Here is a 195,989-nt window from a genome sequence, read left to right as displayed (position 1 = left end):
AGCCCGCCTGCGCCGATGGTACTGCAATGCAATGCGGGAGAGTAGGAGGCCGCCTTCTTTTCTTTATGTCTCCCCTGTCCGGTGAAACGGACGGGGGAGATTTTTTTGTGTGTTTGTGTGTTTGTGTGGATGTATGGTATGGGGGGACCCTGCCGGGGCCGTGGAATTGGAATGGGGGATGGTTCGGAGGATTTTTCCGGTTGGCATACAGAACATCAAGAATTAAAGTGTAGCTATTGGCAGAATATGGAGAACAATATTTCTCCCACGCTATGAGATTGTGTTCTGAAGGTCTTTATTTGGACGTTGAATGGGTTATAGAGGCATTTGTTAACCTTTGTCCAAAGTTGTTTATATTTGCATTATAGGAATTTTAATCTATGATTCCGTGACTGTGTACGGTTAAATAGTACAAATCATAATTATCAGGGGTACTTATTTTTTATATATGGTATTAAAATTAATCGCACTTATTGGTATGATAAAATGCCAATAGTGCGATTTGTTTTTATTTTCTTTTACCCCGAGTTATAGCCTGATTCTATCAAAAGTTTACGCCGCAGTTTATGTAGAAGCAGCCGTTGTGCGAGCTGTCGAAATCATTGTGGCATATATTGGCTATGCCGAGATCGTAGCCAATTTCAGCATATATCATTTGATATTCAGTTCCGCATCCGAACTTTAGGCCACCGTCAAAGCGTTTGAATCTTGTGTCAGAGAATGATGAATATGTTTCTCTGTCCCTGTAATTCTTTACTTTACCGCTTATTCCGTAGGCAAAGTATCCTCCGACAAACGGCTGTATGGAGAAGTTCTCGTCAATGCTATATTTATATTTCGCGATGATAGGGACTTCAAAGTAGTTTAATCCATAGGTGTGTTTGGCCCCGTCGACGTATCCTTTTCCGCCTTTTTCCGTGTAGAATAGCCCTGTCTCTAAATATACCGGGGCAGAAGGAGCCAATTGGAACCCAATCAGTGCACCGAGATTCAGACCGGCCTTGGCTCCGCCTCCGTCCAATTCCTTTTGGTCGGAGTTAACAGTGGCTATCCCCACTCCAAGGCGCAGGCCGTAATATATATTGTGTTCGTCGGAAAATTGGTTCCTTCGTCCGTAATCATCATATTGTGCCGATGCCGGCAGTGCCATGACAAAGCCCAGTAAGGCTGTAATCAATTTTTTCATAATGATAATTCTTTGTTGGTTTTTATAAAATTGTAACTTTATGTTTAAGAGTCTTGTTAATGTGGGTTTACATATGTGTTTCATTAGATATATAGCTTCGGCTCGGTTTCCTGCAAAATTATTATGCGTTCCACACATTGCAGGGTGCTGTTTCCCCTCAACATTTCTTGTGCACAAAGTATGCTGAGAACTATTGCCCTCAGCATCCTTTGTGCGTCATAATGTTGAGTACCATATCATCGGTAGCGCGCATCGCATCAGCCCCGATGGATGTAAGGTTGTGTATGCTGCGGTCCACGTCGTCGTCGATAATTCCCTCTGCGCTCGACACACACTTTCCCTCCATTGCGAGCAGTGCGGAGAGAATAGCAGTGCTCACGCCAGATGAAATTTTCAGTGAGCAGCTTGGCTTTGCCCCGTCGCAAATCATGCCCGTAAGATTGGCTATCATGTTCTTTACCGTACGGCAGATGTGCATATAGTCACCGCCCATAAGATAAGTAATGCCGCAGCTGCTACCTATAGAAGCCACTACACATCCGCACAGGGCCGACAGTTTGCCGAGACTTTGCTTGATGTATATGGCCGTGAGATGGCTCAGTGTGAGTGCTCTGATAAGTTCTTCTTCGGTGTTTTCGTTTTCCTGTGCGTAAACAGCCACTGGATTTGTGGCACAAATCCCCTGATTGCCACTGCCCGAGTTGCTCATCACCGGAATCATGGCACCGCCCATACGTGCATCACAAGCTGATGCCGTGCGGGCAATGATGTGTGAGAAGATGCTGTGGCCCAGTATGCCTTGACTAAGCGGCCGGTCGATGGTCTTGCCGAGGTTGTGCCCATAGTTGCCTTTTATGGCTTCGTAGGCAGCCTTCATATTATAGTCCTTCGTTTTTAGGATGAACCGTATTTCGTCTATAGGTGCAGTCGTGGCAAAGTCGTATACCATCTTCATGTCCAGCCTGATGTCCTCTTCAGTATCTTCCTCTTTGTCGCGGCATCCGGAATCGAACACAACTTTACCGTCTCTTTCGATGTATATGAAGTTAGTGTGACTGCCCGATATCACAGCCGTGGCCCGGCTGTTGCCCGCCTCGCATATTACCTCTATATACAGTTTCTCGTTGATATTGTCTTTCAGCTTTATGTCTATGCTCTTCTCTGCCATGTACGCCTTGCCTCTGTCCAGACCTTCCGGTGTAAGATCCTTGAGCACTTCCAGTCCGTATTCTGACTTTCCGGTCAGTGCTCCAAGAGATATTGCTATCGGCAGACCAATCATTCCCGTGCCAGGGATACCCACTCCCATTGCGTTTTTCAGGATATTGGCACTAAGCAGAGCCGTTATTTTCTCCGGTCTGCGTCCGAGTGTCTCCGTGGCTTTGGCTGTGCATAGGGCCACGGCCATTGGTTCGGTGCAACCTATGGCCGGCACCACTTCCTTGTTTATAAGTGCGATAATTCGCTCTCTTGTAGTCTTGTCAGCCATCTTATTTCCTGTAATTCTCCAATCCCTTCCTAAGGAAGTCAACATACTCAGCGATGTCCTCATCGTACGAACGCAGTCCGTTAAGCGGTTTTCCGTCGTTATCCAGCAACACATATACCGGTTGCGTATTGGCACCAACTTTAGTGCGTTCCAGATAGCTCCATTTGTCGCCTACGGTCTTTAGTGTGCGCTGCTGTCCGTTTTCGATGACGGTGACAGGTTCTTTCAGCGGTGTCTTGTCGTCAACGTATAGTGAAATCAGCACATAGTCCTTGTTGAGCATGTCGGCCACCTGTGGATCGGTCCATACGGCAGCTTCCATCTTGCGGCAATTCACACAGCCGAATCCGGTAAAGTCAACCATTACGGGTTTTCCCATTCGTGCCGCGGCGGCCATTCCTTCGTCATAGTCAGTATATTCAGCTTCCACAGCCGATTTCTGAAGATTGAAGTCCTGAGTGTTCATCGGCGGAGCAAAGGCGCTGATAGCCTTGAGCGGTGCGCCCCAAAGTCCAGGCACCATGTAGATGGCGAAAGCCAGTGAAATCAAGGCAAGGAAGAACTGCGGCACATTGGTGCGGTTGCCTTCGTCATCGTGTGGAAATTTCAGCCATCCGAGAAGATATACGCCCATTAGTCCGAATATGACAATCCACAGCGAGATGAACACCTCGCGGTCGAGAATGTGCCATCCGTAGGCCAGGTCGGCCACTGACAGGAATTTCAAGGCAAAGGCAATCTCAACGAATCCCAATACCACCTTGACTACGTTCATCCATCCGCCCGATTTGGGAGCCGACTTCAGCAGGCTCGGGAACATGGCAAACAGTGTGAAAGGTATGGCCAGGGCAATGGCAAAACCGAGCATGCCCACTGCCGGTGCGATATAACTGTTCTGCGTGGATACGGCAACGAGCAGGAATCCGATGATAGGACCGGTGCATGAGAATGATACCAGCGTCAACGTAAAGGCCATGAGGAATATGCTGAGCATGCCGCTCGTGTTCTCCGACTTCTGGTCAATCTTGTTGCTCCACGACGATGGCAGTGTTATCTCAAATGCTCCGAAGAACGATGCTGCGAACACCAGCAGCAGCAAACAGAAGAAAATGTTGAACACAGCATTGGTCGACAAGGCGTTCAGAGCACTTGCTCCGAAGAGTATTGTCACAACAAGTCCGAGCAAAACATATATCACCACGATTGATACACCGTAGGTGACAGCCTCACGTACGGCTTTCGAGCGTTCTTTGTTGCGCTTGAGGAAGAAGCTCACTGTCATCGGGATAATGGGCCATACGCAAGGTGTCAGCAGGGCGAGGAATCCTCCGGCCAGTCCGGCCAGGAATATGTAGAACAGTGAATTGTCCATTGCGTTGTCGTCGTATGCCTTCAGTTCTGTAATGACAGGTTCCCACAGTGAGCTGCCCTCGCTGCTGCCGTTACCGGCCGTTTTGATGGTATCGGTCTTTGCCGCAGCCGAGTCCGTTTGAGCCACGACAATCTGTGTCTCTCCGTCGGCATCGCCAATCACGGCTTCATCCTTTGCTATCTTGTCATCTTTAGCCGTTTCGGTCATTTCACCGGCTCTGCCGGCCTCTTTTGCTGCGGGCTGCACTGCCGGTGTCTTGCCTTTCTTTATCAGTGATACTTGCGACGGCGGCATGCACATCTCGTCGTTGCATGCTCCGTACTCCAGATAGCAGTCGATGTCGTACGTATCTTTTGTGAACTTTATTCTCTGCACGAATTTGGCGTTGCCCTCGAAGAATCTCAGTTTCATCCCGAACATCTTGTCGAATTGGGATATTTCCTTGCCTTTTGGGGTCAGTTTGCCAACTGTTTTGGCACCGTCCATCCTGTTGATGTTGAATGTGGCCGATATAGGCCCGTCGTTGCCGAGGTCTGTCGAATAAAGATGCCAACCTTTGTCTATCTTTGCCGAGAATACAATCTCGGCTTCGTCACCGCTGAGCATGTTGAGCTGTGAGGTGAAGTGTACAGGGTCCACCATCTGCGCATTGGCAGCTATGGACAGAACTAAAATAAAAACGGATAAAAAAAGTTTCTTCATTGCAATGATGATAATTATGCTGCAAAAGTACTAAATAAATGCCAAATATCGTGCAATGTGCGATTCTATTTGGCCGTGAGTGGCTTAAATAACGTGAAATGTGCCGGAGATGTCGGTTTGTTTCGTAATAAATTGGTTTTGAGGGCTTGGCGGATGGTCTTCTGTTATCTTTCTGTTTGGGATTCTTGAAGTGCCTGTGTGTGAAAGATGATAATCTCCGTCGCATTCCCATAGAGATTGTCCGGGAAGAGGAATTTGTATGTTTTATTCTGAAAAAAACGTATTCCGTCTTTCTTGAAATAGAATTGCCGTCGGGTATTCACGCGCTTCTTAAAGCATGTTTTTGCGGAGAAATCTTGCAATATTGGCCGTTTTGCATTCCCGTTTGGGCCGTTTCGCATTGCAATATAGGCCATATCGCATTGCAATATAGGCCATATCGTGATGCAATAAAGGCCGTTTTGCGGTGTGATAAGGCCCTTTTGGTAGACTGAAATTATATCTCAGACTATGTCGTAAAGTTTTGTATCGTGTAACATGTTGATAATCAATGTTTTCTGCTTGATGCAAAAAAGCCGCCATTTTCGGCTCTAAGTGCGAAAATGGCGGCTCTATAGCTCTTTAACATACGTTAAAGTAAATATCTTTCTTGACATTCTGTTCTTAGCGTTCCAACCTGTCGGCTGCCTTGTCGGCTGATCGTTCTATCGATTTGCCTGTCTTTTCGATGGCTTCTCCAGCCTTTTTCTTTTGCAGGTTCATCTCCTCGCGGGCTTTTTCGGCAGCGTTCTCTGTCTTTTCCTTTACGTTCTCGGCCTTGTCCTTGATGGCTTCACCTGCCTGTTGTGCCTTTTCTTTGACAGCGTCTTTGGCGTCTTTTGCCTTTTCCTTCATACTGTCTACTGCATTCTCGGTCTTGGTTTCTATCAGGTTGCCGACAGCTTTTGCAGCGTCTTCCACTTTTTCTTTTACCTCGGTTGTCTCACTTTTCTCTTTCTTTGCATTTCTTGCTTTGGTGCATGCCACGAGTCCTATTCCGATGACTGCGGCTGCGATGATAAATAGTTTTGTCATAATAAGTAAGTTTTTTAATTAAACATGTTGTCCTGTTGTATTCTCTCAGTGCAAAGATATAGCTTTCGTTTGTAACGAGAGACATCCTTGACATGTTTTTAACCTACCTTATTTTTCGTACATATACCTTTGGTAAGAGATGGTTAAAAGGCCGGCCGGAGTGTTAAAAAGTCAGTTCCAGCTCTACCGGACAGTGGTCGCTGCCCATTATATCGGTGTGTATGCGTGCCTCGGCAATGTTGTCGCGCAGACGGTCTGACGTGATGAAATAGTCGATGCGCCAGCCTGCGTTCTTCTCGCGTGCGCGGAATCGGTACGACCACCATGAATATGTCACTTCGTCGGGATGTTTCCAGCGGAATGTGTCGGTGAATCCGCAGCCGAGCAGTTCGGTGAATTTGGAGCGTTCCTCATCGCTGAATCCGGCATTGCGGCGGTTGGCCTTGGGATTTTTCAGGTCTATTTCCTCATGAGCCACGTTTAGGTCACCGCATACGATGACGGGTTTGTGTGCGTCGAGCCCAATCAGATAAGCTCTGAAGGCATTCTCCCATTGCATGCGGTAGTCGAGCCGGCGCAATCCGTCCTGCGCATTGGGTGTATATACGGTGACAAGATAGAAGCCGGCCATCTCCAGTGTTATCACCCGTCCCTCGCGGTCGTGCTCGTCGATGCCGATGCCGTATGTCACAGCGAGCGGCTCGTGGCGGGTGAATATAGCTGTGCCGGAGTATCCTTTTTTCTCGGCATAGTTCCAGTAAGAGCGGTATCCGTCGAACTCAAGATCGAGTTGGCCGGCTTGCATCTTGGTCTCCTGAAGGCAGAAGAAATCGGCATCGAGTCGTGCGAAAGTTTCGCTGAATCCCTTGCTTTCGCAGGCTCTGAGGCCGTTGACATTCCATGAAATCAGTTTCATAATGTGTATCAGTTTTTTTTCTTTGTGATGTTTTTTATCTGTTTTTTGCGAGACAATATACATTGTTACCGCCAATAGCAGCATCTGTCGATGGTGCAGTCATGCGTCGGAGGACTTTGATGATTTGCAAAAATACAACATTATTCCGACATTAATCTCTTTTTATAGTGAAAAAGCGTGTCGGGCATTTTGCTCAGATGAATTTTTAGAATGGTGATAGAGGCGTGATTTAAACTTGGCCGGAAATATTTCCATATCCGGGAAATATTGGGTATCTTTGCATAATATAGGCTGCACCTCAGCAATTCAAGCGAGCTTGACTGCATTCGGTTTGCAAAGTATATGTTGTTGTCAAACTATATGGAAACAATTTATTGACATGAGAAAAACAATTGTCGCACTAATATGTGCTCTTAGCATCGCAATGGCGGTGCGGGCCGAGAATTATCCTTACCGTTCGGACTATCTGTGGGTGACGCGCCCGGACCATTCCGACTGGCTGTATGCTGTTGGCGAAAAAGCGGTGATAGACGTTGAACTGTATAAATACGGCATGCCCATAGATGCAGTTGTGGAATATAGGCTGGCCGACGACATGCTCGCGCCTGATGCACACGGCAGCGTCAAGATGAAATCCGGGCGGGCACGTATAGACGTTGGTACGCGGCGCTCTCCCGGTTTCCGTGACGTGCAACTGTCGGCGACCGTGGATGGGAAGACATACAGACATCATGTGAAAGTTGGATTCTCGCCAGAAAAGATACGGCCTTATACTGCCGAGCCGAAAGATTTCACCGATTTCTGGCGCGACAACATCAAGCGTATGCGAAAGACTCCTCTGAAGTATGATACAGAACCGGCACCTGAATACTGTACGGACAAGGTTGACTGCCGGTTGCTGAAAATCCATACCGACAGCGATGGGCATGCGATGTATGGCTATCTGTTTGTTCCGAAAGGGGCAAAACCTGGTTCGTGTCCTGTGGTGCTATGTCCTCCGGGTGCAGGCATCAAGACGATAAAGGAGCCGCTGCGTCACAAATACTATGCGGAAAACGGATTCGTGCGTCTTGAAATAGAGATTCACGGGATAGATCCGCGTCTGCCGCAGACTGCTTTCGATGAGATAAGCCGTGCTTTCAACGGTCGTAATGGCGGATATCTGGCAGATGGTATTGACAGCCGTGAGCGTTATTATATGCGCCATGTATATACCGGCTTGGTGCGTTGCATCGACTTGCTCACGTCGCTGCCTGAGTGGGACGGATGTAACGTTGCCGTACAGGGTGGCAGCCAGGGCGGTGCGCTTGCCTTGGTTGCGGCCGGACTTGACGAGCGCGTCACTCAGTGTGTAGTCAACCATCCGGCATTAAGCGACATGGCGGCATATCTTGAACATGGACGTACGGGCGGTTATCCGCACTTCTGCCGCACGGCAGGACTGCTCAACGAGCACACGGCCCGGACGTTGGCTTATTATGACGTGGTGAATTTTGCACGTTATGTGAAGTCACCGGTATATATGACGTGGGGATACAATGACAACACATGTCCGCCGACCACAAGTTATGCTGTGTGGAATACGCTGACATGTCCCAAGGAAAGTCTTGTAACACCGGTTAATGAGCATTGGACTTCTGATGCTACAGAGTATGGACAGATGCTTTGGATAAAGAATAAGTTGGTGCCTGTGGCAAATCAGCAGTAAGTATAATTCGGTATTAAAAAACCGGAGGATTGTGATTTGCTTGATTCAGTGTGTTCAAGTATGGATTGCATACTATGAATATCACTGGCAGGAGTAATCATATTCAGCGGTTTCAATTCCCGATAATGCTTGTTGCTACCGAATCTGTACAGTGTTGTATGTTGTGCAGGCCGGTTGTTTCGAACCGTATCTGATGGATAGAATAAGGGCGGGCTTCTTGAAAGAAAAGCCCGCCCTTCACGTTATCAATCCTGAAGTTATTAGAACTTAGCCATTTTTATAGCGTCGATAGCACACTCGTCACCTTTGTTTCCCAAACGTCCGCCACTGCGGTCTTTGGCCTGTTGAAGGTCGTTTGTGGTGAGCAGACCATATATGATGGGTATCTCACTGGTGGTGTTCAGTCGTGCTATTCCTGCTGTCACGCCTTGGCAGATGTAGTCGAAGTGGGGTGTTTCGCCCTTGATTACGCTGCCCAATACGATGATGGCGTCGAAACTGCCGTTGAGTGTCATCTGATGCGCACCGTATATAAGTTCGAAACTTCCCGGTACCGTCTTCACATGTATGTTCTCAGGCAGTGCTCCGTGTCTTTCAAGGGTGCTCACGGCTCCGTTGAGCAGTGCGCCAGTAATCTCCGGATTCCATTCTGCCACAACTATGCCGAAGCACATGTTGCTGGCATCGGGAATGCTTTTGAAGTCGTAGTCCGAAAGATTGTGGAGTGCTGTTGCCATTGTTATTTTATTGTTGCGCGTTCGATATATTTGTCAATTGACTGATACTGCATCGAGTTGAAGTATTTCTGCTTGACTTCCTTATACAGTTTCAAAGCCTCGTCTTTCTTGCCTTGGCTCTCCAATATCTCACCTGCCTGGATGAGCCAGATGGGGGAGAGACTGTTGCTGTCGGCCATTTTGGCTGCTTTCTTGAGGCAATCTACGGCCTTGTCAAGCTGGTTGGTATGTGCGTAGGCGTTACCCAAAGCTCCTACAGCGGCCGGACTGATGGTATTGTCGTCCTTTGTGTCGAACTTCTCAAGATACTCTACTGCCTCATTCCATTTCTCAAGCTGTGCGCAGCAGAGCCCGGCATAGTTGTTGGCAAGGTTGCCGGCAGGAGTTCCGCTATATTCGCTTGCAATGCTTTTGAAACCCTGATAGCCGGTGCCGTCGCCGTTCAGAGCCTTGTCAAACTGTCCTTCGTTGAAGTAGTCCTGACCTTTTGCTATGGTAGTGGCGGCTTTTTCTTCACGGGGACCCTGATATAGCTCTTGATATGCGAAGTATCCGCCGATGATTACAATGATTGCTATTACTGCTCCGATGATGGCGTTCTTGTTCTTGACGAACAACGCTTCAGGACTGTTGGTGGACTCCTCTACGATGGGAGTGCTCTCTGGGTTTTTAGTATTTGCCATTATTATTAAATAAATTCAGTTTTAAAATTGCGCGACAAAATTACTGAATTTATTGCACATAGTGAAATTTATCATTGACTTTTTTCGTTTTTGACTGATAAAACCCGTAACTTTGCATTAAATAATCAATTCAGATGATAGATGATTCTGCAAAAGCTATCCATAATAAATTATCGGAATATTCGTGAGGCAACCCTTGAATTGTCTCCTAAAATGAACTGTCTGATAGGGCACAACGGTATGGGAAAGACCAATGTCCTGGATGCGGTGTATTATATGTCGTTTTGCAGAAGCGCGCAGAATCCTGTCGATTCGCAGGTGATTTGTCATGATTGTGACTTTTTTGTGCTTGAAGGCACTTATCTTACCGACGATGGTGAGCCTGAAACAGTGTATTGTGGCATGAAAAGAGGAACAAAGAAGCATTTCAAGCGCAACAGGAAAGAGTATAATCGTTTGTCGGACCATATCGGGCTGATACCGGTTGTGGTGGTGACACCGGCCGACACGTTGCTCATTGATGGCGGAAGCGAGGAGCGGCGCCGGCTGATGGACATGGTAATATCTCAGTATGACCGCAGTTATATTGACGCTCTCAGCCGTTATAACAAGGCTCTTCAGCAGCGTAACACCCTGTTGAAGATGGAGACAGAGCCGGATTCGGAGATTATGGATATATGGGAGGAGCAGATGGCTGCCGCCGGCGAAACTATATATGCCGCCCGCGATTCTTTCGTGCGCGAGCTTATGCCCGTATTCCAAAGATATTATCGGGATATCTCGTCCGGCCGCGAGACAGTGGGATTGACTTATGTTTCGCATTGTCAGCGCGGGCCGTTGCTTGATGTTATACGCCGCGACCGTTTCAAAGACCGTGCCGTGGGATATTCACTGCATGGCGTGCACCGTGACGATTTGGAATTCTCTCTCTCCGGACATCCAATAAAGCGTGAAGGCAGTCAGGGACAGAACAAGACATTCGTGATAGCTTTGAAGCTGTCGCAGTTTGATTTCTTGAAGCGTACCAGTTCTATGACCACACCACTACTGCTGCTTGACGATATTTTTGACAAGCTCGATGCCGAGCGTGTGGAGAAGATTGTCGATATAGTGTCGGGTGACGGTTTCGGACAGATATTCATCACCGATACCAACCGTGACCATCTTGAGCAGATATTGCACAACAGTTCTCACGATTATAAACTGTTTCATGTGGACAACGGGGAAATTGCACAACAGTTCTCACGATTATAAACTGTTTCATGTGGACAACGGGGAAATCATTTCATGTTCGGATAGCATATAGATTGTTTTGCGGTTAGCTAAAGACTTTTTCTTCCTGTTGATGTAGAAATAGAATAGAACGATGTTTAAAAGAGATGTACAGTCGATAAAAGATCTGATAATGCGCAATTTGCGTGTTCAGGGATTGGAGACTCCGTTGCTCCAGAAGCGTCTTGTGGATGCGTGGCCGCAGGTGGCGGGGCCGGTCGTCGCACGTTATACTCTGGATGTCGTGATACGCAATCAGACGCTTTGGGTGCGACTCTCTAATCCGGCCTTGCGCGCTGATATGAGTATGAGGCGGCAGGAATATATAATGCTGCTTAATGGAAGAGTAGGAAGTCAGGTGATAACCGATATAAGATTCTGCTGATAGACATAAAGACAGGTGCTTCTTTTATGTCTTTATGCAAAAGAAACACCTGTCTTTATGTCAAATATACAGTCTTTATGTCAGAAAACGATGTCGTCCATAGCAATGTCCGTCTCCTCCGTAGGTATTTTGTCTACAATCTGGAATCCGAAGCATATACCGATTTTATAAGCGTTGACTGTCAAAGGCAGAAATCTGTCGTAATATCCTTTGCCACGTCCAAGTCTGTTACCGTTAATATCGAAAGCCATTCCGGGAACAATGGCCAGTTCGACGTCCTTGTATCGGGTGAAAACGCTGCCGCATGGTTCCATTATTCCATATGCTCCAGGGCGCAGATCGTCAGGTCCGTTATATACGCAAAGTTTCATTTCGTGACTTCCCGTGACGCGTGGCAGCAGTATGGTTTTGTCCTTGGTTTCGGATATTAGCCGGTGTGTATTTACCTCGTCGGGCATAGAGTGATATAGCATTATTGTGTGTGCTGCGGCAAAACGCGGGTGCCGTTTCAGTTTTTCAGTTATGTAAAATGCCATTTCGTCCAATTCTTCTTGGGCGAAACGGCGCTTTCTTTCTCTTATTGCTTTTCTCAGTTCACTCTTAAGCATATTCATTGCGGTTAGCTGAAAAACAAGATAATTCTGTCACTGTCTTTTCATACATTGGCCATCACTGTTCCGCGTACGTGAGTACTGTGATAGTCGTATGACGGTGAGACCATGGCTGTTTGTTTCTTGCTACCTGATTTATTCTCCGGCTTTTTCGGAAAAGCCTCATTCTTCTTGAATACATCCAGAGCCTTCAGTATGGTCGGATCATCATGGTTGAGGTAGTCTATCCATTCCTGCTCATTGAGGATATTGTATATTATCCTGCTATTGATGAAACGCTCAAGCAGTTTGTGCGATTTGTTTATCATCAGATTGCGGCGGCGCAGTCCGTTCTTGTTGGCATATACGGCAAATTTCTCCACAATGTTCTGCTTGTTTAGATATTCGGATATCTCTTTCATGTCATTGAACTTGCCCAATGTGGTACGGTTGTCGTCAGTATATGAGTAGGCAAACTGCATGATGAGTCCCGACATGCTTGCTTCCTTATAATAGGATGTAATGCCGATGGTGTCCTCGGGTACAAATATGTCAGGTGTGATGCCGCCACCGCCATATACCGTGCGGCCTATATGCGTGTGATATTCGGGTCCGGTGTGCTTGATGCTGTCCTGAGTGAAGAACTCGCCGTGCTGATAGCGGCTGACGAGGTCCTCCTCGTAGCTTTTGTCTGCCCCTGAAGTGTATGGCTTCTGTATGCATCGACCAGCCGGAGTATAGTAGCGTGCTATCGTGAGACGTATCATCGACCCGTCGTTGAAAGCAATCGGCTGCTGCACAAGACCTTTGCCGAATGAACGGCGGCCTATGATTGTTCCACGGTCATTGTCCTGGATTGCTCCTGCAAGAATCTCTGATGCCGATGCAGATCCCTCGTCTATAAGCACCACTAACGGTATCTGCTGATAACTGCCACGTCCGTCACTGCGATATTCCTGCCGTGGAGATTTGCGGCCCTGGGTGTAAACTATCAATCGGCCTTTGGGCAGAAATTCATTTGCTATCTGCACTGCTGATGCAAGATAACCGCCGGTGTTTCCGCGAAGATCAATAACCAGGTTGCGAAAATTCTCCTGAGACAATTGTGCCAGTGATATAAGCATATCCGGATAGGTGTTCTCTCCGAAATTCTTTATCTTTATATATCCGGTCGTCTCGTCGAGCATATATGTGGCACTGATGCTATGTTGCGGGATGTCACCTCGTGTTACGGTTATCTGTCTCACCTTGTTTTCACCGTAGCGCAATATGCCCAGTTTTACTTTCGTGTCCTTTGGACCTTTCAGTTTGTGCATGGCCTCTTCGTTGGTCACTTTTTTGCCTACGAAAACAGTGTCGTCCACGCTTACAATCTTGTCACCGGCGATTACTCCGGCGCGCTCTGCCGGTCCGTTGTTGACGACATTCTGCACGCGTATTGTATCTTTGCGTATGGTAAACTCTATCCCGACTCCAGAGAACGAACCTTTCAGGTCGTCGTTCACTATCTGCACGTCCTTGGCACTGATATACACCGAGTGAGGGTCGAGCTCTGAGAGAATCTGCGGCATGGCGCCCTCTACAAGCTGATTCACGTTGACGGTGTCCACATATTGATCGTCAACGATGTGTAGCAGATTGTTCAGTTTGTTACTGCTTGAGTTGATTATACTCAGCCTATTGCCTGAAAAGTGGTTTGCGTAGAATGTTCCTATTAGTATTCCTGCAATTACGCATAATGCCATAATAAGTGGCATCATGCGGTTGGATTTATTCTTGCTCATGTCGTTTTTTTTGTTTGGATTCAGGTGTGTTGTAGTGCGCATCCATGTTTTCACATACCGTCGATGTCGTCCGGGTTGAGATATTTCACTTCTATGTTGGCCCGTTCCAAGAGTTTTATGCCGTCTTCCAGTCTGTAGTGTTCGCCGTATACTACACGCTTTATACCGGCCTGTATTATGAGCTTTGAGCATTCTATACATGGCGATGCCGTTACATATAGTGTTGCTCCCTCGCTGTTGTTCGAACTTCGGGCAAGTTTGGTAATGGCGTTGGCCTCGGCGTGTAGTACGTAGGGAAGTGTTATGTTGGCGGAGTCCTCGCACACGTTGTCAAAACCGCTTGGTGTGCCATTGTATCCGTCGCTTATTATCATTTTGTTCTTTACGACCAATGCCCCTACCTTACGTCTCTGGCAGTAGCTGTTCTCTGCCCAGATGCGTGCCATGCGCAGATAGCGCAGGTCGAGCAATTGCTGTTTTTCCTCCTCTTTGGTCATCTTTTGTTTTTTTTGCTTTTGTTATTGCGTTGTGTCAAGACCCATAAATAATAATTCATGATTTTCTGATACCGTTTCTCTTCAGAAGTGCATCTATGGTCGGTTCGCTGCCACGGAATTTCTTGTAAAGTTCCATGGGATGTTCTGTTCCGCCCTTTGATAGGATGCAATCGCGGAAGCGGCGTGCCGTGGCTCGGTCGAAGATTCCGTTTTTCTTGAATACGCTGAAAGCATCGGCGTCAAGCACCTCGGCCCATTTGTAGCTGTAATATCCTGCAGCATAGCCACCTGACATTATGTGTCCGAACTGCACTGTCATGCATGTGTCGGGCAATTGCGGCAGAACTATGGCCTTCTCCCAAGCTTTCTTCTCAAATGCGACGATGTCTTCGTCAAATGGTTCTTTGCGTGTGTAGTATGCCATATCAAGCAGTCCGAAACTGACCTGCCTCAGACATCCGTAGGCCGCCATGAAATTGCGGCTCTTCACGATGCGTTCTATAAGTTCGTCCGGTAGCGGCTCGCCAGTCTTGTAGTGTACTGCGAATGTACGTAGAAAGTCTTTTTCTACGGAATAGTTTTCCATGAACTGTGATGGCAATTCCACGAAGTCCCACCAAACGTTTGTTCCGCTGAGACTTTCGAAGCGCGTGTTGGCAAAAATGCCGTGCAGAGAGTGCCCGAATTCGTGTAGGAACGTCTCGACCTCGCCCAATGTGAGCAGGGCCGGTTTTTCATCGGTCGGTTTTGTCAGATTCATCACCACGCTCACGTGTGGACGCACGTTCACTCCCTTACGGTCAATCCACTGTCCCTGATACTCTGTCATCCATGCTCCGCCCTGTTTCCCCTTGCGCGGGTGGAAGTCGGCATAGAACACTGCCAGATACGAACCGTCCTCGTCGAAGACTTCGTATGCCTTTACATCGGGATGGTATACTGGAATGTCCGTGTTTTCCTTGAATGTGATGCCGTATAGGCGGTTGGCCAATCCGAAAACCCCGTCGATTACCCGTGACAGTTCGAAATACGGGCGCAACATTTCTGAGTCAAGATTGAAGCGCTTGAGTTGTAGTTTGTGAGAGTAGTAGCTGAAATCCCATGGTTGCATCACGAACGATTGGCCTTCGGTTTTGCGAGCCATTTTTTCTATATCGGCCACTTCTTTCAGTGCCGTGGGGCGATAGGCGTCTATCAACTGGTCAAGCAACCGGTAGACGTTGCGCTTGTTTGTGGCCATGCGGCGTTTCAGCACATAGTCAGCGTAGGTTTTGTATCCAAGAAGTTGGGCTATCTCACGGCGCAGATTGACAATGCGTTTGCAAATCTCGATGTTGTTTTCACTGTTGTCGTGTGTACATTCGGTGTTTTTGGCCATGTACATCTTGCGGCGCAACTCTCGGTGTGTAGAATATGTCATGAATGGTCCGAAACTTGGATGGTCGAGTGTAAAGAGCCATCCTGCCTTTTCTTGCTCGCGTGCCTCGCGTGCAGCTGCCTCGCGTGCCGTTTCCGGCAGTCCGTCAAGGTCGGTCTCTTCGGTTATGTGTAGTGTGAAAGCCTTGTTTTCTTTCAGTAGATTCTGTGAGAATTGAAGCGACAGCATGCTGGCCTCTTCTGTAAGCTGACGTAAACGTTCCTTGCCTTCGTCGTTCAATAAGGCACCACTGCGCACAAATCCGTCGTAGCAGTCGTCGAGCAGCCGCTTTTCCTCAGGTGTCAGCCTGAGGTGATGCCTGTGTACGGTTTGTATTCTTTCAAACAGCTGTCGATTCAGTCTCACGTCATTGGCATGTTGGGTTAGTATTGGCTGTATTTTCTGTGCTAATGCGTCAAGAGCGTCGTTGGTCTCGGCGCTCAGCATGTTGAAGAACACTGTCGATACACGTGAGAGAAGGTCGTAGTAGCCTTCGCGCGTATCTTTTTCATCCTTGTTTATTATGGTGTTGTCGAATGTTGGTTTTTCAGGATTGTTTATAGTCTTTTCTATTTGTTCGTTGTCACGCCGTATGCCTTCGATGAATGCCTCTTCAAAATCTTCAAGGCGTATGCGGTCGAATGGTACCGTATCATGCGGTGTGTTGTATGGTTCAAAAAAAGGATTCTTGTGTTCTTTGTTTCCAACTATATTCTCGCTCATAATGAATTGATATATTTCGCATTTTAAATTATTGCAAAGTTAATAAAAATATCATTTATACATTAATATATAGTAAAAAATTAAATTTAAATAACGTGAGTTACGATGAATTGTAAATACCGGCATAAAGATATTTTATGATATAGATATTTGGGGTATAAATGATTTTTAGACATAAAAACATATTCGGGAATAGAGATATGTAAGCAGACGAGAGGTCATTTATACCTTTATGTTCAAAAGCATTCCATGGTTCCGGTTAATCAGATTCCGGATATAAGTTTTTCGAGTGCCGGAATGGTGATTCGTCCGCGGCTCAGTTGAAGCAGTCCTTCGTTTTGCATTTTATTTAATGCGCGCGATATATCGAGCCGGCTGTCGTTGACTTCGGCTGCCAGCCGTTCCATATATATAGATACTGTTTTTTTGCCTGTGGGTTGCTGGCAGTGGACACTGAAAAACCGTACAATTCGTTCTTCCAGGCTTTTCGGAGGGGATTGCCATTGTGTGAGTATCTGTTTTTGAATATTCATGGCAAACATGTTGAGCATATTTAGGCGGAAAACGATGAAATTTTCCGTAAGGTTGACAATTTCTTTTTTGTCGATGGTGATAAGATTGGTGTCTGTAAGCGTCTGTACGGTACTACGGAAGCGCAAAGATAATCCAAATATACATTCTGGCTGTATTATATATGGAGCAGTTATCTCTTCGCTGACGGTATAGCCATGGTCTTCAGATGCAGTCTCTATCTTTAGTGCTCCGTTTATCAAAAAGTAGAACCGGTCGCAACGTTCTCCAGTTTTTAATATCCGTTTGCCCTCCGGAAACTTCACGAAATCAAGTCTTGTGTGTGTTACCATCTGTAAAAGATCGGCACGACTCATTCCTTGAAACATCGGGAATTGCAGCAGTTTGTCGTATAGTTGCAGTTTTGGCATATTATTGACGTACCTTCGTCTATTTGTTAATCTTGTCTTTCAGTGACGGCGAGAACCATACAGCGTTGCTGCCATGTTCGTCAGAATATATCAGATAGGCCATAAGTTCAGGATGGCGTGCTAAAATCTTCTGTGATTTTTCCAGTCCCATCACCATGAACGATGTGGCATAGGCGTCTGCAATAGTGCAACTGTCAGCGAGTACTGTGGCCGATAATATGTTGTGTTGGACAGGATAGCCTGTGCGTGGGTCGATGGTGTGGGCAAAGCGCTTACCGTTTTTATAATAGAAGTTTCGATAGTTTCCGCTCGTGGCCATAGCCTTGTCGGTGACGTTGAGTATGGTCTGTATTTCGTTTGTTGTGTTCAGCGAGTCCTCTGTAGGCTTGGTGACACCAATCTTCCATGCCACGCGTTTTTCGTTGATGCCGCTCGTTACTATTTCACCGCCGATTTCTATCATGAAATTTGTTATGCCATGGTTGCGCAACAGTCCGGCCACCACATCACTACCGTAGCCTTTGGCAATTGCTCCGCAGTCGAGCATCAGCCGGCTGTCTGTTTTTTTGATGGTTGGTCTGCCGTCAGGTCCGGCTATTTCTTTTACTTTTCTGTAGCTTACAAAATGTTGCAGGCTGTCTATGGTCTGTGGGGTGGGAGTGTTATTATTCTTAAATCCGAATCCCCAGGCATTGACAAGTGGGGCTACGGTGATATCGAATGCGCCATCAGTTTCATCGGATATGCGTTGGGCAATACGGAAGACTTCGATGAACATGCTGTCTGTAGCGGTACTTTTTCCACTGTTTATTCTTGATATGGTGGACTTTGGATTGAAAGTGGACAGGGATTTGTCTACTTTCTTCAATTCGGCTTCAATTTCTTTTTTCAGATTGTTTTCACTTTGGTATGTGATTGAGTATACCGTACCGAATACGAATCCATTGTCATGTTGATATGGCGTTGAGCGCTGACGGCTGATGATGAGTATTGTGCCAATGATGAGAAAGGCGAGAAACGGCAGTTGCCATATTAGTTTTTTACGTTTGTTTCGCAGTTCGTTGTTCATGTAACACTCGGGTATTTATATGTCTATGATTATGTTGAAGTTGGCACCAAGACGGGTGTCACCGTATATGCCGTAGCCTGGCACATACCATGCGTTCCCGACACTCGGATCTTTGTGAAACAGGCGGCGCTTGTAGCGGAACATCCATCCCATATGTAGTGGTCCAAATATTTTTGCATCGAGTCCGAAGACAATTTCGGCCCAATGCTGGTTGCATTTGTCGCCGTTGACGGCAAAGTTTGTGGTGGTTCCCCACACAGGATCGGTTATGTCGTCGCGCGAAATGTCAACGTTGTATGCTGTGAATGCGTATCGTAAGCCTCCGTAGAGGCGGTTGGGAGCGTGTTTGTTGCGGAGCAGATTGAGATCGCAGCCCAATTTGAAGTAGGGGGCAGCAGTCTTGTAGTATATGCCTGTCACTTCGTCGTCGTGCTCGGCGCATCCGTAGCCCATTTCGAAGATGGGGAAATACTGATCGTGAAGGTTGATGCGCAGTGCAGCCTCAAATTCGCCATAGTCGCCAAGTGCCTGCATGGCTGGTCCGACGAGGTCGAACGACACGGCAAAACCGTTGAACAGCGGTACGGAATCGTTCTGTATGGTGAACGTCTTGTTTTGTGCACCGGCGGGTAAGAGTGTCGTTGCAAGGAGAATCAGGCTAATTGCGGTTCTTGAAATATATGTGGAAATGTTCTGTTGCCGAGTCATAATTAACAGATTTCTTGTTTATGGCTATGGAGTCAATGGCATGACGGGTCCATTTCACACTGTTGATGTCGTGAAAGAACGATGCGTTGCAGTCCACTGACTCGAAGTGCGGATAGTTATCCTTATTGATGTATACAGTGTCTGTGAGTGTCTCAATTTTATTTTTAACCTCGAAGAACAGCGTGTCCTCATTGTCGTTATAGCTTATGGGCAGATTGAACTCTTTGGTGTTGAGGCTGCGGTTGAGCAATATGCTGTCGGTACCGTTGCGACGTGTGGTGTATATGGTGAGGGTGTCGCCCAAAGTCGTTTCGATGCCGTCGCTGTCATACAGTCTGTATACGGTATACACTGTGTTCTGTACCGGACAGTCTATCGAAGAGCATCCTGTAATGATGGCCACAAGTAAAAACGGAAACAGGCAGATAAAATATTGTCGGATATGTATTCCTGTCTGTTGCCGTTCGGACTTGTCGTATGCAGATTTGATTCTCATTATAATAAAAAGTGGTTTGGTGTATGAGATTTGCAGGCGGTCTTCTGTCATTAATTTCCGCTCATACTCTTTCTTCTATCTGATAGTCGTTGCGTCCCGACGATGAGCGGCTTATGAGATCTCCGAGGAATCCGGCAAGGAAGAGCTGGGTTCCGATAATCATCATCGTGAGCGATATGTAGAAATAAGGTGAACTTGTGATGAGCCGTTGCGGTATGTTGTTGGCAAGAGCATATAGCTTGTCGGCACCGATAACGCAGGCGGCAATGAAACCTATCATGAACATGATCGAACCCATGAATCCGAACATGTGCATGGGCTTGCGACCGAAACCACCGAGAAACCACAAAGTGATAAGGTCGAGATATCCGTTTATGAAGCGATTTAGTCCAAACTTCGATGTTCCGTACTTACGTGCCTGATGTTGCACAACTTTTTCGCCTATTTTGCAGAAACCGGCATTTTTTGCCAAATAGGGTATATACCGGTGCATTTCACCGTATACCTCGATGTTCTTTACAACGGTTTTGCGGTATGCTTTCAGTCCGCAGTTGAAGTCGTGCAGATTCTTTATGCCGCTTATTTTGCGTGCAGTGGCATTGAACAGCTTGGTTGGAATGGTCTTTGACAGCGGATCATAACGTTTCTGTTTGTAACCGGACACAAGGTCGTATCCGTCTTTCTTTATCATCCGGTACAGTTCGGGAATCTCGTCGGGGGAGTCTTGAAGGTCGGCATCCATCGTTATGACCACATCACCTTCGGCTTGTTCGAATCCGCAGTATAGTGCAGGACTCTTTCCGTAATTACGGCGGAATTTTATTCCTCGTACGCTGTCGGATTTGCGGCTCAATTCTGTTATTACTTCCCATGAGCGGTCTGTAGAACCGTCATTCACGAAAATCACTTCATAGGTGAAGCCATGGGCCTTCATTACCCGTTCTATCCAATCGTAAAGTTCCGGCAGTGATTCCTCTTCGTTATACAGAGGGACTATAATTGATATATCCATAGTATGTAATTCTTAATTTAATTATGAATTGATGGTTTTAAAGATGGTTTGTGAAGTGAATCATATTTATGGTTCTGCTTCTGCAAAATTCTAAAGGTCATCGCTTCTCGTCCTTTTTTGTCAGCGCAGCTATCGGCAGGCCAAGTACCATTCCGAGCATGATGTTCAGCGTGAGATAATTGACGGCATAGTCTATCGGACGGGTCTTGGTCATTATACTCAGACTCTCGTTGATGGTATCTGTCATTCCATATGCTTGTATGACTTGTCTGTTCGGCTCCTGTGACATCATTTCTGTTATTTGGCTGATGATGTATCCGCCATCGATGAACTGGAAGTAGACAAATTGGGCAATGGCGAAAAGCAACGATGCATAGAAAAACGTGAGGATTGAATAGATGTAGGCTCTGCCGAATGATATGATGCCGTATCGTGCGATGCCACGGAATTTACGGACACGTGATGCTGTAAAAACAGGAGAACTGACGGCTATTATTATGCCACCAATCATCATCATCGGTTTTGTCATTCCTATTACATAGAGCGCAAAACTGGCTATCCACATCACGGACAGCAATGCTCCGTCAATGCGGGCGAAAGCTTTCAGTTGTATGTATTCTTCAGCTGTCATCTAAGTCTTTGTATGTTTTGATTTCTATTTGGTATATACTTATGTTTGTGTACAAAACATTCTATTTGCATGCAAAAGTACAAAATAAAATTCAGAATAGCGTTATACAATGTGATATTATTGATTTGAATATGGCTCGTTTGTGGTTTATGGTTGATATTCGGAATTATGTATTGTCAGGATATGCCGTCATGTGAAAAAATAAGTTAAAAAAGATGCGTTTGTTTGGATAGTAGATTGTTTTATGAATTTATTTCCCTACCTTTGCATCCGCTTAAAAGAAAGACGGGCAAGTCTTGCACGGCCAGCTCCCTTCGAATCCTCCAGGACGGGAACGTAGCAAAGGTAGTTGGTTGTAGCGGCGCGATGTAAGTAGCTTGCCCACCCCGCCTCTTTAGCTCAGTTGGCCAGAGCACGTGATTTGTAATCTCGGGGTCGTTGGTTCGAATCCGACAAGAGGCTCACCCCAAAAGGGAGGTTTATGCCTCCCTTTTTGTTTTTTCAAGATGTTAATTGATAAAGGTGGCTCACACGATAAATCATTATTTGAAATGGGATCACTTTGGAATACCTGTTTCCTAAAATGAGAAAACCCGCTGTAATTCAGCGGGTTAATTCTTGTCTTGGCGGAGAGAGAGGGATTCGAACCCCCGGTACCTCTCGGTACGGTAGTTTTCAAGACTACTGTAATCGACCACTCTACCATCTCTCCTTAATAAGGGGAATAACGTTGTCGCGTTATCTTAAAAGCGAGTGCAAAGGTATTGTTTTTTTTCGATATATGCAAATATTTGAGAGTTTTTTTGCTATAAATAAAGCAAAATAGTAACTTTGCAACATGATTTATCCTAATAACTTTGAACAAAAGATTGGTTTCGACGAGATAAGAGCATTGCTGAAAAAGCAATGTTTGAGTACACTCGGTAAGGAAATGGTAGACGAGATATCGTTTTCGGACAATGCCGAAACGGTTAACGAATGGTTGCTTCAGGTGAAAGAATTTCGCCGTATGCAGGAAGATACAGACTCTTTTCCTATGCAATATTTCTTTGATGTACGCGAATCGGTAACCCGGCTACGGCTTGAAGGGACCCACATGGAGGAAAGCGAGCTCTTCGATCTGCGTCGCTCTATGGAGACGATATGCAGTATAGTGAGAATATTGTCAGAAAGCGAAGATTCAGCCTTTAAATACCCTGCCCTCAACAGACTGACAGAAAATGTAGTCACTTTTCCTGAACTTATACGACATATAGACCGTATACTCGACAGATTCGGTCACATGAGAGATGATGCCTCGCCAGCATTGGCAGAAACACGCCGTGAACTATCACGTACAGAGGGAAGCATTTCGCGTACATTGTATAGTATATTACGATCGGCACAGAGCGAAGGCCTTGTTGAGAAAGACGTTACACCGGCATTTCGCGACGGACGTCTCGTGATACCCGTGGCACCGGCACTGAAACGGAAAATACGCGGTATCGTACATGATGAGTCTGCCACTGGGAAAACCATATTCATCGAACCGGCTGAGGTCGTGGAGGCCAACAACCGAATAAGAGAACTCGAAGCTGAGGAACGCCGTGAAGTGATACGGATACTGAAAGAGTTTGCCAAGCAGGTTCGTCCGCACGTACACGACATTCTCAATTCCTACCACTTTCTTGCCCAGATAGACCTCATACACGCCAAAGCCGAACTTGCCGACAGAACCAAAGCCGTCGAACCCCATGTCGAGACTTTTCCGCACATAGACTGGATACATGCCATACATCCATTGCTACGCCTGTCTCTTGACAAACAGGGCAAACAGGTAGTGCCGCTTGACATAATGCTGACACGCGAGCGATTCATCCTGATAATATCCGGTCCGAACGCCGGTGGCAAGTCGGTCTGCCTGAAAACCGTCGGTCTGCTGCAATACATGATACAGTGCGGACTACCGGTACCCTTGGGCGACCGTTCACGGGTTGGCATATTTGAAAGCATAATGATAGACATCGGTGACGAGCAAAGCATCGAAAACGACCTTAGCACATACTCAAGCCATCTGACAAACATGAAGCAGATGATGCGCAACAGCAATGAGAGAACGCTGCTGTTGATAGACGAGTTTGGCGGTGGAACCGAGCCACAGATTGGCGGGGCCATAGCCGAAGCCGTGCTGAAGCAGTTCTGCCAAAGAAAAGTATTCGGAGTTATTACAACACACTATCAGAATCTGAAGCACTTTGCCGACAGCCACGACAATGTAGTAAACGGCGCAATGCTTTACGACCGCCACAACATGCAGGCCCTGTTCCAGCTCGCCATAGGTCAGCCCGGCTCGTCGTTTGCCATTGAAATCGCCAGGAAGACAGGAATCCCGGAAGAGGTGATACGAGACGCGTCGGAGATTGTAGGTTCCGAATATATACAAAGCGATAAATATTTGCAGGACATTGTGCGCGACAAACGCTATTGGGAAAACAAGCGTCAGACAATACACCAGCACGAGAAAACCCTTGAACAACGCATCTCGAAATACGAAAACGACATACGCGAACTGGAACAGAGCCGCAAGGACATAATGAGACGGGCAAAGGAACAGGCTGAGGAACTGCTTCGTGAAAGCAACCGCCGTATAGAAAACACCATACGCGAGATACGTGAGAGTCAGGCCGAACGCGAGGAGACCAAACGTATACGCGAGGAACTGAACGCCTTCAAGGCCGAGGTGAGTGAGATTGACACCAAGGCCAACGACGAGATGATCGAGCGCAAAATGCGGCAGATACAGGAACGGAAGGAAAGAAAAGAAAAGAGGAAGAAAGAAAAACAGGAAAAGAAAGGAAATCCGGCAGTAGGCACACAGCCGGCTACAATCAGCCAACAGACTGAAAATGGAAAACAACAGTCGATAAAATTCACCGCAGGCGACACTGTTCGTATAAAAGGTCTCACTTCCGTAGGACAAATAGAATCCGTTGACGGCAAAATGGCTACAGTAATCTTTGGAGACATGCGGACGAAGATGCGTGCCGACCGACTTGAGCGTGCCGACAATCCAAGACGCGAAGAGCCCAAGACATATACCTCCGTAGGACGCCAGACCCGAGAGGCTATAGACAACCGAAAGCTCAATTTCAAGCAAGATCTCGACGTACGTGGCATGCGTGGTGATGAAGCTGTGAATGCCGTCACCTACTTCATCGACGACGCTATCCTTGTCGGCATGGCCCGGGTACGTATACTACACGGTACGGGAACAGGCATTCTGCGGCAACTCATACGTCAATATCTCGGTACTATTCCCAACGTCACACACTACCGTGACGAACACGTTCAGTTTGGCGGTGCGGGCATCACGGTTGTTGATTTGGAATAATTCACAGCACATTCTCCTGCTGTATAATGCAGACAACCAAGATGTAAATAAAGAAAGAAGACCATAATGAATCGGACTCAGCCTGAACGATTTGTCTGTGGCACATTTCGATGTAAGCAAAGATTGTCCATGCAGAACCGTATATTCATAAATATCTTTACTTTAATATATGTTAAACAGTATATGAATCGCGATTTCCGGACGAGGGCTCCGGAAATCGCGATTTTTGCTTCAAACGGGAAGCGCTGACAGTCAATATGTTATGGTAACAAAGTTTTGTCAAGAAAGCAGATAGGGCGGTTTCGCATTGCAATAAGGCCGTTGTCGCATTGCGAAACAGGCCTTATTGCACTATGAAACGGCTGTTGCGGGAGTGTCGGGAGGCCGTTACGGCAGGTAAAACGGTTCAAAAACATGTGTCAATCACGCAGAGACGGGCTTAAGTCTTTTCTATTCCGATAAAAAATAAAAGTTAAATTTTCAGAATTAACAGGACAATAATCAGAACGGATAGCCGATGGCGAAATGCAGGCCGACACCATCCCAGAATTTGGGTATATTATAGTATCCGCTTTTTCCTGTGTCGTATGGTACGTGGATTGCAACGCCAAGGTCAAGGCGCAATACAATGAAGTCCATGTCGTATCTCAGGCCCACACCGGTTCCCGTAGCCAGCTGACGGAAAAATGTGGACGGCTTGAATTCAGAGTCAGGTCGGTTCGGGTCTTTTTTAAGTAGCCATATATTTCCGGCGTCAAGGAATGTTGCGCCGTAGAGATTGCCGAAAAGATTGAATCGATACTCAAGGTTCAGTTCGAGTTTGATGTCACCGGTCTGGTCAAGATATGCATAATTGGTGTTGGGAGCCACGTATTTGCCCGGACCTATGCTACGTACGGTGAACGCACGTATGCTGTTGGCACCACCTACATAAAACTGCTCGTTGTATGGCGCACGGTCAGAGTTTCCGTAAGCCCAAAGTATCCCTGCTGCCACACGGCCTACAAGCTGTGATTTCTGGCCCGTCTGCCATGTCTTTCGTAATGATGTGTTGAGTTTCACAAATTGTGCAAAGGGATTGCCGAAAAGACCTTTCCCCTTTTTGCTGAAATCCTTTCCGGCTGCCACATAGAACAGAGACAGTAAGTTACCGCCCTCTGTTACTGTTGTCTCCCAAAGGATGGGATTAAGACTTCCTGTCGGACTGGTATATGTATATGTGTACTTTATTTTCGGTACAAATTGGTTGCGCATGGATACATAGATGGCGGGGTTAGCTGTCATTATAGAGTCGAATGTGGCAGTTGTGTTGCGCAGGAAATTGTAATCGAGCAACAAAGGACTGAATTCGTGGCGCGAGTTTGGAGAAGTCTGAAATTTATAAGTAAGACCTGCCGTTACGGTAAGCATCTTGAAATAGTTTGCGCGGTTGAGTACATTGCCGGAAAGTGAAAGCAATGTTGATGGAGGCTTGTAGAAACGGTGTCGGCTGTAAAGGCCAAATGGTGCTTCTATGCGCGGGTATTCTACAGATATGTCGGCACCATACTCGTATGAGTTGATTGCCGAACTGCTGCCTCCCGATACCCGACGTCCTGTCTGCCATTCATAAGACCCTTTCAGGCTGAAGTTGAGTTTTTCGCCACCCCGGAAAGCATTTCGTTTGGTTACATTGAGCACAAGTCCCGGGCCGGTACGGTCGTTGCTCTTTATCATATAGTTGGCTTCGATTGAACCGTCATATGGCTTGTCGAACACACAGTTAAGTGTCATGTCCAACGTGTCACATGCGGCTGTTGTGTCACGTGGGGTGAATTTGAAATCTGACATGCTGAACAGTCCAAGACTGTTTATCACTCCGGCCGATTCCTGATAGTTGGTCTGACTGTAAAGTTGTTTGCGGCGCAGTTTTATGTCTCGAAGCAGGGTGCGCAGGCGTATGGGCGGTTTCTTTCCCGAATAATATACAGACAGATTGCGGTGTATGATGGAATCGGTGAGTTGCTCCATTGCAGAGCGGCGTAATTCCACACGCATGCGTCCAATATACCACTTACGACGTGCTTCCGCAGGCATTCCGGCTACAGGTTGCATATGTAACTCTACACGTCCGGGGTTGGATACGGAGTCGGCAAGGAAAACAGAATAAGCCGAACGGTAGAAATAAAATCCGTTGTCACGGAACAGGCTGTTCAGACGGTTGCGTTCCGCGTCAAGACTTGATACGGCAAAGGCTTCACCTGTACGCAAGCGGCTGTTGTCCATTGTGGTATGTATCAGACTGTCCATCTCTGCCGGATAGCGCAGATACTTTATAGTGTCGATTGTATATAATTGGTTGTTTTTCACCGTGTAGCTGATTTTCGCTTTTTTCGGATTCTTTTGCGGAATAATCTCATATCCTACATCGGCATTGAAATAACCATTGGAACGAAGCAGATTCTTTGCCACCAGGGCGCGCATCTTCGGACTTACGTAACTTACGAGAACCGGCTCATGTCCGAATGTTTTAAGCATCCACTTGCCAAATTTTGATGTGCTGTTGGCGTATCGGTTGTATATCCACAATTTAAGCTGAAACGGTGTGCGGTAATATGAGCTGCCGAGCAATGCACCGTTCGGTGCGCAGGTCAGGGCGGCTTCCACTTCTTCCTCAACCTGTACTGAATAGTCGCTACTGTCACGGTCCAGATAGTTAATCTTCTTTAGTCCGGTGTACAGTACTTCTCCTTCAGGCAGATTGCTTGTTGTTGAGCAACCTGCGCAGAACATTGTCAACAGGATTAATGCCAAGAATCTATTTACTGTTTTCATTTGCGTTTATCGAGTCTGTGGAGTTGGTTTTTTTATTTGATTTTTCTTTGCGCAGTGCGTTGCCTGAAATACCGCCAGATGCCATTCCTGATGAACCTTGTAGCCTGTTTAAGGTATTAGGACCGGTGTCGCTGCTACGGAAATTGAATAACCGCCATAGACGGTCGGCCTTTTTACGCCATACGAAACCGGCTCCGTATTCAGAGATGTTTCCTTCGAGAAGATCGTAGGCTTCCTTGTTATAGAACAGCCGCACATATCGCATGGCTGTTTGGTCGAGGCGGTACTCCAATGATACGTTGTCGATGAACGTCTGATCCTGTTCCGCCACAGCAGCATTGCCTCCGTCAGAGAGTTTTCCGCCGATGACAAAGTTTACGCGGTTGTTCCAGAACCGCTTGGCAAACTTGAACGAGTAGTCTGTATAAGTGTTACCGGTAGCGTCCGAATTCTGGTCAAATCCAAGGCTGAGGTCCATAGTTCGCATGGCGCTTCCCGTAATATTGTTTATCTGACTGTTCAGGAACGAACTTAAAGCACCGTTCATTGAGAAGTTTCCTGTGCTGTTGTCTGTAATATACATGCCTGTAGTGAGCATCATCACTGCTATTTTGCCACGTTCTTCGGCACTCATGGCAGCCAGCTCGTTGGACATAGACATGTCTTCCGGAGCATTTATTGTGAACTCAAGTCCCATGTCATTCAATGTTTTTGTCACCTTTACGCCACAGTCGAACATTACGCTACGGTTCTCGCCGCTTTCTGTAGTCACCATGGTCTTGACCTTTTCCGTAGCCGTCAGATTTAGCCGTGGGTTCATCATGTCACCGGTGAATTCTATGTAGCTGCCTTCACCGATATTGAATGTCTTCAGTGGAATGATGGGCAGAGAATATTTCATTTTTCCATCGACGATGGTATATCTTCCGAACAGTTGCAAATCGTCAGTAGAGTTGTATACCATGCGCAATTCTCCGCCACCTTCTATATCCACATAGTTTGATTGGTCGGCATTTAGGGCGCACTTGATATGTGCTCCCGATTCAATGTCCATCATTAATTGCATGTCCAGACCTCCTATGGCAGGTTTGTCGGCTTTTTCCACAAGTGTAGTGTCTCGGAAGTCAGTGAAAGTTACAATTTCTTTTAGATGGTCGTCGGTGTTGAGCGGCGAATCTTTCAATATATATGTCATGTTGGTCTTTCCGAGCACGTCAAGTTTTCCGCGCATTACAAGGTCGTCAAAACTGCCGGCAAGCGAACCATAGAAATTGACGAACGCCTTGCCGTATGCCACGGAGTTGCGTTCTTGCCTGGCATCTATTATCTGATAGTCGCGTGCCATCATCTTCAGGTTCAGACGTATGTTGTCCAAGTTTGAGAAGTCAATATTGCCGGCAATGTTAAGCGGATTGGAATTATGAGCATACATAGTGAAGTTTTCAAATAGAAGATTGCTCTTTACGACACGTACAGGATCGTTGTCGAAACGCAGGTTCATACCATAAGGCACGCTTACGATGTATGACGAGTCGAGCAGCACCTCTCCGTCCACAACCGGTTTGTCAAGTGCCCCTTTTACATCAACCTTACCTTCGGCATATCCCGTAAAGCCGAAAATTCGGTCAGGGATGAAACCGTTGACCATTGACAGCGGGAATCGTGTCATGTTGAATGTAGCGTCAAGCAGTCCGCCGTTTTCGTCTTTGTAAGTTCCACTAAGAACACCAATCTCGCGTCCGTCACAGTTGAGTGTGGCTTCAACAAAGTGTGCACTGTCTTCTTGCTGTAAATATGCAAACTCGCTGTTCAGGTCACCTATAGGACAGTTTTCATACGCCATTTTCCTGACAGTCATATCCGATACCATGGCTATTTTCTCGTTTTTGTCGAGCTGGACATGGAAATCTCCGTTAAGCAATCCGCTGATACGTGGTGCGTATGGTAATACAGACGTTATTTTTTCGAGATCAAATTGATTGAGGCTGACAGTAAGGTCCTGAAGCATGTCTGTGTCCTGGTCTTCCGAGTATATCTTCACACCCGTTTTGTCATCAGCCACAAGGTCTATGTCGGCCATGATTCTCCTGTTGCGTCCGAGCATTATATAATTGTCGTTGTTCAGGTTGAATACCTTATATCCGAGTACCGGCTTTTCCGGAAGCAACTTCACATGTATTCCGCTGTCAAGCATCTCGGCTCTTGCACCGAGGAGCACTCCTAATTTGTTTGCCGCATCATAGTACCTGACATTCATTTCCGTGCTTTTTTCATGAATCACACCGTCAAATAACGTACGGAAAACAAACTGCGGGTTTCGTTTGTTGTTCTGTACCATTCCGGTTAAGCGAACATCGTCCATATCTTGATATATGCGCAGTCTGACAGTGTCAATTCGCATACTGTCGGCAATGATGGAGTAAAGGTGCATGTCCGCGTTAACTCCGTTTTGCGGTGATGCGCTGAAATCGACGAATAGGTCCTTGAACGAGAAGCCCTTGAATCTTAAGAAATTGGCCATTGGGTTGTCCGGTCCGCTGACAAGCCTTAGTTTTATGTCGGGCAATTTTTCACGTAACCTTGGATGGTCAATCACTTTGTCATGCATTTGGGTCGATAGTTCGTCTGACAGTACGTTGCCTTGCTTTATCAATTCTTCATAGCCACAACCTGCTGTCATATAAAGATTCATGCTTCCGCTCGACATCTTGGCCCATGTAGTGTCGCGTGTTGTTGTTGCATCCACTGTGAGATCGGCCGGACGATATGTCTTTTTCTCCGTCTGTATGGTGAAATCATTGAAGTATCCTCTAATCATGTGATACTGCTTCATGTCGGATGCAATATCTACATGGGCACACATACCGGCGATAAACGGCTTTTCCATAATTCGCAGTCTGTACAGGTCGGCCTTGTTCATATCCGTACCGATGGTGGCTTGTATACGGTTAGGGTCGAGCAGGGCATCTACGTCTATCGTTCCGTCCATCAGTGCGTTGCGGCTTTCAAGATGCCCATGGGCCATGCCGTCGGCAATCCGGGCTCTTACATTCATCTTGTCAAGCACCCAACTGCCGTAAACAAATGTGTCGACAGATGCTTCGGCTTGCATCCGGAAGCGTTTCGAAAGGACATCTGTGCCGGCTCCTTTCATGTCCATATGTGCAGTAATAATGTGTAGAGAGTCGTTTGGGATGAAATGGTTGAGGTTTATACGGTCTATGCCCACGACAGCCTGATAAGCCGTGTTGGCGGCATTGAAACTGCCCTTGGCCCTTATTGTGCCTATGCCTTCACGCAGTGCAAGGTCGACGGCGTACCGTTCGTGGTCGGCTTGTATATTTCCGTCAATGCTCATTCCCGACGGTATGCGGAAACCTGCCGCTGTAGCGGGGTCAAGCAAGGCCGTAAGAAAACCGACATTCCATGTGCGGGCTTTCATTTTCATGTCTGCACGCATTTTTTTCATATCTGTAGGATTGTCAGCATATCCGTCGGCCGTAATCATAAATGCCGTGGGCAAGTCTATATGCAAGTTGCGTATGTCGGCATGGTGCAGATTGCCGCTTACTCTTCCGCTTACCTCAAGTGGACGGGTAGGGTAGCCGTTGACAAATCCTCGTGGCATGTCTCCGAAAAACTTCATTACATCCTGTTTTCCCAATGATGCAGATAGTCTCACATCCATAGTTCCCGGGTTTATACTGTCTGTAACGTTGAGATCAGCCGTGGCCGTGAGTTCCACATCGGAATATGGTGTACGTAGTACCATTGACGGCACTGTCACCCGCATGGAGTCAAGGGAAAGTTGGCCTTTCAGTTTTGTCAGTTCCATGCCGCAGCGTTCTTTCAGATGGCAATGGCTGATATTGAGATGAGCAGCCATGGGGCTGTAATATATTGAGTCTATGCCAATGTTGATGTCGTTCAGTGCAATGTGCGAAGGATCAAGACCTTCGGAACGATCTGCATTAAGATTGTCATAGGTCAACGAACCGTTGTCCCACACTATATTGCCTATATCGTATGTACCGTTTCCCAGATCGAATGTGCCGCGGCTCATGGCCATGTCTTTCATATAGGCCTGTATCTGCAATGTATCTCCCGGCATCAGCACGCTCACGGTGGTGTGCGATATTCCGATACGGTCTATGTTGATTTTCCATAGTGTCTCTGAAGTTGTGGTGTCCGGCGGTACAGTGTCGTTAAGTGCTACGTGTACGTTTGCATCGCTCAATTCGACATCTCCCAAATCTACAGTCTCAAGCCCGAGGTCAACGCTCCGTCCCGATACGGCAAGACGTCCCAAAGACCCTTCGACATGTGCCGAGGCAATCAGATTTGAGGTGTTCACTTTAGTTTTGTTGAGTTCCAATGTGTTTATCACTACCTGTTGCTTGAACAATGGTCGGAGTTGGATGTCGACAACCAGTTTGGACACGTCTGCCACAGTGTCGCGTACTTGTGGCAACGAGTCGTTACGGCTGATGACCTTGAACCCCTCGACACTTAGGTCTAATGGAAATTCGAGTCTTATTTTGTCAACGCTGATGTCCATACCGGTTTTTTCCGATGCGTAGGCAACTGTTTTTTGTACCGCCCAATTCTGAACCGGCGGAATATAAAGCAGTACCGTAAGTATGACAAACAGCAATATTGGAGTCAACAGGACTATTCCTATCCACAAAAACACCTTTTTCATAATGTCAACAATGCGATATATTGATTTATGTCTACAAAGATAAATATTTTTTTCTTAGACATGAAAAGTGTTAAACGAAAAAAACAATGGTTCATATTTATTATGAAAGAACTGCCGACACGGGTTGAAAACATATAACTGTTTCGGTTGCAATTGAGGGTGTTGCAAAACGTCGTATTTATATGGGCATTTACAGGGACGAACCGTGGCGTGTATGTTGTAGATTCATGATGATAGAATTGGGTGAGATGCGGTGTGCTTCCATACAAATATTGAAGCATGGGTGTTATTCTGAAGTTTTGCCACCGTCTCAATCTGTTTTGTGTCCCAATGTATGCCACAGCGTATCGTCGGGCAGTGTGGCTTCGGCACATATCGGTAGTTTGCTTACGGGGTGGACAAACTCTACGCGACGGGCCATCAGTGATATGCTTCCGTCGGGATTGCTGCGTCGTGCGCCATATTTCAAGTCGCCCTTTATAGGGCATCCCATGGCTGCCAACTGACAGCGTATCTGATGGTGGCGACCGGTGAGCAGGTGTATTTCGAGCAGACGGTAATTGTCGCTGCGGCCGATGATGCGATATTCAAGTACGGCTTTTTTCGATTGTGGAACTTCACGGTCATAGGCGTAGCTTTTGTTCTGGCGTTCGTTGCGTACAAGCCAATGTTCCAGACGGCCTTCATGTTGTGGCGGTTCGTTGCGTACAATTGCCCAATAAGTCTTGTGTATATTGCCTGCACGGAACATTTCGTTCAGACGTGACAATGCTTTCGACGTACGGGCAAAAACTACAATACCGCTCACAGGGCGGTCGAGACGGTGCACTACACCGATAAACACGTTTCCCGGTTTGTCGTACTTTTCCTTGATGTACTCCTTGACGGTTTCTGACAACGTTTTGTCGCCTGTCTTGTCACCCTGTACAATCTCTCCGCTGTCTTTGCCGACGATTATGATGTGATTGTCTTCGTAAATTGGATACATGATATTATAATAAGCCCCCTTCAATTCCGTCAAGGTAGAAGAAGCCCTGTATGTATATATATTATGTCATACGGTTTTCCCTTGGGGGAGTTGAAGGGGGCGCTTTTTAAATTACATGTTCATTCCACCGTCAACCTGGATCACCTGACCGCTGACATAGCTTGACATGTCGGATGCAAGGAAAGTTGCACAGTTGGCGATATCGGCTACGGTACCACCGCGGCGTAGAGGTATCTTTGCTGCCCACTCCTTTCGGATTTCGTCAGACAGGGCCTGTGTCATTGCTGTGTCGATGAATCCCGGGGCGATGGCGTTGGCACGGATTCCTTTCGGTCCCATCTCCTGAGCAACACTTTTGGCCAATGCTATCAGTCCGGCCTTGGAAGCGGCGTAATTGCTCTGTCCGGCATTGCCGTGAACGCCCACTACCGATGCCATGTTGATGATAGATCCACCACGCTGACGCATCATTACCGGCACACAAGCGTGGATGAAGTTGAAGGCACTTTTCAGGTTGACTGCAATAACGGCATCCCACTGTGCTTCGGTCATGCGGAGCATCAGACCGTCTTTTGTGATACCTGCGTTGTTAACGAGAATGTCGATTGAGCCGAACTCCTCTTTTACCTGTTTTACCACCTCTTCTGTCTGCGCGAAGTCGGCAGCGTTGCTTGCATATCCTTTGGCCTTGACTCCCTTGGCTGCTATTTCAGCTTCAGTGGCCTTTCCGTTTTCGTCGATTACGAGGTCTGTAAACGCAACGTTTGCACCCTCTTCGGCAAATTTCAGCGCGATAGCTTTTCCGATACCGCGTGCAGCACCTGTGATAAGGGCTGTCTTACCTGTCAATAATCCCATTTTTTTGTTTGTTTTATTTTTGGTTATAATAAAAAATCAACGTTGCTTATTACGTATGTGGCATACTGTGATGGCCGTGTGTTTGTGACGTTAGAGGATTGTGGTGCATTCCGTCGGACTATGTGTTAATCTGCTTTCCTAAAGCGCCATATACTACTTTTGCAACAAACGGCTTGCTCATTTCCTCTGTCATGCCGTGTCCCAGGCGCCCATATATATAAGGTACTTCGAGCCCCTTGATACAATAATGGGTAATGTCAGCCACCAAGTCCACATTGTCTATGTCAAACTCCCCTTCGGCCTTGCCTTCGGCATATACTTTGCGAAACAGTTCTATTTCGTCTTCATCGAAGTTCTTGCGTATCTTCTCCACCATCCATATGTTCCGGAAAAATTCGGCGCGCAGGTTGCCGTTGCGCACCACTGTCTCCTTTATCATGCTGAGATGGGTGTATATCAGTTCAATGATCTTCTCTTGAGGCCGTATCTTACGTGCTGCCACCTCGTCGAGTTTGTCCGACAATCGTTCCAATTCCGACTCTATTACAGCATGATATACATCCTCCTTGCTCTTGAAATAGGTGTAGAGTGTGCGTCTGCCCTTACCGGAAGATACCGCGATGTCATTCATCGTTGTATTTTCGAGACCGTTTTTGGCAAAGAGTTGCCTGGCTACATCGACAAGTTTCTGCCTCGTCTTTGATATTGACATAATACGTTCCTCCCTTTGTTTTTAGTATTGCACATCACAATAGTCGTGTGCAAAGTTATTAATTATATCCCGATTGAGCAAATAAAAATTCACAAATTGTGGATTGGGCTCCGATTTTTTGTGTAGTTTTGTTTGGTCGACATAAAAACATCGTGTCTATGTATTGAAAGTACAGACTTGTTGCGGTCAGCTTGTCGTCGCTTATATAATGATGATAAGTTAGTCAACAAAATTAAACTATATCATCCTCTTGACAGAACGTGCCTTGACAGAACGCGCCCCAACGGGTAGGGTGGCCATAATTTGTGGTTCATTTTTAGTATCAAAATAGCATCAAATTTAGCAATAACTGTATGATATTTAAATAATTGACTTTTTATATTGTATCTCAAAGATGAACGTTATATGAGCGGAGTCGTTAAAATACGAAATTACTCAATTGCAACAATGTCATATTCTGTATTTTAATAAGTTGGTCAACAGAATTAAACTACATAATCACTCGGATATAGGATGGATACGCCCCAACGGGGCAACGAGCACATAGCCCGGGGCAGAGCGAAGCGGCACCCCGGGAACAACACGATTGATCATTCGCCCTGAAAGGGCAAAAGCGTTAATTATCAAATACTTACATTTTTACATTCCATATATTTTTATGCTTTTGCCCTTTCAGGGCGCGGGAATTGGCGATGTTTGATTCCCGGGGTGCCGCTGCGCTCTGCCCCGGGCTATGTGCTTTCTGCCCCGTTGGGGCGCATCCATCCAGAGCGTATTCATCCTATATCCGGACGATAATGTAGTTTAATTTTTTTGACTAACTTAGTATAATGATACAATATTGCGGTATGTGACTGTATTTGGGTCTTGAAAGACTATTGCAGCGGATTCCATCCCTGCGCTTTCAGCTCAAACTCGTTGTCGTCGCGTGTCACAAGTACGCATCCGAGATTTTCCTTTGTGATGTGTCCTATCAGTTTTACGTCGTCAATAAGTTCAATCTTGCTGTGGTCGCCTATTGGTACGGTGAAAAGCAACTCATAGTCTTCTCCTCCGTTGAGGGCACATGTGGTCACGTTCATATTCAGTTCTTCTGCCATCACAGCCGTTTGATAGTCTATCGGAATGTTCTTTTCGAATATGCGGCAACCGACATGGCTCTGTTTGCATATGTGCATCAACTCGCTCGACAGGCCGTCACTGATGTCCATCATCGCTGTAGGACGTATGCCGGCTTCATGCAGTCGCGCAATGATGTCACCGCGGGCCTCTGCTTTCAGTTGTCTTTGCAGCAGGTATTCTTTGCCGGCAAAGTCCGGTTGGAAGTGTGACAACTCGGCCAGAGCATTCCTGTCACCTTTTTTACGGGCTTCGTCCACTTGCTGATAGTATACGGACTTTTCGCGTTCAAGCAGTTGCAGTCCCATGTATGCAGCCCCGAGGTCGCCCGACACGCATACGAGGTCGGTTTCCTTGGCACCGCTACGGTATACGATATCCTGTTTGTCGGCCTCTCCGATACATGTGATGCTGATGGCCAGTCCGGTGTATGACGACGTTGTGTCGCCGCCGACAATATCTACATTCCATTTGTCGCAGGCCGAGCGCAGCCCTTCATAGAAAGTTTCCATGTCTTCCACGGTGAAGCGTTTGCTCAGTGCAAGGCTCACCGTAATCTGTCGCGGAGTGCCGTTCATGGCAAACACATCGCTGATGTTTACCATCGCTGCCTTATATCCGAGATTGCGCAGATCGGTGTACGTAAGGTCGAAGTGAACTCCTTCCATCAGCATGTCCGTTGTCACGAGTACCTGTTTGTCGGGATAGTTCAGCACGGCACAGTCGTCGCCCGCGCCTTTCATTGTCGATGTATTCTTTATTTTGATGTCTCTTGTCAGTCGGTCTATCAGCCCGAACTCGCCTAATTCTGATATATCCATAACTAAATAGGTAAGAGGTCTAAGTGCAGAAGTATGAGTGATGAGTGAAGAGGTATGATATGCCCTATGTCGTTCTTGAGTAAATAGCTTTACCGGAACGACATAGGGCATATCATACCTCTTCACTCATCACTCTGCTCTCATCATTTAATTCCTGTAAATCATTTCTCTTATAATTTCCGTCATCAGCGGCTGTGCCTTGTTGGCTGCTTCCTGCACCTCCTCATGGCTTACCTCTACGGGCGTATCCTCCAGCCCGAGGTCGGTGATGATGCTGATACCGAAAGTCTTGATGCCGCAATGGTGGGCCACAATTACTTCCGGCACAGTGCTCATGCCTACGGCATCGCCGCCAAGGCGGTGGTACATCTTATATTCGGCCGGAGTCTCGAACGTAGGCCCTTGCACGCCTACATATACACCGTGAACCACACGTATGTTTTTTTCGGTGGCAATGGCTTCTGCTTCGGCAATGAGTTTTTGGTCGTACGTCTCGTGCATGTCAGGGAATCGCGGCCCAGTGGGGAAATTCTTTCCGCGCAACGGATGCTCGGGGAAGAAGTTGATGTGGTCGGTGATAATCATCAGGTCGCCGATTTTGAATTCCGGATTCATTCCGCCCGATGCGTTTGAGACGAAGAGCGTCTCGATGCCCAGTTCATACATCACACGGATAGGGAAGGTCACCTCTTTCATCGAATATCCCTCGTAGTAGTGAAAACGGCCCTGCATGGCCATGATATCCTTTCCGCCGAGTTTTCCGAATATAAGTTTTCCACTGTGCCCCTCTACCGTCGATACCGGAAAGTTAGGGATGTCGCTGTATGCAAACTCGTATGTGTCAGTTATTTCTGAAGCTAATTGTCCTAGGCCTGTTCCCAGAATGATGGCTGTCTTTGGACTTGTTGTCATCCTTTGCTTTAACCAGGATGCTGTTTCTTGAATTTTTTCGTACATAGCCTATAATGTTTTCGTTAAACGTTTCTTCTTGTCCGAGCATGAATTCTATTTTTACCGGCAGCGTATATATATTGTGTCTTACCTCTTTGCTCAGCCCTTTCAGTCCGAATAAGCGTGTGGCATCTTTTTCGGTTGTGATGATAAGTTTGGGTCCCGGCATGTCGGCAAACGTTTCATTTATCTTTTCAACGTCTCTGGCGGTAAAAGTGTGGTGGTCGCCGAATGTGAGTGGCTGTATGTGTGTGGAATAGGGGCTTAGATCTACTATCATCTGCCGTGGAGATGCAATGCCGGTCAGGAGCAATATATGGTCGTCGGCGGATATAGTGTCGAGCGGGCGCTCCTCGCCGCAGTATATAGGGCGTAGTGCATCGTAGTCGAGCATGGTGAAGTACAGATGTTGGTAAGGATATAGACACATAGCCTTGGTGATGACACGAAACTCCATTGGTTTCAGGTCGCGCGGGCATTTGGTCACTATTACGATGTCTGCCCTGTCTTTTCCCGACAGCGGTTCGCGCAGTCTGCCGGCCGGCAACAGCTTGTCGTAGATAATCAGTCGGTGATAATCTACAAGCAGGATGTTGATGCCGGGTTTTACATATCTGTGTTGGAAAGCATCGTCCAACAATACCACGTCGATTTTCTTGCCGGCCTCGCCTTCCGTCAGCTTGTTTATGCCGTTATGCCTGTTCTTGTCCACAGCTACGGTTACATGTGGGAATTTCTGTTTCATCTGATACGGTTCGTCACCGATGTCCTTGACAGTAGACTCTTCGTTCGCTATGACGAATCCCCTGCTTTTGCGTTTGTAGCCGCGGCTGAGCACCGCCACGCGGAATTTGTCTTGGAGCAGTCTTATAAGATATTCCACGTGAGGCGTCTTGCCTGTGCCGCCAACGGTGATGTTGCCCACCGAAATCAAAGGCACGTCAAAACTGTGGCTTTTCAGCATACCCACTTCGAAAAGTGTGTTGCGCAGCCTTATCAGGCTGCCGTATATCCAGCTCAGTGGCAGCAGCCAGTTGTTTATCTTTATGAAGTCGCCTTCCATGTTATTCTGATAAGAGTGCTTATGCAGTGTTCTTTACTTTATTACTATATGATACGGCAGGCGTGCTTGTATGGCGTCGCGATTGCCTATGCTCTTCATGTATGAGAACGGCTCGTAGTATTCGCCGAGTGTCTCCTTGAGCTGTTCGTCTATGTAGTTCTTGCTGCCTGCCTTTGCCATGAGCTGTTCCATCCAGTCGGGCTTAGCGGGATAACTGGCTGTGTGGTGCTCTTTCAGTTTTGCCAGTTCGGCGGCTTTGGCCACTGCCTTGTCAAGCCCTCCCAAATTGTCAACGAGCTTCTGTTTCAAGGCGTCGCAGCCAGTCCATACACGACCTTGGGCGATGTTCTCTACTGCTTCGACTTTCAAGCCTCTTCCGTCGGCCACGCGCTTGCGGAACAGTGTATACCCGCGGTCTACGTATGCTTCGAGTATTCTCATTTCCTCTTCATTGAACGGGCGTGCCATAGAGCCGAAAGCACTGTGCTTGTTGGTTTTCACTTCGTCAAACTTTATGCCGAGTTTGTCGGTCAGCAGGCCGCTCACATCCGGGAACATGCCGAATATTCCGATGCTTCCCGTCAGAGTGGTGGGTTCGGCATAGATATAGTTGGCCGGACAGCTGATATAATAGCCGCCCGATGCAGCCATGCCACCCATGGACACTACCACCGGCTTTTTGGCTTTGATGTTCATCACCGAGTGCCATATCTGTTCGGAGGCATAGGCACTGCCGCCACCTGAATTGATTCGCAGTACCACGGCTTTTACATTGTCGTCCTTTGCCAGTTTGTCAAGATCCCGGCAAACATCTTCCGAAGCGATGCAGGCATTCTCGGTCAGCCCTCCGGGATTGGTCACCACGATATCGCCGTATGCATAGTAAACTGCAATCTCGTCACCCTTTTTGCCATTGTCGTCGGGCAGGTTTAGCATGTCGTTCATTGACAGTCTGTTGATTTTCTTGTCGTCCTTTATTTTCAGCATGGCCTTTATCTCGTTCTTCACTTCATCGGTGTACATCAGTTTGTCAACGAGTTTCATCTTTACGTAGTCCTGTGGATCGGAGAAAGCCGCATATGTGTCGGCGTATGCGTTGAGTGTATCCTTGCTGAGTCTGCGGCTTGCGGATACGTCTGTGAGCATCACGTTCCATATGGTTTCGATGTATGCTGTCACCTGCTCGCGGTTGGGTTCGCTCATCTTTTCGGCTGTCATCATTTCCGGAGCACTCTTGTATTTGCCAACCTTGGCCAACTGGAACTTCACACCGAATTTGGCCAGCAGGTCTTTCAGGAACATCGGCTGTGCTGCCAGTCCGTGCCAGTCGACCATGCCCTGAGGGTTAAGCAGTACTTTGTCGGCAACGGAGCATATATAATATGTTGTCTGTGTATAGCTCTCGGCATAAGCCACTATCCACTTCCCGCTTTTTTTGAAGTCTGCAAGACTGTTTCTTATGGCTTGCGACGAAGCGGGGCTGTCGCTAACGAAAGCTCCCGCTTCGATATATATGCCTTTTATGTTCTTGTTTTCCTTGGCGGCACTTATGGCGTGAAGGATGTCGTCAAGTCCCATGTTGCCGCTTATGTTGCCTGTCAGTTGGGCCATGACATCTTCTTTGGATCTTTCCTCGAGAGTACCGGACAAACTGAGCACGAAGACGGAGTTATCTTTGACTTTGGTTGTAGTCTGTTCGGAGGCAATCATTCCTGCGAGCGCGATGATGCTGATGATACCCATTACAGCGGAGGCTATAAATATGCCCACAACTGTGGCAAGGGTCTGCTTTAGAAAATCTTTCATACTAAATTTGCGTTTTGGTTAATATGTTTTTTGTGTCGCCATAAAAGCAACAATTGCACGGCAACAATGTAGGGAAGTCTGTTGAGGCAATCTTGGTACAAAGATAAGGAATTTATTTATAAACGAGTATGAAAAGAGTCAAAAAAATAACGTTTTTGCTGAGCCGGATGGATAAATCGGGTCCACTCTGACTCAGTAACGCTGGGAAACGGGGTGGAATAAGGTAATTTGTCGTGATGGCAAGCTCGGAGTAAAAAAGTAATATAAGTTGTTTTACAGACCAATATAAGTTATATTACCAAGCAATATAAGTTATTTTAGTGAGTAATATAACTTGTTCTACTTTATGCGATTGTAGCGTTTGCTGTGCGGCCAGCCGATTAACATTAGTTAAAGTAAGTATGTTTCGGTTTTCTCGTTATAAATTGTTATCTTTGCAGGAAAATAAGTAACTAATCAACAAGCAAACAAAAGATTTCAGATTATGAATTTCAGACTTATCATCACACTGTCGCTTGCATTGGTGTGCACGGCGTCATTTGCGAAAAAGAAGAAGGAAGTGCAGCAGCTGTTCCCCGACGGCACTCCGATACCTGCATGGTTCAGCGACACGGCAAAGGTAGATGTGGACAAACTCGGAAAACGGTATGTCGTGACAGATTATGGGGTGAAGAACGACTCCAACCTGTTGCAGACAGAGCAGATACAGGCAGTGATAGACCGTGCCGCAACCGATGGCGGTGGAGTAGTGGTCATTCCGCAGGGAACGTTTCTCAGCGGTTCTATCTTTTTCAAGCAGGGCACACATCTTTATCTGGAGAAGGGCGGACGCCTGAAGGGCAGTGACCGCATACGCAATTTCCGGCTTCAGACCACACGCATGGAGGGACAGACGCTGAAATATTTCTCGGCTTTGGTCAATGCCGACGGGATAGACGGATTCACTATAGCCGGACATGGCACTATAGATGGAAACGGGCGCAACTATTGGGAGGAATTTTGGATTCGCCGTCAGTACAACCGTCAGTGCACCAATCTTGAGGCCATGCGGCCGCGGCTGGTGTATATATCCAATTGCCGGAATGTGACTGTGCAGGATGTACGTCTTATCAATAGTCCGTTCTGGACCAATCATATTTATAAGACTGAAAATTTGCGTTATCTCGATTGCTATATATATGCTCCGACGAGCGGAGTGACGCCTGTCGACCCCAAGCGCGGCGCACCCAGCAGCGACGCCATCGATCTGGATGTGTGCAAGAATGTGCTTATACGCGGATGCTATATGAGTGTGTGTGACGATGCTGTGGTTCTTAAAGGCGGCAAGGGTACATGGGCGGATAAGGACACGACCAACGGACCGTGTTCCAATATCATTATCGAGGACTGTACATATGGCAAGGTTCACGGATGTCTCACATTGGGCAGCGAAAGTCTGCACGACCGCAATGTTATTCTGCGCCGCTGTACAGTGACCGATGCCAACCGTGTGCTGTGGCTGAAGATGCGTCCCGACACGCCTCAGCACTATGAATATGTGGCGGTTGAGGACATCTCTGGCGACTGCAACAGTTTTCTTGTGGTTCGTCCGTGGACTCAGTTTTTCAAACCCGAGCAGCGCGACGACATGCCGCTGTCTACATGCAACAACATTTCTTTCAAGAACATACGCGTGAAGAGCAAGAACTTTTTTGATGTGGGCAAATCGGACAAGTATCGCCTTACCGACTTCAGTTTTACCGACTGCGAGATAGAGGATACGAAGAAGGCTTTCGACTCGTCATTGATAGAAAACTGTACAGTGAAGAATCTCGTGATAAACGGAGAGGCAAAGAAATAACAGCATTGCGAATAAATATACTACGTGGGTGTTGCAAAACTTGGGATCCGTTCAGCCGGTATTGGGGCTTTGATTTAATTCTGAAGTTTTGCAACACCCATGTTCCGTCTGGTTGACGGGTGCCGCATTTGCAGATATATGTGTCACTTTGTCAGTCGTTGTGGCTTTGGCATGGTTTTCGCATCACTGCATGTGGCTACGGTCATGAGTATATTTCGGAACAATAAACATAATAATTATAAGTATAAAAGTTATGAACATTAAACCATTAGCAGACAGAGTGCTGGTGCTCCCCGCACCGGCGGAAGAGAAAGTAGGAGGAATCATCATTCCCGACACCGCGAAAGAAAAACCGCTTCATGGCAAGGTCGTTGCAACAGGCAACGGAACAAAGGATGAGGAAATGGTCCTCAAAGAAGGTGACGAGGTACTTTATGGCAAATATTCCGGTACGGAGCTTGAGCATGAAGGCGTGAAATATCTCATTATGCGTCAGAGTGACGTGTTGGCTGTCATTGCATAATGAATATTGTCGAGAGTTGGTACTCATGCATTGACAGTTGTTTTAGGTAATATTTACACATTATTATATATAAAATATAAAGCCGGTAGTTTTTCTGATTCTAAAGGAATGCCGGTGAAAGTTAATTAAAGATTATGGCAAAAGAAATAAGATTCAATATGGACGCCCGCGATCTTCTTAAGAAGGGCGTGGATCAGTTGGCTGACGCAGTGAAGGTAACACTCGGACCTAAAGGCCGCAATGTGATTATTGAGAAAAAGTTTGGTGCCCCGCAGATAACCAAGGATGGTGTTACCGTTGCAAAGGAAGTGGAGCTTGAAGACCATTTCGAGAATACAGGTGCACAGCTAGTGAAGAGTGTGGCCAGCAAAACTGGCGACGATGCCGGTGACGGAACTACAACAGCCACTATCCTGGCACAGAGCATAGTGAACGTCGGATTGAAGAATGTTACGGCCGGTGCCAACCCGATGGACCTCAAGCGCGGTATCGACAAGGCCGTGGCCGCTGTTGTTGAATATATAAAGAACAACGCCGAGAAGGTTGACGACAACTATGACAAGATTGAGCAGGTGGCTACAGTATCGGCAAACAACGACCCTGAAATAGGCAAACTGATTGCCGATGCAATGCGCAAGGTAAGCAAGGATGGTGTTATCACTATCGAGGAGAGCAAGAGCCGCGATACATATATCAATGTGGTAGAGGGTATGCAGTTTGACCGTGGTTATCTGAGCAGCTATTTCATGACAGATGCCGACAAGATGGAGTGTGTGATGGACAATCCGTATATACTTATCTACGACAAGAAGATAAGCAATATCAAGGATTTCCTGCCAATCTTGCAGCCTGCTGCAGAAAGCGGACGCCCGTTGCTCGTAATAGCAGAAGATGTAGACTCAGAGGCTCTGACTACACTCGTTGTCAACCGTCTGCGTGGCGGTCTGAAGATTTGTGCAGTCAAGGCTCCCGGTTTCGGTGATCGTCGCAAGGCTATGCTTGAGGATATTGCCGTGCTGACAGGCGGTACCGTCATCAGCGAGGAGAAGGGTCTGAAGCTCGAGCAGGCTACTCTTGAGATGCTCGGAACCTGCGACAAGGTTACTGTGACAAAGGACAACACCACTATCGTAAACGGTGCCGGTGCAAAGGAGGCTATAGCTGACCGTATAGCACAGATAAAGAATGAAATCAGCAATACCACAAGTTCTTACGACAAGGAGAAGTTGCAGGAGCGTCTGGCAAAGATGGCCGGTGGTGTAGCTGTACTTTATGTAGGTGCCAATAGTGAGGTTGAGATGAAGGAGAAGAAAGACCGTGTTGACGATGCACTTTGTGCTACCCGGGCTGCCATTGAGGAAGGTGTGGTTGCCGGTGGCGGTACAACATATATCCGTGCTCTTTCGGCTTTGGCCGGACTGAAGGGCGATAATGCTGACGAGCAGACCGGTATCAACATTGTGGAGCGTGCCATTGAAGAGCCGTTGCGTCAGATTGTCACCAATGCCGGTGGCGAGGGTGCCGTGGTGGTGCAGAAAGTGCGTGAAGGTGAAGGCGACTACGGATACAATGCCCGTACAGACGTATATGAGGATATGCGCAAGGCAGGCGTTATAGATCCGGCCAAGGTTTCGCGTGTTGCTTTGGAGAATGCGGCTTCAATTGCAGGTATGTTCCTTACAACCGAATGTCTCATCGTAGACAAACCTGAAGACAAGCCCGCAATGCCTATGGGAGGTGCTCCGGGTATGGGCGGAATGATGTAATATTGTAAGCTGTAGATAGCAAATAAAAGGAGGTTGTTCTGAAAACAGCCTCCTTTTTTACTGTTTGCTGCTTTTTTGTATATTATTTAACCCAAAATATTTTGATTAGACTGATAAAGTCTTTATCTTTGCATTGTCTTAAAAAGATAATTAATTCTTTATACAAGAAAAGAATAATAAAAAGATATTTTTGATTTGTTTTAGTAGATTAGTTTTTAAGTAGTTTGTTTTTAAAGCCGGAAGTCGTGACGACTGCCGGCTTTTTGATTGTAATATTTGCGTGTGTCGGAAATAATGCCTATATTTGCAGGATATGTAAAAGATAACAAATTATACTAAGCAAATGAATCTGAAACAAATCAACATCGTGCTTATTGCCATAATGGCGGCGTCGCCTGTCGCATCACAGAAAAAGATAGGCGATTTCATAGAGTCAAAATCGTGGAACGAGGCCAGTCGCGGAGCCAAGCGTACCATGCACTATCGTCCGGAGGAGCGTGCGTTTGTATGTGAGAACGGTACGGCCCGCTACACGCGCGCACTTTATGGCGGACATACCGACTATCGCGTGGAGACAAGCGACAGGCCGGTATTCGCCGTGTTCAAGAAAGGTAAGCACCGGAATGTGCGTTTTGAAGTTAATGGCGTTCCATTAGATTCTACCGACTATTGCAAGGCATGGTATGTCGATGCTTCGCGTATCTATTTGTTGCGCGACAAGCGTTGGGGTGATGTCGAATTGCGTATGTCGGTGGTGGCTCTGCAGAATGAAGAGAGCGCTCTGTTCCGTTTTGAGAGCAGCAACCCTTCCTATCCGCTTGATATCAAGGCCATTGTGTGCAACATACACGGTAAGGGCATGAAGCGCAATGGGGATATGGGGGCCGACCCGTATGGTGTGTTGGAGCCTGCTGCCAACGCCCGGCCGGTAATATCCGGAGCCACTTACGGAGCAGGTCGGGCTATGGCATACGTGTTTGTGAAACTCAATGAAGTCAGTGACATTGCATTTGAGCGTGCCTCCATGCTGTGGGAAGAGACTGTCGAACATAATAAGATGCTGGCAGGCAGAATAGAGTTCAATACTCCGGATCCGTATATCAACACTCTTGGCGGGGCGCTTTCGGTGGCAGCCGACGGCGACTGGGACGGACAGACATGGTTGCATGGTTGTATTGGCTGGCGGATGCCGCTGGCCGGTTGGCGTGCGGGATATCTGGGTGATGTGCTTGGATGGAACGACCGTGCCCGTTCGCACTTCGATGCTTACGCCAAGAGTCAGGTGACCGATGTGGAACCTGTTATACCGCATCCTTCGCAAGACCCGAAGATGAACATGGCGCGTGCGGAGAAGAAGTGGGGTACGCAGATGTACAGTAACGGGTATATATGCCGCAATCCCGAGAAGAACAACCAGATGCACCACTATGATATGAATCTGAACTATATGGACGAATTGTTGTGGCATTTCTGTTACAATGCCGATACGGCTTATATGCGTAAGATGTGGCCTGTGATAAAGTCGCACCTTGCTTGGGAGAAGCGCAACTACGATCCTGACGGTGACGGATTGTACGATGCCTACTGTTGCATTTGGGCCAGCGACGCACTGTATTACAGTGGCGGTGCTGTAACCCACTCATCTGCTTATAATTATCGCGGTAACCGTCTTGCCGCGCGTATAGCCGAGATTATCGGCGAGGATGCCGCACCATATCGTGCCGAAGCCAAGCGGATACTAAAGGCCATGAATTCGCGTTTGTGGCTTGACGGAAAAGGACATTGGGTGGAATTTGAAGAGTCTCTCGGGCTTAAACGCAAGCACGAAAGTCCTGCCGTATGGTCTATATACACACCCATAGACTGTGGTGCAGGTACGCCCGAACAATTCTGGAGAGCTACCCGCTTTATAGACAATGAGTTACCGCATATTCCTGTTGTTGCCGACGGGCATGATTATGGCTCGACCATATCTACAACCAACTGGTTGCCATATTCATGGAGTATCAACAATGTGGCCTCAGCCGAGGTTATGCATACGGCACTCGCTTATTATGAGGCCGGACGACATGAAGCTGCCTTTGGTCTGATGAAGGCCAATATAATGGACCAGATGTATATAGGAGGAAGTCCGGGTAATTTCGGTCAGCTCAGTTTTTACGATGCCGCCCGTGGCGAGTGCTACCGAGATTTCGGAGACTGCATCGGTATATCCTCACGTGCGCTCATCCAGGGACTTTTCGGCATAGTGCCTGATGCTCTTAACGGGCAATGTGTAATCCGGCCCGGATTCCCGTTGTCTTGGGACAGTGCATCGGTAGTTACACCTTATATGACATATCGTTACAAGCGTATGGGTAATAAGGATGTCTATGATATCACTCAAAACTTTGCACGTCCATTGAAGATAGTATTGAGACAGAATGCTGATCGTGGAGCTTATCGTGAAGTGGAAGGCACGGATGAACACCATCAGGTGATAACTGTTGACAGAACAGCCCCTAATGCGGCAACCATGCCTGAATATCATGTCGAGACATTACCCACTCCGACACAACTCGGACTTGATGAACCGTCGAAAGGCAAGTTTACGTGTGTGAAGATGGACAATGTGCTGAATGCAAATGTCACCGATATATATGAGAATAGATATCTGTCTCCGCGTCCGGCCACAACCACGCTTCAGATACCTGTTACGGGGATAGGAGAGTGGTGTCATCCCGACCTCAGTGCCGACATCAACGACTCTCTTTTCCGTACCAAGGTCAAGGGGGATAAGTTTGTGGCTTCAGGAGTGCCTTTCCGTACTTTCCGCAAGGGCAACAACATTGCTTATACATCACTTTGGGACAATTATCCCGATCGCATCACTGTGCCTCTTGCCGGTAGGGCCTCATCGGCTTATTTGCTCATGGCCGGTTCTACGAACCATATGCAGAGCCGAATCGACAATGGCGTCGTTACAGTTGCATACACTGACGGCTCGACCGATACGTTACGTCTGCGCAATCCCGACAACTGGTGTCCGATAGAACAGGACTATTATGTAGACGGCATAGCGTTCTGTACAACATCTCCACGTCCTTATCGCATTTCATTAGCCACCGGTGAGGTGAGTCGTGATCTCGGTGAAACTCTTGGAATAGGCGGTGTATATGGGCGATATATCAAGGGAGGTGCGGCCCAGATGCTGAAGATGCCGCTCAATCCTGCCAAGAAACTGTCATCGCTCACACTATGTACGTTGTCTAATGACGTAGTGATAGGATTGATGGCCGTTACATTGCAGTAACCATATCTTTTGATTCAGACATTCTCCGGGAACATTTTCTTTTAAGGAAATGTTGCCGGAGTTTTTGATAGAACTGATATTTGCATTTGTATATCGCTAAAATATAGAAACAATTGACGGTATTATCTTGCTTGATAGCACATTTTGCATATAAATAGTGACGAAATCTTGATTTATGTCAAAATATAAAGATGTTTCGTAACAAAATGTTTTTTTTATTTAAAAACAAAGGTTAAAACTCTTATCTTTGTAAGTGTCAATATGAAAGTTTGTACAATAATATATTATTAATATAATACTAAATTTGTCAAATGACTGAAAAATCATTATTCAGATATCTCGTTCTGATAGTTATTACAATCATCTGCGGCACTGATGTTTTGTTTGCCGTTCCTGCCAAACCGGGGCTTATAACAATGATACAACCCGACGGTACAGAGATACAGGTACGTATAATAGGTGATGAAAATGCACATTATTACCTTTCGGAAGACGGTTATCTGCTTGTCAACGATAATAATACGTTTTATTACGGCAATGCCGACGCTTCGGGAAATATAGTGAATTCAAGGATAAAGGCGATGCCGTTGGCATCGCGTTCGGCAGAGGCTACGGGTTTTCTTCGCACTGTCAATATGGAAAAGGTGTACGCAGCTTTGCAGCGTCGTGACGCTGCACGTGCCAAGGTACGCCGCAGTGCGGTTCCGCAAAAATCACAGATAGGATTGTTTGATACGGGATTTCCATCGAAAGGCGAACAGAAAGGACTTGTAGTACTCGTGGAATATAAGGACGTGAAGTTTACTCATAATGATCCGTACAGCTATTTCAACCGTATGCTCAATGAAGACGGATTCAGTGACTATGGCGGTACAGGATGCGCGGCAGAGTATTTCCGTGAATGTTCGGACAATCAGTTCCGTCCTAAGTTCGATGTTTACGGGCCGATAACACTTTCCCAGAATATGAGTTATTATGGTGGCAACGACTATTCCGGAAACGATAAAAATCCGCAGAAGATGGCAATTGAGGCTTGTCAGCAGCTCGATGCTACCGTTGATTTTTCGGAATACGACCGTGACGGTGACGGGTTTATAGACAATGTGTTCATATTCTATGCCGGACGCGGCGAGGCAAGCGGAGGCTCATCCAATACTGTATGGCCCCATTCGTGGAATGTTACGGCGGCAGAGTATACCTCTTATATATTTGACGGTGTGCAGCTCGACCGTTATGCGTGCAGCAACGAATGGGAAGGCTCTCGTCCTGACGGTGTGGGAACTTTCATTCATGAATTTTCGCATGTCATGGGTCTGCCAGACCTTTATGCCACAAGCTATACATCGGCTTTCACACCCGGCGGATGGTCGGTTCTTGATCACGGCTCATACAATAACGGTGGATGCACTCCGCCGCTATATTCCGCATATGAGCGTTATTCGCTCGGATGGATTACACCGCAAGTACTGGACGGACCAGCCAGTGTCAGGCTCAACAGTATAGGTTCGAATCAGGCGTGCATCATACCTACGGGCGATGAGAATGAGTTTTTCCTCATAGAAAATCGTCAGAAGACGAGTTGGGATAAGTATATTCCCGGTCACGGTATGCTTGTATGGCATGTCGATTACGACGCTTACGTGTGGAGACAGAACACTGTGAACAACAATGCTGACCATCAGTATGTAGACCTTGAGGAGGCCGACGGCACGCAGACCGAATTTTCTCGTGCCGGTGATGCTTTCCCGGGAACAAATAACGTGACGTCGTTCACAGACGATACCAGGCCCTCCATGCGTACATGGAGCGGGGCAGGGTTAGGGCTTCCGCTGACTGATATATCTGAAGCAAACGGTCTGATTACATTTAATGTTGCAGGGGGAGTGGTGGTGCCCGACCCTGTCACGGCCATTGCCGCTACAGATATACACCCGGAGGGATTTACGGCACATTGGCTGCCGTCACGACAGTCCGGTAAGTATGAATTGTCAGTGTATAGAAAAATAGAAATGAATAGCGGTAGCGGCAATGTTATACTGGACAATGTGGCTGGCTATGATCATAAGAGTGTAGATAATGATACGTTTGCTGTGGTATCAGGCCTTGAGCCCGATGTCGAATATTTCTATGTGGTATATGTGAATGATAGAGGTGTCGTCAGCATGCCGTCAAACGAAATCAGCGTAACTGTAGGTTCTCCAGGATTCAAGCAGCGTATTCCTAAAGCGTTGGAGGCTACTTGTGTTTCCGGTACATCGTTTACTGCGAACTGGCTACCGTTGGAGGGCGCTGATAACTACGAAGTAAATGTATACAGCAAGGAAAAGGGTAATCCGTATCTGTCGGCAACTGATTTTACCGGCGGCATTGGCGCTATGCTTTCCGGATGGGAAACCAATACAACTCTTACATATGCCAATTCTGCATATTCCGGTGAGGCCATACCCTCGTTGCGTTTTGCTTTCAATGCCGCTTCGCTTACATCTCCGTTATTTGAAGACGATGTGCGTTCACTGAGCTTTTGGCATCGTGGCGTCAATGCCTCTGAGGGTAATCATCTGGTAGTGTCGGTCAATGTGGGTGCTGACGGATGGATGGATATTGCAGAGTTGGAAGTGGATAACGCTGCAGGCGGTACGGTCACAACAATTGACGATATTCCAGCCGGCACACGTATGGTACGCATATCTTATTCGAGGAAAGGTGTGGGTTCTGTGGCCGTTGATGATGTGAAGATAGAATGGGGTGGTGAAGTGTCGGTTGTGCCATTTGGCAGGTTCTATGCCGGTAATGTTGTCAGCATGCCTGTAACGGGGCTGTCGCCTGCTACAACATATTATTATACGGTTACGGCTACCGACGGATCGCTTTTCTCAAAAAAATCTAATGAGATTGCCGTAACCACGGATTCGAGCATAAACGATGGCATGGAAATGATGGCGGTTTCTTCGGTAATCCGTGCAGAGGGGCGGCGGCTTGTAATACCGGCAGGAGTCGACGTTATAGTGAGCGACATGTCGGGCCGTGTGATATGCCGTAAGATGCCGTCAGGCGCAGATTCGTCAGTGACACTTCCAGCCGGTGGAGTATATGTGATAAAAAGTGCCGGACACTGTTACAAGATAGTCGTGATGTAGACACAGTGCAATCAAGGGTATAATAGTGCAATTAAGATACAAGGAGGTGTAGGCCTCTCATATGCTTCATCCGGAATTAAAGGGGATTTCTTCCGGTGGAGTGAGAAAACAAAATAATCCCCACACTAGACTATAATGAAAAGATTGTTTACTATTGCGCTTATCGTGATGGTTACATCGCTGACATTCGCCCAGGCTCCTTTGGCAAAGAAGAAGGTTGCCTCCGTCAACAGATTGGAGCGGCTTGCCGATGTTAATGCTTTGGCCAAGAAAGCGAAGGAAGCGAAAGAGTTGAAGGCTGCGATGGCAGAAAAAGCCGCAGCCGCAGATGAGACGGCTTCTTCGGTGTTACGGAAAAGCTCTGTGAAAAGAGGCTTTTTCAACAGCGTTAAGGAGGGAAAGGTTATCGGTAACTTGCCGCTTGGAAGCTATCGGTCGGAGGTTTCCAACCGTCCTTACAGGTCAAGTGTCCGCAAGACCATCACTCAGGAGGGCAACGTAACTGTGACCACCGATGCCAACGGCATTATTCTTGACGTAGCAGGCGTTGAACCGAAGCTGTATCAGCGTGCCACTACCGGAACGGCCTATTTCAATAATAACGGTCAATTTGGTATTGCTTCACAGTCGGGAATGGTGACTATAGTTGAAGATGGTGCCAATGTTTATATCAAGAACCCCATTACCCGTTATACTACAGGAGCATGGGTGAAAGGAACGAAGAGTGGCAATGTCATCACTGTCTCAACCCGTCAGCCGTTGAATTATATTGCACAGTATGGTGCGACAATCAGTCTGCGTTGGGGATTTATCGGTTCAACCGATAGTAAGATACATGCGGCTGATGACCATGCAGAGGCTATTACATTCACTGTAGACGGTAATGTGCTCACTCTTGAAGGTACGACTGCGTTCGATGGAACAGCCGATGCCTATTTCATTGGCGCGTTTTGGGATGATGACAACTCGTTCTCCGGTTATGGTGATGCCGAAACCGTTCTGACATACGATCCTTCGTATGTAGCTCCTTCGACAGAACTCGTTACCCTGCCTGCCGGCGTGGAATACACAGGCTGGTATATGAATTGTGTTTCTTTATCAAATACCGGCGAGACTCCTGTCAAAAACCAGAAGGTGAACGTTGCTTTTGCGGGCAATGATGTTTATGTTCAGGGTATTTCCGCCGATTTCCCGGACGCATGGGTTAAGGGTACTATTGAAGGCACTAATATCAAGTTCGACAAGTTCCAGTATGTAGGCGATTATAGTTCATACAACTGCTGGTTAATCGGTGTCAATACGGAAGACGAATCAATTGAAGATGCCATAGCTACATATGACGCTCAGGCAAAGACAATCACCTTCACCAACTACGTGCTTGTCAATGCTGATGCATTCGAGATATATTATCTCAATTGGTTTGTCGATGTCGTTGTCAGCGCTGACGAACTTGTTTACCAGGAGCCTGTAATCACCGACCTGACCGCTGCTCTTCCATATACCAACACATTCGATACTGAAGCGGAGCAGGCGCAGGCCGCCATCTATGATGCCAATGACGACAAGAGTACATTTACTTTCGATGAGCACAGTACAACCAAAAGCAAGGTTGCACGTTATCGTTACAGTACAAAAAATACAGCCGATGACTATCTCGTGTTCCCTGGTGTAGAACTTAAGGCCGGTACAAAATATAAAGTGTCTCTTGACGCTGCTGCTTACGGCCCCAGCTACCCGGAGCGTCTTGAAGTAGTGGCAGGCAAAGAGGCGAAAGTATCACAACTTACAATTCCTGTAATAGCCGCCACAGTAGTCGCAGACAAGGAATTCAATACTCTCAGCAATGCCGAGTTTACAGTAGAAGAAGACGGAACATATTATATTGCCGTTCATGCCATCTCTGATATGAACCAATACTATCTGTATGTAGACAACTTCTCTGTATCGGAACTCGACGCTTCGGCTCCTTCAGAAGTCAGCGATCTTGATGTCGTTGCCGATGCACAGGGCGCAAACAAGGCTGTCGTTACGTTCACCGTTCCGTCACATACAGTCAGCGGCACTGCCATTACGGACAAAATCGATGTCGTAGTCAAGCGCGACGGAGAGGAAATCCTCTCAGAGGCAAAGACTGCCGGTGAGAATGTTGTCATCAATGACGAGGTTGATGCAGCAGGTTACTACACATATTCTGTGGCAACTTCTTATACCGGCCATTTCGGTAGCGCAGTAACGAAGAAAGTCTACATCGGTTATGATACACCGGACATCGTCAACAACATCACTGTCGCTGACAAGAGCGGTTCCGTTGCCATTGCATGGGAAGCTCCAGCCGGAGGTGCCGAAGGCTATATTGTCAATCCTGCGGACTACAAATATAATGTATATCCTGCTGAGATAGTGGAATTCTTTGGTATGCAATTCCCTATGGCAGACCATGAGAATCCTTATGCAACAGGTTTGAATGAGACTTCAGCCAATGTCGTGTTCGACACGAACAGCGGTGAGCATGGTTTCTCATACTTTGCTGTTACGGCCGAGAACACAACGGGAGAGTCTGACGATGCTTACGGTGCCGTTGTTACCGGTGCTCCTTATGAGATGCCTCTGTTTGAAACAGTTGCAAATGGCAAGTTGTCTTATTGGTGGGGTACTGCCGTTGACCAAACTAATAAGTTGTACGAAGGCGGTATCTACGTATCCCAAAATAGTTCTGACGGTGACGGCAGCTGTTTTGAGATGTATGCCAAGACAGCAGGATGGATGAATCTGCAGTCAGGTAAGATAGCTCTTGCCGGCACGGCAAATCCGACACTCACATTCGACTATTCGGCCGGTGGCGCAGTTCCTCTGACTGTTTCCATAATCACTCCGAATGACGTGAAAGACATTGCCACTCTCACGGCCGGTTCCAATTTCGCTCCGGCAACAATCTCTTTGGTTGAGTTTGCCAATGAAGATTGGGTACGGTTTGCAATCACAGGCACATTCTCCAAGAAAGACAGTGCATACATTGACAACATCCGTGTTTACAACATGTTGGACAACAACCTTGTTGCAAAAGGTATCACTGCTCCGTCCAAGGTGCAGGCCGGTGAGGATGTGACCGTAGCCGTTACTGTAGAGAATCAGGGCTCCAAAGCAGCCGATGCCTATACCGTAGACCTCTATTGCAACGACATCAAGGTGCAGTCGGTTCCCGGAACAGCTCTTGCAGCCAACGCCAAGACTACATTCACATTCACCGAGCAGACCAACGTGATGACAGCGTCGGAACTGGTATGGAAGGCCGTTGTGGAATTTGCCGATGACAACGACAAGAGCGACAACACCACTTCCACCGTCAAGACTGTTGTCAAGACGACCAACTATCCTGCCGTTACCGACCTTACGGGTGCTCAGAACGGTAACAATGTGAACCTCACATGGAGTGAGCCAGACATGAGCGCATTGGCAGTAGAACCTGTTACGGACAGTTTCGAGGACTACGAGGCGTTTGGAGTGAACACAGCCGGTGACTGGTCGTTTGTCGATGTTGACGGAAGTGTCACTTATGGATTTGAGAACATCCAATTCCCGAATATGTATTCCGAGATGGCTTATATCGTGCTTGACGGCAGTTATTCCTCTTTTGATGAGACATTCGCTGCTCATACCGGTAATAAGTATATGGCTTCGTTCGCTGCCGAGAAAGCTACTAATAATGACTGGATGATATCGCCTGAGCTGAGTGGCGATGCACAGAGAGTGTCGTTCTTCGCACGTACATATACAGCTCAGTATGGCGCAGAGTCGTTCGAGTTCTACTATTCTACGACTGGTAAGGACATTGCCGACTTCGTGAAAGTGGATGGTGTCGCTGAGGTACCGGAGGATTGGACTGAGTTCACGTTTGATGTTCCGGCGGGTGCCAAGTATTTTGCAATCCGTTGCACATCCGCTGACAGGTTTATCTTCCTTGTCGATGATGTCACATATACTCCGGCCGGCCTTTCAGCAGATGATCTTTCGCTCGTTGGCTACAACGTATATCGCGACGGTGTCAAGCTGACAGCCGAGCCTGTGGCTGAATCCGCTTATGTCGATGCATCCGTATCGGACGGCGAACACTCGTATGTTGTTACAGTTGTTTACGACAAGGGTGAGTCTGCTGCTTCCAATGTATTTACCATCGGTGTGGTTGACGGCATAAACTCTGTAATCAATGCTTCTGCCAAGGTTTCCGCTGTCGGCCGTATCATCACCGTTACGGGTGCCGAGGGTGAGCAGATGAGCATCATCACAGCTGACGGCAAGACTATCTTCGACGGTAAGGCTGCCGACGTGACACGTGTCAGCGTGAACGGAGGTGTATATATCGTGAAGGTTGGCAAGACCGTAACAAAGGCCGTTGTAAAGTAAACAGCTTTTTGTTGTAATCTTAACAGTTGTACAGACTGTATTCTTACTGCCGAATCCCAAATGGGGTCCGGCAGTTTTTTCTGTCTGTTTGTTTTGTTCTTTTCTTCCTTTGTACTATCTTTCCTCTAAAGAAAACCTTATTTTCTTTGTCCTGCCGGTGTATAATCTCGCGATTTTATTGTACATTTGCACATATTATGGAAAGACTTATTGACCTATATAAGAGCTGGGCCGGGGCGGAGCCTTCCGGTATCGAGCGTATTGCCGGGGCAGGCAGCAACCGTGAGTACTACAGGTTGTCGTCAGCCGACGGACTGTCGGTGATAGGAGTTATAGGAACGAGCCGTGACGAGAATCACGCTTTCATTTCGCTGTGCCGTCATTTCACCGGTCGCCAGTTGCCCGTGCCGTCAGTGCTTGCCGTGAGCAGTGACGAACTGCGTTATCTTCAGACCGATCTTGGCTCCGTATCTCTGTTTGACGCTTTGGCCGGAGGCCGTGCAGCCGGCGGTCGCTATACGCTGCATGAGCGCGAGCTGCTTGTCCGTACTATCCGCGAGCTGCCCAACATACAGATTCGCGGGGCGCGCGGCCTCGATTTTTCGCAGTGCTATCCGCAACCGGAGTTTGACATGGACAGCGTGCTTTTCGACTTGAACTATTTCAAGTATTGTTTTCTGAAAGCCACCGAGCTTGATTTTCACGAGCTGAAACTCGAAGCCGATTTCCGCCTTTTCGCCAAGGACCTTACGTCGGAGCCGGCCGACAGCTTCCTCTACCGTGACTTCCAGGCCCGCAATGTGATGCTCGATGTTTCGGGCAATCCCTATTTTATCGACTTTCAGGGAGGCCGCCGCGGTCCTTATTACTACGACCTTGCCTCGTTCCTGTGGCAAGCCTCGGCACGCTATCCGCACAAATTGCGCCGCGAACTTGTGAAAGAATACTATGAGGCGCTGAAGAACTATACGGAAGTACCGTCCGTACGTCATTTCGTGAAGCGGTTGAGTATGTTCGTCCTCTTCCGTACGTTGCAGGTGCTTGGCGCATACGGTTTCCGCGGATATTTCGAACAGAAGAGGCATTTCATAGAGTCGATACCTCCTGCCATCCAGAACCTGCGCGAATTGCTCGAACTCGACTGTTTCCCATATTCGTATATGACAGACATGTTGCGCCGTCTTACAGAGCTGCCGCAGTTTGCCCGTATAGAGCAACCGGTGCAAACGAGAAGCGACGGATATCGTACGGCAACCGTAAACGTGTACGATGCACATCCGCATGACGGTCCGGCAACGTTTTCCAAATACGACGGCAAGGGGCCGCTCGTTGTCCGTGTGTTCAGTTTTTCCTATCACAAAGGCATACCGGAAGATGAGAGCGGCAACGGCGGCGGATACGTGTTCGACTGCCGTTCCACGCACAATCCCGGACGTTATGAGCCATATAAGAAACTGACCGGACTGGACGAACCCGTAATCCGCTTTCTCGAGGACGACGGCGAGATACTTACTTTCCTCGAAAGTGTATATCGGCTTGCCGATGCCCACGTGCGTCGTTACATGCAGCGCGGCTTCACCAATCTGATGTTTTCTTTCGGATGTACCGGCGGACAGCACCGCAGCGTCTATTCGGCGCAGCATCTGGCAGAATATATCCACCGCGAATATGGCATAGAGGTGCATGTCTGCCATCGTGAGCAGGGCATAACCCAGGTGTTTGACCGCCGGCGGTGAAAGACATTATCTTTATTACGACTTTTCTTTACTTTAACGTATGTTAAGCGACATCAGAAGCGCGGTTTTCGCATAAGGCTCCGAAAACCGCGCTTTTTGCTTCAAAAGGGATGCGCTGATTATCAATACGTTACAGTAATGTGGCTTTGTAAAGAAAGCAGAGAGGGCCTTCCGGTTTTTCTGTTTCGGGAAAAATAAAATGCGTTTTTTTTCAGAATAATCTATACATACCGACAGCCTTTCGCTACATTGAAAATTCGGCAGAGACCCATCTGATTGAAAATAGGGAACGTAGAACTATTGTTGTTTTTGTCAATGGGATATAATGGTATGCGGTCAAATACAAAAGAAGTGTATCAAAAGCATAGTCTCTTCGGACCTTCCCCCCAAGGTCCGAAGAGACTATGCTTTTGATACTCTATCTTCAAAAAAAATCTCCATATGTTCGGTTTGAGCCGTTCTATTCGTTCGGGTTGATGTCCCATCCTATGGCACTGGCCCCGAGTACGGCTGCCGACGAGCCGTCAAGTCCGCTCACGAGGAACTGTGCCTTGCCTTTCATGAAGTTGAGCACATGGGCGTCGTATGCCTCGCGGATTGGTTTCATTATCAGTTCACCGGCCTTTACCAGTCCGCCGAAGAATATGAATGCCTCCGGACTGGAAAAAGCCGCGAAGTCGGCGCATGCTTCTCCGAGCATCTTGCCTGTGAACCGGAATATCTCGTTGGCCACCTCGTCGCCTTTTTCGGCTGCTATGCTGACGTCGAGTGATGTAATCTTCTCGGGATCGAGCTCGCGCAGCGACGACGGTTTGTCGCTCTTGGAGAGTATCTCGCGGGCCGTACGTGCCACTCCCGTCGCCGAGCAATACGTCTCGAGGCATCCCGTCCGTCCGCATCCGCATTGGCGTCCGCCTTCGCGGACCATTGTCACGTGGCCCAGTTCGCCGGCAAATCCGTCATGGCCGTAGAGCAGCTGTCCGTTGACGACGATGCCTGAGCCCACTCCGGTGCCGAGGGTGATGACGATGAAGTTCTTCAGACCGCGTGCCACACCGTAGGCCATTTCGCCTATTGCAGCCGCATTGGCGTCGTTGGTCATGGCCACCGGTATGCCCAGTGCCTTGCTGAACATGTCGGCCAGGGGCACTATGCCCTTGCCCCATACGATGTTGGGGGCATGCTCAATGGTTCCTTTGTAGTAGTTGGCGTTGGGTGCTCCTATTCCCATCGACTTTATATAGCCGATGCCGCCCACTTGGTCTATGATAATCTGTAGTGCTTCTACGGCTGCTGCCACATAGTCTTCAACATTGTCGAAGCCTTGGGTCTTGATGGCTGTGGTTGCTTTTATCTCTCCGCGGCTGTCCACGATTCCGAATACAGAGTTAGTTCCTCCAAGGTCCAGGCCTATGACATAAGGCTTTATTGCCGGTCGCTCGTTCATAATAGATATTGTTTTAAATTAATATTTAATGAATAATTGTGGCACAAAGTTAGAAAAAAAAGAAAACCGCCCAAAGATTTAAAGGTAAAAACTTGTATAATTCGCATAAATTTAGCAATTTTGCATCCATTATGCCGTTTCCGATACATATAAACATTCTGGATTTCATATTCAAGGGAATTCTTATCGGTATCATCGCATCGGCCCCGATGGGACCTGTGGGTGTGCTCTGCGTGCAGCGAACTCTTAACAAGGGACGCTGGTACGGGTTTGTCACAGGTGTCGGAGCGGCTGTGAGCGATATTTTCTATGCCGGTGTGACGGGGCTCGGAATGAGTCTTGTGGTGGATTTTGTAAACAATCAGCAGAACAGGTTCTATCTTCAGATTATAGGAAGTCTGCTGTTGCTGGCTTTCGGAATCTATACTTACCGAACGGATCCCACGCGCAACATCCGCCGTTCGGGAACAAGCAAGGGTACGCTCGTGCACAATTTTCTGACAGCATTTCTCGTGACGCTGTCCAATCCGCTCATCGTCTTCCTCTTTCTGGCATGCTATGCCCAGTTTGCTTTTGTGCTGCCCAACCATCCGTTCGAGATGTGCGTGGGCTTTATGAGTATCGTGGCCGGGGCGTTGTTGTGGTGGTTCGGTCTGACGTGGCTTGTCGACAAGATACGCGGCAAGTTCGATTACAACGGCATACGGCTTATCAACCAGGTGATAGGCTGGGTGGTGATGATATGTTCGGTGATAATGCTTTTCGGAACGGTGACCAACTTATATAGGTTTTTCTGATTTTAAGAATATGTATATTTCGCAGGATTTGAGAAAGAAGAACATAGCAGAGTATCTTCTGTATATGTGGCAGGTGGAGGACACCATAAGGGCCTTTGACTGTTCGTTGTCGAGGATTGTAAGGGAATATATATCCCGCTTTGACTATACTGAGGAGCAGAAGGAGGATATGGCCGACTGGTATGGCTATCTGATACGGATGATGAACGAGGAGGGATGTCGCGAAAGCGGACACCTGCAAATCAACAGGGTGACGATGATGCAGCTTGACGAACTGCACAAAAGACTGCTTGGCAGCACCCGTTTTCCGTTCTACAATGCCGAGTATTACAAGGTGCTGCCTTTCATAGTGGAATTGCGTAACCGTGGAGCCGACAAGACGGAGAGCGAGGTGGAGACGTGCTTCAACTCGCTTTACGGCACGATGATGCTACGCTTGCAGAACAAGCAGATAAGCCCCGACACGGCGCATGCCGTCAAGGAGATTACAACATTGGTCGGGATGCTGAACGACTATTATCTGAAAGACAAGGAGACTCCTCTGGAATTTGAATAGGGTGTTTTTTTTCACTGACAGCAATAATTATTCATAGCGATTGCGTCGAAAGGTCCGGCTATTGAAGATACGGACAGCCGGCGTGGTCTGTGTCCAATATCATATGAACAACGAAATAGAAAGAAGAAGGACATTTGCGATCATATCGCATCCTGACGCCGGTAAGACTACGCTTACCGAGAAATTCCTGCTCTTCGGCGGCCAGATACAAGTGGCCGGAGCGGTGAAGAGCAACAAGATAAAGAAGACAGCCACATCCGACTGGATGGATATAGAGAAACAGCGCGGTATCTCTGTGTCCACATCGGTGATGGAATTTGACTACGAAGGATATAAGGTCAACATCCTCGACACACCCGGTCACCAGGATTTTGCCGAAGATACGTTCCGTACGCTGACGGCTGTAGACTCGGCCATTATCGTGGTGGACAGTGCCAAGGGTGTGGAGACACAGACGAGAAAACTGATGACGGTGTGCCGCATGCGGAAGACACCGGTAATCATATTCATCAACAAGATGGACCGTGAAGGCCGCGACCCTTTCGACCTGCTCGACGAACTGGAGCAGGAACTGGAGATAAAGGTGCGTCCGCTGAGCTGGCCTGTCAATCAGGGAGTGAAGTTCAAGGGTGTATATAATATATATGAGAAGAAGCTCGACCTGTTCACGCCCGACAAACAGCGTGTCACGGAGAAAGTAGAAGTGGACATCGACAGTGCCGAACTGGATGCGCATGTGGGCGACCGGGATGCCGCCAAACTGCGCGAGGATCTTGAACTGGTGGATGGTGTCTATCCCGAATTCAACGTTGAAGACTACCGTTCGGCCGATGTGGCACCGGTGTTTTTCGGATCGGCGCTCAACAATTTCGGCGTGCAGGAGCTGCTCGACTGTTTTGTCGAGATAGCTCCGAGTCCGCGTCCGACAAAGGCCGAGGAGCGCATGGTCAGCCCCGAGGAGCCTAAGTTCACGGGATTCATATTCAAGATAACGGCCAACATCGACCCCAACCACCGCTCGTGCATTGCTTTCTGCAAGGTGTGCAGCGGGCGCTTTGTCCGCAATCAGCCCTATCTGCACGTGCGATTGGGCAAGACGGTGCGGTTCTCGTCGCCCACGCAGTTTATGGCCCAGCGCAAGAGTACCATTGAAGAAGCCTATCCGGGCGACATCGTGGGATTGCCGGACAATGGCATATTCAAGATTGGCGATACGCTTACCGATGGCGAACAGTTGCACTTCCGCGGCCTGCCGAGTTTCTCGCCCGAAATGTTCAAGTATATCGAGAATGCCGACCCGATGAAGGCCAAGCAGCTTCAGAAGGGTATAGACCAGTTGATGGACGAGGGTGTGGCGCAGTTGTTCGTCAATCAGTTCAACGGCCGTAAGATTATAGGCACTGTAGGACAGTTGCAGTTTGAGGTGATACAGTATCGTCTGGAGAACGAGTACAATGCCAAGTGCCGTTGGGAACCGGTACATCTGTACAAGGCTTGTTGGATAGAAAGCGATGATGCCGCCGAACTGGAGAGCTTCAAGAAGCGAAAATATCAGTATATGGCCAAGGACAAGGAAGGCCGTGATGTGTTCCTTGCCGACAGCGGGTATGTGCTGAGCATGGCCCAGGAGGATTTCAAGAACATAAAGTTCCACTTTACAAGCGAATTCTGAGCAGGCCGCAAGTGCGTGTTTGGATAAATTGCGAAACTATTGAATCAAATAAATGACAAGAGAAGAAGACATAAGACAGGCCGTAGAGACCATGCGTAAGGGCGGTGTGATACTCTATCCTACGGACACGGTATGGGGAATAGGCTGCGACGCGACCAATGCCGAGGCCGTGGCCCGTATATACAAGATAAAGCAGCGTGACGACTCAAAGGCCATGATATGCCTTGTGGACAGCGATGCACGTCTGCAACGCTATGTGCGCAATGTGCCCAACGTGGCATGGGAACTGCTCGACTGTGTGGACAAGCCGACGACGGTGATACTCGACGGAGCGGTGAATCTGGCTTCCAATCTGATTGCTGACGACGGCAGCATAGCCTTGCGCATAACCGATGAGCCGTTTTCAAAGGAATTGTGCTACCGTTTCCAAAAGGCCGTCGTGTCTACTTCAGCCAATATTTCCGGTGAGCCGGCGGCGCAGAACTATTGTGACATATCGCAGGATATTCTTGACGCCGTGGACTATGTGTGCTGGAGCCGGCGGCAGGAGCACAAGCCGCACACACCGTCGAGCATTATCAAGCTGGGTATGGACGGTGAGGTGAGGATAATAAGAAAGTAGATGACGGATATAACAATAGAAAGAGACTCGAAAACATTGTTTCAGCGGCTGCTTGAGTGGCGCGAGGAGCATATCAGTGAGAGGATGTTCATTCTGGTTCTCGCATTCCTTGTTGGCTTCTTTTCCGCTGTCGCCGCTTTCGTGCTGCATGGTTTGATAAACCAGATAGGTGCTCTGCTTACAGGTTCGTTCGACCGCTCTGCGGCCAACTGGCTTTATCTGGTATATCCTGTGGTCGGCATTTTCATCACGTCGTTGTTTGTGCGGTATGTTGTCAAGGACAACATCAGTCACGGAATAACACGCATACTGTATGCCATAAGCAGCAAGCAGAGCCGTTTGAAGGGGCACAACTGCTGGTCGTCGGTGGTGGCTTCGGCCATAACCATCGGTTTCGGTGGCTCTGTCGGCGCCGAGGCGCCTATCGTGCTGACGGGGTCGGCTATCGGCTCCAATCTCGGCAAGCTGTTCAGGATGGACAACAAGACGCTCATGCTTCTTGTAGGCTGTGGCGCGGCCGGTGCCATAGCCGGTATATTCAAGGCTCCTATAGCCGGACTTGTGTTTACTCTCGAGGTGTTGATGATAGACCTTACGATGGCTTCGCTCCTGCCTGTGCTCATATCGTGTGTCACGGCGACTTGCTTTACATATATTTTCAGCGGCTCTACAGCGTTGTTCTCGTTTCATCTCGACAGTGATTGGGTGATAGACCGTGTTCCGGCAAGCATTCTGCTCGGTATCGTCTGCGGTCTGATAAGTCTCTATTTCATACGTACGATGACCTTTTGCGAGGGTGTTTTCGCTCGTTTCAAAGACCGTCCTTATGTCAGACTTGTCATTGGCGGAGCCGTTTTGAGCCTGCTCATATTTCTTTTCCCCTCGTTGTTCGGCGAGGGCTACCGCGACATAAACCTTTTGCTTAACGGACAGTCGGAAGGCGACTGGAACGGCATTTTGCGCAACTCTATGTTTTCCGGTCAGGGCAATCTGCTGATAGTCTACCTCTCGCTTGTGCTGCTGACAAAGGTTGTGGCGACATCGGCCACAAATGGCGGCGGCGGTTGTGGAGGTACGTTTGCTCCCAGTCTTTTCATCGGATGTTTCGGCGGTTTTCTTTTTGCCCGTTTGTGGAACATTTACAATATCGGAGTATACATTCCCGAAAAGAACTTCGCATTGCTCGGCATGGCCGGCGTTATGTCGGGAGTGATGCATGCCCCTCTCACAGGTATATTCCTGATAGCCGAGATAACCGGTGGTTACAGTCTTTTTCTTCCATTGATGATTGTCAGCGTATGTTCGTATCTTACGATAAACATATTCGAGCCGCACAGCATCTACGGAATGCGTCTGGCCAAGCAGGGCAAGCTGATAACGCATCACACCGACCATGCCGTGCTTACGCTTATGAGTCTTGACAACGTGATTGACCGGCATTATATGTACGTTACGCCGGATATGGAGCTGGGAAAGATTGTAAACAAAATAAGTCTGAGCCGTTACGATATTCTGCCGGTGCTTGACCCGGCGGGCAATCTGCTCGGTGAGATAAACATAAGAAAGATACGTCATGTGATGTTCCGCACCGAGTTGTATCATCACTTCCGTGCCGAACAGCTGATGATGCCGCCTGCGGCAACACTTCGTGACGATGCTCCTATGACAGAGGTTATGCGTGCTTTTGAGCGGACACATGCCGATGGACTGCCGGTGCTCGACAGTGACAATCATCTGAAAGGGTATATTTTCCGTTTGCGCATGTACGGCATGTATAGAAAACTGGTGGCTGACATGAGCGAAGACTGATTTGTCTTATATAGAGTTTTATTGTATTCATTATTGTAATTAGTGTCGGGAACTGTTATGAAGAAAGAAGATTTGAGGATAGTGTTCATGGGTACTCCCGAGTTTGCTGTGGAGACATTGCGGGCTTTGGTGGACAATGGGTATAATGTTGTGGCGGTGGTGACACAGCCGGACAAGCCTGTAGGCCGGCACGGTAGCGTGGTGCAGCCGTCGGCCGTGAAGCAATATGCGCAGGAAAAGGGATTGCCGGTGTTGCAGCCGGAGAAGATGAAAGATCCGGATTTTGTCGAGATGTTGAGAGGATACCGGGCCAATTTGCAGGTGGTGGTGGCTTTCAGAATGTTGCCGGAGGTGGTTTGGAATATGCCTGAATACGGAACATTCAATGTGCATGCCGCATTGTTGCCGCAGTATCGCGGGGCCGCGCCTATAAACTGGGCCATAATCAATGGCGAGACACGTACAGGCGTGACAACTTTCTTCCTTGACAAGGATATAGATACCGGGCGTGTGATAATGCAGTTGCCGTTTGATATAGCTGATGATTACAACGTAGAGGATGTATACGACGGACTGATGCGCTTGGGCGCTGACATTTGTCTGCGCACGCTTGAGCGTATCGTCGGGAGTGACGGGCATCCCGCATCAATTCCGCAGGAGCAGATGGCGGGTGATACGGGGGTGCTGCATGCCGCTCCGAAGATATTCAAAGATACATGCCGTATCTGCTGGAATCGTCCTCAGAAGGCTGTTTACGACTTTATTCGCGGTCTCAGTCCCGTACCAGGTGCATGGACCATGCTTTTGCCGCCGTCGGGTAAGGCCACTGTGTTGAAGATTTATTCGGCATCGAAGACCGGCATGGCCTGTTCGGAGAATATTGGTACTGTTGTGGTTGACCAAAAGCAGATGTATGTGGCTACGGCCGACGGTATGTTGCGTATCGACGAACTGCAGCTTGCCGGGAAGAAGCGCATGCGTGCCACAGACTTTATCAACGGCCTGAACGAGGCCGGGGTATATATGGTGGAATAAATGAAACTTGAATAAAAAAGCATTCTATAGTATAATAAATCATGGTAATCCTCGTTTGATAGGTAGAAATACAGAATCATAAAAATCGTGGAGCCTATGACATATTTTACACAGGAAAGTCTTAACCCGAGTGAGAGAACAATAGATATTATCAAACAGATAGCTTATACCTATCGAGTAATTAAGATGGCCGACGGGACATCAATTCCGTTTTGCCTGAATTAGAATCAGTAACATGGCATTAGTTTCACCTTCTCTTCTCGCAGCCGATTTTCTTCATCTCGACAGCGAGATAGAAATGATAAACAGAAGTGAGGCCGACTGGCTTCATCTTGATGTGATGGATGGCGTTTTCGTACCCAACATCTCTTTCGGGTTTCCTGTGCTCGAAGCCGTGGCACAGCGGTGTATAAAGCCGTTGGATGTGCATTTTATGATAGTTCATCCAGAACAGTACATCGACCGTACGGCCAAGCTCGGGGCAATGATGATGAACGTGCATGTTGAGGCATGCCGCCACTTGCATCGTACCGTTCAGGAGATACATAATGCCGGCATGAAAGCCGGTGTTACGCTCAATCCGTCAACACCGGTGTCCATGCTTGAGGATATTATCGAAGATGTGGATATGGTCTTGATTATGAGCGTAAATCCGGGTTTCGGCGGACAGGATTTCATAGAAAATACCTTGACAAAGGTGGCACGTCTGCGTCGTATGATAGCCGGGAGCGGGTCGAAAGCCCTTATTGAGGTTGACGGTGGGGTGCATGCCGGCACGGCGCCGCGTCTGGTTCAGGCCGGTGTGGATGTACTCGTCAGTGGAAGCTATGTGTTCAGGAGCGCTACGCCTGAACATACTATACACGAATTGAGGGAATTGAAATAGGCAATTCCCTCAATTCGTATCGGCATCATGTTGTAGTTATGCCGGATTATATTGTTTTCAGCAATATATCGTGGCTTTTTGCCATGCGTCGCAGATTAAGTATTGCGTATCGCATGCGGCCGAGTGAGGTGTTTATGCTCACACCGGTGATGTCGGCTATTTCCTTGAATGACAGATTCTGGTAGAATCGCATGTATACCACTTCGCGCTGTGGAGCCGGCAGATTTTCCATCATGCATTTCACGTCATGCATTATCTGCTCGTTCACAATCTCGTGTTCGCGGCAACTGTCAAGCAACGATTCCCCTCTGAGATTGTTCAAGTCGTTGTCTTTTACAGGTTCGATGAGATGCTCGTTCTTTTGCTGGCGATACCAATCCATTATGACATTGTGGGCAATGCGTGTAATCCAATAGGAGAATTTTCCGGAGTCGATGTATTTTCCTTCCTTAAGTTTGGTTATCACTTTCACGAATGTATCTTGAAAGATGTCATTTGCGAGTTCTTGATCTCTGACAACGAACATTATATAAGTAAAGAGCTTCGATTGGTTGCGTGCTAATAATTCATCAAAGGCTCCATTGTTTCCTCCTGCGTATTGTAGGGCCAACTCTTCGTCGGTCATACTTTCGAATTTCTTCATACTTAATTATTTTTTATTAAGTAAACTCTTCGTCGATAGGCTTAGCGGTTTAAATGGATTATTATTAACACTTGGATGTTATGCTATTGCAAAATTATATAAAATAATCTGTATAGCCAAATAAATGACTGTTAAATTGGATGACTTTCTATGAATTGTCAGACACGGGAATAGTCAAATGTATGTCACTGTCAGGAAATGTTGATGGTAAAATACACGGTGGATAGGCTGTCGGGTGGTTATTGTGCATGGAATATTTATGTGAATGCGGATAAGAAATCATTTGTCTGCGATTTTGTATTAAATAATGTAATGCGATATCTTTTTTTTGTGTATATTTGTATCTAATTTCATAATATGGGGATTTAATAATTATCTAATGGCTGCTAATCAGTTAATTTTTTAAATAAGATATGATAGAACTTTTTGTGCCAGGCCGACTTTGTCTGTTTGGAGAACATACGGATTGGGCAGGGCATTATCGTACGATGAATGCCGATATCTATCCAGGTGCGGCAATTGTTACCGGAATAGAGCAGGGAATATATGCGGAAGTAGAGAGGGCGGCTGTGTTTGAAATGACAAGCGATGCACCTGAAATATCCGAAATATGGAACGACTTCTCTTGCCGGATGAATGATTCCGATTTGAAGCGTGTTGCCAAGTCCGGTTCTTTTTTCTGCTATTGTGCCGGTGTGGCCTCGTATATGCTTGAATGGTATAAGGTGGGTGGCGTGAAGATACGTATTAAGAAGATGACTCTTCCGATGAAGAGCGGATTGTCCAGCAGTGCGGCTATATGTGTGCTTGTGGCACGTGCTTTCAATTTGCTGTATAATCTGAAGTTGAACACAATGGGCGAAATGAATATTGCCTATTTGGGAGAGTTGCGAACAGCTTCACGTTGCGGCCGTCTTGACCAGGCTTGTGCGTTTGGTGTCAAGCCTAATCTTATGGCTTTTGATGGTGATGAAATAGAAGTACATTCACTAAAAGTGAAGAAATCCCTTCATTGGGTGTTTGCAGATTTGTGTGCAGAGAAAGATACGATAAAGATTCTTGCCGACCTCAACAAGTCGTATCCGTTTGCACAAAGTGCCGGTGACCGTATGCTGCATCGTGCGCTTGGTGAACAGAATCAGGATATAGTGAAACGTGCAGTCAGATATATGGCTGATGGAGAGGTAGAAGCATTGGGAGAGCTTATGACCGAAGCGGAGGAGTTGTTTGACCGTCAGATAGTCCCGATGTCAACCGCGCTTTCTTCTCCCAAGCTGCATCGTTTTCTGAGTGATCCTATGATTCGCCCGTTGGTGTATGGCGGCAAAGGAGTGGGCAGCCACGGTGACGGTTCGGTACAGTTTCTTGCACGCAATGCAGAGTGTCAGACGCAGCTTGTCGACTACCTCAACAGTCATGGGCTTATTGCTTATTCGTTTACGATACAACCTGTACGTACAGTGCGGCGTGCTATCATTCCTGTGGCAGGTTTTGGTACGCGGCTCTATCCGGCAACGCGTGTGCTCAAGAAGGACTTTTTTCCGATACCGTGTGCCGACGGGTTTGTGCGTCCTGTGATACTTATTCTATTGGAAGAACTTGTGGAAAGCGGAATTGAGGAAATTTGCATTGTTCTTGGTTCAGAGGATGAACGCCGGCAATACGCTGAATTTTTCGAAAGTCCGCTGACAGATGAGCATGTGCGCAAACTCAGTCCCCATTGCCGCGAATACACAAACCGTATACTTGACATCGGCAAGAGACTTACATATGTTTATCAGTATGAGAAACGCGGATTCGGCCATGCTGTGTATCAGGCTGTTGAATTTACCCGCAACGAGCCTGTTTTGCTGTTACTTGGCGATACGCTTTATCGAAGCTATGGCAATAAAACGTGTACGTTGCAGTTGATAGAAGAGTACGAACGGTGTAACAAGCTGATGGTAAGCATACATTCCATACCTGCGGCTGATGTGAGTCGTTACGGTATACTTAGCGGTGTATGGGAAGATAAGGAACGTTCCGTTCTTCAGGTTTCGATGATAAAGGAAAAGCCGAAACTCAGTTATGCCGAGGAATACCTTGGAGTGCCGGATGAGTGTGGAAAGAATTGCTTTTATTCTGTGTTTGGTCAGTATATCCTTACACCTGATGTATTTGAGCAACTAGCTGACGATATAAGGATGGCCGATAATACCGGTGAACACGAACGTGAGATTGAACTTACTTCCGCTCTTGAGGCTGTTCGCAAGCGTAGCGGTATGATAGGCTTGCGTATAGATGGAGAGATGTTCGATATGGGTAATCCTGAGGCTATGCGTAATGCCGTGCTTAATTTTTCTAAGTGAGGCTGTGTCAGATTTCGGTTCATTATGCTTATAGGGACATATCCTTGTATTTGTCGGTCCGATGAATGTTGAATATCAACATATTACAAGCGGACGAATACAAAAATATGTCCCTACTTTATGCAATATTTATATTTTGGCATAGCTTCATCATATCTGCCACCACTTTTTCTTTATTCTTTCTTCGTGTCTGTAGCGGTGGTGAGACGACTGGGGATTACCGCTTTCCGCCTCATCTACTATGTCTTGCCATGTTGTGTTTTGACTTATCATGCGGTATATTGTGCCCCAATCTGGAAGTCCGCCAATGTTGCGGTCGTCAATGAACATGTCAACCTTTAGCTTACGGCTGTAGCTTGGATTGTTATGAAGAGTCTCTTCCGGATAGTCGCGGTTGACGGCCCAAAATTCAAGTCCTCTTTTACGGCACCATTCCACAGCCTCGTCAAGGAGTTTCCCCTCGCGCACACTCCAAAGTATCAGTCTGTGCCGTTCGTTGACAAGCATCTTCAATGTTTCGATGGCGAAAGGTATTTCCTCTCCGATTTCCGGATATTTGTGTTCGACGATAGTCCCGTCGAAGTCTACGGCAATAGTCATAGCTTGATGGATTTATCGTCCTTATTGCCGTAGTGGCTGTTGGAATATGTCCCGTAAGTATAACTTCCATATCTGCCATATCTTCCGTACTTCCCATATTTGCCGTATCCGTAATAGTATCCGTATTTCTTCTTTGACATGTCAACGCCATTGAGAACATAGCACATGTTGGGAAGTTTTCTTTCGGCGTGCATTTTGTTGAAGAGTTCAAAACTGGCTTTAGGCGTATAGTCGGCACGGCACACAACGATGGCTACGTCGGCGATTTTGCCTATCTGCAGTGAATCGGTGACAAGTCCGGCCGGAGCGGTATCAAGTATGATATAGTCGTATTTCTCTTTGAGCGTATTGATGATGTCACCCAAATGTTCGCGTGCCAAAAGTTCTGTCGGGTTTGGCGGGACGGGACCGGCCGGCATTACGTCAAGGTTGGTGTTGACACCGGAAGGACTTACCTGTGTCATAATCTCGTCCATGGTGACATGGTCTTTGTTCAACAGATTGGTGATACCCAATTTTTTGTCTTTGAGACTGAATATCTGTGCCAGTCGAGGTTTGCGGATGTCAAGTCCCATTATGATGACTTTCTTTCCAAGGGTAGCAAAACTAACGGCCACATTTACTGCATTGAAAGTCTTACCCTCGCCCGAGGTGGACGATGTGAACATGACAACTTTTTGTCCTTCCTCAAGCATAAACTGTATGTTGGTACGCATTGAGCGGAATATCTCGTCTATCTGGTTGTTCTCGTTCTCGTGTACAACGATGCCATTGGTGTGCTCATCGTTTGTCAGTGCAACGTCGGCGATGATAGGTAATTTTGTCAGTTTGGCAACGTCCTCATGACCTTCTATCTTATAGCGCATAAGCTGTATCAGATAGATTATAGCCAACGGCAGTCCTATACCCAATACAAGTGCTACCATCAGTATCATGTTCTTTTTGGGGCTTACCATACCGGCGAAAACGGGTTCGTCGATGATTTTTCCCTTGTCGGCGGTGGCGGCAAGAGAGATGGAGTTCTCCTCGCGCTTCTGAAGCAGCATCAGGTATAGTCCGGATTTTACTTCCTGCTGACGTCCTATTTGGGTCAGTATGCGTTCCTGTTCGGGCGTGTTGGCTACTTTGTTGTTGTATATCGCATATTGTTTCTCTATGCTTTGCAATTGTATTTCAGCCGTGCGACGTGCTTGCAGCAATGCCGTGCGTATGCTGTTCTCCAGATTGTCAAGTTCGCTGGTTATGGCCTTTACTTGCGGAGCAATTTCCGATGAACCGCGCAACAGTCTGTTACGTTCTATAACGGCTTGATTGTAACTGTTGATGAGCGATGTTGACGAAGGGTCGTTCAAACCGACGTTTGACGGTATTATCTGATACTTGTTCTGCGGTCTGTCTACGTGTTCACGCAGATAATCAAGCAGCTGAATCTGCATTTTGGCCTCAGCCAACTTGTCCGAATATGCGTTTGCCTGTGTTAAAGTCTGTGCAGCATCCAGTTTCAGCTGTATCAGGTTGTTGTGCTTTTTGTAAGTCTCCAATTCTGTCTCTGTCGTTCCGAGCTCCTTGTTTATTTTTTCCAGACGGTTGTTGATAAACTCCTCTGTCTTTATGGCAATCTCGTTCTTGTCCGTATTTGCTTGACGGTTGTAGCAAATGGCATGTTGGCGTAAGAAGTTGTCGGCCCTTTTCGGATTCTCGTCTTTGATGGTGATTAGTGCAATAGACGTATTCTTTGATATCGGCTCTACTGACATTGCTCCAGCGTAGGATGTTGCTACGGTCATGGGGGGATATATCTTTACAAAGATATCCTTGTCAGTGTCTTTGCCATTATTGTTCTTGGTAAATGTGAGTACACCGGCATCTGTCTTCAGCGTGGCCGGCAATTTGTCGAACGATGTTGTGAACGGTGCCGACTTTTGGGTTCCATTGTATGTGTTTCCTTCGACTTTATATGTATTGCCGTTCTTTTTGATTCTCATGTCAACCGTCATCATTGTCTCGTCAAGTTTGTCAAGGCTTGCCGGATCAATGTCGACGTTGATGGGTTGTGTGTTGTATATCAATTTGTTTTTTACGAATCCCTTTTCCATGTATTCCACATACAGGTGCAGCTCTTTGACTGTCTCGCGGGTCAATATTCGGCTTTTTATTATTTCCATCTCGTTCTCGATGCCGTTGCTGGTTGAGATGAATCCCATGTCTGACATGTTGGACAGCATTTGGTTGCCTGAACCTCTTCGCGAATTGTCGTCTTTAATCAGCATCTTTGCCGACACCTGATATACTGGATTGGTGTAGCGCAGATAGATTAGTGCACCGCAAACGAATATAAATACTGAAAGTGCAAACCACTGCCAATTCAGAATGAACATGGTGATGATGGCCTTGAAGTCAAATGAATTCTCTTCTTGATAGAGATCGGCTGACTCCACATTACTTATTTTGTCAATCTTGTTGTTTTCTTCCATTTGCTTTGTTCTTTATTTAAATATTCATCAGATACTGGCCATATTCGTTTTTCAGCATTGGTCCGGCAAGTTTCTGCAGTTGTTCTTTGCTTATCCATCCTTGTCTGAACGAAATCTCTTCAAGGCATGCTACTTTCTGTCCTTGTCTTTTCTCTATCACTTCGATAAACGTGCTGGCTTCACTCAGACTGTCGTGCGTACCGGTGTCAAGCCATGCGAATCCGCGTTGCAGCGTCTTCACTTTGAGTGTACCCCGTTTTAGATATACTTGGTTCACTGTGGTTATTTCCAATTCACCGCGTGCACTTGGTTTGATGTTTTTGGCCGTCTCAACTACACTGTTGGGATAGAAATACAGACCCACTACCGCATAGTTGGATTTGGGAACTTCTGGTTTCTCTTCAATGCTCAGACATCTGCCTTCGCTGTCAAACTCGGCAACACCATATCGTTCCGGATCGTTCACGTAGTAGCCGAAGATTGTGGCCTCACCATGTTTTTCGACATTATCCACACATTCTTTCAGTATTCCGGAGAATCCGCTGCCATAGAATATATTATCACCCAATACGAGGCATACGGAATCATTGCCGATAAACTCCTCGCCGATGATGAACGCCTGGGCCAATCCGTCGGGTGACGGCTGTTCGGCATATTCGAATCTCACTCCTATCTCACTGCCGTCACCAAGAAGACGTCTGAATCCGGGCAGATCGTGCGGTGTGCTGATAATCAGTATATCCCTTATTCCGGCAAGCATGAGTACTGATATAGGATAATATATCATAGGCTTGTCGAAAATGGGTATCAGTTGTTTACTTATGCCTTTTGTTATCGGGTACAACCGTGTACCGCTGCCACCAGCTAAAACAATACCTTTCATTAATTCTAAATATAACGTTATATAAAATCGGTGCAAAGGTAAGAATTAATTTTATTATTATCGTGATTTATTATGGATTTTATTTATATATGCGGGAAAATCCTTAACTTTGCATGCGAAAATATCAAACTGTCAGTCTTGCGTCGTTGCGCGAGCGTATATTATTATATTGCGTTGCAGAAATGTAGGGCGGCAGTCAATTAATCATCATTATTATAACTGTCTTTATGAGTATATTATCAAAACTGTTCGGCAAGAAAGCCGGCGAACAGCAGACAACAGGAGGCATGGAAGATTTCATGACCCTTATCCGTGTATATTTCCAAGCGGCAATAGCGGCAGAACTTGGCATTACCAATCTTTCGATGCTACCGGATTTGCGGGTGTTTAAGACGACATTACGTGTTCCGACGGTCAACAACCGTCTTGGGGTGGGCGAGAAGGCACGTTGCCGGAAGATGCTTAAGGAAATATATGAAATGGACGACAATTTCTTTAAGGAGATAGATCATAGCATGCGCCGCAACTGTCGTAAGTTGCAGGATGTTCAAGTTTATCTCGTGCAGTTTCAGGGCTTTACGCAAGATCTTATGATGCTCATGGGTAATCTTATGAAATTCAAACTCCGTCTTCCGGGATTTTTCAAGAAAGCCCTTTACACAATGACGGAGAAGACCGTAAACGATATCTTCACAAAAAACAATTACACCGATCCGGGGGTATTGAAAACAGTGGTTGCCGTGAGAGAGTACGACCGTCGTTTGGGCTTTTCGCAAAAATGGATAACAGACTTTGTCTATAAGGTGGTGATGCTGGCGAAGAAGGAGCCGAAAGCCAAAGACGAGAGCATAAAGAAATAGAAAAATACAGCGCATGGCCGGTGATATCCGTACTGCGCTGTATTTTTTTTCGGTACAAGGCCATTGTACTGGCAGTACGGGGCCGTCGTACCGATAGTACAAGACCTTTGAACCGTTGGTACAACGGTCTTGCACTGACTTCACAATTCTGACACAATCGTACGGATGCAATGAGACTGTCCGGTCAGACATGATGGAAAGTCTCCGAAAAGAACAATAGTATCGCCTGTGTGGATGACCGGATATTTGTCATTTTAAGCGGATGAATATTTAAAAAACATTAAATTAGAAACATGCTAAAGGTATTCTTTGCAAAAAATTAATAACTTTGTAGAATTAAAGAGTGATGCCCATGACTTCCAACGAACAGAATTTGGCAGTGTTCCAAACAAGGGTGCGCCAGATGATACTCCGCTTTCAGCAGTTAAAGAAAGAGAACGAAGAACTGTACGAAATGGTCGACAGAAACGAGAAAGATATAAAAATCTTGCGTGACAAGTTGGACCAGCAGGCCAAGGACTACAACTCTTTGAAGATGGCAAAGATGGTCGAGATTACCGACGGGGATCTTGAGACTGCAAAGTCAAGACTGTCCAAACTCATCCGAGACGTAAACAAGTGCATTGCTATATTGGCAGAACAGAAGGCAGATTAAGCGATGGCAGAAGAAAAAAGAGATGCGTTACGTATACATTTGCATGTCTACGACGAAGAAATAGAGGTTATGGTACACGACCGTGCCGAGGAGGAATACTTCCGGGCAGCGGCAAAGTTGATAACCGATCGTTACAATGTATACGCACATACATATAAGGGACACAAGAGCGATCATACCATTTCGCTCATGACACTTGTTGACATAGCCTTGCGTTATGAAAAAGAGTGTGCCCGGAACGATACGGACCCTTATAATAATATTCTCAGAAGTCTTACTGCGGAAATCGAAGAAGCCCTCGGTGAGAAATAAGTAAAGAGAATATTAACAACAATAACAATTTAGTTTTTTATGGATATAGTATGGTTAATTGCCGTGATAGTGGCTCTTGTTTTAGGAGTGCTGTTCGGATATGGTATTTTCCGATATGTGATAAAGGGAGAATACAATAGGAAGTTGGCCGAAGCCGAAAAAGAGGCCGAGGTCATGAAAGAGAAAAAACTGCTCGAGGTGAAAGAAAAGTTCCTTAATAAGAAGAGCGAGTTGGAAAAGGAAGTTCAGACGCGCAACCAGCACATTCAGCAGAGCGAGAACAAACTGAAACAGCGCGAACTGTCCATCAACCAGCGTCAGGAGGAACTTGGACGCCGTAAAAACGAGTTGGACAACCAGCAGACACGTATAGACAACGAGAAGAAACTGCTCCAGATTAAGAACGAGGAACTGGAGAAGATGCAGTTGCAGGAGCGTGCAAAACTTGAGGAACTTTCAGGGCTCAGTGCTGACGAGGCCAAGCAGCGGCTTGTAGAGGCGATGAAGGATGAGGCCAAGACCGATGCCCAGAGCTACATCAATGAGATAATGGACGAGGCCAAGCTGAATGCCAATGCTCAGGCACGCAAGATTGTGATACAGACCATACAGCGTGTGGCCACGGAGACGGCGATAGAGAACAGTGTCAGCGTGTTCCATATAGATAATGATGAAGTGAAAGGCCGTATCATCGGGCGTGAGGGGCGCAATATACGTGCTCTTGAGGCTGCTACGGGAGTCGAAATTGTGGTTGACGATACGCCTGAAGCAATTGTTATCAGTGCTTTCGATCCCATTCGTCGTGAGGTATGCCGTCTGGCTCTGCATCAGCTTGTTGCCGACGGACGTATCCATCCCGCACGTATAGAGGAGGTTGTTCAGAAGGTTAAGAAACAGCTTGAAAACGAGGTTATAGAGACAGGCAAGCGCACATGTATCGACCTCGGAATACATGGGCTGCATCCCGAACTCACGCGTATCATCGGAAAAATGAAGTATCGCAGTTCATACGGTCAGAATCTGTTGCAGCATGCCCGTGAAACAGCCAATCTCTGTGCTGTGATGGCATCTGAACTGGGGCTGAACCCGAAGAAGGCCAAACGTGCCGGATTGTTGCATGATATCGGCAAGGTGCCTGATGAGGAGAGCGAATTGCCGCACGCACTTTATGGTGCCAAGATTGCCGAGAAATATCGTGAGAAGCCGGACATATGCAATGCCATAGCAGCCCACCACGACGAGTGCGAGATGAACACACTGCTTGCTCCAATCGTTCAAGTGTGTGATGCCATCAGTGGTGCCCGGCCCGGTGCCCGCCGCGAGATTGTCGAGGCATACATCAAGCGTCTCAATGATCTTGAGGCTATCGCCATGAGCTATCCGGGCGTCACCAAGACCTACGCCATACAGGCAGGTCGCGAGCTACGCGTCATCGTTGGTGCCGACAAGATGGACGACACGCAGACTGAGGCATTGTCCGGCGAGATAGCCAACAAGATTCAGAATGAGATGACTTATCCCGGACAGGTCAAGATTACTGTCATCCGCGAAACACGCAGTGTGGCATATGCCAAGTGATGTTGTTTTTTGAGACAGTATAATCATTTATATATTAATGTATATGGGATTGCGCCTTTTCAAGTTATGGCGCAATCCTTTTCTATTTATTATCCATTGTAGTTATGTTATTGATTCAGTCGATAAAATGTATTATTTGCTATAAGGCGTCTTTACTGCAATAAAATACATCCAAAGATTTGTGCCGTAATTATAAAAATTATATATTTGCAAAAGAAATATATAATTTTTACCGGATTATGGCTTACGAGAAACAAATAGTAGAATGCGTACCCAATTTCAGTGAGGGGCGCAATATGGAAATCATAAAACAGATAACCGATGAAATAGAGAGTGTCAAGGGTGTCAGACTGCTCGATGTAGACCCGGGTGAGGCAACAAACCGTACGGTGGTGACATTTGTCGGCAGGCCGGATGCTGTTGTAGAGGCTGCATTTCGTTCGGTGAAGTGTGCCGGCCGTCTGATAGACATGCGCCGCCATCACGGTGCCCATCCCCGCATGGGAGCCACTGATGTGCTGCCACTCATCCCCGTGTCGGGCATCACGCTCGAGGAATGTGCCGAGCTGGCACGCGGACTGGCCCGTCGCATTGCCGATGAGCTCGCCATACCGTGCTATTGTTATGAAGCTGCTGCGTTCACTCCCGAGAGAAAGAATCTGGCCGTTTGCCGCGAGGGTGAGTATGAGGCTTTGGCCGAGAAACTGACAACGGAAAGACTGCAGCCTGATTTCGGCGCGCGTCCTGTGGACGAGGCCGTGGAGCGGACAGGTTGTACGGCCGTTGGTGCACGCGATTTTCTCATTGCCGTAAACTACAACCTTAACACTACATCCACACGACGTGCCAATGCCATTGCATTTGATGTGAGAGAGAAGGGGCGGCCGGTTCGAGAGGGCAATCCGGTTGTGGGCAAGATTGTGCACGGTGACGATGGGAAACCGCTCATGAAGCCCGGAACATTGAAATGCACCAAGGCTATAGGATGGTATATAGATGAATATGGTATAGCCCAGGTGTCGATGAATATTACCGACCTTTCAGTCACACCGCTCCATGTAGCTTTCGACGAGGTATGCCGTTGTGCGCAAAATCGTGGGATACGTGTTACGGGTACCGAGATTGTCGGACTTATTCCTAAGAAAACGTTGGTTGAGGCCGGCAGGTATTTCCTGTCCAAACAACATCGTTCGTCAGGAATACCGGAGGAGGACATAATCAAGATAGCGGTGAAGAGCATGGGGCTTGACGACCTTAAGCCTTTCAATCCGCGTGAAAAAGTAATTGAATATATGCTCGAAGATGCGGAAGAGAAGGCCGGTGGCAGGCTTGCTGACCTTACGGTCAAGGCTTTTGCCGAAGAGACATCGCGTGAAAGTCCGGCTCCGGGCGGTGGAACGATAGCGGCATATATGGGGGCTCTCGGTGCGGCTCTTGGCGCCATGGTGGCAAATCTGTCGAGCCATAAAGCCGGATGGGACGACCGTTGGGACATGTTCGGCGGTTGGGCCGAACGCGGTCAGACGCTTATGACCGAACTGCTGCATCTTGTGGACGAGGATACTGCTGCTTTCAACCGTATTATGGAAGCCTTTGCCATGCCCAAGAAAACGGAGGACGACAGGAGAGCGCGTGCCGAGGCTGTCGAGGCGGCAACGTTATATGCCGCTCAGGTGCCTTTGCGGACGATGAAGGCCTCTGTCAAGGTGTTTGACATTTGTCATGAGATGGCTCTTGAAGGCAATCCCAACAGTGTGTCCGATGCCGGTGTTGGAGCGCTTGCTGCACGGGCTGCGGTTCTCGGTGCCGGTCTGAATGTCAAGATTAATGCCTCCGGACTAGCAGACCGTGCTGCGGCCGACGCACTGACAGCTGAAGCCGATGCCTTGATGGAGGAGGCGAAAAGAGCCGAGAGCGAGATAATGAAGATTACGGAGGACAGAATCAATAAGTTAAAGTAATAATCAGATATGACACATCAAGAATTTGTAGACGACATACGGGCCGGTATTCCGGACTGTCTGCCTGAGCCGCAGGCATACGACACAGAGATAAACCATGCGCCGAAGCGCAAGGACATACTGACGCCCGACGAGAAGAGGCTGGCTCTGCGCAATGCCTTGAGATATTTCCCGAAGCATCTGCATGCCCGGTTGGCACCGGAGTTTGCCGATGAATTGCGCCGCTACGGCCGTATTTATATGTATCGTTACCGTCCGCGTTATGAGATGTACGCACGTCCCATCGACGAATATCCGCACCGTTCGGAGCAGGCGGCGGCCATAATGATGATGATTCAGAACAATCTCGACAAGGCCGTGGCACAGCATCCGCACGAGCTTATCACGTATGGAGGCAACGGAGCCGTATTCCAGAATTGGGCGCAGTACCGGCTTGTGATGAAGTATCTGAGCGAGATGACCGACGAGCAGACTCTCGTGATGTATTCGGGACACCCGCTCGGACTCTTCCCGTCGCATCGCTGGGCGCCAAGGGTGGTGGTTACAAACGGTATGGTGATACCCAATTACTCTAAGCCCGACGATTGGGAGCGCTACAACGCGCTCGGAGTGAGCCAGTACGGTCAGATGACGGCCGGCTCGTATATGTACATAGGTCCGCAGGGTATTGTCCATGGCACCACTATCACCGTGCTTAATGCAGCGCGCAAGCATCTCAAGCCGGGGCGGGACGATATACACGGCATGCTCTTCGTGACGTCAGGACTGGGCGGTATGTCAGGTGCGCAGCCCAAGGCCGGCAATATTGCCGGTGTGGTGAGCGTGACTGCGGAAATAAATCCGTTGGCGGCACAGAAGAGATATGATCAAGGTTGGGTGGACGAGTTGCATTACAGTCTTGACGAACTGATACCCGCTGTACGTTGTGCCGTCGCTGACAGACGTACGGTGTCGATGGCGTATGTCGGCAATGTTGTCGATCTTTGGGAGCGGTTGGCTGCAGAGAACATCGCAGTAGATCTTGGCAGTGACCAGACATCACTGCACAATCCATATGCAGGAGGCTATTATCCTGTGGGCATGACGCTTGACGAATCAAAGAGGATGATGGCTGAAGAGCCGGATAAGTTCAGGGAGCGTGTGTTCGAGTCGCTCCGCCGTCAAGTTGCAGCCATCAACAAGTTGGCGGCCCGAGGAATGTATTTCTTTGACTATGGTAATGCGTTTTTGCTTATGGCGAGCCGTGCCGGAGCCGATGTCATGTGCGATGCCGGCCGTTTCCGGTATCCGTCGTATGTACAGGACATTATGGGACCGATGTTCTTCGACTATGGTTTCGGGCCGTTCCGATGGGTCTGCTCTTCGGGCAAGCCCGAAGATCTGGCCGAAACCGACCGATTGGCAGCCGGTGTTCTTGAAGATATGTTGCGCACCGCGCCTGACGACATTCGCGGACAATTGGCAGACAATCTGCACTGGATACGTGAGGCAGGCCGAAACAATCTTGTCGTGGGCTCTCAGGCACGCATACTATATGCCGATGCCGAAGGGCGTGCCCGCATAGCCTTGGCTTTCAACGATGCCATACGCAGCGGTGCCATCAGCCGGCCGGTGGTGCTCGGACGCGACCATCACGATGTTTCCGGTACAGACTCTCCTTTCCGGGAGACGTCCAACATATACGACGGTTCGCAGTTCTGTGCCGACATGGCCGTGCACAACGTCATCGGCGACGCTTTCCGTGGTGCCACATGGGTGAGTCTGCATAATGGCGGAGGCGTAGGCTGGGGCGAAGTGATAAACGGTGGTTTTGGAATGGTTATCGACGGCAGTGACGATGCCGCCCGCCGCATTCGCGAAATGCTTTTCTGGGATGTAAACAACGGTATAGCCCGACGTTCGTGGGCCCGTAACAGTGGTTCGATGGAGGCCATACGACGTGAGATGGAGCGTACGCCGGAATTGCAGGTGACGATGCCGAATTTGGTTGATGACGATGTCATAGAGGGGAGCATTTGTCTTTGACTCCGGAGCGGCTCTGCCGCGATAACTCCTTTAGTTTCTTTAACTACTAAAAAAGAATATGATTCACAAAATCAGTGCCGACCATCTTACGATAGAAAGAATCGGCGAAATAGTATATAACGGATATAAAATAGAACTGAGCGACGATGCCATAAACCGCATAACACGTTGCCGCGAATATCTTGACGAGAAAATACGTACCAGCAGCCAGCCCGTTTATGGCGTGACCACGGGTTTCGGGTCGCTATGCAACGTGTCGATAGGCAAAGACCAGCTCACGCAGTTGCAGATTAATCTGATGAAGTCGCATGCTTGTGGCACGGGTGAGCGTGTTCCGGACGACATCGTCAAGATAATGATGTTGCTGAAAATACAGTCGCTCAGTTATGGATATTCAGGCTGTAAGGTGGACACAGTGGAGCAGTTGATACGTTTTTTCAACAACGGTGTCTATCCCGTGGTCTACCGTCAAGGCTCGCTTGGCGCTTCCGGCGATCTTGTTCCTTTGGCTCATCTTTGTCTTCCGCTCGTGGGACTGGGGGAAGTGGAATATAATGGAAAGTTGATGTCAGGAGCCGAACTGTTGCGGAAATTACGTTGGAAGCCAATCGAACTGGCATCAAAAGAGGGACTGGCGTTGCTCAACGGCACACAGAATATGAGCGCCTTTGCCGTATGGGCGCTGTTGCAGGCGGAACGTCTGAGCGATTGGGCCGACAAGATAGCCGCCGTGTCGCTTGATGCTTATGATGGATTGATAGAGCCTTTCACTCATGCCGTTCACGCGGTGCGCCCGCATCAAGGTCAGATAGAAACGGCTGCCCATATGCGCGAACTGCTCGAAGGCAGTGAGATTATAGGTCGGTCCAAGGCTCATGTACAGGATCCGTATTCGTTCCGTTGTGTGCCTCAAGTTCATGGAGCTGTGAAAGACACGATCCGCTATGTGCGCTCGGTTATTGACACTGAGATTAATTCGGCCACTGATAATCCTACGGTATGTCCGGACGACGACTTGATAATATCCGCTGGCAATTTCCATGGTGAGCCTATAGCGCTTCCGATCGATTTCCTTTCCATCGCCATCAGCGAACTTGCCAACATATCGGAGCGCCGTATTTATCGTCTTGTGTCCGGCACGCGCGGTTTGCCGAGTTTTCTCGTCGCTACGCCGGGAGTGAACAGCGGATTCATGATAACCCAATACACTGCGGCATCGATTGTCAGCTTGAACAAGTCGCTGGCCATGCCGTCGTCCACAGACAGTATTCCGTCGTGTCAGGATCAAGAAGACCATGTCAGCATGGGGGCCAATGCCGCCATCAAACTATACAAAGTGGTGCTCAATACAGAGCGTGTTCTGGCTATAGAATTGTTCAATGCCATGCAGGCCCTTGATTTCCGCCAACCGTTGAGGTCGTCGCCGAAGATTATGGAGATATACGACGAATATCGTAAAGTGGTGCCGTTCATACTTAATGACGAGATTATGTATCCATATATAGAACGTTCCATAGAATTTATCCGTAACAGACAGTAGTGCCATGACATCATTGTTAGTCAGGAACATAGCCCGTATTGCCGGCATAGAGCGCCACGGACGTCTGATGCTTGCAGGACGGGATCTATCGGTTATGGAGAGTATTGAAGATGCTTTCCTGTATGTTGAGGACGGAGTGATAGCGGATTTCGGTCCTATGTCCGAACTTGCCGATAAGGGATATGCCGATGATGCGGGAGTGACTGTGGTCGATGCCTGTGGCGGCATGGTGCTGCCATCGTTCTGCGACAGCCACACACATATCGTCTATGCGGCGAGTCGCGAACATGAGTTTGTCGACAAGATACGCGGATTGAGTTATGCCGAGATAGCCCGAAGGGGTGGGGGGATACTCAATTCGGCCGACCGTCTGCATGAACTCACGGAGGATGAGCTTTACTGTCAGGCCATGTGTCGTGTACGTGAGATAATAAGCAAAGGTACAGGAGCGGTGGAGATAAAGAGCGGCTATGGTCTCAATACTGCCGATGAACTGAAAATGTTGCGCGTGATACGTCGCATACAAGAGACGGCACCGCTGAAAGTAGCGAGCACGTTTCTCGGTGCGCATGCCGTAGGGCGCGAATATGCCGGTCGACAGCGCGAATATGTCGACCTTGTGGTCAATGAGATGATTCCTGAGGTTGGTCGTGAGCATTTGGCTGATTATATTGATGTGTTCTGCGACGATGGCTTTTTCACGCCTGAAGATACGGCGCGCATCCTTGAAGCCGGTGCAATATGGGGTATGCGACCCAAGATTCACGGGCAGGAACTGGCCGATTCGGGCGGAGTGCGTGTGGCCGTAGAGCATAATGCGTTGTCTGTAGACCATCTGGAAAGCATGACTGATGATGATATCGCTATGTTGCAAGGCACCGGCACGATTCCTACAGCCTTGCCCGGCACATCGTTCTTCCTTAATATGCCGTTTGCTCCCGGACGTCGTATCATAGACAGCGGTTTGCCATTGGCTGTGGCAAGTGACTACAATCCCGGGTCCACGCCATCGGGTGACATGAAGTTTGTCGTGTCGTTGGCTTGTATCAAGATGCGCCTGTTGCCTGAAGAAGCCTTCAATGCAGCCACTATTAACTCGGCATGTGCAATGGGGATCAGCCGTGACTATGGTTCTGTAAGCATAGGTAAGGTGCCCAATTTCTACATTACCCGGCCTATACCGTCGCTCGATTTCATTCCTTATGCTTATACTACGCCTGTTATCAGCCGGATATTTCTGAAAGGTGTGGAGTGGCATATATAATCAAGGACGGACTTTGCATTTAAAGAAAATCATTTTCTTTATCCTGCCGGTGTATAATCTCACTATTTTATTGTACATTTGCAATAAATATATTGGCAGATAATACGGAAATTCAAGAACCGATGATAACAGGACAGATAAAGAATCAGATAGATCAGATATGGGATACGTTCTGGGAGAGCGCAGGCGTCACTAACCCGATGTCGGTGCTTGAACAGATGACATATCTGTTCTTTATGAAGATGCTCGACGACATGCAGCTTAAGCAGGAGCGAGTGTCGGAAGAGATAGGCATTGGCATGTGCAGCGATGTATCGTTCGGCTATGGCACATGGCGCAATCCCGACACTGGTGAAGCGGTGTCTGTGGATAATCTTCGCTGGCATGTGTTCAAGCAGATGGAACCTGAGCAGATGTATCGCACGGTGAGCCGCGACGTGTTCACGTACATTAAGAATCTCAACAGCGGCACCGAGTCGGCCTACTCGCGCTTCATGGGCAATGCCGTGTTTCTTATCCAAAGTCCCCGCGCCCTTGCAAAGATTATCGACGGCATTGACGCGCTGCCCGACATGAACAGCCGCGACACCATGGGTGATGTGTATGAATATATCCTCGGCAAGATGGCCGCAAGCGGCAAGAACGGCCAGTTCCGCACTCCGCGCCACATTATCCGCATGATGGTGGAAATGATGCGACCCACCTGCAAGGACGTTATCTGTGACCCGGCGATGGGCAGTGCCGGTTTCATCGTCGAGGCCGCCAAATATGTTAAGGAGCATTATAAGGCCGAACTGATGAACAGGGAGAACGCCGAGCATTTCCGACGCTCGCTGCTACATGGTTTCGATACCGACCAGACCATGCTGCGCATCGGTGCGATGAACCTCATGCTCCATGACATAGAAGACCCTGACGTGGCTTTTCGCGATTCGCTGTCGTCTGATAACACCGATGCCGACCGCTATACTCTCATCCTCGCCAATCCCCCCTTTGCAGGAAATCTCGACTACGAGGCAGTGTCGAAGTCATTGCTTGCTACTGTAAAAACCAAGAAAACCGAGCTGCTTTTCCTCTCGCTTTTCCTACGCTCGCTTGCCACAGGCGGACGTTGTGCCTCCATCGTGCCCGACGGTGTTTTGACAGGAACATCCAACGCCCACAAGGCTATCCGAAAAGCCATAATCGACGGCAACCGCCTCGAAGCGGTTGTCTCCATGCCTTCAGGAGTATTCAAACCATACTCAGGTGTATCTACCGCTATCTTGATTTTCACGAAAACAGGAGCGGGCGGCACAGATAGAGTGTGGTTCTACGATATGAAAGCAGATGGCTTTTCGCTTGATGACAAGCGTAATCCTGTTGCTGACAACGATATTCCCGACATCATCGCCCGTTTTCACTCGCTCGACGAAGGAGGTGAGGACAACCGCACACGCACCGATAAATCTTTTCTTGTGCCTGTCGAGGAAATCCGCGAGCACGACTATGACCTCGCTTTCAACACCTACAAGGAAACCGTCCGCGAAGTCGTTGAATACGAAGCTCCCGAAGTGCTTATCGGTCGAGCTGCCGCCCTCGCCGCAAAAATTACCGAAGGTATCAACCAATTGGATGATTTGATCAATGAATGACCGACATCAATTCCGGGCCGTCTGGCATGATTATAACGGAGGAATTTACTTCGTCACAATCTGTTGCGCTGACAAAAAGCATTTGTTCGGCGAAATCACATCCACCCCGGCAGTAGGGACGCAATTCATCGCGTCCGCGTTAGGCCGCATCGTGGAAACTGACATTCAGAACCTTACTACGTATCACACCGACCTTGAGATAATCAACTACGTGGTGATGCCTAATCACGTCCATATGATTTTATCAATAACACCCTCGCAGAGGGAATTGTCCGCTCCGGCTGAATTGGGATGTCTGAAGCCGCCGCGCCATGGGGAGCCCGTAGACGATTTCCATCACAACAGTCGGTTGGCAACGATTGTCGGAACATTCAAGGCCGGAGTCACACGTCAGGCGCGGACGCGAAGAATATCGTCCCTACCGGGCGACAAAATATGGCAATCACGATTCCATGAACACATCATCCGTAATCAACACGCATTTGACAATATTATGAATTATATTGACAGTAATATGCGAAATTGGTGTCATGACAAATTCAATAGTAATCGCATCGAATGGCCGGTAGGGACGCGATTCTTCGCGTCCGCCGATTCAAGCGCAACCACCGAACGCGTTGACAATAAATGCAATAATAGCGCGGACGCGAAGAATCGCGTCCCTACAACTCGCAACAACCATGAAGCATAACTGGGAGTATAAACGACTTGGCGATGTATGTAAACTATGTGTCGGTGGTGATAAGCCTGCTGATATATCTGAAATCCAAAATTCAGATAACTCGATCCCTGTGTTTTCAAATGGAATAGAGAATGAAGGATTATATGGTTATTGCAAAAAGTCAACAATTCAAGAACCGTCTGTTACGATTTCCGGTCGAGGCACATTAGGTGTTCCCTTTATTAGAAGAAATCCATTTGTTCCTATTGTAAGGTTGGTTGTTGCAACTCCAGACTATTCATTGCGCTTGGAGTATCTGTATTATTGGCTTCTTTTTAGAAAATTTTCTGGTAATGGAGCGGCAATTCCACAACTAACTGTTCCAATGATAAGAAATGAAGTTATTCCTGTTCCACCTATAGAGGTGCAGGAGCGGATTGTGGCAGAGCTTGACAAGATTAACGAGGTGGTTGAGGATTGCCGCGAGCTGCTGCGCAACCTCAACGCACTCGCTCAATCCCTCTTCTACGACACTTTCGGCGACCCTGTCTCCAACCCAAAATGCTGGACATTCAAACAGATTAAAAGTCTTTTATCCTTAAAAGCTGGTAAGTCTATAAAAGCATCTGAACTGTTAAATCACATTACAGATGGTTATTACCCTTGTTATGGGGGTAATGGTATAAGGGGGTATATTTCAAAAAAGTCTCATCATGGACTTTACAACATTATTGGCAGACAGGGTGCTTTATGTGGTAATATAACGCTTGCAAACGGTGATTTCTATGCAACTGAACATGCCGTAGTGGTTTCTCCACTTATAGAGTCCTCTCCGTATTGGCTTTATTACATGCTTTCTGCGCTTAATCTAAATAAATACGCAAAAGGTGTTGCTCAACCCGGACTTTCAGTTGGCGTCATTAATGAAATTTCAATCCCAGTCCCGCCCCTCGCTCTCCAGCAGCGGTTCGCAACGCAGGTTGAAGCTATCGAGGCGCAGAAAGCTAACGTCGAAGCGACGATCGCCGAGATGCAGACGCTGCTCGCCAGCCGCATGGATTACTGGTTTAACGATTGAAAATGTGAAACACCGTCTAACAAATAAGAAACATGGCTATGAATAAACAGAATATATCCTCCAAATTATCTGAAAATATATATTCCCAGATAAAACAGGTTCTTATCCAAGCGAGAGCCACAGTGTTGACAACAGTCAATACCGCGATGGTACAGGCTTACTGGCATGTAGGCAAGCTCATTGTCGAAGCCCAGGGCGGTGAAGAAAGAGCCGCATACGGCGATGAACTTCTGAAATCTATTTCCGTTCGTCTGACTAAGGAGTTTGGGAAAGGATTCGACGCATCCAATCTTAGGAATATGAGGATGTTTTACCTGTCATTCCCAAAATGTGACGCGCTGCGTCACGAATTGAGTTGGACTCATTATCGCGCTTTGATTAGAGTTTCAAACCCAAAAGCCAGGGAATATTACGCCAAGGAGGCCGCCGCCGGCAAATGGAGCACTCGCCAGCTCGAGCGTCAAATCGCCACACAATATTATGAGCGTCTGCTATCCACTCATCGCGATGAAACCGCTGTCGAAAGCCTTATAAAGAATAACCTTCCCGCCAAGCCAGAAAAATTCGATCCCCTGACGCTGGTACATGACCCGTTCATTCTCGAATTTATCGGAGCTAAGGAGGATGTAATCTGGCAGGAAAGCGAACTTGAAAGTGCGCTGATTTCACATCTTGAAGAATTCCTGTTGGAACTGGGCCGAGGCTTCGCATTTATGGGTCGACAGAAACGCATCACTATCGACGGTCAGCATTTCTACCCTGACCTTGTGTTTTACAATGTCCTGACGAGGAGTTACGTCATAATCGACTTGAAGATGAGACGGGTGGACTACAGCGATATAGGCCAGATGCAGCTTTATGTGAACTACTATAACAGAGAAGTCTGTCAGCCGGATGATAATCCAACCATCGGCATCATTCTCTGCTCTGAAAAGAACGATACGGTAGTGGAATATACATTAGGGGACCGCACGGATATCGGTGTGTTTTCTGCTAAGTATGATCTTATCATGCCTACTAAAGAGGAATTGAGCCGGGAAATAGAGCTTACAAGACAGAAATTCAAACTAATCAACGGTTGATGCCTTATGTATAACTTCGACTACCTTAAAGATATACCCGAACTCGCGCCGCTGCACGGGCTTTGCGACCTGTGCGAGCAGCGACAATATACGGATCCCGACTCGGCTGCCATCAATGCCCGAAAGGCTCTTGAATGGCTCGTCAAGGCTATATACAGGATGAAAGGTGTAGAGCCTGGAGAACGCACCGGACTTTTCCAACTCACCACTGCCGATGTATTCACCGACTTTATCGCAGACCCTGAACTGATGAAAGCAGTCCATTGGATTAGAAAAGTCGGGAACCTTGCCGCTCACGACGGCAAGGTGACACGCCGCGATGCCTTCTTCACAACGCTCAACCTCTACAATCTTGTGGGCGGAGTACTTCTCAAACTAAGAGTAATCGACACTCTCGTTCCGTTTGACGAATCGTTCCTGCCCACAACACGACAGCCGCGTCCGCGCATTCCGGTTGTCCGCGCGGAGCAGACACCCGAATCGTTTGCCGCCACAGTAGGGACGCGACATGTCGCGTCCGCACCCTCGATCCCCGTCACCCTTTCGTGGGGCGACATATCGGAGGCAGAGACTCGCCGCCGATTCATTGACCTGATGCTACGTGAAGCCGGATGGGAAGTACTTGAAGCGGAGGGAGAGGTAGTTGGCGGAAAAGCCTGCATCGAAATCGAAGTGGACGGTATGCCTAATGGTGCCGGAAAAGGTTATGCCGACTATGTGCTGTATGGCGACAACGGCAAACCGCTTGCCGTTATCGAAGCCAAGCGCACGAGCAAAGATCCCGTTGCCGGCAAACACCAGGCCGAACTCTACGCTGACAGCCTCGAACGGAAGCATGGCATACGCCCGGTGATTTACTACACTAACGGATTTGAAATTCACATCATCGACGGACTCGGCTATCTTGAGCGTCAGCTATTTGCGTTCCATACCAAGAAAGATCTCGAACTCATAATGTCGCGCCGTAAATCGCGGCGAGAGATCATTGATTTCACAGTAAAGGAGGAAATCTCCGACCGTTACTACCAGAAGCGGGCCGTCAAGAGCATGTGCGAATGGTTCAATGCCCGGCATCGCTGTGGACTGCTCGTCATGGCGACGGGTACCGGCAAGACCCGCACAGCCATCTCGCTCGTGGATGTTCTTCAGCGCAACAACTGGATTAAGAACACTCTATTTCTTGCCGACCGAACCTCGCTCGTCAATCAAGCCGCACGTAATTTCCAAAAGCTGCTCCCCAATTCGCCCACTACCATACTGAGCGACAAGACCACCGACGTTGACCCCAACGCCCGTATAACTTTTTCCACATATCAAACAATGATTAATTACGTCGACACCGACAATAAGCCTTACAGCGTCGGCAGATTTGACTTGATAATCATAGATGAGGCGCACCGCTCGGTGTTCGGCAAATTCGGCGACATATTCTGCTACTTCGATTCTTTGCTTGTGGGTCTGACAGCCACGCCACGCGACCAGGTCGATAAATCCACTTATGAGCTTCTCCACCTTGAAGGTGGCGAGCCGACCGACTACTACGAGTATGAAACCGCCATCGATGACAAATACCTTGTGCCTTATGAGGGTAAGATTAGAGGATCAAAGGTAGTGAATGAGGGCATCAAGTATGATGACCTGTCGGATGAAGAAAAGCAGCAACTCGAACAGGTATGGGAATATGAACAGGTCAACAAAGACCCCGGTGAAGAATACGTGCCCCGCGACATCCGCGAGCAGGAGATATACAATTATATCTACAATACCGACACAATAGACAAAATGCTTCAGGACCTGATGGAAAATGGCCTGAGGATTCACAGTGGCGAGACGATTGGCAAGACAATCATCTTCGCCATGAACTCCAGGACTGCCAAGCTCATTGTCGAACGGTTCAATATCCTCTATCCCCATTACGGCAATGGCTTTTGCGAGCAGATTGACTACTCGATTAACTACTGTCAGGATCTTATAGACAAATTCAGTCTCCGCGACTCAATGCCCCGTATTGCTGTCTCAGTAGATATGCTCGACACCGGCATCGACGTGCCCGACGTGCTTAACCTCGTTTTCTTCAAACGTGTGCGCTCGCGTATCAAGTTTATGCAGATGATAGGTCGCGGAACCCGCCTCAGTCCCGACATATTCGGCATGGGCCAAGATAAAGAGAAATTCTACATCTTCGACTGGGGCGGAAACTTCAAATACTTTGGCACCAATCCCAAGGAAGGCAAGACCATCAAGACAGTGTCGCTCACCGAACGGCTTTTCGGTGTACGCGCCGATATAGTTTGTGCACTGCAAGCAGCACAGTATCAGGCCGACGAGTTCGCCAAGGGCTTGCACGACGAACTGAAAGCCATGCTGAAAACCGACATCGCCCGCCTCAGCGACATGCACATCTCTGTGCGCTCGAAGTGGCCGACAGTCTGCAAGTTCCGCGACTCGGAGAGGTGGCAGTTTATATCGGAGGTCGATGTGCTTGACCTCAAAAACGAGATTGCGCCGCTGTTGCCTAAGTCGATGGAAAATGAGATGGCTAAGAAGTTTGACCTTCTCGCCCTATATGTGCAACTCGGCATGGTGGACGAAAATTTCGGGAGCGAGCGGCATGTCGCACAGATTACTAAAATTGTGGATGCACTGCGTGACCGCGCTTCCATCCCCGACATAAAGGCGAAGATGCCACTGCTCAATGAGGTTATGACCGTGGAGTTTTGGGACAACCGAACCCTCGCCTCCATCGAGAATATGCGCAAGGAGATACGCGACCTGCTGAAATACCTTGCTGGCGAAGCCGGAAAGACCTTTACGGTAAACATCGAGGATGATGTGACCGACGAGGGGGAGGCAGGGAGCATCAAAACCACCATGACCTACAAGCAGAAAGTGCTCGACTTCCTGACACAGAACCGTGACCTGCCTGTGCTGCAAAAGATACAGAACCTCGAAAAACTTACAGGCAGCGACATCAACGAACTGGAGCGCATCCTTTGGCAGGAACTCGGTACCAAGGAAGACTACGAGCGTTTTCTGAGCCGTGAGAATCTGACAGTCGATATTCCCGTGGCCGCATTTATACGCAAGGTGGTTGGCCTCGACCGTCAAAAAGCAATTTCGCTTTTCTCCGAATTTATCTCGGTCAATACGCTCACCGCAGCGCAGGAGGAATTTATCAATAATATACTGAACTACGTGTGCCAGAACGGAGACATGGAGAAGAAAGAGCTGCGCGACAACCGCTTATTCTTCGAGTCGCTGTTGGCGCACTTTCCCGACAAGGCCGGGCAAGTGGCTAAATTTGTCGCGCTGCTCCACGAAGTAATCACCGCCGCTTGATTATAAAATTCACCTATGGCAACAAACAAGTCATCCAACAACGCCCATTTGGCATTGAACGGCATACTGTAAGAAAATTCATCCTTGAATCCACAATCAAAGATGGTATGGTCACAGTGATTGAAATATCCGGTACAGTTTCGTTCATGTAAAATAAGCAGGAGCATTTAAAAATGATATTTTATTAAAAAATAAATATCTGTATTTGTCAGGCTTGACGATTTTATGTATTTTTGCAAAAGAATATAAATTTGTAATATATAATATATAGGGTAGCACAAATAATGATAAAAATGCAAGCTATGATATTTGCGGCCGGATTGGGCACGCGGCTCAAACCACTGACCGATACAAGGCCGAAGGCCCTCGTTAGTGTAGCCGGGCGCACGCTGTTGGAGCATACGGTAAGCAGGTTGAAAAAAGCCGGTGCCGGAAGAATCGTAGTCAATGTATATCATTTTGCTTCGCAGATAACCGGTTTTCTTGAAGAAAACAACAATTTCGGCCTTGACATCCGTGTCAGTGACGAGACGGCCGCGCTGCTTGATACAGGAGGCGGTATAAAGAAAGCCATACCGTTGTTCTTGCCTTCATTGCCAATATTGATACACAATGTGGACATACTGAGCAATGTTGACCTTGGTGCATTCTATGCAGGCAATATGGCTAACGAGGCCACTTTGCTGGTGAGCGGCCGTGTTACGACCCGCTATCTTCTTTTCGATGACGACATGCGGCTTGTGGGGTGGACTAACACTGCTACGGGCGAGGTGCGCAGCCCTTATGGTGGTGACGTCGTATGTCGTGCCCACCGTTATGCTTTCTCCGGTATACACATGTTATCTCCGCGTCTTTTCCCACTGTTCAGTGAATTTCCCGACAAGTTCGGCATAATCGATTTTTATTTGGGTGTATGTGACAAAGTTGAGATAAAAGGCTTTTTCATGGATGACTTGGAACTAATGGATGTTGGAAAAATCGAGACACTTGGAGAGGCAGAGAATTTTGCTTTGACGATAGATAAAACTGTATAAAAATGATTCAATATAATCTGGAGTAACGGAATAATCGGTTTTTAAACCTCAAATTTCTTTAACTCCCCTAACATTATAAAAAAAATATGCAACAGAAGATTATCATTCTCGACTTCGGATCACAGACCACACAGCTCATAGGCCGTCGTGTTCGCGAGTTGGACACTTTTTGCGAGATTCTTCCGTACAACAAGTTCCCAAAGGATGATCCGTCGGTGATAGGTGTAATCCTGAGCGGTTCTCCTTATTCGGTGCACGACCCGGAGGCTTTCAAAGTTGATTTGAGCCAGTTTGTGGGTCGCTTGCCGGTGCTTGGTATCTGCTACGGAGCACAGTTTATTTCCCATACGCTCGGCGGACGGGTGGAAAAAGCCGACTCTCGTGAGTATGGGCGTGCCCACTTGCAGAGTTTTGACAAGGAAAATCCACTGTTCAAGGAATTTGCTGACAATTCGCAGGTATGGATGAGTCATGGCGACACCATCACCGCTATTCCGGAAGGTTTCGAGTGCATCGCGTCGACCAACGATGTGAAATATGCAGCCTACGCCTCTAAGGAGAATCCGGTATGGGCCGTGCAGTTCCATCCAGAGGTGTTCCACTCGGTGCAGGGCACGCAGTTGCTCAAGAACTTTGTGGTGGACATCTGCGGTTCGAAGCAGGACTGGAGTGCAGCATCGTTTGTAGACACTACAGTGGCCGAGTTGAAGGCCCAGGTGGGTGATGACCGCGTAATCCTCGGACTGAGCGGTGGCGTAGACTCATCGGTGGCTGCCGTTTTGCTCAATCGTGCCATTGGCAATAATCTGACGTGCATCTTCGTTGACCATGGCATGTTGCGAAAGAATGAGTTTAGCGATGTTATGCACGATTATGAATGTCTTGGACTTAATGTAATAGGTGTTGATGCGAGTGAGAAATTCTTTGCAGATCTTGCCGGAGTGACCGATCCCGAGCAGAAGCGTAAGATAATAGGCCGTGACTTTGTAGAGGTTTTCAACGCTGAGGCACGTAAGATTACGGGGGCGAAATGGCTGGCACAGGGTACGATATACCCGGACCGTATCGAGTCGCTCAACATAACGGGCAAGGTCATAAAGAGCCATCACAACGTTGGCGGACTGCCCGAAGAAATGCATCTGCAACTATGCGAACCGCTCAAATGGCTCTTCAAGGACGAGGTGCGCCGTGTGGGTCGCCAGCTTGGCATGCCCGAGCACCTCATCACTCGCCATCCGTTCCCCGGACCGGGGCTTGCCGTGCGCATACTCGGTGACATCACCCGTGAGAAGGTGCGTGTGCTTCAGGATGCCGACGACATATACATCCGCGGACTGCGCGACTACAAGGTTCGTCTGTCGGGCGAGGAGGCACGCCGTGTGCTGGCCGCAGGTGTTCCCGCAGCGATGACTGACGGAGAGGTGGAAGTGTCGCTTTATGATCAGATTTGGCAGGCCGGTGCCGTTCTGTTGTCCACGGTGCGCTCTGTCGGAGTGATGGGCGACGAGCGTACATACGAGAATCCGGTTGCTTTGCGTGCCGTGACCAGTACCGATGCCATGACTGCCGACTGGGCACATTTGCCTTATGATTTTCTTGCAAAGGTGTCTAATGAGATTATCAACAAGGTGCGTGGAGTAAACCGCGTGTGCTACGACATATCGTCAAAACCGCCATCGACAATCGAGTGGGAGTAGGACAGGATTTACCCCAGTATTAATTCCGTTCCCTCCTTAATGAGGTGACGATATACATATACAGACCGTATCCGGATATTGCAATGATATCGGGATGCGGTCTTTCTTTATGAAGCAATCCAAGTGTACTGATGGTATACATGATGAACGAGAGTGGTAATTGTGAAGAAAATGAGGGGTGATGATACATATTGAAAAGGATATGTGACGAATAAGAAAAAACAAAGGAGGCTTTAATATCTATATTTGCATTACGAATTGTCAATCGAACCGGCATTTGCCAGACGTTAAAGCATGGCTGAAGGACCAGTTCTGATGTCAATCGGACGATATTAGGACTGTGAATCGTACAGAACAGGATTTGCTGCCGGGTTGTGAAGGATGGAACAAATGTAACACTAAAAATAAAAATGAAATGAATAGAAGAATATGTATGTTGGCTGTTGCCATGATGATGGCATCCGTGCATGTCATGGGACAGAAGGTGCATGTGAAGTTTTTCACTCCCGGCATAGTCCGTGTAACCAAAACCCCGGATAATAATTCCGTAGAAAGAAAGTCGCTTGTGGTGACAGCATCACCTGAGAATGTGAAGTTGAAGACGACAGCGAATGCCGGCCAGACAGTGTACAAGTCTGCAAAGCTCAATGTCACGGTGGATGATAAGTCGGGCCGGGTGGTGTTTGCCACTACCGACGGTACACCTCTTTTGACAGAGGGTGAGTATGCTTTTACTCCTATCGTGGATGGACCGGACAAAGGTTCATATAAGGTGAAGCAGTGTTTTGCGCTCGGTGCCGACGAGCCAATCTACGGCATCGGCATGATGCAGAATGGCAAGATGTCTTTGCGCGGCGAACATCGTAAGATGCAACAGTCCAATCTTGAAGATTTCGCTCATTTCTTTCAGAGTATAAAAGGTTATGGAATCTTTTGGGACAACTATTCACCGACCAGGATTGACGATAACAAGACATTGGAGTTGGAAAGTCAGGTAGGAGATGTTGTAGATTATTATTTTATGTATGGTGAAAATGCCGATGGAGTGATACGCGAAATGAGGCACCTTACGGGCAAGGTGCCTATGCTTCCGTTGTGGACATACGGATTTCATCAGAGCCGCGAACGTTACAAGACACAAAACGAGTTGCTTGAGGTGGTGCGCAAGTACCGTGAAATGAAGATACCCTTCGACGGAATAATTCAGGATTGGCAGTATTGGGGCTCAAATTACACATGGAATGCGATGGAGTTTGTCAACCCCGACTTCGACAGGGCACAGCAGATGATAGATGAGGTGCATGACAGGAATGCACACATAAGTATCAGCATATGGTCCAGCTTTGGCCCTCAGACCAAGCCGTTCAGGCAGCTCAAGGACAAGGGCCTGCTATTTTCGTTTGAGACATGGCCCGAATCAGGACTCACATCGTGGCCTCCGCGCAAGGACTATCCGTCGGGTGTTCGTGTGTACGACTGTTACAGTAGCGAAGCCCGCGACATATATTGGGAAAACCTGTCGCGCCTGCACAAGATGGGTATCGACGCGTGGTGGATGGACTCTACCGATCCGGACCACGTGAACTACAAGGAATCTGACCTTGACGAGAAATGCTCGGCAGGCTCTTACCGCTCGGTGCGCAACCTGTTTCCGTTCATGACCGTAGGTGGCGTGGATGAACATCAGCGTGCGGTGGACAGTGACAAGCGTGTGTTCATCCTTACCCGTTCCTATTTTGCCGGTCAGCAGCGTTATGGTGCAAACACGTGGAGCGGTGATGTTGGAAGTTCGTGGCAGTCGTTGCGTAATCAGGTCCCTCTCTGCCTAAACCACACTCTTACTGCAAATCCTAATGTGAACACCGACATTGGCGGATTCTTTGCCGGTTCGTACAATCGCCACTATCAGGATAATTCGGCTACCAGCAATCCTCAGTATCAGGAACTTTACGTGCGCTGGATGCAGTTCGGCCTGTTCTGTCCTATGATGAGAAGCCATGGTACGGATGTGTATCGTGAACTTTATTACTATGGCAAGGCGGGCGAGCCGGTATACGACGCCCTCGTTTCGGCCGTGAAGATGCGCTATCGTCTTTTACCTTATATATACAGCACAAGCTGGCAGGTGAGCAAGAATGACGATAGTTTTATGCGTGCATTGATGATGGACTTCAAGGATGACAAAAATACATGGAATATAGGGCGTCAGTTCATGTTCGGCCGCAGTCTGCTGGTATGTCCTGTGGTAGATCCGCTTTACACCAAGGAGAAGATTGTCAAGACCGACGAGAACTCGGGATGGAACAAGCAGAACAGCAACGACAACAACGGATGGCCTGCTGTAGACTGGAATGAGAATAGAACGTATGAGGTGTATCTGCCTGCCGGCACGCAGTGGTACGACTACTGGACAAATGCCAGACTGGACGGCGGACAGAATATAAAGGCCGACGCTCCCATTGCCCGTTCGCCGTTATATGTCAAGGCCGGTAGCATTCTGCCTATTGGGCAGGATCTTCAGTATGTCAACGAGAAAGCGTGGGACAACATCACCCTGCGCGTATATCCCGGTGCTAATGCTTCGTTTACACTCTACGAGGACGAGGGCGACAACTATAACTATCAAAAGGGACAGTACACCGAGATTCCGATGACGTGGAGCGACAAGTCGCGCATGCTGACTATCGGTTCACGCCGTGGGGCATATCCCGGCATGCTGGCCAGTCGCACGTTCACTGTGACCACTCCGGACGGAAAGACAAAGAATGTGAAGTACACCGGCAAGAAGGTTTCGGTGAAGATGTAGTTTTTTTAAGAGGCTGTTGCATAGCTTGCAATTATGGCAATAGTCGCTTTCTGCGGTCGCTCGGGGCTTAAAGCCAAAGTCATTATTGTCAATACGTTATGCCGTTACGGCTTTGCCGGAATCAGATGTTATTGACATCACTCGATAAAGTCAATAACATTATAGAATAAAATTAATAAGATTTGAAAGTGATGTCAATGACATCAGATTCCGTCCGGGTCGCCATCTGTTAAAAACAAAGGCGTCAAAGGAGCAGAGGGACATTCCCGTCCAACTCCTTTGGCGTCTTGTTTGTTTAGAAGCATTTGTCTTTAACTCTTGAGCGACAGCAGGAAGCGACAATTCCCGTTAACTCCTTTAACTCCTAAAACAACTTTTTATACTTCATGTCAATAGCTTTGTACAAGCGTTCCGATGAGTTGTTCCAGTGCTCCATCAGTCCGAGTGGCTTCTCAATTGGTTTGCCGTCGCGCTTGTATATCGTACCGCTGGGAGGGTCGGGGATGGTGGCCGCCTCGCGGAGATATTCGTCACAATAGTTCAAACTGCCGAATTCGGGCCATTCGCCTATTATTATGTCCATGGCCACGGCATCGGCAGCCAGTGCGTCCTGTGATGCGATGATGGAGCAGGCCCAGTCGTTACAGAATGGCTCTTTCTGCCATTTGGGATGCGGTGCTCCGTTGACATCGCGCGAACCGTAAGTACCGTCAATAAGGAACAGCAGGCATTTTCCGCCCATGTCCGGATGTGATATGAAGTCTACAAAAGTCTTGTATCCTGGTTTGCCGTGACGTTTGTCCTGACTTACGTTGTTGTGTGCGTTTTTGCGCCATTGCAGGGCTATGTCAGTGGCGCCATACCAGTTTTTGCCCGTCAGCGTCACACCTGGGCCGGAATGTGTCTTCAGCAAAGCGCTGTTTATGACGTAGTCGGCATCGGCTATGCACTTGGCTATGCCGCGCGCCATCTTGCCGTTGTCCACCGAATATGTTATTCGTTTGGCATAATATTCGCATTTCTGCCGTCCATTGCCTCCGATGTTGTCTATGAATACCACTTCGGGAAATTCACGGTGTATCTTGTCATAGATGCTGTCAGTTATTGCACGGCTCGGTTCGCATACGATTATGTCGGCCGGCCGCACACCGCCGTCGTTGACGAGTGATCTGACGAGGGCAAGGGTTACGAATGGCGACGAATTGAGGTCGATTGTGTCGTGATGCGTAATGGCGTTGTTCATGTTCAGCTTCACGGCAATCTTCTCGCCTTTGCGGTATTTCCGGCTACCTTTGCCGTGGCGCTTGTTGAAGTCGCGGAACATGGCCGCCCAGCCTTTTGCAGCGTCCGTCCTGCCACCGACCAGAGCTATGGTCTCGCGTATCATGGCGTCGGCTTTCTCTTGGTCGTTCCATCGGTCTTCAACCCATAGTCCGGACAGTCCGTCCCATTGGGCCACTCCGGGTGAATGTACCCAGGCTACGCGTCCGGGAACAGCACCTTGTGCCTTGCCGAGTGGCTCGTTGGGTGCTACAAACAGTTTGGGTCTTATAGGTTCCTGACCGACTACTGAAATGCTTGTGGCAGACAAAAAAGCCATGCCCAGAGCGGTAATCATGGCCTTATGCTTCAGACGGATCATTATTTCTCTTTCAGCAGGTCACGTATCTCAGCGAGCAGTTTCTCTTCAGCGGATGGTTTGGGTGATGCCGGAGGAGCTGTGGTTGCGGCTTTGTCTTTGGTCTCCTTTTTGGTAAGACGGTTGATTCCTTTCACAAGCATGAACACGCAGAAAGCTATGATGATGAAGTCGAAGACGGTCTGCATGAAGTTTCCGTAGTTCACTGTTACAGGTTCGAGTTTCTCAATGCCTGGCAAATTGACTTCCGGCAGTGTGAATTTGAGATCGGTGAATTTGACTCCACCGATGAACCATCCTATTGGAGGCATGATGATGTCGTTGACCACTGATGTTACTATTTTGCCGAAAGCACCTCCTATGATTACGCCGACTGCCATATCGACGGCGTTGCCTTTTACGGCGAACTCTTTAAATTCGTTGATGAATTTACTCATGGTTTCGTTTTTTATATATTTTAATACTGTTTTACGCTGCAAATATAGATTTTTTTTCGTAACTTTGCGCCCGAAAATAGAAAAAATATGCTGCAAGGCATCATTATTTTGGATATTCATTACTCAAAAGAGGGTGTTCTCGCAACTTTTATTCTAAATTTTTAAAATACAGATATTAAACCCTTTTAAAATAAAAAAGTAATTATGATTAAGATTGGTATTAACGGATTTGGCCGTATCGGTCGTTTCGTATTCCGCGCAGCTCAGACTCGCGACGACATTCAGGTTGTAGGTATCAATGACCTCTGCCCTGTAGACTATCTGGCTTATATGCTGAAGTATGACACAATGCACGGTGCTTTCGATGGCACAATCGAGGCAGATGTGGAGAACAGCAAGCTGATTGTTAACGGTAAGGAAATCCGTGTTACTGCAGAGCGTAACCCCGCTGACCTGAAGTGGAACGAGGTTGAGGCTGAATATGTTGTTGAGTCAACAGGTCTGTTCCTGACACAGGAGAAGGCTCAGGCTCACATCGAGGCCGGTGCCAAGTACGTAGTTATGTCAGCTCCTTCAAAGGACGCTACTCCTATGTTCGTTTGCGGCGTAAACTTCGACAAGTACGAGAAGGGTACACAGTTCGTTTCTAACGCATCTTGCACAACAAACTGCTTGGCTCCTATCGCTAAGGTTCTGAACGACAAGTTCGGTATCACCGACGGTCTTATGACAACTGTTCACTCTACAACTGCTACACAGAAGACTGTTGACGGTCCGTCACTGAAGGATTGGCGCGGTGGCCGTGCTGCTTCCGGCAACATCATCCCCTCTTCAACAGGTGCTGCCAAGGCTGTAGGTAAGGTTATCCCTGAACTGAACGGCAAGCTGACAGGTATGTCTATGCGCGTTCCCACTTTGGACGTTTCTGTAGTAGACTTGACTGTAAATCTGGCTAAGCCCGCTACATACGCTGAGATTTGCGCAGCTATGAAGGAGGCTTCTGAGGGTGAGCTGAAGGGTGTACTGGGATATACAGAGGACGCTGTTGTTTCTTCTGACTTCTTGGGCGACACACGCACTTCTATCTTCGACGCCAAGGCAGGTATCGCTCTTACCGACACATTCGTAAAGGTTGTGTCTTGGTATGACAATGAGATAGGTTACTCTAACAAGGTGCTTGAGCTCATTGCACACATGAAGAAGGTTAACGGCTAATCAACATTTTAGCTGTTAAAGCGATAAAAACAGGCCGTCCTGCATTGCAGGATGGCTTTTTTTTATTATTTTTGCCGACAAATGTTTTTTATTCAGACCTGTTAAAAGTATTCTGTATACAAAAAATGGATAAGATGATAACCATACTCGGTCCGACAGCGAGTGGTAAGACAGCGTTGGCCGCCGCGTTAGCCGATAGACTTGGATGTGAGATAATAAGTGCCGACTCACGTCAGGTATATCGTCGGATGGATATTGGTACAGGTAAAGATTTGTCTGATTATGCCGTTGATGGTCGGCAGATACCATATTATCTGATAGACATAGCCGAGCCAGGGACACGGTATAACCTGTTTCAGTACCAGCGTGACTTCCGTTTGGCTTATGATGCCATAGTGTCTCGGGGACGGAGGCCTATACTTTGCGGCGGTACAGGATTGTATATAGAAGCTGTGCTTAAGGGATACCGTCTGGCACCGGTTCCGGAGAACAAAGAATTGAGGGCACGTTTGGAGGGTAAAACTTTGGCTGAACTGACTGCTATGCTGATGGACCTGAAATGCCGTAATGGTTCCACAATGCACAACAAGACTGATGTCGACACGGCAAAACGGGCCATAAGGGCAATAGAAATAGAGATATTCAGTGGTGATAATCCTGCTGCTGAGTCCGATACTCCACCGACAGACTCTATAATAATAGGTATAGATGTTGAGCGTGAAGAGCGTCGTCACCGTATCACAGACCGTCTTTGCCGACGTCTTGAAGGTGGCTTGGTTGATGAGATAAGGGCCTTATTGGATAGTGGTATTGCTGCTGACGACCTGATATATTATGGTCTTGAGTATAAATTTGTGACTGAATATGTCATAGGTCGTATCACATATGAGGAAATGTTTCGTTTGCTTGAAATAGCCATACATCAGTTTTCCAAGCGGCAGATGACATGGTTCAGGGGGATGGAGCGACGTGGCTTTACGATACATTGGATAGATGCAATGCTGCCGATGGAAGAAAAGGTTGCCGAGATATTGAAAATAGACCGTAACAAATAAAGCATGAAGGTTTACATTCTGGAATTTAAATCTTAAATCGTCAAATTAAAATGGCTATAGAAACATCAAGATGGGGCGTGCTCTATTGTCCCAAGTCAGGCTTCAGCCGCGGACGCAAGCAGTGGGCCAAAATAAAGCGTGCACTTGATGCACGTGGGGTGCTTTATGATTTTGTTCAAAGCGAAAATGAAGACAGTGTGGAACGGTTGATGCGCATGCTTGTCAACAACGGTTACAATACAATTATTGTGGCCGGTGGAGATTCGGCACTTAATGATGCTGTTAATTGTCTTATGAACGTTGAGAAGCAGGTGAGAGACCGGGTTGTGCTTGGCGTTATTCCCAACGGTGTTGTAAACGACTTTGCCCGTTTTTGGAATTTTAAAGAGAGTGACGTGCAGCAGACGGTGGATTGGCTTATAAAACGCCGTGTGAGGAAAGTGGATTTGGGATGTGTAAGATATACTAACAAAAGAGGAGAAAAGTGTCACAGGTATTTCCTCAATTGTATCAATATAGGACTTATTGCCGACATTATGAATCTGCGCCGTCAGACACGCAGTCTTCTCGGTTCGCGTACGTTGTCATTTGCCGTATCGTTGCTGCTTATGTTTTTTCACCGTCTTGACTATAAGATGCAACTGAAGATAAATTCGGAGGTGGTGAAACGCCGTGTGATGAATGTATGTGTGGGCAGCGGACCTGGGTATGGGCAGACTCCCAATGCCGTACCATATAATGGCATGGTGGATGTGTCGGTGGTTTATAGTCCTAAAATAATACAATTGTTTGTCGGCATATGGCTGTTGTTTACAGGACGTTTTCTGAGCCATCATAGCGTGCATGCTTACCGTACCGACGAAGTGCATGTGATTGAAGCCAAGCATGCCATGTTGGGAATAGACGGACGGCTGATGTCCACTCCAGTAGGATCATATTGGATAAATGTGGATAAGGAGGTTATAAACTTCCTTATTCCAGATTGAAATATTATCATAATCTGCTGACTGATGCCCGGTTGAAGTAATCGGGCATTATCCCATTTCTGAAATGTTTCGCAGTTTTTCGTCGTCGATAATCTTTATTTTCTTACCATCAATGGCTATGATGTTTTCTTGGGCGAATGACGACAGTGTGCGTATGGCATTGCTTGTAGTCATATTTGACAAGTTGGCCAGGTCTTCACGGCTCATTGATATGTCAAGCGTCAGTGTGTCTTTGTTTACTCCGTATTTTTCTTTAAGTGACAACAGCGATTCGGCTAATCGTGCTCTTATGTGTTTCTGTGTCAGATTGACAGTGCGCACATCTGCTATTCCGAGCATGGTTGACAGTTGTTTGATGAAGTATATGGCCAATGCCGTGTTTCTGACAATAAGCTTTTTGATTACATTTATTGGTATCATGCAAATTACAGAGTCTTCAAAGGCTGAGGCCGCATTGAGATATTTTTCTCCTGCGAAAGCAGCTCTAAAACCGAAGAGCCCTTTGCGGTTGATCAGTCTGATTATCTGATCACGTCCTCCTACACCGTCCATGTGTATTTTTACTTTTCCTTTCAGAAGACACATTAGGAATTGAGGATATTCGTTTGTCTGATATATGATTTCGTTTTTATGTAAACATGTTATTCTGATATTTTCCATCAGATATTCCTGTTCGGTAGGTGAGAGTAGCTCCCATAGCTCCGATATGGATTCTATGATGTTCCGTTTATCAAAATCTTCCTTTGTAGCCATTCGCTTCCATGATTGTTATCATTGCAAAATTACAATTTTTGCACTTATTTCTTTTATTTTCATGATTAAATGTATTCTACAGTCCTAAAAATAATCGTTTTTCATCAAATATTTCTCCATTTATTTTGCCATAATCACGAATTTTCTTAACTTTGGAAATCATTTGCGAGATTGTCTTTTATAAGACGGTTGAGCTTACCTTAAAAAGAATGCAACTAATGAATCAAAAACCTTAATATAGGAACTATGAGTTATTTACGATTTGAAAAAGCTGTAATGACCAACTTGGAGGAGTCACTTCGTCGTGAATTGCTACGTACAAACCGCTCAGGCGCATATTCCTGCTCAACATTGGCAGATTGTAATACGCGCAAGTATCATGGCTTGTTGGTTGTTCCTGTTCCTGAGATTGATGATGACAATCACGTCCTGCTTTCTTCGCTCGACGTCACAGTCATTCAGCATGGAGCCGAGTTCAATCTCGGCCTTCATAAATATCAGGGCAACAATTTCAGTCCTAATGGGCATAAGTACATTCGTGAGTTTGACTGCGACAAGGTGCCTACCACCCTCTATCGTGTTGGTGGAGTATTGTTAAAGAAAGAAGTGGTGTTCCAACACTACGAAGACCGTATCCTGATTCGTTATACACTTGTTGACGCACATTCGGCTACGACACTTCGATTCCGTCCGTTTCTCGCTTTCCGCAGTGTGCGCCAGTTTACGCATGAAAATTCGACTGCCAGTCGGGAGTATTATCCGATAGACAATGGTATCAAGACATGCATGTATGCCGGCTATCCTGATCTGTACATGCAGTTCAGCAAGAAGAACGAGTTTGTATTCCATCCCGATTGGTATCGTGGTGTGGAATATCCGAAAGAACAGGAACGAGGGTACGCTTCTAATGAAGACCTTTACGTGCCGGGGTATTTCGAGATGCCTATCAAGAAAGGTGAGAGCATCGTGTTTTCTGCATCGACATCATCGATACGTACAGGTGGATTGAAAAAACTTTTTGATGAAGAAGTGGAAGAACGCTCTCCCCGAGATAATTTCTTTCATTGCTTGGTAAACGCAGCACATCAGTTTCACAAGCATGAGAAGAACGACGACCGTTATCTGCTATCCGGATACCCGTGGTTTAAAAGCCGTGCCCGTGACACCTTCGTATCGTTGCCGGGACTTACGCTTGCCATTGATGAGCAAGATTATTTTGAACTGGTGATGAAAACAGCCGAGAAGGGACTTCGGGAGTTTATGGAGGAGAACCCCCTCACAGTGAAGATATATGAGATAGAACAGCCGGATGTGCCGTTATGGGCTGTTTGGGCTATCCAACAGTATGCCAAGCATGTAGGTAATGCGAGATGTATTGAGATGTATGGCAAGTTGTTGCAAGACATAGTCAAGTACATTATAGACGGCAGACATCCTAATCTGCGTCTTGACGACAATGGTTTGCTATATACCAATGGCCGTGATAAAGCCGTGACGTGGATGAACTCTACGGCCAACGGACGTCCGGTAGTTCCACGTACGGGATATATCGTCGAGTTTAATGCCTTGTGGTATAATGCCATCAAGTTCTGTGCCGCATTGGCTCAAGAGACCGGTGACACGGATTTTGCCAGTGATTTGGAAAGACGTGCCGAACTATGCAAGGAGTCTTTTGTGAAGACCTTCCTCAACGAATATGGTTATCTGCTTGATTACGTCGACGGTTACATGATGGACTGGAGTGTTCGTCCCAATATGATATTTGCCGTGGCGTTCGATTATTCTCCGCTTAATCAGGAACAGAAGAAGGGCGTGCTTGATGTATGTACGCGCGAGCTTCTTACCCCAAAGGGATTGCGCTCACTGTCGCCCAAGAGCGGCGGTTACAACCCTATGTATGTAGGTCCGCAGACACAGCGTGACTATGCTTATCATCAGGGGACAGCATGGCCATGGCTGGGTGGTTTCTACATGGAGGCTTGTCTGAAACTGTACAAACGTACGCGTCTTCGTTTCATTGAGCGCCAGATGGTGGGATATGAAGACGAGATGAACTACCATGCACTTGGCACAATCTCTGAATTGTTTGACGGCAATCCGCCATTCCACGGGCGTGGAGGAATGTCGTTCGCAATGAATGTGGCCGAGATTCTGCGCACTCTTAAACTATTGGAAAAATATACATATCAGAAATAAGAGGAGGACAAGACGATGAAAGTACTAATGTTTGGTTGGGAGTATCCTCCTCATGTATATGGTGGACTTGCTACTGCCAATTACGGAATAACAGAAGGTCTGCACGCACAGGGTGACCTTGACATCACATTGTGTCTGCCTAAGCCGTGGGGTGACGAAGACCGGAGAGCTGCCAATATTGTCGCCATGAACTCAGTACCTATTGCATGGCGTGATGTGGAGTATGAATATGTGAAGAGTCGTATCGGGCATGTTATGTCTCCGGATTACTATTACAGGTTGCGTGACAATATATATGCTGACTTTAATTATATGCATGTCAACGATCTCGGATGTATGGAGTTTGCCGGAGGGTATCCGTCGAATCTGCATGAGGAGATCAACAACTATTCAATAATAGCCGGTGTAGTGGCCCGTACCGAAGAGTTTGACATAATCCATGCCCATGACTGGCTTACTTATCCGGCCGGCATACATGCCAAGCTGGTGAGTGGCAAACCGCTTTGTATACATGTGCATGCCACCGACTTTGACCGTAGTCGCGGTAAGGTAAATCCGACGGTATATTCGATAGAGAAAAACGGAATGGACAATGCTGACTGTATAATGTGTGTGAGCGAACTCACCCGACAGACAGTCATCAACCAGTACCATCAGGATCCACGCAAGTGCTTTACAGTTCACAATGCCGTATATCCGCTTAAGCAGGAATATGATGAGATACAGCGTCCGGATCATACGGGCAAGGAAAAGGTGGTTACTTTCCTTGGGCGAATCACAATGCAGAAAGGTCCCGAATATTTTGTCGAGGCTGCCAGTATGGTGCTTCACCGCACACGTAACGTCCGTTTCTGTATGGCCGGTTCCGGCGATATGATGAATGCAATGATTCAGCTTGCTGCAGAACGTGGCATTGCCGACCGTTTCCACTTCCCGGGATTCATGCGTGGCAAGCAGGTTTACGAATGTCTGAAAGATTCGGATGTTTATGTGATGCCTTCTGTAAGCGAGCCGTTCGGGATATCACCGTTGGAAGCTATGCAGTGCGGCACACCGTCCATCATATCCAAGCAGAGCGGATGTGCCGAGATTTTGAACAACTGTATCAAGGTGGACTACTGGGATATTCATGCCATGGCAGATGCCATATATTCTATCTGTGCCAACGACAGCCTGTTCAATTATCTGAAAGAAGAAGGTAAGCGCGAGGTGGACCAAATCACTTGGGAGAAAGTTGGTCTTTGGATTCGCGAACTATACGAGCGCACACTTGGTTGGAGATAGTCAATGAAACTGATTGTGGGCTTAAAGTGAATAAGTCAGATTGGTTCAATAAAACAATATAAAATCAAACGACAATGAAAACAATATGTTTATATTTTGAGATACATCAGATAACCCATCTCAAGAGATACCGTTTCTTTGACATCGGTACTGATCATTATTATTATGACGACTACGAGAATGAGCGTAGTATCTGTGACATAGCCGAACGTTCGTATATGCCGGCACTCAGTGTTCTGGAAGACATGATACGTACCAACGGCAATTACTTCAAAGTCGCATTTTCTTTATCAGGTGTTGGCATAGAGCAATTGGAGATGCACGCACCTCAGGTTCTTGAAAAGTTGCAGAAGCTCAACGAGACCGGCTGTGTGGAATTTCTTGCAGAACCTTATTCACACGGACTGTCGTCTCTGGTCAATGAAGAGACTTTTGCTGCCGATGTGAAGAAGCAGTGTGAGAAAATAGAAGAGTATTTCGGGAAGAGGCCTGCCGTATTGCGCAACTCATCACTTATTTACAGTGACGACATAGGCGGACAGGTGGCAGCCATGGGATTCAAAGGTATGCTCACAGAAGGGGCCAAACATGTACTCGGATGGAAATCGTCACATTATGTGTACAATTGCAACATTGCTCCCGAACTCAAGTTGCTGTTGCGTGATGTAGAACTCAGTGACGACATCTCGTTGCGTTTCGGCAACAGTGACTGGCCCGGCTATCCGCTCTTTGCCGATACATACATCAATCGTATAGCATCATTGCCGGAGAACGAGCAAATCATAAATATCTTTATGGAGCTGTCGGCGCTTGGCATAGCACAGCCGCTATCGTCAAACATCCTTGAATTCATGAGAGCTTTGCCGGCTTGCGCCAAAGAGAAAGGTATAATTTTCTCCACTCCTACGGAAATCTGCAAGATGACACATAGTGTGGGCGCTCTTGATGTGCCCGACACATTGTCGTGGGTGGACGAAGAGCGTGATGTAAGTTGTTGGCTTGGAAATGCCATGCAGAGAGAGGCATTCAACAAACTGTACAGCGTGGCCGACCGTGTTCGGATAGCCAATGACCCGCGGGTGAATCAGGACTGGGATTATCTGCAGGCAAGCAATAATTTCCGCTTCATGACCACCAAGCCTTCAAACGTAGGACTTGACCGTGGCATATACAGCGATCCGTTTGACGCTTTTACAAACTATATGAACATTCTCGGTGACTTCATCAATCGTGTAAACAGTCTTTATCCTGAAGAGATAGACAATGAGGAGCTCAACAGCCTTCTCACCACGATAAAAAATCAGGGAGACGAGATTGAGATGAAGGATAAAGAGATAAGCCGCCTGAAAACAAAGTTGGAGAAGATTCAGATGGCAGAAGAGAAGCTGAAAGCAGAGAAACCGACAGCCAAGAAGACTGCAAGCAAGAAAACATCTGCGACAAAAAAGACAACGGCAAAGCCGGAAAAAGAGGCATAGACAAATATGTCTGAAGATAATTTCGGCTTATGAAAAGCTATATAAAGAAGTGGAGACCGGTACAATTTGCCGGTCTCCACTTCTTTATTTTTCCATTTATAAATATCTTTACTTTAACATGTGTTAAGCGGTATCGTACCGGCATTTTTCAATCAACTCCCCGAAAATCGCGATTTTTTCTTCAAATAGAGAGCGCTGATAATCAGCATGTTACAACAATGAGGCTTTGTAAAGAAAGCAGAGAGGGCCTTTTCGCATTGCAATAAGGCCGTTATTGCATTGCGACAACGGCCTTATTGCAATGCGAAAAGGCCGTTGCGGGAGTGTCGGGAGGCCCTTACGGCAGGAAAACAGTGCCAAAAACACGTGTAAAGAAAGCAGAGAAGGTCTTACGGCTTTTCTATTTCGAGAAAAAAGAAAAGTTAAATTTTCAGAATAAACAGGACAATATGATAGAATGTGATTTCTTTTTCGAACAAAAAGTACGGGCGTTTCCGTTTTTTCTCCGATTCATTGCTCATGCCTTGATAGCCATGGCGTATTCATTTTGCGCATGGAAAACAAAACTTTTTCTGCATTTGAATAACATTTCTTCAAAGTTTATTCGTATATTTGCAGATATACTTTGTATTATCATATTTATGAAAAATAAGCTACTGACATTACTTTTGGCTATATTTACATGCAACGGCATTGTCTTGGCACAGCCATATTGCGATGTGCATACTTTCACATTGAGGGACGGGCTTCCCGCGGGTAACATATCCCGCATAATACAAACCGATAACGGTTTGATGTGGTTTTCCACGTGGAACGGACTATGCTGCTATGACGGCTATCGCTTCACCACATTCCGCAACCAGCCGGGAGTGAACGAAATATTTACGACCAACAGAATATTTCTCATTAAGCCAAGTTCTACCGGTGATATCTGGTGCTGCACTTACGACAGGCATGTCTATCTGTTCGACACCCGTCAGTGCCGTTTCATCAATGTCAGTGAAATTATAAGCCGCAAATACGGCAATGCTATCGTGGCACGCAATATATATTCGCTGCCTAACGGACATACGTGGATAGTGAGCAACGACAGCGGTCCGAACTATCGGATAAATGATATTGACGTAAAACATGGTAACGGCATAGAACAGTATGGCGGAGGAAGTTCCGGCCACGGTTCGGTAGGTGTGAAAAAGATTGAACTTGACGACAGCGGGCGTGAGTGGATATTCAGCGACAAGGGAGTGATGCTGTTTGACGGAAAGTTTGATTGTGACATACCGTTTGAGTATATAGGACAGTTGGGAAAGAGCGTTATGTTTGCATCGGTAGACGGTAAAGTATATGTATATACAGGTAGAGACAGGCCGCGTCAGATAACAATGCCGGCAGGAGTGAACGTAATAAACGGTATGACGAAACTGAGCGACACGCAGATGCTTTTTGCCACAAATATAGGCGTTGTGAGATATGATATATCCTTGAATGCCCTTTATACCTATTCCGTACAGACACCGGGCCAGCCGTCAACAATGGTCAAGGAAGTTTTTGTAGACCATAAGCAACGTATTTGGGCATATACAGACAGTGACGGTGCCGTGATGATAGACACCCGTAGTAACGACGGCAACATGTCGGTACGCTGGCTGACGGCACAGGCCGACGATGCTCTGCGGCAGACTACATGCAGCAAGCCTTTCTTTCACGAAGATAAGTACGGCACGGTGTGGATTGTGCCGTCGGGGGGGACATTCGCCTATTACGACGAAACCTTAAGACAGCTGAAGCCATGCGTGCTGATGTCTGACTATGGTATGAGTGCATGTCTGCCCAGAATAGAGAAGTTTTTTATTGACAGCGGCAAAAATCTTTGGTTCACTGGTACTCGTGACATAAATTTGGTTAATTTCAGATATCATCATTTCAAATATACCCCTGTATTGCCCAATCAGGATGTACGTTCATTGCTTATTGACAGCCGCGGCCGTACATGGGCCGGAACTTATAGTGGCCAGCTCGCCGTGTTCGATGCCGACCGCCGGCTGCTTGGCTACATCGATCGTAACGGCGCTTTACAGAAAGACAAGACGGAATTTTCAAACCGTATATACGCTCTTCGTGAGGACAATAAGGGACGTGTCTGGATAGGAACTAAAGGTGACGGTCTTTATGTTCTTGGCAAGGACGGTAATATAGAGCATTATGTCAGCACAACGGACAACTATTCGCTGAGCCATGACGACATATATGACATCGATGTGGACAATCGCGGACGTGTGTGGGTCGTTTCTTTCGAGGGCGGACTCAACCTTGTCGACGAGCGCGGTGGAAAGATGCGTTTCATAAACTGTCGCAACGAGATGAAACAATATCCCGACAGCCTGTTTTTCAGAAAGATACGTCGTGTCACTCATGACAAGAAAGGAGACATTATACTTTCTACGAGTAGCGGTCTGGTGACTTTTGCCGGCAATTTCAGCAGTCCTGATAAAATAGGATTTTACATAAGCCGTCATGTTCCTGACGATACGGCCAGTCTGACGGCCAATGATGTGATGCAGACATTGGTGACACGTAGTGGCAGGATAATTGTGGTGACGATGGGGGGAAGTGTGCAGGAAATGGTCTCTGAAGATGTATTGGGAGAGAATCTGAAATTTCGCAATCTTACGGATATGCGTAAGAACGAGAGTATAGTACAGTCGTTGGCGGAAGACAACAACGGTAATATATGGATAATTCGTGAGGGCAGCATTGAACAGTACAGTCCGTCCACGGGCACGCTGTCGCAGTATGGCCCGGACAACATAGGATATGATGTGGAGATGTCGGAGGCCAAGCCGGTGCACAATCCTGCGACTGACGTCATATCGGTGGCTGTATGGGGAGGTTTCATCAGTTTCAATACCAACGACCTCAAGAAAAGCAGCCATCGCCCCGGAATTGTTTTTACCGGTGTGCTTTGGCAAGGTGACAACGAACCGGAGCCGATACTGAACAAGGAAGTACTTGAAGTGCCGTCGCATCGCCGTAATCTTACAGTATATTTCGCGGCTCTTGAGTATTCGGACAAGTATCTTGTGAAATACGCCTATAAACTCGACGGAACAGATGACAAATGGAACTATTTGGGGCAGACTAACAGTGCTTCGTTCAACTATCTGCCGGCCGGCCGCTACAAACTGTTGGTAAAAAGCACTAACAGCGACGGTATATGGGTGGACAATGTCACAGGGCTCGATATATACGTGCATCCCACATTTTGGGAAACCGGTTGGGCAAAACTCCTGTATGCTCTGTTGGTAGTATGCATGATATGTCTGGCCGTATATATATATAATCTTCGCACAAGGGCGGCAATGGAGCGTGAACTGAATGATATGAAGACACGGTTTTTCACGGAGATAAGTCACAAACTTCGTACGCCGCTGACCTTGATTGGCGCACCGGTTACGGAGGTGCTCCGCACAAGCAGTCTTACCGAGTCGGCACGCAGACATCTGGAGATGGTGGAGCGTAATGCTTTGCAGATGCTTGAACTTGTCAACAAGATGCTTAAGTACAGTATGGAGCGCCGTGTGACCTTATCGGATGACCATATCGTGAAAGATACGACAAAAACGGGAGACGGTATCGTTTCCGGGAAATCGGAGCCGAAGACCGATATTCTGTCAGGTGTTTCTCAGATTGCCAATGATTCCATGTGGACTGCCGAATCCAATATATCCAATGAAGCCATAGGTAAGGTGGAACATCGTACGCCGAGCGAGAAACTTCTCGTCGTAGAGGACAATGATGATTTGCGTAGCTTTCTTGTGAGCATATTGCAGAGCGACTATCATGTTCTTCAGGCCGAGAATGGCCGTCGCGGACTGGAGATAGCCGAGACCGAGATGCCCGACTTTATAATCACAGATGTTATGATGCCTGAGATGGACGGCCTGGAAATGGTGCGGCACATCAAGTGCAACAACGATATCTGTCATATACCTATCATCGTTCTTTCCGCCAAGGCATCGCTTGAAGACCGTCTGAACGGGCTTGATGCCGGTATCGACGATTACATAACCAAGCCGTTCAGTGCGCTGTATCTTAAGTCGCGTGTGAGCAATATCATACGCCAGCGCCATCTGCTCCAACAGGCATATGTGGAGCAGATAAAGCCGGAGGACAATCGTACCTACAAACTCGAGACCCCGCAGATTGTCGATGCAGACACAGAGATGATGAAGCGTCTTTTGGGTTATCTGGAAGAGCATATCAGTGACCCGTCAATGAAGATTGAAGACCTTGCAGATGCTGTGAATCTTGGTCGTTCGGTGTTTTATGGCAAAATAAAGAGTATAGTGGGTATGACGCCGGTGGATTTTGTTCGCCACATCCGTATGCAGCGGGCTGAAGAACTTATATCAAAGAGCACATATCCGTTCTCTCAGATAGCTTATATGGTAGGTTTTTCGGATCCTAAGTATTTTAGTAAGTGCTTTAAAAAAGAGACAGGAATGACACCGTCAGAGTATCGTGACAAGACGAACTGAAAACGATTTGAACTGAAAACGGTTTGAATAGAAAACTATTGATGGATCTGTTTCTGTTTTATATGGCAGGGACATAAATCTTGTTTTTGTCCGTGATATTAAGTTATTCAACAAAGTTAAACTACATTTTGTCCGGACATAGAAAGCAGGGCGCGTTATGTCCGTACGATAATGTAGTTTAACTTTGTTGACTAACTTATTTGGCAGATATGGTTATTTTATTTTCACTTTTATTTTCTTGAGTGAGTTGTCTGCGCTTGAGTTGCCCACCATAATCTCATAAGTTCCGGGAACCACACGCATGGTGTTTGTCTTGGTGTCCCAGACTTCAAACCGTTCGCGTGGCAATTCTATACTCACATTGCCGCATTCTCCGGCTTTCAGCGCCACGCGTTTGTATTCACGCAGTGTCTTTATGGGGCCGTCGGGGTCGGCTGTATTGCGTATGTATACCTGTGCCACGTCTTCACCGTCGCGTGTGCCGGTGTTTGTTATGTCAATAGTCAGTATGCCGTTCTTGATGTCGTATTTGGGAGAACCGTAGCTGAATGTGCTGTAGCTCAGACCGTGTCCGAATGGGAATAGCGGTTCGCCGTGGAAATAACGGTATGTGCGTCCTGCCATGCGGTAGTCTTCAAAGTCGGGCAGCTGGTCGGCACTCTTGTAGAATGTTATGGGCAGTTTGCCGCTGGGATTGTAGTCGCCGAAAATGATGTCGGCAACGGCATCTCCGCCTTGTTCTCCGCCATACCATGCCTGAATGATTGCATCGCAGTGTTGGCTTTCGGGTACAAGTCCCATGGCACCGCCCGAGCAATTTACGAATATGACTTTCTTGCCTGCCTCATGGAGCATAGCCATCAAGTCGCGTTGCACCTGAGGCAACTCTATGCTGACGCGGTCGCCGCCGCGAAATCCGGGTTCGTCAACTTTCATCTCTTCACCTTCAAGGCGTGGTGATATACCACCTACGAATATCACTGTTTCCGCATCGCCTGTTTCTGCGAGCAGCTGCTCTTTTGTAGGGGTGGTCTTCTTCGTCAGGTCAAACTGTATTGCGGCCATGTCGTTTTCCTGTACATAGTCTATTTGTATTGTGTAGGTCTTGCCGGCTTTGAAATTCCGTTTGACCTGCTGATAGTCGATGCGCTGGCGGGATTTCCACCGGTTTATTACTGTGTCTCCGTCGAGTATGACACGTGCTTTGTCGTCACAACCTATTGATAAAGTCAGAGTTTCGTCTTGGTCGGGCGTAAAGAGACCTTCGTAACGTGCTGAGAATTTTTCGAGATTCACTCCCGGAGCGAATACTGTGGCACCACCGTTGCTCAGGTTGATAGGTTCGCGCATGTAGGCTGTGGTCACGGGTTCGCCTTCCATGTTTGTATTGTTCCAATAAGTGGCTTTCATGCCTTTCTGGCCGTCAGGGCTTTTTATCATTGAGTAGCGGCTGTTTTCCACTTCATTCTTTGTCAGTTGGCATCCCTGTATATATTTCACGTTGCCGGCTTTGCGGCGTATGCCTTGCAGTATGGTTATGGTGCGTGTGGGATATCCGCTGTAGTTGCCCCACATCATTACGGAGTCATTGGCATTTGGGCCCATTACAACAATTTTTTCAGTTGCTTTTCTGTCTACCGGCAGCAATCCGTTTTTGTTCTGCAGCAACACAGTTCCCTTACGGGCCATGTCGAGGGCAAGTTTTTTGTGGGCCTCGCATGCCACTATGCTTTCAGGTATTTTGGTCCATTCCACCAGTTCGTCGGCATCGAAGTCACCCAGTTCGAAACGTGCCTTGAGCAGTCGTTTTACACAAATGTCTATGTCGGCCTCGTTTACATATCCGGCTTTAACGGCCTCGGGCAGCCGTTTGTAGTTGGCTCCGCATTCCACGTCTGTGCCTGACAGTACTGCTTTGGCAGAAGCTGATGCGGCATCCTTTGACACCTCGTGTTTGCCCTTCTGCCAGAAGTCGCCAATGGCACCGCAGTCGCTTACAATCATGCCTTTGAATCCCCATTCGTCTCGAAGTATTTGCTGTTCATATCGGGTGTTGCCACAGCAGGGCTCACCGTCGATACGCTGATAGGCACACATCACTTCTGCAACGCCGGCTTTCTGCACCAAAGCCTTGAAGGCCGGTAGATAAGTCTCCCAAAGGTCGCGTGCCGGCAGGTTCTCGATGTTGAACGAATGTCGGTTCCACTCCGGACCGCTGTGCACGGCGAAATGTTTGGCGCAGGCTAACAGTTTGCGGTATTTGGCGTCGTCAGGTCCTTGCAATCCGCGTACGACGGCAATGCCCATCTTCTCTGTCAGATAAGGGTCTTCGCCGTAGGTTTCCTGTCCGCGTCCCCATCGCGGATCACGGAAGATGTTGATGTTTGGGGTCCAGAATGAAAGACTCTGATATCTCTTTATCTCACCGTTGCGTTTGGCCTGTTGTGCTTTCACACGGGCCTCGTCGCTTACAGTGGTGAAAACCTGTTCGAGCAGTGTCTCGTCCCACGATGCGGCCATGCACGTTGTTATGGGGTAGACTGTTGCGAAGCCGTTGCGGCCAATGCCGTGCAGAGCCTCGTTCCACCATTCGAATTGCGGTATGCCCAGTCGGGGTATGGCCGGCGAACCGTTCATCATCAGTCTTGTCTTCTCTTCGAGTGTGAGGCGCTTGAGCAGGTCTTCGGCACGTTGCTCCGCTGTAAGGTTCGGGTTTTGGTAGGGTAGGGATTGTGCGCCGCCCCGTACGGCAGAGGCAATGAACATTGCTGCGATTATGAGTTTCTTGCTTTTCATCTGTTCCTATAGTTTTTTTGCTTGTCTTTTGTTTGTGAAAAAATACGTCTGTATATGAAAATCCCGCCATCCGGCAGTGGTGTCTGTGCTTGATGGCGGGTATTGTCTATTTGCTTTTTCTGTAGAAAATCTTCCGGTGAAGGGTGTTTATCTGATCACCACTTTTCGGTTGTTTATGATGTATATGCCTTTCTTTAGTGAACGTATGTCGCTGTTTACGCGGCGGCCGTCGAGTGTGTATATCTTGTCGGCGGTGTCAATGGTTATGGTCTTCACTTCGTTGATGCCGCTGGTGCCTGTCTCAGCGAAGAGCTTGATTATCATCACCACTTGATTGTCTTTATACTGCATGGGCAATACATCTTTTGCCGGAGCGGAGAGGGTGACGTTGTGTGTGACAGTCTTTTTGCCGGCGCGCGACGGGAATACATACTGGTTTGCCGCAAACGTGTCGTCACCGAATACCGACAGATAGGCCGTGCCGTTGTCGTTGTTGCTGTAGCCGGTAAACTCGGCCCCCCTGATGCTTACGCCCTCGGGCAGATTGATTTTGAATGTTGAGTTGCGTGAGTATTTGATGCCCGTGATTCCGCATGCCGAACCTGTTGCATAGCCGTTGCCTACGGTTATGCTTATGCCGTTGGAGAAATCCCAGCCGTCGTTTGCAGTGAAGGGTGACAGCTCGTATTCGGTCACCGGAGGTTCCTCGCCTTCATATTCCATGTTGCCCATCAGTGTGCCGTCCTCGTTTTGTGCCGTTGTTATGGTCTCCACGAGGCTGTTCAGATAGTTCTCCACATTGGTATATCCGTTGTCGGCAACCATGGCACCGTCTTTAGCGTCGTTGGGGTTCAGTCCGTGTGCTGTTTCCCATGCGTCGGGCATTCCGTCACCGTCGGTGTCCGTTGGGGCAGCTGTGCTTTTGAGTGTGGGCCATGCGCTCCAGTCGGCAGACGCTCCGGCGGGTTTGTTGTCATCTTGTGAATTGATGAATCCTTTTCCATTTCCGCTTCCGGTGTATGTCGCTTTGCCGTCACGGGCGTCGTCGACCATCAGCTGGTCGTAGGAATCGCGGCTGAGGCTTGCTCCGGCATATGCCAGCACTTTCTCGTATGCTTTCTCTGCCGTATGTGTGGTTGTGGCGATGAAGGGTATCGGTTCGTTAATCTTTATCGTGTCTTTGGTTGTGGCGGTATATGTGCCGTCGCAGTCATCACCGTTGATTTGTGCATAGATGCCGTATGTCCAGTTGTCTTTGGTAACATCGGCGTATTTCGGATTGACATTTCCCGTGACATAGTACTTACCCCAGAGATGAAGGGCGGGCGCGTATACCGGATACGTGTCTATATACTTGTTGGTGCGTATGCCGATGCCGGCAATGCGCTTGCCTTTTTTGTCGGTAGGACTTCCGGGCCCGGGTTTGTAGTAGTTGTTGACAATGTTCACTTTCATGCCTTCGCCACCGTAGCATCCGTTTCCTCCGAAGTTGTATATCACGTTGTTGCGCATGTCCATGCGTTCGTCAAGCTGTGTGGTGGCACGCGGACCGAGACGTGGCGTACGGCTTGCGTGATGTGCAACGAGATTGTGGTGGAACGAAGCGCCCGCTCCGCCCCAGTTGCCTCCGTAGCCATGGTTGCCTTTGGTGTGACCCGAGTTTACGAGACTCTGCGATACGATGCTCCACTGCAGGGTGGTATTCTTGTTGCCAAGGAACGAACAGCACTCGTCAATGCTCCAGCTCACGGAGCAATGGTCTATCATGATGCGTTCCTGATCCATGCCTCCGAGGGCATCCCATCCGTCTGCACCGTCTTTCAATACGTGTTTGTTGCCAAGACGGAAGCGCATATAGCGTACGATGACATTGTTGCCTTTCACGCCAACGGGATAGTCGGCTATGCAGATACCGTCACCGGGTGCAGTCTGGCCGGCAACGGTGGTGTTGCCTGTGATGTTTAGTGCCGAGTTGAGGTGTATCGTTCCCGACACGTCGAATACGATTATTTTGGCTCCTTTTTGCCCGAGGGCCCAACGAAGCGAGCCTTCGCCGGAGTCGTTGAGGTTGGTTACGTGGTATACTGTTCCGCCGCGTCCTCCTGTAACGTAGCGGCCGAATCCTTCGGCACCGGGAAAGGCCGGCGTCTTTTCCGCGTTGTCCGCCACGGCTGGCAATGCTGGAAAAGCGAGCATGAGGGCAAAGGCACCCATTGCAAGTTTACTTTTCAATTCCATAATTTATACTCTGTTTTAAGCTGTTTGTCGTTTGTTTTAAGTAATATGCGGCATCATACTGCTTGTCATATTGCTGGGATAATGCAAATCGAGTGCAGTGAAACTTGTTTCAAGTTGCTGATGTGCCGATTGTACTATGCAAAGATACGGATAATTTATAATATGAGGTATTAGTTTTTATCACTATTTGTGTGAATAATTGTGTATGAGGTATATATTGATGAAAATAAATAATAAAGGCGGATATCTGGTTGTGATATCCGCCTTTACAGGTGCTAAATGAATAGTGGCTTATTCTGTAACCCAGCGCGGATCACCATATTTGCTATACTCATCACGATAAGATATAGTTATGCTAAAGTCTCCTTCTGCTGCGTTTGTCCAAAAATCAGTAGAACTTGCATCAATCATGTTTCCAAGTTCATAGCCTGAGTTCCAAAGCTGATCATTTGTGTAGAATGTATTGTTGACATCCACTGACTTCAAACTGCATCCCTTGATTGTCTTTTCGCCATCGCTACCGTTGAACGGACCAATCAGTGTGTTGGCAACGTAAGGAACGATGCTCTCCAACTTGTTGACATCGATGATCGGTTTGCCGGCCTGTACGCAGTTGTAAATTGTGCAGTGGTCGATGTTCACTTTGGCGTTTTCCTGATGTATGTTGATCAAGGCGCCAGCTGCAACACCGTTCATCGTAGTGTTGCTGATATTCAACTCATTCAAGGTCAAAGCGCTCTGACTCTTACTGTTGAATACTCCGTACGAGCCGATATTGCTTATCTGGCAATTGTTGATTGTAACCTCGCCAACAGTTCCACCTGTAATGCTTTGGAAGCGTACAACACCACGTGTATCCTTTATGGTGCATTTATCGATCTGTATCTTGTTGATGTCGTAGTTGCCCTTTATGTTGAGTACATAGTGGTCACTCGGGCCATCATTGATGAGAGCCGTGTTGTAGAAACGTATGATGTCCTTGTTGCCCTCTAAGCCCATACCGCGTACGTGGAATATCGGCTGTACTTCACCGGCTGCTCCCCAGAAGTATACGCTTGTGATATTGGCAGGTATATTGGGGGTCTTGGGATTACCTTCTTCACCTATCGGCATTGAGTACTCCATTCCGGGAGCCATAAGTATCACAACCTTGTCGTTGGTAGCGCTTGCAAGTATCGTATTTAGGTCGTCACCGGCAGTGAGGTTGATGATATCATATCCTTCGGGGAATGCTTCTGTGGTCTTGAATACCATATTGCCACGCACATTCTTCTCGTTCCACAGCTTGATTCTATAGGTGGTATTGGCTTGCAGACCGGTCACAGTAACTACACCATTGGCTATGTCGATGGTGCTGTTGTCAAGTTTTGTGGAATCTTCATTTCGGTAAATATACGCTTCGTCAATAGTCTTGCCAGGAACAAATTTCACGATAGCAGATGTTGAACTCGGGATAATATCAGTGATGATTTGCTCGCTCTTTGTTGTGAAACTGTATTTGGCCAGATACTTCCATTTACTGAATGTCTCACCCTCACCGATGGTGCGCATACGGATGAAATATTTGGTTGCACCCTGCAGATCATATATCGTATCAGGTGAGTTGTGCAGCACGAATACTTGGCTCTTGCCGTTGGCGTTGAGTTCAATGCCATCGTGCAATGTATCTCTGCTGAGCTCTACCTGATAGCCGATGGCATTGGGTATCTTATCGAATATGATACCGGCTCGGTCGTCTTTTGGATCAACAGTCAGTGTGGTTGTATGGAAAGGACGGTTGTGGGTACCGTCCGTATCCCAATCGTTGTCGTTGCAGCAGGAAGTGAATGCTGCAGCACATAGGAGCAATGATGCTCCTAGTACGCTTATATTTATAGAACTAAATTTCATATCTTTTCATTTTATTGTTTAGAAACCATAAGAATTTGCAATCTTACCCTGCGAATCGGCTATGGTACCGGTTGCAATAGGCATGAAATAGCGGTTTTTAACCGGTGTGTTAAGTCCTGCGCTGATATACTCAAGTGCTACCATCGGATTTTTGTTGGGATCGTTATCCTCTTTAGGTGTACCCCACCATGATACTTTCTGATATTCTTTCTTAACGTCGTCAGCAGGCTCTTCATACCAGCATACTGATGCCATGTCAATACGCACCTCGCTGCCTTCTGTTATAGTCTTGTAATACAAATCTTTGGGATATTCGTTTTCAAACTGATACTTGAATGTCTCCTTGAATTCGTCAATCTTCTTGCTAAGCAGATTCCAGCGTTCCAGTTCAAATTTACGTACACCTTCACCGGCCAGCTCCCATGCGTTTTCCTGCACGATAGCTTCAAAGAAAGCATCCTTGTCAGCCGAAATAGCATTTACATACGCCAGTGCTGCAGTTTTGTCTGCCTCGGCGAAAGAGCGGGTGTGCACCTTTGCCAATGCTTCGCGGGCTGTCATGCCGGCACCTCCAGCTGCGTTGTCTGGACCGTTAAGCTCGTTGAGAGCCTCGGCATACATGAGCAATACCTGTGGGTAGCGCATCTTTATGGTGTTAATACCGGTAGGTACTTTTTCTGTTGTACCAAGTGCCGCAATACGCCACTCCTCGTTCATTTTGCGGATATCCCATTTTGCAACATATATCTTGAACGGTTCGTTTTTCTGCATGTTCTCCTTGAGAACTCCGTTTTCTTCTTTGAGTTCATAGGTGGCACATGTCAAGTCGCGGCGTAAATCATTATGGTCGAATGACCAGAAATAAGGTGCGGTGAGCTTTACCTTTCCGGATGAATTACCTTTGGGACCGTATTTTGCAGAAGCTCCGCTGATACGTACACCTACGGTATATCCGAACTCTCCACTCTTGTTGAGACCCATAGGAATCTCGAATATGTTTTCGTAATATTTGGTGTCAAGCGCTCTTTGGTTTACCAAATACCACTGGTCTGCGATACTTGGGTTTAGCTGGTGCTTGCCGTTTGCGATAATGGCATTTAGATGCTTGAGTGCCAGCTCATAGTATCCCTTGCGCTCGGCAGCGGCAGGACGCTGTGTGGGATAGGTGGGATCGCTGTTTTCGGCTGCTGTCTCATAACCTTCTTTTGCGGCCTCGCGGATAGACCATCCGGCACGTTGCAGAGCTATGTTTGCGAGCAGTGCATGGGCATATCCTTTGGTCACGTGCTCAGTGGTGTAGCCATTCTCACCTACCCAAGGCAGGTATTCGATAGCTTCCTCAAGTGACTTTATCAACTCGTCCATAATCTCGTCACGGTCGGTCTTCGGGATGTAAACGTTGCTAAGGTCGGTCTTTGTCTCAGACAGTTTCAAAGGCACATCTCCGAAATTGCGTATCAAGTCGAAGTAGAGCATGGCTCTTAGCGTAATAGCTTCTCCCTTGTATCTGAGCATTTGGCGTCCCACTGTGGTTGTATTATTGGCCAACGAACTGCCGCTTACACCGTCTATAACGTTGTTGCAGTATTCTATGGCTATATACGATTTGTCCCATGCTTGCTGTGCTTTGCTCCAGCCTCCGGCAATGGCATTGTAGTTCATATAACTGCGCTCACTTCCTTGATTGGTGTAGCTTGCAGCGTCTCCGGCATCCACAAGTTCGATATCGGTATTCAATGATGTTGTAAAGGCCATAACCTGAGCGTATGTTCCGTCTTCGGTCAATGCTCCGTAGGCTCTGTTGAGTACCAACTCTGAATAATATGGAGAATTCCATACGTTTTCGGGAGTATGCTCGGATTCTGATGTCTGGTCAAGAAAATCTTCGCATGAAGCGGTGGAAAGAACCAGGCCACTCAAAAACAATGTCTTGATTATATTTGTTCTCATAATTATATAGTCTGTTGATGATTAGAATGAAACATTTACGCCGAATACATACAGGCGACTCTTGGGATATGCTGCATAGTCTATACCCGGGCACATGGGATTCTTTCGGCTGCTTGTGTCAGCCTCAGGGTCAGAACCGGAGTAACCGGTGATTGTGAGCAGATTGTAGCCTGTGAAGTAGAAGCGTACATTGTTGAGAAGCACCTTGTTGACCAATTTCTTTGGCAGTGTGTATCCCAATGTAACGTTCTGCAGACGCAGGAACGATGCATCTTCTACGAAGTTGCTTGTGAGCGACATCTTGTTAACAATAGCGGGGTTGTAGATGGTTGCGCCGGCGTTAATCTCGTTCAGACGTGCTATCGCAGCCTCGGTGCTACCGTATGCGGCGATAACCTCTGCGCTACCTGGATTGTACAGATCAAGCCCGGTTGCTATATCAAGTCCGGTGTATCTGCTCTTGAAGTCACCGTTGATGTTATATCCCTTGCGTGCCTGTCCGTAGAACGATGATACCATTTTGGCACCGTTCACGCGCTTGTTGCCAAGTGAGAAGTTGCAGAAAACAGAAGCATCGAAACCATGGAATGTGGCGTTGAATCCGAAACCACCCTGCCACGGAGCGATGGTGTTGCCAAGACGCTGTTTCAGTGCCTTGCCGTTTTCATCAACCTGTACCTTGATGGCACCGGGTTTCAGCTGTCCGCCTACAGTTGCGGTACCGTTGTCTACCACACCTTCACGGAGCGTCCATGTCTTGCCGTTCCATGTAAGGTCACCGTTGGGATTGGTCTTTTCGTCATAGATAGTGTAGAAACCAAGACTCTTGTATCCCCAAACCTCGCCGAGACGTCCGTCTTCTACGATTTTGAAGTTCTCATTGTCATCGAATGTAGAACCGGCCCATTTGTAGTTTTGGAACTCGGTATCGGTGTTCAGTTTGTCAATCTTGTTATAGTTGTAAGAAATGTTACCGGTAAAGTTCAAAGTGAAGTCTTTTTTCTCGATGATAGCGGCATTTACAGTAAACTCGACACCCTTGTTTGAAGTCTGTCCGAAGTTCTGATACTGATAGTCATAACCTGATATCGTAGGGATCTTGGTTTGCATGAGCAGATCTTTAGTCGTATTCCAATAAAGGTCTACAGTACCGTTGATGCGTCCGTTAAGGAAACCGTAATCGATACCGAAGTTACGGGTGATGGTGGTCTCCCATTTTAGGTTGGGATTGGCCAGTGTACTATGGTTAAGCATCACGTCCACAGTCTCGTCAAAGTAGGGAGCCTTGTCTGTAGCACTGGTCAGAGTGTAGAGAGTCTGTACCAAGCCGCTCTTGATACGGTTGTTACCGGCCGTACCGAAGCTCAGACGTGCCTTAAGATTGGATACCCATTTAACATCTTTCATAAAGTTCTCTTCGGTGATACGCCAAGCGATAGCTGCAGATGGGAAGTACCCCCAACGGTTGCCTTTCGCAAATTTAGAGCTACCATCGGCACGGAGGGTGGCAGTGAAAAGATACTTGTCGGCGATGGTATAGTTGATACGGCCGAAGAATGACATCATATTGTCCTTGCGGGCAATGTTGTTACTGTTGTTGAGGGCCAGACCCGACCCCTGATTGGCCAAAACCTCACCAAGAGTCATCGATGCCGGGAAGTTGACAGAGTAAGAGTTGTATGTCTCTGTGCCCGAACTTGTCCATTCCTGACCGGCGAGAACGTTCAAACGGTCGTTCTTCATGAATAAATTCTCGTTCTCGTATGTGATGGTGTTGGCGTTACGCCAGTTGCGTGTTTCCTCGCGTGTTATTTGGGACTGAGGTCTTCCTGAATATCCCAAAGCCGAGTTACGGGTAGCTCTGCAACCGAATGCGCTTGTCGTCTTGCCATAGTACCAAGCATAGCCGAACTCGCTGCGTATGGTAAGATTCTTGAAAGGCTTCCAGTTCAAACCGGCATTATAGTTTTGGCGCAGACGTCGCTGCTGTTTATATGTGTCAAGCATACGATCGTAGGGGCTGGCTTCTCTGTTAGACGTATTCTCATCGTTCTCTTCGGTGTCTGTTGTGAGCGGATTCACAGGACGGAATGTGATAGTTTTACCAACCAGTGAGTTGGTCACGTTGTTGTCATTCACATCCGCTCCCGAGCCAAGACCGTTTACAACTTGATAGCTCAAGCGGGCGTTGAAGTCAAGAGTGATCCATTTGTTGATTTGGGTATTCAACTTGGCGTTGATATTATCTTTCTTGAAATCAGAGCTGAGCATGATGCTCTTGTCGTCAGTACGCGAGTAGCTCACATTGAATTTGGTATCTTTTGAGCCACCGCTTACGCTCAGGTTGTACATCTGCTGCAGACCGGTGCGTCCGAAAAGCTCGTTCTGCCAGTCGCTGCCTTCAACAGATTTCCAGATGTCAAGGTCGTCATAGTTTCCGTAACCAGTCTTGTCACCTATCTCATACTGATAGAGAGCATAGTTATAGGGGTCAAGCACCTCAATCTCGTTTGAAATCTTGCGTACACCCAGCGATGCTCCGAAGTTGACCTGTACCTTGCCTTCCTTGCCGCTCTTTGTTGTAACAATGATAACACCATTGGCACCGCGGGCACCGTAGATGGCTGTGGATGAAGCATCTTTAAGCACATCGATGGTTTCAATGTCACTTGGGGCGATGTCGCTGATGGTAGACACGGGGAATCCGTCTACTATGTAAAGAGGTGAATTGTCCTGCGAAAGTGAACCGCCACCACGCACACGGATGGTAACCTCAGCATCGGGAGAACCTTCGGTTGTTGAAATATTCACACCTGCCATTTTGCCTTGCATAGCCTCGGCGGCTGTCGATACAGGGATATTGGCCAGTTGCTTTGCACTTACGGATGCCACCGAACCGGTAAGGTCCTTCTTGCGCACCGTACCGTAACCGATTACAACCACGTCGTTCAGTGTCGTGGCATCGTCTTCCATCGTAATGTTGACTGTGCTTTTACCTTTTATATTGACAGTCTTTGTCTTCATACCTATATAAGATATGACAAGCGGCTTGTCGCCTTTGGCTTTTACGTTGATGATTCCATCGAAATCGGTCACACCACCATTACGTGTGCCTTTTTCTATCACACTTGCTCCAATGACTGGTTCTCCATTGGAGTCTTTAACGGTGACTTTTACAGTCTGCGCATGAATGCCTCCCGCTATTAGCAGAAAAGCAAAAATCAGCGCCGTTCGAATACGTTTAAGTTTCTCAGACATAGTTTTATTTGTTTAAATTAATGATATTTTCGGTAATTTGTTTTTTATATGGCCAATATCAAACTTCATTCTATGTAGCCATTTCGGATTTGAAGATATTCCTTGTTTCTATGATTGTATTATTTTGATTAGTATATTGGGGTTAGTATTATTTTGTTTTATGGCACAAAATTAAGAAAAAGATGTTATATAATAGTGGATTTTTTGTATTTTATTTAGGAAAATAATGATTTTATGGCATGTTCGTGCGGTTATTACGGCTTTGTAGGAATGTGAATCTTGTGTATGTCCGTAGGGGATATCCCCATTTGGTCCTGTTTGGATATATGCCCTTTTGATATGGTGCCGGCGCCCTGCATGGAGCATTACGGCCCGCACGGAATGTGAGGTCAATGACTTTACTCTTTAATCTTAATGACTTTACTATTCAATGTTATTGACTTTAGTGAGTAAGGTCAATAACATTGAATTACGGCAGCGTTGGTCTGCTGTTTGCCATAGCGCGTCCGAGATTAGAGGGAGGTTGCCGGGGGCTACTTGGTTGAGACTCTGCCAAATCTGTGTTTCTTAAGTTGGTCAACAAAATTAAACTATATTATCGTCTGGACATTGGACGGATGCGCCTTGAATGAACGCGCCCCGGCGGGGCAACGGGCACATAGCCCGGGGCAGAGCGAAGCGGCACCCCGGGAACTACACGATTGCATACATTCGCCCTGAAAGGGCAAAAGTATTAATTATCAGATACTTACATTTTTTTATATTTCATATATATTTATGCTTTTGCCCTTTCAGGGCGCGGGGATTGTCGATGTTTGAATCCCAGGGTGCCGCTTCGCTCTGCCCCGGGCTATGTGCTCGTTGCCCCGCCGGGGCGCGTTCTGTCCGTACGATAATGTAGTTTAATTTTGTTAACTAACTTATTACAAGAATATGTAGCGTCGGTTTCTTGCGTGGATATATAGAAGTGGATAAACCATGTGTGAGGGGGAGGATATAGGGTGGAATGTGTATTTTTTGTTGTTTTATATGTAAAAATAATGTAAATGGCGGCATTTTGTTGAACTGTCATTACATATTAGGATTGTTTTTCTTATCTTTGTATGTGAAATCGTTTTTAGATTCCTAATTGATTTTTTAGTAATAAACAATTCAAAAAACATTAAATCTTATGAAGAAAATTTTTACTTTGATTGCTGTTGCGCTCTGCGCAATGAGTGTTGATGCGCAGGGACTTTATGCAGTTTCGGAAGAAGAGTCTATTACCGCTGGTGACAAGATAACGTCTGTAGAGAATGTTGTCATGACTTATAGTGATGGTGGCGGTACTTTTATTGCAGGAAAAAAGACTTCGAATTGGGCCGATGCTGATTTTACAGCATATACTAATGGTAGTACCAATGGTAAATATACCGCTGGAAATGAACCTACGGGATGTTATTATAAGTTTGAGACAGCTGTAGCCGGAACCCTTACGGTTGGTGTCCAATTGGGAGCCAATAAAGGTTTTTTTGTTGTAGACAAGGATTATGCTAAGGTAACAGACTATACTTACATGTTGCCGGACAACAAGGATGCAGAAGAATCTCAAGTTTTCACACAAAATGAAAAAGGTGAAGATATAATAGGTATAAAGTCTAATGGAACTGTGACGGTGAAAACCGAGGCCGGTGGAACTTACTATGTGTTTGCTGTTGGTACAAAGATGGGATATTTCGGTTTTAAGTTTGAGGCCGGTGGTACCGACGGTATCGGCAATGTTTCAGTGAATAAGGCGGAGGGCGGTGTTGCTTACAATCTCGCCGGACAGAAAGTGGACGATACGTTCAAGGGTGTTGTTGTGAAGAATGGAAAGAAGGTTGTTGTGAAATAATATCACCGCTTGGCTTGAATAACGAAATCGGACCGTTTGTCAAAGATTGCAAACGGCCCGATTTTGTTTTTTTATTCCTCTATCTTCCATTCTTCTATTCCTCGCGTTCCTGACGAGAAGTTTATCCCTATCTTATATACCTTTCTCTTGTCCGCGGCAAACGGAGCGGCATATCCCCGTGTTTCGATCTGCTCCAGTGCTTCATCGGCGCTTCCGTCGAGCTTAAGCTCCATCACATATATGTAGTCTGCAGTCTTCACGGTGATGTCTATACGCCCGCGGCTCGTTGTCCGCTCAACGTCGGTATAGAAACCCATCATTTTGAAAATGAGGTACATCGAGTTCTGGAAATACAGCTCCATCGTTCCGGCTATGCGGTAGTCGCCGTCGGAGAAGAAACTCTGCAAACGTTCCATGAAGACTTCCGGGCGGCCGTTTTCCACATCGCTAATGAAATTGGCAATAAAAAACTCTGTTTTGTTTTCGTTTACCGGAGTATACATTGGCAGCAGATAGCGGATGAAGCCTGTTTCCACTTCATCATTGGGAAAGCCCAACCTGTATTGCTGGAAACGTTCGTCATATCCCTTTATCGTGAGATATCCGCTTTGGTATATCACGGGGATGGGATTTTGCGACATAGAGTCGACGCTGTTCAGCAGGTCTACCGACACGGGTTCGTTCTGAAGGTTGTTCAGGTCATAGTCGGACTTTTTCAGCAGATACACGAGAAACGATGGTGTTCCCGTCTCAAACCAGTAGCTGCCGAATCTCAATCTGTCAAGAGTGTTGAGCAGGCTGAACGGATTGTATATTCCAACAGTGTCTGTCTCGAAGTGATATCCGTCGTATGTCTTTGCCAGCTTGGCGTAACATTCGTCTGTTGTCATATTGTTTTTCCGGCTAAGTTCCGTCACTCTGTCGTCGAAGTATCGGTGTATTTCCTGTCCTGTGATGCCGCATATGTCTATGTAGCGTTCGTCCATTGAAATGTCTTTCAGGTTGTTCAGGTCGCTGAATACGCTCACCTTTCCGAACTTGGTCACGCCGGTGAGGAATGCGAACCGTATGTAGCGGTCCTGTGTCTTCAGCACCGAGTAGAATGCTTTCAGTATGCTTCGGTATTCGTCCTGCAGGGCCACGTTGCATATGGACTGTAGCATGGGTTTGTCGTATTCGTCGACGAGTATCACAACACGTCGGCCGGTCTTTTCGCAGGCCCTGCGTATTATGCCCTTGAAACGCAACTCCGGCGTTATTTCTGTGGGCGATGTCCCATATTCCGATTCCCATCCGGCAAGAGTGTCGTTGAGCACGTTGAGCAGACTTTCGGGCGCGTCATATTTGGCGGTGTTCAGGTCAAGATGCAGGATGGGATAAGCCGTCCATTCCTTTTCCATGTCAGATATGGCAAGATTACAGAACAGTTCCCTCTTTCCGCTGAAGTAAGCCTCTATCGTGGAAAGGAGCAGACTTTTGCCGAAACGTCGCGGCCGGCTGAGAAAATAATAGCTGCCGGTGGTGGCAAGGCGGTATATATGGTCCGTCTTGTCTACATATACGTAGCCGTCGCTGCGCAGTTTCTCGAAGTCTTGTATTCCTATTGGATATATCATGTCCTTTTATGTTTTATTATCTGCAAAGATACATGTTTATTTTGTAATTGGATAAAAAAGAATGCAAAATATGGGGAAGGGGATGTATACATGCTATCTTGTTTTGTGCGAATGCAAAACAAGAATCCCCCTGCAACGGTATGGTGACCGTGCAGAGGGATTGGATATAGGTCGGGCATGCCTTTGTAGGCAGCCGTGTCGTTTATCTGTTTGTCTTGGTGGAAACCTTGCTTCCGTTTTCAAGTGTCTCTACCTTGATTACGGTGCCTTTGAACGATTCGTTCACCTTGATGCCCTGCATGTTGTAGAATTCCGTTTTCACCACGTTGCTGTTTCCGGTGTTTACCGTATTTATTCCGTCAGTGATGGCTGCAACGGAGGCTTCGCCGAGACCGCCCATCTCGTTTGCGGCACGTACGGACCATACAGCGTTGGTATCGTCGGCGGTGTAGGACGGTTCTGTGGTGAAGGCCACAACCTTGCCGTCCTTGCATACGGCCCAGCAGAGTACGTAGTTGTTCTCTTTCCATGTGAGTGATGTTCCGTTTATGGTTACATCGGTCGGGGCTGATGCCTGCTCTGTGGCTGCTGTCGGATCCCAATCGTCGTTTCCGCCCATTACATTGGCGATGCTGAGTTCGGCCACTTCTGCTGCTGTGAGTGGTGTGCGGGTATCTGCCTCGTGTCCGTCACCGAAGACGGTCTTGCGGTTGGTGAGACTGACCGGTGTGCCGCTTGCAGTGTGGCTGTTATACTCCTTGAATGCTGTAGGCCATCCACCGCTCATTTCTTCCCATCCTGCTGCTGTGGGCAGAAGTTCCATCGTGGTGTTGATATACTGTACGCGGCTCGCACCTTGGCTCCACGGACGACCGAGAGTGAACTTGCCGTCAAATTTCTTGTCGCCCTTGATTGTACAGTCGAGTAAGACGTAACCGTATTTTGCCGGTGTTCCTGCTGCCGTAATCTTTGTGCCGTCGCCTTTGACAACGAGGTCGCACTGGTTGAAGACGACATCGCCACCACCGCATAGGAAGTCTACACGACCTCCGAGTGTTGACGTCTCGAAGTAGAAGCGTGAGCCGTTCTGGTTGCTGTAGTATGTATCCTGATATCCGTCAAGGTTGACATTCTTGCAGATAGTCTTGTTGCCACGGTCTTGAAGTACGGCCACACGTCCGTTGTCACCGAGCGTGTGTGTCAGCTTGATGTCCTGAAGATAGGTGTTCTCCACTTTGTTCTGTATCATGAGGTTGGTGGCTTTGCCAAGTCCTTCAAAGATATGTTGCGGCTCGTTGTAGACGGCAGTGCCGTTCATACTTTCTCCGATAATCGAAACGTTGGATGCCGTGAGGTTTGTCGTCACGGACGGATAGGTATTTCCGTCATCCCCAACCACTGTGGCACCTTCGGTGTTCGTGGCTTTGTATGAGCCGTTCTTCACGAAGATGTAGAAACGCTTTGACTTGTCGGTGCGGCTGTTTGCGGCGATGATGGCCTCATTGAACGTTCCGTTGTCGGGCACTATGAAGTCGTAGAGTGCCTTGGCCACTGCGGGACGAGTCTTTGTTGTAAAACCGATTATGACAGGCTCCGCCATATAGTTGTCCGTCAGGTCAGCGACAGTGTTTGCCGGCAGATTGAATGTGTATTCCGTTGAATACTCCAGACCCTTATACTCGAATATGACGGTTTTGCCCGAAACGGCGGGTTTGAGAGTCTGAGTGCCGAGTGTGGCAGCGGCGTTTTCGGCCACTTTGACTTTCTCGTTGAATGTCAGTACAATCTTTCCGTTGGCAGAAGCGTTGTCTGAACCTTCGGCCGGTACGGTAGATATCAGCTCAGGAGCTTTTCCGTCGTCCACAATCTGTGCCTTGCCGATAATCCACGTTGCTCCAAGGCATGCTCCGTCGTTATCCGATGTCGTTCCGTCTATTGATGATGTCTTGTCGGCAATCCATCGCAGATACAGGCTCGGTTGGTTGTCGCATTCGGCAGGCAGGGCGATTTCTGCGTCCACCCATGTCTTGCGGCCCGGCATATCGACTTGTCCGGCCTTGTTCCAGTTGGTGCCGTCGAGTGAATACTCCACGTTGTATGTCTGGTAGGCATTGTAGTTGTAGGTCATAGCGGTCTTTACTGTGATGTCAGTGAAGGCTTCGCAATTGAGCACCGTCTGCCAGTAGTAGTCGCCGAGACCGGTAGTACGCCAGTTGACGGCACCGGGACGGCCTTCGTATCCGCCATCGGCTTCATTGCTCTTGTCGAGCCATCCTGATGTTTCGCCGGCTTCATTGCGCAGTATGAGTTGGGCCACATCGTTGTCGGCACTGTAGAAGTCTGCTTTGCGGCCCTCGGCACCTTTCAGTTCGAAGTCCCAGCCGGCTACGAAATCTATGGCATCATAGTTGGCCGTCACGTTGTAGTCAGAGTTCATGTCTATGGCTATTTCGGCACCGGTCTCCCCGTTGCTCCAGTTTGTGAAGGTCATGATGGGGTTTGACGATGCAGTCAGTGTCACACGGGTTCCTTCCTCATACATGTTCTTGCCGTCTACTATGGTGGGAACCGGAGAGGCTTTCACCATGTAGGGATTGGCTCCGCCATCAACGTTGTAGTTCAGTTCGTATGTCTTCACGGCCTGGAAGTTGGCTGTCAGATCGGCATTGCCATCAATATAATATGTAAACTTGGCATCTTCCGATATAATGTTTCCTTCGGCATCGGCCCAGTTTGTGAAGTGATAGCCGAAGTTCTGAGTGGCAGTGAGCTGCACCTCCGATCCGGCGTCATATACATCGGCCTTGGGGTATACGCTTACTGTTCCGGCCTCTTCGGGATTGGCTTTCAAGGCGAGGGTATATTTCTCGATGTTGGCTACGGTTCCGGAAACAGTCCCGGAAACAGTCACCTCACCGAAGATTCCGCTCTTGCCCGTTCCCACGCCTACAGTAGAGGTCAGGTAGAATGTCTCGGCTCCGGTGAGCACGGCCTGCTGCTCAGCTGTCAGGGTGATGTCATACTGATAGATTGCCGTTGCGTCGTAAGGTTTGTATGATGAAGTCTTGCCGCTGCGCAGGGCTGTCCATGTTCCGAGCGTTACGGTAGAGCCGTCGCCCATCTTTACTTCGACGGTGATACCGTTTTCGGAGTCTGTTCCGTCGCGGTTGACATATCCTGTGAGTCTTGTCGGGGTGAATGTCAGTCCTTGCGCGGGCTTCACGCTCCATGTCAGGATGTCGCCCTTGCCTGTTCCTGCAGAATAGTTGAGACCTTTGACAACTTCCTGTGCGTTGCCGTCGGTGATGCTTGCCAGAGGCTTTTTGGGGTTGAGTGATGTCACGCCCGGGTCGAACGAAACTATCGAGAAGGCATCAGCGAGTGTGGAAGTGTATTTCCCGGGCTCGTTGGTGTCGTTCATCGGCCATGCCACGGTTACGGGTTCGTCGGTATATGTCTTGCCTCCGGGAGTGCTTGCCACAGGCAGTGTCACCTTTACATATCTGTAATACGATCCGTCTCCGATGACGATGTCTATCGTCTCGGCTGTGCCGCCGATGGTGTAGCTTATGGTTGTCCCTTGTGTGTAGTCGTTCTGACCGTCGATGGTCGTGGTGGTGATGGTGCCGTAGGCCTCGAGTGTTATTGTCGCTCCCTTGCATGATGGTACGGTCAGTTTTGTGCCGGAGTTCATCTGTGCCAGGTCCGTCCAGTTGGCGTTGGCTATTTTGCCGCCGTTGTTTGTGTCGAAGTCGAGTTTTACGTCGATGGTCTGTCCGTTGACAACGGCCTGGGTTACCCATATTCCTGTAACGTTTTCATAGCCTACGACGGGCGCTCCGTTTCTTGTCTGGAAGTCGAAGTTGAGCATTACGGCGTCAGTACGGTCGGCCAATGAGACGGTGTTTTCCGTGAATACGGGCGACAACTTGAGGTCTTTCTCCAGTTTGATTGTCTGCCCGGGGGCGTAGTTGTCTGTTCCGTCTGTCCATGCCGTGAGGGTCTTGCCTTCGGCATAGAGAGTGAAGTTCTTCGGCAGAGTGTAGTCTGTACCTACGTCTGCTTTCATGCCGGCCGGCAGTGTGCCTTCGGCTTCCGTGTCTCCCATATCGTAGCTTACGGTGGCCTGGCTTGGGGCCTCCGCTACGGCTTCCACAGAGAGATACGGGGTGTAGCTGCTTGTGGTGATGGTCAGTGTGGTGGCCTCGCCCCGATAATAGCCGAAAGTGACGTGATTGTCGTCTTTGTTGTTTTTCCAACATCCGGTCTTCTCTGTTGCGAACGCTGCCACCTCGTTTCCGGCGGCATCGGTCACCTTGACGGTGTGGGTGGCATAGTCGCAGTTGCCCACACCTATCTTCACCATACCGTCCACGGGTAAGGTCAGTTTGGCCCCGCCCCATCCGTGGTCGTTGTGATACTTGCCGCTGATGACGGCATCGGCTGATGCGTCGGTGGCTTCGACTCGTGTGGCCGTACCGTCGTCGGCGATGACAATGCCGAATTCAACGTTTGGCTTGGGGTCGCCCGCGAACTCTTCTGTCGTGAGCAGCCACTGACCGGTAAGGTCAATTTTGATGTCCTTGAAAGCAGCGCTTGCCGGAATGACGCCGGCCAAACATGCCATGACAAGGACAAATCGAAATAGTTTTGTCATACGATTGATTTTAAATTTTTAGTATAAATTGGTTTGATCTATTTTTTTTATATGCTTGTTTGTTTCATTAAGTAGTGATTGTATGGTTTTGATATCTTATTTAAAGTCAGCGCACAAAATTAAGAAAAATACATAATAAAGAGGAGACAAAAGTGTGGAAAAATCATTGTCGTGAATTTTAAAGTGATATTTTACACCTTTTATATCAAAAAATATAAGCCGGAGTGTAGTGCCAAGACCATGAAAGGAGGTGGTTCGTCAGGACTGTGCACTATCCTGACAAGTCATGCTCTTACAGTATTGCCTGTTTTTGCGTTTTTGGACAATCTTGCTTAAGGATCGGTGATGGCAGAATTTTGAAACGTGCTCTTCGATAGAGCTGTATTTTGAAGTGGAGGTTTTAAAAATTTTACTTTAACGTATGTTAAGCAACATCGGAATCGTTATTTTCGTCTGATGGCCAGAAAATCGCGATTTTAGATTCAAAAGGGAAGCGCTGGCTATCAAGATGTTACAACAATGTTACTTTGTCGAGAAAGCAGAGAAGGCCGTTTCACCTTGCAATAAGGCCCTTGTCGGACTGCAAAACGGCCCTCGTTGCACTGCCAAACGGTCATTTTGGGAGTGTCGGGATGCCTTTACGTCAAGTATACTACGCCAAAAAGGTGGGTAAACAGGGCAGAGAAGCCCATCTCGTTTTTCTGGTTTGAGAAAAACAAGATGCGTTTTTTCATAATAATCCGTACAGATTAACTTTTCGGTTCATCAAGTCACTTTTGATTCTTTTTAATGGTTCTAAGCTCATCTTCTGATACAATACTCATTGTCATAGTGTCTTTGACTATTCTGATATATCCATCCAGTATATCTGTTTCAAATCGTAAACCCTTTAAAGCTTTATTGCTAATAGGGACATACCATGATATATCTGTTTCAAAACTGATGGTGTATTTCTCTAATGTGCTTGTACCCAATGCGTTAATATACTTCACATTCTCATCCATTGGATTGCACGATGAAATCCGAAAATGACATTCTTCGTTTTTCAATAAGGGAAGACGAACCTCGCAATTTGGTAGAACGAACCACACCAATCCTCTATCTATATCGGCTATGAGCATTTCTTTTTGAGAATTATTTCTTACTACCAAATCAAGTAAAAGGGTTTTTAAGTTTTCTGCAAGGGTCATGGCGTCATCCGACGCGGCAAGAGAAGCATTTGTATTTTCTCTTGCGTCCACATAGTTCTGCATCGCCCATCCCTTGTTATATCCATTGTTCATTTGGCTTTGAGCCATTCCTTCTGAAACAGAAGAAAGTCCTGCTGCAACCATAGACCAGCCTGCAGCATTTTTCGCCCTTTTGATGTCACGTACCAGGTCTTGTGAGACAACCTGTTGCGCCAAGGTACAAGTGATGAGACCGTCTTTAGAAGACATTACTAGAGAATGAGACGTATTGGTTAAAGAGTCAACTTCACCATTTTCTATCAGAAGAAGACGATTGTCATATGTAGGTATGTAAGTTGTCTTTGCCTGAGCATATAAGACAAAGATGCAGACAATCATTGATAAGATAAGTGTTTTCTTTTCCATATTGCGTCTTGATATATTCTTCTAATCCCACGTTTCGAGCTATCCTCAATTTTATTACCTGTTATAATGGTTTTCAATGTAGTTTTCGTTCTTGCCTATAGCCAGTAGGATGATAATCATCAATAGAGGTGTGGCTATAAAGCTCAAAAAAATCCAGCCAACAACACTTCGGTTGCGCTTTTGTGCCATTATTGCAACCAGGACATATAGGCCTACGGTTATTCCAATGAAGAATAGAAGTGCAACAATGCCTATGATAAGGTATAGTCCTTCATTTCTTGTTGTACGGTCGTAGTCTAATCTGTCGAATGGAACTTCATCTGTTGATTCGGTGACTTTTTCCTCAACATTGTAGTCTTTCAACTTAAACTTGATTTTGAAAGAAGGTGAGCCACCTGGCATATTCTCCGATTTGTAATAGTGATAGTGTCGACTGTATTCATATGCAGGAATGTTAAGTTTTCTTGTCATTCCTGAGGCTATACTAACACGTTTGGAAAATTCTTCATAGTCCAATTCTTTGCCGGACATGTCAAGATAGGTAATCAAGAAAACAACATTCTTGACTTCCTCGCTTGAATTATTCTTCAAAGCCAGTGTCCCACTGCTATCCATCCATCCCTGTTCATAGGACACCATTATAATGTCTTTTTCCAAATCCTTGTCGGCTGCAAAAACAGCTACTGAAAGGAATATGCTCAGTAGAGCGATTGAGAACCTCTTTGCTACCATATCTTTGAGTTACATTGTTATTTTCCGCATAATTATTATTGGATATGTACCTACGTTCACCACCTTGTTGGGTTGTCGTGTATATTGGTGCCCAGTATTTTTGCATGTTTACTCTTTGTCTGCTCGGCACCTTTCAAATATAGATATTTATATAATAAAGCCTATGTATGACAATTTCTTTTTCCATTTACATTGTGTATATTGCACTTTCGGGAAACAAAAGCGGCTATTATCTTCCATAAGTTTTGGATTTATTTTGTAAAGGTACTATTTTATCTTCAAGACACAAGCGATTTCTGCATAATATCTTAGTGAAAGTGCAAGAAATTGAGAATTTTTCATGATTTTGCAATTTTAAAGTAGCTTTATACGTTATAAAAAAATTCTCGCAAAACCATAAATTCCCACGTACCAAAGATTACCAGTCTAACGACACATAAATATCGGTATGATTGAGAAAACAAAAAACTGCTACTAAATAAAATACTGGCAGCAGTTTTTTATTTAAGTTAGTCAACAGAATTAAACTGCATTATCGTCTGGACATAGGATGGATGCAGTTTAATTCTGTTGACTAACTTAGAAGAACAACTATTCACATATACGCTTTATTACAGTCCGGCTGCCGTCGGCATGGCAGTTTACCTGTATGAACATTCCGTTGAAAGGTTTTTCTATGCGTACACCGTTCGTGTTATAGTATAGGGTGTTGGTGACTGTCTTGTCGGCGGGAATGGTGGTTATGGCGTTGGTATTGCCGCCGATGGCCTCAGACACCGTGCCGTCTTCTCTGACATATCGGGGATAGTACTCATCAACGGATGTCTCGGCATCTGTGTTGCCCCCAAGCATGATGTCCTGCACAAGGCTGTTGCAATAGACTTCGATGTTGGTATACATGCCTTGAGTGTCGACGGTGGTCTTCAATGCGTCGGATGCGTCGTTGGGATTCAGTCCGTTTGCAAGTTCCCATGCGTCGGGAATACCGTCATTGTCAGTGTCGAAGCCGGCAGGATGCTTTCCCGTGCCGAATGTCTCTTCGGTATATCCGTTTACATCCGAAACGAGGTCGATAAGTCCCCATTTGTTTGTCACCGAGCCCTTGTATGTCGATTTGCCGTTGCGTGCCTCTTCCATATACCGCGCGTCGACGTTGTCGCGGTGGAGCGACGAGCCGCAATACGTCATTACCTTGTCAAAGGCTTTTTCGGCTGTATGTGTGGTCACGAGGCCTGTAGGTGCCTGCTCGTCCATCTTTATCCTCACACACGGTTCGCCGGCGGAATTGTTTTTGTGAGGCACCTTGTCGCCGTACATGTTGTTCGGGTCCTTGGAATATATTTCGCCACCAATCGTGAATACACCTTTGTCGTAACTTACGCCGGCCCAGTCCCGGTTTTTCTTTTTTACTCCGGACGAAGTCTCGGTTGTGTTGCCCGATATGTAGTATCTGCTCGTCATTCCGTAGTATTCAGGATGCTTGCTGTCCGAGTTGCCGCTTGTGGATACGGTGACGAGTGTTATTCTTTCCTGGTTTCCGTTGCCGGAGTTGCCGGCTTTGTAATAGTTGTTGACAATGTTTATCTGTCCTCCGCCCGGACCGCCGTAGCATGCGCCCGGACAGTTGTACATCACGCAGTTGCGGAAGTCTACGTTTTCGGCTTGTGCCGGATTTTCCCATTTGTACGTATCGTAGTCGTAGTTTGACGTATAGCCTGTCCATCCGTAGCGAGCACCGTTGAAGCGCGGACCGCGGTTTGTCACGCTGGCTATCATGTTGTGGTGGAAGCTGGCCAGTTTGCCGCCCCATATTCCGCCATATCCGTGGGCGCCTTTGCTATGCCCCGGGTTTGATAGGCTTTCGGCGATGGTGCACCACTGCATGGTGAAGTTGTTGTTGTCGTAGAACGATGCCACCTCGTCGATGCTCCAGCTGAACGAACAGTGGTCGAGGATGATGCCTGTCTTCTGTCTGTCCCAGATGGCATCGGCGCCGTCGTTAACGTCGCGTTCCTGTCCGCGTCGGCTGCGTATGAAGCGCATGATGATGTTGTTGGCACAGCGCAGAGTGCGGTAGCGCAGTGTGATGCCGGGATAGGGTGCTGTCTGTCCTTCGATGGTGGTATTGGCACCGATTGTAAGGTCTGAGTTCAGGGGGATTACTCCGGCCACGTCGAACACTACTATTTTCTTTGCGCTGCCTTTTACGGCCTCGCGGAATGAACCTGTGCCTGAGTCGTTGAGATTGGTGACATGTACAATCTTGCCGCCACGCCCGCCCGTGACATAGCGTCCGTGGCCTTCGGCCCCGGGGAAGGCCGGTGTCTGTGCCATTGACATTGTTGCAATGGCTGATAGGGATAATGCGAGTAATTGCTTTTTCATATTGTTTTTTATGTTTGTTGTTTTATTTTATCGGTTTTTCATTTGATGGTCTGCCGATGGCCTTTACCAATGTTCCGTCTTCCTTGTGATATTTCGGATAATATTCGTTTAAAGACGTTTCGGCGCCGGCGTTCCCTCCAATCATTATATCTTGAACAAGACTGTTGCAGTACACTTCTATATTGGTGTAGCATCCTTCAGTGTCAATTGATGTCTTGTTGGCATCTGATGCGTCGTGGGGATTCAGTCCGTTTGCTTTTTCCCACGCATCGGGTATTCCGTCATTGTCTGAGTCGAAGCCTGAGGGGCGTTTGCCTGTACCGAATGTTTTTTCCGTATATCCGTTCACATCGGCCACAACGTCTATCAGTCCCCATTTGCCGGTAATAGAACCTTTATACATGGCTTTTCCTTCGCGTGCCTCTTTCATGTAGCGTGCGTCCACTGTGTCACGATATAGCGATGCACCACAGTGTTCCAGTACTTTTTCGAATGCTTTCCCGGCCTTGTGTGTGGTTACCGGACCGGTGGGAGCTGGTTGTTCCATCTTTATTTTTACACACATATCGCCATCCGTATTCTTTATGTGGGCGACGTTGTCTCCATAGAAATTGTTTATGTCTTTTGAATATCTTTCCCCGTCGATAGTGAATATCCCTTTGTCGTAGCTTATCCCCGCCCAGTCACGATTCTTCTTGATTGCTCCTTTGACGGTTTCGGTGGTGTTGCCATCTATATAGTATCTGCTCGTCATGCCGTAGTATTCCGGATGTTTTTTGTCGGAGTTGCCTGCCGTGGATATTGTTACGAGGGTTATGCGTTCCTGGTTGCTGTTGTCTCTGGGACCGGCCTTGAAATAGTTGTTGACAATGTTTATCTGTCCGCCTCCGGGGCCTCCATAACATGAGCCCTGACAATTGTACATCACACAATTGCGGAAGTCTACGTTTTCGGCTTGGACAGGATTGTTCCATTTGTACTTTTGGTATATCAGGTTGTCTGTATACCCTGTCCATCCGTAGCGTGCACCGTTGAAACGCGGTCCGCGATTGGTCACGTGTGCTATCATGTTATGGTGGAAGCTGGCCAGTTTGCCACCCCAGATGCCGCCGTATCCGTGGGCGCCCTTGCTGTGTCCGGGGTTAGACAGGCTTTCGGCTATGGTGCACCATTGCATTGTGAAGTTGTTGTTGTCGTAGAACGATGCCACCTCGTCAATGCTCCAGCTGAACGAGCAGTGGTCGATGATAATGCCTGTCTTGTGGTTGTCGTAAATGGCGTCGGCACTGTCGTTGATGTCTTTTTCCTGTCCGCGCCTGACACGGATAAACCGCATGATGATGTTGTTGTCGCAACGTAGAGTGTGATAGCGCAGTGTTATTCCGGGATGGGGTGCCGTCTGTCCTTCTATGGTGGTGTTGGCCCCGATGTCGAGATCGGATTCCAACGGTATCACTCCGGCCACATCGAAGACTACTATTTTCTTTGCACTGCCTCTTACAGCCTCGCGAAACGAGCCTGGACCGTTGTCATTGAGATTTGTCACATGGACAATCTTGCCTCCACGGCCTCCGCTGACGTAGCGGCCGTGACCTTCGGCTCCAGGAAAGGCCGGTATCTGTGCCGTTGCAGCTGCGGTAATGGCACAGAAGGATAATATGATGGACTGTCTTTTCATAATTTCTATTTTCGTTTTTAGGAGATAGGAATTGGATGGATGGGATGATGGAAGATTGGTGGAAGTTATGGGATTGGTATTAATATGAACATCTTTTAAATCAAATGACAGGAGCTAAAGATGCTGCGTGGTGCAGCATTCTTTAACTCCTTGTCATGTCTCATTCAATTCCGGCTGTTCTATTGCATTCTGTTGAGGCCCTCCCAACGCACATTCCATTTGCCGTCTTTGGGGAATCCGGGATTCATCACATTCTTGCATCCGTCCCATCCGGCACACATCATGGCCACAGCGTCGAGCAGTGAGCCGTTGCCTGGCAGATATAGACGCAGGCGTTTGGGCTCCTGATAGTTGTGACCGTTCTTGAGATACGTGTTCTTGCCTTTGTCGATAAGGAGTGCATCGAGTGCAGTGGATGTCTCGCCGAGGCGTGCCGCACACATGGCAATCATGCCGTAGTCCCATCCCCAGGTTGTGTCCCAGTTCCAGTTATTCATCACCCAGTCGAGCGTAGCCCTCATCTTGTCATTGTCATACTGTCCGGTGGCTGGCAGCAGGCCGCAGGCACCGAGAACGGCGGGATGGTCCGAGCGTGACTTCAAGGCGAAGTCTTCTTCTGAAATCTGCTTAGCGGTGTTATGTCCACCGGTGTTGAACGGGTCGAAACCGGCTGACTTGGCTTTCGGGTCGAAAGATTGTGATGGCTCGCCGGCGGTGTATATGCCTTCGCTTTCGGCTAAAGGGGCCATGCGGCTGATTATTTCGTCCCATTCGGCGTTGCGTTCCAGCCCGCGGCGCTCGCGCCATTGTTGCGCTTTGCCAAGTCCGTACACCCAATATACCTGCTCGAAGGGATGATTGAAAGAAAAGTCTTTAGACATGGATTCCTGCATTGCCGTCTGTCCGAAGAGCTTGATGCTGCCCTTCTTAGGGGCGCAGGCTTTTGCGAAGTCGGCCATGAACTCAGCGGTCGCCTCCACTTGCTCGCCGTATTTCTTCAGTGTCTCGGCGTTGGGCTTGGCTCTATACATCTCTTCGGCCATGTATATATAATGTGGCTGCTGCCATGTGAGGAACGAACCTACGTTCGACGGGGCCTCACCGGCCCAAGGGTCGGTCATCTTCATCCAGCGTACACCCTTGAATCCCTGACGCTCGGCAATCTTGCGGGCTACGGGATAGGCTGTGTTGTTGTACCATTCCAATATGTCGGCCACAACTTCGGGACGATTCCACAATGCAAAGTCAACGACGTGCCACCATGTCATCTCAAGGTGCGGACGTCCGTACCATGAGTTGTATGTCAGGCCGGTCTCCTGTGGGGGAGTCGAGTTGGCGCAGTTGATGGCAGTCTGGTATTGTGAAAGCACAGTGCGGCGCTCCAGTTCCTTGGCTCGCGGGTCGGTGCAGTCGGAAAAATCGACGATGGCACCGCTATTCCAGAATCTGGGCCAATATTTCATTATACCTTTGAGAGCCTGGTCGTATTCGAAAGCACCCTGGCGCATGCGGTTCTGCTTAGGTGTGTATTCGGCGCAGAACGACAACACGTCATCATTGCTTATGAGTGAGAAGCTGTGTGGCTGTGATGTCTCCTTTAAGATGGCATTGCCCTCCCATGTCAGTGTTATGTAGTAGCGTGTGTCATCGATGATGCGTTCGATGACAGCCGAACAACTGTCAGAACTGATTATTCTGGAGCTATGCCTTTCGGGGCTGGTCCAGTCGTTGGCGCTGTCGGCGTGCTTGCCCGAAGGGTAGGAGAATCGGAAACTTACGGCAGCGCGACCCTCGTGCAGCAGTGTTGACTTGATGCGTGCGAAGATAGCGTCCTTGTCGGCCATGCAGGCTGTGGTCACCTCAACGGGAACACCGTCGGCCGTGAAACGCGACTCGATGGTCCCGTCCCAAAGAGCTTGCTCCTGACGTATGTTCTTCAATTCTTTCAGAGGTATCTGCCTGCCTTCTTTGTCACTAATCAGCAGACCGATGGTGCCGAGGTTGAGACGGTGGGGATTGGCACGGAAATATTCCGTGGCCTCTTTGTTGCGGCCTTCCTGTTTGTATTCCACGCAATATGTTTCCTTGCGTCCGTGTCCGAAGTCCATTTCACGCTCCGATTCCGACGGTTGCAGCCATTTGGTGTTTTTGAACGAGTGCCAGCCCCAGTCGGACATGGCGTTCAGAGGCACACCTGCCTCATAGTCAAAAGGGTAGCTCTGCAGTCCGGTTACGTCAACGGTTGTTGCGAAATGGCCGTTGCCTACTGTTAGAGAGGCCAACGGGTCAGCCTCGGTAACGACAGGATTGTTGCGTGTCACGACGGCCTGACGGTTGATTGCAGTTGTCGCATTGTTTGTATTGTATCCCAAAGCCTCCATTTCGAGTGATGCCCAAATGAAAGGACCTACACCCTTGGCGTCGTTGTCGCGGACTTCCTCGCTCAGGTAATATGCGTAAGAACCGTCACGGCGTTTGTTTTCCTTTAGTTTCATGCCGTACTTGTCTGTAGCAGCTTTCACCTTTTCGCTCATGCCAGGGCCCAATCCGGCTACCTTGCAGCATCCTGTCAGCGATATGGTCAGGTCGGGATTTACTTTGATGAAGTTGTTGATGATTCCGCGATAAGCCTTGATTCCGGCATCACGGTATTTGGAGCCCACATATCCCTTGCGGTAAGCCTTCAGCAGGGCGTAGGTGAACATCGAAGAGCATGTCGATTCAAGATAGTTGCCATCACGCGTGGGGCTGTCCATCACCTGATACCATACTCCGCTCTTCTTGTCCTGCCACTTTATTACGGCGTCAAGATCCTTTTTGAGCAGATCTATCACTTCACTGCGGCGTGAATAGTTTTCGGGCAGTGCGTCAAGCAGCTCGATTAGTGCCATGGTGTACCAGCCTTGGGCGCGTCCCCAGCAGTGCTGTGACAGTCCTGTCTCCTTGTCGGCCCAGAACATTTCGCGTGTCTCGTCCCATGCGTGGCGGTTCAGTCCTGTATTCTTGTCGAGTGTACGCTCGTAAGTCTTCTTGATTTGGTCCACAGCATCATCATATATTGTTTGTGCCTTCTTGTCCTTGAGCAGCATGTTGGCCGTCAGGGCGTAGTAAGGCAGTCCCATGAATATGCCGTCGAGCCATACCTGATATGAATATATGGCCTTGTGCCAATATACACCCTCATTGGTGCGCGGCTGCTTCTGCAGCTGTTTCATCAGTGTTTCGAGCGCCTTGCGGTTCTTGGCCTCGGGGTATAACTGATACATACGGGCCACAAAATGACCCGTACGTATTTGATCCAAGTTATAATCTTCAAGTCTGTATCCGCGGATGTCGCCTTTGGCGTTAATCATCGTGTCGGTGTACTGCAGACAATACTTCTTTATCTCGTCACCGCCATATTTAAGATATGTGTCAAGCATTGCTTCGAGTTCAATCCCCATCACATAGCTCCACTTCGGCCGGTTGGAGAAGTCGAGCATGTACGACTGTGGCACGCGTTTCATTTCCGAGGCTGTCATCCACTGGCTATAGTTTTTGTAGGGTTTCTCGATGAGGCTAAGACCACCGTTGATGTAGAGATTTTCGAAGTTGATATTGCGTGTCTGTCCTTTGATAGAGTTGCCTTCGGCCACACCGTTGAAGCGGCAGTTCTTTACATTGATGTCGTACACGTTGGTGCATGTATCAAGCGCTATAATCTGTACTCCATACTTGCTCTTCTCACAGGTAACGTTGTCCAGGTTGATGTTGCGCACTGTGGGAAGGAAGCCGCGGCAGCAAATCTCGTTATGTTCATAATCGAGGTTGATTTTCAATACAGATTCTCCGCACTGTCCCACCTTGATGTTGCGGGCATAGATGTTCTCTATGACACCGCCACGGCAAGTGTTGGTCTTGATTCGTATTACGCGGTCCAGATTCGGGCTGTCCATCACGTTGTTTTCAGCGAACACGTTACGGCATCCTCCCGAGATCTCACTGCCAATGACGACGCCTCCGTGCCCGTTCTCCATCTTGCAGTTGCGGATGATGATGTTCTCACTGGGCTTGTTCCACAGACGGCCGTCGTTGTTGCGTCCGCTCTTGATGGCGATACAGTCGTCACCGGTGTTGAAGAAACAGTTTTCTATCAGCACTCCGTCGCATGACTCGGGATCGCAACCGTCACCGTTGGGACCGTCGTTATTGATATGCACGCCACGTACTGTGATGTTCTTGGAGAGTAATGGGTGGATAACCCAGAACGGAGAACGCAGCAACGTAACATTCTCGATGAGAATGCCGTCGCAGGTGTTGAAGTTGATAAGTTGCGGGCGCAGGCCGTCGGTAGGTCCGAAGCGGCGTTCGTTCATGTCGACACCATCCTCGGCCATTTTCAGCAGACGGGGGCGTGCACCGTTGCGCTGGCTTATCATGCCCTCTTTCCATCCGTATTTGGCTGCTCCGCACCATGGCCACCATGTCTCACGTGTGCCGCCTCCGTCGATTGTTCCCTCACCGGTGATGGCTACGTCGGTCTGTTTGTAGGCGTAGATACAGGGCGAGATATTCCAACAGTCGAGACCTTCCCATCGGGTCAGTACCACGGGGTAAAGTTCAGGTTCGAAGGTGAATTGCAAAACAGCGCCTTTCTCCACGACCAGATTGACATGGCTTAGCAGTGTGATAGCTGCCGTATTAAATGTTCCGGCCGGTACAATTACACGACCTCCGCCGGCTTTCGAGCAGGCTGCGATGGCCTTGTTGATGGCTTTTTGGTTAACGGCGGCAGTGGCAGTGGTGCTTGCGCCATACTTTGTGATTTTGAAATCACGGTTGGCAAACTGTGGTTGTCTGATGCTCTTTTCTATCTGCTTGTAAGTGGTTTCCCATCCGTCGGCCATAGCCACGGCCGGGAAAAGCAGGCATAGGAGCAGTAAATGTAAGTACTTCATAAATTATTTTAATGGTTTTGATTTTTTCAGTTGCCTGCAGCATAATCTGTCTTCGCCGGTTCTCATGGCTTCCGCATGGCATGGCGGTGCCGTGGGCCTGTCGTGTAGTGATGCTGTTGGTCGGTTGTTTTAGTAGGTGGCAATTTTTTGCTTATCGGTGCAAAGATAAGCATTATATATAATATATGGGAATAAAAAATGATTAAATTGGCGCAAAAATTATGTGACGGGCTGTAAACTCAGTTGCTTTTGCCCCGTTTCCGTTTTGTCGTTATGGTTGTTTCATTCTGTCGTAGCGGCCGTTTGGCAAAATGGTGTTAATGACTTTACTCTTTAATGTTAATAGGATTACCCGGTAAAGTTATTGACTTCACCGGGTAATCCTATTAATCTCATCAGGCAATCCTGTTGACACCAGAGACTGATGGCGGTTTCAGGGCATTTCCGTTGTGCTGTTACAGCGGTGTCCAAGACCGCGTTGCGATTGACTGCATGCTATTCTCCCATTCCGTCGATGGTGTTGGCCATCCATACGTCCATGTATCCAGCTCCGCGGTGGTTCCATGCGTAGTAGGGGATGAGCGTAAGGCTTATGGTCTGCGAGGTCAGTGTTCCGTCGCCGGCGATTACAGCCGCTTGTGCGTTGTCGATGGTAATCTTTGTTACGCTGAACTCACGTCCGCTGTTCCCGGTGTTGGCTATCCTGTGACCTTCGGTCACGCTGAACTGCGGCCGGCGGCTGAGCAGTACGTGTCGTGTGTTCAGTCCGTTGTTGTCGGCAGCCTCGGCACAGTATACCAGCGGTCCGCGTTCTACAGCAATCTTGCCGCGGTCGTCGGTCACCTTGGCATTGGCAGTCACTATGCGCGGCTTCATGTCGAAGTGTACACGTACTATGTCGCCTTTCTTCCAATGGCGTCCTATGGACAGATATCCGTCTGGTGTGAGATTACCGTCGGCTTTCTTGCCGTTCACAGTGATACTGTATCCGGTTTTAACATCGTCGGCGTAGCTGTACAGATCGCTCGGCACTACCTGCCCGCGTACCCATCCCGGTATGCGCACTTTCATGGTGAAGTCTTTGCCTTTGTTTTTCAATATGCTGATGGCGATGTCACCGTCCCACGGATAGCGTGTTTCCTGTTTCAGAGTTACATCTTTGCCGGCCACACGTATGGTTGCAGTGTTGGCTGCAAAGAGATTTACATACAGGCTGTTGTCTTTCACAGCATAGACGTATCCGGGCAGCGATGGGATGAATCGGCTGATGTTGCTTGGACAACAGGCGCAACCGAACCATGGCTGGCGTGTAGTGTTATTGTCGGCATTGAAAGCGTATTTGCCGTCGGACGACAGAGGATTGGGGTAGAAGAAGCGTCCGCCGTCTACCGACATTCCGCTTATCACACCGTTGTAGAGTGTGCGCTCGAGACAGTCTATGTATTTACTTTCGCCACGGAACAGGAACATGCGTTGGAATAGATATACCATCGAGATGGCCGCACAGGTCTCATTGTAAGCCGTGAGGTTGGGAAGTTCGTAGTTGGAACCGAACGCCTCCCCGGAATGGCGTGCACCTACGCCTCCCGTAATATAATACTTTTTGCCGATGATGTTGTCACAAATGCGGTCAATGGCTTTGATGTAAGAACTGTCGCCTGTCAGTGCCGCCACGTCGGCCATGCCGGCATACATATAGCCGGCGCGTACAGCGTGGCCTACGGCCTCATCCTGTTCGGTGACGGGCTTATGGCTTTGGCTGTAGGCGTTCTTGTGCTTGGTCTTTCCGCGCATGTCGAGAAAAAATTTCGCTTCATCGAGATAGCGTTTGTCACCAGTGAGTACATACATTCGTGCCAGTGCCATCTCGGCTATCTGGTGGCCGGGTACCACGTGTGCCTGTCCGTCGTTGGGGCCTACCTCGCGGATTACGCAGTCGGCGTATCGCTTGGCTATGTCAAGAAATTTAGTGTTGCCCGTGGCCTGATAATGTGCACAGGCTGCATCAGCCATGTGCCCCAGATTATATAGTTCGTGGCTTAGGTTTTCCACGACTTCCCAACGCTGTTTGCCGGCCCATGGATGCGGCTTCTTGGGATTGATGGTGCGGGCGGTATACAGATAACCGTCTTTCTCCTGTGCAGCGGCCACAATGTCGAGCACGCTGTCTATGTATTGTTCAATCCGTTTGTCGGGGTATGTCTGCAACAGATAACTTGCTCCCTCAATAGTCTTATATACGTCAGTATCGTCGAAAGAGAAGCCCATAAACGTTCTCACATCGTAGTCGTCGCTCGGGTGAGCGGCTTTCACGAAGTTGGAGTATCGTCCTTCTGTCTCGCATTTGCTGAAAGCCAAAGGTATGGTAACTTCGCGTGCAGCTTTGATGCGGTCGCCCCAAAAAGTGTTGGGTGCAATCTTTACCGATGTGAATGCCACGGGGGTGTGAGGATATCCGTAGTCGTTGTTTTGGGCTGTAGCGTTACATGCTGTCAATGCTATGGCCATTGATATTATACACTTTCTCATTTTGTTATGTTAGTTGGTTTTTTATAAGTTATTCGGTATACGAGTGGTTTATTTTTCTAATGTTAGTACGAGTCAGTGATATCTGTTAGTATCGTTTGCAGATGTTTGAAGTGTTGGTCGTTTTTATGCTGCAAAGGTACATAAAAAATCGCTTTTTTATGTACCTTTGCAGTCAAAATATATTTCTGACAATGATTATCTGTTGTTGTCGTGTATTGTAAATGTCTAATAGAAGGTTAAATGAATAGAGGGAAGCCGGCATATCGAAAAACATTGGGTGAACTGGTGCGTTTCGGCATAGTTGGTGTTGTGGCCACGGCAGTGCATTATGGCATATACCGTGGGCTTATGACGTATATGGCTGCCAACATCGCTTATACCACAGGCTATCTGTTGAGTTTTGTTTGCAACTATATATTGTCGTCTTGTTTTACATTCCGAAGTAGGGCTTCGTTGAGCAATGGAGTCGGATTCGGTGCGGCTCATGTGGTGAACTATATTTTGCAGATGTTGTTGCTCAATGTTTACATACGTTTCGGAATACCGGAGGACGTGGCGCCGTTTCCAGTCTATGCAGTGGCAGTTCCGGTTAATTTCATGTTGGTTAGATTGGTTTTTACACGTAAGAATAAAAAATGAAGATACGAATAAAGGTACCATGTGCCGCTGTTTTGCTTTTGGCGATATTCTTTGTAATGTACGGTCTGAACAGTATGACGCCGCCCACATTGTCGGACGATGTGCTGTACAAGTGTGTGTGGACGATGGATGAGACAATGGAGCAGCGCCCGATAGAGACGTTCGGAGATATAGTTGAGTCGCAGACGGCACATTATAAGGTGGTAAACGGACGTATCGTGGTGCATACTGTGGCACAATTGTTTATCGGTATTTTAGGCAAAGATGTGTTCAATGTGTTCAATTCTTTGTTTTTCTGTTTTCTGATATGGTGCTGTGTTTTGTTTGCCGTGGACGTAAACATCAGGTCGACCGGAGATTTATACCGAGGTAGGAGTAATGTTTCAAATATGCAAAAGTATGAACATACTAATATCTTTATGCCTTTATTGTTGTCTACGTTTCTAATTTTTGTGCTCATTCCGGGCTTTCAGGATGCTTTTTTGTGGTTTGTAGGCAGTTTCAACTATTTGTGGACAGCATTGGCCGTATTGCTTTTCATAATGTATTTCTATAGGGTGGAAAGGCAGGCTGTCGGATGGAAGAGTTTTGCGGTATGTCCGTTGGCAATGCTTGCCGGATGGACACACGAGGGACTTACATTGCCGTTATCGATAGGTTTTGTATTGTGGATGACAGTAAACCGGCGCCGGATTTTTCATAGTGCGGCTTTGCCTGCCGTATTGTGTTTTATGGCGGGTACGGCACTCAGTGCTTTTTCTCCGGGGACACTGGGGCGTGCCGGAGCCAATACCGCGCCACTGCTTGACAGGATGTTGCTGGGAATATTCAATTATTTGGTGTTCGTGCGTATTTCCTGGTTGCTTTTGGTTGCTGTCGTGGTGGCTTGGTTTTGTCGCCGCGATGTGCTCAAGGAGGAAATTCGCCGTAACTATGTGTTGTATTTTGCAATGCTCATGTCTCTCGGTATTGTTCTTGTGTGCGGCCAGACTGAGGCAAGGGTCTGTTTTCATGCCGATTTCATCGCTCTGTTGCTGCTTGTCAGTCTGCTTGTGCGCAGTGGGGTTTTCGTGGCCGATGGATATTCGTATTCGTTTGCATACCGCAAATCACGCATATTGGCAGTGGGAATGTGTGCTGTGATGACGGCAATAGCTATTCCTGTGTTCAAACTTGCGGCGGTGAATAAGAACGATTATGATTTTCAATTGAAGCAACAGCAAACTGAAGGTGTTCAATTGATACGTGTGAGACATTTGCCCGATAGTGGCTCGCGACTGTTTGATATGTTGATGGCAAGATATGTAAAACCGTCGGTGGAATTTGGATTTTATTCGTGTTATCAAGGTTTCGATGCAGATGACGTAAACTTGCGCTGTGCGGCGGCTGTGTATGGCAAGCCGCGGATGATGTATCTTCCGGAGGATATTGCTGCAAAGTTGGAGAAAGGACATGTCACCGGGAATATTGACGTTGACGGTGTTGTCAGCAGTGACAATGCCGACAATACATCGTCCGCTGTCATAACGGGGTTTTGTTCCGACCGTTATGATGAAATATCGGTTATGCGTATACCTGACGGACTGCGTGTGATGTCACTCAGTTTCGTGCTTAGACCGTCCCGTTTCGATGAAATGCCTTTCTATAGGCGTTTGTTTGCATATAAGGGTGAACGGTATGAATTGCCGTATATAAAGTTCAAGACGGTGGATGTCTTCGGGCATACTTATCTGTTCTTTGCTAATCCTCCAGGTGGAATCAGGGATTTTATAGAGGAGACACGGATTACATTTGATTCGTAATTGTGTAATCCGTGTCGTGAAATCACCGTGACAAAGCGTCGAACAGACGGCCGAGCGCAGTGTCTGCTTCTCCAGTCTCGTTGAGCAATGTGACGAATTTGCTGCCGATGATGGCCCCGGCCGCGTTCTTTTGTGCACTGTCGAATGTCTGACGGTTGGATATTCCGAAACCAATCATTCTCGGATTGCGTAGTTGCATGGCATCAATTCGGCGGAAATATTCCTGTTTGGCCTCGTCGAAACTTTGTTGTGTTCCGGTGGTGGCCGCCGAAGAAACCATGTATATGAATCCGTCCGTGTGGTTGTCGATAAAACGTATGCGCTCTTCGCTCGTTTCGGGAGTTATCATCATTATGATTCTCAAGTCATGGCGGTCGGCTATCGGCTTTACTTCTTCAAGATAGTCTTTGAAGGGCAAGTCTGGAATTATTGCTCCTGACACGCCACTCTCTACACAACTGCGACAAAAATTCTCTATGCCATATTGCATGATAGGATTTAGGTAGCCCATGAGTATAAGGGGGATTTGCACTTCATTCTTAATCTCTTTCAGCTGACTGAAGAGCAACTTGAGGTTCATTCCGTTACGCAGGGCTGTTGTTGTGGCACCTTGAATTACAGGACCGTCAGCCATTGGATCGCTGAATGGAATTCCTACTTCCACCATGTTTATGCCATTACGTTCCATGGCACGTATCACATCGGCCGTTCCGTCGAGAGTGGGACATCCGGCGCAGAAGTAAAGTGACAGGAGTTTTTTGCCCTTGTTTTCCTCAAACAGTCTGTTTATCTTGTTCATGTTAATATAATTGTTTTTTATCGGTCTGATTATACTTATTTGATATTGTTGCCGGTTCTGATCTTGTCGATGAACTTGCGCAGTGCTATAACGTCTTTCATGCCAGGTTCTGTTTCGAACCGCGAGTTAAGGTCTATTCCTGCAAGCATAGGATGGTGGATGGAGCTTATTGTGTCCGCATCGTCAGGCCCTATGCCTCCGCTGAGCAGAAAAGGATGATTGCCGTGGTAGGAATTGAGTATAGACCAGTCGAACTTTATGCCGCTGCCGCCTACGGTTGAACAACGTGTATCGAAGAGAAAATAGTCCACGCTGTTCTCATAGTTGCAGCATTTCCCGATGTCTTCATCTGATGTCACACTGATGGCCTTTATAAACTTGATATCGGGATTCGCTTCCGTTTGTAACTTGGCGCGTAGATTGTTTATGAATGCCGGTGTTTCGTTACCGTGTAATTGTATGATGTCAAGTTTGTAGTTACGGACCTGTGTAGTAATGTTTTGAACAGTGTCGTCTACAAATACTCCCACACGTTTCACGGCTGAAATGTTGCATATGGCGTCCCGTATGGTATGATTCGTAAGGCCGTCGGATTCTGCCGGATTCATATTGACATATCGTGGTGATTTCGTCCAAAATATCAAACCTATCCAGTCAATGCCAAGTGCCGCGATATTGTTGATGTTTTCGGTATTGCGCATACCGCATACTTTTATAATCATAGGCTGTATGTTGCTTTCAGCTCTGTTTTTGCATATTGTCAGTCTGTTTAATAAAGTCTCTCAGGGCTGCTCCAGGATTGTCGGCACGCATAAAATTTTCACCGATAAGGAATCCTTGGAACCCTGCCATACGCAGTTGGTTTATTGTAATGGCACTGGAAATGCCGCTTTCGCTCACCTTGACGGTGTCGTAAGGCAGTAATGATGCCAGGCGGAATGAGGTTTGTATATCGGTAACAAATGATCCGAGATTACGATTGTTTATGCCACACATATCCGGTTCCAGTTCACAATATTCAAGTTCCTTTTCGTTGTGCATTTCGAGAAGAACCTCGAGCCGTAGCTCATGGGCGGTTCGGATAAGGTTTTTGCATGTATCTTTTCTCAGGTCGGCTGCAATCAGCAACACTGCCGATGCTCCACTGATGCGTGCCTGAAACAGCTGGTACTCGTCGATAATGAAGTTCTTGTATAGTATAGGTATTGTTACACCGCTGTTGCGTGCCTCACGTATAAAGTCGTCATGACCTCCGAAGTATTTTTCGTCTGTGAGGATACTTATGGCAGAGGCTCCGTTGGTTTGATACGACAAAGGTATTTCGGACGCACGTCCGCCTTGTTTTATCCATCCTTTTGACGGTGATTTACGCTTGAATTCGGCAATGATACCGGTTTCCGATTTATCCAATGCTTGTTTCATCGACGGTACTTCGCAGTCAGAAAGGCGTTCTGCCAGTGTATGAATTTCCCGTTCTGATATTGTTTCCTTGTACTTGGCAACTTCGAATCGTTTCCATGCCACAATCTCTTCTAATATATCTTTCATTATGATTATGAGTTTAGTTCGACGAATTTGCGGAATGTTTGCAATGCCCGGCCGCTGTCGATAGATTCGCGTGCCGTTTCGATACACTCTGTTATGTCTTTGTTTCCGCGTTCCAACACCTGTATGCCGAAAGCAGCATTTGCCAATACAATGTTTTTCTGTGCCGGTAAAGCGGTATTTGCCAGTACATTGTCGAATATCCGAACTGCCTCTTCTTCGGTAGCTCCGGCTACTAATTCATCAGGACGGGCTGTTTCGAAACCGAGGTCTTGTGGACTGAAGATACGTTCATAGTTGTTTGTGGTGACTTTAAAGTTGTCGGTAAGTGATATCTCATCATAGCCGTCAATGCTGTTGACAATGGCATAGTCTATGCCTATCTTCTGATACACGTTGTTGTATAGGCGCATTTGGTTTAGATTGGCCACTCCGAGCATTTGGCATTGTGGCTTTGACGGATTGACAATTGGTCCGAGAAGATTGAAACATGTTGGGAACTGGAGTGATTTGCGTATAGGTCCGACAAATTTCATGGCTCGTGCGAATAGCTGGGCATGCAAGTATACAATGCCACATTCGTTGATGCAACGGTTCAGGAGGGCAATGTCGTCTGTGAATTTCACTCCATGGTTGGCAATTACGTTTGAGGCTCCGCTTATGCTTGTGGCCGAATAGTTGCCGTGTTTTGCTACTTTATATCCGGCTCCGGCTATAACAAAACAAGCTGTTGTAGAGATGTTGAATGTGTTTTTCCGGTCACCTCCGGTGCCGACAACGTCAATGTATCTGTCGCAGTCGAGCGGTACAGGAACGCCTGTTTCAAGTATGCCGTCACGAAAGCCGAGAAGTTCGTCGACGGTAATGCCACGCATCTGAAGGCCGGTGAGCAGAGCTGTTATCTGTTCGTCCGGGTATGCACTTTGTGTGATGCCTATCAGTATGTTTTTTGTCTCTTCACGGGTAAGTTCCTCGTGGTTGAGTATTCGGTTTAGTATTTCTTTCATAGGATTGATGGAAATTAATGGGAATAATGGGATTGATGGGATGAAGGGAATTATCCATTTATCCAGTTATCTATGATGGTACGTCCGTCAGGGGTAAGCACACTTTCGGGATGGAACTGGATACCATGTATGTCGTATTCGCGGTGACGCAGCGCCATGATTTGTCCTTCGTCGCTTTCTGCTGTAATCTCAAGACATGCCGGCAGCCCGTCTTTGCTGACAACCCATGAGTGATATCTGCCCATGGTGATGCGTTGCGGCAGACCTTCGAATATCGGGTCATTGCCTGATTGCGTGCCTTCGGTGGCCACACCGTGGAACACATCGCTTAGGTTTTCGAGTTTTGCACCGAATACTTCGCCGATAGCCTGATGACCGAGGCATACACCAAGTATGGGCTTGCGGCCGGCGTAACTGCGGATGGTATCGAGAAGAAGTCCGGCTTCTGACGGTATTCCCGGTCCGGGACTTAGGATAATCTTGTCGAATAATTCGAGATCAGAGAGTTCAAACTTGTCGTTGCGCAGCACTGTGGTGGCTGCACCCAGTTCTTTTACAAGATGGTTCAGGTTATATGTGAACGAGTCGTAATTGTCTATTATAACGATTTTCATATTGTATTTTCTTTTTGGGAAAGGTGAGTTGTGGGAGTAATGGGATTTTATGGGAGTAATGAGGATTCGGAAAAACCATCATGCTCTCTGTTTTCTCTATATCTTTTCTGCTGTCATTATGGCTTTGCGCAGTGCTCCGAGTTTGTTGTTCACTTCCTGCAACTCATACTCTTCATCGCTTTTGGCTACGATACCGCCGCCGGCCTGAAACCACAGTTCGCCATTGCGTGATACGAATGTGCGTATTGTGATGGCTTGATTGATAGAACCGTTGAGACCGATATATCCTATGCATCCGCCGTAAGCACCGCGATTGTGTGGCTCGTATTTGCTGATGAGCTGCATTGCCTTTACTTTTGGTGCACCGGAGAGCGTTCCGGCGGGGAAGGTATCTATGAATGTCCTGACGGGGTCGGCAGTTGGATTCAGTTTTCCGCTTACGCGTGATACGAGATGTATTACGTGTGAGTAATACTGCAAATCTTTATAGAAATCAATCTTCACATTGTGGCAGTTACGGCTGAGATCATTGCGTGCCAGGTCTACCAGCATCACATGTTCCGCGTTTTCTTTCGGATCGTTGCGCAGATACTCCGCCCCCTTACGGTCGGTCTCGGCATCGCCTGTTCGGCGTGTCGTTCCGGCAATGGGATCTATGTATGCCCGTTGTCCGTCTATGCGACAGTGTGTTTCGGGTGACGATCCGAAGATGCGGAAACCTCCGAAATCAAAATAAAACAGATATGGAGACGGATTGATGGATCGCAGTGCACGGTACAGCTTGAAGTCGTCTCCTTCATATCTTTGTATGAAGCGTCGCGACAGTACAATCTGAAAGACATCGCCACGCAGACAGTGCTTTATGCCTCGACGTATGTTGGCTTTGTGCTCTTCGTCAGTGAGTGTGGATGTCGTGTCGCCTATGGGATGGAAGCCGTATGTCTTTATGTTGTTTTTGCTCAGTTGGTGTATGATGCTATCTATGGCTGTCTCGTCGTTGTCATTTATATCGGCGGGACTCATGCTCACTATTGCCATATTGTTGTTGAAATGGTCGAACATTATTATATCTCGGTAGAGTATGTACATCATGTCGGGAGCATCGTTTTGTTTCATTGTCTCGTCCTTTACGTCAATGTTCTCAAAATATCTCACGGCATTGAACGATGTGTATCCGTACAGTCCGCACACATCGCTGTGGTCGCCGCTTATCTCAAAACCGGATATAAACTCGTTGATGGCGTCATCGGCTCCGAACTCTTTGCTTATAGAATGACGTGTGGATTTTCCGTCAGGATATGAGCATACAGCCATACCGTGACCTATGGATACGTATCCCAAAGGGTTGATGCCGATAAAGGAGCGGCTGTTGTTCGAATCGTGGTAGTCGGAACTTTCCATTAGTGCACTTTGCGGATACATGTCGCGCAGGCGCATATATGCGCTTACAGGTGTATACATGTCGGCAAGGATAGTGCGTGAGGTTGTCTTGTATTTGTATTTAGAAGTTTCCATATTCTCCTGCCATGTTTTTGTTGTTAAGATATGTCTCGACGTCTTTGTCGCCGCGTCCGCTTACTGTTAGTACGACAATGTCGTCATGCCGAAAAGTTGCCTTCTGCAGTGCGGCAATGGCATGTGCACTCTCCAATGCGGGGATGATGCCTTCCATGCGTGTCAATTCGTATGCCGCCTTAACGGCCTCATCGTCGTTTATGCTGTATACTGTGGCGCGGTGTCGGGTAGCGAGATTGGCGTGCATAGGACCGATGCCGGGGTAGTCAAGGCCGGCAGAAATGCTTTCGGCTTCCATTACCTGTCCGTCGGGAGTCTGCATGACAAGAGTTCGTGAGCCATGCAGTATACCCAGCCGCCCCGTGTGTATGGTGGCGGCAGTATGTCCGGTGTCTGCTCCAAGCCCCCCGGCTTCAGCCAGGATTATTCTTACGCGTGCGTCGTCAATGTAATGGTAGATTGTTCCGGCTGCGTTTGAGCCGCCGCCGACACAAGCCATCAGTACGTCGGGATAGTCGCGTCCGATCTTATCCTGCAGTTGTTCCTTTATCTCCTTTGATATGATGCTCTGTAGACGGGCCACCATGTCGGGGTAGGGATGAGGCCCTACTGTTGAACCTATTATGTAGAAAGTGTCCTGCGGATGGCAACACCAGTCGCGTATGGCCTCGTTCGTGGCGTCTTTCAGTGTCTGGTTGCCGCTGGTTACGGGGCGCACTTCGGCACCGAGCATCTTCATCCGTTCCACGTTGGTGTGCTGGCGTTCGACGTCGAGCGCACCCTGGTATACCACACACGGCATGTCCATCAGTGCGCATACGGTGGCCGTAGCCACACCGTGCTGTCCGGCTCCGGTCTCGGCTATGATGCGTTTTTTGCCCATCTTTTTGGCCATAAGAATCTGGCCTATGGTATTGTTTATCTTGTGTGCACCAGTGTGATTGAGGTCTTCGCGTTTCAAATACAGCCGGCATCCGTATTTCTCGCTCATGCGACGTGCGTAGTACAGCGGCGAGGGACGGCCCACATAGTCGCGCAGCAGCTCTATGTATTCTTTCTGGAACTCTTCCGATTCCAGTATTTCCAAATAACAGTTTTTGAGGTTTTCTACCGTTCCGTAGAGTATTTCGGGGATATATGCGCCGCCGAATTCTCCATAGAAACCTCTTTCATCTACTTGAAATGTCTTTTTGTCTTCCATATTGTTTGTTTCTGTTTTTATCTCTAAAACTAAATACCCTGTTTGAAATTCAAAAAGGCCCGTCGCAGTAAACGACGAGCCTTTTTATATCAATAGAATAATAAGACATGGCTACGTAATCCCGCGACTTGTTTAAATCTCGAGCAACGCCACCACCATGTATTATTCATTGTTGTCATATATAGATGTTTTTATGTTCACCGTTGCAAAATTACATATATTATTTTAAAATACAAACATTTTGCTTGTTATTTTCTGTAAATCATAATAAAAAGTGTGGTTTTATCGATGAATAGTAAACGTGTTTGTCAAGTTGAAGAAAATATTCAGGTTTGATCGTAATTTGCTACGTCTGGGAAACAAGAGCATGTTCCGGTCTATTCAATGAATTCATATTTCATTATTTTTTCCAGTCCAGGCATTCCCATGTATGAACATTTTTGGCCGAATATATATACCCTTTTGTTCCAATGTTCAGGATTATCCACCAGATTGAGCGCTCTTTGGGTGTCTTTGTAGTCGGTGAGGCGTACGGGGAAAAGGTCGTCTTCATAAAAAGCCTCAACTTCTGTAAGTCTCTTGTCTGCAAGTATCAGCGATGTTCTGCTCTCAAATGGCGGACGGACAATGGCGTTGTAGATGTTTCTTGATGTAGAGCCGACAATGTATCCGCGAACATTGATGAGCGAACCCACTTCGGCCGTTGCGGCCTCTTCAACTGTAAGAAAGCCTTTGAAGACGGTGTCCGGCACTATTTCGTCGTTCCATCCTGTGCCGGTATCATTGCCGGTGTCGCTATCCTCTTCGTTCCTGTCGCTTTTTTCACATCCGTATATCAGTGTTGCAGCAAGCAGTACCAATGTATATATAGCAGTTTTCATGATTTTTAATATAAACTTAATTGTTGTTTTTGGTAGTATAATATATGGATTAACACTGTATCTCATTCATCGTTTTTATAAAAATGAGTAAAAACTCAAATAAGAGGATTTTGCTCATTTGGTTTGATGAAATCGTTGTAAAAATAATAGTTTATATTGAAAACTATACAAATCCGTTAAGATTTAACATAAAATATTTGTTTTTTATAAATAGAATCATTATATTTGCCACCGATAAGTTACATCAACAATTGTAGATGCCTTATCTCAAAATAAAAAGTTTGAGGTTGGTAGCGTCCTGCACCAACCTCTTTTCTTTTGGGGATTCTTGCAGTATGTTCATCCGGTTGTATCATAATATCAGCGGGCTTTGTGCTCCGTCTCCGTTGCCATCCCAAGTCCTCCCATTTGGTTTGCGGCCCGTACGGCCCATAGGTCGCCTATGTTGCTGTTCTTGATTCTATATGATGTCTTTGTGGTGAAGTCGACCACTTTCCCGTTGCGACATATAGCATAGAGCAGTGCGTCAGTGCAGCCTGTCCATGTCAGTTTGCCGTTTTTCATTTTTACATTTGCTGGTGGCGTCACATTGCAGGTGAGTTTTTCCGGTTGCCAGTCTCCCATCACGTTCTTTATGGTATATTCAGCCGCTTCGTTGGCGCTTATTACCGGCCGGTTGGCGTGTTCTACACCTTCTTTGTCCACGTACATGTTTCGGCGTCCCGTCAGGTCGAGTGGTTCACCGGTGACGAGGCGGCTGTTATACTCGGTAAATAGCGCAGGCCATCCTCCGCTCATGTCTGCCCATCCGTTATGGCCGCGTTTGTCTTTTGTTATCGGTCCACGGTCCATTTTCGTGTCAATCCATACGGCGCGTGGTGTCCCCTTTCCCCAAGGCCGGCCGAGATAGTAGGTCACGTCGGGCGTTTCGCTTTTTATATAGCACGACAACATTACGTATCCGTAGCGGCGTGCAACCGACGGTACGGCCAGATAGCCGCCACGTTTGCATTGCTGGAATGTGACCTTATTATATATAACGTCTCCCTTTCCGCATATATAGTCGGTGCGCCCTCGGATTATGCCTCCTTCAAAATAGAAACGCCCCTGTTGGTTGTTGCTTACGTAAGTATCCTGATAGCCCCACAGGCAGATATTTTTGACCGCGGTAAGGTCAGAACGGTCATGCAGTACGATGTTGCGTCCGGTATTGTCCCCCATTCCGCTGCGCATAGTGAAGTCCTGTAGGTATGTGTCGTGGCTCTGTTTCTCAATGATGAGCACATCGCCATGCCCAATTCCCTCCAACGGATTGGCACGACCGAAACCATTGTCCCATGTCGGTTCCGGGACGGTGTTGGTGAGTACCGTCATATCACGGTCTTCGCCGATGATTGATGTGTTGGGAGCCTTCAGGTAAGTGCGCGGGTCGCCGTATTCCTTGCCGTCTCCACCTGTGGTGGTGCCTTCGGTGGGGATGACATATTCGCCCTGCATGACGAAGATGCGGTAACGGCATGTTGTGTCACGACGGCTGTTTGCCGCGTCAAGTGCCTGTCGGAACGATCCGTCACGCGGTACGACAAAATCGTAGAGTCGTTTTTCCTGTGCTGCAACAGTCAGGCAGTGTGCTGCAATGATGATTGGTAAGATTGTTCTTTTCATTCTTGTTTGTCTGTGTCAACTTGCTGGTTCACTGACACAAATGTACGAAATATCTTTTGGGCGGGCAAGAAAAACGGAATTTATTTCATTGGCATTTTATTGAAAACCGGCGGAATGGTATTAATTCAAGGAAAGGACATGAAAACAGTGTCCGAATATCAATGATGTCAGTAGGTTGCCGTTCCGGTAATAGCTGGATGGTTACAAACTGCCTGCGGTCCCTTAAAAAATGTAAAAACCAGCCGTATTTACTTTGTTTGTGCGTCTTTCTGTGTCTGCGGAACTAAGTTTGTGGAAAAATATGGTTACTTTTGCATCATCCCGCCGTGATGACAGTGTGATGCCGATATGTTGGCAGCACGGATTATGAACGGGTTTTGGGAGTAGATATGAACAAACTGTCAATCAGATGAAACCGATGAATCGTATAGCCCCGCTTGTCGTTGCATGTCTGTTGTGCATGCCGGTATTTGCACAAAAGCGGGCCAATCATGAGTTTTATAAAGATTTTCCTGTCTATGTCGACATGTTGCAGGCCCAGCTGACATATCCCATGGCTTGGGGCAATGGCAAGATACGCAACTTCGACAAATGGAAGCGTCAGGCACGTGCGAAAGTTTTCGAATGTATGATGACACCACCGCCGCAGCCCAGGAGCTACGACATGCGTGTGTTGGGAGAAGAGCGTCGCGATGGATATACGGCACGTAAGATAGAGTTCAACCTGTCGGAGTTCTACCGTGTGCGGGCCTATGTGCTCATACCCGATGGTGACGGCCCGTTTCCGGCGGTCAACCTGCTTCATGACCATGGGGCGCATCTTTTCATAGGCAAGGAAAAGATGATACGTCCGTTCATGGAAGATTCTGTGGTGATTAAGGATGCAGACGAGTGGCAGTATAAGGTCTACGGCGGACAGTATATGGGCGATTACCTGGCCCGCCGTGGCTATCTCGTCTTTTCCGCCGATGCACCGATGTGGGGTGAGCGGGGGCGTGCCGAGGGTGTGGATCGCAACAAGTATGACATCATTGCAGGCAACATGATGATGTATGGGCGCGACCTCAGTGCTTTCATGACATACGATGACATTGCTTCAACCGAATTTCTCGTCACACTGCCAGAGGTAGACAAAGAGCGTATCGGCTGTGCAGGCTGTTCCATGGGTGCCTATCGTGCATGGATGCTTTCAGCCTTGTCGGATAGGATAAAGGTAGGGGCGGCCGTATGTTGGATGGTCACAACCGACGTTCAGATGACATGGAAGTACGGGCGAAAGGAGAATGGCGGATTTGCCAACTGCATACCGGCCCTGCGTCAATATCTCGATTATCCTCATATTGCTTCTTTGGCTTGCCCTAAACCCATGCTCTTCATCAACGGCAGTCATGACAAACTGTTTCCATTACCTGGAGTGGAGAAGGCCTTTGGTGAAATGCGTAAGGTATGGAAAAGCCAGAAAGTAGAAAGCAATCTTGTCGCAGAAATATGGGACATGGGGCATGAGTGTGGTCCGAAGGTGCAGGAACGGGTGGCACGGTTCTTCGATGAGAATCTTTCATTAAAATAAGCATGTTCGGAAATATGTTATAATGAGATACCACTCAATTTCATTTAAGTATGTTACTGACCTGTTTTCATCTCCCCTGATTCTAAAATAATGCAACTGATATCAGACAGTGGAAGCACCAAGACAGACTGGTGTATTACAAATGACGGACGCATCGTCCGCCGTATTATAACGCAGGGTATTAATCCGTTTCATCAGAGCGGACAAACTATATATGACGTTCTGAATGGAGAACTTTTACCCGAACTTGCCGATGTCAAAGTGGACGAGGTCTATTTTTACGGTAGCGGTTGTCGTGAAGAATGTGTTCCAATGATGACCGATGTGCTATCCTGTGCATTTTCGCATGCTTCAACTATAGAGGTCCATAGTGATTTGCTTGGTGCGGCCCGTGCCGTATGTGGAATGGGGGAGGGTATAGCCTGCATACTCGGTACCGGTGCCAACTCGTGCTTGTACGACGGTCGTGATATAGTGATGAACACTCCGCCGCTTGGATATATTCTCGGCGACGAGGGCAGTGGGGCCGTGCTCGGGCGGCTCTTTGTCAATGCCCTTTACAAGAATCAACTTCCGGAATCCGTTCTGTCGGACTTTGAGCGTGAGACAGGCTGTGGTATGGCCGATGTGATACACCGTGTATATCGTGAGCCGATGGCCAATCGGTTTCTGGCTTCTTTTGCTCCGTTTATTCACAGTCATCTGTATGTTCCGTCGGTACGTCTTATTGTAGTCGATAATTTCCGTATGTTCTTCAGACGTAATGTAGTGCAATACGGCCGTCCAAAGTTGCCGGTCGGGGCGGTGGGCAGCATAGCCGGTCATTTTTACGATGAGTTTGTCGAGGCAGCTATTGACGAAGGTTTCACGGTTGGACGTACTTCTTCGAGTCCTATGTCTGGGCTTGTAGAGTATCATTCATGTAATTAGGGTGCGCTATGTAGGGTTTCTTGTCTCGGTTTTATATGCGATATACTGTAAAAACAGATGCAGAATGAGACATTAAAAAGGACATGAACAGTTCTTTTTTATGTTTTATGTGCAAAAAAACGGGAGAAAGTTTGCATATTCCAAAACTAATTATTACCTTTGCACTCGCAAAACAGAAATAATATCGCGGAGTGGAGCAGTTGGTAGCTCGCCAGGCTCATAACCTGGAGGTCGCATGTTCGAGTCCTGCCTCCGCAACTTTAAAATGGATAATAACTGATGTCAGTTGTTATCCATTTGTTTTATATCCAATCTGTTTATCCCTGCAAAGGATTCGTTCCTGTCCGTTGTCAATGCTTCCTGACGAGTGACGAACCGCAATACTCTTTTACGTCCGAAGTCAGTCTGACGGCATATATGCCGGATGGCAATGCAGGCAGATTGACAAGGCATTCTTTTTCGTAAGCCGTTATTTCAAGTTCTGCCATACGCACACCACCCGTTGTGTATACAGAAACGCCAATCGTTGCATTGGGAACCCGACTGAACGACAGGTGTAGTCGTCCGTCGGATGTGATATTTGCCATTACATCCGACGGCTGCCATGCAGGTATGTCTGCTATGCCGGATATGCCGAGAATATCGAGCAGTCCGGCATAGACGTCAATTTCGCCATATCCCCAATAGTTATTGGGCACTTCGGATACATTGTCGAGTCGTCGTGCCGTTCGGCTTATCACACCCTTCACATCGTCAGGAGTAAGGTTGGGACATGCCTGAAGCCACAGTGCTATAGCCCCGCCGACTACAGGTGCCGACATCGACGTACCGGCATTGCTCGTCCAAGGATATGTGCGGCCTCCGAAGTCGAACAGTTTTACGCTCGACAGCAGATCGCGTGCATCGGGGTTGGCCTCCATGTAATAACTGCTGTACGACGATATTATGTTTGTTCCGGGAGCCATCACGTCGGGTTTTGTCCTGCCGTCGAGTGTAGGCCCCACCGCCGAATAGTCAGTGCGTTGACCTCTGCCTTTGCTGTTTGTCACAAATGTGTCGCCCTGATAGTTGGTAAACTCAGTGCGATATACAGTAGCCCCCACACATATCACCGATGGCGCGCTTGCCGGTGAATGTATGCTATGCGTCTGTTCCGCGTCACAGAGTTCGGGGTTGATGGCGCTGTCGTAAAGTATGCCCGTTATCAGGCACATTTCCACGTCGGCATTTTTGCCCGACAGCTCCACAGAAAGAGTAGCACCGTCGAGCGATGACGACAACCCACGTAAGGAAACATCGCATGCCGTAACCTTCGCATCATAGCACGACACATATGCCGCAGCCTCAATCGCGCAGCTGCGTCCGGCCAGCATAACCGTGTCGGTATATTCTCCGCCGGCACATTCCTGTACCATATGCAGCGGTATTTCCAGTGTGTCGTTGACTTCGCCTTTATATGCCACAATGCGTATTGTAAAATCGTTGTCTGCCGCCATAGTAAGATATAGCGAATTGGAACTGGAAGCGACGAACGAACCGGCAGAATATTTTCCCACGGGTTTGTGCATGAACGTTTTCAGATAGCCGTCGTTGCCGGCCGAGGCTACGATGATGCGTCCGGGTCCCACCAGATTTTCAAGTACCTCATAATATAGCATGTCGTCGCCCCGCAGATCCTGATGCGACCCTTCGCTGAACGAAATCACACATGGTTTGCCCATCTCGTCGGCATAGTCGAAGATATATTTGAACCCGAGTGCGTCGGTGGCATAGGTATATTTGTATATGTCGTCGGCGTCTATAAGCGGAATGTCGCTCGTCACGGCATTGTTCACAAGACAGATGTCACTCTCCCATGCCATCCCGCGATACCGGCTGTCATATCCGCTGCCTGCCGCGATGCCGAGTGTATGTGTGCCGTGGGTCTGTATCAGTCCGTCGCGGCTGTGTGCATATCCCAGCAATTCGTTGCGTCCCCTGTAATCGGCCCCGACATATAGGGTGCTGCCCACGGTGTCAGCTGACAGTTGGTCCCACAGGCGCACAATCCTGTAGTCTGTTCCCGAGGCATCATAAAAATTGGGATGGGTAAGGTCGAATCCCACATCCATTATCCCCATTACCACACCGCGGCCGGTATATGCCTGTGGAAGAGCTTTGCCCGCATATACAGACAGGGCGTTGACATTTCCAGCCGTGGAGTCCATCTGTATCGAACGGTTTCGGCCGGCCTCTATTCGGGTCACGTCCAGGCACAACGACAGTGCCCTCAACTCGGATAGCGGCACCGATACGATATGCGTGTTGCCGAAGCGCACCAGCGAGCGGCAGTTGTGGGCATGCAGCACGGAGTCGGCATTGCCTTCCATCTTGACAAAAGCGCACAACTCCCGTCCATGTCCTTTCGCTTGTGCAATTTGGTGTTTGTCGTTGTATTCCATGGCCGCACGTCGCACAAAGGACGACATCTTGGAATAGTCGGCTCCAGTGGGATGTCCCTTCATGTTGTTTGCCGATACCGGCATATCCGCCAGCAGTAAAACCCCGACATATATAATAAGGTGAAAGATACGTATTCTTTTCATAGGATAAATTGTATTATTCCGCAAAATAAGCTAAAATATCCGAATAAGCCAAATGTCATGTGTCGTTTTTAATTCTTAAAGAATATTATTTCTTGAGGTCAGCGGTGTTATTCTTATCTTTTTATGTAAATTTGCAGCAAACTAAAACCTATTGTGACAATGATACGCTATTCATCAGTTGTTATATTTGTTATGCTTGTGGCTTCGTCTGTACTTGCAAGTATCGGCAGTTACCGTGCCACCCAAGGTTTGATTGTCGACGACCTTAATCGGGCGTTGATGACGGCTGTGGCCGAAAGGCGCAGTGACTGGCTTGCTGCCGATACAGTGAAGGCATACCGCCATTTAAGGAGTGTTTCCGGAGACAATGTGGCTTTGGACTATACCGACGACAGGTTGTGCAGTCACCTGTCCATTCCTCAGCTACGCCACCGGGCGTATATGCGTGTCAGGATATTGGACAGCGAACAGACTGCCTGTAGAAGTATGCCGGTCGATGGTGGCGAACTGTGCAGTGACACTGTGGTATGGCAGGTTGGGCGTCTTGGGACAAGCATTGCCCTTAAGGGTTATGCCCGCTGTGATATGGCAACTGTATTCGGCATGTCCGACCAGCGTCTGCCTCTCGTCCTCTTAATTGCCGCTGTGATGTGGGCTGTGATGATGTCAGGACCGCTGGGCAAAAGATTTTATGCCACCGTCAAACCGGCCTCGTGTACTACCGCAGAAGGTTGTCACGGCATCGTTTTGGGCGGCATTGCCATGTCTTCTGATGGCAACAGTTTCCGCAATGCCGATGGCACACAGGTACATTTTACTCCGATGCAGCACACGTTGATGCAGATGTTCTTCCGTGCACAAGACCACAGTCTCACCAAAACGGAGATATGCGAGGCTCTGTGGCCGAAGAAAGACGATGCCAGCGAGACGCTCTACACGTTGATAAAGAGACTGAAAAACGTGGTCGAGGCCGATGGCAGACTACGCATTGAGACGCATCGCGGAAGAAACTATGTGTTGACGGTCAGATAGATAGACCGATGTCAGTTAAATGTCAGACTGTTGTCCGGATGTTGTCAGTCAGCAAATGATGCTTTTATAATCCTTTCGTATATCTTTGTTGCCGAAACAAATTATATACAGTATGAAAGGTTACCTGACAATCATCACGTTGGTTGTAATCATTGTTACGGCCAACATTGACATTCTATGTCCGCGAGACCGGGGCAGAGACTTCGGTGACGTTCTTGAGGAGCAGATGAATCTCTGTTCTGTAGTCTACTACACCGACAGCAACTTCGGATTTAAAGTACCATATCCGGCGCTTTTCATTCCTGACAAGTCCATCCCCGACAGTGTTATCGGCTGTTCCAGATTCAGTTATGACAATGTCATAAATATGGCAATCGACTGTTACGTGTGCCGTAATGAGGGGTATTCCGATGCCGATGGAGGTATCTCGTGGCTGGCAGAGAAGATGCGGGCCGAGGTTATAGAGGATAAAGGCGACGTTTTCCTGCATGGCCCGTTGACAGAAGATGGCGGACGGGTTGATGGTTACAGCCATTTCACAAAATGCGTGGCTAAGGATAAGCTGTGGGTGATATATTCGCTGACTTATCCCGATATGTATGCCGATCGGCTTCTGCGCCTGTTTTCCATGGTGCGGACATGGCAGCCTTGGGAAAAAGGCACTACACCATGAGCAGTCTGTAATTGTGGTTTGGCAGCGGCCGGTATAATGTATCTTCGGGCGGTAGAATGCGTAATACGTAAACATTTCTTTGTGACAGCGGAATATTCTTCTGCTTTTGGTATTGCAGATCGCATTTTTTTACGTGTCTTTCCGATAAAAAATCATTTTCTTTATCCTGTCGGTGTATAATCTCACTATTTTATTGTACATTTGTAAAAAAGAATATTGAAATGAGTTTCGAAGACAGATTGTATAATGATTTGCACGGATATCTGTGTGCAAATGGCGAGGTTGATAAAAGGATGCCGGAGTGTCCTGATGTGGAAGACAAATGGCAACAGATAGCCAAGGCCTATCTGCCCGACGGCATAAGAGAATTCAACGGCTACCCAACGGTGTCGCTCGGTTGGATGGTGTATGTCGGTATGGCCGTAGCCCAAATGTGGGATACGGAGTGGGAGATATATTCGAAGATTGACAATCTGTACACGTATATGCGTGACAAGCGAGGATATGACAACATGGACGAGTATATACGCGGTGAAGTGCTGTTGTTGAAAGGCGACGACTATGTTGCGACGGAGAAGCTGGTGGGAGAATGCGCGTCACGGGTGTATAATATGTTGCAACGTGAGAACATTGAGCCTGCGACGCCCGCAGCTTTCACCGCATACGTAAGTTGTCTGCATATGCTTTACCTTGTAGGTATGGCCATGCAGTTGAAGCGCATGGGGTATCATATGACAAAGATAGACTGATACATTAATATAATACGACAGCAGGCAACATGCCGGATAATTACCATAAAACAATGACCCGATTTATTCTCGTCGCACTGATGCTTATAGCCACAGGGGCGTCTGCCGACACGTTTAGAAGCGATTCAGTGATGGCCAATGCAGAAAAGGTGGCCGGATATTTCATTTCCCGCAATCCGGATGTGGGAGCCGACAGTTATGTTGGTGGGAAAAAGCGGAACAGCAAGATATGGACCAGAGGTGTATTCTACGAAGGACTGCTGAATATCTACAGAGAGCAGCCAAAGACCGAGTGGCTGAAATATGCGACCGACTGGGGCGACTTTCACAAGTGGATAAGCAGCACCGACAACGAGGCGCGCAATGCCAATGCCGATTATCAGTGCTGCGGACAGTCGTATCTGCAAATGTATATGATGGAACCGGAGCAGTATCATCGTATGGACCATATCAAGATGAGGATAGACCAGATGATGGCAACCGGCAAGAAGGATTATTGGTATTGGATAGACGCAATACAGATGAGTATGCCTGTATTTGCACTGTTGGGCGATATCACCGGTGACGACAGATATTGGGAATATATGTACGAGCTGTATCAGTATACACGCAACAGGCACGGCGGTAGCAAGAAAGGCGGAGGGAAACCTCTGTTTAACATCACAACGGGATTGTGGTATCGTGATTACCAGTTTGATCCGCCGTATCGCGACCTCACAGAAACCGACAAGGATTGCTACTGGAGTCGTGGCAACGGATGGGTATATATGGCCTTGGCGAGGGTGATGCAGTTTACGCCCGACACCGAAAGACACCGCAACGACTATGTTTCGGATTTTCTGCTTATGAGCAAGGGGCTCGCCGAGTGTCAACGTGCGGACGGCTCGTGGAACGTCAGTCTGGCGGCACCGTCCAACTACGGACAGGTGGGCAGCGAAGGTCCTGAGATGACCGGTACGTCGCTTTTCGTGGGCGGAATGGCCTATGGCGTGCGTATGGGGATACTTGACAGTGCAACCTATATGCCGGTTATCAGAAGAGGATGGGAGGCTATGAGGCACGCTGTGCACGATGATACCGGACAGGTAGGCTATCTTCAGGGAACGGGTTCGAAACCTGAAGACGGTGGTATAATAACATATGGCTCCATACCCGATTTTGAAGATTTCGGATATGGATGCTGGCTGTGGGGAGCGGCCGAAGTGCATGCACTCACTGTCATGTTGGAATCGTATACCGATGGAATCGAAGAGGTAAGAAACGGCAATGACGGTATCGGAAATATTCATGATGACAACGGTATATATCGTGACCTTGGCGGCAGGCGGGTGGCAAATCCGATAGACGGGCATATATATATACATGGCGGACAGTTGGTTGTATACAGGAAGCGTTAGACGATGGAAGAGGCATTGAAGACCAGATTATGTATCGTGCGCCATGGTGAGACGGAGGAGAATATATCCCACATATTCCAAGGTCATTTGCCGGGTACACTGACGGAGAACGGCCGTAGTCAGGCTGTGACTTTAAGGAAAACGGTCGACGTGAGCGTTTTCGATGCGATTGTGAGCAGCGATTTGCGTCGCGCTACCGATACCGTGACGATATTGCTTGACGGCAAGGTGCCACGGGATTGGGTAAGGTCGGCATTGTTTCGTGAGAAGGACTGGGGAAGCCTTACTGGGCAGGTTGTAGGCAAGGCTGACTTTGACGCTTTCCCATCGGATGTGGAAACAAAAGAAATGCTCTACGACAGAGCCGGTAAGGCGCTATGTTTTCTGCAAGACAAATATGCCGGCAAGACTGTTCTTGTGGTATCACACGGCTTGTTTCTGCAATCGTTCATGGCCCGGATAGCAAGGGTGCCTTTGGAGCAGGTGGGTTCGATGCGCAGGCTTGGAAACTGTGAATGCAGATGGATGGAAATATAAAGAAGTATGGTAAAGTATATAGCCGTTTTTTTTGTAAAAATGAAAAAAAACGGTGACAATAACGTTGCTGTCAGAAATATTTGTTACTTTTGCAGTATGATTTTCAATAACTAAATATATTATTTTATGAAACCAACTTTATTACTCCTTGCTGCCGGAATGGGAAGCCGCTATGGCGGGCTGAAGCAGCTTGACGGACTCGGACCAAACGGTGAGACAATAATGGATTATTCTATTTACGATGCCATCAAGGCCGGATTCGGTAAGATAGTGTTCGTAATCAGAAAGGATTTTGAGAACGATTTCCGTGAGAAGATATTGAGCAAATATGAGGGACACGTGCCTGCGGAACTATGTTTTCAGAGTCTTGACGCTCTACCTGCGGGATTTGCATGTCCCGAAGAGCGCGTGAAACCGTGGGGAACAAACCATGCCGTACTGATGGCCAAGGATGTAATCAAGGAGCCGTTCTGTGTGATAAACTGTGACGATTTCTACAATCGCGACGCTTTCCAAGTGATAGGCAAGTTCCTTTCCGAACTGCCCGAGGGAAGCAAGGACGCATATGCTATGGTTGGTTTCCGTGTAGGCAATACGCTGTCGGAAAACGGAACTGTGGCACGTGGTATATGTTCTAAGGACGATAATGGTAATCTGACAACAGTGGTTGAGCGCACTGAGATAATGCGTGTGGACGGTCCGGTATGTTATAAGGATGAAGACGGCAAGTGGGTGCCTGTAGAGGACAATACTCCTGTATCCATGAACATGTGGGGCTTCACCCCCGACTATTTCGAGCATAGTGAGGAGTACTTCAAAGAGTTCCTCAGCGATCCGAAGAACATGGAGAACCTGAAGGCAGAGTTCTTCATTCCGCTGATGGTCAATAAGCTCATCAACGAGAATACATCTACCGTTAAAGTGCTTGATACGACGAGCAAGTGGTTTGGCGTTACGTATTCGGCAGACCGTCAGGACACTGTCGACCGTATACAGAAACTTATTGACGAGGGTGTTTATCCCGCCAAGCTGTTCTAACGTACATCGGCTTTTGCCGTAAACAGAGATTTTAGGAGAACTTTGTGGAAGCAGGGAGTTGTTTCCACGAAGTTCCTTTTTTTATACGAAGATTAAACCAATTTTTTTGTATGTAATTCACTGTCAAGAGTAATAAGATACTCTTGGTCTGTAATGTCCTTACTGTATACCTGCTTCATATTACAGAACGACTTATTGATGATTGGCACTTCAATAAATCGTGAATTATAAATTAATTTAGTAACTTTCCTCTAAAGAAAAATCATTTTCTTTATCCTACCGGTGTATAATCTCGCGATTTTATTGTACATTTGCACCCATTATGCTGAAAAATATATTATCCCCCGGAGAATGTGACACACTGAGTTCTCTTATAGACAGCTCTGACAATATCGTTGTCTGTTGTCACGTCAATCCCGACGGTGACGCTTTGGGCTCGTGTCTCGGATGGGCAGAGTTTTTGAGAAGCAGGGGCAAGGAGCCGCAAATAATTATCCCTGACCAGTATCCCGATTTCCTGCAATGGATGCCAAAGACAGAAATGGTGATACGTTACGACAAACACAAAGTTGAGGCTGACGAACTGATATCTTGTGCCGATCTTGTTTTTTGTCTCGACTTCAACCAGCTTAGCCGTACAGATGCCATGGCTGCTTCCCTGACGGATTCGCATGCACCGAAGGTGATGTTCGACCATCATCTCGGACCGGATATTGACTGTGTTCTGTGTGTGTCGCGTCCGGAGATGAGCTCTACGAGTGAAATGGTGTTCCGTATTGTGTGGCAGATGGACGGGTTCAAGATGATGACATCACGTTTTGCTGCTCCCATTTACTGCGGTATGATGACAGACACCGGCGGTTTTACCTACAACAGTAACAGTTCGGAAACGTTTTTCATCATCAGCCAGCTGCTTACAAAGGGCATAAACAAGGATAAGATTTACCGCAACGTATACAACAATTACAGTGAAAGCCGTCTTCGTCTCATTGGTTACGTGCTTTACAAGAGACTGGTGGTGATGCCCGAACAGCATGCCTCGTTTTTTGTTCTTACACGTCAGGACCTTTGCCGATTCAATTTTGTGAAGGGTGATGCCGAGGGACTTGTCAATATGCCGTTGCAGATAAAGGGGATGAAACTTTCGATATCGTTGCGTGAGGATACCGAGAAGAATAACACGATATGGGTCAGTCTGCGCTCGGTCGACTCGTTTCCGTGCAATAAGATGGCCGAGATGTACTTCAATGGAGGCGGTCATCTAAATGCCTCGGGCGGAAGGTTGTTGTGCAGCATTGACGAGGCCGTGGAGATAACACGCGATGCCATCTTGAACTTTGAAAGCACGTTAAAGTAGCATAATATAGCGGGCAATTGACAATATTTTATTAATTTTGCCACATTAAATGTGCAATCGGAATAAAACGAAGAATGAATAAAAACGTAAAGATGAAGAGAATCGTATATTCACTGCTGGTGCTTACGGTCATGATGCTGTTTGTGTCGTGTGATGACTATGAAACATACGGCGAGAAGAAAGAGAAAGAGCGTGATGCTATCAGTGCTTTTATCAAGGACGAGGGAATACTTGTAATCAGCGAAAGCCAGTTCGAGGCTCAGGGACAGACAACAGATACAGCCAGGAACGAGTATGTGTATCTTGAAAAGAGTGGAGTGTATATGCAGATAGTCCGTAAGGGAGCGGGAAGCATGATTGAAGAGAACAAGCAGGTCAATCTGCTTTGCCGATATACGGAGTTCAACATTGCGGACAGGGCGTTGCAGACATACAATTATTTCATAAGTCCTACGACACGATTGCCTGAAAAAATGACGGTGAGGCGTGAGGGCAGTTCCTATACGGCATCGTTTGCCAGTGGCGTTATGTACAGCACTTATGGCGCTTCCGTGCCTGCGGGATGGCTTATACCGCTGCAATACATAAAGGTTGGTCGTCAGGACGGTAACGAAGAGATTGCCAAAGTAAAGATAATTGTACCGCATACTCAGGGGCAGGCAAACGCCACCTCGAGTGTGTATTCATGTTTTTATACGATAACATATCAAAGAGAGCAATAGAACTATGACTCTGATTAAATCAATTTCGGGCATCCGCGGAACTATAGGCGGAAAGCCGGGCAATACGCTCAATCCGCTTGACATCGTTAAGTTTACAACGGCTTATGCCACATTCATACGTCGTTGCGGATGTTCTTCCAACGGCCGGATTGTTGTCGGCCGCGATGCACGCATTTCTGGCGAGATGGTTCGCAGTGTGGTGTGTGGAACGCTGATTGGCATGGGATATGATGTGGTCGACATTGGTTTGGCCACTACGCCTACCACAGAACTGGCAGTGCGCATGGCGGGAGCTGACGGAGGGATTATCATCACGGCAAGTCACAACCCGCGTCAGTGGAACGCGCTTAAACTGCTTAATCATGAGGGAGAGTTTCTCACAGCAGCCGACGGTGCTGAGGTGCTTGACATTGCCGAACGTGAGGATTTTGAATATGCCGATGTAGACCATTTAGGACATTACACGGCAGACGACACATACAACCGTCGTCATATAGAGTCAGTACTCGCTCTGCAACTTGTTGATCTTGAGGCTATACGGGGTGCAAGACTGCGCGTATGCGTAGATCCGGTGAACAGCGTGGGAGGCATCATCCTGCCAGAACTGCTCGATGCGTTGGGCGTGGAGTATAAGGTTATAAATGGTGAGCCGACAGGTGATTTTGCGCACAATCCGGAGCCTTTGGAAAAGAATCTTTCAGGTATTATGGAGGAGATGCGCAGCGGAAGCTATGACCTTGGTATAGTGGTAGATCCCGATGTGGACCGTCTGGCATTTATCTGCGAGGATGGACGCATGTTCGGCGAGGAGTATACTTTGGTGAGCGTGGCCGACTATGTGTTGGGCCGTACTCCCGGTAATACCGTGAGCAATCTCAGTTCGACCCGTGCTTTGCGTGATGTGACCGAACGTTACGGCGGAAGCTATACGGCAGCGGCAGTTGGCGAGGTCAACGTGACAACCAAGATGAAGGAAGTGGGTGCTGTAATCGGTGGTGAAGGAAATGGTGGAGTAATTTATCCTGAGAGCCATTACGGTCGTGATGCTCTTGTGGGCATAGCCTTATTCCTGTCGGCACTGGCTCGTAAGGAATGTCGTGTGAGCGAGTTGAGGGCATCTATGCCCAACTACTTTATAGCCAAGAACCGCATAGATCTGACTCCGCAGACCGATGTTGACGCGATATTGGAGCGTGTGAAGGATATGTATAAGGATGAGCAGGTGAACGATATCGATGGTGTGAAAATTGACTTCGCTGACAAGTGGGTACATCTGCGCAAATCCAATACCGAACCTATCATACGTGTCTACAGTGAGGCTGCGACAATGGAAGAGGCTGATGCGTTGGGCAAGAAGATAATGCAGATTGTTTACGACATGGCATGATGGCGGTCGTGGTGTGGCGGATATGCCGGAATGCCTGTCAGATAAGGGCAAGAGTATTTGCCGTGCTGTTGTGCATAATATGTCTTGATAGTGTTTCGGCACAAGAACAGTATACAGCCGGGCATGACACTACAAACGTAGTCATGCTCGGCGATTCAAATACATGGTTGGGCGGTGACAGTTGTGACCGGCCGCACGGTTGGACCAAATGGTTTGCCGAAGAATGCTATCCGGCCACGTGTCGCAGTTATGCCCGTAGCGGGGCCACGTGGACAGCCACGGTGCGCACAGTGCGCGATGTTGATGAATATACCGAGAAATTGGGTGACAACAATGTGATATACAATCAGATATGTCGTCTGATGGTTGCCGTTGCCGATGGTAGGCAAGCATATCCTCATACAATAATAATATCGGCCGGTACTAACGATGCATGGTTTGTCGCGGCACGTCCCGGGGCTCTTGACATGGATGCTTCCGAAGTGTTTGCCAACGATGCTGTCGGACATGCCGCCGATGATTCGGTCAATGGTGAAGTGGATACTTCCGGCAGCATGCTCACCTTGGCTGGAGCTGTCAGGTTTTGTTGCGGATTGCTGCAAAAGACGTTTCCCGATGTGCGGATAGTGTTGCTTACGCCGTTGCAGTCGACAGCGGTCAGTGAGGCGGGTATAACTCGTGCCGGCGACATAATAGAGGAATGCGGCCGGTGTATGGGACTCACCGTCATTCGTCAGGACAGGCTCGGGTGTGTGGCGCGTCGGAATGAGATTCACCGTCGCTGTATGACAACGGACGGAACACATACCAGTGTCGAGGGAGCACGGTTTAACGGCATTCTTATAGCCAAAATGTTGAATATAAAGTAATGTAAGGAAAAGATGGTTTTCTCAGATTTATTCTTTCTTTTTGTTTTCATACCGGCTTTTGTCATAGTATATCTGTTGGCGGCGGCCATAGACCGAACGTTTGCAGCGGGGGCAGACCGTCAGGTCAACGTGGCGAAAAATGCGGTACTCGTCATCTTTTCTCTCATTTTCTACGCGTGGGGCGAACCGGTTTATGTATTTCTCATGTTGGCAAGTGTGGCAGTCAATTTTGCCGTGGGACTGATGATAGATAGCAGTGGTGACAGACGGCGGCGCAAGGCGGCACTTGTTGCGGGGCTTATATGCAATTTGCTGATACTTTCGGTATTTAAATATCTCGGTTTCTTTGCACAGGTACTTAACGATGCAGGGATCAGTGTGGCCAAACCCGGCATAGCTCTTCCTATCGGCATCAGCTTCTATACTTTTCAGTCCATATCCTATCTTATAGATGTATATCGCCGCGAGTCGCCCGTTCAGCGTCGTTATGTGGACCTGTTGCTGTATATATCTATGTTTCCGCAACTCATTGCCGGCCCCATTGTACGTTACGGCACCGTAGCACAAGAGATCGGTGGGCGTCGCGTTACGGCCGGAGATGTTTCCGACGGGGTGTTCCGCTTCCTTATTGGTCTCGGCAAGAAGGTCATCATAGCCAATCAGTTCTCCGAAATCTCCGACCAGTTTCTTGCCGGTGGTCTCGATTCCTTATCCACTGCAGGTGCGTGGGTAGGTATTTTAGCCTTTACCATGCAGATTTATTTCGATTTCTCGGGGTATTCCGACATGGCTATCGGTATAGGACGGTGTCTCGGTTTTCACTTCAACGAGAACTTCAACCATCCTTACTGTTGCAGCTCCATCACTGATTTCTGGCGCAGATGGCATATGTCACTTGGCAGTTTTTTCCGCGATTACGTTTATATACCGCTTGGCGGCAACCGTCGTCATCAAGCCGTAAACATCATGATAGTGTGGTTTCTCACAGGAATGTGGCATGGTGCAAGCTGGAATTTCATCATCTGGGGCGTTTATTTCGGTATAATAGTAATGTTTGAAAAATACACATTGCTGCGCGTTCAGCACGTCATACCGCGGCCTCTGCTTCATATCTACAGTCTCATACTTGTTGTAGTGGGTTGGGGGATATTCTATTTTGACGACTTTGACCGCATGCTTGTCTTCTTCAATGCATTTGTCGGTTATGCCGGCACGCTTGACGATTTCATTGCAGTGAATGCGCTTACAGATAAGTTCTGGCTTTGGGTCGTAGCCATAGTGTTCTGCATGCCGGTGCGCCGTTGGATTTCCGGCTTTACGACTCGTTGTTTGGGCGGTGGCGGTGCTCTTGAGTCATTTGTCACGTTGACAGCCCGCGTAGCCTTGTCGGCCGGTATTGTTGTGCTTAGCGTGGCACTGCTGGTCGGCGCTACCAACAATGCTTTCCTTTATACACGATTCTGACAGCGATAAAAGATTATAATAGCCATAATAATGAATAAGATAACATCCATAGATAAGATATTCGATGTGATATGCGGCAACAGCATTGCCGTTGCAATGTTTTTTTCCGTATTTATATGTTCATGCCATAATGTTTTTGCGGCAGGAGCTGCAGGCCGTACAGTTGCCGGAACAATCATTGCATCAGGCAATGGAGCAACCGACGGGAGCAGTGCCAAATCAGAGCGACGCACGGTAAAGGAGCAATGTATTGTCGGTGAATATCACAACACCATCACTGCTGATGCACGGGCGAGAAGGGCACGCCGGGGCATTATCATAGTAGGGTCGGGGAGCAATACACGTGCGATGGAACCTTATGGTGGAAGTATAGAAAAAGCACTCGGCTATGCTGCGACGGTCAATAAATACCGTTCGCAGTTTGATGGAGGCATCAACATTTATTGCATGCCCATTCCCAATGCCGTGGAGTATTATTGTCCCGATAATGCCCGCGGATGGACGGGCGACGAGCGGGCTGCCATCAATGGCATCTTTGCCGGTCTTTCGGATTCTGTCAAGGCTGTCGACATCTATACCACTCTTGGCAATCATGCCACCGAACCCATCTATTCGCGTACCGATCACCATTGGGCACCGCTTGGAGCATATTATGCCGCCGAACAGTTTGCATGTGTTGCCGGTGTGCCGTTCAAACCGTTGTCAGAGTATGACGAGTACCGTGTGCGCGACTATGTGGGGACAATGTACCGCTTTTCTCGTGACATAGCTGTAAAGAGGGCTCCGGAAGAGTTTGTATATTACGTGCCGCGCGACGTCGAGTACACTACTACATATATTAATTATACGCTCGACCGCACACGTACCGTCGTCACTGCTGAAGCAGAACCATGCGAGGGCAGTTTTTTCCGTAATTACAGCGACGGCAGTAGCGGAGCCTATTGCACATTCATGGGTGGCGACACCAAGACCGTGGCCGTACGCACATCTACCCGTAACGGCCGGCGTCTCATGATTCTGAAAGACAGCTACGGCAATGCCCTGCCCGGCTATCTGTTCGGTTCGTTTGAGGAGATTCATGTGGTTGACTGCCGCTATTTCACCAAGAATATCATCCGATATGTAGATGATAATGCCATCACGGACATTCTCTTTGCCAACAATCTCATACATGCCTCGATGGAAAAGACACATGAGTCTTATGAAAAATATCTTGTGCAGTAATAAGGAGCATCGTCAACATACGCATTGTCAAATATAAATATACCGACTATCACATCTTTGCACATATGAAGCATTATATATATATCACGCTCATGACCATTGTGTTCGTTGCGTTTACGGTAGTGTTCGACACTTTTCCACGAAGCACCGTGTCCGAGCTGGAGCGTCGTGAACTTGCTGTTTTTCCTGAATATACCTCCGAAAAACTTTGTGACGGCTCGTTCACACGTGAAATATCATCGTGGTTCAGCGACAGTGAGCCTTTCCGTGACGACCTTATGGCATTGAGCATGTACATCAAGAGTTACATGGGGCTGGCCAAATCGGAAGACGATGTGACATTCCATGCCTCGAAGGATGTGCAGCCGGACGGTGATGCCGGTGAGGAAATAGACTCGGCACTGATAAAGGAACGGCAGAATCGTGATATAGGCGAATATGAGAATCATGTCACGGCCGACGATAATGCAAAGATTGCAAATGCCGGCATTGTCGTCGTGGGTACGGGCGACAACGTCCGTGCACTGATGGCATATGGCGGGGGACCTAAAGGCGGAGTAAAGTATGCTGAGGCTGCCAACAAATATAAAGAGCGTTTTGGAAACGGGGTCAATGTATATTGCATGGTCATTCCAACAGCAATTGAATACTATTGTCCCGACAAGGTGAAGCGTTACACCAACAGCCAGCTGCTCACTATCCGTAACATCTTTGCACATCTGTCGGAATCAGTCAAGGCTGTCGACATATATACCACTCTTGGCAAGCATGCCGGTGAAGACATCTATCTGCGCACCGACCATCATTGGGCGCCGCTCGGTGCATATTATGCTGCCGAAGAGTTCGCCCGTGTTGCCGGTGTGCCGTTCATGCCGCTTAAAGACTACGAACGGCGTGTGGTACACCGTTATGTGGGCAGCATGTATGGTTATTCCAAAGACATTTCCATCAAGAACGCGCCCGAGGATTTTGTCTATTATATGCCGCGCGGGGTCGAGTACACCACTACATACATCACTTATACCATTGACAAGAACTATCATGTAACGGGTGAGAGCCGTCCCATGCGAGGCGTGTTTTTCATGCACTATCGCGACGGCAACGGTGGAGCTTACTGCACTTTCATGGGTGGCGACACCAAGATAACCCAAGTGCGCACATCCGTCAAGAACGGACGGCGGGTAATGATTCTTAAGGACAGTTTCGGCAATGCCTTGCCCGGTTATCTGTTCGGATCGTTTGAAGAGGTGCATGTGGTGGATTCGCGCTATTTCACAAAGAATATGGTGCAATATGTGCATGACAACAGAATAACAGACATTCTATTTGCCAACAACATCTTCAATGCCTATTCCCCACGCATAGCCAATGCCTATATACGTTTCCTCGATCAGGCCGGAGGCATCGTGAAGCACAGGACCGACTCTACATCGGTTACAGCACCGGCAGATGTTCATGACCGTCAGAAAGCAGTGGGTGCCGATACAGCAGGACATGCAGGTACGGGCAAACCGGTTCATCCTGAGGAAGCCCCGGTACAACAGGCCGACCCATCGACGGAATCTGCCGGAAGTGCCTTTGTGGGACAGCCGGATAATACATCATCAACCGAACAGGAATGAAGAAAATGAGAAAGACGTTTTTGATACTGCTTGTGTTAATTCCTCTTGGATCCGTGGCACAATCTTTGCAACGGCAAATAGAGAATATTATTGCCGGCCGTGACGCTGAAGTCGGTGTAGCGGTGATAATAAGCGGTCGTGACATTGTCACGGTGAACAACGAACGTAGGTATCCGATGATGAGCGTTATGAAATTTCACCAGTCACTATATGTGGCTGACTGGCTGTCACGTCGAGGATTGCCCGTTGATACGATGATACATGTAGGACTTGAAGAGATGCGTCCCGGAACATGGAGCCCTATGCGCGACGAGTATCCCGACGGTGAGGTGGGCCTGACCGTTGCCGAACTGCTGCGATATACATTGCAGCAGAGTGACAACAACGCCTGCGACGTTCTTTTCGACCGCACCGGAGGTCCGGCAGCCACCGACCGGTATATGCGTTCGCTTGGTATTGACGGCTTTTCCATAAGCGCTACAGAAGATGATATGCACACTGACGTATCACGTTGTATGGACAATTATACCACACCGCTTGCCGCAGCACAACTTGTAGAGCGGTTTGTGGCCATGCGCGACAGTCGCCACGGTGTTCTCGATTATATATGGGAGATGATGACTCAGTGTGCCACTGGTACAGGTCGTCTTCCCGCTCCGTTTAAGGGCATTCCGGCCGTGATAGCCCACAAGACCGGTACAGGCGACCGCGACAGTCGTGGAAAACTCATAGGCATAAACGATGTAGGCCACGTAATTTTGCCGGACGGCCGTCATTATTCGATTGCTGTATTTGTAAATGAATCGTCGGGCGACATGGCGTCAACGGAAAAGATAATCGCCGATATATCCGGGGTGGTGTATGAATATGTCGTCAAGATGGCTTCACTGCGTTAGAACAACGAAACCACCCATGTTCCCAGCTTCATGAGCAGCACTATCATAAGTACGATGAGTGCAATGAGAATAATCATCACCGCCACAGACTGCCACGCCTTTCGGTTGACATCCCTTACGATGCGTTGCTCGCCGTTTACAAATCCGATAATCATACGCAGGTTGCGCGAGTTAGACCTGTAGAAAAAGTCGAGCACGTCGCCCACAAAGAACGGTATCATACCTACAAGAATGTCACGCAGTGTGTTGTTGATTACGGCCAAGGTAAGTGGTACCGAACGTGCCACTACCAGCGTAAAATACACGAACGGCACTGTGCACAATGCCGAGAACACGTCACCCACAGCCGGCAGCAGTCCTATCACACCGTCTATATAATATTTGTCCATGTATAGTGCAATCCGTTCGAGTGTGACGAACATCGGATGCCTTTTCAGTTCTTCTCTGTTTCTCATATATGTTTCCCCCTTTTCTTGTTTCTTCCAATAGCTTTGATATTGTGCCTACAGTCATGCAAAGTTACAAAGAATGTGCTTTTATACTTATGTTATTATTGTGAAATACATTTAATCATTGTTGCATATAAGAATATTTCACTAAGCATGTATCCGATTGCCAGCCGTGCAGATTGTTTTTTACCGAAATCTCTTCATATGGAGACAATATAGCAACCGCTATTTCGTTTTATAGGGAAAGGACTGTTGTTTTATAGTATTATGGATATAGAGAAGGCCAGAGAGTATTGCATTGCCAAAAAAGGCTGTGAGGAGTGCTTCCCGTTTGACGACGTTACGCTTGTGTTCAAGGTTATGGGTAAGATGTTCGCTGTGTTGTCGCTTGACAATCCCGATATGATAATATTGAAATGCGATGCCGTTTATGCCCTGGAGTTACGTGAGAAATATTCGGCTGTGGAGCCGGCCTTTCATTTCAACAAGAAATACTGGAATCAGATATGGTTCGGTTCTGATGTTCCGGACGAGTTGTTGTGCAGTCTCATAGACCATTCCTTGGATGAGGTGGTGAAGAAGTTCACAAAGAAGATGCGTGAAGAGTATGCCGGTTCTAATTGAGAATTGAAAACTTCTCTAACTGAGAATTGAAAATGGAAAATTGATAATTATGATATGCCCCAGGAATTCCTGTTGTTCTCAGCTTTTGCAGCAAAAAAGAACATCACATCTCTTTTAATAAAGCATATCATAATTATCAATTTTCCATTTTCAATTCTCAATTAGATAAATTTTTCAATTCTCAATTAGATAAATTCTCAATCAGAGAATTTATCTACAATCTTCCGTGCTCTTTCCAGGGCAAGGTCGATGTGGTTGCATATGTTTTCGTTACCTATTGTCTCGTTGAATCCCGATCGTTTGAGCACAGCTTCCACTTTCGGATTTACTCCCGACAGCACTATCTGTATGCCTTCGTTGCGGCTCATTGTGCAGAGGTTTTGCAAGTTATGGATGCCGGTGGAGTCGACAAACGGAACCTTACGCATACGTATGATGCGCACTTTGGGGCGGTCGCCGAACGCCGCCATAATTTCTTCGAAACGGTTGCCCGCACCGAAGAAGTACGGACCGTTTATCTCGTATACCTCCACACCTTGCGGTATGACGAGGTGTTCCAGATTGCCCGTCTCGATGTCAGCCTCATCGTTGGGATCTATTTCGTCGGATATCACCTTGACGTCTGTCGTCTCCGACATTCGTTTCATGAAGAGCAGACAGGCGATTATGAGGCCCACCTCGATGGCGATGGTCAGGTCGAAGATGATGGTAAGGAAGAATGTTATGAGCAGCACCGACACATCGCTCTTTGGATTCTTCATCAGAGCGGCGAACGAGCGCCATCCGCACATGCCGTATGACACCACTACGAGTACACCGGCCAGACATGCCATCGGGATATACTGTGCCAGCGGCATGAGAAACAGGAAGATCATCAGGAGCACCACAGCATGGATTATGCCGGCCACGGGGGTGCGTCCGCCGTTGTTGATGTTGGTCATGGTGCGGGCAATGGCTCCTGTGGCAGGGATACCGCCGAACAGCGGTGACGCCAGATTGGCCAGTCCCTGCGCTACGAGCTCGGTGTTGGAGTCGTGTCGGTCGCCTATCACACCGTCGGCTACCGTAGCCGACAGCAGTGACTCTATGGCTCCGAGGATGGCAATGGTTATGGCCGGTGAGACAAGGCTTTTCACTGTTTCCCACGTCATTGCCGGCATGTGGGCCTCTGGCAGCTCGTTGCTGATGGCGAAGCGGTCGCCGATGGTTTCGACAGTGCTCACCCCGGCAAACTGTTTGAGCAGCAGCACAGCCACAGTCATGATGATGATGGCAATGAGCGAGCCGGGAATCTTCTTGCTGAACTTTGGCGTAACGGCTATCACGGCCACGCTCAGTATTCCGACTGCGGCACTCCACGGGTCGACACTGCCGAAACAGTGGGCGTAGGCAATCCATTTTTCGATGAAGTCTGACGGCACTTCGGTCATCGTCAGTCCGAATAGATCTTTTATCTGCGTTGTAAATATGGTCACGGCGATACCGCTGGTGAAGCCCACAACTATGGGGTATGGAATGTACTTGATTATGGTGCCCAGGCGTAGCAGTCCGAACATCACAAGGAAAGCACCGGCCATGAGTGTTGCTATGGTCAGCCCCTCGAAGCCGTATTGCTGGATGATGCCGTAGATGATGATGATGAACGCTCCTGTGGGGCCTCCTATCTGCACGCGGCTGCCTCCGAAGACGGAGATGATAAGGCCGGCAACGATGGCTGTGATGATGCCTTTCTCCGGTGTCACGCCCGAGGCGATACCGAAAGCTATGGCAAGCGGTAGAGCTACTATGCCCACGATTATGCCGGCCATGAGGTCGGCCATGAAAGTTTTACGATTGTAATTTTTCAAAGTTGAGACCAACTTCGGTTTGAATGCAAATGCTTTCATTTGTCTGTTTATTCTTTGTTATTCTGAAAAATGAGCCGCAAAGGTACGCTAAATATTTCAGACAACAAAACAAATATTAAGTTTTCTTTACCATCCTGCGTTTTTCCTGTTCTATGTATATTGCTTGGTCTTTTTTCCGTAGATGTAAATAAAACATGCCGGTATTTCTGTATGTGGAAATCGACGAAATGGAAATATAAAAATGAAATCTTATACGTCCATTATGCCGTGTTCTTCATTTTTTATGCTGTGTTCCTCGCGGTAACGGCGTGGCGATATGCCGACGATGCGGGTGAACATTCGCGAGAAGTAGTAGTTGTCGTCAAAGCCGACTTTGTGGCATATCTGGTTGATGCGCATCTTTGTGTTGACAAGCATTCGGCAGGCCTGTTCAATCTTCAGCCTGTTGTAATAGGCGAGCGGACTGTTGCCGGTCTTGTGTTTGAACATTGCAGAGAAGTGTCCTGATGAATAGCCTGTGTATTTGGCAATTTCTTTGAGTGTGAGTCTGCGCTCCATGTTCTCGTTCATATAGTGCACGGCCGCCGCCACCACGTCTCCGTCGTCGATTCTGTTTCCTGCCATACGGTAGGTGTTCAGGTAGCGCATGGATGCCAGATAGTAGTGCAGCATCGATGATACGTAGCGCAGACTGTCGCGTGAGAATGTCTCGGACAGCGTGTTGTATATCTCCTCGAAAATGTCGTTGCGGTGGTTTATCCGCGAGTATATGCCCGGCTTTACATCTTGCGGCTGCATGGCTCCGCGGGCGTATAGGTCTGACTGCGTGCCAGTGAAGTGTACCCAGTATATTGTCCAGGGATTGTCGGTATCGGAGTGGTAGGCGTGTGGTTTGCCGGCCGGCAGGATAACAAACTGATTGGCACCGATGCGCTGCAATTGGCTGTTGCCCATGCTATACCATCCCGCACCATCCACACAATATATAAGTACGTGTTGGGCTATTGGAACTTTGCGTTCGCGATAGTGGCCACGGGCATGCGGATAGTATCCGATGTCGGTGATGTACAGGCTCGACACAAGCGGGTCGGCCTTTTCCATGTCTATGATCATCTGTGGCAGTACAATCGAACGTTCGCCGATGAATCCGTCTTTCTGTTTCATATGTGCAAATGTACATATAATTCACGAGATTCTCACACCGATATCATAAAGAATCTTTTTCTTTATAGGAAAGATATGCATAAAACACCGGTGCAATTGTAAAAAAGTCCATCTTTTTCGTGCTCTTTATCTATTTTATATCCGACAATATCTTCGTATATTTGCACTCTACAAACAAACTCCGTGTAAGACACTTGCGTCTGCTTCGGCAAGGCGGCGTGCACGTGTGGAACTGTGATGTATTGCTAACCGCAACTGTTATGGATAATTACAACAAAACATTTATCGGGTTTATCTGCCTCGTATCGGCCATGGGCGGTTTGCTCTTTGGTTACGACTGGGTGGTTATCGGTGGAGCGAAACCGTTCTACGAAGTATTTTTCGGCATTTCCGACAGTCCGCTGATGCAGGGCGTGGCCATGTCTACGGCCCTTGTGGGATGCCTTGTGGGAGCGATGGTGGCCGGCGCCATGGCCGACCGTTACGGCCGTCGTCCGTTGCTTGTCATCTCTGCCGTGCTCTTCACGCTGTCGGCCGTAGGCACTGGAGCCGTGAGCGACTTCACCTTATTTAATATAGCGCGCTTCGTGGGAGGCGTTGGCATCGGTGTGGCGTCGGCACTGTCGCCTATGTACATCGCAGAGATTTCGCCGTCGGAGGTGCGCGGTCGTCTTGTGTCACTCAACCAGATGACCATCGTGCTCGGCATTCTCGGTGCACAGATAGTCAACTGGCAGCTGGCCGAGCCGGTGCCCGAGGGATTCGGCGTGACCGAAATCCTGGCTTCGTGGAACGGACAGACCGGCTGGCGCTGGATGTTTTGGGCCGAAGCCATACCCGCCACAGTCTTTCTGGTGCTGTCTTTCATCATTCCCGAGAGTCCGCGCTGGCAGATGCAGAACGGTCGGGAGCTGTCGGCCCTGGCCACTATGACACGCATTGGCGGTGAGCAGTATGCCCGCCGCGAGGCTGATGCCATGCGTGAAAATGCCGGCCGGAGTGACGCCTCGGGCGGTTCGTTGCGCACACTTTTCTCGCACCGCTATGCCTCGGTGCTTATGCTTGGCGTGATAGTGGCTGTTTTCCAGCAGTGGTGCGGTACCAACGTCATTTTCAACTATGCTCAGGAGATATTCTCAGCCGCAGGTTACAGCGTGGGCGATGTGCTGTTCAACATCGTCATAACGGGCATTGCCAACGTGGTGTTTACCGTGGTTGCCTTCTACACTGTCGACCGTTGGGGCCGCCGCTCGCTCATGCTCCTCGGTGCAGGAGGGCTCGGCGTGGTGTATCTCATTCTCGGCACGTGCTACTACATGAACGTCACGGGCTTCTTTATGGTGATGCTTGTGGTGTCAGCCATAGCCTGCTACGCCATGTCGCTCGGTCCGGTGACATGGGTTCTGCTCGCCGAGATATTCCCCACACGTGTGCGCGGCGTAGCCATGGCCACATGTACGTTTGCACTGTGGACGGGCTGCACCACACTCACGTTCTCTTTCCCGTCTCTCAATGCCTCGCTCGGCAGCAGCGGAACGTTCTGGCTCTACGCCGTGATATGCCTTTCAGGGCTTGCTTATTTCTTGCGGCGCCTGCCCGAGACCAAAGGCAAGAGCCTTGAAGACATTGAGAAGGAATTTGAGAATAAGTAAGAAAGAACAGGGTAACACCATCTTTCCACGTTTTTTTGAAAGAGTGAAACAACAACAGAATAGAAACAAATATCAGATATAGTTATGGTAAAAGCATGGAGAGAGACGGTTGTCATACCTACATACGAGGTGGGACAGCCTGAAAAGAATCCGATATTCCTCGAAAAGAGAGTATATCAGGGCTCGAGTGGAGCCGTTTATCCTTATCCGGTGATAGAGTCGATAAGCGACGAGAAGACCGACTGCGAGTATAAGGCGGTGTACATAGAGAACGAATACATCAAGGTGATGATACTGCCCGAGCTGGGCGGCCGTGTGCAGATGGCCTATGACAAGATTCGACGTCGCCACTTCGTTTACTACAACCATGTCATCAAACCGGCACTTGTTGGTCTTACAGGCCCGTGGATAAGCGGAGGCATCGAGTTCAACTGGCCTCAGCACCACCGTCCGTCCACCTATCTGCCTGTCGACTCAACTATTGAGGAGAATGCCGACGGTTCCGTTACCGTATGGGTGAACGAGATGGAGCGCATGACCCATCAGAAGGGTATGGCCGGCTTCACGCTGCGCCCCGGTTGCGCCTATCTCGAGATACGCGGTGTGCTGTACAACCGCACTGATATGCCGCAGACATTCCTGTGGTGGGCCAACCCTGCCGTGGCCGTGAACGACGAGTACCAGAGCGTGTTCCCGCCGGACATCAACGCTGTGTTCGACCACGGCAAGCGCGCTGTGTCGAGTTTCCCCATCGCCACCGGCACATATTATAAAATGGACTATTCGGCCGGAGTCGACATTTCCAATTACCGCAACATCAAGGTGCCCACATCCTACATGGGCGTAAACTCCAAATACAATTTCGAAGGAGGCTATGAGAACGATACCCGTGCCGGTATGCTGCACGTGGCCAGCCGCCACCTGTCGCCCGGTAAGAAACAGTGGACATGGGGTAACGGCGATTTCGGCCGTGCCTGGGACCGCAACCTCACCGATGCCGACGGCCCTTACATCGAGCTGATGGCCGGTGTGTACACCGAAAACCAGCCCGACTTTACGTGGCTGATGCCTTACGAAGAGAAGCGTTTCACGCAGTATTTCATGCCTTACCGCGAACTGGGCATGGTGAAGCAGGCCTCGCGCGACTTCATTCTCAACGTCGAGCCGGACGCTCCAGGCACTGTGCGTGTGCGCCTTATGGCCACATCTCGTATGAACACGCACATCGTCCTGCGTTCTACCGACGGCATCGTATATTATGACAATACCCTTGTCTTGTCGCCCGAAGATATTTTCGACGAGACGATAGCCACCGGCAGCACCCGCTTTGCGGAATTGGAGGCCGTGGTAAATGAAGAATCTTTTGGAAATGAAGAATATATAATGAAGAATAAAGAATCAGAATCCAATGCCACAGCGGCAGCAAACTCTTCACTTTTCACTCTTAACTCTTCATTTGCAAAAGATTCTTCATTTAAGAAATTAATCTGGCGCCCCGAGCCCGACGAGATTCGCCCCACACCGCCCGCAGCCGAGCCTGCACAGCAGCCGCAGGATGTGAAGACCAACGAGCAACTCTACCTCACCGGGCTGCACCTCGAGCAGTACCGCCACGCCACTTACAGTCCTACCGACTACTACGAGGAGGCTCTGCGCCGCGATCCCGCCGACTACCGGTGCAACAATGCCATAGGACTGTGGTATCTGCGCCGCGGCCGTTTCGACCGTGCCGAGCAGTATCTGCGCCGTGCCGTGGCCGTGATAACACGTCGCAACCCCAACCCCTACGACGGCGAACCGATTTACAACCTCGGTCTGGCGCTCAAGTATCAAGGTAAACTCGACGAGGCTTACGAGCGATTCTGGAAGTCTACATGGAACAAGGCGTGGGCCGATGCCGGATATTTTGAGGCCGCACAGATTTCGGTGGCGCAGGGCCGGATAGCCGATGCGCTCGAAGAAACTGACCGCTGCCTTGCCTCCAACTGGCACAACCACAAGGGCCGTGCGCTGCGTGCCGTGGTGATGCGCCTGATGGGCATAGCCGAGGCCGAGCGTCTGCGCTTCATCGACGAGTCGCTGGCCTTCGACCGCTTCAACTATGTGTGCCGTTACGAACGCTGGATGATTACCGGCGATGCTGCCGAACTCGACACAATGCGCACCATGCTGCGTGGTTCGGCTGACAATTACGACGAGGTGGCGCTCGACTATATGGCTGCCGGACGCCGCGACGAGGCTTCCGCCATCTGGGCCATGGCCGAGAGCGAAGGTGCCGTCACGCCGATGACATATTACTATATGGGCCGCTGGGCCGAGGCCGAGGCCGCTTCGCCCGACTACTGCTTCCCCAACCGTCCCGAGGCCGTGGTGGCTCTCACCGCCGCCATCCGCGAAAACAGCGTGGGAGCACGTGCCCACTACTATCTGGGATGCCTCTACTACGACCGCCGTCAGTACGACGTGGCCATAAGCGCATGGGAGCGTTCGGCTGCGCTCGACCCGAAGATGCCCACCGTATGGCGTAATCTGGCATTGGCTTACTTCAACAAGCTCGACCGTCAGAAGGAAGCCGTGGAGTACATGGAACTGGCTTTCAGCCTCGACAGCACTGATGCGCGCATACTCATGGAGCTCGACCAGCTCTACCGCCGCATGCAGCGTCCGCACGCCGAGCGCCTCGCACTGCTTGAAAAGCACGCCGGGCTCACAGCACGCCGCGACGACCTGATGCTTGAGCAGGCCACACTGCTCAATCTCACCGGTCGCTACGAGGAGGCAATGGAGCTTATCGACAGTCATATCTTCCATCCCTGGGAGGGCGGTGAAGGCAAGGTGCCGGCACAGTATCAGATATGCCGCACCGAACTGGCAAAGCGTGCACTGGCTGAGGGCAACGCCGCACGTGCCGAGGAGCTGCTGCTCCAGTGTCTGGAATATCCGCATCACCTCGGCGAGGGCAAATTGCACGGCGCACAGGAGAACGATTTCCACTATCTGTTGGGATGTGCCAAGAGCGCGCAGGGCGACGAAGCCGCTGCCTGCGAGTGGTGGGAGCGTGCTACCGAAGGCCCGCAGGAACCTGCCGCTGCGATGTACTACAATGACGCCAAGCCCGACAAGATATTCTATCAGGGCATGGCTCTGATCCGGCTCGGACGACGCGACAAGGCCAACGGCCGCTTCAACCGTCTGGTGACTTACGGCTGCAACCACATCTTCGAGAAGCAAGTGATGGACTATTTTGCCGTGTCGCTGCCCGATCTGCTCATATGGGAGGATTCGCTCGACGTGCGCAACCGCATCCACTGCCTGTATATGCTCGTTTTGGGATACTACGGACTTGGCGACACTGCCCGCTCTCAGCGCTATCTTGACGAGCTTCTTGCTGCCGACTCCAACCATCAGGGGGCCCGGACATTCATGTCACTGGTGGATTTGATAGACAAGATATGATAGTGTATAGGCTTTTCGCTTCAAGAAAATGCTCTTATAAATGATTGTTATTCATACATTATGTGTAAATTTGCAGGATGGAAGCGGTCGCTTGCCGGCCCTCCGCTATTCTTGCATAACATACACGAACAAGATAAATTATAATCATTATGAGAGCATTTTTCACATTCATCGTAGCACTGTTGTGCCTCGGCGTCCAGGGACAGACCAAGTCGGTATCGGTGCTTGGCGACTCTTATTCCACCTTCGAGGGTTTCATCACGCCCAAAACCAATTACACATGGTATTTTGCCAAACCCGACCAGAAGAACACCGATGTGACCGACGTGACCCAGACGTGGTGGCACCGCGTGGTGACGGACAAGGGATGGAAGCTGTGCATGAACAATTCGTTCTCCGGTTCTACCATCTGCAACCGCGGCTACAAGGGTGAGGACTACACCGACCGCTCTTTCATCACGCGCATGGACAACCTCGGCTGCCCCGATATCATCTTCATCTTCGGTGCCACAAACGACAGTTGGGCGGGGGCGCCGATAGGCGACTACAAGTATGAAGACATCACATCGGCCGACCTCTACACTTTCCGCCCGGCCATGGCGCGCCTGTTGCGCTATGTGAAAGACCGCTACCCGTCCACCCAAATCTACTTCCTGCTCAACGACGGACTGAAAGACGAGATAGACACTTCGGTAAAAACGATATGCCGACACTACGGCGTGCAGTGCATCGAGCTCACCGGTATTGACAAGAAAAGCGGCCATCCGTCGGTGAAAGGTCACCGGCAGATAGCCGAGCAGGTGGAGCGCGCTATGTGAGAGGCGGTTATCCGAACCGCTTCTTCATATCTTCAAAGCGTTTGTATATATCAGTCAGATGCTCATAGAGATGTGAATTGCCGGAACCGGTCATGTCTTTGATTACATCTTGATATGTACCGCAATATCCCAGATCTACCAATCCGGTATCAAACAGTGCCTTTATTTCGGGCTGAAGTTCAATTGCTTTTATATCGGCAAGTGCGCATATGATTGACGCGGCAAGCGTATTGTCAACAAATTGGGTCTCGGGGAGCTTTTCTGTGGCAAACAGAAGCAGTTCTCTGAACCATTCTATTATCTCCTCGCGGCGTTCGGGATGTTCGTGTACGATGAATGCCGCCGCTTCCGGTACATAGCATTTGGCAAAGGTATACAGTCCCTCTTCTTTCATGAAAGCCATCAGTTTGTCCGTTCTGTTACGGCCCAGCTTGTATAGCGTGGGCACGAATGTCTCTGTGCCTCCGTCACCGATATGATAATCAATGAAATCTTCCGATTGTCTCAGCACTTCAAATACAGCGTCAAGACTGCTGTCGGCATTGCCAACCTCGGCAAGCAACATTACCGCATTGCCTATCACACCGTTGAATTCCTTGGCAATTACGTCATCTGGTATGCCGTCGCATCCTATACCTATATTATATAGTATAAGCTGTTCGAGGTCACGCCGCAGACTGTCGTGAGGCTGTGCGAGCAACATTTCGGTGTCTTTGCGTTTCAGACAGATGGAATTGGCAGTGTCGCACAGTATCTTTTCCACTATAGGATTGTCTAATGTTATCTCTTTCGGATACTCCGGATGTTTGTAAGTGTATACCGTACTGGGGCCGTAACTTTTGAACATAGGATGATTTTCAATGTCGTTGTATTCATCAAATCCATCCTCTTTTTCATCCTTCATGAGGTCGTACTTGTCCAGATCTTCTGCTATTGCATAATCAAATTTTTCTCCCAGATTCTTTTGCAGCAACGGAATATATTTTGAAGCCTCCTGATGGTTGTCTACCATGAGGAAGTGCATGCCGTCCTTACCGTATTCATATTCTGTCAGTGGTATTTTGTCGTTGTCCTCTTCCAGGATATACTGTGTTATGGCAAAGTTTCTGTGAGGTGCTATCCCTGCCTCTTCGGCAAACTCCACAGCGCCGAAGATGCGGTTATGAGCCTCGTTATAGCTTATCTCCTTTATGCCGATACGCCCGAAACGGTCAAGTAATTCGGAATACTCTTGGTCCTCCATTCTGAAATTATAGAAAGTATCCATCACACCGAGACAGAACTTGTCGGTCAAGTATATACCCACGGTCACTCGTCCACCGGTGTGCTCGCGTGCCACGATTATATATCCAATTCCTTTCTCCTCGTAATTGTCGGTTATGTGGCAGGCCTTTATTTTCAGCTTGCGTGCATTCTGTTTGATATATTGTTCAGGTGAAAGGAAGGTCTGCTGACGTTGCTTTTTCTTTTTGGCCATGGTTTTGTTATGTTTGATTATTTTGGGCAAAGATACATGAAAATTTTGAGATTAACACCCTTGAAAGGATAAAAGGTCATTATCATATTTTGTGTTCTGTGGAACTGTAGCTTCTCATTAAACCCAATAGCCACATTTGATTTTTATGAAATTTCATCAACAGATTTTTGATTTCGAGAAAGCTCATCGTCAAAAGCCTCCATTTCGTCAGCTACTATTTTCTTTAATTCTTCCTGCGGAACAATCAGTTGATAATCTGCCACACCTATGGGTTTACCCATATCTTCCAATGCCAATTCTACTTCCACACGATCTTTCTCGGCACATAGAATGATGCCGATAGAACGATTCTCATCTTCCCTACGCTCCAAGCGGTCAAGCAATGACAGGTAGTAGTTCATTTTACCTGCATATTCAGGCTTAAACTCGCCAATCTTCAAATCAATGGCTACAAGACAATGCAGACCACGATGAAAGAAAAGCATATCTACCTTACTCCGTTTTCCGTTGTATTCGAGCACATACTGGTTGCCAATATAGGTGAAACCCTTTCCAAGTTCCAAAAGGAATTGTTTTACCTTTTCTACTAATCTAACCTCAAGTTCTGTTTCCAAAATAGGGTCTTTAACACCAAGGAATCCAAGATTATAACCGCTTCTGAACACCTCATTGGCAAACATCGCCTGTGTGGCAGGCAGAGTCTGCTCAAAATTATTATCCGAAAGCTCGTCCTTCCTCATGTGCATTTTCAGAGAGATGGCACTGGATAGAAGTTCACGGTTCCAACCTTTCGATGTTATTTCCAGTGCATAGTATAATATAGCTTTGTCATCTTCACCGAATTTGCGCATCAAGGTCAGTATATGTCCCCAAGGTATAACTGCGACAGCTTGTCGCAGTTTTGAGTCGCTGTTACAGAAACGTTCATAGAATTTCTTCATATCCCACAAGTTTCTGGGAGAAACACCCATCTGAGGATAGCGTTGCTTCAAGTCATAGGACAGACGGTTGACCACACCGCTTCCATGCTTACTTTCTACTTTTCTGTCATGAAGCAACTTTCCGATCTCCCAATGGGTCATACCTATGGCAGAACATACAGCTGTTGCCACCATAGCTCTTGTTCTGTCAATTACTGCGACAGCCTGTCGCAGAATCGCGTCATACTCAGGTTCCTGGATTTGCGTAATATCTGTCATGGTCTCAATTTTTTCTTGTTATAAGTTCTCGCTCTATATCAAGCAACGTGCAATATCTATTTAATTTGAACACAAAGATAAGTAAAATTATTGATAACAAATATTTTCACTCAAAGAATACGTTTTTATAGCTGTTTTTTACTCTTATTTAGAGGTTATCATCATATTAACTCCTCAAAGATAAATATAAGAACCATATTGTAGCCGCTGTTTTGTCTTATTCGGAAATAGTTTTACTTTAACAATAGTTAAACGGCAACCGAGCCGCCATTTCCGCATTACGACGCGAAAATGGCGGTTTTTTCGTGAAAATAGGGAGCGCTGATAATCAGGTACTTACGATTTCGCTTCGCAAAAACGGCGTGTAAGAAAAGCAGAGAGGCCCTCCCGACCTTGCCGCGGCGGCCTCCCGGCTCTCCAGTTACGGCGCCGTTGCACTCCCGTTACGCCGTAATGGCAACCCCGGGAGGCCCTTACGGCAACTTCCAACCATCCAAAAAGCGTGTCAAGAAAGCAGAGAGGACCTTACAGCTTTTCTATTTTGAGAAAAAAGAAATGTTAAATTCGGGATATTTCTTTTACGTTTTAACGTTGGTTAAGAAAGCATTACAGAATTTGAAGCTATGCCAAATTCACCTAAAAAAGTAAGGACGTGCCTGCGGCACGTTTAAAGCGTAACATACTCTTTATTAAGTCAAACCGAGTGATACGTGCTATAAAAGCAACAGAAACGATTGTAAAGGAGAAATATAAAATAAGACTAACCACGGTGAGACAACTCGCCGCGGTTAATTCGATAAATTGGAATTAAATTCATATGAAACGTAATTAGTGTTTACTGAATTACTTTTTACGCTTAGTCTGCCAGATGATTTTACCTTGTTTGTTAATATAACCTTCTATATCAAATGTAGCTCCAGTATTCATAAAATAGGCAAGCCCTCCGGTAAAACTTCCGCATTCAGAAAAACTATATGGTATAGATAGACTCAAGGTACTATCAGCGTCCATTGATATGAACCCCCACTTACCCATATGTGATGAGAACTTATCCAAGTGGGTTAATTGTTTTACAGCTGCCAGCCCTTCGGAAAAGGGTAACAACGAATCGTAAGGTTCTGAAATCGGATCCAAATTTCTGTCACGAAAGATCCAAGCAGACTCGCCTTCTGAGTTATACCCAATTGTTCCGGCTAAGCCATTGGAAAAACGAGTGACATCCTTAAACAGTTCTGTTCGCTCACTTCCATCAAAACTAAGAGAAAGACCCTTGTCACCATTAAAGTCTGTAAGATAATCCCCATTTTCATCTAAGAATGAATAATAGACACCCATAAAACCCGTATTTATCACAATAATAGGATATTCTTTATTGTTATAAATGTGAGCAATGTTTGAAATAGGTCCTTTCTTTATGTCTCCTTTTTTGTCTATCTGAACCCAGTCTCGTTTAAATCCATTATCTTCAAGAGAGAAAGATGCTGATAAAGCCCAAGTTAGTCCTTCCGTATTATAGTCATTGATTATAGCATAGTCTGTCACGACCATGTTCCCATTAACGTCTATCACACCTTTGCTATTTAAAGATTCTGTAATTGATGAGTCAGAAATTTTATCTATTTTTCCCAGGTCTTTCGTATATTTAACGACAGCGACTCCATTATTAAACATTCTGCATAATTTGTATTTCGCCTCAATTTTAATATCACCTTTAATGTCCTTATATCCAAACAATTTACTGTCCTTATCTTGAAAAACGAATAATCCATCGTTCAAGCTAAGCGCATCTATAGCGTTTTCTCTAAAGTCAAGATTGTTAACTATGTATTTATGAGCGAACTCTATCAAATCTGAGCTTCCCCAATCATAAATTGAATAAAAGGGAATTCGCAATTGATTTACAGTATCGACCACTAGTTCATTTTGGGGGTTGATATAGCCGTATTTAATGCAGATACAGCTATCCGTGTTTTCTGATACTCCGGGAATTCCAAGCTTTGAAAATGGAGATTTCTCTTCTTCAATGGAAATGCGGCTTATAACGCATGCATATCCATCTTTTGAAAATTCCCCCACATACTTATATTGTGGATCGATTTTAACATCACCAATGCTGTCTATAAAGCCAAATAAACCATTTACTTGTATTCTATACAAGCAAAAATCATTATTATTACAAGATAATAATGTAAGTGCTACCAATAGAAATGAAAGATACGATTTGTTCATATGTCTATTATTTTGCTCGTTGAAAAAAGTTAAATACGCCTCTTAATACTTGCTATATCTGATTGATATGCACAACCTCTGTATACATCTCTATAAAGTTCAGCAGCTAATGATTGTTTTGCTTGCCAAGGTATAGTGAAACGATCTATATGAAAAACGTGATCAGAGATTACCTGTTCTTCATTTAACAAGGAACAATTATCAACCCACATAAAATGTCCTGACTGAACGAATTTGCGTTGTTCCCCTAATGGCAATTCATTAAGGAAGTCTGCCATAAATGGCTCGTGAGCATATGACACTTTAGATGCATTGAACGGAGACCGATTTGTGCTAGAAACATCGTTTTTGTCAAGAACAATTAGCACGACCTCTCCATCTACATTATAAAATTTAGGATTCATTACCGCGAACCATATTGCCGTTTCGAGACTTGCAGTTACATCAATCAATCTGCAAGGTAGACCTAAATGACGGCCAATAGACATTGCGAAGAGGGTTTCATCAGAATTACATATTTTGTTGCGTAACCACTCCTTTTTGAAAACTTCGTGGAGAAACAAATTATATCCTTTATTTTCCGCCTCAAGTATATCTTGTACTCATACAGAACTATCCTTATTTTTCTCTTTTATATGTCGAACTATAGTCGATTCGATTTTGTAGTTCCTTGATTCATGGCCTCGATAAAGACTAATCCCTTTGGTATAATTAAGGGCGGTGACTTCTTGCAATGTCCTAATATCAGACATTGTTCTTATTTGAAAACCATCAGGTAGTGTTGTTATTGCCCTCTGAGACTTTGGCATGTCAATATCAAGAGCCATACCCTCAATAGGAAATGGTTTCTTGAATAGTTCTTTAACATCTACATCCATAGATCCTATTTAAGATGCCTGCCCGGCTACCACAGCAGAATTAAATTTTTTGGTGGATATACAAAACAAAAGCGTGGAAACTGTATATACTAAAACTGCATTGATTCGACTTGGTGAATTTTGATGGGAATACCTGCAAATAACTGATAATAAGGAAAGAAAGTGCAAAAACCAAATCATAAATAGATTTAAACGAATCATAGTTTATTGGGGATATGTGGGAACATTTACGGGAAAGATATTACCTTTGTGGCAGAAATAAAAAACATAGGAACATGAAGATTACCATCATCACAAAGGAATGCAAGACCAAGGATAAAAATGCTACTACAAAAGCCAATCTTTGTTTTCGACTCCGAGATAAGGATGTTGACCTCAAAGTCCGTTCCGACATTGAGGTTATGCTTGGCTATTGGGACAATGATGCACTTTCCTATCGAAGAACAAAGAAAGTACCATCTGACGAGCAGAAGAAAGTCAAGGTTTTGGTGCAGGCCATTATAGCGGCTCTTAGCGAGCAGTATAACTCTACGACTGCTGATGTTGCATGGATGAAGAATGTGATTGAAGAATGTATCAATCCAACTTTAAAGTCAACAGAGACATTGACTACAGTTGTTTCGAGAATGGAACAATACATTGCGGAACACCACATGAGTCCGAAATCAGCACTCGTTTATAAACCAACAATCAAGAAACTTCAACGCTATGAAGCCTACAAGAGGGAAATAGAGGGAGAGGAAGGCTTCACGCTCTATTGCGAGACTATCCGTCCCGAAGACTACCTTGATTTTAGAGAGTATGTCATAAACGAATATATTCATTACAATGACTACCCTGAGTTTTACGAACAGTTCAACCTTGGCATGCACCCTCCCAAGCAGATGTCAAGCACACAGATTATAGGTATCATGCATCATCTGCGTATTGTTGGGCATTGGTGCATCAAGATGGGGTTTACAACAAACCGCTCATGCGATGCATTCACTATCCCTGCAGCCGTGCAAGGTACACCTTTTTATCTGACGATAGAAGAACGTGATAAGGTTTACAATGCAAACCTACACAACAAGCCAGAGTTAGAAGTGTATCGTGACTTGTTCATCTTCCAATCAATGGTGGGTTGTAGAGTCGGAGACATGTTCTCTTTTACCAAAGACAATATTGTTGGTGAAATATTGCAGTATCTTCCACACAAGACCATGCGCAAACGGTCGCAGACCGTGAGCGTTCCCCTTACCACAAAGGCCATGGAGATACTGAAACGTTACGATGGCAAGCAAGAAAAGCTTCTGCCGACAAAGCAAGTGTATCAATACAACGAGGGCATCCGTGCCGTGCTTCGGGAATGTGGCATCAACAGAATGGTTACTATTCTTGACACCGTCACCGGAAAGGAGGTTCAGAAGCCAATATGTGATGTCGCTACAAGCCACATGGCAAGACGCAACTTTATCGGCAACCTATACAAGAAAGTGAAAGACCCCGAGCTTGTGAGTTCCATGACAGGACATGTAAACGGAAGCAGAGCTTTCGCCAGATACAGAGAGATTGATGAGGAAACGAAAGTAAATCTTGTCAACCTCATCAACTAACGTTTATACAATCTACCAGTTATACATCATTATATATAGAGTAGCATGAAAGTAACAGCATTCATCCGAGAAACCTCGGCAAAGAACAATATAACCGACCAGGCGCACGTTTATTTCCGTGTGCGTGACGGCAAGACTGACATCAAGGCTGTCAGCGAGTTATCCATCAATCCTAATCATTGGAGCGCGGAACGGCAGGGTTACAAGACACGTGTGGCTCTTGTAGCGGAGGCAAAGCGCACGGCATTCGACAAAGCCGTGCAGGACTTGACGGCGCTTATATCCGCACAATATTATCATGGAGCGGACAGCCGTTGGCTAAAAGGTGTTATTGAGGAGTTTCATCATTCTAACATCAACATCCGCCAAGGCAGAAAAGGTGACGAATACAGCCTTGTGTACCAATGCCAGCAGTATGCCGAGAACCACCCGATGGAAAAGGAATCTATAAGGCATCATGAGCATAACGTACGTAAGTTGCAGCACTTCGAGCGTTTCCAAAGGGAAATCATGCGTAGACGAGGTTACACCATGCGACTTGATGCTATAACAGCCGATGACTTGCGTGAGTTTCATA

130 protein-coding genes, 3 tRNA genes, 1 other RNA gene and 1 pseudogene (1 of these 135 only partly in view) are annotated in these 195,989 nt (G+C 47.8%); 69 read left to right on the top strand and 66 right to left on the bottom strand.

Going from position 1 to position 195,989, the window contains the following annotated elements:
• Positions 1 to 544: 544 nt before the first annotated feature.
• From HPS55_RS02625 to HPS55_RS02605, 5 genes are all read right to left on the bottom strand, one after another.
• Positions 545 to 1,186, bottom strand: coding sequence for a porin family protein (locus HPS55_RS02625; RefSeq protein ID WP_172176901.1), 642 nt, complete (start codon positions 1,184 to 1,186; stop codon positions 545 to 547).
• Between the two features lie 199 nt (positions 1,187 to 1,385).
• Entirely contained in the window at positions 1,386 to 2,675 is a 1,290-nt protein-coding gene (locus HPS55_RS02620) for an L-cysteine desulfidase family protein (RefSeq protein ID WP_172176899.1), read from the bottom strand.
• Between the two features lies 1 nt (position 2,676).
• Entirely contained in the window at positions 2,677 to 4,749 is a 2,073-nt protein-coding gene (locus HPS55_RS02615; RefSeq protein ID WP_172176897.1) for a protein-disulfide reductase DsbD family protein, read from the bottom strand.
• Positions 4,750 to 5,412: 663 nt separating this feature from the next.
• Positions 5,413 to 5,823 (bottom strand): hypothetical protein, encoded by a 411-nt coding sequence (locus HPS55_RS02610; protein WP_172176895.1) that lies wholly within the window; start codon positions 5,821 to 5,823, stop codon positions 5,413 to 5,415.
• A 163-nt stretch (positions 5,824 to 5,986) separates the two neighbouring features.
• Positions 5,987 to 6,739, bottom strand: a complete 753-nt coding sequence (locus HPS55_RS02605; protein ID WP_172176894.1) for an exodeoxyribonuclease III — start codon at positions 6,737 to 6,739, stop codon at positions 5,987 to 5,989.
• Between the two features lie 379 nt (positions 6,740 to 7,118).
• On the opposite strand from HPS55_RS02605, the gene HPS55_RS02600 reads away from it, so the two are divergent.
• Complete coding sequence (locus HPS55_RS02600; RefSeq protein ID WP_172176892.1) at positions 7,119 to 8,447, top strand: acetylxylan esterase; 1,329 nt, start codon at positions 7,119 to 7,121, stop codon at positions 8,445 to 8,447.
• 260 nt (positions 8,448 to 8,707) lie between these two features.
• Here HPS55_RS02600 and ribH read toward each other — a convergent pair whose 3' ends face one another.
• Together ribH and HPS55_RS02590 are read right to left on the bottom strand one after the other, a co-directional pair.
• Positions 8,708 to 9,184 (bottom strand): 6,7-dimethyl-8-ribityllumazine synthase, encoded by a 477-nt coding sequence (ribH, locus tag HPS55_RS02595; RefSeq protein ID WP_172176891.1) that lies wholly within the window; start codon positions 9,182 to 9,184, stop codon positions 8,708 to 8,710.
• Positions 9,185 to 9,186: 2 nt separating this feature from the next.
• Positions 9,187 to 9,867, bottom strand: coding sequence for a tetratricopeptide repeat protein (locus tag HPS55_RS02590; protein WP_172176889.1), 681 nt, complete (start codon positions 9,865 to 9,867; stop codon positions 9,187 to 9,189).
• A 141-nt stretch (positions 9,868 to 10,008) separates the two neighbouring features.
• On the opposite strand from HPS55_RS02590, the gene recF reads away from it, so the two are divergent.
• Both recF and HPS55_RS02580 read left to right on the top strand, forming a co-directional pair.
• Positions 10,009 to 11,121 (top strand): DNA replication/repair protein RecF, encoded by a 1,113-nt coding sequence (gene recF, locus HPS55_RS02585; RefSeq protein ID WP_172176887.1) that lies wholly within the window; start codon positions 10,009 to 10,011, stop codon positions 11,119 to 11,121.
• Between the two features lie 112 nt (positions 11,122 to 11,233).
• Entirely contained in the window at positions 11,234 to 11,524 is a 291-nt protein-coding gene (locus tag HPS55_RS02580; protein WP_172176885.1) for a DUF721 domain-containing protein, read from the top strand.
• A gap of 80 nt (positions 11,525 to 11,604) precedes the next feature.
• Here HPS55_RS02580 and HPS55_RS02575 read toward each other — a convergent pair whose 3' ends face one another.
• The 10 genes from HPS55_RS02575 to HPS55_RS02530 all read right to left on the bottom strand — a co-directional run bounded on the left by HPS55_RS02575 (position 11,605) and on the right by HPS55_RS02530 (position 21,392).
• Positions 11,605 to 12,132: a 5-formyltetrahydrofolate cyclo-ligase gene (locus HPS55_RS02575; protein ID WP_172176913.1), complete on the bottom strand. Its 528-nt coding sequence runs from the start codon at positions 12,130 to 12,132 to the stop codon at positions 11,605 to 11,607.
• A 47-nt stretch (positions 12,133 to 12,179) separates the two neighbouring features.
• Positions 12,180 to 13,898, bottom strand: coding sequence for a S41 family peptidase (locus HPS55_RS02570; protein WP_172176883.1), 1,719 nt, complete (start codon positions 13,896 to 13,898; stop codon positions 12,180 to 12,182).
• A 50-nt stretch (positions 13,899 to 13,948) separates the two neighbouring features.
• The gene (locus HPS55_RS02565) at positions 13,949 to 14,395 is read right to left on the bottom strand and encodes a dCMP deaminase family protein (RefSeq protein ID WP_172176881.1); all 447 of its coding nucleotides are present in this window, start codon (positions 14,393 to 14,395) and stop codon (positions 13,949 to 13,951) included.
• Between the two features lie 55 nt (positions 14,396 to 14,450).
• Positions 14,451 to 16,535 carry a M3 family metallopeptidase gene (locus tag HPS55_RS02560; protein WP_172176879.1) on the bottom strand — a complete coding sequence of 695 codons (2,085 nt, stop codon included), beginning with the start codon at positions 16,533 to 16,535 and terminating at the stop codon, positions 14,451 to 14,453.
• A gap of 263 nt (positions 16,536 to 16,798) precedes the next feature.
• Positions 16,799 to 17,476 (bottom strand): Crp/Fnr family transcriptional regulator, encoded by a 678-nt coding sequence (locus HPS55_RS02555; RefSeq protein WP_172176877.1) that lies wholly within the window; start codon positions 17,474 to 17,476, stop codon positions 16,799 to 16,801.
• A 19-nt stretch (positions 17,477 to 17,495) separates the two neighbouring features.
• Positions 17,496 to 18,545, bottom strand: a complete 1,050-nt coding sequence (locus tag HPS55_RS02550) for an FAD:protein FMN transferase (RefSeq protein WP_172176875.1) — start codon at positions 18,543 to 18,545, stop codon at positions 17,496 to 17,498.
• 15 nt (positions 18,546 to 18,560) lie between these two features.
• Positions 18,561 to 19,253 (bottom strand): DUF6048 family protein, encoded by a 693-nt coding sequence (locus HPS55_RS02545; RefSeq protein WP_172176874.1) that lies wholly within the window; start codon positions 19,251 to 19,253, stop codon positions 18,561 to 18,563.
• Positions 19,204 to 19,749, bottom strand: coding sequence for a DUF6452 family protein (locus HPS55_RS02540; protein ID WP_253945836.1), 546 nt, complete (start codon positions 19,747 to 19,749; stop codon positions 19,204 to 19,206). The genes HPS55_RS02545 and HPS55_RS02540 overlap by 50 nt, the downstream gene beginning before the upstream one ends.
• Positions 19,750 to 19,810: 61 nt before the next feature.
• Positions 19,811 to 20,761: a glycosyltransferase family 2 protein gene (locus tag HPS55_RS02535; protein WP_172176872.1), complete on the bottom strand. Its 951-nt coding sequence runs from the start codon at positions 20,759 to 20,761 to the stop codon at positions 19,811 to 19,813.
• A gap of 97 nt (positions 20,762 to 20,858) precedes the next feature.
• Positions 20,859 to 21,392 (bottom strand): DUF4199 domain-containing protein, encoded by a 534-nt coding sequence (locus tag HPS55_RS02530; protein WP_172176870.1) that lies wholly within the window; start codon positions 21,390 to 21,392, stop codon positions 20,859 to 20,861.
• A gap of 287 nt (positions 21,393 to 21,679) precedes the next feature.
• On the opposite strand from HPS55_RS02530, the gene ffs reads away from it, so the two are divergent.
• Both ffs and HPS55_RS02520 read left to right on the top strand, forming a co-directional pair.
• Positions 21,680 to 21,778, top strand: an RNA gene (ffs, locus tag HPS55_RS02525) — signal recognition particle sRNA small type.
• Between the two features lie 2 nt (positions 21,779 to 21,780).
• A tRNA-Thr gene (locus HPS55_RS02520) sits at positions 21,781 to 21,854 on the top strand.
• 162 nt (positions 21,855 to 22,016) lie between these two features.
• Here the strand turns inward: HPS55_RS02520 and HPS55_RS02515 are convergent.
• Positions 22,017 to 22,104: transfer RNA gene (locus tag HPS55_RS02515), tRNA-Ser, on the bottom strand.
• A gap of 126 nt (positions 22,105 to 22,230) precedes the next feature.
• Between HPS55_RS02515 and HPS55_RS02510 the strand changes: the two genes are divergently transcribed.
• Complete coding sequence (locus HPS55_RS02510) at positions 22,231 to 24,762, top strand: endonuclease MutS2 (protein WP_172176868.1); 2,532 nt, start codon at positions 22,231 to 22,233, stop codon at positions 24,760 to 24,762.
• Positions 24,763 to 25,263: 501 nt separating this feature from the next.
• Here the strand turns inward: HPS55_RS02510 and tamL are convergent.
• From tamL to sppA, 9 genes are all read right to left on the bottom strand, one after another.
• Positions 25,264 to 27,576: a translocation and assembly module lipoprotein TamL gene (gene tamL / locus HPS55_RS02505; protein WP_172324661.1), complete on the bottom strand. Its 2,313-nt coding sequence runs from the start codon at positions 27,574 to 27,576 to the stop codon at positions 25,264 to 25,266.
• Positions 27,560 to 32,278, bottom strand: a complete 4,719-nt coding sequence (locus HPS55_RS02500; RefSeq protein ID WP_172324659.1) for a translocation/assembly module TamB domain-containing protein — start codon at positions 32,276 to 32,278, stop codon at positions 27,560 to 27,562. The genes tamL and HPS55_RS02500 overlap by 17 nt, the downstream gene beginning before the upstream one ends.
• A 310-nt stretch (positions 32,279 to 32,588) precedes the next feature.
• Positions 32,589 to 33,266 (bottom strand): RluA family pseudouridine synthase, encoded by a 678-nt coding sequence (locus HPS55_RS02495; RefSeq protein ID WP_172176862.1) that lies wholly within the window; start codon positions 33,264 to 33,266, stop codon positions 32,589 to 32,591.
• Between the two features lie 111 nt (positions 33,267 to 33,377).
• Entirely contained in the window at positions 33,378 to 34,124 is a 747-nt protein-coding gene (gene fabG / locus HPS55_RS02490; RefSeq protein WP_172176860.1) for a 3-oxoacyl-[acyl-carrier-protein] reductase, read from the bottom strand.
• 118 nt (positions 34,125 to 34,242) lie between these two features.
• Positions 34,243 to 34,836, bottom strand: coding sequence for a TetR/AcrR family transcriptional regulator (locus HPS55_RS02485; protein ID WP_172176858.1), 594 nt, complete (start codon positions 34,834 to 34,836; stop codon positions 34,243 to 34,245).
• 875 nt (positions 34,837 to 35,711) lie between these two features.
• On the bottom strand, positions 35,712 to 36,776 hold the full coding sequence (gene thiL / locus HPS55_RS02480) for a thiamine-phosphate kinase (protein ID WP_172324657.1): 1,065 nt from the start codon (positions 36,774 to 36,776) through the stop codon (positions 35,712 to 35,714).
• Between the two features lie 147 nt (positions 36,777 to 36,923).
• Positions 36,924 to 37,733 carry a purine-nucleoside phosphorylase gene (locus tag HPS55_RS02475; RefSeq protein WP_172176854.1) on the bottom strand — a complete coding sequence of 270 codons (810 nt, stop codon included), beginning with the start codon at positions 37,731 to 37,733 and terminating at the stop codon, positions 36,924 to 36,926.
• Complete coding sequence (gene lpxK, locus HPS55_RS02470) at positions 37,618 to 38,790, bottom strand: tetraacyldisaccharide 4'-kinase (RefSeq protein ID WP_172176852.1); 1,173 nt, start codon at positions 38,788 to 38,790, stop codon at positions 37,618 to 37,620. The genes HPS55_RS02475 and lpxK overlap by 116 nt, the downstream gene beginning before the upstream one ends.
• A gap of 33 nt (positions 38,791 to 38,823) precedes the next feature.
• On the bottom strand, positions 38,824 to 40,596 hold the full coding sequence (gene sppA, locus HPS55_RS02465) for a signal peptide peptidase SppA (protein ID WP_172176850.1): 1,773 nt from the start codon (positions 40,594 to 40,596) through the stop codon (positions 38,824 to 38,826).
• A 484-nt stretch (positions 40,597 to 41,080) separates the two neighbouring features.
• Here sppA and HPS55_RS02460 point away from each other — a divergent pair, with 484 nt between their 5' ends.
• The 7 genes from HPS55_RS02460 to HPS55_RS02430 all read left to right on the top strand — a co-directional run bounded on the left by HPS55_RS02460 (position 41,081) and on the right by HPS55_RS02430 (position 57,291).
• Positions 41,081 to 42,436, top strand: coding sequence for a rhamnogalacturonidase (locus HPS55_RS02460; RefSeq protein ID WP_172176848.1), 1,356 nt, complete (start codon positions 41,081 to 41,083; stop codon positions 42,434 to 42,436).
• 253 nt (positions 42,437 to 42,689) lie between these two features.
• The gene (locus HPS55_RS02455; RefSeq protein ID WP_172176846.1) at positions 42,690 to 42,959 is read left to right on the top strand and encodes a co-chaperone GroES; all 270 of its coding nucleotides are present in this window, start codon (positions 42,690 to 42,692) and stop codon (positions 42,957 to 42,959) included.
• Between the two features lie 134 nt (positions 42,960 to 43,093).
• On the top strand, positions 43,094 to 44,725 hold the full coding sequence (groL, locus tag HPS55_RS02450; protein ID WP_172176844.1) for a chaperonin GroEL: 1,632 nt from the start codon (positions 43,094 to 43,096) through the stop codon (positions 44,723 to 44,725).
• A 343-nt stretch (positions 44,726 to 45,068) separates the two neighbouring features.
• A complete protein-coding gene (locus HPS55_RS02445; protein WP_172176842.1) occupies positions 45,069 to 48,017 on the top strand; it encodes a DUF4450 domain-containing protein in 2,949 nt (982 codons plus the stop codon).
• Positions 48,018 to 48,328: 311 nt separating this feature from the next.
• On the top strand, positions 48,329 to 51,154 hold the full coding sequence (locus HPS55_RS02440) for a M6 family metalloprotease domain-containing protein (RefSeq protein WP_172176840.1): 2,826 nt from the start codon (positions 48,329 to 48,331) through the stop codon (positions 51,152 to 51,154).
• 135 nt (positions 51,155 to 51,289) lie between these two features.
• Positions 51,290 to 55,555 (top strand): CARDB domain-containing protein, encoded by a 4,266-nt coding sequence (locus tag HPS55_RS02435; RefSeq protein WP_172176838.1) that lies wholly within the window; start codon positions 51,290 to 51,292, stop codon positions 55,553 to 55,555.
• 197 nt (positions 55,556 to 55,752) lie between these two features.
• The gene (locus HPS55_RS02430; protein ID WP_172176836.1) at positions 55,753 to 57,291 is read left to right on the top strand and encodes a RapZ C-terminal domain-containing protein; all 1,539 of its coding nucleotides are present in this window, start codon (positions 55,753 to 55,755) and stop codon (positions 57,289 to 57,291) included.
• A gap of 460 nt (positions 57,292 to 57,751) precedes the next feature.
• Here the strand turns inward: HPS55_RS02430 and HPS55_RS02425 are convergent, their stop codons facing one another.
• Entirely contained in the window at positions 57,752 to 58,738 is a 987-nt protein-coding gene (locus tag HPS55_RS02425) for an ROK family protein (RefSeq protein ID WP_172176835.1), read from the bottom strand.
• Positions 58,739 to 58,869: 131 nt separating this feature from the next.
• On the opposite strand from HPS55_RS02425, the gene HPS55_RS02420 reads away from it, so the two are divergent.
• From HPS55_RS02420 to rpe, 7 genes are all read left to right on the top strand, one after another.
• A complete protein-coding gene (locus tag HPS55_RS02420; protein ID WP_172176833.1) occupies positions 58,870 to 59,535 on the top strand; it encodes a LysE family translocator in 666 nt (221 codons plus the stop codon).
• 10 nt (positions 59,536 to 59,545) lie between these two features.
• Positions 59,546 to 60,091 carry a DUF4924 family protein gene (locus tag HPS55_RS02415; RefSeq protein WP_172176831.1) on the top strand — a complete coding sequence of 182 codons (546 nt, stop codon included), beginning with the start codon at positions 59,546 to 59,548 and terminating at the stop codon, positions 60,089 to 60,091.
• 103 nt (positions 60,092 to 60,194) lie between these two features.
• Complete coding sequence (locus HPS55_RS02410; protein ID WP_172176829.1) at positions 60,195 to 61,763, top strand: peptide chain release factor 3; 1,569 nt, start codon at positions 60,195 to 60,197, stop codon at positions 61,761 to 61,763.
• A gap of 52 nt (positions 61,764 to 61,815) precedes the next feature.
• Complete coding sequence (locus tag HPS55_RS02405; RefSeq protein ID WP_172176827.1) at positions 61,816 to 62,385, top strand: L-threonylcarbamoyladenylate synthase; 570 nt, start codon at positions 61,816 to 61,818, stop codon at positions 62,383 to 62,385.
• Positions 62,386 to 64,194 carry a chloride channel protein gene (locus HPS55_RS02400; protein ID WP_172176825.1) on the top strand — a complete coding sequence of 603 codons (1,809 nt, stop codon included), beginning with the start codon at positions 62,386 to 62,388 and terminating at the stop codon, positions 64,192 to 64,194.
• Positions 64,195 to 64,251: 57 nt separating this feature from the next.
• Positions 64,252 to 65,229 carry a methionyl-tRNA formyltransferase gene (gene fmt / locus HPS55_RS02395; RefSeq protein WP_172176823.1) on the top strand — a complete coding sequence of 326 codons (978 nt, stop codon included), beginning with the start codon at positions 64,252 to 64,254 and terminating at the stop codon, positions 65,227 to 65,229.
• 235 nt (positions 65,230 to 65,464) lie between these two features.
• Positions 65,465 to 66,115, top strand: a complete 651-nt coding sequence (rpe, locus tag HPS55_RS02390; protein WP_172176821.1) for a ribulose-phosphate 3-epimerase — start codon at positions 65,465 to 65,467, stop codon at positions 66,113 to 66,115.
• A gap of 46 nt (positions 66,116 to 66,161) precedes the next feature.
• On the opposite strand, the gene HPS55_RS02385 is transcribed toward rpe, so the two are convergent.
• Positions 66,162 to 66,758 carry a sigma-70 family RNA polymerase sigma factor gene (locus HPS55_RS02385; RefSeq protein WP_172176819.1) on the bottom strand — a complete coding sequence of 199 codons (597 nt, stop codon included), beginning with the start codon at positions 66,756 to 66,758 and terminating at the stop codon, positions 66,162 to 66,164.
• A 413-nt stretch (positions 66,759 to 67,171) separates the two neighbouring features.
• On the opposite strand from HPS55_RS02385, the gene HPS55_RS02380 reads away from it, so the two are divergent.
• Positions 67,172 to 69,106 (top strand): sugar phosphate nucleotidyltransferase, encoded by a 1,935-nt coding sequence (locus HPS55_RS02380; protein WP_172176817.1) that lies wholly within the window; start codon positions 67,172 to 67,174, stop codon positions 69,104 to 69,106.
• 150 nt (positions 69,107 to 69,256) lie between these two features.
• On the opposite strand, the gene HPS55_RS02375 is transcribed toward HPS55_RS02380, so the two are convergent.
• Genes HPS55_RS02375 through rfbA form a run of 3 tightly spaced genes read right to left on the bottom strand, consistent with a single transcriptional unit; the run spans position 69,257 to position 73,063 of the window.
• Positions 69,257 to 69,706, bottom strand: a complete 450-nt coding sequence (locus HPS55_RS02375; RefSeq protein WP_172176815.1) for a BT0820 family HAD-type phosphatase — start codon at positions 69,704 to 69,706, stop codon at positions 69,257 to 69,259.
• The gene (locus tag HPS55_RS02370; protein ID WP_172324655.1) at positions 69,703 to 72,180 is read right to left on the bottom strand and encodes a GumC family protein; all 2,478 of its coding nucleotides are present in this window, start codon (positions 72,178 to 72,180) and stop codon (positions 69,703 to 69,705) included. The genes HPS55_RS02375 and HPS55_RS02370 overlap by 4 nt, the downstream gene beginning before the upstream one ends.
• A gap of 16 nt (positions 72,181 to 72,196) precedes the next feature.
• Complete coding sequence (rfbA, locus tag HPS55_RS02365; RefSeq protein ID WP_172176812.1) at positions 72,197 to 73,063, bottom strand: glucose-1-phosphate thymidylyltransferase RfbA; 867 nt, start codon at positions 73,061 to 73,063, stop codon at positions 72,197 to 72,199.
• A 227-nt stretch (positions 73,064 to 73,290) separates the two neighbouring features.
• On the opposite strand from rfbA, the gene HPS55_RS02360 reads away from it, so the two are divergent.
• The 15 genes from HPS55_RS02360 (at position 73,291) to HPS55_RS02290 (ending at position 96,589) form a co-directional block, all read left to right on the top strand.
• Positions 73,291 to 73,923 carry a hypothetical protein gene (locus HPS55_RS02360; RefSeq protein ID WP_172176810.1) on the top strand — a complete coding sequence of 211 codons (633 nt, stop codon included), beginning with the start codon at positions 73,291 to 73,293 and terminating at the stop codon, positions 73,921 to 73,923.
• 352 nt (positions 73,924 to 74,275) lie between these two features.
• A complete protein-coding gene (locus HPS55_RS02355) occupies positions 74,276 to 74,578 on the top strand; it encodes a hypothetical protein (protein ID WP_172176808.1) in 303 nt (100 codons plus the stop codon).
• A 3-nt stretch (positions 74,579 to 74,581) separates the two neighbouring features.
• Positions 74,582 to 74,890, top strand: a complete 309-nt coding sequence (locus tag HPS55_RS02350) for a cell division protein ZapA (RefSeq protein WP_172176806.1) — start codon at positions 74,582 to 74,584, stop codon at positions 74,888 to 74,890.
• Positions 74,891 to 74,929: 39 nt separating this feature from the next.
• Positions 74,930 to 76,468 carry a ribonuclease Y gene (rny, locus tag HPS55_RS02345; RefSeq protein ID WP_172176804.1) on the top strand — a complete coding sequence of 513 codons (1,539 nt, stop codon included), beginning with the start codon at positions 74,930 to 74,932 and terminating at the stop codon, positions 76,466 to 76,468.
• Positions 76,469 to 76,707: 239 nt separating this feature from the next.
• On the top strand, positions 76,708 to 78,429 hold the full coding sequence (gene ftcD, locus HPS55_RS02340) for a glutamate formimidoyltransferase (RefSeq protein WP_172176802.1): 1,722 nt from the start codon (positions 76,708 to 76,710) through the stop codon (positions 78,427 to 78,429).
• A gap of 9 nt (positions 78,430 to 78,438) precedes the next feature.
• A complete protein-coding gene (locus HPS55_RS02335; RefSeq protein WP_172176800.1) occupies positions 78,439 to 80,454 on the top strand; it encodes a urocanate hydratase in 2,016 nt (671 codons plus the stop codon).
• Between the two features lie 58 nt (positions 80,455 to 80,512).
• Positions 80,513 to 81,994, top strand: a complete 1,482-nt coding sequence (hutH, locus tag HPS55_RS02330; RefSeq protein WP_172176798.1) for a histidine ammonia-lyase — start codon at positions 80,513 to 80,515, stop codon at positions 81,992 to 81,994.
• Positions 81,995 to 81,998: 4 nt separating this feature from the next.
• Positions 81,999 to 83,258: an imidazolonepropionase gene (gene hutI, locus HPS55_RS02325; protein ID WP_172176796.1), complete on the top strand. Its 1,260-nt coding sequence runs from the start codon at positions 81,999 to 82,001 to the stop codon at positions 83,256 to 83,258.
• 92 nt (positions 83,259 to 83,350) lie between these two features.
• Positions 83,351 to 84,892, top strand: a complete 1,542-nt coding sequence (locus tag HPS55_RS02320) for a class I SAM-dependent DNA methyltransferase (RefSeq protein ID WP_253947192.1) — start codon at positions 83,351 to 83,353, stop codon at positions 84,890 to 84,892.
• Between the two features lie 680 nt (positions 84,893 to 85,572).
• The gene (locus tag HPS55_RS02315; protein ID WP_172176793.1) at positions 85,573 to 86,631 is read left to right on the top strand and encodes a restriction endonuclease subunit S; all 1,059 of its coding nucleotides are present in this window, start codon (positions 85,573 to 85,575) and stop codon (positions 86,629 to 86,631) included.
• 32 nt (positions 86,632 to 86,663) lie between these two features.
• Positions 86,664 to 87,713 carry a PDDEXK nuclease domain-containing protein gene (locus HPS55_RS02310; protein ID WP_216653125.1) on the top strand — a complete coding sequence of 350 codons (1,050 nt, stop codon included), beginning with the start codon at positions 86,664 to 86,666 and terminating at the stop codon, positions 87,711 to 87,713.
• A 6-nt stretch (positions 87,714 to 87,719) separates the two neighbouring features.
• On the top strand, positions 87,720 to 91,052 hold the full coding sequence (locus HPS55_RS02305) for a DEAD/DEAH box helicase family protein (protein ID WP_172176789.1): 3,333 nt from the start codon (positions 87,720 to 87,722) through the stop codon (positions 91,050 to 91,052).
• Positions 91,053 to 91,345: 293 nt separating this feature from the next.
• Complete coding sequence (locus HPS55_RS02300) at positions 91,346 to 92,086, top strand: sugar phosphate nucleotidyltransferase (RefSeq protein WP_172176910.1); 741 nt, start codon at positions 91,346 to 91,348, stop codon at positions 92,084 to 92,086.
• 86 nt (positions 92,087 to 92,172) lie between these two features.
• A complete protein-coding gene (guaA, locus tag HPS55_RS02295) occupies positions 92,173 to 93,783 on the top strand; it encodes a glutamine-hydrolyzing GMP synthase (RefSeq protein ID WP_172176787.1) in 1,611 nt (536 codons plus the stop codon).
• Between the two features lie 415 nt (positions 93,784 to 94,198).
• Positions 94,199 to 96,589: a glycoside hydrolase family 31 protein gene (locus HPS55_RS02290; RefSeq protein WP_172176785.1), complete on the top strand. Its 2,391-nt coding sequence runs from the start codon at positions 94,199 to 94,201 to the stop codon at positions 96,587 to 96,589.
• A 364-nt stretch (positions 96,590 to 96,953) separates the two neighbouring features.
• Here HPS55_RS02290 and HPS55_RS02285 read toward each other — a convergent pair whose 3' ends face one another.
• Together HPS55_RS02285 and mscL are read right to left on the bottom strand one after the other, a co-directional pair.
• The gene (locus HPS55_RS02285) at positions 96,954 to 98,231 is read right to left on the bottom strand and encodes a DUF362 domain-containing protein (protein ID WP_172176783.1); all 1,278 of its coding nucleotides are present in this window, start codon (positions 98,229 to 98,231) and stop codon (positions 96,954 to 96,956) included.
• Complete coding sequence (gene mscL / locus HPS55_RS02280; protein WP_172176781.1) at positions 98,231 to 98,665, bottom strand: large-conductance mechanosensitive channel protein MscL; 435 nt, start codon at positions 98,663 to 98,665, stop codon at positions 98,231 to 98,233. Before mscL ends, HPS55_RS02285 begins: the two co-directional genes overlap by 1 nt.
• 204 nt (positions 98,666 to 98,869) lie before the next feature.
• On the opposite strand from mscL, the gene gap reads away from it, so the two are divergent.
• From gap to HPS55_RS02265, 3 genes are all read left to right on the top strand, one after another.
• Entirely contained in the window at positions 98,870 to 99,880 is a 1,011-nt protein-coding gene (gap, locus tag HPS55_RS02275) for a type I glyceraldehyde-3-phosphate dehydrogenase (RefSeq protein ID WP_172176779.1), read from the top strand.
• Between the two features lie 125 nt (positions 99,881 to 100,005).
• A complete protein-coding gene (gene miaA / locus HPS55_RS02270) occupies positions 100,006 to 100,935 on the top strand; it encodes a tRNA (adenosine(37)-N6)-dimethylallyltransferase MiaA (RefSeq protein WP_172176777.1) in 930 nt (309 codons plus the stop codon).
• 50 nt (positions 100,936 to 100,985) lie between these two features.
• Positions 100,986 to 101,921: a diacylglycerol/lipid kinase family protein gene (locus HPS55_RS02265; protein ID WP_172176775.1), complete on the top strand. Its 936-nt coding sequence runs from the start codon at positions 100,986 to 100,988 to the stop codon at positions 101,919 to 101,921.
• 48 nt (positions 101,922 to 101,969) lie between these two features.
• Here the strand turns inward: HPS55_RS02265 and HPS55_RS02260 are convergent, their stop codons facing one another.
• Positions 101,970 to 102,674 carry a Crp/Fnr family transcriptional regulator gene (locus tag HPS55_RS02260; protein WP_172176773.1) on the bottom strand — a complete coding sequence of 235 codons (705 nt, stop codon included), beginning with the start codon at positions 102,672 to 102,674 and terminating at the stop codon, positions 101,970 to 101,972.
• A gap of 246 nt (positions 102,675 to 102,920) precedes the next feature.
• Here HPS55_RS02260 and HPS55_RS02255 point away from each other — a divergent pair, with 246 nt between their 5' ends.
• The 4 genes from HPS55_RS02255 (at position 102,921) to HPS55_RS02240 (ending at position 112,170) form a co-directional block, all read left to right on the top strand.
• Positions 102,921 to 104,870: a glycogen debranching enzyme N-terminal domain-containing protein gene (locus HPS55_RS02255; RefSeq protein ID WP_172176771.1), complete on the top strand. Its 1,950-nt coding sequence runs from the start codon at positions 102,921 to 102,923 to the stop codon at positions 104,868 to 104,870.
• A 15-nt stretch (positions 104,871 to 104,885) separates the two neighbouring features.
• Positions 104,886 to 106,154: a glycosyltransferase family 4 protein gene (locus HPS55_RS02250; protein ID WP_172176769.1), complete on the top strand. Its 1,269-nt coding sequence runs from the start codon at positions 104,886 to 104,888 to the stop codon at positions 106,152 to 106,154.
• A 74-nt stretch (positions 106,155 to 106,228) separates the two neighbouring features.
• Entirely contained in the window at positions 106,229 to 107,632 is a 1,404-nt protein-coding gene (locus HPS55_RS02245; RefSeq protein ID WP_172176767.1) for a glycoside hydrolase family 57 protein, read from the top strand.
• A 641-nt stretch (positions 107,633 to 108,273) separates the two neighbouring features.
• Positions 108,274 to 112,170: a response regulator gene (locus HPS55_RS02240; protein ID WP_172176765.1), complete on the top strand. Its 3,897-nt coding sequence runs from the start codon at positions 108,274 to 108,276 to the stop codon at positions 112,168 to 112,170.
• Positions 112,171 to 112,383: 213 nt separating this feature from the next.
• Here the strand turns inward: HPS55_RS02240 and xyl3A are convergent, their stop codons facing one another.
• From xyl3A to HPS55_RS02215, 5 genes are all read right to left on the bottom strand, one after another.
• Positions 112,384 to 114,966 carry a xylan 1,4-beta-xylosidase gene (gene xyl3A, locus HPS55_RS02235; protein ID WP_172176763.1) on the bottom strand — a complete coding sequence of 861 codons (2,583 nt, stop codon included), beginning with the start codon at positions 114,964 to 114,966 and terminating at the stop codon, positions 112,384 to 112,386.
• Between the two features lie 147 nt (positions 114,967 to 115,113).
• Positions 115,114 to 117,204: a pectate lyase gene (locus HPS55_RS02230; RefSeq protein ID WP_216653124.1), complete on the bottom strand. Its 2,091-nt coding sequence runs from the start codon at positions 117,202 to 117,204 to the stop codon at positions 115,114 to 115,116.
• Between the two features lie 291 nt (positions 117,205 to 117,495).
• A complete protein-coding gene (locus HPS55_RS02225) occupies positions 117,496 to 119,094 on the bottom strand; it encodes a DUF5123 domain-containing protein (RefSeq protein ID WP_172176761.1) in 1,599 nt (532 codons plus the stop codon).
• A gap of 18 nt (positions 119,095 to 119,112) precedes the next feature.
• Positions 119,113 to 121,044, bottom strand: coding sequence for a RagB/SusD family nutrient uptake outer membrane protein (locus HPS55_RS02220; RefSeq protein WP_172176759.1), 1,932 nt, complete (start codon positions 121,042 to 121,044; stop codon positions 119,113 to 119,115).
• Positions 121,045 to 121,065: 21 nt separating this feature from the next.
• Positions 121,066 to 124,302: a SusC/RagA family TonB-linked outer membrane protein gene (locus tag HPS55_RS02215; RefSeq protein WP_172324653.1), complete on the bottom strand. Its 3,237-nt coding sequence runs from the start codon at positions 124,300 to 124,302 to the stop codon at positions 121,066 to 121,068.
• A gap of 1,171 nt (positions 124,303 to 125,473) precedes the next feature.
• On the opposite strand from HPS55_RS02215, the gene HPS55_RS02210 reads away from it, so the two are divergent.
• Complete coding sequence (locus HPS55_RS02210; protein ID WP_172176755.1) at positions 125,474 to 126,175, top strand: hypothetical protein; 702 nt, start codon at positions 125,474 to 125,476, stop codon at positions 126,173 to 126,175.
• A gap of 71 nt (positions 126,176 to 126,246) precedes the next feature.
• Here HPS55_RS02210 and HPS55_RS02205 read toward each other — a convergent pair whose 3' ends face one another.
• From HPS55_RS02205 to HPS55_RS02170, 8 genes are all read right to left on the bottom strand, one after another.
• A complete protein-coding gene (locus HPS55_RS02205; protein WP_172176753.1) occupies positions 126,247 to 127,791 on the bottom strand; it encodes an ATP-binding protein in 1,545 nt (514 codons plus the stop codon).
• Between the two features lie 202 nt (positions 127,792 to 127,993).
• The gene (locus HPS55_RS02200) at positions 127,994 to 132,448 is read right to left on the bottom strand and encodes a pectinesterase family protein (protein ID WP_172176752.1); all 4,455 of its coding nucleotides are present in this window, start codon (positions 132,446 to 132,448) and stop codon (positions 127,994 to 127,996) included.
• 770 nt (positions 132,449 to 133,218) lie between these two features.
• Positions 133,219 to 134,043 (bottom strand): hypothetical protein, encoded by an 825-nt coding sequence (locus HPS55_RS02195; RefSeq protein WP_172176750.1) that lies wholly within the window; start codon positions 134,041 to 134,043, stop codon positions 133,219 to 133,221.
• A 54-nt stretch (positions 134,044 to 134,097) separates the two neighbouring features.
• A complete protein-coding gene (locus HPS55_RS02190) occupies positions 134,098 to 134,775 on the bottom strand; it encodes a hypothetical protein (RefSeq protein ID WP_172176748.1) in 678 nt (225 codons plus the stop codon).
• 591 nt (positions 134,776 to 135,366) lie between these two features.
• Positions 135,367 to 137,160 (bottom strand): pectate lyase, encoded by a 1,794-nt coding sequence (locus HPS55_RS02185; RefSeq protein ID WP_253945835.1) that lies wholly within the window; start codon positions 137,158 to 137,160, stop codon positions 135,367 to 135,369.
• A 22-nt stretch (positions 137,161 to 137,182) separates the two neighbouring features.
• Entirely contained in the window at positions 137,183 to 138,838 is a 1,656-nt protein-coding gene (locus tag HPS55_RS02180) for a pectate lyase (protein WP_216653123.1), read from the bottom strand.
• 179 nt (positions 138,839 to 139,017) lie between these two features.
• Positions 139,018 to 143,775, bottom strand: coding sequence for a glycoside hydrolase family 88 protein (locus HPS55_RS14315; RefSeq protein ID WP_172324651.1), 4,758 nt, complete (start codon positions 143,773 to 143,775; stop codon positions 139,018 to 139,020).
• A 495-nt stretch (positions 143,776 to 144,270) separates the two neighbouring features.
• The gene (locus HPS55_RS02170) at positions 144,271 to 146,304 is read right to left on the bottom strand and encodes a glycoside hydrolase family 127 protein (protein WP_172176744.1); all 2,034 of its coding nucleotides are present in this window, start codon (positions 146,302 to 146,304) and stop codon (positions 144,271 to 144,273) included.
• A 240-nt stretch (positions 146,305 to 146,544) separates the two neighbouring features.
• Here HPS55_RS02170 and HPS55_RS02165 point away from each other — a divergent pair, with 240 nt between their 5' ends.
• Both HPS55_RS02165 and HPS55_RS02160 read left to right on the top strand, forming a co-directional pair.
• Positions 146,545 to 146,943: a GtrA family protein gene (locus HPS55_RS02165; protein ID WP_172176742.1), complete on the top strand. Its 399-nt coding sequence runs from the start codon at positions 146,545 to 146,547 to the stop codon at positions 146,941 to 146,943.
• Complete coding sequence (locus HPS55_RS02160) at positions 146,940 to 148,745, top strand: DUF6056 family protein (protein WP_172176740.1); 1,806 nt, start codon at positions 146,940 to 146,942, stop codon at positions 148,743 to 148,745. Before HPS55_RS02165 ends, HPS55_RS02160 begins: the two co-directional genes overlap by 4 nt.
• Before the next feature lie 22 nt (positions 148,746 to 148,767).
• Here HPS55_RS02160 and trpA read toward each other — a convergent pair whose 3' ends face one another.
• The 9 genes from trpA to HPS55_RS02115 all read right to left on the bottom strand — a co-directional run bounded on the left by trpA (position 148,768) and on the right by HPS55_RS02115 (position 157,972).
• Positions 148,768 to 149,544: a tryptophan synthase subunit alpha gene (gene trpA, locus HPS55_RS02155; protein ID WP_172176738.1), complete on the bottom strand. Its 777-nt coding sequence runs from the start codon at positions 149,542 to 149,544 to the stop codon at positions 148,768 to 148,770.
• A 35-nt stretch (positions 149,545 to 149,579) separates the two neighbouring features.
• The gene (locus HPS55_RS02150) at positions 149,580 to 150,266 is read right to left on the bottom strand and encodes a phosphoribosylanthranilate isomerase (RefSeq protein ID WP_172176736.1); all 687 of its coding nucleotides are present in this window, start codon (positions 150,264 to 150,266) and stop codon (positions 149,580 to 149,582) included.
• A gap of 16 nt (positions 150,267 to 150,282) precedes the next feature.
• Complete coding sequence (trpC, locus tag HPS55_RS02145; protein WP_172176734.1) at positions 150,283 to 151,092, bottom strand: indole-3-glycerol phosphate synthase TrpC; 810 nt, start codon at positions 151,090 to 151,092, stop codon at positions 150,283 to 150,285.
• A 5-nt stretch (positions 151,093 to 151,097) separates the two neighbouring features.
• Positions 151,098 to 152,096: an anthranilate phosphoribosyltransferase gene (gene trpD, locus HPS55_RS02140; RefSeq protein ID WP_172176732.1), complete on the bottom strand. Its 999-nt coding sequence runs from the start codon at positions 152,094 to 152,096 to the stop codon at positions 151,098 to 151,100.
• A 50-nt stretch (positions 152,097 to 152,146) separates the two neighbouring features.
• Positions 152,147 to 152,710, bottom strand: a complete 564-nt coding sequence (locus HPS55_RS02135) for an anthranilate synthase component II (RefSeq protein WP_172176730.1) — start codon at positions 152,708 to 152,710, stop codon at positions 152,147 to 152,149.
• 96 nt (positions 152,711 to 152,806) lie between these two features.
• Positions 152,807 to 154,225 carry an anthranilate synthase component I family protein gene (locus HPS55_RS02130; RefSeq protein ID WP_172176728.1) on the bottom strand — a complete coding sequence of 473 codons (1,419 nt, stop codon included), beginning with the start codon at positions 154,223 to 154,225 and terminating at the stop codon, positions 152,807 to 152,809.
• Positions 154,212 to 155,426, bottom strand: coding sequence for a tryptophan synthase subunit beta (gene trpB / locus HPS55_RS02125; RefSeq protein ID WP_172176726.1), 1,215 nt, complete (start codon positions 155,424 to 155,426; stop codon positions 154,212 to 154,214). Before trpB ends, HPS55_RS02130 begins: the two co-directional genes overlap by 14 nt.
• A gap of 377 nt (positions 155,427 to 155,803) precedes the next feature.
• Positions 155,804 to 156,307 carry a DUF6359 domain-containing protein gene (locus tag HPS55_RS02120; RefSeq protein ID WP_172176724.1) on the bottom strand — a complete coding sequence of 168 codons (504 nt, stop codon included), beginning with the start codon at positions 156,305 to 156,307 and terminating at the stop codon, positions 155,804 to 155,806.
• A gap of 360 nt (positions 156,308 to 156,667) precedes the next feature.
• Positions 156,668 to 157,972 (bottom strand): pectinesterase family protein, encoded by a 1,305-nt coding sequence (locus HPS55_RS02115; protein WP_172176722.1) that lies wholly within the window; start codon positions 157,970 to 157,972, stop codon positions 156,668 to 156,670.
• Between the two features lie 418 nt (positions 157,973 to 158,390).
• Between HPS55_RS02115 and HPS55_RS02110 the strand changes: the two genes are divergently transcribed.
• The 3 genes from HPS55_RS02110 (at position 158,391) to HPS55_RS02100 (ending at position 160,730) form a co-directional block, all read left to right on the top strand.
• On the top strand, positions 158,391 to 159,542 hold the full coding sequence (locus HPS55_RS02110) for a dienelactone hydrolase family protein (RefSeq protein WP_172176908.1): 1,152 nt from the start codon (positions 158,391 to 158,393) through the stop codon (positions 159,540 to 159,542).
• A gap of 90 nt (positions 159,543 to 159,632) precedes the next feature.
• Complete coding sequence (locus HPS55_RS02105; RefSeq protein WP_172176720.1) at positions 159,633 to 160,472, top strand: ATPase; 840 nt, start codon at positions 159,633 to 159,635, stop codon at positions 160,470 to 160,472.
• Positions 160,473 to 160,657: 185 nt separating this feature from the next.
• Positions 160,658 to 160,730 (top strand) — tRNA-Met (locus HPS55_RS02100).
• Between the two features lie 92 nt (positions 160,731 to 160,822).
• On the opposite strand, the gene HPS55_RS02095 is transcribed toward HPS55_RS02100, so the two are convergent.
• The gene (locus HPS55_RS02095; protein WP_172176718.1) at positions 160,823 to 163,057 is read right to left on the bottom strand and encodes a S8 family serine peptidase; all 2,235 of its coding nucleotides are present in this window, start codon (positions 163,055 to 163,057) and stop codon (positions 160,823 to 160,825) included.
• Between the two features lie 159 nt (positions 163,058 to 163,216).
• Here HPS55_RS02095 and HPS55_RS02090 point away from each other — a divergent pair, with 159 nt between their 5' ends.
• The 14 genes from HPS55_RS02090 to bla all read left to right on the top strand — a co-directional run bounded on the left by HPS55_RS02090 (position 163,217) and on the right by bla (position 178,024).
• Positions 163,217 to 164,089 (top strand): winged helix-turn-helix domain-containing protein, encoded by an 873-nt coding sequence (locus HPS55_RS02090; RefSeq protein ID WP_172176716.1) that lies wholly within the window; start codon positions 163,217 to 163,219, stop codon positions 164,087 to 164,089.
• Between the two features lie 112 nt (positions 164,090 to 164,201).
• A complete protein-coding gene (locus HPS55_RS02085; RefSeq protein WP_172176714.1) occupies positions 164,202 to 164,762 on the top strand; it encodes a hypothetical protein in 561 nt (186 codons plus the stop codon).
• Between the two features lie 221 nt (positions 164,763 to 164,983).
• Positions 164,984 to 165,511 (top strand): hypothetical protein, encoded by a 528-nt coding sequence (locus HPS55_RS02080; protein ID WP_172176712.1) that lies wholly within the window; start codon positions 164,984 to 164,986, stop codon positions 165,509 to 165,511.
• A gap of 53 nt (positions 165,512 to 165,564) precedes the next feature.
• Positions 165,565 to 166,908 (top strand): glycoside hydrolase family 88 protein, encoded by a 1,344-nt coding sequence (locus HPS55_RS02075; protein ID WP_253945834.1) that lies wholly within the window; start codon positions 165,565 to 165,567, stop codon positions 166,906 to 166,908.
• A 3-nt stretch (positions 166,909 to 166,911) separates the two neighbouring features.
• A complete protein-coding gene (locus HPS55_RS02070) occupies positions 166,912 to 167,445 on the top strand; it encodes a histidine phosphatase family protein (RefSeq protein WP_172176708.1) in 534 nt (177 codons plus the stop codon).
• A gap of 126 nt (positions 167,446 to 167,571) precedes the next feature.
• The gene (locus HPS55_RS02065; RefSeq protein WP_172176706.1) at positions 167,572 to 168,483 is read left to right on the top strand and encodes a glycosyltransferase family protein; all 912 of its coding nucleotides are present in this window, start codon (positions 167,572 to 167,574) and stop codon (positions 168,481 to 168,483) included.
• Positions 168,484 to 168,805: 322 nt separating this feature from the next.
• Complete coding sequence (locus tag HPS55_RS02060) at positions 168,806 to 169,840, top strand: DHH family phosphoesterase (RefSeq protein ID WP_172176704.1); 1,035 nt, start codon at positions 168,806 to 168,808, stop codon at positions 169,838 to 169,840.
• Positions 169,841 to 169,932: 92 nt separating this feature from the next.
• The gene (locus tag HPS55_RS02055) at positions 169,933 to 170,562 is read left to right on the top strand and encodes a DUF4827 domain-containing protein (RefSeq protein WP_172176702.1); all 630 of its coding nucleotides are present in this window, start codon (positions 169,933 to 169,935) and stop codon (positions 170,560 to 170,562) included.
• A gap of 4 nt (positions 170,563 to 170,566) precedes the next feature.
• Positions 170,567 to 171,949 carry a phosphoglucosamine mutase gene (gene glmM, locus HPS55_RS02050; RefSeq protein ID WP_172176700.1) on the top strand — a complete coding sequence of 461 codons (1,383 nt, stop codon included), beginning with the start codon at positions 170,567 to 170,569 and terminating at the stop codon, positions 171,947 to 171,949.
• Positions 171,946 to 172,818 carry an SGNH/GDSL hydrolase family protein gene (locus HPS55_RS02045; RefSeq protein WP_172176698.1) on the top strand — a complete coding sequence of 291 codons (873 nt, stop codon included), beginning with the start codon at positions 171,946 to 171,948 and terminating at the stop codon, positions 172,816 to 172,818. Before glmM ends, HPS55_RS02045 begins: the two co-directional genes overlap by 4 nt.
• A gap of 12 nt (positions 172,819 to 172,830) precedes the next feature.
• On the top strand, positions 172,831 to 174,282 hold the full coding sequence (locus tag HPS55_RS02040; RefSeq protein WP_172176696.1) for an MBOAT family O-acyltransferase: 1,452 nt from the start codon (positions 172,831 to 172,833) through the stop codon (positions 174,280 to 174,282).
• A 30-nt stretch (positions 174,283 to 174,312) separates the two neighbouring features.
• Positions 174,313 to 175,506, top strand: coding sequence for a DHHW family protein (locus HPS55_RS02035; protein WP_172176694.1), 1,194 nt, complete (start codon positions 174,313 to 174,315; stop codon positions 175,504 to 175,506).
• Positions 175,507 to 175,571: 65 nt separating this feature from the next.
• Positions 175,572 to 177,128, top strand: a complete 1,557-nt coding sequence (locus HPS55_RS02030; protein ID WP_172176692.1) for a DHHW family protein — start codon at positions 175,572 to 175,574, stop codon at positions 177,126 to 177,128.
• A gap of 5 nt (positions 177,129 to 177,133) precedes the next feature.
• Positions 177,134 to 178,024: a class A beta-lactamase gene (gene bla / locus HPS55_RS02025; RefSeq protein WP_172176690.1), complete on the top strand. Its 891-nt coding sequence runs from the start codon at positions 177,134 to 177,136 to the stop codon at positions 178,022 to 178,024.
• On the opposite strand, the gene HPS55_RS02020 is transcribed toward bla, so the two are convergent.
• Positions 178,021 to 178,479: a DUF4112 domain-containing protein gene (locus tag HPS55_RS02020; RefSeq protein WP_172176688.1), complete on the bottom strand. Its 459-nt coding sequence runs from the start codon at positions 178,477 to 178,479 to the stop codon at positions 178,021 to 178,023. The two genes, bla and HPS55_RS02020, sit on opposite strands and share 4 nt — an antisense overlap.
• 261 nt (positions 178,480 to 178,740) lie before the next feature.
• Between HPS55_RS02020 and HPS55_RS02015 the strand changes: the two genes are divergently transcribed.
• Positions 178,741 to 179,097, top strand: coding sequence for an MmcQ/YjbR family DNA-binding protein (locus HPS55_RS02015; RefSeq protein WP_172176686.1), 357 nt, complete (start codon positions 178,741 to 178,743; stop codon positions 179,095 to 179,097).
• Positions 179,098 to 179,294: 197 nt separating this feature from the next.
• Here the strand turns inward: HPS55_RS02015 and HPS55_RS02010 are convergent, their stop codons facing one another.
• Both HPS55_RS02010 and HPS55_RS02005 read right to left on the bottom strand, forming a co-directional pair.
• Positions 179,295 to 180,983 carry a SulP family inorganic anion transporter gene (locus HPS55_RS02010; protein ID WP_172176684.1) on the bottom strand — a complete coding sequence of 563 codons (1,689 nt, stop codon included), beginning with the start codon at positions 180,981 to 180,983 and terminating at the stop codon, positions 179,295 to 179,297.
• A gap of 210 nt (positions 180,984 to 181,193) precedes the next feature.
• Positions 181,194 to 182,108: an AraC family transcriptional regulator gene (locus tag HPS55_RS02005; protein ID WP_172176682.1), complete on the bottom strand. Its 915-nt coding sequence runs from the start codon at positions 182,106 to 182,108 to the stop codon at positions 181,194 to 181,196.
• 260 nt (positions 182,109 to 182,368) lie between these two features.
• Between HPS55_RS02005 and HPS55_RS02000 the strand changes: the two genes are divergently transcribed.
• The 3 genes from HPS55_RS02000 to HPS55_RS01990 all read left to right on the top strand — a co-directional run bounded on the left by HPS55_RS02000 (position 182,369) and on the right by HPS55_RS01990 (position 188,034).
• A complete protein-coding gene (locus tag HPS55_RS02000) occupies positions 182,369 to 183,760 on the top strand; it encodes a sugar porter family MFS transporter (RefSeq protein WP_172176680.1) in 1,392 nt (463 codons plus the stop codon).
• Between the two features lie 84 nt (positions 183,761 to 183,844).
• Positions 183,845 to 187,216 carry a DUF5107 domain-containing protein gene (locus tag HPS55_RS01995; RefSeq protein WP_172176678.1) on the top strand — a complete coding sequence of 1,124 codons (3,372 nt, stop codon included), beginning with the start codon at positions 183,845 to 183,847 and terminating at the stop codon, positions 187,214 to 187,216.
• A gap of 149 nt (positions 187,217 to 187,365) precedes the next feature.
• Positions 187,366 to 188,034, top strand: coding sequence for an SGNH/GDSL hydrolase family protein (locus HPS55_RS01990; protein ID WP_172176676.1), 669 nt, complete (start codon positions 187,366 to 187,368; stop codon positions 188,032 to 188,034).
• A gap of 7 nt (positions 188,035 to 188,041) precedes the next feature.
• On the opposite strand, the gene HPS55_RS01985 is transcribed toward HPS55_RS01990, so the two are convergent.
• The 5 genes and pseudogenes from HPS55_RS01985 to HPS55_RS14345 all read right to left on the bottom strand — a co-directional run.
• Positions 188,042 to 189,511, bottom strand: a complete 1,470-nt coding sequence (locus HPS55_RS01985) for a DUF1186 domain-containing protein (protein WP_172176674.1) — start codon at positions 189,509 to 189,511, stop codon at positions 188,042 to 188,044.
• Positions 189,512 to 189,654: 143 nt separating this feature from the next.
• Positions 189,655 to 190,710 carry a PDDEXK nuclease domain-containing protein gene (locus HPS55_RS01980; protein WP_172176672.1) on the bottom strand — a complete coding sequence of 352 codons (1,056 nt, stop codon included), beginning with the start codon at positions 190,708 to 190,710 and terminating at the stop codon, positions 189,655 to 189,657.
• Between the two features lie 843 nt (positions 190,711 to 191,553).
• Positions 191,554 to 192,939, bottom strand: a complete 1,386-nt coding sequence (locus HPS55_RS01975) for a WG repeat-containing protein (protein ID WP_172176670.1) — start codon at positions 192,937 to 192,939, stop codon at positions 191,554 to 191,556.
• Positions 192,940 to 192,968: 29 nt separating this feature from the next.
• The gene (locus HPS55_RS01970) at positions 192,969 to 193,343 is read right to left on the bottom strand and encodes a hypothetical protein (protein WP_253945833.1); all 375 of its coding nucleotides are present in this window, start codon (positions 193,341 to 193,343) and stop codon (positions 192,969 to 192,971) included.
• A pseudogene (locus HPS55_RS14345) lies at positions 193,344 to 193,502 on the bottom strand (FRG domain-containing protein); the annotation flags it as partial.
• 590 nt (positions 193,503 to 194,092) lie between these two features.
• Here HPS55_RS14345 and HPS55_RS01965 point away from each other — a divergent pair.
• A complete protein-coding gene (locus HPS55_RS01965; protein WP_172176666.1) occupies positions 194,093 to 195,412 on the top strand; it encodes a tyrosine-type recombinase/integrase in 1,320 nt (439 codons plus the stop codon).
• Positions 195,413 to 195,457: 45 nt separating this feature from the next.
• A protein-coding gene (locus HPS55_RS01960; RefSeq protein ID WP_172176664.1) for a tyrosine-type recombinase/integrase crosses the window boundary here: on the top strand, positions 195,458 to 195,989 show its 5' portion. Its footprint extends 797 nt past the window's final position; only the first 532 of its 1,329 coding nucleotides appear in the window; it begins with the start codon at positions 195,458 to 195,460; its stop codon lies beyond the right edge, outside the window.

The sequence above is a fragment of the Xylanibacter rodentium genome (assembly GCF_013166575.1).
Lineage (GTDB): Bacteria > Bacteroidota > Bacteroidia > Bacteroidales > Bacteroidaceae > Prevotella > Prevotella rodentium.
The sequence above is the reverse complement of the archived record's forward strand: the minus strand, read 5'-3'. Positions and strand labels throughout refer to the sequence as shown.

Coding starts and splice junctions, on each gene's coding strand:
- HPS55_RS02425 (WP_172176835.1), bottom strand. CDS start 58,738: ATGAACGAGCGACCGGCAATAAAGCCTTATGTCATAGGCCTGGACCTT.
- HPS55_RS02475 (WP_172176854.1), bottom strand. CDS start 37,733: ATGTACGAAAAAATTCAAGAAACAGCATCCTGGTTAAAGCAAAGGATG.
- HPS55_RS02205 (WP_172176753.1), bottom strand. CDS start 127,791: ATGATATATCCAATAGGAATACAAGACTTCGAGAAACTGCGCAGCGAC.
- HPS55_RS14315 (WP_172324651.1), bottom strand. CDS start 143,775: ATGAAGTACTTACATTTACTGCTCCTATGCCTGCTTTTCCCGGCCGTG.
- HPS55_RS02225 (WP_172176761.1), bottom strand. CDS start 119,094: ATGAAATTTAGTTCTATAAATATAAGCGTACTAGGAGCATCATTGCTC.
- HPS55_RS02185 (WP_253945835.1), bottom strand. CDS start 137,160: ATGAAAAAGCAATTACTCGCATTATCCCTATCAGCCATTGCAACAATG.
- HPS55_RS02615 (WP_172176897.1), bottom strand. CDS start 4,749: ATGAAGAAACTTTTTTTATCCGTTTTTATTTTAGTTCTGTCCATAGCT.
- HPS55_RS02335 (WP_172176800.1), top strand. CDS start 78,439: ATGACACATCAAGAATTTGTAGACGACATACGGGCCGGTATTCCGGAC.
- hutH (WP_172176798.1), top strand. CDS start 80,513: ATGATTCACAAAATCAGTGCCGACCATCTTACGATAGAAAGAATCGGC.
- HPS55_RS02135 (WP_172176730.1), bottom strand. CDS start 152,710: ATGAAAATCGTTATAATAGACAATTACGACTCGTTCACATATAACCTG.
- HPS55_RS02165 (WP_172176742.1), top strand. CDS start 146,545: ATGAATAGAGGGAAGCCGGCATATCGAAAAACATTGGGTGAACTGGTG.
- HPS55_RS02030 (WP_172176692.1), top strand. CDS start 175,572: ATGAAGCATTATATATATATCACGCTCATGACCATTGTGTTCGTTGCG.
- ribH (WP_172176891.1), bottom strand. CDS start 9,184: ATGGCAACAGCACTCCACAATCTTTCGGACTACGACTTCAAAAGCATT.
- HPS55_RS02600 (WP_172176892.1), top strand. CDS start 7,119: ATGAGAAAAACAATTGTCGCACTAATATGTGCTCTTAGCATCGCAATG.
- HPS55_RS01975 (WP_172176670.1), bottom strand. CDS start 192,939: ATGAACAAATCGTATCTTTCATTTCTATTGGTAGCACTTACATTATTA.
- HPS55_RS02160 (WP_172176740.1), top strand. CDS start 146,940: ATGAAGATACGAATAAAGGTACCATGTGCCGCTGTTTTGCTTTTGGCG.
- HPS55_RS02115 (WP_172176722.1), bottom strand. CDS start 157,972: ATGAAAAGAACAATCTTACCAATCATCATTGCAGCACACTGCCTGACT.
- HPS55_RS02570 (WP_172176883.1), bottom strand. CDS start 13,898: ATGAGCAAGAATAAATCCAACCGCATGATGCCACTTATTATGGCATTA.
- HPS55_RS02200 (WP_172176752.1), bottom strand. CDS start 132,448: ATGACAAAACTATTTCGATTTGTCCTTGTCATGGCATGTTTGGCCGGC.
- HPS55_RS02590 (WP_172176889.1), bottom strand. CDS start 9,867: ATGGCAAATACTAAAAACCCAGAGAGCACTCCCATCGTAGAGGAGTCC.
- HPS55_RS02435 (WP_172176838.1), top strand. CDS start 51,290: ATGAAAAGATTGTTTACTATTGCGCTTATCGTGATGGTTACATCGCTG.
- HPS55_RS01985 (WP_172176674.1), bottom strand. CDS start 189,511: ATGGCCAAAAAGAAAAAGCAACGTCAGCAGACCTTCCTTTCACCTGAA.
- trpD (WP_172176732.1), bottom strand. CDS start 152,096: ATGAAAGAAATACTAAACCGAATACTCAACCACGAGGAACTTACCCGT.
- trpB (WP_172176726.1), bottom strand. CDS start 155,426: ATGGAAGACAAAAAGACATTTCAAGTAGATGAAAGAGGTTTCTATGGA.
- HPS55_RS02010 (WP_172176684.1), bottom strand. CDS start 180,983: ATGAAAGCATTTGCATTCAAACCGAAGTTGGTCTCAACTTTGAAAAAT.
- HPS55_RS02000 (WP_172176680.1), top strand. CDS start 182,369: ATGGATAATTACAACAAAACATTTATCGGGTTTATCTGCCTCGTATCG.
- HPS55_RS02405 (WP_172176827.1), top strand. CDS start 61,816: ATGACAAGAGAAGAAGACATAAGACAGGCCGTAGAGACCATGCGTAAG.
- HPS55_RS02540 (WP_253945836.1), bottom strand. CDS start 19,749: ATGAGAATCAAATCTGCATACGACAAGTCCGAACGGCAACAGACAGGA.
- HPS55_RS02605 (WP_172176894.1), bottom strand. CDS start 6,739: ATGAAACTGATTTCATGGAATGTCAACGGCCTCAGAGCCTGCGAAAGC.
- HPS55_RS02005 (WP_172176682.1), bottom strand. CDS start 182,108: ATGAAACAGAAAGACGGATTCATCGGCGAACGTTCGATTGTACTGCCA.
- HPS55_RS02400 (WP_172176825.1), top strand. CDS start 62,386: ATGACGGATATAACAATAGAAAGAGACTCGAAAACATTGTTTCAGCGG.
- HPS55_RS02195 (WP_172176750.1), bottom strand. CDS start 134,043: ATGGAAAAGAAAACACTTATCTTATCAATGATTGTCTGCATCTTTGTC.
- HPS55_RS02625 (WP_172176901.1), bottom strand. CDS start 1,186: ATGAAAAAATTGATTACAGCCTTACTGGGCTTTGTCATGGCACTGCCG.
- HPS55_RS02090 (WP_172176716.1), top strand. CDS start 163,217: ATGATACGCTATTCATCAGTTGTTATATTTGTTATGCTTGTGGCTTCG.
- HPS55_RS02015 (WP_172176686.1), top strand. CDS start 178,741: ATGGATATAGAGAAGGCCAGAGAGTATTGCATTGCCAAAAAAGGCTGT.
- HPS55_RS02530 (WP_172176870.1), bottom strand. CDS start 21,392: ATGACAGCTGAAGAATACATACAACTGAAAGCTTTCGCCCGCATTGAC.
- ftcD (WP_172176802.1), top strand. CDS start 76,708: ATGGCTTACGAGAAACAAATAGTAGAATGCGTACCCAATTTCAGTGAG.
- mscL (WP_172176781.1), bottom strand. CDS start 98,665: ATGAGTAAATTCATCAACGAATTTAAAGAGTTCGCCGTAAAAGGCAAC.
- HPS55_RS02575 (WP_172176913.1), bottom strand. CDS start 12,132: ATGCTTAAGAGTGAACTGAGAAAAGCAATAAGAGAAAGAAAGCGCCGT.
- HPS55_RS02035 (WP_172176694.1), top strand. CDS start 174,313: ATGAATAAGATAACATCCATAGATAAGATATTCGATGTGATATGCGGC.
- HPS55_RS02180 (WP_216653123.1), bottom strand. CDS start 138,838: ATGAAAAGACAGTCCATCATATTATCCTTCTGTGCCATTACCGCAGCT.
- HPS55_RS02290 (WP_172176785.1), top strand. CDS start 94,199: ATGAATAGAAGAATATGTATGTTGGCTGTTGCCATGATGATGGCATCC.
- lpxK (WP_172176852.1), bottom strand. CDS start 38,790: ATGGAAGGCGACTTCATAAAGATAAACAACTGGCTGCTGCCACTGAGC.
- HPS55_RS02300 (WP_172176910.1), top strand. CDS start 91,346: ATGCAAGCTATGATATTTGCGGCCGGATTGGGCACGCGGCTCAAACCA.
- HPS55_RS02040 (WP_172176696.1), top strand. CDS start 172,831: ATGGTTTTCTCAGATTTATTCTTTCTTTTTGTTTTCATACCGGCTTTT.
- HPS55_RS02460 (WP_172176848.1), top strand. CDS start 41,081: ATGAATTTCAGACTTATCATCACACTGTCGCTTGCATTGGTGTGCACG.
- HPS55_RS02305 (WP_172176789.1), top strand. CDS start 87,720: ATGTATAACTTCGACTACCTTAAAGATATACCCGAACTCGCGCCGCTG.
- HPS55_RS02580 (WP_172176885.1), top strand. CDS start 11,234: ATGTTTAAAAGAGATGTACAGTCGATAAAAGATCTGATAATGCGCAAT.
- HPS55_RS02260 (WP_172176773.1), bottom strand. CDS start 102,674: ATGGCTACAAAGGAAGATTTTGATAAACGGAACATCATAGAATCCATA.
- HPS55_RS02510 (WP_172176868.1), top strand. CDS start 22,231: ATGATTTATCCTAATAACTTTGAACAAAAGATTGGTTTCGACGAGATA.
- HPS55_RS02085 (WP_172176714.1), top strand. CDS start 164,202: ATGAAAGGTTACCTGACAATCATCACGTTGGTTGTAATCATTGTTACG.
- HPS55_RS02495 (WP_172176862.1), bottom strand. CDS start 33,266: ATGTATCCAATTTACGAAGACAATCACATCATAATCGTCGGCAAAGAC.
- HPS55_RS02370 (WP_172324655.1), bottom strand. CDS start 72,180: ATGGAAGAAAACAACAAGATTGACAAAATAAGTAATGTGGAGTCAGCC.
- HPS55_RS02230 (WP_216653124.1), bottom strand. CDS start 117,204: ATGGAATTGAAAAGTAAACTTGCAATGGGTGCCTTTGCCCTCATGCTC.
- fmt (WP_172176823.1), top strand. CDS start 64,252: ATGAAGAAAGAAGATTTGAGGATAGTGTTCATGGGTACTCCCGAGTTT.
- HPS55_RS02355 (WP_172176808.1), top strand. CDS start 74,276: ATGACTTCCAACGAACAGAATTTGGCAGTGTTCCAAACAAGGGTGCGC.
- HPS55_RS02550 (WP_172176875.1), bottom strand. CDS start 18,545: ATGAACAACGAACTGCGAAACAAACGTAAAAAACTAATATGGCAACTG.
- HPS55_RS01965 (WP_172176666.1), top strand. CDS start 194,093: ATGAAGATTACCATCATCACAAAGGAATGCAAGACCAAGGATAAAAAT.
- HPS55_RS02255 (WP_172176771.1), top strand. CDS start 102,921: ATGAGTTATTTACGATTTGAAAAAGCTGTAATGACCAACTTGGAGGAG.
- xyl3A (WP_172176763.1), bottom strand. CDS start 114,966: ATGAAAAGCAAGAAACTCATAATCGCAGCAATGTTCATTGCCTCTGCC.
- HPS55_RS02265 (WP_172176775.1), top strand. CDS start 100,986: ATGGCTATAGAAACATCAAGATGGGGCGTGCTCTATTGTCCCAAGTCA.
- HPS55_RS02385 (WP_172176819.1), bottom strand. CDS start 66,758: ATGAAGAAATTCGAAAGTATGACCGACGAAGAGTTGGCCCTACAATAC.
- HPS55_RS02215 (WP_172324653.1), bottom strand. CDS start 124,302: ATGTCTGAGAAACTTAAACGTATTCGAACGGCGCTGATTTTTGCTTTT.
- rny (WP_172176804.1), top strand. CDS start 74,930: ATGGATATAGTATGGTTAATTGCCGTGATAGTGGCTCTTGTTTTAGGA.
- sppA (WP_172176850.1), bottom strand. CDS start 40,596: ATGAAAGATTTTCTAAAGCAGACCCTTGCCACAGTTGTGGGCATATTT.
- HPS55_RS02110 (WP_172176908.1), top strand. CDS start 158,391: ATGAATCGTATAGCCCCGCTTGTCGTTGCATGTCTGTTGTGCATGCCG.
- HPS55_RS02130 (WP_172176728.1), bottom strand. CDS start 154,225: ATGGAAACTTCTAAATACAAATACAAGACAACCTCACGCACTATCCTT.
- HPS55_RS02150 (WP_172176736.1), bottom strand. CDS start 150,266: ATGATTATAAAAGTATGCGGTATGCGCAATACCGAAAACATCAACAAT.
- HPS55_RS02545 (WP_172176874.1), bottom strand. CDS start 19,253: ATGACTCGGCAACAGAACATTTCCACATATATTTCAAGAACCGCAATT.
- trpA (WP_172176738.1), bottom strand. CDS start 149,544: ATGAACAAGATAAACAGACTGTTTGAGGAAAACAAGGGCAAAAAACTC.
- HPS55_RS02565 (WP_172176881.1), bottom strand. CDS start 14,395: ATGACCAAAGAGGAGGAAAAACAGCAATTGCTCGACCTGCGCTATCTG.
- HPS55_RS01990 (WP_172176676.1), top strand. CDS start 187,366: ATGAGAGCATTTTTCACATTCATCGTAGCACTGTTGTGCCTCGGCGTC.
- HPS55_RS02190 (WP_172176748.1), bottom strand. CDS start 134,775: ATGGTAGCAAAGAGGTTCTCAATCGCTCTACTGAGCATATTCCTTTCA.
- HPS55_RS02440 (WP_172176840.1), top strand. CDS start 48,329: ATGACTGAAAAATCATTATTCAGATATCTCGTTCTGATAGTTATTACA.
- HPS55_RS02075 (WP_253945834.1), top strand. CDS start 165,565: ATGACCCGATTTATTCTCGTCGCACTGATGCTTATAGCCACAGGGGCG.
- rfbA (WP_172176812.1), bottom strand. CDS start 73,063: ATGAAAGGTATTGTTTTAGCTGGTGGCAGCGGTACACGGTTGTACCCG.
- HPS55_RS01995 (WP_172176678.1), top strand. CDS start 183,845: ATGGTAAAAGCATGGAGAGAGACGGTTGTCATACCTACATACGAGGTG.
- HPS55_RS02410 (WP_172176829.1), top strand. CDS start 60,195: ATGAACAACGAAATAGAAAGAAGAAGGACATTTGCGATCATATCGCAT.
- groL (WP_172176844.1), top strand. CDS start 43,094: ATGGCAAAAGAAATAAGATTCAATATGGACGCCCGCGATCTTCTTAAG.
- HPS55_RS02455 (WP_172176846.1), top strand. CDS start 42,690: ATGAACATTAAACCATTAGCAGACAGAGTGCTGGTGCTCCCCGCACCG.
- gap (WP_172176779.1), top strand. CDS start 98,870: ATGATTAAGATTGGTATTAACGGATTTGGCCGTATCGGTCGTTTCGTA.
- HPS55_RS02065 (WP_172176706.1), top strand. CDS start 167,572: ATGAAACCAACTTTATTACTCCTTGCTGCCGGAATGGGAAGCCGCTAT.
- HPS55_RS02170 (WP_172176744.1), bottom strand. CDS start 146,304: ATGAGAAAGTGTATAATATCAATGGCCATAGCATTGACAGCATGTAAC.
- HPS55_RS02310 (WP_216653125.1), top strand. CDS start 86,664: ATGGCTATGAATAAACAGAATATATCCTCCAAATTATCTGAAAATATA.
- tamL (WP_172324661.1), bottom strand. CDS start 27,576: ATGAAAACAGTAAATAGATTCTTGGCATTAATCCTGTTGACAATGTTC.
- HPS55_RS02380 (WP_172176817.1), top strand. CDS start 67,172: ATGATAGAACTTTTTGTGCCAGGCCGACTTTGTCTGTTTGGAGAACAT.
- HPS55_RS02620 (WP_172176899.1), bottom strand. CDS start 2,675: ATGGCTGACAAGACTACAAGAGAGCGAATTATCGCACTTATAAACAAG.
- HPS55_RS02220 (WP_172176759.1), bottom strand. CDS start 121,044: ATGAGAACAAATATAATCAAGACATTGTTTTTGAGTGGCCTGGTTCTT.
- fabG (WP_172176860.1), bottom strand. CDS start 34,124: ATGGGATTATTGACAGGTAAGACAGCCCTTATCACAGGTGCTGCACGC.
- HPS55_RS02070 (WP_172176708.1), top strand. CDS start 166,912: ATGGAAGAGGCATTGAAGACCAGATTATGTATCGTGCGCCATGGTGAG.
- HPS55_RS02610 (WP_172176895.1), bottom strand. CDS start 5,823: ATGACAAAACTATTTATCATCGCAGCCGCAGTCATCGGAATAGGACTC.
- HPS55_RS02445 (WP_172176842.1), top strand. CDS start 45,069: ATGAATCTGAAACAAATCAACATCGTGCTTATTGCCATAATGGCGGCG.
- HPS55_RS02210 (WP_172176755.1), top strand. CDS start 125,474: ATGAAGAAAATTTTTACTTTGATTGCTGTTGCGCTCTGCGCAATGAGT.
- HPS55_RS02060 (WP_172176704.1), top strand. CDS start 168,806: ATGCTGAAAAATATATTATCCCCCGGAGAATGTGACACACTGAGTTCT.
- HPS55_RS02430 (WP_172176836.1), top strand. CDS start 55,753: ATGGAAAGACTTATTGACCTATATAAGAGCTGGGCCGGGGCGGAGCCT.
- HPS55_RS02285 (WP_172176783.1), bottom strand. CDS start 98,231: ATGATCCGTCTGAAGCATAAGGCCATGATTACCGCTCTGGGCATGGCT.
- HPS55_RS02500 (WP_172324659.1), bottom strand. CDS start 32,278: ATGAAAAAGGTGTTTTTGTGGATAGGAATAGTCCTGTTGACTCCAATA.
- HPS55_RS02360 (WP_172176810.1), top strand. CDS start 73,291: ATGAGTATATTATCAAAACTGTTCGGCAAGAAAGCCGGCGAACAGCAG.
- HPS55_RS02350 (WP_172176806.1), top strand. CDS start 74,582: ATGGCAGAAGAAAAAAGAGATGCGTTACGTATACATTTGCATGTCTAC.
- hutI (WP_172176796.1), top strand. CDS start 81,999: ATGACATCATTGTTAGTCAGGAACATAGCCCGTATTGCCGGCATAGAG.
- HPS55_RS02560 (WP_172176879.1), bottom strand. CDS start 16,535: ATGAGCGAGAATATAGTTGGAAACAAAGAACACAAGAATCCTTTTTTT.
- HPS55_RS02415 (WP_172176831.1), top strand. CDS start 59,546: ATGTATATTTCGCAGGATTTGAGAAAGAAGAACATAGCAGAGTATCTT.
- HPS55_RS02245 (WP_172176767.1), top strand. CDS start 106,229: ATGAAAACAATATGTTTATATTTTGAGATACATCAGATAACCCATCTC.
- HPS55_RS02045 (WP_172176698.1), top strand. CDS start 171,946: ATGATGGCGGTCGTGGTGTGGCGGATATGCCGGAATGCCTGTCAGATA.
- thiL (WP_172324657.1), bottom strand. CDS start 36,776: ATGGATATATCAGAATTAGGCGAGTTCGGGCTGATAGACCGACTGACA.
- HPS55_RS02535 (WP_172176872.1), bottom strand. CDS start 20,761: ATGGATATATCAATTATAGTCCCTCTGTATAACGAAGAGGAATCACTG.
- HPS55_RS02095 (WP_172176718.1), bottom strand. CDS start 163,057: ATGAAAAGAATACGTATCTTTCACCTTATTATATATGTCGGGGTTTTA.
- miaA (WP_172176777.1), top strand. CDS start 100,006: ATGGATAAGATGATAACCATACTCGGTCCGACAGCGAGTGGTAAGACA.
- HPS55_RS02020 (WP_172176688.1), bottom strand. CDS start 178,479: ATGAGAAACAGAGAAGAACTGAAAAGGCATCCGATGTTCGTCACACTC.
- HPS55_RS01970 (WP_253945833.1), bottom strand. CDS start 193,343: ATGAATCCTAAATTTTATAATGTAGATGGAGAGGTCGTGCTAATTGTT.
- recF (WP_172176887.1), top strand. CDS start 10,009: ATGATTCTGCAAAAGCTATCCATAATAAATTATCGGAATATTCGTGAG.
- HPS55_RS02485 (WP_172176858.1), bottom strand. CDS start 34,836: ATGTCAATATCAAAGACGAGGCAGAAACTTGTCGATGTAGCCAGGCAA.
- HPS55_RS02420 (WP_172176833.1), top strand. CDS start 58,870: ATGCCGTTTCCGATACATATAAACATTCTGGATTTCATATTCAAGGGA.
- bla (WP_172176690.1), top strand. CDS start 177,134: ATGAGAAAGACGTTTTTGATACTGCTTGTGTTAATTCCTCTTGGATCC.
- HPS55_RS02240 (WP_172176765.1), top strand. CDS start 108,274: ATGAAAAATAAGCTACTGACATTACTTTTGGCTATATTTACATGCAAC.
- HPS55_RS02315 (WP_172176793.1), top strand. CDS start 85,573: ATGAAGCATAACTGGGAGTATAAACGACTTGGCGATGTATGTAAACTA.
- HPS55_RS02375 (WP_172176815.1), bottom strand. CDS start 69,706: ATGACTATTGCCGTAGACTTCGACGGGACTATCGTCGAACACAAATAT.
- glmM (WP_172176700.1), top strand. CDS start 170,567: ATGACTCTGATTAAATCAATTTCGGGCATCCGCGGAACTATAGGCGGA.
- HPS55_RS01980 (WP_172176672.1), bottom strand. CDS start 190,710: ATGACAGATATTACGCAAATCCAGGAACCTGAGTATGACGCGATTCTG.
- HPS55_RS02250 (WP_172176769.1), top strand. CDS start 104,886: ATGAAAGTACTAATGTTTGGTTGGGAGTATCCTCCTCATGTATATGGT.
- HPS55_RS02105 (WP_172176720.1), top strand. CDS start 159,633: ATGCAACTGATATCAGACAGTGGAAGCACCAAGACAGACTGGTGTATT.
- HPS55_RS02120 (WP_172176724.1), bottom strand. CDS start 156,307: ATGAAAACTGCTATATATACATTGGTACTGCTTGCTGCAACACTGATA.
- guaA (WP_172176787.1), top strand. CDS start 92,173: ATGCAACAGAAGATTATCATTCTCGACTTCGGATCACAGACCACACAG.
- HPS55_RS02055 (WP_172176702.1), top strand. CDS start 169,933: ATGAAGAGAATCGTATATTCACTGCTGGTGCTTACGGTCATGATGCTG.
- rpe (WP_172176821.1), top strand. CDS start 65,465: ATGGCATTAGTTTCACCTTCTCTTCTCGCAGCCGATTTTCTTCATCTC.
- HPS55_RS02555 (WP_172176877.1), bottom strand. CDS start 17,476: ATGCCAAAACTGCAACTATACGACAAACTGCTGCAATTCCCGATGTTT.
- trpC (WP_172176734.1), bottom strand. CDS start 151,092: ATGAAAGATATATTAGAAGAGATTGTGGCATGGAAACGATTCGAAGTT.
- HPS55_RS02080 (WP_172176712.1), top strand. CDS start 164,984: ATGAGTTTCGAAGACAGATTGTATAATGATTTGCACGGATATCTGTGT.